We start from the raw sequence: 230686 nt of genomic DNA, 5'->3' as shown, positions 1-230686 counted from the left end.
TCATGGATGGACGGAGCGCGCTGGAGCGGCTGGATGATCTGGCCGTGGACGACGATTCGACCCCGGTGATGCGGGGCCGGATCGGCCGCTACGAGGTGGTGACGCCCCTGGGCACCGGAGGCATGGCGCAGGTGCTGGTGGCGCGTGCCCGAGGGCCCGAGGGCCTGGGCCGGCTGGTGGCCCTCAAGCGCATCCTCCCCCACCTGGCCACGGATCCCATCATCGTGCAGCAGTTCCTGGACGAGGCGCGCATCGGCCTGCGCCTGTCCCACCCCAACCTCGTCACCGTCTTCGACATCGGCGAGGCCCAGGGTGCCTACTACATCGCCATGGAGCTGGTGCGGGGCGTGGACCTGGACCGGCTGTTGAAGGTCATGAAGGCGCCGCTGCCGCCTGCCATGGCGGTGGCGGTGGTGACGCAGGGGCTGCTCGGGCTGCACGCGGCGCACACGCTCCGGGGAGAGGACGGGGCGCCGCTCCTCCTGGTTCACCGGGACATGTCCCCGCACAACCTCATGCTGGGCTTCGACGGGCGGGTGAAGGTGCTGGACTTTGGCGTGGCCAAGGCGCGCGCGCAGCGCACGGTGACACTGCCCGGCATCGTCAAGGGCAAGCCCCTCTACATGTCTCCCGAGCAGGCGCGGGGCGAGCGGCTCGATGCGCGCAGCGATCTGTTCGCCCTGGGCCTCATCCTCTACGAGGCCATCACCGGCAAGCGCGCCTTCGACAAGGGCGATGAGCTGGCCAGCATGTACGCCATCTGCGACGAGGAGTTGCGGCGTCCCGAGCGCATCCCCAAGCCGCTCTGGGATGTGATGGCCGTGGCGCTGGCGAAGAGCCCCACGGAGCGCTTCCGCAATGCCCAGGAGATGTCGGAGCGGCTCGCGGAGGTGGTGCCTCCGGCGAAGGACTCGGAGCTGGCGCGGCTGGTGGCTGCCCACTTTCCGGACCGGCTGCGCGAGTTGAACCGGCTCGATCGCTCCTCGGACGAGAAGTCCAAGGCGGAGAAGACGCGGGTCCGCCCCGCCGTGAAGCCTTCGAGCTGAGCCCTCGCGGCCTTGCCGCTGCGTCCAGGGGCTCAAGAGCGGCGCAGGTTGGGATCGTCCGACGTCAGATCCAGCTTGCGCGGGGCCTCCACGTCTTCGTCCCTGCGGAGGTCCACCTGTTCGCGGCGCACCGCGTCCTCCACGCTGTAGACGGGCACGGCCTCCTCATCCCTGTCCACCCGGGGCCGCTCGACGCCCTCCGCGGAGGCGTGCGCCGTCAGCCCCGATGTGGCGCCCAGGCTCGTGCTCCGCTCGGCCGGTATGCCTACCGCACCCGGGCCTACTCCGGCTCCGCCCCCCGTCCCCGCCAGGACTCCGTGCTCCTCGTCGAACGAGAAGCGATGCAACCCCTCCTTGCCGTGGAGGAGGATGACCTCGCCGTCTCGGATGTCGCTGACCTCCGCATAGCGGCAGACATAGTCCTTCGGGAAGAAGAGGCCCTTCTCGATCAGGAACTCCCCGTCGTGCACGGCGAAGACTCGACCCAGATTCTCGCCGTCGATGCTTCGAACCGTCATGCCCTCTCTGATGTCGCTGCGCTGATACATGACTCTCCCCCAAGGAATGGAGCGGCCGTCCGGTGTACCCGCACCGAACCGGCGGCGCCCGTTGACCGGCATGCCTCACCCCGAAACTGGGGGCTCTTCGGATCCGCGACAGCCCTGCCGGATTCGTCGTTCGGTAGCACGGTGGTGCCCTTGCTCCCCGGCATGGAGCGCTCGGCCCATTGCCTGCTTCTCGAGGTGAGGAGCGGCACCGGGGGACCCGGGCTTTCCGCGGCGGGCGTCCAGCCCAAATGTTGGGTGCGCGAAAGCAGACCCGGCTCAGGGGGAGCTTCATGAGGAGCAGTCAGGAGAGGAACGCTCGCTACCGCTGGAGGAGTGCGCTCCTGGGAGGGCTGACAGGACTCGGTGTGCCCCTGCTGCTCGGAGTGGCTTGGGCCCGGGGAAGCCCTACCAACCCCGCGGCGGTCGGTGCGCTTGCCGGCCTGCTCGGGGCGCTGGTGGGGGGGAGGCTCGCCCGGCGGCCGCGAGCCAGCCCGGAGTCCGAGGCGGTCGGACATGACCCGGCGCCTGGGGAGCGGACATTGCGAGCGGTGGAGCCAGCGCCTCGCCAGGACGAGGGCTCCGAGCTAAGGAGAGGCCCCAGCGGACGGGAGCGGCTCTGGCTCCTGGAGGCTTCAAGCGGCTCTACCTGAGGAGTCGCGCGAGGCGTGGCACCGTGAGCGGCTCCTGATGTACGCCCGGGCCCGGCGGCAAAAAGCGGCGGAGCGCTACGGCTGCGCGCTTGACCCACATAGCGGGCTCTCCTAGAAGACCGGGCTTCCGCTGACGGAGGGCTCCGCATGCGACGTTTTGTCCCGATGCTGCTGACCGCGCTCGCCATGATGATGGCTGGGTGCGAGAAGAAGACGCAGCCTGCGTCTACCGAAACGGACACCAGCAAGCAGGCCGCTCAAGGCTCGGGAGGTACGGCGCCGGCCACTCCCACGCCTGCTCCTGGGACGCCCGTGCCGACTCCGCCCGCCAACTCCAACACGATCCTCCTGGGCGTGGCGACGAGCCTCACCGGCGGACAGGCCACCTTCGGCGTCTCCACGCGCAACGGCATCGACATGGCCGTCAAGGAGGCGAATGCCGCCGACGCGCTGAAGGGCAAGAAGCTGGAGATCCGCGTGTATGACGACCAGGGCAAGCCCGAGGAGGCTGCCCAGGCCGTGACCCGCCTCATCACCCAGGACCACGTGGTCCTCATCCTCGGGGACGTGGCTTCGTCCAACTCGCTGGCCATGGCGGAGAAGGCCCAGGCGGCCGGGGTGCCGATGATCACCCCCTCCTCGACCAACCCGGCGGTGACGGAGAAGGGCGAGTACATCTTCCGCGTCTGCTTCATCGACCCGTTCCAGGGCTTCGTGATGGCGAAGTTCGCCCGCGAGAACCTGAAGGCCAACAAGGTGGCGGTGCTCCAGGACAACAAGAGCGCCTACTCCATCGGGCTCACGGACGTGTTCACCCGCAAGTTCACCGAGATGGGCGGAAAGATTACCAGCACGGAGAGCTACAGCCAGGGCGACACCGACTACCGCGCGCAGCTGACCGCCATCAAGAAGACGCAGCCGGACGCCATCTACGTGCCGGGCTACTACAGCGAGGTGGGCGTGATTGCCCGCCAGGCGCGCGAGCTGGGTCTCAAGGTCCCGCTGCTGGGCGGTGACGGATGGGATTCGGAGAAGCTGTTCGAGCTGGGTGGCTCGGCCATCCAGGGCAGCTACTTCTCCAACCACTACTCGCCGGAGAACCCGGATCCGCGCATCCAGAAGTTCGTGAGCGAGTACAAGGCCGCTTACGGCGGGGTGCCGGACGCGCTGGCGGCGCTCGCCTATGACGCGGCGAACGTGGCCATCGATGCGCTGAAGAAGGCGCCGGACACCTCGGGCAAGGCCCTGCGGGACGCCATCGCCCAGACGAAGGACTTCCCGGGCATCGCCGGCACCGTCACCCTGGACGAGAAGCGCAACGCGGTGAAGCCCGCCGTCGTCCTGAAGGTGGGGGATGGGAAGACGGAGTACGTCACCACGGTCAACCCCTAAATGCTGCAGATCCTCCAGCACCTGATCAACGGTCTGGCCGCCGGCACCATCTACGCGCTCGTCGCGCTGGGCTACACGATGGTGTACGGCGTGCTGAAGCTCATCAACTTCGCCCACGGCGACGTGATGATGGTGGGCGTGTACATGGGCTACGCCACCGCCTTCACGCTCGGCAAGCAGGAGCAGAAGACGTTCCTGGGCGTGCTGTTGGTGTTCCTGGTGGCCATGGGCGGCTGCGCGCTGCTGGGCTTCCTCATCGAGCGCTTCGCCTACCGGCCGCTGCGCGAGAAGCCGCGGCTGACGTCGCTCATCACCGCCATCGGCATCTCGTTCGCGCTCTCGTACGGCTTCCAGCTGGACATCGGGTTCCTGCCGGGCGCGGCGCCGCGCGCCTTCCCGGAGATCATCACCCCCAGCGAGTGGCTCGTCATCGGGGACCGGGACGTGGTGGTGTGGAACTGGCAGGTGATGTCGCTGCTCATCGCGGTGGGGCTGATGGTGGGGCTGCAGTGGCTGGTGTTCAAGACGCGCTTCGGGCGGGCGATGCGGGCGGTGTCGTTCGACCACCGGACGGCGGCGCTGATGGGCATCCCCACGGACACGGTCATCGCGGTGACGTTCATGATTGGCAGCGCGCTGGCAGCGGGAGCGGGGTTGCTGTACGCCATCAAGGACACCTCGGTGAGCCCGCTGATGGGGTTGTACGTGGGGCTCAAGGCCTTCGTGGCGGCGGTGATTGGCGGCATCGGTCACGTGCCGGGAGCGGTGGTGGGCGCGCTGATGCTGGGCCTGGTGGAGGAGTTCGTGGTGGGCTACGCGGCGAGCACGTGGCGTGACGCGGTGGCCTTCGGCATCCTCATCATCGTGCTGCTCTTCAAGCCGGGCGGCCTCTTCGGCCGGGTCGCGGCGGAGAAGGTATAGGCCGCATGGAATCCTCCGCTCCTCCGACTCCGGTTCCTGGCGTTCCCCTCTGGCTCCGAGGCCCGCTGCCGGTGCTGGTGGCGGTGCCGGTGGTGATGCTGTTCGGCTGGGTGATGTCCGAGTCGCCCTTCGCCACCTACCTGCTGTCCATCATGGGCGTGAACATCGTCCTCGCGGTGAGCCTCAACATCGTGAACGGGATGACGGGGCAGTTCTCCATCGGCCACGCGGGCTTCATGGCGGTGGGGGCCTACGTGGCCGGGCTCCTGTCGCTGGTGCTCAAGGACATCGCCATCACGGGCCTGCCGGTGGTGGTGAGTGATCAGATCTTCCTGCTCGTGGCCCTGGGCGCTGGCGGGGTGGTCGCGGCGGTGTGCGGCCTGGCGGTGGGCCTGCCCAGCTTGCGGCTGCGCGGGGATTACCTGGCCATCGTGACGCTGGGCTTCGGAGAGATCATCCGCGTGGTGGTGCAGAACACGGAGGCCTTCGGACGCTCGCTGGGCTTGTCGGGCATCCCCCAGACGGCGGGCCTGCCGATGATCGGCTTCTGTGTGTTCCTGGTGGTGCTGGTGGCGCGGCGCCTGGCGGGTTCGAGCCATGGCCGGAGCCTGTGGGCCATCCGTGAGGACGAGGTGGCCGCCGAGGCCATGGGCGTGGACACCACGGGGTACAAGGTCCGGGCCTTCGTCATCTCGTCCTTCTTCGCGGGCATCGCGGGCGGGCTGTTCGCCCACTTCGTGCCCATCATCAACCCGGGCTCGTTCACCTTCGTGAAGTCGATGGAGGTGGTGGTGATGGTGGTGATGGGAGGCCTGGGGTCGACGACGGGCGCCATCATCGCGGCGATGTTCCTCACGCTGCTGCCGGAGGCGCTGCGCTCGACGTTCAACGCCCTGGGGGCCGAGGGCAGCCTGGCGCAGAAGGTGGATCAGATCCGCATGCCGGTATACGGCCTGATGCTGGTGGTGCTGATGCTGCTGCGTCCGGAGGGGCTGTTCGGGACGAAGGAGATCTGGGAAGTGCTGCCCCGGTGGATTCCCCGGCGGCGAAAGGGGCTGGCATGAGCGCCGCGGCAGAGCTCACGCCGGAGCAGCTGTCGGACGCTCCTCTGCTCAAGGCGGAGGGGGTGAGCATCGAGTTCGGAGGCCTCAAGGCGCTGACGGACTTCAACCTCGCCATCCGCAAGGGAGATCTGCAGGGGCTCATCGGGCCCAACGGAGCGGGGAAGACGACGGCGTTCAACGTGCTCACGGGCGTCTACCAGCCCACGCGCGGCCAGGTGCGGGTGGCGGGGAACGTGGTCAACGGGCTCAAGCCGCACCAGATCAACCAGCAGGGCCTGGCGCGGACGTTCCAGAACATCCGCCTCTTCCGCGCGCTGACGGCGCTGGACAACGTGAAGGTGGCCTGCCGGGCCGAGGCGCTCTCTGACACGTTTGCCCACGGAGTGGCCGGGAATGTGGTCCCTTCTGGGGGACGTGGAGGGCTGGGCGCGAGGGCGCTGGCGCAGGTGATTGCGAACGGGCGGAGCCTGTTTCTGGTGGGGTGGTGGAAGTCGCTGCTGCTGACGCCGGGGTTCCTGGCCGAGGAGCGCCGCATCACCGAGCAGGCCGAGCGCCTGTTGGAGGTGATGGGGCTGTCGCACCGCCGGAACGAGGAGGCTCGCAACCTGCCCTATGGCGAGCAGCGGCGACTGGAGATTGCGCGGGCGTTGGGGACGCGGCCTCGGGTGCTGCTGCTGGACGAGCCGGCGGCGGGCATGAACACGCGGGAGAAGGCGGACCTGATGGTGCTCATCCGGAAGCTGAGGGATGAGTTCTCGCTGGGCATCCTGGTCATCGAGCACGACATGAAGCTGGTGATGGGCATCTGCGAGAAGATCACCGTGCTGGATCACGGGGAGACGATTGCCCGCGGGGCGCCGGAGCAGGTGCGTACGGATCGGAAGGTCATCGAGGCGTACCTGGGGGACAACTACCTGGAGACGCACGGAGGGGCGGCGTGAGCGAGCCAGTGAAGATGCTGGGCACGCGCCAACCGCGTGAGCCGCTGCTCTCGGTGGAGGGGCTGAAGGTCCACTACGGGGCCATTCAGGCGCTGAAGGGCGTGGGGTTGTCGGTGGGGGCGGGCGAGGTGGTGGCGCTGATTGGGGCGAACGGGGCGGGGAAGACGAGCACGCTGCGCGCGGTGAGCGGGATGCTGAGGCCGAGCGGCGGGAGCGTGACGTTCGTGGGGAAGAACATCACGGGGGTGAAGGCGCACCTGCTGGTGTCTCGGGGGATGGCGCATGCGCCGGAGGGGCGAGGGATCTTCCCGAACCTGACGGTGCAGGAGAACTTGGACCTGGGGGCCTACCTGCGGAGGGACACGGCGGGGATCGCGGCGGACCAGGAGAAGAGCTTCGGGCTGTTCCCAGTGTTGAAGGAGCGGCGGAAGCAACTGGCGGGGACGCTGTCGGGCGGGGAGCAGCAGATGCTGGCGATTGCGCGGGCGCTGCTGAGCCGGCCCAAGTTGCTGCTGCTGGACGAGCCCTCGCTGGGACTGGCGCCTCAGGTGACGGAGACGATCTTCCGGACGCTGAGAGAGGTGAACACCACGGGCATGAGCATCCTGCTGGTGGAGCAGAACGCGCACTTGGCGCTGAGCATGGCCCACTATGGCTACGTGCTGGAGACGGGCGAGGTGGTGATGGCGGGCCCGGGCAAGGCGTTGCTGGACAGCCCTGAGGTGCGCAAGGCGTACCTGGGCGAGTAGGCCCGGACGCCCCGAGCGCGGTAATGCGCTCGGGGGCGGAGTGGGGTTCAGCTCACGGCAGGAAGACGAGCACTCCCACCTGACTGGGTCCAGCGGTGAGGCGGGCAGAGCCGGCCTTGCCGGTCTGCTTGGGCGAGGAAGGCCTGTCCGTCAGCCAGAGGATGGCGCCGGTGATGGCTACTGCCGCCCCGGCACCTGCGCTGATGGCTGCGAGCTTGTGCTTGGACTTCGCGCTGTCGCGGAGGTCAACCAAATCCTCCAGGTCGGTGCTTGGCGGGAGAGTGGTGCCAGCATAGGCGTCGTTGAATTTCTTGGCATCCGAGTTGCCGAGGAAGAGGAGAACGCCCGAGGTGATGAGCCCTGCCCCGCCTACGGCCATCGCGGTGATGCCCACAGGAGTCTTCCACTCCAGCCCGGGAGAAGGCTCATGCTTCACGATGATGATGGGGGACGGCGCGGGAGCTGGTGAAGTCTGGGTAGGAGCGGGCTGGGCAACGACCGGCGGAGTCTCGGGCTCGACCGGACTGCCGGGCATCATGGGCATGGGAAGGATCTCGGGCGCGGGTGCCTTCGACACTTCCATCTGGTCGAGGAGCTGCGAGACGGCGAACCGGACCACATCGCGCGGTGGCTGGTTGGCGATGCGAGGCAGCTCAAGGGGGCGCTCCTCGACCTTCTTACCGGTTGCATCCACGACAAGGCCAGTAATGCGAGTGGACTTGGGCGTGAACGGGTTGACGGTGATGTAGAGGGTTCGGGTGGCCTGGGTGGCGGCGGCGAGACGTCCGAGACACGCGTTGCGGTTCTTGGCCTTCGCGCAGGAGCCGTGCTCCTTCTCGAGGAAGGTGCGGACCTCATTGGAGGGTACGAGGTTCATGGTCTCGCGGACGGCAGAAGTGGCGCAGATGGCCTCCAACTCGGAGACATCGGCCTTCTTGCCGCCGGTGATGACGCACGGGTGGAGTGCGGTGCGCTCCCGTTGCGAGGCCTGTGCATGGGCCGAGGTGGCCAGGGAGGCTGCGGCGAGTGCCAGCAGGAGGCCGTAACGGGAGAGGCTGTTCACCATGGGAAGCCCTCTTCAGGGGTAGAGGCAGTGGGCGCGTCGTGCAGCTACCAATCGAGCATGTCACATCATGCAGAAGGTGTGACCGCAACCTTCCTCGATCAGGGGGGGCATGCTATCCACCGGTACAAGGCCGTCAAAAGGTTTGGGAGGTAACTGATGTTGCGCAAACTCCTGTGCGCGGGGGTGCTGCTCACGACGCTGGCTGGGTGCACGGATCCGGAGGGGAGGAAGTGCCGCTCGGACGCGGACTGCGGCGATGGCGGAACCTGTAACGTAGCTTTGGAGCTCTGCTACGCGACGGATACCGAGCCGGAGTTGGACGCAGGGGTGTGCATGCCTGCTTGTGCGGAGTACGAGGCCTGCACGAAAAATGGGTGCCGGGCCCGCTTTACCGGCGTAGCCATCCAAACGCCTAGCTCCAATGCGCTGCTCGATGCGGGGGCAGTGCAGGTCGTGGCCCAGTTGCAGGTCAACGAGACCTACCGGGTCACAACTCGCTTCCCTGAAGCGCTCGACTTCCGTGCGGAGTTGAATGGCGGCGGTTCGGGGGGAGACTTCACGAACTTCAGTCACGACGATGCGGGTACCTATAGTGCGGTGTGGACGCCACCGGTCGTGGAAGCACAGGTCACGTTGCGAGCGTCCCACCCCGTACCTAATGCCGGTGTGTCGAGTTCCGTCGTGGTGAGTGTAGACAGGGTGCCGCCTACTCTGACGGTGACTGTGCCGTCCCCCAATGTGCCTGTGCTTGATGGGGGCACAGTCTACGCGGACCCCAACCCGAACGGATTGACTAACCTGTGGAGAAGAGATCAGCAGATACCGATCGAGATTCGTACGAATGAAGCCAATTTGGATGTCGGCTCTTTGAGGGTAGCTCTGCGGGGAACGGATGGAGTCGCCAGCGCTTCCGTGGCAGTGACCCCGACGACGACGAATTGCACTGCTCTCTTCTGTGGTGTGGCCCTACTGAACCTGTGGGAGCCGAAATTCGATTTGTTCCGTGGCTCCATGACGCTGGAAGTGCAGGGCAATGATCTTGCCGGCAATGTGGGCTCGACTTCTCCAGCAACCCCCCAGGTCAATGTGACGCGATGGAAGTGGGCTTTCAACTTGAGCACTGGAGCCATCAAGGCCAGCCCTGCCATTGGAGAGAAAGGGACCGTCTACATCGGAAGCGCTGATGGCAAGGTCATTGCCCTCAGTCCGGAGGGCTCGAAGACTTGGGAGGCTTCGACGGTGGGAGCAGTCGGAAGCTTGGCAGTTGGAACTTCGGACGGTGGGGTTGAGCCCATCTATGTGGCGACTAACACGACGAACAGCAAGGGCGTGCTCTACGCGCTCTCCAGCGATGATGGGGGAGTGAGGGTGAGGTGCCCAGGCTCCGGTGAACACGCTGGCTCGGTTCTGAGCGCTATGGCCATCACGACTTTTGGAACTGCACCAAGCCGATTCGAGCAGGGTGCAGCAGTTGTAAACAATGGCAAGAATTCAGAGCTCTGGGTTGTTCGGCCTGAAGGAGCAAGTTCAACAGCTCAGTGTGTTCTTTCCAGTGCCACCTTCAACATTCCCGAGGCAACTCAAGACGGTTCGCTGGTTGCGGATGGGGGCACTTTTGTCTACCCGACGAGTGATGCGACCATCGTTAGTTACAGCTTTGGTGGTAGTGCGCTGAATTGGGAGACTCAACCGGCCAGTCAGCTAATTGTGGGGTTGGCTCTAGCGGGTGGGAATCTCCTAGGTGGAGGGGTTGGTTCTACCCCTACCCAAGGAGCACTCTACTCTGTGCCTATGGCCGGCAGCATGAATGTGACATTATTGCCGAGTACGAGTGGTGGTCGGGTGTGGAGTCCCATCATTGGCCCTGGAGGAATACTCGTCTTCCATGGTCAGGAGACTGGCGGTAATCAAGGCAATCTCAAGAAGTATGACTTGCAAAGCCAGATGCCGAGTAATTCGATGTTTTCCAATGTGGGAGTGTTGAAGTACGCCCCTGCTTTGGGGGCTGATGGGCTGTTGTATGCAGCGCCGAGCTCTTCGGGCTCTGTATCTGCATTGTCTACGGGCGACCTGAGTCAGCAGTGGACGGAGGCACTGAATGCACCAGCTACTGCCTCAGTGGGATTGGATTGCGCGAGAAGTACTTCCGGGGCAGTGATCCAAGGCAAGCCCTCAGGAACGCTCTATGTGCCTTCTGGTGGTGTGCTGAACGCCATCATCGTGGACAGTCCAGGCCTGAGTCGTGACACGGCCGCCTGGCCCAAGTACCAGCACGACGCACGCAACACGGGCAATCCGGCCACGCCTATTACCAACTGCCAGTAGGGCCAACGAGATCGGCTCCGCGACAAGTAACTAGCGGAGCCTTCATTCCTCGGTAGTCAGGGGCCGCGGACTCGTCTAGGGTCGGCTGTCTCGTTCCACCCGTTCTTTCTCAGAGGGAGCGTACATGTCCCTGAAGTCTCGTTTTTTCACCGCGTTCTCGATCCTCTCCTTGAGCGCCGCGTGCGCCACCACCCAGCAGGGCCAGCCCACCCAGGCCGGCGGCACTTCCACCGTCGAGGAGCTCCCCAACGAGGAGCACCAGGGCGGTGAGCAGCCTGCCCCTGAGGCCGCTCCTGCTCCCGCTCCCGCCGCTGCCGCCCTCCCGCAGCTCAACACCTTCGGCGGCCCCGAGGACGGTTTCACCGCCAAGATGCCCGGCAATCCTCCTCCGGTGGTTCGCAACAAGCTCGCTTCCAAGAACGGTGAGATCGTCACCGCCGCATGGAACGGCAACGTCGAGGGCGTCATCTACTCCCTCAGCATCGCTGACTACCCCACCAAGACCGTCGCCGGGCGCGCGCCGGAGGCCTTCCTCAACGAGGGTCGTGATGGCATCGCCGCTCAGCTCAAGGGCAAGATCGTCAGCGAAGAGAACATCACCATCAACGACACCTACCCCGGCAAGGCGTTCACCATCGCCTCCGATAGCGGTGAGGTGAAGGCGCGTACCTATCTCGTTGGGCCGCGCACCTACACCCTGCTCACCCTCTACAACCCGAGCATCGGCGCTCCCGCCGCGGACGAGTTCCTCCGCTCCCTCACCCTCATCAACCCCCCGCCCCGTATCGAGCGCAAGGGCGCCGCCCCGGCGGGAACCCCCGCTCCGGCTGGCTCGCCTGCGCCCGCTCCGGCTGGTTCTCCTGCGCCTGCCCCTGCCACTCCCGGCACGAAGTAGTCCCTCTCCGGTGCACGCTCCGGCCTCCGCGAGCGTGCACCTGTTGACGGTCCCTCCGCACCAGACTCACCCCGGGGGACACTGTCGCCGTCGACCCCTGGTTTCCTCCCTCGCCCCCCGGACTTAGGTTTCCTTCGGGATTGGGACGGGGGAGGGGACGAAGATGATCGGGGCTTCAACGGCCCTGCTCGCGACGGTGCTCGCGAGCGGGACTCCGCTGATGCCGGTCGGGGGTGGCAATGCGCTCACCCTGCCGGCTCAGCGTCACATCGTACAAATCAGCATGGGAGGGAGCCGGGCACCTGTCTGGTTGCTCGCCCTCCAGCAGACAGGCTCAGAGGGGCGAGGCCTCTCGCTGTATCGCTCGGATGATGGCGCGCGCAGCTTCCGTTTCCTCGCACCCATCCAGCCGGATGCCAGCCACCACGACCGGGCAGAGCTGCTTGCCGTCGGCAAGGACGTAGCGCTCGTCTACTCCTACGAGTCCTCCGAGCTGGGGCCGTCGCACAAGCACGACGTCTGGTTCCAGTGGTGGCGCTACCAGTCCAGCAGTGACACCTGGAGCCCCGAGCCGGCCGTCCGCGTCTTCGACGCCACGGATGATCGCATCGCCTACTCCCGCGCGCTCCTGGCCAGGGACTCGCAAGGGCGGCTGTGGATCCAGGCCTTCCGGCTCGAGAAGGACGGGCGCTCCACTGCGGTGGTGGCCGTCTCCACGAACGGAGGCTCCAGCTTCCAGCGCCAGCCAGACCTCGACAGCGTCCGGCACCGCGGAGGCGGCCGGCTGCTGGCCATCGGCAACAAGCTGATCTTCGTCTACGGCATGCACGATGGCTATGAGCCCGCGCGCATGCGCATCCGCCAGGACAGCGATCCGCTCGGCACCTGGGGCTCCGTCCGCCAAGCCTTCCCCGACGGCATCTACCACGGCGCCGCGCTCAGCGCCGTCGAGGACGGCCAGGGCGGCATCCACTTTGTCTACAAGGACGAGTACGAGCGGCTCTACTACCGCCACTTCGATGGGAGTTCCTTCGGAGCTCGCACGCTGATCGAGGACACCAAGGACTGGGCCATGCAGGCGGCCACCACCCGCATCGGCAACACGCTCTATCTCTTCTACAACCGCATGCGCGAGCCCAACAAACGCTACGAGCTTCGCGCCCGCGTGTTGAAGAACGGCACCTTCAGCGCGCCCGTGGTGCTGGACTCGAACTCGACCTTCAAGGGCTACCTCAACGCCGTGGACGTGCTCCCGGCGGGCACCTCAGAGGTCCCCTGCTTCTACGGTGACGCGCGGGACGCCAGCTCCCGAGGCAATCTGGCGCGGGTGGCGCTGCCCACCGGCGAGGACGATGGGGACTCTGGCGACGACGGCCCCGAGGACTCTCCGCCTCCCGGCGCCAGCATCTTCTCGGATGACTTCTCCCGCACCACCTCGCGCGGCCTGGGAGACGGCTGGACGGTGGAGGGGCTCTGGTACTCGGATGGCTCGCGCGCGGTGAGCGATCGCGACTCCCAGGAACTCGCGCTCGCGTCGCGCTCGAGCTGCGGTGACTGCCAGGCCGAGGTGCGGCTCCAGCACTTCGCCGAGGCCGAGGCAGGCGTCTTCCTTCGCTCCCAGGGCAGTGCCCGCTACACGCTCGTGTCCAAGTCAAATGGCCGGATTCAGATCCGGCGCGAGGTCGGTAGCCAGGTCACCGTGCTGGGGGAGGCGAGCAATGGCCTTTCGTCCGCCCGCGGGCCCATGACGTTGACGCTGTCCGCCAAGGGCTCGGGGCCGGTGGAGCTCACCGCCTCCGTGGATGGCCAGGTGCGCCTCACGGTGGTGGACTCGAGCAGCTCCGCGCTCCGGCAACCCGGGCTCGCGGGTCTCGAGACACCCATTGCCGGGGTGTGGTTCGATGACTTCCAGGTTCGGAAGCTGGCGCCGTAGCGCTCCCCGAGTGTTTTGAGCTTCTACCTCCGAGGGAGCAGGCAGCCTGGGCATGAGGCGGAGCCCCAGCGTGCTAGCATGTGGCCTCTACCCTGTAGCCGAGGTATCCGAAGTGAAGAAGCTCAGCCTCGTGGCGCTCCTCGTCACGCTCTCTGCCTGCAAGAGTGACAAGATCGAGGGGGAGGCGATTGGCGCCACAGTGGTGCTCGACCCCGGGGTGCACGCCTCCTGCGTGCGCTTCGAGGTCCGGGATCCGTCGACCCATGTCGCCCTTGAGACACGGTGGCTGCCTCGGAACAAGAATGAACTGAAGATCGCCGTCTTCCCGGGCACTCTGCCCTCGCAAGTGGAGCTCGCTGCACGCCCATACCAGGACGGCGACTGCGCGAACGGGGCTGCGGCCCAGACTCCCAATGGGGCCTTCGTGACGGTGACGGCCTCCTTCGTGACGGACACCGTCGTCCAGGCCAGCCCCCTGGCGCTGCGGCCCGGGCGGGATACCGACAATGATCAGTATGTGAGCTCGGACGACGGGGGGGCGGACTGCAAGGACTCCAGTGGATCAGTGAACCCGGGGGCCCAGGAGCAGTGCACGGATCAGGAGGATGTCGACTGCGATGGCAAGCGTGGGTGTGAGGCGTCCACGTGCGGCGCCAATGCCTGCTTTCGTCCTCCGGCCAACCTCGTGCTGACCGTGCCGACCACGCCGGTGCCAGCCGGTACTTGCTCGAGCGGCTCGGTTCAGTTGAAGGACGATCAGGGCGGCAACTCGCGAGTCACCACGGCCACTCCCGTGGCTCTGGCGGCGACTCCGTCCAATGGCATCAGCTTCTACTCGAATGCGGCGTGCACTGCGCCCGCGGTGAGCACGACCATCCCCGCTCAGGAGGGCGCCGCGACCTTCTACTTCCAGGGGCAGGTCGTGGGGAGCGTGACGGTCTCCGCGTCGCTCAGCGGGCTGCCTACCGCGTCCCAGAGTGTGCAGATCGCTGCGGGTCCGGGAAACCGCCTGGTGTTCCTGAGCCAACCGCAGACGGTGACGGCAGGGGATTGCTCGCAGAAGGTGCAGGTTCAGAGTCAGGACGCGCAGGGCAATGCTGCGCCTGTGACGAGCAACACGTTGATCTCGCTGTCAGCCGCTCCCAGCGCGGAGTTCGAGTTCTTCACAACCTCGAATTGCAGCGGCGCATCCGTGGCGAGCATCTCCCTGGCCGGGGGCTCTCACACCGCCGAGTTCTACTTCCGGGGCAAGAAGGCCGGGAGCGTGTCGGTCTCCGTGGCGGCGCCAGGCTTTAATGGCAGCTCGCAGTCCGAGACGATCCAGGCGGGACCTCCTGCTGTCATCGCGCTCTCGGGGCCTACGACGGTGACTGCCGGGACCTGCTCCTCGACGGCCGTCACAGCCACCTTGCAGGACAACCAGGGCAATGCGGTGGTGGCGACGTCGAACCTCACCGTCACCTTGAGTGCGACGGGGAAGCCGCTGACTTTCTCCACCAGCAACACGTGCGCTCCGACCACGACGAGCGTCACCCTCACCTCGGGCAGCAGCACGGTGAGCTTCTACTTCCAGGGCACCCAGGCAGGCGCCTCCATCATCCAGGCTGCGCCTATGGGGCTGACGGCTGGCACGTTGAATGTGACCATCAACACCGGACCTCCGGCCGCGCTCGTGTTCACCACCCCCGCGCAGCCGGTGCAGGCGGGGAATTGCTCCACGGTGAGGACGGTGCAGTTGCGAGATGTCGCGAACAACCCGATCGTGGTGGGATCAGCCACGGCTGTGGCTCTGTCGGTGACTCCCTCCGACGGGGTCCAGTTCTTCACCAGCTCGAACTGCACGGGCACCCCGGTGACCGTGGTGAACATTCCCTCGGGTTCGAGTGATGCGAGCTTCTACTTCAAGGGGACTCGTGCGCAGTCGGTGGTGCTGTCCGCGACGAGTGTTGGGTTCACCCAGACTCAAAACGAGACCCTCAATCCAGGCCCGCCGACGGTGTTGGTGCTCTCTCCGTCGCCGCTGAGCATGAATGCCGGAGAGTGCAAGACGGTGAATCTGCAGACGCAGGACACCCTTGGAAACGCATCGACAGTTACGGGCAACCAGTCCATCGCGCTCACCGCGAACCCTGCCACGGGCTTCACGTTCCACTCGAGTTCAGGCTGCTCCAGCCCGACGGCCAGTGTCACCGTCAACTCGGGCCAGGCCAACGCAACGTTCTATGTGACCACGACGAAGACAGGGACTGTGGCGGTGACCGCCAGCAAGAGTTCGTTCACCGACGGGACGGTGACGGTGCAGGTGAGCCCGGCGACGGCCAACAAGATCGTCTTCACGACGCCAGCGCAGCGGATCCAGAAGGACCTGTGCTCGGCCTCCACCGCCCTGGAAGTGCAGGACACCTATAACAACCCCGTTTCAGGCGCTCGGGTGATCAACCTGACGCGGACCGGGAACACCCTCACCTTCTATCTGGACCCGGCCTGCACGGGGGCCGCGGTGAACTCGCTCACGCTGGGGGCCAGTCAGAGCAGCGCGAACTTCTACTTCAAGGACTCCGCTGCCGAGAGCGTGACGATTACCGCGTCCGACGGCAGCCTGGCCGAGGCGACGCAGACAGAGACCATCGATCCGGTGAAGCCGACCGTACTTGCCTTCACGACGAGCGCCCCGACGCTGCAGGCGGACCAGTGCTCTGGCGTGGTCACGGTGGAGGCGCAGTCTTCTCAGGGGAGCGCGCTGCCCGCCGTCGAGAACATTCCGCTCTCGTTGACCGCTTCGTCGTCGGCTGGGTTCACGTTCTACTCGAACACCAACTGTTCGGGCTCGGAGCCGAGCGTCATCAGCATGGGTCAGACGAGCGTCAGTTTCTCCTACAAGGGGACGAAAGCGGGGACGATCTCCGTTACTGCCTCTTCAGAGGGGCTGAGTTCGGCCACGCAGAACGCCACCATCAATCCCCTGGCGGCAAGCAAGGTGGCGTTCAGCACTTCGCCGTATACGACCACGGCGGACGTCTGCTCGCAGGCTGTGACCATCAACTCCGTGGATGCGCATGACAACGTCGTGCCTGTGTCCGGGAACAAGGAAGTCAATCTCACCCACAACGCAGGCCCCACGGATCCCAACTTCAAGTTCTACTCGGACGCTGGCTGCACCTTGGAGATCTCGACGGCCACCTTCCAGGACTCGCAGAACTCAGCGAGCTTCTACTACAAGGGGCGGAAGGCCCAGGCCGTGACGCTCAAGGCGGGAGGTGGCCCGAGCGTGTTCATTGAGGGCTCCCAGATCCACAACATCATCGCGGCTGGTGCCTCCACCCTGGCGTTCTCGTCCAGCACGCCGCCCTCCGCGGGCCTGCTCGCGGGGACCTGTACGCTGCGGACGGTCGAGCGTCGGGATGCGTATGGCAATCCGGCGACGGATACGACGGCCCTCACCGTCAACCTCAGCGGCTCGACAGAGACGGAGTTCTTCACGAACTCCAACTGCACGGGCCCCGTGACCAGCGTCTCCATCGCGATGGGGGACAGCTCGGCGGACTTCTACTTCAAGGGCTACCACGGGGGAGACAACGCCACCGCGCCGCTGACGCTGACGGCGTCTTCCTCCCTTCCGCCCCCTGCTACCCAGACGGAGAACATCATTCCCACGGTCCGATCGGGGATCTGCACGATCGCTGGGGGAACGAACAGCATCCCTTGTCCCATCACGCCCGCGCTGGCCAATGTGAACAAGGCGTTCCTGGTCTTCCAGGCCACCTCGACGGCTATCGGTAGTGGAGATGCCAACGTGCGCTGCCGTGTGGACACCTCCGCCCAGGTTCTGTGCGAGCGGAACGGAACAAGTACTATTTCTGTGAGCATCCGGTGGAGTGTGGCGGAGTTCCCCACGGGAGTGACGACGCAGAGCAGTGTGACGCAAACCTGCTCGGGTGGTACGACCAACGTCACATTGTCCAGCGTCGTGAGGGCTGAGAGCTTCCTGCTGCTCAGCAGCGAGCGGGGTGGGGGAGACCAGAGCAGCGATACGCCTCGGCTGGCGGAGTTGACGACGACGACCCAGGCGCAGATCCGAAAGTCAGGCAACTGCACGGCGGACACCAACAACCTCCAGGCGATCGCCTATGCGGGAGCTGCGGTCCAGCGTGGGTTGTCCACCATGTCGAATGGGACAGTCACGACCACTGCTGCTCTCTCTTCCGCAGTAGATCTGAGCCGGTCGCTCCTCCTCTACTCGTATAGACTCAGTGCCGGGGGTACGCGGAGTTGCGATCGAGGCGTGCGGGGCGAGCTGACCAACACGACGACCGTGAGCTTCTCACGGGGTGAGGGCGATTCAGCCAACTGCTCAGCCTCCAAGGTGGATGAGATCTCCTGGGAAGTGGTGACGTTCCCTTCTGGGACCGTTGTTCAACAGTACAAGCAGCCGCTCACGGGAAATTCGGCACCCATCAACCTTACGACATCGGTTGACCCCAGCCGGACCCTCGTGATCGCGGGTGGCCAGTGGGCTTCGGGCCAGGTTCACGGGGAGGGCAAGGTCCAGACCGATACCATCAGCGACGTGCGTGCCCAGGCCTACCTGTTCGACAACTCCACGGTTAATCTCAACAGGCAGACCGCCACCTCCACGGCCACCTTCACCGTCTTCGTCGTCCAGCTCAAGCCATGATGTGAGCTGAAGCTTCTGGCGCGCCGCTGGAGCCGTCTCCCCCCACAGCACAGAGGAGGGCTCATGTGGAACCCCGCGCAGTACGAGCACTTTCGTGACGAACGGAAGCGCCCCTTTTTCGAACTGCTCGCCCGGGTGGATGCCGCTGCTCCCGCTCAGGTGGTCGATCTGGGCTGCGGCACCGGGGACCTCACGCTCGTCCTCTCCGAGCGTTGGCCCATGGCCCGTGTCACCGGCGTGGACTCTTCCGAGGCCATGGTGCTCGAGGCCCGCCGCCGCACGGCTCCGGAACAGGTGCGCTTCGAATTGGCGGACCTGGCACTCTGGACGCCCGCTGCTCCGGTGGACGTGCTCGTCTCCAATGCGGCGCTCCACTGGCTACCGGAGCACCCCGCACTCCTGTCCCGGTTGGTGTCCCTCCTGGCTCCGGGAGGCGTGCTCGCTTTCCAGGTGCCGGCCAACTTCGATGCGCCCTCGCACCGCCGCATCGACGAGGTTCGCGCGCTCCCACGCTTCGCGGCGACCCTCGCTCACGTGAGGCGGGGACATGCCGATCCGCTCGATTCCTATGAAGCCTGCCTGGCTGGCATGGGACTCACGGTGGATGCCTGGGACACCACGTACCTCCATGTGCTGCCCGGAGAGGATGCCGTGCTGCAGTGGCTCCTGGGCACCACGCTGCGGCCAGTGCTCGCGGCGCTCGGCCCCCAGGAGAGCCAGGCCTTCCTGGACACGCTCCGGCCCCTGCTGCGCGCTGACTACCCCGCATCCGAGCGAGGCACTCCCTTCCGCTTCACCCGGCGCTTCGTCGTGGCCTCGCGCCGCTCGTGAAAGAGCGGCATGGCTCGGAGAGGTTCCGGGCTGAGCGAGCAGGGAATGGAACCGGGCTCACTTGACCGTGGCCAGCCTCACGCGCACGAGGAGATCATGCAGCCCGGCCCGGCTGCTCGGCTCGTTGGGCAGCAGGCTCACATCCCTTGCGCGCTCCAACTCCTCACGCAGGCGGAGGAACTCCCGCTCGTGGAAGGAGAAGTCCGTCTCCTTCAGCGTGCCCTTCTCCGAGCCCTCCAGCTTTCGCTGCACCAACTCAGGGATGTAGGGCAGGCGCTGGTGCTCGTTGAGGATGAGGAGGTTCGGCTCCACGCGCCCCGTGCGCATCAGGTGCAGGCCCGTGAGCAGCACCCGGTACACGTAGAGCAGTGGCTTCACCCGCCGCGGCCGATCCTTCTCGAACAGCCGCCACTGCGTCTCCGCGAAGCCCAGGTAGTGGTGTGCGTGGTGGCGGGTGATGCAGCCGTTGGCCAGCGCCTTCAGCTCCTGGTGCTCGGGCGACGTACGCAGCACCAGCGGTGAGTAGAGCTGCTCCAGCACGTAGCCGTTGCGCCGCAGCAACAGGTTGAAGAACTTGGTCACGTCATGGGTGACCAGATCCATCTCCAGGCCCTCGTGCAGGGTGGACTGCTCCACCGTGTCCGGCCCCGTGTCCAGCCCCACCACCTCTCGCGCGGGCAGCACATGGACGCCTCTCAAATCCCAGTCCGAGTCCGGTGAGGGGAAGCCGTAGATGTGCGAGCCACTCACCGTCATGAAGACGAGCGGGTACGGGTGGCGCTGCACGAAGGGATCCAGGCGGCTGTCGAGCGTCGTCATGGGCTCAGCTCCTTCCGCGCGAGGCGGGACTCGGGACGGGATGGAATCTCAGAGGGCGCCCGCCAGGGGTAGCTCCAGCCGTGGCAGGTAATGCCCTCCCTTGCTCTCGAAGAGGACGAAGTGCTTCACGTGGGCCTCTCCCCAGTGCTGACCTTCGAGCGCGCGCTGGCACTCGGCGAAGGCCGCGTCCCCGCGCTGCTCCTTGGAGCGCGCCAGCGTCAGGTGCGCGGTGTACATGCGCTTCTCGCGAGGGAAGCCCAGCGGCTCCAGCACGGCCGCCATCTCAGCCTGGAGCGCCTCCAACGCACCAGTGTTCCCGCGGACGCCCGCCCACAGCACGTGCGGATGACGCGGTGAGCCGAAGGTTCCACCACCCTCGATGGAGAGGGTGAAGGGCGCGTGGTGCTGGGCCACTGGCGTCAGCGCGTCGCCAATCGCGGGGAGTTGTGCATCGGCCACCTCGCCGAGGAAGACCAGCGTGAGGTGGACGCCCTCGGACTTGACCCAGCGAGCCTTGGGGGCCAGGGCCCGCAGGCGCTCGATGCCGGCCGCGGTCTGGGCCTCCACGGCACTTCCGAGGGTGACGGCAGTGAACAGGCGCATGGCTCAGGACTCCGAAGGGGCGCGTCGGCGGGGCCAGAGCGCGTAGGCCCAGCAGGGGAGGAAGGCGAGGAGCTCGACGGCGACGACGTACAGCCCTCGAGACGAGAACATGCCCGTGCCGATGGGGGCCACGGGCAGAGGCCTCACCGGCGCGAAGAGGCGGGCCTGGGAGAAGGGCCACAGGAGCGCCGCACCGAGCCCACCATCGGTGAGCGAGTCCAACAGGCCATGGCTGCCCACGGCGACCAGGGAGAGCAGGCCCAGGCGCCAGGGCTTGAGGCGGAACACGGGGGCCAGCGCCATGGATAGCCCCGCCACCAGCGCCGCGATGACGAGCGAGTGCGAAGCGCCCCGATGTCCCCAGGGGGCAGAGTAGGGGATGCCGAGCATGAAGGAGATGACATCCGCATCCGGCAGGAGCGCCAGGACAGAGAAGAACAGCATGCTGAGGGCCAACCGGCCTCTCGAGGCGGGACCCGCTTCGTATCTGCCCACGGAGATGCCGACCGCGACGTGACCGATGCTTGCCATGGCTGGCTCTCACGATAGTCCATCGCGGCGGTCCTGGCGGTTCGGTGCCTTCCTGGCGGTGGAGGGGCTCCTGGGCTAGCCTGACGGTTGGCGTGTTCAAGGCACCCTCCGAGACTGGTCTCGACGATCTCCTGCGTCAGCACCTGGACGATCGGCGCGCGAAGGTGAGCGAGTGGATCAATCGCTTTCGCGTGGGCGGAGCCGTGGGCTGGGTGCTGTGTGCCACGCTGTTCGACTGGCAGACGCCTCGGTGGATGCTGGGTCTGTACCTGGTCCTGGCGGTGGCCATGTGGCTGGGGTCCCGGCGCATTCCGGCTCTCGGCCGCAGGCCCGCACTCGGAGTGGTGGGCATCGACATGCCCGCCATCTGCTTCATCCAGTACTCGGCGCTGCAGTACACGATCAACCCCGTGGCGGTAGCGCTGATGCCCATTGGCATCTACGTCACGCTGCTGATGGCGGTGGCGATGCTCGGGCTGTCGGTGAGGGGCGTGGCGGTGACCACCGCGGTTGCCCTCATCTGCGAGGTGGTGCTCTGCGAGCGTGCCAACATCCCACGCGACGCCTATCCCCATGCGTTGGGGCTGGTCCTGCTGATGGCGGCGGTGGCTGCCACGTTCGTGAGTCGGCAGATGCTCGGGTTGGTGCGAGACGTCACGCGAGAACAGGCTCGAAGGGCGCGTCTGGGTCGTTACTTTTCACCGCAGGTGGCGAGCCGGATCGCGGAGTTGGGACCTGGAGCGGACACGGGTCAGCACCGCGAGGTGACGCTGTTGTTCTCGGACATCCGAGGGTTTACGACGATGGCGGACCGGATGGAGAGCCCACAGGTGGTGGCGCTGCTCAACGAGTACCTGGCGCGGATGGTGGAGGTGGTGTTCCGCAACGGGGGCACGCTGGACAAGTTCATCGGAGACGGGATTTTGGCGTACTTCGGAGCGCCGCTGGACCTGGCGGGGCACCCGCAGGCGGCGGTGGAGTGCGGGCTGCAGATGCTGGAGGCACTGGAGGTACTGAACGCGGAGCGGCGGGCGAGGGGAGAAGAGCCGCTGAGCATCGGCATCGGCATCCACACTGGCCGCGTCGTGGTGGGTGACGTGGGACCGAACCAGCGCCGTGAGTACACGGTGATAGGAGACTCGGTGAACCTGGCCAGCCGGATCGAAGGGCTGACGAAGAAGGTGGGAGTGCCGATGCTGGTCTCGGAGGTGACGCGGGCACGGTGTGGCGGGGAGTTCGAGTTCACCGCGGCCACGCCACTGCCGGTGCAGGGCAAGCCGGAGCCCGTGGCGACCTTCACCCCGAAGCGCTCCGAAGCCCAGCGAGGCACCCGCTGAGCGGCGTATCTCCGCCGGGGCTTGCCTGAGAGACACCGTGGCGCTCGTTCCCTCCGAGACAGGTTCCGACGAGCTCCTCCAACGGAGGTTGGAGGAGCGGCGCGCGCAGGTGAGCGAGTGGCTCAACCGTTTCCGCGTGGGAGGAACGGGAACGTGGCTGTTGTTCGCCATGTTGTTCGACTGGCGGACGCCCTGGTGGATGCTCGGCATGTACCTGGGGCTGGCGGTGGTGCTCTGGCTTGGAGCACGGCGCTCGCCCGCGTTGGGGAGGAGGCCCGCGCTCGGGGTGGTGGGCATCGACATGCCCGCCATCTGCATCATCCAGGTCCTGGCGGCGCCCGGCTCCGACAACCCCCTGGCGTCGGCGCTGATGCCCATCGGCATCTACGCCACGTTGCTGGTGGCGGTGGCGATGCTCGGGCTGTCATGGCGTGGGGTCGCGGCGGCCACGGTGCTCGCCATCCTGTGCGAGGAGCTGATCTTCCGGGCGGTCGGGCTCCCGTGGGACCTCTATCTGTATGCGCTGGTGTTGGTGCTGTTGCTGGCGGCGGTGGCGGCGACGTTCGTGAGTCGGCAGATGCTCGGGCTGGTACTGGACGTGACGCGTGAGCAGGCCCGCCGCGAGCGCCTGGGTCGTTACTTCTCACCGCAGGTGGCGAGCCGGATCGCGGAGCTGGGTCCCGGAGCGGACACGGGTCAGCATCGCGAGGTGACGCTGTTGTTCTCGGACATCCGGGGATTCACGACGATGGCGGACCGGATGGAGAGCCCGCAGGTGGTGGCGCTGCTCAACGAGTACCTGGCGCGGATGGTGGAGGTGGTGTTCCGCAACGGGGGCACGCTGGACAAGTTCATCGGAGACGGGATTTTGGCGTACTTCGGAGCGCCGCTGGACCTGGCGGGGCACCCGCAGGCGGCGGTGGAGTGCGGGCTGCAGATGCTGGAGGCACTGGAGGCGCTGAACGCGGAACGGCGGGCGAGGGGAGAGGAGCCGCTGAACATCGGCATCGGCATCCACACGGGCCGCGTCGTGGTGGGCACCATCGGTCCCGAGCAGCGCCGCGAGTACACGGTGATAGGGGACTCGGTGAACCTGGCCAGCCGGATCGAGGGGCTGACGAAGAAGGTAGGAGTGCCGATGCTGGTCTCGGAGGTGACGCGGGCGCGGTGTGGTGCGGAGTTCGAGTTCACCGCGGCCACACCGCTGCCGGTGCAGGGCAAGCCGGAGCCCGTGGCGACGTTCTCGCCCCAACGAGCCCCGGCGGTGCCGTCCTCCTCAGTACGCCTTGGAGAACACGATGCGGCCGGGTGACGGGTCGCCGCACACCACGCACTTGCCCGGCTCCTGCTTCAGGTCGAACGGCCTGCACCGCGTGGTGGCTGCCATGTCGTTCTTCGCCTTCGCCTCGCACGAGGGCTTCTCGCACCAGTGCGCCAGCATGAAGCCGTCCTCGGCGCGCTTCTGCATCTCCTCGTAGGAGTTCACCTCGAAGGTGTTTGCGTCCCGGAAGCTCTTCGCCTTGTTGAAGAGGTCCGACTGCATGGCGTCCAGCAGGGCCTTCGCCTTCTCCACGGCCTGGCCCAGCGGGATGAACTCCTTCTGCTTCAGGTCCCGGCGCACCATCACGCACGAGTCCTTGGCCAGATCCTTCGGGCCCAGCTCCACGCGCAGGCACGTGCCCACCAACTCGTGCTCGAAGTACTTGAAGCCTGGGCCCTTGGACTCATCGTCATCCACCACCACGCCCAGCCCGGCCTTGCGCAGGTCCGCCGCCAGCGCGGCCGTCTTCTCCTTCACCTGCGTCTTCTCCGCATCGGTGGCCTTGCCGAAGATGGGGATGATGACCACGTGCGTGGCCGCCAGCCGCGGCGGCACCACCAGCCCCGAGTCATCCGAGTGCGTCATGATGAGGCCGCCGATGAGGCGCGTGGATACACCCCAGGACGTCTGCCACACGTGGTGCTGCTTGCCGTCGCGGCCCTGGAACTGGGTGTCGAAGGCCTTGGCGAAGTTCTGCCCCAGGTTGTGGCTGGTGCCCGCCTGCAGCGCCTTCTTGTCCTGCATCATCGCTTCGATGGAGTAGGTGCGCAGCGCGCCGGCGAACTTCTCCGTCTCGCTCTTGCGGCCCTTGAGCACCGGCATCGCCATGTAGTCCTCGGCGAACGTCCGGTACACCTCCAGCATCTGCAGCGTCTCCTTCTCCGCGTCCTCCTCCGTCTCGTGACAGGTGTGGCCCTCCTGCCAGAGGAACTCAGTGGTGCGCAGGAACAGCCGCGTGCGCATCTCCCAGCGCATCACGTTCGCCCACTGGTTGATGAGCATGGGCAGGTCGCGGTAGCTCTGGATCCACTTGGCGAAGCTGCGGTTGATGATCGTCTCGCTCGTGGGCCGGATGATCAACGGCTCCTCGAGCTTGGCGCCGCCCGCGTGCGTCACCACGGCGAGCTGGGGGTTGAAGCCCTCGACGTGCTCGGCCTCCTTCTTCAGGTAGCTCTCGGGGATGAGCAGCGGGAAGTAGGCGTTCCTGTGGCCCAGGTCCTTGAACATCTTGTCCAGGACGCGCTGCATGTTCTCCCACAGCGCATAGCCGTTGGGGCGGATGACCATGCAGCCCTTCACGTCCGAGTAGTCGGCGAGCTTCGCCTTCAGGACGAGATCGACGTACCACTCGGAAAAGCCCTTCTCGCGGGGCAGGAGCTTCTCGGCCATGTGTGGGCAACCCTCGTGCGGAATGAAAGAGGAGGGTTGCCTACGCTGGGAACTTGCGGAAATCAACGGGCACGAGGCCTTGGCTCAACGGGAATGTCCGGAGCGGGGGCTGTGCCGGGGCCCTGGCCCCTCCCCCGGTGGGGGAGAGGGGCCGTGGAGCCTCTTCGGGTGATTCAGACGCCTTCGGGCGGCTCGTGGCGGGGCGCGTCCGGAGGAACCAGACCCGGGGTGATCTCATAGAGCGTGCCACCTCGGATGGTGAAGTGACGCTCGCCCAGGCGCTTGATGCAGCGCTCCTCATCCTTCGCCTGGTAGACCTCCACGTACAGCGCACCCGGCGCCGGCGGGACGAAGATGCGGCGCACGGCGCAGTTGCCGAACAACTGCATCACCTCGTCCCGCGTCTGGCCGACCTTGAACTCCGGAGGAGCACCGTTGTCCTCGGCCGGAGCCTCGGCCTGGGCCTCCTCGGGTTTGGCCTCCTCGGCCTCCGGCGTGGGAGCCGGCTCCGGGGCTGCCTCGGCCTTGGCGGGCTGAGGTGGGGCTGCCGGGGCCGGGGCCTCCTCCTTCTTGGAGCAGGCCCCCCAGAGCAGCGCTCCGGCGAGCGCCGCGACCCTCCAGTTCATCCTCAGTTGCAATTGACGCCTCCGTGGCGGCAATCGTGGCCGCGGCGGTCCAGGATGAGCTGGTAGACGGACTTGCCGAGGTCACGGTTCTCTTCGGTCTCGGTTCTCCTCGGGTCGCTGCCAGGAGTCTGCTGGATGACGCCGCGCCCGCCCGTGACGGAGATCTGCAGCATGGGCTCGCTGGGGGGCGTTCCGGTCTCCGAGGTCATGTAACGTGCCCACTGGTCGTTGCCCTTGTTGTAGAAGCCCAGGGCGCAGTCGGCCATGCCCGTGGTGTAGTTGGCCTGATACAGGCGCGCGGCGTTGGTGCCCGTCGTCGCGCACACCGCTCCGGAAGCGCCGCTGGGCTCGAATGAGCCCCACAGCACGCAGCCGCTGCTCAGCACGCCCGTGGAGCCCGTGCGCTCGTTGGCCAGGGCGTACTCGATGTACCACCCCTTGCCCGAGGGCGAGGCCGACACCTGGCTGGCGGTGACGACATTGCCAGTGGAGTCGAACTGGCTGACGTTCGTCAGGTCGGAGTCGGTGTACAGGTGGCTGTCGTAGTTGGCGGCCTCCGTCTCACTGTTGAACTTACGCGCGGGGTCCGTGCCGCCATACGTGTAGATGCCGTAGTAGCGCTGCGGATAGGCCGACGTGGTCTGTGGATAGCTGAGTGCCACCCAGGAGTTGTTCGTCTCAGCGCAGTTCCACGAGGTAGAGGTGCCATCGCACTTGTACTGGATGGAACCGTCGTTGGCGTTACCGCACCCGTTGGCCGCGGTGTTGTCCCACGCGAGCGTGACGCGCACGCCACCGCAGGCGTTGCCGACCGGCGAGTACTCCGTCGATTCTCCCGTCACATGGTGGTAGTTCTGGAAGTTGGTGCTGGACTTGTAGAACATGGTGCCGCCGCGCTCGACGGTGAGCGTGTTGTTGACGCCACAGCCCTGAGCGGCGCACGAGCCCGGGGTGGACAGTCGGCACACGCTGCCCTTGTCCATCAGTGTCTCCTTGTCGCCGGTGCCCATGAAGGTGCGGATGTAGCCGGTCTCCGGCTGCCGGGTGACGAGGGCCATATAGGTGAACGGAGCGCGGATGGCCTCCGCATCACCGCTCTTGCCGCTCAGGTTGGCCACGCGGAAGGCGCGCGCGGCGAACCAGTTGTCCATCTGCTTCGTGCTGGAGTTCCACGTGCCCGGATCCCAGAAGCGCACCGTCCACAGCTGGCCGCCGTAGTCGCCCACCTGGGCCGTATCCCAGAGGAAGTCGCCATCACCCGACGGGTTGTCCGCCAGGCCGACGTCCATGGGCACCACGCCCGCGGCAATGGGATAGCGCAGGTGATCCGAGCGACCCTTGCCGTCCTTGTAGAAGTAGCTCCACAGCGTGTGGCCGGTGCGGATGTCCACGACGGCCATGCCGCGGCCTCGCGTCAACGTCTGATCGAAGCCGCCGTTGAGGAACACGACATAGCGCTCGCGGGCCGCCTTGCCGTTGATCAGGTAGGGAGAAGCGGGGCTGGCACCCTCGCCATACAGCGAGCGCAGGCTGTCATCCGCCCCGGGGCTGAGCGCCACGGGACCGATGGGGGGCGGGCGGGGCGCGAAGTTGGTGAAGCTCTCGCCGACCTGCACCGCCAGCGCGTCGCACGGCTGGGGCCACGTCCAGAGGAAGTCTCCCTTCTGGCTTGGCGCCAGGCTGGCGGTGTCTCCCGGGTTGCGGCCGAGCACGCGCGTCAAATCCAACGCGAAGCGGTGCACGCCACCGCGACCGCTGCCCACCACGGCGACCGTGCGGTACTCCTGCCACTGCTTCTTGCCATCCTTGTCCTGGCCCTCCAGGCCATCCGCCCACACGTTGCGGACCATGGCGGTGCCGTCCACGAAGTAGGTGTGCCTGCCGATGTTGGGGCGCAGCTTGGGCAGCAGGTCCGGCGGGATGAAGGCCCACAGCTCCTGGCCCGTACCCGCGTCGTACTTGCGCTCGTGGGTGAGCTTGTCGAACTCCTCGGTGCTCTGGCCGTTGTGGAAGGCGTGCAGCATGCCGTCATTGGCGCCCACCAGGATGACCTTGTCGCGGTTGCCCGCCTCGTACACGTACTTGTCATACGCGTTCACGCCCGTGTTGTCGGGGGTCGTGTAGTCGTTCTGCAGCAGGGTCGCGCCAGAGAACAGCGTCTGGATGCACTGATTGGAGAAGTTGCAGAAGGCGCGCGGAATCGGCGGCTCCACCTGGATGGGCGAGGAGTGGAAGATGTCGCCGAGCAAGAACGGCCTGTCGTAGTCGCGCAGGGCCGGGTCGTTGTTGAGCGCGTCGGCGCCGCGGTACCAGCGGATGACGAGCTTGGCGCAGTCGTCGGGACTCAGGCTGGGCACGCCCAGCTTGACCGCCAGATCGGCGCACGCGGCGGTGTTCTGGCTGATGCCCAGGAAGTCACGCAGCTTGCTCGCATTGGCTTCGGAGAACTCCACGGGCGTGTCGCGGAAGTCGATCAGGCCATCGCCCTTCGAGTTGTTGTAGTCGGCGTCGTTGTCGACGATGGTGTAGATGCGCCGGGTCTTCCAACGCGTCGAGTTGGCCGCGGAGGGCTTCAGCACCTTACCGGCCTCCCAGAAGGGCTGGGCGGGCAGCGTGGGCGAGAGCAGCTTCACGTAGTCGCCGTCGTCATTCTCGACGACGGGATCATCGGCCGCATCGAGCAGCACCGTGTCATCGCAGTCGCCGTCGTGGTTGAGGTCGCCGCCCGCGGTGGGCTGCGCCGGATCACAGCCGACCAACGACTCGGTGCTCAGGTTGAAGCGGTAGAGGAAGCCCTGCCAGGGCTCCGTCTTGGCGCGCGACGGCTTGAAGCGCGGAATGATGGTGGTGCTGGTGTCCCCGCTCTGCAGCGAGGTGGCCGCGGCGCTGGAGAAGGAGGTGGCGCGCGTCTGCACGTTGTTGATGATGTCCAGCAGTGCCTGCTTGAGGCTGGCCGCGTCCTCGGCCGTGTAGTACAGGCCGCCGCCCACGTCGGCGGTGTTCTTCAGCAGGTTGCTGTTGATGCCGAAGCCCACCGTATATGTGATGATGTTCTGCTGGCCGGTCGTGTTGAAGTCATTGACCTGCGCGGGCATGTTCTCCTGGAGGTCCTTCTTGTAGAGCATCTGCGCCACGTCATCGAGGTAGTAGTTGGGGTTGTCGTCCAGGACGTTGGTGACGTTGGCGCCCTTGTCACGGGTGGAGAGAGCAGTGCCCGACTGGCACGGCATGGCGTCCGGGCAGTACACAGGGCCGCCATTCACCGTGCGCAGCCTGTCAGCCATCTGGGCGCTCATGCTGTCGCCGCTGGGCTCACCGTCCGTGATGATGATGACCGAGGACGTCTGGCAGCCCCAGCACACGCTGCGGCCCGGCGAGTTGAGCAGAGTGTTCTTGAACTCCGGCGGGTAGTTGTAGTTCGTGCCGAAGTTGAACTTGACCCGGTAGATGTCGTCGCTCGAGGTGAAGTAGTAGCCCGTGTTGAGCAGCGCCTTGGCCAGCGGCGTACCGGTGGAGAACGTCAGGGTGTTGACCGAGTTGATGTAGCTGGCGCGGTTGTTGTCGAACGCGCTGGCGTCGCTGAGGATCTCCGAGCACGAGGGGTTCTGCGGCTGCAGCATCTCGCTGAGGAAGGGGTTGCTGTTGGGGGCGAAGATGCTGATACCCGCGCGCACCCGCTTCAGGTCCTTGATGACGGACTTGAGCACCGCCTTGGCGGTGACGTACTTGGGCGGGTTGAAGTTGAGGAAGCGGCCCCAGAAGATGAAGTCCAGGTTGGTCAGCGGCGCGGTGTCGCGCGCGGTGGCCTCGGGCAGCTTGTAGAAGCCCTTGGTGCTCAGGCACGAGAGGCACTTGTTGTAGTCGGCGGTGCGGCTGGTGTTCCAGTTGGGCACCTGTGACTTGCAGGCCTCTTCCTTCGAGTTCCACTGGGGCGTGGGATCACTGCTGTCGTTCCAGTACATGTACCCGTAGAACTTGGCGTCCTGGAACAAGTTGGGGAAGCCCAGGTCCGCGCCCAGCCCGGTGCCCGGATCCGGCACGGGGTACTGGAAGGTCGGATCCCAGCCGCGGCTGGCCTCGAACGTATCCAGGCGCACGTTGGTGCAGCCATTGGTGGTGAGGTTGAAGAACTCGACGTGCCCGCTGTTGATGACCTGCGGCAACTCACGCATGGAGCCCGACGCGTCCACCAGGAAGTGGATGTTGGGCGGGGCGCCCTCGGTGCTGAAGAAGCGCTCGTCGCCGGTGGCGTCCTTGCCGCGAATCACATCGTTCACCAGAGACGTGGTGAGCTGGCAGCACGCAGGGCTGTTGGAGGTGGAATTGCCCAGTTGGGCGTAGGCGACGCCAGCGGTGCCCAGGACGGCCAGTCCCAGGCAAAACCGGCGGAGGTGGGGGGTCCAGGAGTGCATCAGGTTTCTCCTTCGGAATTCGGATTCTAGAGGCCGACTCGGATCATGAATTCGATCTCACGCTCGGGGCTGGTGAGATCCGTGGCGTCCTCGCGGCAGACGGCGGTGACGGTGTAGAACTCGGGCACGCTGGGATCCCCGGTGACCATCCCGATGTCCTGGGCGCGGGCCATCTTGTTGTCCAGGGCGGCGGCCAGCTGGGCGCTGACCTGGGCCGGCGCACCGATGTGCCCTGTCTTCAGCAGCCCGCCCTTGGGGGGCTCGTTGGGGTCGACCTTGATCCTCAGGTCCTGACCGAACTGGATGCCCTTCACCTGACCCGGCTCGGCGGCCTTCAGCTTGGACAGGAAGAGGTTGCGAGCCGCCTGGACACAGGCGGACATCTCGTCCTCGCGGGTCTGCACCTCGGAGGCCGCGAGTTCCGTACCCGTGAAGGAGATGGCGCCCGCCACCAACAGGGTGATGAGCACGACGACGATCATGGCCATCACCAGGGCCATGCCGCGCGGATTGGGAACGAGACGACGCATGGGGGTTAGCCTCCACCCTGATTGACAGGGGCGAACTGGCGACTCATCTGCAGGTTCTTGGGGGAAATCGACTGACGCAGGATGGCACGGTAGAAATGACCGCCCGAGGGGGTGAAGTCCGGAGTCGGGACCTCCAGGTTCTCCCAGTGGCGCCAGGGCACGGCACCATTGGCCAGCGGTGTTCCGTCCGGGTAGTCGCTGCCATCGCGGCGCTTCATCAGGTTGTCACCCACGATCTGCGGGTCCGGCACGGAGCTGCGCGAGCTCAGCGTGATGCGAACCTGGCGGATGTTGGCCGGATGGTCATCCTGGCGCTTGGTGAGCATGTCCTGGTCGGTGAAGGGCCTGGTGGGGTAGCCGGCATTGAAGAACCAGCCCCGAGGGAGCTCGGTGGGGCCCGGCTTGATGTTCTCCCAGTTCTCTCCGTAGTGGTTCGGACCCATGGGGGTGTCCACTCCGAGGATTATCGGAGGGTTGGTATCGACGGTGTCGAGCATGTAGGCCACCTGGAGTTGCTCGATGCCCTCGGCCACGGGGACCGCGTCGTTGCGGTCGATGACGCCGTCACCCAGGGCGCTGGTGGCGCTGGGGTTGTCCAGTCCCTGGTGCATCATCAGGTAGGGCGTGCGCTCGGGGGTGGCGGGGTTGCCATCGTCGTCGAAGAGGTCCACGTAGAAGGCCGCGCGGTTGATGAGCACCACCTGGGGGCGGATTGGGCTGTTGAAGCAAGCATGGGTGAAGCCGGGAGTGGTCTGCTCATGAAAGAGTCGGCCCGGAGCCCCCAGCGGGGAGTTGGGCGCTGCGTTCGCAGGGGTGGGATCCAACGGAATGTCGACCTGCGGGTTCGCCACGTATGCTCCCACGGTGACGAAGACGTGCGGGGGGTTGCTCTCCACGCTTTGGTCGCTGCCGCCGGAGCCCGGAGAGCAGATGACCATCAGGATCTGCCCCCTGCGGATCGGCTCCGTGGGCGTGGGGGGCGAGTCCACGGTGAGGGTGGTGGCGTTCAGCGCGGTGACATTGCGCCGGAAGAGCGGATCGCGCCAGTGCACCACGAAGGCGTCCGGGTAGCCTTCATCCTGTGCATCGGCGCCAGCATTGAAGGAGTCATAGGGGATGATGGCCCTGTCGGGATCGACTCCATAGCCTGCCATGCGCAGGGTGCTCTCCATGAAGGCCAGGGCCTGGCGCGCATTGGCCTGGACGCCGCGGCGGCTGGCGTGAGCCTGGTACTGCTGCGCCTGGGAGATGAAGGTGAGGCTGATGCCCAGCAGCACCACCGCGCCCACGGCGGCGCCCACCAGCAGTTCCAGCAGCGTGAATCCGCGAGAGTGAATCGGCTTGCGCATGGGATCAGGGCTCCGCGGTGGTTTTGGAGTTGGCCGTGAAGATGCGAGGGTCGGCCTTGATGGACCAGGTGTTCACCTGCTTCATGCCGCCTCCCGGCGTCGGGAAGCGCACCATGACAAGGATGCGGAGCTCCTCGGGGGCCACGGCGTTGGGGAACACCTGCGTGCGCCAGGCCACCCTGTAGAAGTTGTTCTCGCCCTCGTAGGAGAAGATGGCGCCGGAGGCTCCCAGGATGGGACGCGTGCCCGGCATGGTCTGGGCCTCTTCGAGGGTCACCAGCCCGTCGGCAATGTCCATGTTGGTGAAGTTCGGATTGTCCTGCTGCATGGTCGTCCGCACGGTGAACACGGGGTCCGTGAAGGGCAGGCGCTCGAAGGAATCGGCCACGTCGCGGGCGATGCGGGTGGCGGTGGTCTGGGTCTGGGCCAGGTTGTTCTGCCTGCTGGCCAGCACGTTCATCTGCATGACGCCCAGGATGCCGACGGAGAAGACGACCAGGGCGGCCATGGCTTCGATGAGGCTGGTGCCGCGAGGGGAGAGGCGAGAGGAGGACAGGTGCATGGCGGGCTCCTAGAAGACGACCGTGGCACCAGCGGGTGCGGAAATGGAGAGCAGCTTCGGCGCGAAGCCCGTCTCATCCTCGGTATTGGGAGCGAAGGCAATGACGGCGCCGGAGGGGGCAATGCCTGTCATCACCCTCATGGTGCCATCCGCGTTGAAGCGCAGCACCCCATAGGGAGTACCCGCGCCCGCGACGCAGAAGTTGCAACCCGCCAGGAGGTCGTGCGTGGGTTTATCCAGGGGGTTCGCGGTGGCAGTGGAGGTGAGGGCGATGGCGCTGAAGGGGGCCGGCAGCGGCTTCCTGATGCGGCCGGAGTCCAGATCGAGGAAGGCCAGGCCGCCGGCGTCCATGCCAGAGCCAGCGCTCAGCACCAGCTGGTCTCGAATGGGGGCGTTGAGGTTCTGGACGGTGCCGTCCTCCAGCTGACGCGTGAAGGCCAGCGCCGCGTCGGGTCCGTTGCTCAGGTCCACGTTGGCCCAATCCCAACCGACAGGCCACGGCCAGTCCGGGCGATCCAGCACCTGGATGCGGAGATCGTTGCCCGTCTGGTAGATGAAGACATAGTGCGGTGAGCCGCGGCTGACGGCACTCAGCTGGGCACCGTTGATCATCGCCGTCACATCGAACACGGCGTTGTTCATTCGGGCCTTGCCCATGCCGTAGACCATGAAGGACACGGAGAGGGCGGCCAGGATGATGAGGATGACCACGGCGGTCATCACTTCGAGAAGCGTGAAGCCTCGGCGGAGTCGGGAGCGGGCGGGCAAGGGGGACCTCCTGAGGACCTCTGCCTTCTGCAAGGACCGGCCCTGCTCCGCCCCCCATGTAAGCCCTGGGAAGCACACGATCATCCAGCCTCTCGGCCCACGTTTCGCAAGGCCGTGCGCTTCGCAAACTTTGCACTCCGCAAACTTTGCGAGGCTTCACTCTCGCAGGTATGACATGTGAGACACCCTGCGAGGAGGCCTCATGCTGCGCCCGCTGACGGAAGAGATTCACGTCCTGGACGTGCCGTTCCGCACAGGAGGGCTCGAACTGGGAGGGCGGATGACGGTGATCCGCCTGCCCGGGGGTGGATTGTGGATCCACTCACCGGTGCGGCTGGACGCGGCGGCGCGCGCGGCGGTGGATGCGCTCGGGCCGGTGCGCTTCCTGGTGGCCCCCAATCTGATGCATCACCTGTCGATGAAGGACTGGGCGGCGGCATACCCGGAGGCTCGTGTGGTGGCGCTGGCGGGGCTGCGCCAGAAGCAGCCGGAGCTGCGCATCGACGTGGAGCTGACCGACACGCCGGAGGCGGGCTATGCGGAGGTTCTCTCGCAGCAGCGGATGAAGGGAATCCCTCGCGTGGAGGAGTTCGTCTTCCTGCACCGGCCCACCCGCACGCTGCTGCTGACGGACCTGGCCTTCCACATCCGCGAGTCTCCCTTTTGGCTCACGCGCACGTACCTGCGGTTGTGCGGCACGTACGGGAAGCTCGCGCCCACGGTGTTGCTCAAGTTGCTCGTGAAGGATCGCGCGGCGCTGCGCGGATCCGTGGAGACGGTGCTCGGGTGGGACTTCGACCGCGTGGTGGTGTGCCACGGCGAGGTGCTCGAGCACGGCGGGCGGGAGGCGCTCCGCAACGGGTTCGCGTGGCTCTGGAAATAGGCCGCCCGACAAGAAGGGGTGAAACATTAGCAAGGGCATCGTGCATTGGGTGGGCGCGCTGCGTTAAGAAGTGAACTCCCCCGTTTGCAGGTTTTCCTGCGGTTTCCTCCTGGAGGTCGAATGCTGTCGCAGCGCTTCTCCCTTGTTGTCGCCGGTGTCCTGGCGGCAGGACTCTTTTCTCACGAGGCTCACGCCAACGCCTCGGGCAAGACCGGTTTCTCTGGCAAGCAGGGCTCGACCTGCGTGCAGGCATGCCATGCTACCGGCGCGAGCACCCTGGTTCCGACCGTGACGATCAACGGTCCCGCGACGCTCACCGCGGGCAGCACGGGCAACTACACGCTCATCGTTACAGGCGGCCCCGCCGTGAAGGCTGGCATGAACGTGGCCGTGAGTGACAGCGGAGGAACGCTCAACGTGGCCGGATCCGATCTCAAGGTCGAGAGCGGTGAGCTGACTCACACGGCAGCCAAGGCGTTTGCCAACGGCGAGGTCCGCTTCGACTTCTCGCTGGTGGCGCCCTCCACGAGCAAGACCGTGACGCTCTACGCCTCCGGCAACTCGGTCAACGGCAACTTCGCCTCGACCGGAGACAACTCGGCGTCCACCACCTTCAATGTCCAGGTGACCGCTGCGTCGACCCCGGACGCGGGCGCTCCGGATGCGGGCACTCCGGATGCGGGCACGGACAACCCGGGCGGTGGCGAGGGTGACGACGATGGGGGCTGCTCCGCCGCGGGTGGCGCGCCCATGGTGGCGTTGCTGGCCCTCGTGGCCGCGCGCATGCGCCGCCGCAACTCGTAACGTGTAGCTGGGGCCGTCCGCCTGCTGTGCGGACGGGCCCGAGGCGGGGGGACGACAGGGCTTGGGGCTTCGGCCTAGCATCCCGGCCCTTCAAGCCATGCATCTCCTCCGCCTGCTACCCGCCCTCTCGCTGACCGCCGTCCTCGCGTGTGCTTCTTCTTCCAGCACTCGCGCCCCCACCGCCCTGGCGGAGCTGGAGACGAGCGCGCGCCGTTCGCCCGAGGAGCTGCGGGTGATGACCTTCAACATCGAGTCCGGCATTCGCGGCCTGGACAAGGTGGCTGAGGTCATCCGCGGCGCTCGGCCCGACGTCGTCGCGCTCCAGGAGGTGGATCTCGGGAGCCGCCGCGCGGGAGGGCTGGACCAGACGGCCGTTCTCGCCGAGCAGGCCGGGCTGCCGTACCACGCGCACTTCCGCACCACGGATCTCTATGGCGGCGCGTACGGCATCGCGCTGCTCTCGCGCTTCCCACTGGAGTCGCTGGCGCAGTACCCGCTGCCGGTGCCTCGCGGCGCCGAGCCCCGGACGCTCGTCCACGCAGTGGTGCAGGTGGCTGGGCGCGAGATCAGCGTCTACCTCACCCATCTCATCCGCAGGCCCTTCAATGGAGACGTCCGCGTGCGCCAGAGCGCGCTCATCGCGGGGATGATGGCCAGAGACCCACGGCCCAAGCTCCTCATGGGAGACTTCAACGACGATCCGGACTCTCGCCCGGTGCGCCTGTTGCGGAGGGGGCTCACGGATGTCGTCGCGGCCAGCGGCCATGGCTCGGACGGCACCTACCCGCTGCCGTTCCCGTTCTCGCCGGCGCTGCGCATCGACTACGTGCTGGCCTGTGACTCCTTCGAGCCGGTGCGGAGCGCGGTGCTGCGCGTGGGGGCCTCGGACCACTACCCCGTCATCGCGGACGTCCGGTTGAAGGACACGCAGGAGCCTCTCAGAGCAGCGCTCCCCGCAGAATGATGCTGGCCGCGGTGAAGTAGATGACCAGCCCGGACACATCCACGAGCGTGGCCACGAAGGGGGCGGAGGCGCTCGCGGGGTCGAAGCCCACGCGCCGCAGGGCGAAGGGCAGCATGGAGCCGGACAGCGTGCCGAACATCACCACCCCCACCAGCGACGCACCCACCGTCAGCGCCACCTTCACGGCGTGCTCGCCGTAGCTGTGGAAGAGGGCCTGCCAGATCAGGATGCGCGCGATGCCCACGCAGCCGAGGATGGCTCCCAGCGCGAGGCCCGCCGCCAGCTCCCGCCGAGCCACGCGCCACCAGTCCCTCAGCCGCACCTCGCTCAGCGCCAGCGAGCGGATGATGAGCGTGGTGGCCTGGCTGCCCGAGTTGCCTCCCGAGCTGATGATGAGCGGGATGAAGAGGCTCAGCACCACCGCGCGGGCGATCTCCTGCTCGAAGTAGCCCATGGCCGTGGCGGTGAGCATCTCTCCCAGGAAGAGCACCATCAGCCAGCCGGCCCGCTTGCGCAGCATGGCCAGGAAGCCCACCTCGAAGTAGGGCGCGTCCAGGGCCTCCATACCGCCCACCTTCTGGATGTCCTCGGTGGCCTCGTCCTGCACCACCTGGACGATGTCATCCACCGTGACGATGCCCTTCATCCGCCGCTCACTGTCCACCACGGGGATGGCCATCAGGCCCTGCTCGGAGAAGATGTGGCTCACCTCCTCCTGGTCCGTGTCCTCGCTCACGGTGACGACATCCCGGCGCATCACCTCGTCCACCCGCTTGCTCGGTGATGCCTGGAAGAGCTGGCGCAGCGAGACCACTCCCAGCAGGTGCTGGTGCGAGTCCAGGGCATAGGCGTAGTAGACCGTCTCCACCTTCTCACGCGTCTGCTTGCGCAGGTAGCTGATGGCCTCGTCGATGCTCATCTCCGGCCGCACCCGCGCGAAGCGCGGATTCATCAGCCCGCCCGCGTCGTCCTCCGCGTAGGCCAGCAGGGCCTGCACCTCGCGCCGCGTGGATTCGTCCAGCTCGGACAGCAGGGACTCGCGGGCCTCGGGGGGCGAGGCCTGGATGACGTCCACTCCGTCGTCCGGAGCCAGCAGCCGCATCCACGTGCGGCGCTCGCCCGGGGCCATGGCGAGGATCAGCTCCGACTGTTCCTGTGCCGAGAGCGAGAGGAAGAAGTCGTCCGCCGTGGCGTGCGGCACGAGTTTGAAGCTCTCCACGCGCTCGTCCCGAGACAGCGCGGGCCAGGCATCGCGCAGCTCGTGAGGGAAGATCGGCTCGGGGTCCAGGACCGTCGTCATAGGGAGTGACCCAACACTGGGATGAGAGGAGCGCGCTGGAGCTCCTGATCCGAGCCTTGTACCCCCGCGCCTGCCTCTCGTCACCCCGCGAGCACGGACCGGCATCGGTGTTCAATGACTGGAGGTCAAACTGACGACTGGGCGTGACGTGATCTCCATGAAACACCCGGGCAGGTGCGCTGGCTCCCGGGCCCGAGCGTGGAGGCTCGCCGTTGACGAGCCGTTGACCTACCCTGAGGGGAATGGGGCTCTCCGCGCTCAAGATCCGGTCCGTCACGCTCCGGCGGCTCTTCGTCGCCGTGGTGGGCGTCTTGACGTGCGGTGTGTTCGGGCTGGCGTGGCGCGTGGACCGATTCGGGCAGAACGAGCGGGCCATGCCGGCCGATGCCGTGGTGGTGCTCGGAGCCCGTGTCCTCAAGGGAGGGGTGCCCTCGGGAGCGCTGTATGCCCGGGTGGAGAAGGCGGCGGAGCTCTACCGCCGTGGCATTGCGCCCCGACTCGTCTTCTCGGGGGGCGTCGGCGACAACCCTCCCTCCGAAGCCCAGGTGATGCGCTCGGTGGCGGTGCAGCTTGGTGTGCCGGCCGAGGCCTGCCTCCTGGAGGAGCAGAGCCACTCCACCGAACAGAACTCCCGCTATAGCGCCGAGCTGCTGCGCTCCCTGGGTGCCCGGCGCGTGGTGGTGGTGTCCGATCCCTACCACCTGTTGCGCGCGCGACAGTACTTCCGGCTCCAGGGCTTCGAGGTGGCCACCAGTCCCGCGCTCCTCACCGACCGCAACCTCGATGCCTGGGAGCGCTTCTATTGGACCGTGCGCGAATCCCTGGCGCTGCTGCTCCACCCCCGGGTGCTGCTCGCCCGTTCGCCCGCAACCCTGGCGAGCGCAGCGGGCGAGGCGCTGGATCCGACTACTCGGGGATCCTGAGCGTGCGCAGGGCCCGGATGTCCTGGAACTGAACGCGCAGGAGCACCACGCTCCCAGGGCGAGCATCCCGGAGGAGTTGCACCAGGTCCGAAGCCCCCCGTACGGGCTTGCCTCCGGCCTCCACCACCACCATTCCCGCCGCGAGCCCGGCGCGCTCGGCGACGGAGCCCGGAACCACGCGGGTGATGAGCGCTCCCTGCGGCGCGCCGCGCGCCTCGAGCTGGGGCGGGACGTCGTTGAGGGCCAGCCCCAGCCGCTGGTGGGGTTCGATCTGGGAGTGGCGGTTCGTCCTCTCGGAGAGCCCCTCCAGGTCGGGCCTCGTCCCGAGCTTCACCTTGCTCTCCAGCCGCTGGCCATCGCGGTAGAGGGTGAGGGTCACCTGCGTGCCGGGAGGCAGCAGCGCCACCGTCCGTGTGAGCGCGCCTCCCGAAGTGATGGGCTTCCCATCCAGGGCCACGATGGCGTCATCCGGCTTCAGTCCCGCCTCCGCGGAGGGAGTGCCCTCCTGGACGCTCACCACAAGGGCTCCTTGGTGCATGGGCAGCCTCAGCGCCTCGCCGAGATCGGCCGTCAGGTCCTGAACGCCCAACCCCAGCCAGCCGCGAGTGACGGAGCCCTCCTTCTCCAACTGTGGCACCAGCGCCTTCACCAGGTTGCTGGGCACCGCGAACCCGATGCCGCTGCCTCCTCCCACGATGGCCGTGTTGATGCCGATCACCTCTCCCTGCATGTTGAAGAGCGGCCCGCCGGAGTTGCCGGGGTTGATGGCCGCGTCCGTCTGCAGGAAGTCGTCATACGGGCCGGCCTGGATGTCGCGCGCCTTGGCCGAGAGGATGCCCAGGCTGACGCTGGAGGACAGCCCGAACGGGTTGCCGATGGCCAGCACCCAGTTCCCCACGCGCATCGCGTCCGAGTCTCCCAGCCGCACCACCGGCAGGTCCTTCACATCCTTGCCGCGCAGCTTGATCACGGCCACGTCCGTGAGCGGATCCGTGCCCAGCACCTCCGCTTCGAACTGGCGCCCATCCTGGAGCTTCACGTCGATGCCGACGGCACCTTCCACCACGTGGTTGTTGGTGAGCACCACCCCCGAGGAATCGATGATGAAGCCGGAGCCGAGCCCCTGGCGCAGTGGCTCCTGGCCTCGCGGAGTCGGCGGGCCGAAGGGAAACGGCAGGAGGCCTCCGAAGGGATCCTCCTGGGCCGGAATGCCTCCCCGAGGCTCGGGACCTCGGGAGCGGACCTCCACGTTGACGACCGCGGACCGGACCGAGTCCGCCAAGGGCGCCAGCGAGGCGAGTGCCTGGGCCTGAGAGGGAGGCAGGGCCTGCGAGGGTGTCTGGTTTCCCTGCTGAGATGAGGTTGCCGGGGCCGCTGGCTCTTCAGCCGGATTCGAGCCGGATGGCGGCCTGTCACAGCCTGCGAGCGCCAGCACCGCTGCCAGTACGACTCCTAACACTGCGGACGTATGCGCCTTCATGTCTCTTCCCCAACGGACAGATGCAGTCCTCCTTTCGATAAAGCAGGAGCCACCCGCTGCAAGGTGGCCGGCGGTAGGAGGGCGGGGGTGAGAGCAGGCGCCAGTCCGGGCTCAGGCCGACTTCTCTTGTGGGCCCGATAGGGCCTCTCCCGGGGGAGACTCCAGCCGACGGATGAGCTTCTCGAGGATGCGGAAGAGCGCCTTGCGGTCGGTGGTGTCCAGCATGCCCAGCATGTGGACCACCGCCTGGAACATCAACCGCTCGAGCTTCTGGTAGGTCTTCTGCCCCTGTTCCGTCAGGCGACAGCGCACGACGCGGCGGTCCAGGGTGATGCGCTCGCGCTGGACCTGGTCCTCGCGCTCGAGCCGGTCCACGACGCCAGTCACCGTCTTCTCCGTTACCCCGAGCCTTCGCGCCAACTCTCCCATGGTGAGCATGCCGTCCTGCCCCAGCCACAGCAGCGCGTGGACCTGGGGCGGGGTGAACTGCATCTCCTCACAGGTGCTGGCAATGGGGTCACGGAGCGAGCGGCGCCTCCCTACCGAATACAGGAGTTGCTGGAGCCGCGTCGCATCGTTGGTGAGATCTTCCTCTTTGGGGATATTCCGCGACACGGAATTTTCTTTACCGAGCGACCCGAGGCGGGTCAATGGAATCTCCCCTGTCGCCCCAGAGTGCTTGACGAAGCGCCTTACTCCAGAAGAGGAACCTCCCCATGCGAACCATCCTGCTTGCCCTGCTGCTCACCGTCTCACTGCCCGCCCTCGCCGCCGAGAAGGTCCTGGTGTTCGCCGCGGCGAGCACCACCGATGCGCTTCAGGAGATAGGTCGTACCTACATGAAGGAGAAAGGTGTGACAGTGGAGTTCTCCTTCGGCGCCTCGAGCGATCTGGCGCGGCAGGTCATCGCGGGTGCTCCCGCGGACGTATTCCTCTCAGCCGACACGGCGAAGCTGGAGCAGGTGGAGAAGGCGAAGCTCGTCCAGGAGGGCAGCCGGGTGGATCTGCTCTCCAACCGGCTGGTGGTGGTGGTGCCGACGGACTCGAAGCGGAAGGTGGGTTCCGCGGCGGATCTGCGTGAGGTGAAGCAGCTGGCGCTCGCGGATCCGGCGGCGGTGCCCGCGGGCCTCTACGCGAAGGCCTGGATGGAGAAGGCGGGCGTCTGGAAGGACGTGGAGCCTCGGGTGGTGCCCGCGCTGGATGTGCGCGCGGCGCTCGCCGCGGTGGAGACGGGCCGGGTGGACGCGGGGGTGGTGTACGCCACAGATGCGGCACAGTCGAAGCGCGTGCGTGTGGCGCTCACCATTCCAGAGGCGGACGGACCTCGCATCGTGTACCCGGCGGCGGCCCTGACGCAGGGCAAGGCCTCCGCCGCGGGGCTCGCCTTCGTGAAGTATCTGCAGGGTGAGGCGGCTCGGCGCGTCTTCGAGAAGTACGGCTTCATCGTCCTTCCCCAGAAGCCGACGCCGTGAGCGAGGGCGAGTTGCCGCTCGTCGCCTTCTCGCTTGGAGTGGCCGCGCTGGCCACGGCCATCATCCTTCCCTTCGGCGTGGCCGTGGCGTACGGGCTGGCCCGTTGGGAGGGAGCGGGCAAGGGCCTGATCGAGACGCTGCTCTCGCTGCCCCTCGTGTTGCCGCCCACGGCGGTGGGGTTGGTGCTGCTGGAGTTGCTCGCGCGCGGCAGCCCGGTGGGCCAGGCGCTGGATTCGCTCGGTGTGGAGGTGGTGTTCACCCCCAAGGCCGTGGTGCTGGCGAGCGCCGTCATGGCCTTCCCGCTGCTGGTGCGCTCGGCACGCTCGGGCTTCGAAGAGGTGGATCCGCGGCTGGTGGCGGTGGCGCGGACGCTGGGGGATTCTCGCGCCCGGGCCTTCTTCCGGGTGACGCTGCCGTTGGCCTGGCGCGGGGTGCTCACGGGGACCGTGCTCGCCTTCTCGCGGGCCCTGGGCGAGTTCGGCGCCACGGTGATGATCGCGGGCAACATCCCCGGAAGGACCCAGACCCTGGCGCTGGCCATCTTCCACCGCACGCAGCTCGGGCAGGATTCCGAGGCGCTCCGGCTGGCGGGCATCGCCACGTTGATCGCCTTCGCCGGCATCTACACCACGGAGCTGCTGGCCCGACGCCGCGAGGCTCGAGCGCGCGCATGATCGAAGTCTCCTTGAGATTGCCGCTGGCGCGCTTCCCGCTGGAGGTGGAGGCGCGCTTCAGCTCGGCCTCGGTGGCGGTGATGGGCCGTTCGGGTTCGGGGAAGACGTCCCTGCTGGAGTCGCTCGCGGGGCTGCGCCGTGGGGCGCGGGGACGGGTGGCGGTGAGGGAGCGCGTGCTGCTGGACTCATCCTCGGGGGTGGACGTGCCTCCCGAGGCGCGGCGCATGGGCTATGTGCCCCAGGACTCGTTGCTCTTCCCGCACCTCACGGCGAGGGAGAACGTTCGTTTCGGTGTTCGCAAGGGCCAGCCCTCGCGCGTGGACGAGGCCGTGGCCCTGCTCGAGCTGGAGCCGTTGCTGCACCGCTACCCGGCCACGCTCTCCGGTGGTGAGCGGCAGCGCGTCGCGCTTGCGAGGGCTGTGGCCACGGATCCGGCGCTGCTGCTGTTGGACGAGCCGCTGGCCGCGCTGGATGTGGCGCTCAAGGAGCGTGTGTTGCCCTATCTGCTCCGCATTCGGGACGAGGCCCGCGTGCCGATGCTCTACGTGACGCACCAACTGGGCGAGGCGCGGGTGCTGGCGCAGGAGGCCCTGTTGCTGGAGCACGGACACGTGCGCGCCGTCGGGCCCGCGGACTCGGTGCTGGCGGGAGCCACTCGTGGGGTGCTGGGGATGGAGGCGGAGGAGAACATCCTGGAGGGCACCCTGGAGCGGCCAGCGGAGGGAGGGCTGAGGTTGCGTGTGACGGATGGGCTCGGGCTTTGGGTGCCGGATGGGCCAGAGCTGACCGCTGGAGCGCGTGCCGCCTATGCGGTGCTCGCCGAGGACATCCTTCTGTCCACGGGCCCGCTCACGGGCATCTCCGCGCGCAACGTGTGGGAAGGAGCGGTGCGGCGGATGGAGGAGGCTGGCGTGGGAGATCGGGTCCTCACCGTGGAGGTGGCTGGGGCTTCCATCGCGGTGAGGGTGACGGATGCAGCAGTGCGCGAGCTAGGAGTGACGAGCGGTGCTCGTGTGTTCCTCGCGGTGAAAACCTCCGCGTGCCGCCGGCTCCAGTGAGCCTTACTGCGCGCCCCAGAGCCAATGGATGTGGCTCTGCCGTGACACGCGCTGCAGAGCCTCGACGGAGATGGCCGTGTCACGCAGGTTCACCTGTCGCAGGTGGCTCATGCGCTCGAGCACGGGCAGCCCGGCCTCCGTGACGTGCGTCCGGGCCAGCACGAGCACCGTCACGGATTCTGGGAGCAACGTGAGTCCGGCGTCGCCGATGGAAGTGTTTGCCAGGTTGAGGACGGACAGACTGAGCAGTCGGGCGACATCCTCCATCCCCGCATCCGTCACGCGTGTCCCATCGAGGAGCAGTATCTCGAGCGCGGGGAGGAAGGAGAGTGCCTCCAGGTGGGCATCAGTCGTCGGAGTGCCCGACAGGTACAGCGCGGTGAGCCCCGTCTTCTCCACCATGAGGGTCAGGTGCCTCGGAGCCGGGAGTTCCACGCCGCGAAGCGAGAGCCGGTGGACGCCCTGGGTGCGCAGAAGATCCGCGAGGGCTCGTGCTTCCTCGTCCGTCCGGACGGGCGCGGAGGGTTCCACGAACCAGGCGCCCTCGGGTAACGAGACCGTGCCAGGCGGGAGGGGCAAAGTGCCCCATGGCTCGGTTGCGCCGCCGGGAAGCTCGCGGAACACGCGGACCTCGACGTGCGGAAGCACCGGTCCGGGCAGGGGTGGCGGCGGCGGCAACGGGTTTTGAAGTGGAGCGGAAGCGCACGCTGTCAGCAGCAGCGCGGTGAGCATCCGCCGTGAGGAGCGCTGAGGCATGTCGATCCCACGAGCGAGGAGCGAGTCCACGTGGCACTCTACGTGTGATCGCTGTCCGGTGTCGGAGGTTCGTATGTCATTCTCAGGACAGAGGGTGGCGGCATGCGTCCAGGGGACCCCAAAGCCCGTCGCGCCAGTCGATTCCATTGCCGTCCTTGGTTAAGGGGCACTCTTCCGTAGGAGACTCATGCACAGCGCATCCACTTCGGGTCCCTCTCCTCTTCTTCGCGCCGTGGGTCGCGCGCTGCCTCCGCACTACGCGACACAGGAGCAGCTCATCAGCGCCTTCCGCGAGCTGTGGGCCCGGAAGCACTTCAACCTGGAGCGGCTGGAGGATCTGCACCGCGCGGTGAACGTCTCGGGCCGCTTCCTGGCGCTGCCCATCGATGCGTACCACCCGCTCGTCTCCTTTCAGCAGCGCAATGACGCGTGGATCCGCTCCGCGGTGGACATTGGCGAGCAGGTGGTGCGTCAAGCGCTCGAGAAGGCAGGGCTCACCCCGCGGGATGTGGACCACATCTTCTTCGTGACGGTGACGGGGCTGGCGGTGCCGAGCATCGACGCGCGGCTGGCCAATCGGCTGGGTTTCCGCGAGGACATCAAGCGCACGCCCCTGTTCGGTCTGGGGTGCGTGGCGGGCGCGGCGGGTGTGGCTCGGGCGGTGGACTATCTGCGGGCGTACCCGCGTCACACGGCGCTCGTGCTCTCCGTGGAGCTGTGCTCGCTGACGCTGCAGCGCGAGGACCTGTCCATTCCGAACATCATCGCCTCGGGCCTGTTCGGCGATGGCGCCGCGTGCGCGGTGCTGCAGGGCGCGGAGGCGAGCGGGCCGGGGCCTCGGTTGATGGGCTCGAAGGCCGTGTTCTACCCGGACACCGAGCGCATCATGGGCTGGGACGTCGTGGACACGGGCTTCAAGGTGGTGCTGTCCGCCAAGGTGCCTCAGTTGGTGCGCGACAATGTCCGCGCCAACGTGGATGGGTTCCTCGGGGAGCATGGGCTGAAGCGCGCGGACATCCGGCACTGGGTGGCGCATACCGGCGGCCCCAAGGTGTTGCAGGCCTTCGAGGAGAGCCTGGAGCTGCCGGGCCAGGCGCTGGCTCGCTCGTGGGCGTCGCTGAAGGAGGTGGGCAACCTCTCCTCGGCCTCGGTGCTCTTCGTGCTGGGCGAGACGCTGGAGTCCCAGGAGCCTCGGCCGGGAGATTGGGGCGTGATGATGGCGATGGGGCCGGGCTTCTGCGCGGAGTTGGTATTGCTGCGTTGGTGAGCAGGATTGTTTCTGGGGGTGCGCCGTGGCTGAGCTGGAACACGAGGTGGTTGCGGAGATCCGCCGCATCCTCGGTGAAGAGCTGGAGTGGAAGGGCTCCGTGGAGCCCACGCATGATCTGCTGAAGGATCTGCAGCTCGACAGCCTGGGGCTGACGGTGCTGGCCGTGGGGCTGGAGAACCGCTTCCGGGTGAAGCTGTCCGAGGAAGACTCGGTGGGCATTGCCACGGTGGCGGATCTGGCGAGGCTGGTCTCCACCCGCGTGGTGGCTTCTCCGGAGGTGCGGTGATGCGAGGGCCTGCACTACCACCGGTGAGGTACGCCACCGTGACGGAGATGCTCACGGCCACGGCTCGCTCGGAGATGGGGCTCACCTTCGTGGATGCGTCCGAGCGCGAGACGGTGGTGAGCTGGGCGGAGGTCCATCGTCGCGCCCGGCAGACGGCCGCGGGGCTGCAGCGCCTGGGTGTGGCGGAGGGGGATCGCGTGGCCATCCTCCTTCCCACGTCTCTTGGATTCATGGATGCGTTCTTCGGGACGCTGCTGGCAGGCGCGGTGCCGGTACCGCTCTATCCGCCGGTGCGGCTGGGCCGGCTGGAGGAGTACCACCGCTCCACGGCGAGGATGCTGGAGGTGACGGGCGCGGCGGTGGTGCTCACGGATCTCAAGGTGAAGTTGTTGCTGGGCGCCGCGGTGGAGGCGGCTCGGCCGAGATTGGGTTGCCGGACGGTGGACGAGGTGTCTCGCGGAGACGATGCGCTGACTGTGAGCGTCCGGCCCGAGGCGCTGGGACTCATCCAGTTCTCCTCGGGCTCGACGGTGGATCCGAAGCCGGTGGCGCTCACCCACGCGGCGTTGATGGCACAGGTGGCCGCGTTGGAGGCTGCGAGTCCATTGCCTCCGGGGACTCCGCCAGTGGGGGTGTCCTGGCTGCCGCTGTACCATGACATGGGGCTCATCGGATGCCTGCTCGCGGCGCTGTACTACCCGGGCAATCTGGTGCTGATTCCTCCGGAGGTGTTCCTCGCGCGGCCGGCGCTGTGGCTGCGGGCGCTCTCCCGGCATAAGGGCTTCATCTCTCCCGCGCCGAACTTCGCTTATGGCCTGTGCCTCAAGCGGGTGAAGGACTCGGAGCTGGAGGGAGTGGATCTCTCGTGGTGGAAGCACGCGCTCAACGGTGCCGAGCCCGTGTCGCTGGAGACGCTGCGCCGATTCGTGGACCGCTTCGAGCGATATGGCTTCTCTTCGAGTGCATTGCGCCCAGTGTACGGGCTGTCCGAGGCATCGCTGGCGGTGACGTTCCCTCCGGCGGGAAGGGGGCCGCGCCCGCTGGCGGTGGACGCGGGAGTACTGGCGCAGGAGGGACGGGTAGAGGAGGGCTCACGGGCCTTGGTGTCCGTGGGGGCGCCGGTGGCGGGAGTCGAAGTGCAGGTGCGGGACGAGCAAGGACTCGAATTGCCCGAGAGGAGGGTGGGACGCGTGTTCGCTCGCGGCCCTTCCGTGATGGTGGGGTACTACGGCGACGCCGAGGCCACCTCCCGAGCACTGAGCCCGGAGGGCTGGCTGGATACGGGAGATCTGGGCTTTGTCGCGGGAGGAGAGCTGTACCTCACTGGACGTGCGAAGGACTTGGTCATCATCCGAGGCGCCAACCATGCGCCGCAGGCCTTTGAAGAGTGCCTGCAGGCGGTGGAGGGTGTGCGCGTGGGCTGTGCAGTGGCGCTGGGCTTCACGCCGGAGGGGACCGAGGACGAGGCATTGCTCATCCTCGCGGAGCGAGTAGGCCCGGTGGTGGAGGATGCAACCGTGGAGGAGCGGGTGCGCGCGGCGGTGGTCGCGAACACGGGCGTGCGTCCTCACACGGTGAGGATGCTGGATCCGGGGACGCTGCCACGAACTTCGAGCGGCAAGCTGCGGCGCAGCGAGGCGCTGCGGCTCTATCTGGCGGGAGAGCTGAGGCCTCCGAAGAAGGTGGGCGCGGTGGGGCTCGCGGTGGAGATGGCCCGCAGCGCCCTGGCCTTCGTCCGATCGGAACAGGAAGGCTGACGCGGTTTTCTCAGGGCGCCCGCGTTGGAGGCCAGAGCTCGCCAAGTTTCAGCTCGATGGCATCGAGGGGAGCGGCGCGGATGGCATCGTCCTCGCCGTACACTCCGAGTTCCACCCAGCGGCCTTCGTTCAGCTCGCTGATGGTGAGTGTCCGCGCCTCCAGATCAATGAACCAGAGGTAGCGGATGCCGATGCGAGCATAGAAGGGCCGCTTGATGCGTTGATCGTAGGCGCGCGTCGTGGGCGACAGGATCTCGCAAGCCCAGTCCGGCACGACAGTCCACCGGTCCTGGGGAAGGTCTGCCACCCGCTCGCGGCGCCAGCCCGCGAGGTCGGGAATGAACTCGGGAGAGCCTGCGACCTGGATGCCCGGTTCCACCACGATCCACCAGCCACCGGGACCTCCGCGTCCTCGCTGAAAGGGGCCCCTCAGCTCTTCAATCAGCGCTCCTTCCAGGTCGGAGTGATCAGGACGCGGACGGGCATGCGTGTAGAGCGTGCCCTCGATGATCTCTCCCATGACCGTCTCGGGCAGAGCCTCCAGGTCGGCCAGAGTGGCGGGGCCCTGCAGCTTGCGCGCGCCGTAACCCATAGGAGGAGTCTGGAGACAATACTGGCCGCTGGCAAGCGAGCCCCTGAGGCGCTACCTGCTTCCTGAGCAGACCCTCCCGGCCCGCTTGGGACCAACTTGTATGCTTGTTGGACAGGTTTGTCCCGGCTCCGCCCGAACCGGGCTGGGCTCGCATCCTTCGCTCCGGCCGTTACAGCTTCAGCCTCTTGAAGATGCCCTCGGGGATGGAGCGGATGATGAACATGATGAGGGCCCACTTGGCTGGAACGTAGACCTCGTTCTTGCGCCCGTCCGCCGCGCGGAGGATGCCGCGGGCCACTTGCTCGGGTGAGGCGAAGAGCTTGTTCTTTGGCACGTGGGCCGTCATCGGCGTGTCCACGAACCCGGGCTTCACCGTCACCACCGCCACCCCCGAGTGAGCCAGCCGGTTGCGCAGCCCCTGGAGGAACACGGTCAGCGCACCCTTCGAGGCTCCGTACACGTAGTTGCTCTGCCGACCCCGGTCTCCCGCCACCGATGAGATGACCACCAGCGTGCCTGCCTTCTGCACCTCGAACCGGTTGGCCAGTGCTGTCAGCAGCGAGGCCGCGCTCAGGAAGTTGGTGCGCAGCACCTTCTCCGTCTCCGCCCAGGAGCGCTCACACGTCTTCTGGTCGCCGAGTACGCCATGGGCAATCAACGCTCCGTCCAGCCCTCCGAGGGTCTGTGTCGCGCGCTCCACCAGCGCTTCGTGCGCGGAGAAGTCGTCCAGATCCAGCGCTTGCTGCTCTACCTTGGAGGCTCCACGCGTGGCTGCATCCTTCGCCACCGCATCGAGGTTCGCGGCGTTGCGGCCTACCAGGTACAGCGCTGCCCCACGCGCGGCGAGCAGCCGGATTGTGGCCTGGGCAATGGCGCTCGTGGCGCCGAGGACGAGGACCTTCTTCATATATAAGGAGAGAAGCTCGGGTTCAGAGGGGAACGGCTGCGGGGACGGCGACACCCTCACCCGTTCCCGCTCCCAGGGCAAGAGGCGAGGTGCGCACCGCGGGTATCTCCGTCACCCGGCGCCAGAACGACGACGAGAAGGCAGGATCCACATAGGGCTTGAAGCGCTCCAACCGCGGGAAGTACGCCGCGAAGCTCTCCGCGCTCATCCGCGCGTCCTTCGCCGGGTACACCGCTCCTCCCGCCTCGCGCGTGATGCGGTCCAACTCGGCCAGCAGGCGCAGCGTGCGCTCGCCCCGGTTCGCGAAGTCCAGCGCCAGCGTCACCCCCGGACGAGGGAACGACATCCACCCCGGTGAGGGCACGCTCCCGAACGTCTTCAGCACGTTCAGGAAGCTCGGCACCTCGCGGGCGCTGCGCTCCAGGATCTCCCTCAGCGCGTCGCGCGCGGTGCTCTGCGGCACCACGCACTGGAACTGGAAGAACCCACGCCGTCCATAGATGCGGTTCCACTGGTGCACCGCATCCAGCGGGTAGAAGAACGGATCGTAGTGCTGCAGCCGTGCTCCCTGCTTCAGCAGGTTCACCCGGTAGTAGAGCCAGTTGAACGCCGCCACCGTCAGCCGGTTGAGCGTGAAGCCCGGCAGATCGAACGGCACCGCCAGCCCCGAGGCGCTGTTCAGGTGGCTCTTCTTCAGCGGCAGTCCCTCGAGCTGCGGCGGAGCGAAATTGCCTCGGTAGTACAGCCCGCGCCCCAGCCGCCGTCCCCGCGCCAGCCCATCCAGCCACGCCACGGTGAACTCGTAGTCCGGCTCGGACTCGCGAGACACCTCGAAGAACGCGTCCAGGTTCTCTAGCGGCACCGTCTCCGTGAGCACGAACGGGTTGTGGATGGGCCGCAGCTGCACCTCCGCCCAGAGGATCAGCCCCGTGAGCCCCAGCCCTCCAATGGTGGCCTCGTACCAGTCCCGGTTCTCCTCCGGCGAGCACACCCGCCGGCTGCCATCCGAGCGCAGCAACTCGAACCTCCGCACGTATCGCCCGAACGTGCCGGCCCGGTGGTGGTTCTTCCCATGCACGTCGTTGGCGATGGCCCCACCCACCGTGACGAACTTGGTGCCCGGCGTGACGGGGAGGAACCACCCACGCGGGACGCCCAGCCGCAAAAGCGTCTCCAGGCTCACGCCCGCCTCGCAGCGCACCACCCCCGTGGCCGCGTCGAAGCCCAGCAGCCGATCCAGCGTGGACGTCGTCAGCAGCGTGCCGCCCTCGTTGAGGCACGAATCCCCGTAGCTCCGCCCCAGGCCATGGGGCAGCAGCGAGCCGCTCGAAGCGGGCAGGGCGTCCGTCTGCCAGACGACGGCGTGCACCGCCTGCCGAGAGGCTCGCGGGAATCGTCCCCAGGACTGATGCTCGCTCGTCATACGGACCCGCTCATGTGGCGGCCAGCAGCACCAGGGCCGCCACCACGCCTACCCCGTAGCTCACCTTGTCCCGGAGCGCAAAGACCAGCGGATCCTCGTTCACCAGCCCCCGGTGGGCCAGCAGCCACACCCGGCTCACCCAGTACAGCATCACCGGACACAGCATCCACAGCCGCTCGGGGTGCCCGTAGAGCACCGTCACCTCCTTGCTGGTGATGTAGAACGCCAGCACCAGCACGGAGATGTAGCCCGCCGCCACGCCCAGGCTCGCCAACTGCTCGTAGTCGCTGGCCAGGTAGCCCCGGCCCGGCGTCGCGGTCTCGCTGGAGAGCCGCAGCCGCCGCACCTCGGACAGCCGCTTCACCAGCGCTAGCGACAGGAACAGGAACATCGAGAAGGTGAACAGCCAGCTCGAGGTCGGCACCCCCGTCGCCAGCGAGCCGCCGAAGATGCGCACCGTATAGAGGCCCGCCAGCACCAGCACGTCCATCACCATCACCTGCTTGAGGTGGAGCGAGTAGGCGAGCGTCACCGTGTAGTAGGTGGCCAGCAGCGCGGAGAAGGGCAGCGGCAGCAACAACAGCGACACGGAGAATCCCGCCACCAACAGCACCGGGGCCAGCACTGCCCCCATCTTCACCGGCAGGTCTCCCGAGGCGAACGGGCGCTTGCGCTTCGTCGGGTGCTGCCGGTCCGAGTCCAGGTCCAACAGGTCGTTGAGCACGTACACGCTGGAGGCGCACAGGCTGAAGGCCACGAAGCCCAGCCCGGCCTGCGCCAGCAACTTGAAATCCAGCCCTCGATGCGCCGCCAACGGCGGGACGAAGACGAGGATGTTCTTGGCCCACTGATGCACGCGCAGCGCCTTCACCCACTTGCGCACCCCCGTGCGAGGCGCTTCGAAGACGCGCACCTCGCCCCGGCCCAGCGCACGCACCTTCCGCTCCAGGCCCGGCGAGCCGTGCACCACCAGCGCGCGGCGGGCCTCGCGCCATAGCGCCAGGTCCACCTCTCCGTCCCCCGCGTAGTCGAACTCGGCGTGCGCCTGCTTCAGCCGCGCCAGCTTGCGCGCGCCCGAGAGGTTCACCACCCCATCACTCGCGTACACCTCATCGAAGAGGCCCAGGTGGGCCGCCACCGTCTCGGCGATGCTCTGGTCCGCTGCCGTGGCCAGCACCAGCCGCCGGCCTTGCGCCTTCTCCTCGCGGAGATAGGTCAGCAGCGGCTCGCTGTACGGCAGTCGCGAGGCATCCAGCTTCACCCGGCGCCCCACCTCGGCCTTGAAGGCCGCCTTGCCCTTGAGCATCCACAGCGCCGCCAGCACCAGCAGCAGCGGGTTGCGCTTGAGCAGCACCAGCAGGCTCTCGTGCAGCGTGTCCGTGCGCACCAGCGTCCCGTCGAGGTCGACGACGAGCGGCACGTCCGAGGCCGAGGCCGGAATGGGTGAGGCGGAGGACACCATGAAGGAGCCAGAGGCTAGCGCAGCGAGGGCCGTGCGCACCTTTCCTTCGACGGGGGCGCGAGGCCCGCCGCCAGGGGAGCAGACATCCTCACTCCGGCTGGGCGAGGATCAGTGTCTGCAGCGGCAGGCGCCGGATGGGCTGGGTGCTGACGATGCGATAGCCCGCGTCGTCCAGGAAGCCCTCCACCTCGGCCGGGGTGTACGCCGCCGCCTTCGAGGTGAGGTAATAATGGAGGCCGATGAGCGCCGAGGCGCTGGGCTCTGTCTCCACCTCCTCGCGCAGGTACTCCAGGACAGCGAGCGTCCCCTTGGGCGCCAGCGCGGTGCGCACCCGGCGCAGCAGCGCCACGTTCTGCGCGGGCGACAGGTGGTGCACCACTTGGAACAGCAGCACCGCGTCGTACGGCCCGCCCAGCTCCGCCGTGAGGATGTTGCCCTCTCGGTGCGTCACCAGGTGCGACAGCCCCGCCGAGGCGATGATCTCCCGCCCCACGCGCACGCTGCCCTCCAGGTCCAGCACCGTCGCCTTCAACCCCCGGTGGCGCTGGCACAGCTCCGCCGCGTACCACCCGTGCGCCCCGCCCAGGTCCAACAGGTGCTTCGCCCCGCGCGGCAGCGAAATGGCCGAGGCCACCTCCGGCGCCGCCAGCCGCGCCAGCTGGTGCATGGCGTGGATGTAGTCCCTCCAGCGTGGATCTCCCGCGGCGAACTCGTGGATGTCCACCGACTTGCCGGTGCGCACCATCTCCTCGAGCTGACTCCACCACTCCCACTGGGCGTAGTTGAACTCGATGAAGCCGCCGATGTACTGCGGCGAGCGCGGATCCAGCCAGCGCCGCGCCCGCTCCTCCAGCCAGTAGCGCCCGCGCTTGCGCCTCACCACCTCGCAGGACACCAGGCCCTCCAGCAGCACCCGCGTGCCCTCGGGCGAGAGCTTCAAGCGCTCGGCCAGGGCCTCCGCCGTGGAGGGCCCCTCCGCGAGCGCCGCATACACCCCCAACCTCACCCCGGCCATCATCGTCCGGGAGCTCATCATCCCGAAGAAGACTTCCACCACCGGCATGGGAGCGAGGTTGAACCAGCCCGCCACGCGCTCCAGCAGGTTGTCCGCCTTGAAGCCAAGTCGCACTAACTCCTCCTCCTCCACACCGCCACCAGGCCCAGCCCCGTGAGCACCATCGCGGCCTCGGGGCCCAGCAGGCAGCCCACCCGCTCCGCCTCGCGGATGCCGGTGTACTTGCACTTGCCCTGGTCACAGGAGAAGCGAGCCGCGCAGTCGCTGCTGCTGCGGCAGTTCAAGGGCACCCGGCCCACCCCATCCTCTCCCTCGGGGTTGTCGCGATCGGCGCCGCCCTCGCCCGCCGAGGCATCCGGCGCCGAGGACACCCCTCCATCCTCCATCCTCCCACCGTCCTGGGCCCAGGCCAGGGCGGGTGCTCCCAGCCCCAGGCAGAGCAGCACGGCGACCAGGCAGCGACGGAGGGGGGGCGGAGCCAACATGGGGGGTGGAACCTATCCGCCCGGCGCTCGGGATGCACCCTCCGGGAGCACAGTTTCCTGATCCTGACCCCAGGTTTTGCTAGGTTACGCCCCCTGATGGCCCCGCGAATCCTCGTCGTCGACGACAACCAGGAGCTTCTGTCCCTGCTCACGCAGCTCTTCGAGGATGCCGGCTATGAGGTAACTGCTGCCAGCCGAGGCAGGCAGGCCGTCGATACGGCCAAGAACCAGCCCCCGGCCGCGGCGGTGATCGACATCCTCCTGCCGGACATGATGGGCTACCACCTGGCCGACTCGCTCCGGAAGGAGCAGCCCCAGCTCCCGCTCATCTTCATCACCGGTGTATTCAAGGGTGGGAAGCACGCCATTGAAGCGCGGCAGAAGTACGCGGCGGCGGGCTACTTCGAGAAGCCCTTCGAGGCCCAGAAGCTGCTGGAGGCCGTGGCCAAGTTGGTGCCGCCCGAGAAGAAGGCCCCCCCGGCCGCCAAGTCCCAGGACGCCTTCGAGGTGGAGCTGGACATCGATGTGGAGGAGGAGGGGCCGCAGGACGCCATGGAGCTCACCGGCCGCATCAAGGTGACCGGAGGCGGGAACCTGTCGGCGGAGATCCGCGGCGCCAACCTGACGGCCAGTCCGATGCAGAAGGGGCCGGTGACGGTGGTCCGGCCGCCGCAGCCGGGGCGGCCTCCGGATCCGGTGCCGGCGGGCTCGGGAGGGCCGGGCCAGCGCCGCGGCGAGCTGCGGGACAACCTGCCGTCGCTGATTACGGCGTTCTTCCTCTCGCGCGAGACGGGCGAGCTGGGCGTGCAGCGCGGCAAGGTGAAGAAAGTCGTCTACTTCGAGCACGGCACGCCGGTGTTCGCGCTGTCCAACCTGCTGTCGGACCGGTTCGGGCAGTTCCTGGTGCGGGTGGGCAAGATTCGGCCCGAGCAGTTGCAGGACGCGACGACGGTGGCCACGCAGACGCAGCGGCGCACGGGAGACGTGCTGGTGGAGCGCGGGCTGCTCAAGGACACCGAGCGGCTGTACTACGTGGGCCAGCAGGTGAAGGCCATCATCTACTCGCTCTTCTCGTGGGAAGACGGCACGTACGTGATGAGCTTCAAGGAGAAGGCCACGGCCGAGTCCATCAAGCTGGACTTGCACCCGGCCAACCTGATCGTCCGCGGGGTGAAGAAGCTCTACAAGCCGGAGCGTTTGCGTCGGCTGTTGCGGCCTGAGGATCGGCTGATTCCTGCGGTGGCGCCCTCGTACAACCTCAACGAGGTGGAGCTGGAGCGGTGGGAGGCGGAGCTGCTGCCGCGCATCGACGGCAACCGGACGGTGGCGGAGCTGCTGGCGTACGCGAACCGGCCCGAGCAGGTGGTGTACGGCTTCCTGGTGGCGATGATCTCGCTGGGCATCCTGGACCGGCGCGCGTAGAGGGCCGGGGCTCGCGAGCGTTCAGCCCTCCAGCAGGGCGCTGACCGTGGACGGCTCCTCCTTCTGCCAGAGCGCCAGGTTCAGCCATTCCTTCCCGAGCCGCGTGGTGTGCGAATCGTCGGGCCTGACGGTGAGCCAGGACGTGAGCTCGGCCCAGTCCGTGTCGGTGAGGGGCTTCCCGCTTCCTCGGGCTCGGCGATACAGCGCGAGGAGCGTGTCCGAGGGTGTGGCCACCAACTCGGCGAGGAGCTGCTCCAGCCATTCGGCCTTGGTGACCTTGGAGAGGTGCGCCAGCAGCTTCAGACGGAGCGACAGGTCATGAGACCCATCGCGGAGCAGGAACAGTTCCGTGTCCTTGAGCCTGGCCTTCTCGGGGGCAAAGCGCTTCAGCCACTGCTGGGTCACCTCGCGGACGTACCTACGGGGGACGAGGGCACCCAGCATCAACTTTGCAGCGCTCGAGGCGGAGAGTTCGGGGCGGTCGGCCAGTGCCAGCGACGTGTGGTCGGGGAGTTCCGAGCCACATCGGGACACGAAGTCGAGCAGCAGGGACGCCCGACGCTCTGGCTCGCAGCCGAGGCGCTCGAGCTCACCGAAGAGGGATGGCGCTTGCGTCGGCTCTCCAATCGTGTGGGACTGGAGACGCGCAATCAGGATCTCGATGAGCTCCGAGTGGGAGAGCCCCACTTGTTTCTCGAGGAACTCAACCTCTTTGGAGAGGGACAACGAGCCGAAGGGGCTGAGCGCTTCTTGGATGAGGAGTTCCCGGAGGTCCTTGTCCACTTGCCGGAGCTTCAGGAGTGCGTGCGCGAGCCGGTAGCGTTGATACGTGTAGAGCGCTGTGCATTCACGGAGGGCGGACTCCAGGACCGAGCCAATGCGCTCGTCCCTGCACCCCAGTTCGACTAGCCGGAGCCCCACGCGCGCCCGCTCGTGGAGGAGATACGAGCGGCTCACGTCGTCGCTCTCGAGCGAGGCGATGTCGATGTCCAGCGCGTGACGGAGGACTTCGATGCGCCGCTCCAGAGAGACTTCTCCCGCGGAACCCAGCTTGTCGAAGACAAGGAGGGCCGTGAAGCCATGGGGGAGGGGCAGCTCGTCGAGTGCCTCGCGGAGCCAGCCGCGGAACTCTTCGGACAGTTCCGCGTGTGGCTCTTCCTGCTTCTCTCCGAGTTCCATCTCAGGCTGATCGAACCAGTCTTTGAAGACTTCCACGGGAGAGAGCCACTGCTCGGGGTGAGCGAAAGCTCTCTCGACCAGGAGCGAAACGGCATCCCGGGTGATGGGCACATTCCTGTCGAGCAGGTGCATGAGGGCGGCGCGTCGCTCCGGCTCCTGTCTTCGTATCAGTGACCAGAGTTCAGGACGCCTGTTCAGCCAGGACATGAGACTCAGTTCGATGCGATCGAATGGCGGGAGTTCGGAGTGGTAGCGGGCGAGGACCTGTTCCGCCATCTTCGTCGAGAAGAAGCCGTGCTCTTCCACGAGGGCGATGAGCCGCTCGAGCTGATCGCTGGGGGCTGATCCCAGGCGGCGCTCGAGCGCCACACGGACCGCCTCGAGAGAGTCGTCCCTCGTAGAGAGGAACTTCACGGCACAGATGAACCGCTCCAGATCCTCGCCCTCGAGCCATGCGCCCAACCGCTCCAGCCCGAGGTCCGGCCACTGGTTGTAGACGGCGTACATCGCGATGAAGTCAATCCGCAGCCAATTCCAATCGAGGAGCAGCTTCACCATGAGGGGTGGCTCTTCCTGGAAATGGAAGGCGTGGCGGCTGGGATACCGGCAGACTTCGTTCAAGGTGGCAGCGGTGTCGTGCTCCCGCTGGTAGTCCTGAGCGGTGGAGTCGAGGCAAGCGAGCAGGGTTGCCTGAGCCTCTTGCTCGAGAAATCCGCATGCCAGCGAGAGGCGTGCCGCGTCCAGCCGGTCCGAAGGATCCGGAGAAGCGAGCACCCGCTCGATCGCGGGCTGGATCCACGTGTGGGCCTTCTCGGGACAGAGGAGGAGGAGTTTCGCGGCGGCCAGGAGCAGAAGTTTGGGGTTCTTTCCCGAGAGCGTCTCCCGCCACATGGAGATGGAAACCTCTGGGACATCTGAGTCGATGCGCAGGGCGAACCAGCTGAGTTCGTGCGGGTCGAGTTCGTGGAGAGCGATGGACCGGCTGGCCTTCAAGGCAAAGGGCCGCGTCTGGGAGCGGGCCAGTCCCATTGCGACGAGGCGCCGCAACCCATGTTGGGAGTACTCCGCCGCGCGCTTGAAGCGCTTCTGGAGCGCCCTCTGCAGCGGGACGTTCTCGTCGAACATCATGGAGTACAGCACGCCCTCGGCGAACTCAGCGGCCATCCCGGGTTGTTGCAGGGTGTCGAGCATGAACTCCATGCAGGCGGGATCCTTCTCCGCCACCTTGGTAACGGTGCGCTCCAGGACCTTCAGGTGGAGCTCTTCCTCCTTGGAGAGCGGGGAGGGCCGCTCCAGCGGAAGCGCCCGAAGGAATGTTGGGATGACCTCGGGTGCGAAGGAGAGTGCAGTCGCGAGTGCCCGCACGGACCGTTCATCTCCGGACCGTGCCGCGTCCTCCGCGGCCAGTACGGCGGCATGGGCATCGAGCTGGTTCCGCCCATGCAATTGGCTCAGCGTCTTCCGGCGGACCTCCAGATCCGCTGTATCGAGCAGCTCGCGGAGGATGGGCACCACCTTCGCCCGGCCTTGCGTCGCGCGGCTCAAGAACTCAACCGCATCGAACCGGGCCGCGTCCGGCACGCTGCGATCCGATGCACAGGCGTACCACCCGTCGAGTGGCTCCTGAGACAGCAGCCCCCGCGAGCCTCCAACGCCTTCATATACGCGCATGCGCACGACCGGGTCGGGAGAGCGCGCGCAGGACTGGAGGGTCGCGAGCGCGGTATCGCACAACTCACGGAAGTAGAGAGCCAGGTGCGCCCAGTGTGCCCGCGCCAGCTCCTCTTTGGAGCGCATGCCGCGTTGAAGCGCCTCATGGAACCTGGCGTCACGAGGCGCGATCCGGAGCATGAGGCTCCCGGCACAGATTCCCCGCTCCAGGTGCGGTCCCTCGCCGGGCGCAAGGCATCGCTGGAGCGTCTGGATGAAGGCGGGCCGCTCCTGAGCGATGGAGACCAGCAGGGACTCCAACTCCTCGCGGGGCCTGTCCCGGGCGGCAAGGGTCCGTTCCAGGATGCCCCTGGGCATGTCCTTGAAGAGGGCCGCCACGTCACCGACGATCTCGCGAGCAAAGCGCCCCAGGGTCGAGTCCTCGCTGATCCAGTCGAGGAGCGCTGTCTGGACAGCAACCTCGTCGGCGCAGGAGCGCACCACGGCCTTGGCCTCGTCCTCGCGGCGTAGGCTCGGCTTGCCTTCCAGCGTCCGCTTGAGGACGCGGGCCACATCCTCGTCCCACTGGCCTCCCACCGCGAGCAGACAGGCTGCGGACAGTTGCTCATCGATCCGGTGCCACACGTGGGCCTGCTCCCGAGAGTCTTCCTCCGAGGGAGGCGGCAGGCGCACGCATTCTCTCAGCTGTTCGAGGACCGGCGCGGGGGCCTGCTGCACCAGATGGCCCACCTCGGCGTGAGGAAACTTCTTCGAAGCGGCAAACCGGCCCAGCGTCTCGATGACGCCCTCCCGGTTCCAGTGGCCCGCGGCGGCGAGGCCGTAGGCGGCATGGAGCTTCAGCTCCTCGTTTCGGGATTGCTCCAGCCAACGCTCACATGCATTGCCCGCAGGGGGAACGTTCTCGGCTTCCGGAGCCACGAGGCGGGCCAGCCCGAGCTGTACAACCTCCAGCCCTTGATCTTCGACGCGCGCCAGGCGCTCCACGAGCGATGCCGGGAGCTGCGGCCGCGGGGTGTGCCGGGTCAGCTGGCCGAACTCCTCCCAGAGCGGAGAGGGCGGGGTGCTCTCGAGTAGCTCGGCCCAGGTGTTCCACACGCGGTGGACGATCTCGGGGCTGAAGCGGACACCATCCGCCAGGCAGGAGGAGACGGCGCGCAGTCCCGGGTGGCGCAGCCTGCCTGCTCCTACCGTGTCGCGGGCGAGCAATCCCTCAGCGAGTGCATCCATCTCCTTCTTGGGAGCGGTGAGCACGTATTTGAGTCGCGCGGCGGCAAACTGCAGCACCTTCGTCGTCAGTTTCTCGGCGCTCAGGAGCCGCTCCGCCGCTCCATGCCAGTGGAGCGTGAGAGCGCGTGCGGCGAGGTACTCGCCGAAGGTCGAGTGCCAGAACGAGATCGTCTCTTCCTGCCGGGTGACGAGGCCTCTCTCGATCGCGAAGCGGAGCGCGGTCTCTGGCTCCACGGAGGTCGCGGGCTTCCCCTCCGCGAGCGCGTCCCCGAGCAGGCCCAGCAGATACCCCTCCATGACGCCACCGCGCTGCTCCTGCTGAATGAGCGTGGACGAGACGGAGGTCCAGACTTTCAGGAGCTGCTCATCCGCCTCCTGGGCCTCACCTGGGCGCCACTCCACGAGGAGCGTCCGCATGAAGTTCTCGTACAAGAAGACCCGGTGTTTCGGGAGCCCCTCTGGATAGGCGCTCGTGAGTGTGCACAGCGTGAGCATGAGCGGATTGCTGGTCACCTCCTGCCACTCGTCTCGTTCCTGGATGGCGCGCAGCAAGGCCGAGGTACGTCGCCGCGCGCGCTCCACATCCTGCTCATCCCCTCGGCGGCGCGTCTCGACGAGGTGGTGCAGGCGCGACACGAGGGTGTGCTGCTGCCGCTCGTGCAGTGGCGCGAGCCGCGTGTAGCCCAAGCCTGGAATGCGAGGGGCGTAGCCAGTGGGGCGTGAGGTCGCCAGGATGCGCACCTCCGGGTATTCCCTGGCCAGCTCCGTCACCGCGTCGACGACGCGTCCGCGCTGTCTGTCGGGCACCTCGTCGAGCCCATCCAGGATGAGGAAGATCCGCCCTTTCATGAGCAGCGCGCCGAGACCGGCGACGAGCGCCGGGGAAGCATGCTGCTTGAGGAGTTCCTGTCGGATGCACTCCTCGAGGGCCCGCTCCTTCTGCGCGAGAGAGCTGCCCATCGTGCCGAGCGTGAGACGCACCGGCAGCAGTCCGCGCAGGGACATGATCGCCTGGCCCTCGTTTGGGTCATAGCGGTCATCCACCAGCAGCACACGGGCCCGATGTCCTGCGTCCCCCTCGGCACACGCCAGCAGCGCCAGGCGTGTGAGCACGCTCTTGCCAGCTCCTGGGTCCCCGATGATGACGAACCGCCGGGAACCGTGGAGCGATCGGGCGAAGGAGATCGGTCTGTTGTTGCGTCCTCCGTGGTGATCCCACCGCTGACGCTCGAGCCAGTCGAGCTCCCGCTCGAGCTTGCGGCGCCTGTCGGGTTCGAGCTCCTGTGAACTCAACTGGTGGCGGAGAAGGGCCTCCCGGCTGCCCTCTGCTTCGCTCGCGTCGTGCAGCGAGGGGGCTACCGCGAAGTCGAGCAGGTCGAGCTCCGTTTGATGCTCTCCCGGAGCGATGCCCACCAGGCCTCTCAGGTTGAGGCAGCGGATGCTCGGGTCCTCTTCGCGAGCCCGCTTGTACTGCGCCAGTGCCTCCTCCCGTGCACGGGGATCGGGAGCTTCCTGGGACGGAACCTCGGAGCGCGACGGCAGGTGCTCGCGCAAGAAGGCCAGGAGACACTCCGCAGCGGCCCGCGCGGCGGCAGGCTGGAAGGCTTTGCTCTTCGCGGGGTCGCCGAAGTCCGAAACCCCCTTCATGACGAGCATGTGCTCGATGCGGTGGAAGTGCACGAGCTCGCCAATGGTAGCGGCTTCCATATCCAGGCCGAGCAGTTGATCGTGCCTCTCGGAGAGCAGCTCGAAGACCTTTGGGACTCGGATCACCTTGTTGCCGGTGGCGATAGACCCCACGTGCACGTTGTACGTGGGGTGCTTGAAGCGCTCGGCGAGCAGCTTCCACTGAGGGCGGATGGGGTAGGAGAGCCCTCTGCCCCGGAAGTGGGTGACCGTTCGCTTCGAAGGGGCGCGCTTTTGTTCGAGCTTGCCGGACTCGTAGTCCCAAACCACGTCGGCGACGATCACATCGCCCAGCTGGACCTTGCCCTTGTACCCGGCGCACACGCCACACATGGCCAAGCACCGGGGAGAATAAGCACTCACGAGCGAACCGGCCGCGATGGCCGTTGCTTGAGGGCCCTTATTCGCCGCCTGGGTCACTGCGATGCGCAGACGCCCACCCTGGGCTGTCTGGAAATCGCAGAAGGCGACCTCCAATTGGGTCGGCCCCGTTTCCCGCTTCCAGGACGCCCCTGAACACGCTCCCGTGTGGACATCGAGGACGGCGTCGTACTCGACCTTGAGAGCGGTGATGATGAGGACGTCGACGCGCGGGGGCACCTCGGTGCCGTCATGCCGGTGCGAATCCCTGGTCTCCTGAGGCATGACGCGGACCAGTGTAGCAGAGCACTTGTCGCCTCCACAGGATGGCGCCGGTCTGGGCTCTCATGAGGGCTCGAGACCGGCGCATCAACTCCGGTGTGGCTACTTCCGGGCCGGCATGTGGACTGCGAACATGGCGCCCTGCGGATCCATGCACTGGGCGATCCTGTCGCCGCCCGGCACCTCCATGGGCCCGTTCAGCAACTTCCCGCCGCGCTTCTGGATGCGCGCCACGGTGGCGTCGATGTCATCGACGGTCACGTAGTACAGCCAGTACGGCGGCGTGTTCTGCTGCTTGGCGACGTTCGACATGCCGCCCATCGAGTTCTGGGAGTCGAGCCCGTACATCCAGTACTCGCCCATGTCCTCGCCCATGTCCATGGAGCGGGTGTTCTTCCAGCCAAAGAGCTCCGAGTAGAACTTCCACGCGGCCTTGTAGTCGGTGGTGTAGAGCTCGTGCCAACTGAAGAAGCCCGCTTTTTGCGGCGCGTCGGGTCCCGATTCCGTGGGCTTGAACACGGCGAAGGAGGCGCCCTGCGGATCCGCGAGGGTCGCGAAGCGGCCCACGGTCGGAATGTCCGTGGGAGGGTGGTGGACCTTGCCCCCGAGCTGCTCGGCCTTCTTCACCGTGGCGTCGACGTCGTCGGTCTCGATGTACGCCAGCCAGTGCGGGCGAGCGCCCATTTTTTTCGCCTCGTCGGGCAGCGCCATCATGCCGCCCACGGTCTGCTCGCCGACGGCCCACATCTCATAGCCGGCCTGCTCCCATCTCTGCGTCTTCCACCCGATGATCTCCGTGTAGAACGCCTTGGCTGCGGCGGCGTCGGTCGTCATCAGGTCGTACCAAACGAAGCGGCCCTTCTTGAGCGGCATGGTGCACCCCCGTCCTTCGAGAGGCGCGGGACCCTAGCAGATCGCCCACAACGTTGGGAACGTTCTGGATGACCTTCCAGGTAGTCCCCCAGGGCAATGAACTGTCAGGAACCGAGCGGGACACCTCGGACCCGGCAGGCCAGCGACGAGGCCGCGAGGAAGCCTTGGCTGAAGCCCTTGCGGAAGTGCTTGTAGAGCCAGCTCACGCCCGGCACGGCCGCGATCATGTCTCCGAAGCTCCACATCTCCTCGTGGGCATGGATGAGCGGCCGGATGTCCTGGCCCGGAGTGGGTGGGCTCTCCAGGGTGAAGTCGTAGACGAGGATCGTCCGGAGCGGATAGGTGTACAGCCAGCGCAGTTGCTTGAGGTTCATCACCCCATCGACGATGGCGCGGCTCTTCTGCAGGCCCGGCTCCAACTGGACGTTGAGCTGGGTGATGTCGAAGTCGAACGCGAACATGGCGTGGAAGCCGAACACCCCCAGCCGGTAGTCCTTGCGGCTCCCGCCTCGTTGCCAGGGATCGGTGAAGACGATGTCCTCGGCGATGAAGGGGAGCACCTCCTCATCCAGGACGTGGGCCGGGACGCGAGTGTCGTAGAGCAGCTCGGTCACTCGCCGGAAACGCGTCTCCAGCCTCTCGATGATGGCTCGATTCGTGTCACTCATACCGCGCTCAAGGGTAGGCATTGCCCCCGTTCCAGGGAAGCTGGCCTGGCCCTACAGCCGCGAGCCGATCCAGAAGACGCCGAGGGCTCCGGAGGACAGCGCCACGGCGCGGTGCACCCACGTGGCCAGCCTGGAGCCCAGGCGGGACATGCCCTCGGCGAAGAGCAGGCCGACGGCGCCCATGCCCAGGAGGATGCCCAGCGCGAAGCCAGGCAGGTAGCTCCAGGCGGCCAGGCTCATGCTGCCGCCCATGAGCAGCGGGGGCAGCGCCAGCAGCAGCGAGCGCACGCCGCTGACGGCCATGAGGGCTCCGGCGGCGGTGCTCACCGAGGCGTGGGCGTGCGAGTGGGGATCCTCGGTGTGGCCCGGCAGGTGCGGGTGGCCGTGGCGCAGGCTGTTGGGGAAGAGCAGCGCGGTGATGGCCAACGCCACGAGCACGCCTCCACCAAAGACTTCAGCCCAGCGCTCGAAGGCCTCGGACAGGCCCACGCCGAGCAGCAGGCAGACCGCGGCAAACGCTCCCAGCACGGCGGCATGCCCACAGGCGAAGCGCAGCGCCGTCAGCAACGCGGCTCGGCGCCGGCCCTCGCCCAGGGTGTTGAGCGTGGCCATGGCGGCACAGTGGTCGGGGCCCACCGCATGGAGCAGGCCCTGGCCGAGACCGACGAGGAGTGCGAAGAAGACGGGAGACACGGGTCATGCACCCTAGCCGCATGGAGTGCGCGTGGCCAGCATGGGAGAGACCATGGTTTCCAATTCTTGGCAGCGACGGTGGGCCGCCCTGGGGTGCCTGCTGGGGTTGCTGGTGTTTCCGGGCTGTGACAAGGGGCCGGAGCAGCTTGCCAAGGCCGAGGCCCGGTACTCGGACCTCATCCAGCGGGGGGTTCCGCCCACGGACCCGGCCTGGGATGAGGTGATTGCCGCCTTCGAGGCCATTCCGAGGGACTCGAAGGCTTGGGCCGAGGCGGACCGGCGGCTGGCCGCTGTCCGGGGACTGCGCAGCCCTCTGCCGCCCCGGCCGCTGGCGACCCCGGGGGAGATAGGGGAGGGCCGGGAGGAGGTGGTGACTCAGCGCGCCGAGTGCGAGAAGCTCGCGAGAGAGCTGGGGCGGGCGACGGAGGCGCGGCGCGAGCAGGTGCGGAAATCGCTCGATGCCTGCCGGGAGAAGCTGGTCCGTCTGGAGGCGACGTCGCACCCCGCCGGTGAGGGGGGCGATGAGCACGGCCCGGGCGACGCGGGGCCCTGAGGGGCGCAGCTTGGGGAGGCAGTGGCGGAGGCAACCTGTAAAGTAGTGCTTGCGTGGGTGGAGTCCTGGAGTTAGCAGAGGCGCATGCCCAACCCTCAAACAGGCAGTCAGGCGCCCGACTTCCAGCTTCAGGACCACTCCGGGCGGACGGTGTCGCTCTCGCAGTTCGCGGGGAAGAACGTCGTCCTCTACTTCTATCCGAAGGACGACACCCCGGGGTGTACGGTGGAGGCGTGCAACTTCCGCGACGAGCACTCGGCGCTGGAGAAGGCGGGAGCGGTGGTGTTGGGGGTGTCTCCGGACGATGCGAAGAGCCACCAGAAGTTCGCCACGAAGTTCAGCCTGCCGTTCCCGCTGCTGACGGACACGGAGCACAAGGTGGCGGAGGCGTACGGTGCGTGGGGCGAGAAGTCGAACTACGGCCGCAAGTACATGGGCATCATCCGTTCCACGTTCCTCATTGATCCGCAGGGGAAGTTGAAGCACGTGTGGCCCAAGGTGAAGGTGGCTGGCCACGTGGAGGATGTGCTCTCTGTGCTGAAGGGCGGCTCGGCCCCCGAGTCCGAGGCGGCGCCTGCCCCGGCGAAGAAGGTGGCGGCGAAGAAGGCTGCGGCCAAGAGCGCGCCTGAGAAGAAGCCTGTGGCGAAGAAGGCCCCCGCGAAGAAGGCCACGACCCGGCGGAGCTGAGCCCTTCGTATTCACCTCTGCTTGTGTGTCGAGCAGAGGGCTGCACCTCCATGACAGTTTGAGATGGCTTGGACGCTGGGCTGTGATCTGGCGTGTGGGGAGGGGTGTGGCTTGCGAGTGAGCTTCTGCGGTGTCATATTTTGGTCATGCAACCAAGTTTGGCGGACACCGCAGCGGTGGTGCGTGAGGTAGCAAGCGTCCGGACAGACCTGCCGTGCTTCCTGCTACGCGGCGTCTTCTCCCGAGAGGAGTGCGCGCGGATCATCCAGGAAGCGGAAGGCACGGGTTTCCGCGCCACGGGTGGCGACTACCCGCCCTCCTACCGCGACAACGATCGGCTGGTTCGTGATGACGCGACTCTGGCCGAAGCTGTCTTCGCTCGGATCCGTGCGTTCCTGCCCGAGCGCATCGTGGATTCCTCGGGAGCAGCCTGGCGCCTGCATGGCCTCAATCCGCGCTTCCGCTACTGCCGCTATCGCGGAGGCCAGCGCTTCTGCATCCACCGTGATGGTGCCCATGCGACCGGTCCTGAGGTGCGCTCACACCTGACGTGCATGCTCTACCTCAACGACCGCTCGGAGTTCTCCGGCGGAGCCACCCGTTACTATGCCGAGCGCTCCGAAGGTTCAGAGCTGCTGGGAGTGGTGAGGCCCGAAGCTGGCACCCTGATCGTCTTCGACCACGAACTCTGGCACGACGGAGAAGCCGTCTCTTCGGGCACCAAGTACGTCATGCGCACCGATGTCCTCTATGCGCGCGAGACCCTCGCGCACGAGGACTCCGCGAAAGTGCTCACAGGCCACCAAGGCTATGTTTGGAGTGTGCTGGCCCGCCGCGATGGGAGCCTGGCCACGGCCTCTCGCGATGGAACCATCCGGTTATGGCGCTGCTCGGGGGGCACGTGGCGGTCCGTGGCCGTGCTCACGGGCCACACGGCTTCCGTTGTCGCTCTGGCGGAAGATGCTCGGGGCCGACTGTGGAGTGCCTCTCGGGATCGCACGGTGCGCCTCTGGGAAGGTGGAGGCTCTCGCATCATCGGATGCCACGAGGGAGCCGTCCTTTGCCTTGCGCCGCTCCCCGATGGAGGCATGGCGAGTGGTGGCGCCGATCGAGTCATCCGCTTGTGGTCTCCCGAAGGTGGTCCCCAGGGCGCTCTGCATGGGCACACCGGTTGGGTCTGGGCTGTCATCCCGCTCGGTTCAGCTCTGCTCGCATCCGCCTCCGAGGACGGAACCGTCCGCTTGTGGCACACCGCGAGTCACCGTGAAGCCGCAGCCCCCACCCAGGTCGGTGCGCCGGTTCGCGCGCTCACTGCCGCGTCCTCCGAGACGCTCATCTCCGGTCAAGCCACAGGCGAGCTCACGGAGTGGCTCCTCACCTCAATGCCCCAGCTCACCCTCCACGCTCGGGTCACCCATCGCGTGCATACAGGATCCGTCTGCGCCATCACTCCGCTGCGCGATGGCCGGGTGGCCAGCGGAGGCGAGGACGACGGCATCCACATCACCCGCCTCCCGGACTTCACCTGCTCTGCCTCCTACCAACACGAGGGCTTCGTTCGCAGCCTGGCGGCGCTGCCCGAAGGCCGGCTTGCGAGTGCCTCCTACGACACAACCGTTCGCTTGTGGAACGTCGAGCCAGACGCGCACTGAGCCGTTCGCGCGCCGGCTTCACAGTCCAGGCGCCGGAGCAGGCGCGGAGGAGAACCGCAGCTCCGAGCCCTCCAACTCCACCTGGTCCACGTAGCACCAGCCCCAGTCCTCCCCTGGCTCCATGGAGCGCATGAGAGGATGTCCAGTCTGCTGGAAGTGCTCGGTCGCGTGCCTCTGAGGCGAGGAGTCGCAACACCCCACGTGGCCACATAGGAGGCACATCCGCAGGTGGACCCAGCGCCCTCCACTGCGCAGGCACTCCTCGCAGCCTTGCCGCGTACGCGGTGTCACTTCCGTCAGGGCGTCCAGATGGGTGCACTCGGGGATGTTGCGCATGGCCATCGCTCCTGGGCGCGCACGGTCTCTCACTGCGTGCACCCTGATCTCAAGAGTTAGTCACGAGACACTCCGCGTGGCTGCCTGTCTGCACGGCCGCTCGAAGAAGCGAACGGATCGCCGCGAGCCCGGCTCCCTGCCTGCTCCCCCCTGTGACGATCCCAGGAAGTCACCACCATGAGAGTGCGACAGCGCGTGAGAGAGCTGCTTGCCGGGGGCTGACCATGCTGCAGGACTCTATCGACACCACGCTGTTCTCCTCCTCTCCGCCCGAAGTGCTCGAAGAGGTGAAGCGCGAAGGACGCATCCGTGCCCTTCCACCCGGGGAGATCCTCTTCGCCGAGGGCCAGCAGGATGCCGACATCTTCGTCGTGCTCGCGGGCGAGGTCCGTCTCTTCCGGCGCTCGGACAAGGACGAGGAACTGCTCGCCGTCCACCGGCGCGGAGAGTTCGTCGGGGAAATCTCCCTCCTCTCAGGAGGACCCGCCACTGCCACCGCTCGCACGGTGGGGACGGCGCGGGTGTTACAGCTCAGGGTGGACACCCTCAGGCGCATGGTGGCCGACAACACGCCCTTGGCGAAGTTCGTCCTGCAGACCCTGGTGGCGCGGCGCCAGGACGTGGAGGCGCAGATCCGTCAGCAGGAGAAGCTGGCCGCGCTGGGGCGCATGGCGGCGAGCCTCGCGCATGAGCTGAACAACCCCGCCGCGGCGGCACGTCGGGCGGCCGAGCAGCTCCGGGAAGAGTGTCTGTCCGCCCAACAACGCGCGCTTGCCCAGGATCGCCGCCTCACGGAGTCCCAGCGCAAGGCGCTCATGGAGTTGCTCCAAGCCGTCCGCGTGGCGCCTCTCCAGACCATGGATGCGATGGCCCGGAGCGACCTGGAGGACGATCTGCTCGAGTGGCTGGGCGATCACGGCATGCGGCAGGCCTACTCACGCGCGTCCATCTTCGTGAGCTCGGGCTTGGACCTGCCGCACCTGGAGGAACTCGGAGCCACGCTGGAGGGACCGGCGCTCCAGGCCGGGCTGGGGTGGCTCGAGAACACGCTCTCGCTGGCGCAGCTCGCGGACGTCGTGGAGGCCAGCACCGAGCGCATCACCTCGCTCATCTCCTCCGTCCGGCAGTACACGTATATGGATCCGGATGCGCTTCAGGAGGTGGATGTGCACAGCGGGCTCGAGGCGACGCTGGCCATGTTCACCCACCGCTTGCGCGGCGCCGTGACGGTGACGCGGGACTACGACACCTCGCTGCCCAAGCTGTGGGCCCACGGTGGCGAGCTCACCCAGGTATGGACCAACCTCATCGAGAACGCCCTGGACTCCATGAAGGACCGAGGCTCCCTCCAGGTGAGCACCTGTCGGCGCGGAGACGAAGTGCACGTGGAGATCTCCGATGATGGCCCTGGCATCCCCCCGGAGGTACAGGCGCGCATCTGGGAGCCCTTCTTCACCACCAAGCCTCAGGGGCAGGGCACGGGGCTGGGACTGGACATCGCGCTGCGCATCATCGAGCGCAGGCATGGGGGGCGCCTTCGCCTGCTCGTGTCGAAGCCGGGGGAGACCCGCTTCCGGGTGGAGCTACCACTCAAGCCGGAGCTCCCCCACTGAAGGCTGCCTGCCCGCTGCGGGAGCAGCCTGACTCACGGTGCGTTCCCCTCTCGGTGGGTGGTGGGGACGGTGAAGGGTGCTCATCCCTTGAGGCAGAGAGGGGCTCGTGTGCCCCTCGGGGAGTGGGCATGAGGCAGAGCGGCTTTCGAGTGTGGAAGGTGTTCGGAGGTCTGGCGGCGGTGGCCCTGTTGAGCTCGGCGTGTGGCTACCTTCCGATGACCGGAGGGAAGCGGCCGGATGATCCGCCTCAGCGATTCTGGGGGAACGCGGAGCACCACAAACCTCCGGACTTCTACAGCAAGTTCCAGTACTCGCCGGACCGGGGCTACAACGGCACCATCCGCGACCTCGGCTCGAGCATCGATCCGCGCACGCCCGAGAAGGCGGGTGCCTTCGGCAAGTCCCGCATGCTGGATGTGACGGGCCGGCCCGCGCCGGAATCTCCCTCGCTGTCGGGGTACGGCGGCAGCGGGTCCGCGGGTTACGAGCACAGCCCGGAACAGTGACGCTGGCAGCGCTACGCCACCACCTCGGTGGGATCCTTGCCGGCGAAGCTGCTGGCCAGCCCGGTGGCGAGCGCCAGGTGCTCGGCATTGCCCAGCGTGGCGACCCGATCCTCGGGCGGATGGGCGAACCGGGCCTCGAGCCGTGAGAGCCGGCGGTGGGCCTCGGTGATGCGCTCGCGAGGCAGGCGGCCGGACTCCACCGCCTTCACCAGGGCCTCGATGGCCCGCCGCTGCACGTCCGCGCGGTGGCACACCAGGAACAGGTCCACGCCGGCCAAGGTGCCCTGCACCGCGGCCTCCTCCACCGAGTAGTGGTCGGCGATGGCCTTCATCTCCAGGTCATCGCTCACGAGCACGCCGTCGAAGCCCAGCTCCTGGCGCAGCAGGCCGTGGAGCACCTTGTGGCTCATGGTGGCGGGCACGCCGGGCTCGATGGCATCGAACAGCACATGCGCCGTCATCAGCGAGGCGAGCCCAGCCTTCCCGAAGGCGCGGAAGGGCACCAGCTCCACGCGGCGCAGGCGCTCCAAATCATGCGCCAGCCGGGGCAGCGTGAGGTGGCTGTCCGTGGTGGTGTCTCCGTGGCCGGGGAAGTGCTTGCCGCAGGAGGCTACGCCCTCGGCCTCCAGCCCGCGCCCGAGCGCCGCACCGAGCCGCGCCACCCTCTCCGCGTCCCGGCCGAAGCTGCGGTCGCCGATGACGGGGTTGGCGGGGTTGGTATCCACATCGAGCACGGGCGCGAAGTCCCAATCGAAGCCCACGGCGCGCAGCTCGTACGCGAGAAGCCGCCCGACGCGCTCGGCGAGGCCCTCATCTCCGCGCTGCCCCAACTCGCGCATCGAGGGCAGGGTGGTGAACGGCGCACCGCGCAGCCGGGCCACGCGCCCACCCTCCTGGTCCACCGAGAGGATGAAGGGCCGGCCCGCGCGCGTCTTGATGTCCCGGCACAGGGCTGCGGTCTCCTGCGCGGAGCCGACGTTCCTCTTGAAGAGGATGGCGCCGAAGATGCCGTCATCCATCAGCGCGGCAAAGTCGGAGTCGATGCGAGGGCCGGGGAAGCCCACCATGAAGAGGCGGGCGCAGTCGCGGTAGAGGGCGGAGGCGTTCGTCACGGCCCTACCTTACCTGCGTCCCCACGGCCCTCCCAGGAAGGAAGCGGGCTGCCCGGGCCGAGTGCTTGCCGGGCAACCGTTGCGAGCGTTCAGCTTCCAGCGCCCATCGTGGCGATCTCGATGAGCAGCGGCCCCGGCGCGTGGCAGTAGAACCTCAAGCCGCCGCGCATGTCGGCCAGCGGGGAGACCCTCTCCACGCCGCCCTGCGTGAAGCGCTCGTGGGCCTCACGCACGGCCTGCTCCGATTCCAGGTGGAAGCCGATGTGGAAGTCTTGGGGGTAGTCCGTGGGGCTGTCCTTGCGGAACTTGCTGATGACCAGCAGGAAGCCGCTCTCGTCCCGGAGGATGGACATGGCGTCCTTCCCCTTGGTGGCTTCGACGCGGAAGCCGAGGAATTTCTCGAAGAAGTCACGGGTGCTGCTCACGTCCGAGACGAGGAGATCCAGGTGATTCAGTCGCATGGGGTCCTTCCAGAGGTGTGAGAAGTGAAGCGGTCCAGGGGACCGGCCGTGTCTCGGAAGGGCTGCGTCTGAGGCGAGGAACAAGGCACCTGCATGAACAACCCACCCGAGAGCCCTGCGTGAAGGCGCAGGGATGCCGTGTCGTGGGTTCTCGCGCAGCGCGCGGAGCAGAGCTTCCCGCTGGGAAGGGACCGGGCTCACCGAAACCAGTCCTGCCTTTTCCGACCCCTCTAATCTAGCTCTGGAATCCCCGGAAGTCCAGAGGATTGTCTGTCCAGTGGGCGACGAAAGCCGGACCCCGGGTGAAGAAGCCCCCTCCTGGAAGGCGGGCGAGGATCTGCCTCCCGGCCGACCGGCCTTTCCACCGTGGGAGGTAGGAAGCATGGAACCTTGGGAGCCTCCCCCAGGAACCGGGTCCACGTGGTACACAACGGGTTCCTATGCACGCAGCGCTCGAAGTCCTCCTCGCGGATGGCGTGATTGATGAGGTTGTCGCCCGCCTCAAGAGTGGCAAAGAGGCGGACGTCTACATCGTCACGCATGGTGGCCAGTACGTGGCGGCGAAGATCTACAAGGAGCGCACCCAGCGCAACTTCAAGAACAACGCCGGCTACAAAGAGGGCCGGCTGGTGCGCAACAGCCGCACGCGCCGCGCGATGGAGAAGGGCAGCCGCTTCGGCCAGGAGGCCGAGGAAGAGGCGTGGAAGACAGCTGAGTCCGAGGTGCTCGGCAAGCTGCACACCGCGGGGGTGCGAGTGCCCGCGCCCGTGATGTTCTACGAGGGCGTGCTCCTGATGGAGCTGGTGGTGGACGCCGAGGGCCAGCCCGCGCCGCGCCTGGTGGACGCGCTGCTCACGCCGGAGCTCGCCAACGAGCTCTACCGGGATCTCCGGCAGCAGGCGGTGAAGGTGCTCTGCTGCGATCTCATCCACGGAGACCTGAGCGCCTACAACATCCTGCTGGGCGCCAACGGGCCCACGATCATCGACTTCCCGCAGACGGTGGCCGCGGCGGCCAACAACCGCGCGGAGTTCTTCTTCCGGCGGGACCTGGACAATCTGCGCCTGTTCTTCGCCGGGTATGACCCCAGCCTCCAGGGGCGCGGGGGCGATGCGGCGGAGATCTGGAAGGCCTACGTGCGCCGCGAGCTGACGCCGGACTTCGAGCCCAGCGGCCGCTTCGTGCCTGATGCGCGAGGGCCTCGGGCGGGAGGGCGTCCCGGAGGCAGGTCTCACGGAGAGGGCGGCCGATCCTCCCCTCCCCGCGAGCGGCAGTACGCTCCGGTGCAGGAAGCTCCCGCGGCCGCGGCTCCCGAGGTGGAGGACGAGTTCGCGCTGCTGCGCCAGGGCGGAGGCGAGCGGCCCAAGGTCGCCCAGCTCGCGCGGAACGGGCGGGGCGGGGATCGCTCGCACCGGGGAGGCCCAGGCGGTGGACCTCGCGGCGGTGGTCACTCCGGACGCCCGAGTGGAGGCGGCAGATCAGGCCCTCCGCAGGGGAAGCGTCCTCCTCACGCGGGAGGAGGGCACGGTTCCCATCGCGGAGGACCTCCTCGGAGTGGCGCTCCCATCCAGCAAGGTGGACAGCCGGCCCGCGAGGGACAGGCGCCGCGCGATGCGAATGCTCCGCAGGGCGGGCCGCCTCCGCAGAACGGGGGCCATCCCCGGCATGGCGGACGCCCTCCGCACGGCAGGAACCCCCGGCACGGTGGAAACGCTCCGCAGGCGGGCCACGCCCAGTCAGCGGCCGGTGGGCAGTCGCCGAGAGGTGGAGATCGCCCCGCACGTGCGCACGACTCCCGCCCACCCCGAGGCCCACGTTCCGAGGGCGCTCCTCGCAACAGCGAGGGGCAGGGGTCTCATGGAGGCCGCCCGCAGCGCCAGGGTGGCTCGCCGAGGCGAGGGGCCGGTCCCGTGGTCACCTATGTGTCGCGGAACGCGGGAGCCTCCAGTGGTGGCTCCCCCGAGGAGTCCTGAGCCGCGAGGGTCCCGCCGTCAGGCCGAGGGATTCGAGGGCGCCTCCTCGCGTGGCTTCCGAGGAAGCACCACCGTGAACGTGGCCCCCTGTCCTGGCGTGCTGTCGACCTGGATGCGCCCTCCCATCGCCTCCACGATGGTGCGGGTGATGTAGAGGCCGAGTCCCAGGCCTCCATAGTGCCGCTCGGACACGGCGCGTTCGAAGCGCTCGAAGATGCGGGAGAGGTTCTCGGGCGCGATGCCGATGCCCTCATCCTTCACGCGCAGGATGGAGTGGCCCATGTCCGTTTCGAGCTGGATGCGGATGGGCTTCCCCGCGCCGTACTTGATGGCGTTGTCCACGAGGTTGGTGATGACCTGCTCCAGGCGGAGCCGGTCCCAGGTGCCGAGGACGGACTCCGGGGCCTCCAGCACGAGCGTCGAGCCAACCCGGGCCGCCTCGGGTTCGTGGCGTCCCGTGACTTCGCGCGTGAGCACTCCCAGGTCCATCTCCTCGAACTCCAGGCGGAGCCTCCCGCCGGCAATCCGGGCCACGTCCAGCAGATCACTCACGAGCTCGGAGAGCTTCTTCACCTGCCGTGAGCCGACGGTGATGTAGTCCTCCACGGCCTTGCGGAAGGGAGACTCGGGCTGCCGCCGGGCCTCTCGGCCGAGCATCTGCAGTTTCAGGCTCAGCGGAGTGAGGGGCGTCTTCAGCTCGTGGCTCGCGATGGAGAGGAACTCGTCGCGCAGGCGGATGGCCTCCTGGGCGCTCCGGTACAGGAGCGCGTTCTCCACGGAGAGGGCGGCGCGCCGCGCGAGCTCCTCCAACAACTCCAACTCCACCTCCGTGTAGCGCCGGCCAGAGCGGGAGGTGACGAAGCTGAGCACCCCCAGCGAGCGCCCGCGCACCACCAGGGGCGCCGCGATGAACGAGAGCGGACGGGCGCTGGCCAGCACCTGAGCGAACTCCTCGGTCTGCGAGCTCTCCCGGAGGAACTCGGGAGTGAGGATCGGGATGAGGAACGAGTGGCCTTGTTGGAACGCCAGGAGGATCGGGGACTGGGAGCTGAGCCCGCCGGTCGTCGTCCGCAGTTGCTGCACCTGGAGGGCCCGCTCGGAATCCTCGGGCGAGGCGCACACGGTGGCCACTCGCTGCAGGGTTCCATCCGGCTGGGCCAGATCGATCACACACCAGTCCGCGAGCATGGGCACGGCGAGCCGCGCCACGTTGCTCAAGGTGGACTCGTAGTCCAGGGACGAGGCCAGCACGGCGCTCGCCTCGGAGAGGAAGCGCGCGTTCGCCTCCGCGCGCCGCAGCTCCTCTTCGACGCGGCGATGCTCGGTCCTGGCGCGCACGAGGTCCGTGACGTCGAAGCCGAAGGTGGCGACGCCGTCGATCTGACCCCTCGCGTTCCGCGTGGGCTGGTAGACGAAGCTGATGAAGAACTCGCGCTCGGTCCCGTCCTGCAGGGAGATCTTCACGGGCATCTCCTGGGCGTGGAAGGGCTCGCCCGTCGCGTAGACGCGATCGAGCAGCGCGACGAACCCCTGGTCCGCCGCCTCGGGGATGGCCTCGCGCAGCGGCTTGCCCAGCACCTGCCGGTGGCCCAGCGCCTCGTCGTTCAGGGGGTTGGACAGGGTGTAGATGTGGTCCGGTCCGTGGAACAGGGCGACGTGGGCGGGCGCATGGATGAACAGCTCCCTCAGGCGGGCTCGCTCGGCCTCTGCATCGAGCCGGGCCTGGCGCTCGCGCAACAGCAACTCGGTCCGCTCGGCGTTCGTTTGCCTCAGCTTCACGTTCAGCCGGGTGATGGCGGTGGCAATCGCCGCGAAGAGGATCAGCGAGGCTCCGACGTCCTCCTGAAACTTGAAGGAGTGGAAGGGCGGGAGGAAGTAGTAGTCGACAGCCAGCAGCGACAGTCCGACGGAGAGCAGCCCCGGGCCACCGCCTCCCCACCAGCCGGACAGCATCACCGCTCCGAAGAACAGGATGAACGGTGTGGGGTGGATGAGCTTGCCGAGGAGTTGCTGGAGGAGCAGTGCCGCCAGGGTGCTCAGGACGGCCATGCCATAGCGAGCCAGCGGCGATTCAGAGAAGCGGCGGAGACGCGCGAGCCGGGGCGCGGACGCCGGCGAGGGAGCTGGAGCTGAAAGTTCGCGCGTCGGCACCAGAGGGAACTCCACGCGGGGGCATAACACCTCGGCTCTCCCTGGAGGACCGGCATTTTGCCCGTGCTACGGATTCTCAACGTCTGCCGGGCGGGGCTTCTGGGAGTCCGCGAGTCCGCGTCCTACTTCCGCAGCAGCGTGCCTTCGAAGAAGAAGGCGGCGCACGCGGCGACGATGAGCCACGTCCACAAGGGAACCTTGGGACGCTCGGCGTCGCTGCTGGAGGCCTTCACTGTCTCCTCGCCGAAGTAGGCGGTGAGCGTGTCGGAGGGGAGGCGGGTGAGATCGCTCTCGGCCGGGTCCAGCGTCACCGGGAAGTCGAGTGCCTGGAGCGGCTTGCCGTCAGCGGCCAGCACGGCATGCAGGCCCGGCTCGAGCAGGGGACCCACCACCACCGTTCCATCCTGCTGCGCCTTCACCGGTAGCTCCGTCCCATCCGGAGCGCGCACCCCAGAGAGGGTCTGTCCCACTTCGGGCCGCAGCGTCACGGATTCGCCCACCCGGACCCGCTGCTCCTCGCGCTCCTCCAGCGAGCCGGTGAGGTACGCGGCGAAGCGCTGCATCAGCGGCAGGAAGCTGGTGCGGATGGCGAAGTCGCTCCAGTCCCGGTCCACGGTGCTGGTGAAGAGCGCCACGCGCCCCTTGCCTCGCCGGGCGACGGCGACTGCCGGTGCGCCATCCTCATAGGTGGCCAGCACCTGGCTGCTTCCGGAGGCGCCGGGGCTGTCCGCCTCCAGCAGCATGTACCGGTAGAAGCGGGCGCCCACCAGGCCCTCTTCGGCGCGGCCGGTGAAGGGAGAGAAGAGCGGGTGCTCCACCTGCACCTGTGCCAGCTTCGCCGCCTTCGAGTCCGCGTCGGGGTCCTCTCGCTCCACGCTGGTGCGTACGTCACGCAGCGCCCGAGGCAGCAGCGGGCCGAGTGCCTTGTTGTACGCCATCGGATCCACCCGGTCGCCCATGCTCACGAAGAGGCCTCCGCCCGCGTTGACGAAGGCGGCCAGCCGCTCCGCGTCCTCCTTGCTCGGGGCGGGGACGTTGAGCAGCAGCACCAGGTCATAAGCGGAGAAGTCCTCACGCAGGCCCGCATCCGTGTCGCGCATGGAGGCCTCCACGGGCGAGCCAGGGGCGGACAGGGCGGCTTCGACGAAGAAGGCCTCGTCCCGGTAGCGCGTGGCATGGGGCGAGCCGTTGACGAGCAGGGCCTTGAGCGCGCGCGGCACCGGCAGCACGAAGGGGCGCGCGTCGTCGTCCGGCAGCGCATCTGGCGCGAGCGTCACCGCGCCCTCCACGGTGCCACCCTGGGGGAAGCGCACCGTGAGCGTCTTCTGCGCGGTGCCGTTGGCGGGCACGTCCACGAAGCCCTTGGCCAGGGTGGACTCGCCCACGCGCACCGCGGCCTCGAGGTCCTTCACCGCCTCGGGGTTGTAGTTCTTCACCGTGAAGGTGAACTGGAAGGCGCGAGGCCCGGCCTGGAGCGCAGGCTCCACCTTGAGATCCACCAGCGCGTGGTTGGGTAGCGCCTCACGGCCCGAAGCCGCGTCTCGCAGCACCACCTCCGGCCGCACCAGCTTGCCGGTGGGGTCCTTCACAGTGGGAGCGGGGGCTTCCAATCGGAAGGCTGCGGCCGTCATGTCCGAGATGAGCACCAGCCGCTTGCCCGGGGTGGGGTTCTCCTCGAGCGCTCGGGCCGCCATGTCCATGCAGCGCGAGAGGTCCGCGACGCCATAGGTGGGGCGGGCCTCGTCGATGATGGCCCGCAGCCGCGTGCGATCGAACCCGAGCGGCGGAGGCGCGGCGGGCGTGGCCGTGCACACCAGCACGGTGGAGGGCTCGTCGGCCTGCAAATCCTTGAGCGCGTCGCGAGCCTCATCCCGTCCGCGCTCGAAGAGCGAGGTGCCATCCGTCCACCGCATGGAGAGCGAGGCATCCAACACGACAGCCGTGGCCGCCGGACCCTTGGCCACCGCGGCGGCCTGCGCGTCCTGCCGCAGCTCGGGCCGGGCGAGCGCGATGGGGATGGCCAGGAGGATGAGGGTGCGCAGCGCGTACAGCAGCAGCCGCTTGAGCTTGAGCCGGCTGGCCGTGCGCTTCTGGCTGCGCAGCACGAAGGCCATGGGCGGGAACGGGTGGGGCCGAGGCCGCCGCCGGTCGAACAGGTGCACCAGCAGGGGGATGAGCGCCCCAAGCGTGCCCCAGAGCATCAACGGGTTGCCGAACGTCACCGCCGCCTCCCGCGCCGTGCCAGGAAGCGCAGCAGCACCTCATCCAGCCGTTCGTCGGTTCGCACCAGCTCGTAGTCCACGTCCGCCTCGGCGCAGGCCGCCTTCACACTCGCGAGGAAGGCACCGAACTCCTCCAGGTAGCTCTCTTTGATCTCGCGCGGGTTCACCTCGATGCGGGCGTCCCCCTCCATGTCGAGGAAGAGGGTCGGATCATCGAAGGGGAAGGTCAGCTCCGCGGGATCCACCACATGGAAGAGGACCACATCGTTCTTGCGCTGGCGCAGGGCGAGGATGCGCTTGAGGGCGTCCTGGCGATCATCCAGCAGGTCCGAGAGGACGACCACGGTGGAGCGGCGCGGGAGCACCTCGGCCAGGTGGTCCGCCACGCCGGCCAGATCCGTGGAGCCTTGGGGCTGGGTGTGCTCCAGCGCATCCAGCAGCACATTGAGGTGTCCGGCGGAGGCTCGCGGCGGCACATCCTGGAAGGCATCGCCCGCCATGACGGCCAGGCCCGCGGCGTCCTGCTGGCGCACCAGCAGGTAGCACAGCGCACCGGCGAGGATGGTGGACACCTCGAGCTTGGAGAGCGCCCCGCTGCGGTAGCCCATGGAGGCGGACGCATCCACCACCATCACCGAGCGCAGGTTCGTCTCATGCTCGAAGCGCTTGATGTAGTACTTGTCGAACTTGCCGTAGGCCTTCCAGTCCAGGTGGCGCAGCTCGTCGCCGGGCGCGTACTCCTTGTGTTCGGCGAACTCCACGCTCTGGCCCTGGTGGGGGCTCTTGTGGAGACCGGACAGCACGCCCTCCATGACCGCGCGGGCGCGCAGCTTCACTCCTTGCAGGCGGGACAGCGTCTGGGCGTCGAGCAGCGCCATGAGCGTGGGCGGCTATCCCTTCACCGTGGCGACGAGCTGATCCACCAGCTTCACGGAGGTGATGCCTTCGCTCTCGGCGGTGAAGTTGGGCAGGACGCGGTGGCGCAGCACGGGGCGAGCCAGCGCCTTCACATCCTCCACGGTGGCCACGAAGCGCCCGGAGAGGATGGCGCGGGCCTTGGCCGCGAGCACCAAGTACTGGCTGGCACGCGGACCGGCTCCCCAGGACACGTTCTTCGCCACGAAGTCGGGCACACCCGGCTCCTTGGGACGCGTGTGGCGCACCAGCTCCACGGCGTAGCGAACGACATGATCCGGCACGGGGACGCGGCGCACCAGCTCCTGCAGCGCGAGGATGCGCTGGGGCGAGAGGATCTTCTCCAACTTCGGCTGGGCTCCGCCGGTGGTGCTCTTGACGATCTGCACCTCTTCCTCGGCGGTGGGGTAGCCCACGTCCACGAGGAACATGAAGCGGTCCAGCTGGGCCTCGGGCAGTGGGTAGGTACCCTCCTGCTCGATGGGGTTCTGCGTGGCGAACACCAGGAAGGGCAGGTCCAGCGGATAGGTACGGCCGCCCGCGGTGATGCGGTACTCCTGCATGGCCTGGAGCAGCGCCGCCTGCGTCTTGGGCGGGGTGCGGTTCACCTCGTCCGCGAGGATGATGTTGGCGAACAGCGGGCCCTGCACGAAGCGGAACGCGCGGTGCCCGGTGGCCTTGTCCTCCTCGAGGATGTCCGTGCCGGTGATGTCCGAGGGCATCAGGTCCGGCGTGAACTGGATGCGGTTGAAGGAGAGGTTGAGGACGTCCGCCAGCGTGGAGATGAGCAGCGTCTTGGCCAGACCGGGCACGCCCACGAAGAGACAGTGGCCTCGGCTGAAGAGCGAGATGAGCAGGTGCTCGACGACGTCCCGCTGACCGACGACGCGCTTCTCGATCTGCTCGACGATCTGCGCCCGGGCCAGGGCGAGCTCCTCGACGGCGCGCAGGTCCTCGGTGGGGAGGGACTCTGGCGCGGTGTTGGGGGTGGGGGCGGCACTTTCCATAAGTCGGTTCTCTTAACCGGGGTAGGGCTCGGGAACCATCGGTTTCCGCAGCCTCCGTCCACGGCGGACGTGGACGGGGAACCCCCCAGGAAGGCTCGTATTCCGACCGTTCAGCCGGGCGGGGGCCCCGGGTATTCCGAGCCTGGGTGTCTACCCTCCGAGGGGAGGGGGCAGGGCATGCCGAGCCTGGAGTGTGCCACGGGACAGACTGCTTACGTTCAAGGGTCCCATCTTCCAGGGTGGCTTGCGGAGGGTCGGAGGGACGGGGGCTGGAGCGTGCATGAGGCGTGAGACAGGTGGAAGAGGCCGCTGGGCGGCGTGGCTCTCGATGGCGACTCTGGTGCTGGGGGCGGCGGCCTGCGGGGGTGAGGCACCCACGCCCACCCCCGAGGAGCCAGGTGGTCCATCAGGACCCATGGTGCCGGCTCCCAAGCCGGAGACGCCCGAGTCCCTTCCTCCCGAGCAGGTACCCGAGGACCCCACGCCCCCCGAGCAGCCTCCCGAGCAGACGACGCCTCCCGCGCCCGAGCCCTGGTCCTACCAGTTGGGCGGGCCGCAGGATGACACGGGGTGGGACGTGGCGGTGGATGGAGCGGGCCACGTGTTGTGGGTGTGGGCGTCCACGCTGCGCGAGGACGAGGATCGCGATCCGGTGGAAGGACAGCAGCGCGTGCTGACGCTCTCGCGGTACACGGCGGAGGGCGAGCCTGAGTGGACCCGCGAGTTCCCACGAGCTCGGATCTCGGAGCCGCGCGTCGGGGCTTCAGGGGACGGCGCGGTGTACCTGATGGGCAACGCGTTCCTGTACCCGGTGGATCTGGGCCTGGGAGCCGCGGAGGACGGCTTCCTGGTGCGTTTCTCCTCGGCGGGCGAGCCCGAGTGGCAGCGGCGCGTGGGCCAGAAGGTGCACGGCCTCACGGTGGGGGCTGCAGGCGAGGTGCTCGTCTCCGGCGAGGAGTGGACGGAGGATGCGCACGTGCCACTGCTCACGGTCTACGAGGCGGACGGCCGTGTGCGCTGGACGAGGACTCTCGATGGCGCTGCGGAGGGCAGCGAGTTCCGAGCGGTGGCGCTGACGCCGCAGGGGCGCATGGTTCTCACGGGGACGATCGAGGGCGTGCTGGAGCTGGATGATCAGCGGTTCGGGACGGAGGGCACGCGGAGCCTCGCCGTCATCGCGTTCGAGCCGGATGGGACGCTGGCGTGGGGACACGTGCTGAGCGGCGTGGACGGCCGCGTCACCGACATCACCGCGAGGGCGGATGGCTCGGTGGCGGCGGCGGGTGAGAGCCAGGGCGCGATGAGCTGGGATGGCACCACGTTGCCGGATGGCGGGCCGTTCCTGCTCACCATGGATGCCCAAGGGAGCGGATGGCTGCGGCGGCCGGGCTGCGATGCCCTGGGGCTCGTGCCCTCGCTGTCGGTGGGAGGCTCGGGCCAGGTGATGGTGGCCTGCGGAAGCAGGCTCACTTCCTTTGCTTCGGATGGGACTCTTCAGGGGGAGCGGGTGCTCAACCCCGAGTCCTGCGAAGGCGGTGCGTGCACGCTCACGAGCACGGCGATGACCGCGGGAGCGGGAGGCAGCTGGCTGGTGACGGGGTACCAGCGTGACGGCGTGACGACTCACGACTGGAACCAGGAGGCCTTCCTGCGCCTCCTGGTTCCTTGAACAACGCTCGGCCTTCAGGGACTCAGACCGCGGGAGAGGCCCCGATGGGCTCGGGGATGCCGCGGATGCGGTGACCGAACCGGGTGCGGATGGCCGCGCCGAAGGCGACCAGCGTGGCCAGCGTCATGGCCAGCGGGCCGATGGCGGGGATGGAGCCCACGGCCAGCAGGATGAGCAGACCCAGCGCCAGCACCGCCGCCTGTGTCTTGCGTCCGCGCAGCACTGGCACCCTCAGGCCAATCTCGCTGGCCAGCACCGACAGGCCCAGCGCCGCGACGATGGGCACCGCCAGCCACAGCGCCACCACCACGGGGATGCCGATGAGGGTGATGGCCAGCACCACGGTGATGGGGATCAGCGCGATGAAGCCCACCAGCCCCGTGAGCCCGCTCTTGACGGGCTGGCGGGTGATCTCCGTGGACAGCTCCTTCATGCGGGCCGGGAAGAAGAGCTGCCCGAGGAAGCCCAGGCCGAACAGCGCGGCGAACCGGAGGATGAACCCCACGAGCCCTCCGCCCACCGAGGAATCTTCATGCTCCTCGTGCCCCGCGTCGTGCGTCACCATGGGCTCCTCCGCGCGCTCCTGCTTCTGGAACTCCTGCTTCAGGCTGTTCGCGACCTCGCCGGCCACCATGGCGCCGATGTGCCCACCGCCGAAGGACTCGGTGCTGCCCTCCACCGACGCGCCCTCTTCGCGGATGACCGTGCCACCGATGGCCGAGACGTCTCCCTCCACGGAGGCGCCCTCGTGCAGGATGACGTTGCCGCCGAACGCGTTCGCGTCTCCCTCCACGGTGCCGTAGATGTCCAGGTTTCCGCCGAAGGCGACCGCATCCTCCTCCACGTGGCCCTTCACCGTGAGGTTGCCGCCGTAGACGACGGCGTTGTCCACCGAGTCGCCCTCGCGCACCTCCAGCGACTGCCCACGGGCCACCACATCCTGATCCTCGCGGTTCCGGTGGTGGGTCTTGCGCATCTCCGCGCGGACCCGGTGCTGGATCTCTCTCGCGTCCCCGTCATCGTCCGAACTCAGCGGCATCGAGGGCATGGACGGCATCGAGGGCATGGACGGCATCGAGGGCATGGACGGCATCGAGGGCATGGACGGAACTGCACTCGCGGCCTGCTCCGCCACGGTCTGGGGCCGGAGCGTGAAGATGGAACCATCCTGGTCCAGACGCAGCGAGTAGGTGCGAGCCACGGTGCGCAGGGCCTGCTCGGCGGAGATGCCCTTCAGGTGCACCTCCACCACGGTGTCCATCTCTCCGGTGGCCAGGAGGTTGAGGCCTCCCTCCTCGGCGATGCGCTTGACCGCGTCCCGGAGCGAGCCTCGGAAGTTCACGTCGACCGTCTTCACCGAAGGTGCGGCGGAGGGTGACTCAGCGGAAGGGGACGGGTTCTGCTGGGCGAGCACCACGGGCGCACCGAGCAGCAGGGCAGGCAGCAGGAGGCGGGAGGCAATCTTCATAGGGCACCTGGACGAGTTCCCCAGCCCTCGGCTCCCGGAGACCCGGGCAGGCGGCCGAACTGGAGGAGCGAGAGCGTTCGCTTCCTGTCCTACGGGGCGCATTTCTCCCTATTGCGCTTGGCATTCTCGGAAAGACGTGTCACACGGCAGGTACCGCACGCTCAACGGGTGCGGCATCCGGCGCAATTTCAAGAAGCCGGACGAGAAAGAAGAGAAGAAAGTAAATGGCAACCGGTACCGTGAAGTGGTTCAACGACGCGAAGGGCTTTGGGTTCATCATGCAGGACGGCGGGGGTGAGGACCTCTTCTGCCACCACACTGCGATCCAGACCCAGGGCTTCCGTACGCTGCAGGAAGGTCAGAAGGTCGAGTTCGACGTCGCCCGTGGCCCCAAGGGCCTGCAGGCGCAGAACGTTCGTCCGGTCTAGTTCCCGCGTCTAGACCTCACAACAGGCTCGGTCCCCTTGGGGAGACCGGGCCTGTTTTCTTTTGGGAGCACGGCGGCCTTCTGCTGCCGCCACGCTCGACGCCCTGCGTCAAGTGCCGATGAGCAGGGTCGTGTAGGTGACGCTGGCGTTGTCGATGCGGTAGGTGGTCGCCAGGCCCGCGTTCTCCCGGACCCGGAAGCGCAGCCGCACCGTCTTGCCTTGGTACGCCGTCAGGTTCACGGTGCGCCGCTGGTAGCCCTTGAAGGTCTCACCGCCGCTGATGTCCGTGTTGGCGGGGATGGTTTCGAGCACCTCCCACGCGCCGGACGGGAGCACCTGCACTTCTATCTGAAGGGTGTCGGTGCCGCCGGAGTTGTCCTCGGTGGTGTCGATGTCGAGCCGGTAGCTGAGGCGGGCGCTCAGGAGATCCGTCGGCAGGCCGATGATCTGGCTGAGGGAGCTGTCGTGCACGACCCCCTGTCCTCCGAGCCGGCCGTAGCGCGTGCCGAGGAAGGCCCGGGAGACGCCCTCGCTGTCGGTCCCCACGGAGACGGAGCCGCTGAGCACCCAGGACGCGGTGCCCGCCTCGAAGTCACCGTTGGCCAGCACCTGCTTCGCGCCCTTCAGCGTCAGCGGAACGGAGGCGGACTGCCCGACAACCGTTCCGGCGTTGTCATACACGCGGGCCACGACGGACGTGTTCCCGGTGGGCCAGTCCTTGATGGACGCGAGGGCAGTGAACGCCGGGCCGCTGAGGCTGGCGGCCTTCACCACGCCACCCACCACGTACTCGACGCGATGGATCCGCTCGGGTGCATAGCCGCTGAGCCCTTCGAACTCGAAGCGCAGGGTCTGCTCGTCCTCGTGCAGCACGAGGCTCGGGGGATTGACGATGACCGGCGCGGAGTAGGTGAGGCTGACGTTGTCGACGCTGTAGTCCTCGCCGCCCGTCGCCGCGTTGGACACGAAGCGCAACTGCACGGTGTGGCCTCGGAACGCGGCCAGGTTGAACTGTCCGCGCCGGTAGTGGCGGCCTGCGGTGAAGTACTTCACGTCGTCCCGCGCATAGGAGGCCAGGTTCGTGACCGTGCCGGTGTTCAGATCCTTCACCGAGACCGACAGCAGGCCTGCATCCGTCGCATCGGGCTCGACGCGCACCCGGTAGCTCAGCGGTGCGGACGTCGCATCGGCGGGGATGGTGACGCTCTGCGTCAGGCTGTCACTGGCGCTGAAGACCGCGTTCCACGATCCCATGAAGGGCACCGGTCGTTTACCAGCCTGCTTGCCGATGACGCCGGAGGTGGCGGTCCAACCAGTGGCGCCGGACTCGAACCGTCCGTTGGTCAGCAACTGGTTTGCACCGACGAGGATGAGCGGCAGCGACGTGTTCGCCGTCTTGAGCTTGCGGTCCACCGCGGTCACGGACACCGGGCGCGAGCCCAGGCTCAGCGTGCTGATGTCGAGGTAGGCCTCGTGCGGAGAGAAGGTGGAGCTCTGCTGGAACGCGCCGATCTTGAAGTCCGTGCGGATGACGCCCGTGTCATCAGAGACCGAGGAGACGACGAACACCGTGCCCTCGCCCTCGTCCACGGCCTCCAGGTGGGCGTCGAGGATCTCCGGCGCCGAGATATCGGTTGCCAACTGCCCCACGCCGACAGCACCGAAGGCATCCTTCACGGCGTTGTGGACGCGGGAGCCCTCTCCATAGATCTGCTTCGCGGCCGCCAGGTAGGCCGCGCGCAGCTGGGTGAAGTCCGGATCCTCTGGCAGGTAGGCGGTGGTCGCCAGGAACCACAGCTCGCCGGCGCGATCCGCGCTGATGCCCGCCATGCCATTCGGCAGGTAGCTGCTGTACAGCGTGGAGGCCGTATCGCTGACCGCGCCGTGTGCCAGGAAGACGAAGGCGTGGCCGTAGAGCGTGCCAATCACGTGCACGGGTTCCTGGGCGATGGTCGATTTGAAGTACCGGATCCCGTACCGGGTTTCGCCCTGGCTGTTCTTCTCGCGATAGTGCTCGGGGTCGACCATGCGTGAGCGCCAGTTCCAGCTCGCTCGGGTGTCCGGGATGAGGAAGCCCAGGCCCTGGTGGCCATACGTATAGAACTCGACCAGCGAGCCCATGACGTCGCCATGGCCTTCGTTGAGGCCTCCGGCGATGGAGCCGTCCGACGAGCCCAGTTCGTATAGCCACAGGCCATGGCCCAGCTCATGTCCCACGACGTCGAGCTGCGTATGGGGCGGGGTGTTCTTCCCGTCGGGACCGGAGCCGTCCAGGCCGTCGCCGAAGAAGGGTTGCTTCCAGTAGTTGCTCCAGTGGGCATCGCTGTAGTTGTGCCCGTAGTGGACCCGGGCGTTGACCGGGGAGTTCTTGCCGTCCAGGCCCTTGCGGCCGAACACATTGCGCAGCAGATCCCACGAGCGCTCGACGCCGTAGGCCACATCCACGGCCGCCGTCTCTCCGCGCGCGCTGGTGGTGCTGGTGCCGTCCTCGAACTCGAGGCCATCACCCCACTCGTTGTCCGGTCCCCAGTACAGGAAGGAGTCCTCTGCCTTGCCGCTGGTCCCGTTCCTCAGGTCCCGGATCGAGTTGTTTCCTCGATAGGGATCGTACAGCTCGTGGCGGACGGCGCTGGTGTTGTAGCGGGTGCTGAGGTCGACATCCCCGTGGTGCTGCGAGTGGCCCAAGCTCGTAACGGGTTGTCCCGCGCCGCTCTGGTCCCTGCGCTGGGCCAGGATGCGGCCCGTCGTCGCGTCGATGATGACCCGGAGCGGCTCTTGCGCGAGAGCAGGACTCTCTGACTCGGCACTGCTGCCGCCCTCTGGCGTCGTGTCATCCAGGGAGTACGTGTCGGCGGCGCGCGATGGAGAAGGGGCGGGGATCTCTCCCGTGGGAGGGGGCTCTGGCGGAGCCTCCGGCTCGTCGGGCGCTTCCACCGCGACCTGCGCGACGTAGACGAGGCGATACCCGGTGACGTCCCGGAACATCTGATCGCTGTTGGTGATGCCTCCGGCGGCGTCGGGCTCGAAGCGCAGCACCTCGATGGGCTGGATGGCCAGCTCCACCTGGGTCGTGAGCGCCGCGCCCGGGACAGCCCCGAAGGCCTGCTCGGCGATGGTGCGGGCCTGGGCCTCTGGGACGGTGGGGGTGGTGGCCATCGAGAGGCCTGGCGCGAGGTAGGGCGTGTTCGTTGCGCTTGCTGCATCGCGGTGGGCGATGAGGCCCACGCCCATCACGCGCAGGCCTTGGTGGTATTGGCGGAAGCGGAAGTGGGCTGTCCCATAGGGATCGATCTGGGCCTCCGTGAGCTTCAGCTCGTCATTGGGTCCGAGGCCCAGGCGGGTACGTCCGCTGTTGAGCTCCTCCGTCACCTGCTTGGCCTGGAGTTCCAGTGTCTGCTCAAGCCGGTCCCGCTCGGCGGGAGTGAGCTTGGGGCGCAGTGGGGCGTCCGTATCGATGGGGTCAGGCGTGGTGGCGGTGGGTGTGGAGGTGGCGGCGCGGCCGGTGTGGCTCATGCCCAGCATGCACGAGAGCGTCAGCAACACGCCTCCCGTCCGAAGCGCCCTGTGGGGGCGCCGGTGGGGTTTCCTGGTGGTCAAGTGGGTCTCCTCCCGCTTCGCGGCGGGGTCTGGTGGAACGAGGCTCTCGAGAGCCTTCACCTGTCCAGACGCACCTGCCGCGAAGAGTTCCCGAGGATTTTTCGTGGGTGCCCGCGGAGGAGGATGCGCTTCGATGCCCCGGAGCTCGAGGACTCCGGGGCGAGGCGTGGGCGTCTGCTACCGCCGCGTGGGAGGCGGAGGCGCGCGGCCCACCTGGTGCAGACCCTCCGCGGTGTCGAGCGCGAGATCGCCGAAGGTGTTCCACCGCTCGATCTGCTGGTCACCTTGGGGGACGCCTCCGCCGGGCGGCGGGTCCGCCACATCTCCGTTGCACGTGGGAAAGTACCGGCCCGTGATGGGCAGGGGATCGGTGTTGGAGGAGCCCACGGTGGGAGCCTCCTCCTCAGAGAGCACGATGATGGGGGCGGTGTACACCGTGACAGGCACACCGATGCCATAGGCAGCGCCCAGGAAGCGCGGCGTGAGCGCTCCGTCCAGCCCGCGCAGCAGGAACACCACGGTATGGGTGTAGGCATCCACGCCCGCCGCCCAGAATCGCCCGTTGTCCTGGCAATAGCTCACCACCAGGTGGGTGTAGCCGCTCAAGGGCAAGGACGAAGTGGGGGTGTAGTCCCGGATTGGAGGGAGCGGCGCGGACAGCGCGCTGCGCGTGGTTCCCAATTCCTCGGTGTCTGGTCCGGCGACACAGCTAATGGCTCCCCAGATGGCCAGGCTCATGAACAGCAGCAGCTTTCTCATGGTTGATCTCCCCTTCTCATTCGAAGGCCAGCACGGCGCGCACCCACTCGGAGCCGCCGCGCTTCAGCCACTCCACACGCTCATCGCGCAGCGCCAACGCCACGGGCTGGCCTGACTGGATGCGGGCGCGCACGGCCTCGAAGAAGCGCGCGGCCTGCGCGTCCGGGACATCCACAGTGGCTGCCAGCACCGCGCGGGCTCCGGCTTCCAGGAAGGCCACCGGCAGGCTGAAGGGCTCGTGGGGCGCGGGCCCCGTGTACGCCGCGCGGCATGCGGCGAGGATGACCAGGGGCGCGCCCTCCAGGTGCCGGGCTCGGACTTCGCCCGCGGTCAGCGCGTAGCGCCCATCTGACTCTGGTGCCAGCACCAGCAGCGAGGCGTCCGAGACGTCCGGGTTGATCAGCCCATGCGCGTGGATCTCCACCTCGGTCGCACGAGTCATCGCTTCGATGACGTGGCTCGGTGTCGCCGCGGCGCCGGAGAGGAGGATCCCTCCCGGTGGCGGCGCTCCCCAGACGCCGAGCGGCGCGAGCGACAAGGCGGGAGGGGGTTCCACGTCGGCCACCACGAGGCGGCGCGGGGGCAGCGCGGTGGGTGCCGTGGGCGAGGGGTGGGGCAGGAAGTAGCTCCAGGCGATCTCCGGGGGCAGCAGCCCGGCCCGCCCATGCAGCGGTGGCCGAGCCACCACCACCACGCGCTCACAGGCCCGCAGGGGACGGAGCATCTCTTCGGGGATCAGCCCCTCGACGCTCTCCAACGGTTGGGTCCGACTGGCGTCATAGTGCCCGCGGAGCTGTCCATCCTGCCCGCGTGCGAGGAGCAGCGTGCGTTCGTCATCCACCGTGGCGCTCAGGACGCAGCGCTCCGGCAGGGGACCACCGAACTCTTCGGAGACGAGTTCGAGGGCCCGGTCGAACTCCTGGGCCTTCCCCGCCGCGAGCATCAAAGAGGTGTAGCTGTAGGCTCGTGCCTTGCGGGCCGCGACATTCCAGTGAGGGAGCTGCCTGGCCTCCGAGATGGCCCGGTGGAGCAGGGTCTCTCCCGCGGCACGGTCCTGCTCGATGAGGAAGCGCCCCTCGATGTGAGTGAGGAGTGCGAGCTGTCCGGCCTCCATGCGTCCGGAACGGCGAAGCGCTGACAGGCCCTGCGTCAGCCGCTCGGCGTCTTGGGGAGCAGGATGCATGCGGGCCAGTTCTGCCAGCACCAGCGCTCCATTGGAGGTCAACGCTCCGGGGCACTGGAGCGCCGTGTTCATGTCCTGGCGTGCTGCCTCGATCTCCAGCGCGTTGAGGTGCGCCGAGGCGCTGTTCGCGAAGACGAAGTTCCGCAGCTCACAGTCCTTGGGTTCGCGGGCCAGGACTTCCTGCAGGTATGCATGGGCCAGCGAGTGCTGCCGACGGAAGCGGGAGCTCTGTGCCAGCTCGAGCAGTGCCTGGATTTCGAGCGACCAGGCCTTGTCCTTGCGGGCCCACTGCCAGGAGGCCTGGGCATGCTGAGCCGCCTCCGCCGGCCGGTGGAGCTGGAGGTACAGCGTGGCCAGCTCCCGCTCGACTTGCGCGCAGCGGTAGGCCACCGGGCTCTTCTCGCAGAGTTTTACCGCGGAGAGCAGTCGCTGTTCCGCCTGGAGCAGCTCTCCGCGTTCCACCAGGGCCTTGGCGTGCTCGTGCTCCGAGAGAAGGAGGAACCACGGATCGCGCGTGGTTGTTGCCAGGCGTTCGTACTCTTCGAGGTGGGCGGCCACCGCCTTGGCATGCAGCAGTGCACCCAGGAGCAGGTCCTCCTCTCGTGCGGCCCTCAGCCGATCGAGGAACGCCGGGACTCCACCCGGCACGGGCTCCCGGCGAGCCAGGTGCGCGTAGTTCTCCGCCAGGGGAGCGCGGCGGTTCAGGTCTCTTGCCTCGGTCTGGCGCACGGCATCCCGCAGCACCGTGCCGCCATCGAGTGCATCCAGCGCCTCGGCCACGGAGAACAGCGCTCGGACCTGCTCCACCGTGCGCGCTGTGCGGAGCGCGTCATAGAGGTAGAGCCGGAACACGCCGGGATGGCGCTGGACCTCGTCCGTGGAGGGCACGGCGGTGTGCGCCATCATCGCGGCTCCGGCCGAGAGAGCACCTTGCCAACCCTCACGCTCCCGTTTGCTCCGGTCTCGCAGCTCCCCCGCACGGCGCCGGGCCTCGTCTGCCCAGCCTGGCTCGTTGAGGACGGCGACGGCCTCGAACTGCTCCGCCGCCGCCAGCTCCAGGCCCAGCTGTGCCAGCGCCAGCGCTCGGTTCCACATCGCCTGCGCGTGCTGAGGTGTCCTCGTCAGCACTCCGTCCAGCCGCCGCAGGGCCTCGGGCACGTCGCCGCGCAGCAGGTCCACCCCGGCCCGGTCTGTCTCTACGTCCGGAGAGTCTCCGGCACGCGCGAGGTACGCGGCAGCCGACTCCGCATCCTTGCGCAGGAGGTACACCGCGGCGATGCCCCGCATGTCTCCCGCCTCCTCCAGTTTGGCCATCTCCTGGAGCGGAGCCGGAGCCTGGGGGGCCGAGTGTTCCGAGCGCATCGTCTCGTAGGGCCGCCAGATGTCCGCACCGGGGTAGCTCGAGCGCAGCTCGATCGATCGCGTGGGAGCCCCCATCATCCACAGCAGCTCCGCTCGCGGGCCGTCCGGGCGGGGCAGCACGAGCAGGAGCGCTGCGGAGACCATCGCCGTGGCCAGCACCGCCAGCCCACCATTCCGGGCGTACCGGTTCCATCGGGGCCGGAAGGCCCGGGAGCGCTTGTCCGCGGGGGCCGAAGGACTCACGGGCTCGGGCGAGGAGTGGTCCTGCGCCAGCGCCTTGAGCTGGAGCAGCCGATCCAGTTCCTCCTGGCACGCGGCGCAGGTGGCCAGGTGGAGCCGAACCTTCTGGGCCTCCTCGGGCGAGAGCTGTCCGTCCACGAGCGCGTGGACCCGCTGGCATGCTTCAGTCACGAGCCACCTCCGCTTCGCCTCCCATCAATGGGGCGAGCAACTCCCGCAGGCGTTGCCGGGCGCGGACCAGCCGCGTTCCAACCGTGGGGCGGGCAATCTGGAGCTGGCGGGAGATCTCCTCATAGGAGCGGCCCTCCAACTCGTGCATCTCGTAAACGCGACGGAAGTCCTCTTTCAGCCCGCCGAGCGCCGAGCTGAATTGAGCGGAGGTGATGGTGGCCCACGCGGGCTCGGGACCCGGCTCTGGCGCGGGGCAGGACTCCGCCACTTCGGGCTCCAGCGGGCCCTCGCGCTCGGCTCGAGCCCTCAGACGGCGGCAGCGGTCAAGGAAGAGGTTGCGGAGGATGGTGAACAGCCATGCGCGGAGGCGCTCCTCGGAGGGAGGCAGCTCCGCGCTGCGCAGCGCTCGCTCGAAGGTATCCTGGACGAGATCCCTCGCATCCGTCGGGTCCCCGCACAGGTTGCGGGCCACCTCGAGCAGCCCCGGTTCATACGTGGGGAGCAGCTGCTCCAGGCGGAGCTGTACCCCGTCGCCGCGCGCCTGCACGGGAGCGCTCGTTCGGGCGTCACGCTCTTGCTGTCTCTGCCGCTGAGTCAAGCATCGCCATCCATCGTTGGCCTTCACCCGTCCAGACGCACCCGCCGGAAATAGTTCCCGAGGATTTTGGACGGATTTTCCGCCACCTCCTTCACCCGTCGGTGGGGAGCTGCAGCGGCTCGATGCGGGAGAAGGCGTCGAGGATTGCGCGGGTGATGATGTTGCGGCCGGTGAGCAGTCCGCTGACATGGCCTCCGCTCAGGTAGCGCAGCTCCGCGCCGCGCCAGTGTTGCAGCACCCGCAGGGTGGAGGCGGAAGGAACGAAACCATCCTCACGTGCGGCAAGGAGGATGGCGCGGCGGGGATTCGGGAGCGTAGGAACCTGGGGGATGGAGAGCCGCTCGAGCAGCTCGGCCAGCCGCTGGCGCGCCGCCTCCGCGCCGCCACACGTTCGTCCCAAGGTCTCCCAGTCGGGAAGGGCGGACAGCACCCCCTGCGTGAACACGGGAGCCGCTGAGTGCGCAGCGGCCATGGGGATGACGGCCGCCGGCAGCGGGAAGAAGCACGCGGCATACGCGGCCATGCTGCCTCCCATGCTGTAGCCAGCGATGCCCACCTTGGGATGGCCTCGCGCCAGCAGCCAGCCCATCAGCGCCACCGCCTCCACCGCGGTGGCCCGGAACATCAGCAGCAGATCCGCCACCGTGCGCAGCGCCTCGCCCTGCTGTTCCGGAGGGCGGCGCGACCCGTAGTAGGGATTCTCCAGCAGCAGCGCTCCCAGCCCCTGGGAGACGACGCGCCGGGCCAGGAACCGCCGCTGGCCGTAGCCATGGTCCCCCGAGGAAGCCAGGAAGACGCAGACCGGAGGCAGTGCCGTCTCCTCCTTCAAAGGAAGCAGCAACTGGAAGCGAGCCTCGGCACAGGACGTAGGGAGAGGTCCCACCGCTGCGGGGCTGGCGAAGCGCCCCTCCTGAACCCGCATCCCCCACTGCCGCCGGGAGGCGCTCAGCGTCACCTCATGCAGCTCCGGCAGGGCGAAACCCTGGGGCCCCTCGGACAGCCGCTCCAGCAGGGCCTGTGAACCCCACCCTTCCGAAAAGAAGCGAGGCCGACGAGTGACCAGCCTCGCGGCGAGCGAGTCCATCCAATGCATGGGGGAGTCCCTGGGGCGCTTTCACCTCAGGAGGGTGAGCCGCCGCTCCAGTCCCTGGGGTAATACCTACCCTGGGACTCTGTTTGCTACAAAGTAAGATTCAGCGCTTGAGTCGCGCACGAGGATCACTTCACCCGAAACAGCGTACATCCCGAAGATTGTTGAGGAAAACGGCGCTCCCCCTTTTCGGGATCCAAATCGGCACCATCTGTTCAAGACTGAGAGAAACTCTATCTGGGTCACGCCCACCCCATCGTTTGTGAGACTTCCAGCGATAGTGGCCTGATATTCAGGGGTCCGTCTGCCCCTTGGGAAAGAGTCACAAAAGACCCCCTGTGTCTTTTGAGACCCTGCATTCCAAGGAGGGCCAATGAGGGATGGGCGCCTGCATTCGAGCCTGCCATCGCCCCTGGAATATCCGCTCAGGCTGGAATTCCATTTTTCCGCGTTCATTCCGAGTTCCAAGAGGGCAAGAAAAGGGGTGGGCTGGCTCGCGAGCTGTGAGAGGCTGAGTCGCCCGGGCGGCTCCCAGTGCGTGACGCGCTGCTGCAATGCGCGTTCTCGCAGGGGGGCACGGTGATTGCTAGCTCAATCCTCACCGCGCCGGCCCGCGCGTTCAGCCGCACGCCGTTCGACATCATCGACTTCTCGGAGGGCACCATGCGCCGTATCGCCATTATCGGATCAGGTCAGGCAGGACTCCTTACGGCGCACGCGCTGCTCAAGGCCGGCTATCAGGTGACGCTGTACTCGGACCGGACCCCAGAGCAGTGGCTGCACGAGAGCAAGCCCACCGGCTCCGCCACCCGCTTCGATCTCTCGCTGCAGTTCGAGTACGAGCTGGGGCTGAAGTCCTGGGAGAACGACGCACCCTGGGGCGATGGCACGCACATGACGCTCTGCCCGGTGCCGGGCAACCGGATGCTGACGCTGGCGGGCCGTCTGCGCCGCCCCTTCCTCGCCATTGATCTCCGGATGCAGAGCCACGCGTGGATGCACGAGCTCACCGAGCGCGGTGGCAACGTCGTCATCGAGTCGGTGACGGTGGATCGCCTGGAGCAGATCGCCGCCGAGAATGATCTCACCGTGGTGGCGACGGGCAAGTCGGACCTCACCCAGCTCTTCGAGCGGGATCCGGTTCGCAGCGTCTACGACAAGCCCCAGCGTCACCTGGCCATGGTGTGCGTGAAGGGCCCGGTGATGGGCTTCGACGGCATCCCCATGCTGCCCATCAAGCACAACGTCATCGGTCCGGTGGGTGAGGGCTTCTGGATCCCCTACTTCCACAAGGATGTGGGGCAGAGCTGGAACCTGGTGTTCGAGGCCCGCCCGGGTGGCCCGATGGACCGCTTCGGCGGCCTGAAGGACGGCGAGTCGGTGCTCGAGGTCGCCAAGCAGGTCGTCAAGGAGTTCGTCCCCTGGGACTACAAGTGGCTCAAGGACGCGGAGCTCTCCGACAAGCACGGCTGGCAGGTGGGAAGGGTGACGCCGACGGTGCGCAAGCCCGTGGGCCGTCTGCCCTCGGGCCGGCTGGTGACGCCGGTGGGTGACACGGCCATGGCGTTGGATCCCATCGCTGGCCAGGGCGCCAACAACGGCAACAAGATGGTGCGCAACCTCGTCGAGTGCATCATCGCCCACGGCGACCGCGCCTTCGACGCGGAGTGGATGACGACCACCTTCGAGAAGTTCTACGCGCGCCACGGGCACATGACGTACACGTTCAACAACATGCTGCTCGAGGCGCCCACGGCGGCCACGAAGGACTTCCTCTTCGCCCAGTACGGCAGCGACGCGCGCTTCGACAACAACAGCGGCGCGCAGCTGCTGGCCAACGCCTTCGTGGAGAACGCGAACGATCCGGCGCTGCTCACGCCGTACCTGCAGGACCGGCGCAAGATGCACCAGTTCATCGAGAAGACGACGGGCCGCCCGTGGCTGCGCGCGGTGGCCAGCGGCGCGATGAGCGTGGCGCTCGAGGAGTTTCGCCAGTGGCGCGGTCTGGAGCCGCGTCACCCGCTCGTTCACGAGTACAAAGTCGCCGCCTAACCGGCCGGGTGGAGCACCACCGGCAGCACGGTAGGACCGCGGACGATCAGCGAGGCGTTCCACTCGATGGGCGCCTCGCCGGGTGAGAGCCGGCTGCAGCGGCTCAGTAGCGCCTCCAGCCCCAGGCGCCCCTCAAGCTTGGCCAGGTGTGGCCCCAGGCAGAAGTGGGCGCCGTGCCCGAACGGCAGGTTCTGCGGGCCGGGGCGATCCAGCACGAACGTGCCGGCATCCGGGAAGATGGACTCATCCCGGCAGGCCGAGCCCACCAGCGCCAGCACCAGCTGTCCGGGCGGCAGGTGGACGCCACCCAGCTCCACCTCGGCCATGGTCACCCGCAGGGCTCCATGCACGGGCGGCTCGTAGCGCAGCACCTCGTCCACGAAGCGGGGCAGCAGCGAGAAGTCCGCGCGCACGCGCTCCAGCACATCCGGCCGCTCCATGAGCAGGCGCACCGAGTGCCCCAGCAGGTACACCGTCGTCTCCAGCCCGGCCACGAGCAGCAGGTAGAGGAAGCCCAGCAGCTCGCGCTCGGTGAGGGCCTCGTCGTCCACCCGGGCGCGGAGCAGATCGCTCACCAGGTCCTCGCGCGGCTCGCGACGGCGGTCCTCCAGCACCTCCTTGAGGTACCGCTCCATCTCGTTGACGGTGTTGCGCATCTCGGACTGCAGCGCCACATCATCCGGCGCGACGGCGCCCATGCTGACGATGTGATCGGACCACCGCTTGAAGTGCGAGTGCAGCGACACGTCCAGGCCCATCAGCTCGGCGAGCACCACCGCGGGCAGTTGCAGGGCGAAGGACTCGACGAAGTCCACGGGCTGGCCCAGGGGCAGCTCGGCCGCGAGCCGCTGGGCGTGGGCGCGGATGCGCGGCTCCAGCTTGGCGATGGAGCCAGGGCCGAACGCCTTGCTCACCAGCGTGCGCAGCCGCCCGTGGTTGGGCGGATCCATGACGAACATGGAGTCTGCGAAGGGGTTGTTGCGGCCCAGCCAGGGCGGCTGGACGGACTTGCCGATGGCCGTGGCGGAGAAGAGCTGAGGATTCTTCAGCACCTTCATCACGTCCTCATGCCGGGTGACGATCCACCGGTTGCCGGGATCTACCTGGCAGACCGGCTCGCGCTTCCGCAGCTCGGCATAGAGGGTGTACGGATCGGCTCGAACCTCGGGAGCCATCAAGTTGATGCGGTTGCTCATGTCTCCACCCGGGGGCCAGGAGGAGCCCTCGTCCTCCTGGGTAGCGGATGGAGGCTCCTCGGGGATGCGCGAGCCTCGCGGCGCGCCTTACTTCCAGCTGACGATGTAGTTGCAGCCCTTGTCACCGCGCTTGCGGCAGGTGGCGCGGTCATGCACCAGCGTCGCCGTCGGCAGGATGTGCTGCGCCAGACCAATGGTGATGCCCTCGTCGAAGGCACAGGGGTAGGGCGTGTCGACGCGGACGATGATCTGCTTCTTGTTGGGCACCTGCTCGGCGGCGAAGTGACCGATGCCCTCCAGCATCTCCATCGTCTGGAAGTTGCCCATCTGCGCCCCGCCCTTGGCGTGGTTCAGGTGGTAGCCCATGTCCATCGTGACGAAGGCGGTGTTGATGTCCTTGTAGAACTCCGGCGGCACGACGGCCTTCTTTGGAATCTGGATGCCCACTTGCCGCAGGGTGTAGTCACCGAACTCGGCGCCCACGCGTTCGAACGCCGTGAGGAATTTGGCCAGCGGGTACCACGTGTTGGGTTCCAGTTGGGCGACGCCTACGCCCTCCTTGTCCACGGTCCCAAGGCCGGACTCCAGGAGGATCTTGCTGGCAAGCAGCGTGAAGTGCCCGAAACCGTCGAGAATCGACTGAACGCACGCTCCGATGATCTGGATATCCTTGAGCTCTTCGTAATTCGCCATGATGGGACCCCCTGGGATGTCTCAAGCCGGGACTGCTACAGGTCGTGCACTCCAGCATGCGTCCTGGAGGAATTCAAGCGGCGCTCGGGTCACTTGCTCCCCATCCTGATCCAGCGGCCGCTGCGCTTTCACATGCTCGGCTGCATTGGACGGCGCAGGGAATTTTGGCATCGTCGCAAGATGTCACCGGCGCCAGACAGGTGCCTCGTGGCCAGAGGAGAGCATGAGCACGATCAAGGATGATCCCGGGTTCGAGTTGGAGACGCTGGCCGAGCCTTATCGCATCAAGGCCGTGGAGAAGATCCGTCTGCTCAGCCGCGCGGAGCGGGAGAAGGTGCTCAAGGACGCCTTCTATTCCACCGTCTACATCAACTCGGAGGATGTCTACATCGATCTGGTGACCGACAGCGGCACCGGCGCGATGAGTGACAACCAATGGGCCGCGCTGATGAAGGGCGACGAGGCGTATATGCGCGCCCGCAGCTTCTTCGAGTTCGAGAAGGTGGTGCAGGAGGTGCTGGGCTTCCAGTACGTCGTGCCGACGCACCAGGGGCGCGCGGCCGAGCACATCCTCATGGGTCTGCTGGTGAAGCAGGACGAGCTCGTCCTGAGCAACACCCACTTCGACACCACGCGCGAGCACGTGAGGCACCGGGGCGCCAAGCCCATCGACCTGGTGGGCGACGTGCTCTGGGACATCGACAAGGAGCATCCCTTCAAGGGGAACTTCGATCTGGCCCGGCTGGAGACCGCACTCGAGCGCTACCACGAGCGCGTCCCCTTCGTGCTGATCACCGTGCTCAACAACTTCGCGTACTCCTCGCCCGTCTCGATGGAGAACATCCGCGAGGTGAAGCGGCTGGCGAAGAAGTGGAACAAGCCCGTCTACTTCGACGCGTGCCGCTTCGCGGAGAACGCCTACTTCATCAAGACGCGCGAGCCGGGCTACAGCGACAAGTCCATCGGCGACATCGTCAAGGAGATGTTCGAGGGCGCGGAAGGTTGCTGGATGAGCGCGAAGAAGGACGCCATCACCAACATCGGTGGCTTCCTCGCGCTCAAGGATGAAGCGTTGACCCGGCGCTGCCAGGAGCGGCTGGCGCTCTTCGAGGGCTTCCCGACCTACGGTGGCCTCGCGGGGCGCGACCTGGAGGCCATCGCCGTGGGCCTGCGCGAGGTGCTCGACGAGAGCTACCTGCGGCACCGGACGGATCAGGTGGCCTTCCTCGCCAAGCTCTTCAAGGACGAGGGCATCAAGGTCAGCCTGCCCGCGGGAGGCTCGGGCGTCTTCGTCGACGTGGCGTCGCTCTACGGGCACATCCCTCCCGACGCGTTCCCCACCATCGCGATGCTCTGCGACCTCTACCTGGAGGGCGGCATCCGGGCCGGCGCGTTCCCCTTCCACTTCAACATCGTGGACGCGAAGACCGGAGAGCTCGGCACGAAGGTCTTCCAGTTCGCCCGCTTCGCCATTCCGCGCCGCGTCTACACGAAGAGCCACTTCGAATACATCGCCAAGGTGATGGGACAGGTGAAGCGCAACGCGGCCCCGAAGAACAAGGGCTACAAGTGCACCTACGCCCCGCCGGTGCTGGCGCACTTCTTCTCGAAGTTCGAACCGCTCGGGTAGCCGGGGCGCTGCCTCGGCTCAGGCGTTCAGCCGGCGCATTTCCGGGTTCTCCTCCGCGGAGACTCGGAGCGCCGGCTGAGGCGCCACGGTCTGCTGGGCCGGAACGCCGTAGGCCTCGGTGGCCAGGTAGAACGTGGTCCGCACCTTGCCATCCTGCCGCCGCATGGAGGCCCACTGGATGAGGCCCGTGCCCACGTCCAGCGGCCGGTGCGCGAGCGCCGCCACTGCTCGCCCCAACACCGCGTGGCTGTGGGGCTCCATCAGGAAGCGGATGCGCTCCATGGACTCTTCGTCGCTGCGCGCAAAGCAGCGCACGGGCACGTGCAGCGTCACGCTGCTGGGCCGCTCATCCTCATCCGAGGTGAACGCCAGGCACGTGAGCGCCGTGCGCGCCGTCCCGAAGGCCCCCGTCGGGCCCTTCAGCGCCTGGCAGAACACCCAGGCCTCGCCGGGGACGTACTCCTTGGACAGGGCCATGACGGACTCGAGCTCCTCCGCCGTCGTGTCCTGGTGCGAGACGTAAATCTTCACTCGCGCCGCCCGGTGCGCCGACAGGTCGAGCGAGAAGTAGAGGATGCGGTCGTTCTCGCCGCACACCTGCTCCGACAGGCAGCGCCAGGCCCCCGTGAAGCCCAGCCGCTCCAGGGCCTCGCGGACCACTGCCTTCGAGTGCTGCGGGCCCCGCGCCGCCGGGTTCAGGTAGATCTTCACGTCCGGCCTGCCATTGCTCTTCAAGAAGAAGGCGTGCCAGAGCGCGAAGCGGGCATTGGGATCGACGGGCTCGAACAGGTCCTTCACCTGCTCGAAGCGCTCCAGCCGCACCCCGAACTCCTGGTGGAGCCGCTCGTTCAACGCCAGCCCGTCCTCCCACGTGGTGCGCAGCGTGGTGGAGCCCTCGGCGTTCTGCGGCTCCATGAGGAAGCGGACCTCGGGCCGGTCGCTCTCGATGGCCAGCGAGAGCTCGAAGGGCGTGTGGTCATCGGTGATGTCCGACTTCCACGGTGGGGTGGTGCCGATGCGGCGCTCACCCCAGGGGCTGCTCATGAAGGTGAAGAAGCGCTTCACCGTCTCGGTGTTCTCGGCGTCGTAGCCGATCGCGTCGCACAGCGCCTGGATGCGCGCGGTGCCGAACTCCTGGAACGTCAGGCGCGAGGGGGGCTCCCAGGTGAACCGGGCCCGCTTCACCTCGAGCTGGTGCTGCATGTGCGCCAGCAGCAGGTCGCTCAGCTCACCCAGCAACTGGAAGGCTTCGTCGAGCGCCGCCAGGGCCTCCTGCTCCTGCTCGGGCCGTAGGTCCAGCTCGACGGTGGTCTCGGCCCACAGCCCCTGCTCCACCTTGGAAGAGAGGAAGGGGATGCTGACCAGCTTCTTCCGGCTGCGCGCCTCGAAGGCTCGGACGATGGGAGCCAGCGCCTCCAGCGTCACCCGGCCCATCGCCTCGAGGGCCATCATGAGGACCTGGTTCTTCGCGGGGCTCGCGCCCGTCGCCAGGTCGATCAAGTCGTACAGGGCCCGGCGCGTCTGGCTGCCATCCGCTCCCCACAGCAGCCGCAGCATGCCGGCGAAGTCGTTTGCGGTGCCCAGCCCCAGCACCTGCAAATCCTGCACGTACAGCGCCCAGTGGGGGCCCTCATGGGGATTGGTGCCGTCGGCCGGGGGTTCCACCTCGCCCCCCCGGAGTGCCCGGTCCAGGTCCCGGAAACCCAGCACGAAGGGCGCAACGCAGGGCAGGAAGCTCAGCCGATCTTGCGGAGAGAAGCGCGTCTCCTGAAGGAAGCGGACGAAAGGGGACCCACCAAAGTCCCGCTGCTTCTCCCTCAAATACTCCAGGACCCGCTGCATCTCTTTACTCCTCACTGGACGCGCCTTGACCCAGTGCTCCACTCCCAGGGCGCACCGCTTCGGTTTGGATAACCCCCCGAAATCTGTCGACGGGAGAGGGGTCGGATTGACCCCCCAATTGATGCCGATGGGTGTGTTTTTAGCGCATTTTTTTTGTTCAGGTCAAATAGATTGGGTAAAAAAATCTCTACCCTATGAGTTTCTTTGGCAAGTGGGACGCTTCGCAAGCCGTTCAGTTTCAGCTTCAGCCAAACTGAGGAGGAAGGTGAACAGATGGGGTTGAAATGACCCATCTGGAAGAAATGACCCACCTCTCGTTGGATGAGTCTTTCATTGAACTGGAGCCTACCCAGGTGGTTCTTTCGTGATCGAATCCGGGGCCGTGCGTCGGGGCTGTTCGACGCGTCGGAGTCTGAGCATGTCCATGCGGCGACGGGTCGCTCATTGGACCCAGGTCGCGTGTGGACACGACTGGTCAACGGGAGCAACGCCCCAGAGGGCTGCTCACCGGACTTGGAAGAGGGGCGGTGTCAGTTCAGCCAGCGCGGGGTGCCGTTCGCCAGGTGCTGCTCATCCGAGAGCCAGGCGATGGCGGCCTCGTCGCCCATGGCCGCGTCGAAGTACGCCGCCACCATGTAGCCCGAGGGCGTCGACTGGCAGCGCAGGATATGCAGGCGCGTGCGAGGGATGAGCAGTTCCGGGATGCTGGCCTCCAGCGTCTGGCCCGCCTCCAGCGGCGTGGCCGACAGCAGGAGGCAGCCGCTCGCCGAGGCATTGATGATGTCGGCGTCCAATACCTCGTCGCCCCGGTGCAGCTTGATGGCCAGTCGCAATGGGTACCGCCGGTGCCGGCGCCGCTCGTTATCGAAGGACACGGTAGGGTCTCCTCAAGAGCTGCCAGATCACCCGCAGAGGCAGTCATCAAAAATACATGCTTGAATCATACCGTGAGGCTGGCGTTTTCGCTGCGCCGTACATTGTGGTCTTGTGTGCTGCAACAGAAATGATGGTAGGTGTTGCAGACCAGTTTGTGTGTCATGTGTGTGTTTGAGGTTCAGATCATGAGATGGAGTTCCCTGTTCCTGCTGTCCTTGGGGCTCTCGGCACCTGTGAGTGCCGCACCTCCCGCAGCTCCCCCTACAAAGTCTTCTTCCTCCCCGTCCTCTTCCTCGACCATGAAAGCTCCTTCCGGAATCGAAGCCGAGACCCGTACGTGGCACGCCGAGCGCGTTGCCCGGCTCACCTCGGAGGATGGGTGGCTGTCGCTCGTGGGGCTGCATTGGCTCGAGGAGGGCGCCAACCGCTTCGGCTCGGCCTCGGACAATCCGTTGGTGTTCCCCGCCTCCGTGCCGGCCCATGCGGGCACCTTCACCCGCAAGGGCAACACGGTGAGCCTGTCCCTGCAGCCCGGTGTTTCGCCCACGCTGGATGGGAAGCCCTTCGCCGGAGGCACGCTGCGCAGCGACGTCGAGGGCAAGCCGGACACGTTGGCGCTGGGCACGCTGCGCTTCTTCGTCATCCGCCGCGGCGAGCGGCTGGGCGTGCGGGTGAAGGACTCGGAGGCGGCGACGCGCAAGGCGTTCCACGGCATCCCCACCTACGCGCCGAGCGCCGCGTGGCGTGTCGAGGGCCGCTTCGAGCCCGCCACCGTCGAGCACAAGCTCTCGGTGCCCAACGTGCTGGGAGAGGTGGAGGAGATGGTCTCTCCGGGCACGGTCGTCTTCACCTTGAACGGCCAGGAGCACCGGCTCGCGCCCGTGGTGGAGCCTGGTGAGAACCAGCTCTTCTTCATCTTCGGGGACCTGACCAATCGCGACGAGACGTATGGCGCGGGCCGCTTCCTGTACGCGGACATGCCCAAGGACGGGAAGGTCGTGATGGACTTCAACCGGGCCTACAACCCGCCCTGCGCCTTCACCTCGTTCGCCACCTGCCCGCTGCCGCCGCCGCAGAACCGGCTCAAGCTGCGCGTCGAGGCCGGCGAGAAGCGATACGGCGACCACTGAGCCCGAGCGCGCTCACGCGGCCGCGAGCTTCAGGTCCTTGTTGAGCCCCTTGTCCCGGCTCACGCGCCAGATCTTCTGATCCAGGTAGTAGTGGTGGAGCGCGAAGCCCCAGATGAAGCTCGCGACCAGATCTCTCAGCGACAGGCTGGGGCCCAGCATCACCTTCGCGTCGAAGCTGCTGCAGCCCGGGTGGACGCCGAAGCCACAGCCAAGCGCGCGGTAGAAGAGGGTGAAGGCGATGCCACACGCCGCATAGATGATGAAGCGCTGGCTGATCCGCGGCGCGAGCCCGAACGCGCCGCGGTCCACGCCCGGGCCGTGGTAGCGGTTGCGGTGATAGAACCAGACGATGCCGTGGTACTGGACGTTGTGGAACGCCGTCACCACCACGGCGACCATCAGGAAGTCCACCTGGTTCACCACCTGGGGCAGGAAGAGCAGCGCGCTCAGCCCCAGCGCCGCCGCCAGCAGCATCACCTTGGGCGTGTTCACCCCCAGGCCCGCGCGCCACCGCTGCACCTGCCGCGCGGCGAAGAGCAGCACCACGGCCAGCGTGACGAACCACGCGGCCTGGGCCACGAACTGCTCCGCGCCCGGCTCGGCCCCCAGCCCCAGCATGCGCCTCGCCCCGCGGTGCGTGAGCGCGAAGGCCACGAACGGCGCCAGCAGCCCCACGTACAGCGTGAGGCTGTCCACGCGACGGTCCACCGGATGCGTGTCCCCGTTCTTGCGCTGGTAGAGCGACATCACCCCGTAGTGCTGGCGCACCACGTGCCAGTAGGCCCAGAGGTTCGCGAAGGTGAAGAACAGATCCACCGGCAGCCTGCGGCCCAGCAGCACGGACAGGCCGAAGCACAGCGGCCCGGCGGCGAACCAACCCAGGCTCCCCACCAGCAGCCGCGCCCTCACCGAGCGCTCCCGACGGTCCAGGTAGGTCCTTGAAAGCGTCGCGAAGATGTGGGGCCCGTCGAGCGCCAGCACCCAGACCCACCAGAGCAGCAGGCTGTTCACCCCCGCGGCCGCGTGCAGAGCCAGCAGCGCGAGGCTCGCGCCCAGCCCTCCCACCGTGGAGAGCAGGTCGTGCCGGCGATCGACCAGCCAGCCGGCGCGCACTGGCGCCGGGGCCATGAGGGAGACGGCGTTCATTCCAGGGCTCCTGCCTCGTGAGAAAGGCGATCCGTCAAGGATGCCATGGGGCGGGTAGGGCCGCTGGGTACGGCATGAGCCTACACGTCCCGCCCGAGGGTCAACCGGGCAACCGGGATGGTCATTAAGAGCTTGAGCCGGAGGCACCGGAGCCGCGACAGTTCTGATCATGGAACAGGGGCGGCGCGCGACGGACCGGAAGGCCGTCGGACTTCTGGTGAAGCTCAAGCACTCGGACGTGGGGAGCTTCGCCGAGGAGTTCGCCACCAATCTCAGCCCTGGGGGCATGTTCATCCGGTCGCGCACGCCGCAGCCGGTGGGCACGCCCGTGAAGTTCGAGGTGCAGATCGCCGGCGGCGTCCGGGTGCTGCGCGGCACGGCCATCGTGCGCTGGGTGCGTGGCGTCAACGATCCCGAGGGCCCACCGGGCATGGGGCTCCAGTTCCAGGAGCTGGACCCCGTCACCCAGGCTCTCATCGACCGGATGCTCCAGCTCAACAAGGCGGCGGCCTCCGCTTCGTCTGCCTCCGCGGATGCCGAGGCGCTGGAGCGGGAGATGCTGGCCAAGGGGATGCTGGACCGGGTCGGCAAGAGGATCACCGCCTCGAGACTGCCGGCCATTGCCCCCTCCGTGGCCCCCATGGCTCCCGCGGCCGCGCGGAAGGGCTCGGGCGCGAAGGCGCCGCAGATGCCGCCCATCGCTCCCATCCTCGTCGATGAGCGCGAGGAGGAGAGCGCGGATCTGGGCGCGCTCATGGATCTCGCGGACCTGGGCGGCACGGTGGAGGAGGAGCAGGCGCCCCTGGCCGTTCCGCCGCCTCCGAACAGCGACGTGGACATCGACGTCGATGAGCTCATCGCGGTATCGCCGACCCCATCTCCGGGGCGGTCCGATGTGAAGTTCGAAGTCCTCGACGAGCCCATGCCCGACGTCGACTTCGAGATGGAGTCGCTCGGCGGGGATCTACCCGTGGCCGTCGGGATGCCTCTGGAGGAGGGCGATGGGGCGTACGCGGCTCCTGTCATCCAGGGAGTGCCCGCCTTCGCGCCTCCGCCTCCCGTGGCTCCTGCTCGCCCCGTGGCGCCTCCGCCGCCTCCGCCTCCAGCGCCCGTGGCGCAGGCCCGGCCTCCACCGCCCCCGGCGCCTCCGCCCCCCGCGGCGCAGATGCCTCAGGCCCGGCCTCCTGCTCCCGCGATGCCTCCCGTCGCCGCGCCCATTCCCGCGGTGGCGCCCTCCGCTCCGCCACCTCCTCCGGCGGCCCAGCCTCAGGGGTTCGACTTCGACGTGGGCCTCGGGTTGCAAGGGCCCAAACTCCGGTCCGCCTCGGATGTCACGGAGGACGTCTTCCAGCCCGGCAAGGGCGTGGAGTTCGAGCTCGATCTGGGCGACGGCGAGGACCTGGACGTGGACAGGCCGGGGCATCCCAGCCGGCGAGGGCCTCGGCGAGCGCCCCCCGCCCCGAAGAAGCCCGCGCAGCCGGCGGCGGCTCCCCCCGCGCCACAGGTGTCACGCCCGAGTCCACCTGCTCCGGCGGCTCCGGCGAGCCCACCTGCCGCCCGTGCCGAGGCGCCTCGGGCCCCCGAGCCCAAGCCTTCTCCGGATTCCACTCAGGTGCTGCCGTCTCCGCCGGTCCGGCCCGTGCCTCCCGAGCCTCCGCGCAGCGCGCTCATGCCGCCGACCGTGTTCCTCCCGCCGCCCACGCCGGTGGCGGGCACGGGGCCGATCATCGGCATCGATCTGGGGACCACCAACTCGTGCGTGGCCATCATGACGGGAGGCCGGCCCTCGGTGCTGCGGTCGAAGGAGGGCTACAACACCATCCCCTCGGTCATCTCGCTCAACGCGCAGAGCAAGCTGTTGGTGAGCCACCGCGCCAAGAGCCAGCTCGTCATGCGCCCCACGCAGACCATCTACGGCGCCAAGCGGCTGGTGGGCCGCCCCTACGAGAGCGCCGTGGTGAAGCAGGTGCGCGAGCGTTTCCACTACGAGATCGTCCCCGACATGATGGGCCGCGCGGCGGTGCGTCTGGGCGACCACGTGCTCTCCCTGGAGGAGGTGCAGGGCCTCATCCTCAAGGAGTGCAAGGAGATGGCCGAGCAGCACATGGGCCATAAGGTGGAGCGCGCGGTGGTGACGGTGCCCGCGTACTACTCCGAGCCCCAGCGCGAGGCGGTGCGCAAGGCCGGCGCGCTGGCGGGCCTGAAGGTGGAGCGCATCCTCAATGAGCCCACCTCCGCGGCGCTGGCCTATGGCCTCAACCGCGAGCTGAACAAGCGCGTGCTGGTGTACGACCTGGGCGGCGGTACCTTCGACGCGACGGTGCTGCGCATCGAGAAGAACGTCTTCGAGGTGCTGGCCACCGGTGGTGATGTGTTCATGGGCGGCATCGACTTCGACAACGCCATCGTCGACTTCCTGCTCGAGCGCTTCCAGCAACTGGAGAACGTCCCCTTCCAGGGCGATGGCGTGGCGCTGTCTCGCATGAGCGACGCGGCCGAGCGCGCGAAGATCGCCCTCTCGGAGCGCAACCACTACGAGATCCACATCCCCATGCTGGTCCAGGACGAGATGGGCCGGCCGAGGGATCTGCGCTTCACGATGACGCGCAACGATCTGGAGCGCATCGTCGAGGGCATCGTCACGCGCACGCTGGACGTGGTGCGGGACGTGCTGCTGGACGCGCGGCTGAAGCCCAGCGACATCGACGACATCATCCTGGTGGGCGGCCAGGCGCGCATGCCGCTGGTGCGCGAGAAGATCAAGGCGCTGTTCGGTAAGTCGGCGCACTCCAGCGTGAACGCGGACGAGGCGGTGGCGCTGGGCGCGGCGCTGTACTCGACGGCGCTGGAGAAGGTGAGCAGCGTGGTGCTCATCGACGTGCTGCCGATGACCATCGGTCTGGCCATGCCGGGCGGTGCGTTCCAGCGCGTCATCGAGCGCAACACGCCGCTGCCTGCTCAGCGCTCGTTCGCCATCTCCACGGCCCGGGACGACGAGGAGGTGCTGGAGCTCTCCATCTTCCAGGGTGAGGACAACCACATCTCCGCCAACGAGTACCTGGGCACGGTGCGGCTCGAGGGCCTGCCGAAGGGGCCGAAGGGCTCGGTGCGGGTGGCGGTGACCATCAAGCTGGACGCGGAGTGCGTGGTGCACGTGGAGGCGCGCGAGTACCAGACGCGCAAGTCCGTGCACGCGACGCTGGCCACGCGCTACACGCCGGATCAGCTGGCCAAGCAGCTCAAGGTCGATCAGAACGCGGCGCGCGCGGCGGAGGAGCGGCGCGGCGCGGACCTGCGCGATCGCGCGGGCCGCTTCTGGAGCTTCCTGAAGAAGGTGGTGGGTCGCTAGTGAGGATCGCCCGGCGTCTCCGTGGCTCGGTGCTGGCGCTGGCCCTGAGTGGGTGGGCCTGTGGTTCCGGTTCGGGAGGCGGCCCGTCCACGCAGCCTCCGGGGAACAATCCGGGCAATCCGACACCGCCGAAGGAGATCGCTCCGGCGGCGGGCAGCGAGTGGTACCGCAAGGCCGTCTTCTACGAGGTCTTCGTCCGGAGCTTCCAGGACTCGAATGGAGACGGGAAGGGGGACCTGAAGGGCCTCATCTCCCGACTGGACTACCTCAATGATGGGGATCCGAACACGACCCAGGATCTGGGCGTGGACGCGCTGTGGCTGATGCCCGTCTTCGTGTCGCCCAGCTACCACGGCTATGACGTGGTGGACTACGAGCGCATCGAGCCGGACTACGGCACCGAGGCGGACTTCGAGCAGTTGTGCGCCGAGGCCCACCGCCGGGGGATGCGCGTCATCCTCGACTTCGTCATCAACCACTCGAGCGTGGAGCATCCGTGGTTCGTGGAGTCCGCCTCCTCGCCCACCTCCGCGAAGCGGGGTTGGTACTCGTGGAGAGGGAACGATCCGGGCTGGAAGCAGCCGTGGAGCCAGTTCTCCAATGAGCCCACGTGGCACGCGCGCAACGGCTCGTACTACTACGGTGTCTTCTGGAGCGGGATGCCGGACCTGAACCTGCAGAACGCCGAGGTGCGTGCCGAGGTGAAGCGCCTGGCTTCGCTCTGGCTCTCGCGCGGCGCGGATGGTTTCCGGCTGGATGCGGCGCGCTACCTCATCGAGACGGGCGCCGGAGGCGGACAGGCGGATACCCCGGAGACGCACGCCTTCTGGAAGGAGTTCTCCGCGTACGTGCGGCAGGAGAAGCCGGACGCGGTGCTCGCGGGCGAGGACTGGAGCACCACGTCCGTCATCTCCGCCTACTACGGCTCGACGCAGAATGTGCCAGGCGGGGACGAGCTGCCGCTGAACTTCAACTTCCCGCTCTCGGAGCAGATCCTCGCGGGCCTCAACGGAGGCAACGCCGTGCCCATCGCCGCGAAGCTGGCGGAGATGGCGTCCGCGTACCCCGCGGGCATCAGTGACGCGCCCTTCCTCACCAACCACGACATGGTGCGGGTGGCCACGCAGCTGGGCGGGAACGCGGGCAAGCTGGCCAACGCGGCGGCCCTGCTGCTGACGCTGCCGGGCGCTCCCTTCCTTTATTACGGCGAGGAGCTGGGCATGGCCAACGGCACCGCGAGCGGTGACGAGGCCAAGCGCACGCCCATGCCGTGGGATGACTCGTCGAGAGGTGGATTCACCACGGGGACGCCGTGGTACGGCTTCGCGCCGGGGTACGCTTTGGGACACAACGTGGCCGAGCAGACGGATGCCTCGAGCTCACTGCTCTCCCGGTACCGAGCGTTGATCCGGGCCCGACACGCCTCGGAGGCGCTGAGCCTCGGAGGACTCAAGCTCTTCACCTCGACCCAGGGTGTCTCAGGGACGCTGGCGTTCGTGCGCACGCTGGGAGACGAGCGGGTGCTCGTGGTGCACAACCTCACGGACTACAACCTCACGGCGGGTCCCTTTTCCGTGGAAGGCACGACTCCCGAAGTGCTCTACGCCGACAGCAACGTCGGAACGCTGCTGTCGACCGCAAACGGGTGGCAGGTGAGCCTGCCCTCGCGAGCCACGGGCATCTGGCGCCTGAAGCCGTAGGCGAGGAGTTCACTCTCCCGTGGGAGGCGTGGGTGCTGCCGCATCAGGAGTGCCGCCATCCAGCGCCGACTCTGGAGCAGCAGGAGTCGCAGGGCCTGCTGGAACCACCGCGGGCCAGGGCGGCGCATTGGGTCCCAGCACCTGCTCCTGGGTGATGCCCGGCGGAACGATCAGGTCCACCACGGGAGACTGGTTCGGATCTCCCAGCCTGCCTCCGCCAAACCGCTCCTTCGAGTCTCCCGGTCCGATAGGCAGCACCATCAGCCCCTGCGGCCCCGTCTTCCCGAGGAACGCGGGCATGTCCACCTTGTTCTCGAGGGACGCCCCCGTCACCGCGAGCGCATAGCCCCACTCCGGCCGGGGCGCGCCCCCGAAGAAGTCGTTCGGCACGAAGAACTCCACCGTGGCTCCCGTGACGCGGACCCGAGTGGGGAAGAACACCCGCGCCGTCAGCTCGCGCGCCACTTCCCCCTCCACCTCGCGCGCCGCCGCTTCTCCCAGCGGGCCCTGCTGCTTCTGCCGCTCCTCGCGAGCGACCTGCAGCCACAGCGCCCGCAGCCGGTCCCGCGCCTCATACGGCCGAGGCGTGAGCAGGACCACCTTCTCCCAGCCACTCCCGGGCGCCAGCTGCAGGTTCCGGCCGGGCATCGTCTCCGTGCGGCCGGAGCCCTCCACCCGATCCGTGTCCACATACAGGTCCAGGTTGAAGGTGTAGAAGCCGAACCGCGCCCGCTGCGCCTGCGACTCACCGGAGAGGTCCACCGTCTGCCCGGCCTGGGGCCTGACGATGGGGCGGGCGAAGGTGGCTTCGAAGCGGGTGCCCTCATCCTCCGCGTACGCATCGAGCAGCAGCAGATCCATCGAGCCCGGTGCCATGTCCTCGCGCAGCGGGTAGCGCAGCTCCCCGTCGCCATGATCGTCTCCGCGCGGGTCCGCCAGGGTGAAGAGGGACGAGACGCCCCGCGTGCCCCGCGAGAGACACGCGCTGACCAGCACGGCGGTCCCCAGCGCGAGCAACAGGGTGGAGCGGCGGAGCAACGGCATGGAGAGGACTCCTCGAGGCAAAAGAAAGGCCCGGCAGCGTCGCCGCGTGCCGGGCCCTTCTCAAGCAAGAAGCGAGCGGCTGCCTAGAACTGGGCCTTCATGAAGACCTTGGCCCGGTAGTGCTCGAACTCGCGCTCCTCCAGGCTGTTCCAGCCGTTGAAGCGGTTGAAGAAGCCGCGCGAGCCCACCGCCACGTTGTGCTCCTTGGCCGTCTGCTCGTCCGCCACCGTGGGCACGAAGCCCGTGCCGAAGTCCGGCTTGAAGGTGCCGAACGCGTACTGCGCCTCCGCGCCGAACTCCACGCCCGCCAGGATGTACTTCGCCTTGAGCAGGATCGAGTTCTTGTTGTGGAAGCCCGAGGCCATCTCGTGGAGGTTGTACGCCTGGAAGGCCGTGTTGCCGTCGAACAGGTTCGCCAGGTACTTGGTGTAGCTCAGCGACGCGTACAGGTCGTCTGACACCTGGTAGCCCGCGCCCGCCGTGAAGGCGTAGTAGCGCAGCAGCCGGTCGTCATCGCTCAGGCTGTCGAAGGGCTTCCACTGGTAGCCCGTCTGCCCGTTCACGCTGATGACGTTCGGGTTGCCGAACGTGTCCGCCGTGGACAGCCCCGGCGAGTACTCGTTCTTGAGGTCCTGGCACGGCTGCCCATTCCCCGCGCACGCGCCCTGCTGATACGGCAGGAAGCGCTGGTCGTTGATGCGCTTGTCCTGCTCGCGGATGAACTTGGCCTTGCCGAACACGTCGATGCCGCGGGCCACGTCCAGCACATACTTGCCCTTGATCACCGCGATGTGCGTCTGCTTGTCCTGGAACGGCTGGAAGGCGGTGCGGAAGTTGTGGCCCACGCCCGTGTCCAGCTCCGCCGTGGGGTACTCCGTCTTCGTGTACGAGGTGTCGGGGTCGTTATACGCCTGCCAGTTCGTGTTGTAGGTGATGAACGAGTACTCACCCGAAAGGTCCAGGTTCCCGTTGCCGTAGACGGGGTTCACGGTGATGCCCTTCCAGCCAATGGCCGTCTCCGCCATGGGCTCGTCGAAGTCCGTGAAGTCGTTGTCCACGTTGATGGTGGCCACCTGCTGGGCCTCGCTCGTCCAGCCGCCGTAGCCAATGCGCGTGGCGTTGTTGCTGAACACGCCGTACGAGGCGTTGGAGGGGCCCGGGAAGGCGAAGCTGCCGTCATGGCCCTCGGTGAGCAGCACGTCCGACTCGCGCCGCGCCGCCATGATGGCCACGTAGTCCGAGCCGATGCTGAAGCCCTGCACGTTCACCGACAGGCCGATGTCCAGCGGATCCGTCAGCGTCACGTCCACCTTGAAGCTGTTGTCCTCGTGGCGCCCGGCCAGCACCGGCGAGTAGCCGTTGAGCCCGAAGTTCGCCGGCGTCAGCACCGGGTCCGCGTTCGAGTACGAGTGGTACAGCGAGCCGCGGATGTCCACCTTGTCGCTCACGCGCAAGCCGGCCTTCACGCCGCCCACGCCGTTGCGGAAGCGCGGCACCAGGTCTCGCCCGTCGTCCAGGTTGTTGTCCACGTCCGCGGGGGCCACCTCGGCGTCGTTCACGTAGCTGAAGATGCCGCCCACATCGAGCGCGTCGCTCAGCGTCCACTTCGTCTGGAAGCCGTACGCCGCGTCCGCCGCGTGGAACAGGCCCGTGCTGAAGGACGGGCCGGCCCACAGCCGGGGCAGGCTGATGCGCGTGGCATCCCAGGTGATGCGCCGGTCGAAGCCCGAGCCCTGGATGAGGATGCCGTTGGCGTTGTCTCGGTCGATGTAGCGGATGCGGCCGATGACGTACGGATCGAACTGGCCGAAGTCATTGGCGCCGATGGTGGCCGAGTCAATGAGGTAGCCCGGCGTGAGCACCACGGCGATGCCGCGCAGCTTGATGTACTGGTTGGAGCGCGGATCGAACTCGCCGCAGTCTCCGTTGACGCAGGGCTTGGACGGGTCTCCACCGAAGCCGCCGAAGTTCGTCCAGAAGTTCTGGCTGAAGCGGCTGTGGATGCGGCCCTTCACCTCGACCTGGCTGGAGAGCCGGGCGTTGAGCAGCAGCTCCAGCTCCGTGCCCTGGCCGTTGTCGCCGTAGCCCTCGCCGGGCACGGTGGTGAAGTTGTACATGGCGCCCTGGTCGCGCAGGTTGCCCCAGAGCCACTTCGTATAGGTGGTGCCGCCAATCTGCAGCTTCGGCGCGTCCTGGGCGATGGCGGGCGCCACAGGCAACAAGGTAGCCGTCGCGGCAAGCGCGATCGCGCTCCGCGTCAGGAACTTCTTCGACATGTTGTGAACCCCTCCTCACATGGCCGGCGGGCGCCGCGGAGCGACTGCCCCCGCGGCGGTCCGGCCGTGTCCTTATGAATCTCTGCTACGGCATTACTTGGCCTGGTGCACCATCGTCAGCGTGGCCTTGCTCTTGGAAGCGCCATCCGCGGCGCACTCGTACTTCAGCATGTCGTGCTGGGCCTTCGTCTCGGAGGCGTCGCCCTTGCCGTTGCCGGCCAGGATGTCGATCACCTGAGGATCGCAGTCGCCGTCGTTGCCGCCACCAAAGCGGTGCTGGCCCTCGTACTCGTTCACCTTGCGGGTCATCAGGTCATTGCCCGAGGGGAAGCCCTCGTTGGATTGCACCACCACCTGGAAGCCCCACTGGCTGGGATCGCCCTTCAGGCTGGAGCCGTCCACGCTGCCGCTGATCTTCTTGCCAGCGCCCTTGGTGCGCTCGGGGATGAGGATGTCGTCCTTGAGGGCGGCGGCCTTGGTCTCGATCTCCTTGCGAACGCGGGCGGGCTCCTGCGGCGAGAGGATGATCAGCTTCTCCCATGCGGAAGCGGGGGCGAACTGGATGTTGAGGCCCGGGGGCGCGTCGGTGTGGCCGCTGCCCTCCTTGCCGTCCGTGTCGATGAAGATGAACACCATCTGCGTGGAGAACCCCTTCTTCATGTTCCAGGGATCCTCCAGGTTGGTGGCCAGCGTCGCGGTGAAGTCGATGTTCTTGCCCTTCTGATCCGCGGTGAACTCGGTCAGGTCGAACGAGCCCTTCTTGTACACGGCGTCGGTCGGGTACTTGTACGTGCCCGGGCCGTTGTCATCTCCGGTCGGGTCCTTGAAGGTGACCTTGCCATCGGCGAGGGCGGGGAGGCTCAGCAGCGAGGCGGCGAGGGTGAGGCTTGCGAGGCGGGTCTTCATGACGGCTCTCCTTGGCGAAACGACATCAACCTTTCACGCTTCCAGCCGTGAGGCCGGAGACGAGGTACTTCTGGAGGAACAGGAACAGGAACACCACCGGCACGGAGACGATGATGGAGCCAGCAGCGAAGTAACCCCACTGCTGCGAGAAGCCCCCGACGAAGAAGCGCAGGCCGACCGGCGCCGTGTACATGACTTCCTGGTCCATGAAGGTAGCCGCCAGGATGAATTCATTCCAGGCGGTCATGAAAGAAAACAGCGCTGTCACGGCGACGGCGGGCTTGGCCAGGGGAAGAATGATGCTCCAGAAAATCTTGCCTACCGAGGCACCCTCGATCAGCGCGGCCTCCTCCAGATCCTTCGGGATGGTGTCGAAGTAGCCCTTGAGCATCCACACGCTGAAGGGGATGGAGGTGGTGGCGTAGACGATGATGAGGCCCAGGCGCGAGCTGCCCAGGCCCAGCCACTGCACCAGGATGATGAAGAGGGGGATGAGCATCAGCGTGCCCGGGAACATCTGGGACACGAGGAAGGCCATCATCCCCGCGCGCTGGCCGGGGAACTTGAAGCGGCTGAAAGCGTATGCAGCGGTGCAGGCCAGGAAGACGCCCACCACGGTGGTGCCCACGGCGATGAGGGTGCTGTTGAGCATCCACCGGGCGAACGGTTGATCCGTCATCACCGAGGTGAAGTTGGACAGGGACCAGGTCTCCGGCCAGGGGGTGACGGCGCGCAGCCGGTCCACCCAGGTGGGGTCCGCCGGCAGCGTGGCGATGGCCAGGTTCTGCCTTCCGGAGAAGGCGATCGTGACCACCCAGAGGACGGGGTAGATGGTGAAGAGGGTGACGAGCACCAGCAGCACGTGGAGCGGCAGGTGCGGGAAACCATCGCGGCGCGTGGCCATCAGGTCGCCTCCGTGGCGCGCGAGACTCGGTTCTGCACCACGCTGTAGAGCAGCAGGATGCCGAAGATGACGGTGGAGTACGCGGCCGCGTAGCCGTAGCGGTACTTCTGGAACGCGAACTTGTACGCCTGGGTGACGAGGATTTCGGTGGAGCCGCCCGGCTCACCTTCCGTGACGAGGAAGATGATGTTGAACATGTTGAAGGTCCACACCACTGACAGGATGATGGCGGGCACCAGCGCGGGCTTGAGCGAGGGCAGGGTGATGGCGGTGAACTGCTGCCAGCGGCTGGCCCCATCCACGCGCGCGGCCTCGTAGAGCTCCATGGGGATGGACTGCAGCGCTCCCAGCGAGACGACCATCATGAAGGGGAAGCTGAGCCAGCCGTTGGTGGCCAGCGCCGTGAGGAACGAGGTGAAGGGGGACTCGAACCAGGACAGTCCCTGTCCGCCGAACATGCGGATGACGTGGTTCACCACGCCGAACTGCTGGTGGAACATGCCCTTCCAGATGAGCGCGGTGATGTAGTTGGGCATGGCCCACGGCAGGATGAGGAGCACCCGGTACAGGGGCCGCATCGCCAGGTTGGGCGTGTTGAGGATGAGCGCCAGCACCAGGCCCACGGACACGCCGATGATCACGTTGGTGACGGTCCACACCACCGTAAAGAAGAGCGTCCAGTAGAAGTTCTGGTAGTTGATGACCCACGCGCCGCTCTCGGCCCGGTGGACGACGTCGAAGTCGAGGAGGATCTCCACGTAGTTGCGAACGCCGATCCAGATGTCCGGGAGGGCCTGGTTGGTGTTGTAGAGGTTGGCGTCCGTGAAGGAGAGGGTGATGCCGTAGAAGAAGGGGAAGAAGACGAGCACCACCATGCCGACGATGGCCGGGGTGATGTACGCGTACGCCTCGCGGTGCTCCACCACCGTGGCGGACACGCGGTGCAGGCCGCCCAGGCCGATGAAGAGCAGCAGCGCCAGTCCCAGCGCTCCCAGGCCGTAGAAGGCCCGCGCTGCTTGCGCTTGCAGTGTGTCCGCGCGCACGGTCACGGCCGCCTCGTTCACCGCGCCCTCGGGGGTGAGCAGCCCGAGCGGTTGGCGGAAGAAGTCCGAGTCCCACGTGTCCGGCTTGAGTTGCGGCTCGGCGGCCAGGTTCTGCGCGGTGATCAGCGTCCGCGCCTTCTCCGCCACCCCGTGCAGGTGTTCCCCCACCTTCGCCTGGGAGCCGCGCACCCCGTCCTCCAGCGAGCGCATGGAGTACGAGGCGTAGCCGCCCAGGCCGACGACGAAGGCCACCGCCGCCACGGCCACCAGTTGCCACTGGCGGCGCAGCGGCGCGAAGGAAGCGCCGAGCACCAGCACGAGCGGCAGGAAGAAGGCCAGCAATACGGGCCCCAGCCCGGGGCGTTCCACTCCTTGCGCCTGCGCCTGCGGAGCCGACAGTTGCTGGGGAGGCGTGGCCAGCTCCACCATGCCCACGACCGAGCCGTTCACCTCCACCGGCGCGGAGTACAGCAGCCCGCCGTGGAGCTGATCCGCTGTCGCGGGAGGGGTCTCCGCCCGCTCGATCTCCGGCTTGCGGGCATTGCCCTCCTCGCGGTTGGTCTCCACCGCGGCGCGCAGCCGCTGCCCCCGGTCATAGAGGGGCTTCTCGTCGCGAGACAGCCGGCGCGGCGCGGCCTTGTCCCCCTGATCCTCCGGGAACGTCGAGGCCTCCAGCTGGATGCCAGAGAAGGCGATGACGCGCACCTGACGGCCAGGGAGGAGTTGATCCTTCACGGCGGCGACGACGGCGCGCACTCCGTCACCACTGCCGCCCGCGCGCTGGGCGAGTTCGGACAGCGCGTTGAGCGAGATGACATCCTGCCGCTGCTCACGTCCGCTGTCGGCGTCCTCGCGGGCCCGGATCAGCAGGGCGTAGGCGATCGCCAGCCCCAGGCCGAGCGCCAGGGCCAGCCCCACCAGCACGCGCGGCCGTCGCAGGCTGGGAGGAGTCTTCTGAGGAGGATTCAAGGAGGAGCCTGCTGCGAGGGGAGAAGCCGACGTGCCAGGACCGGCGGAGGCGGCGCTCGTGGAAGCGCCGCCCGAGGGCTGGGGAGAAGCCGTGCTCACTTCTTGCGGAGCCCCGCGACGTCCTTGGCCACCTGCTGCTGCGCCTTGTCCAGCGCCTCCTTCGGCTTGGAGGCCTTCTTGAGGATGGCGTTCATCGCGCTCGTGGCGGGCGACCACACCATGGTCATCTCCGGCACGTTGGGCATGGGCACCGCCACCTCGACCTGCTCACGGAAGGCCTTGAGCTGCGGATCCTTGGAGACCTCGGCGTCGTTGTAGACCTCGGAGTTGGCGGGGCTCTGGCGGCCCTCGAGCGCCAGCACCTTGGCGGCGGCCGTGGTGGTGAGGAACTTCGCCACGTCGAACGCGAGCTCCTTGTTCTTCGAGGGCGCCGTCACGTAGATGCCCTCCACCGTCATCCACGGGCGCATGGGCTTGCCACCGGCCTCGTCCAGCGTGGGCAGCGGGGCGATGCCGTAGTCGATGCCCTTGGCGATCTCGCCCAGGAACCACGGGCCAGAGAACACGATGCCCGCCTTGCCGTCATTGAATAGCGAGGTGATGAGCGCGGAGGAGGGCTCGGCCGGGAGGATGCCGTCCTTGTCGATCCACTTGAGCAGCTGATCGATGGACTTCAGGTTCTCCGGCGAGTTGAGGGTGGGGTTGAACTTCGCGTCGAACACGCCGCCGCCGAAGCCGTTCATCAGCGCCGCGTGGAAGTAGAAGTCCGCGTACGAGTACGCCAGCCCGAAGCGCCCGGACTTCTTGTCGGTGAGCTTCTTGGCCACCGTGACCAGCTCGCCCGAAGTCTTGGGCGGGGTGGGCACCAGCTTCTTGTTGTAGACGAGCGCGATGCTCTTGTAGTTCAGCGGCAGGCCGTAGGTGGTGCCCCGGTACGTCATCGCCTGCACGGTGGAGGGGATGAAGCGCTTCTTGAGGGCGTCATCCAGGTAGAAGTCGATGGGCTCGATGGTGTTGCCGGCCTCGATCCAGCCGCCGAGCCGGTCCTGCGCGAAAATGAAGAGGTCCGGCCCCTTGCCGCGCGGCACGGTGGCGGTGATCTTGTCAGCGAAGGCGTCATAGGGGACGGCCAGCGTGGTGACCTTGACCTTGCCGGCGTTGGCCTTGTTGTAGTCGGCCACCACCTTCTCGAGCGCGGTCTTCTCCTCGGCGCGGTACGAGTGCCAGAGGACGATCTCGGTCTCGGCGGCGGAGGCGGTCAGGGGCAGCAGGCCGAAGGCACACAGGCACACGGCCGCGATGAGCAGTCGCAGGTTCTTCATGGGGAGGCTCCAGGCAATCAGGCGGAGAGGCGTTTCTCGGTTTCGGCGTCGAAGAGGTGGAGCGAGTCGAGCTCCACGAGCACGGGGATGGTGGCGCCGGTGTCAGGGGTGGCCTGCGGGGGCATGCGGAAGACGAGGCCGAACTCGCCCAGGCGCGAGTGGACGATGAGCTCGTTGCCCAGCGGCTCGACGATCTCCACCTTGGGCTCCAACTTCGCGGACTCGCCGCGCGCGGTCTGATCCGGCTGCACCATGTGGTCCGGGCGGATGCCCACCTTCACCTTCTTGCCGCCCTTGCCCGCAGTCGCGGCGCGCAGGCTCTGGGGCACGGGCAGCGTGAAGCCCTGGCCCACCAGGGTGGTGCCGTTGGCGTCCAGCGTGGCCTCCAGGAAGTTCATGGGCGGGCTGCCGATGAACTGCGCCACGAAGATGTTGGCGGGCTTCTCGTAGACTTCGAGGGGCGTGCCCAGTTGCTGCAGCTTGCCCTCCTTGAGCACCGCAATTCGGTGGCCCATCGTCATCGCTTCGATCTGATCGTGCGTGACGTAGACGCTGGTGACCTGGAGACGCTGCTGCAGCTTCTTGATCTCGGCGCGCATGGCCACGCGCAACTTGGCGTCCAGGTTGGAGAGCGGCTCGTCGAAGAGGAAGACGGCCGGCTTGCGGACGATGGCGCGTCCCAGGGCCACGCGCTGGCGCTGACCGCCGGACAACTGCTTGGGCTTTCTGTCCAGCAGGTGGGTGATGCCGAGAACGTCCGCCGCCTCGTTCACCAGCTTGTCCATCTCCGGCTTGGTCGTCTTGCGGATCTTCAGGCCGAACTCCAGGTTCTCCCGCACCGACATGTGCGGGTAGAGCGCGTAGTTCTGGAAGACCATGGCCACGTCCCGTTCCTTGGGAGGCAGCTCGTTCACCACGCGGCCGCCGATGGAGACGGTGCCGCCGGTGATCTCCTCCAGGCCGGCGATCATCCGGAGCGCGGTGGACTTGCCGCAGCCGGAGGGTCCCACCAGGACCAGGAACTCATGATCCCGGATGTCGAGGTTCAGCCCCTCGATGATCGAGACCGCGCCGTACCGCTTCGCCACGTCCTTGAACGTTACTTCGGCCATTCGGCCCTCGTCCCCGACAGACAGGGTGATTGGGGTTGGTCGTTCTTTGGGCTTCTCAGCCCGTTCTTCCCAGGATGCGCGCCGCGAGCGGCTCGACGGTGAGCTCCAGGGTGGGGCCTTCCAGCCGGCCCCCGTTCAACAGATCCTCCGCCGCCTTTCCCGCGAAGGGAGCGGGCCACGGAAGAGACAGCTTCGCGGGTTGCTGCCCGCGGTTGATGGCCACCAGCACCGCGTCGCCAGACTCTGTGTCATGGCGCAAGAACACGTACAAGTCCCCCTCGGTGGACAGCCCCTGGTGCGTGCCGCGGGAGAGCGCCGGGTGTGCCCGGCGGATGGAGATGAGCTTCTGGTAGTGCTTGCGCAGCTCCTCGTCGCGAGGCTTTCCGGCGCCGGGCTTCACATTGCGCGAGCCCCAGGGCATGTCGCTGCGGTTGGCGGGCCAGTCTCCGCCGGGGCGGGCCACTTCCTCGCCGTAATAGAGGGTGGGGATGCCCGACGTGGTGAGCTGGAGCACCGCCGCCAGGCGGAAGCGCTTCACGTCTCCCTCGAGCTGGTGCAGCGCGCCCGGCACGTCATGCGAGGACAGGAAGTGCGCCAGCAGGTAGCCCGGGCGCACCTTGCCGCGAGACAGCAGGTACTTGTCGAAGGCGATGACGCGGCCACGGCCCTGCACGAAGGCCAGCGTGCTGCCCTGGAAGCCGAAGTCGAAGCCGGCGTCCATCTCGTCTCCGGAGAACCACGGATCGAGCGACTCGGCATCCCCGCCCCACACCTCACCCAGCAGGAAGAAGTCCTTGCCGATCTCCTCGCGGGTGCGGCGGCGGTGTTCCTTCCAGAATGGGTGATCCACGTGCTTCACGGTGTCCAGCCGGAAGCCGTCCACGCCGGAGCGCTTCGCCCAGTCGAGCTGCGCGTCCAGCAGGTACTTCGCCACCTCGGGCTGCTCCGTCTTGAAGTCCGGCAAGCCGGAGACGCACTGCGTGACGTCATCCTGGCCGCAGGTGCCCCGGTCCTCGGAGCGCAGCCAGCCCTTCGTCTGCGGGTTCGTCAGGTAGTGCGAGTTGTAGCCCGCGTGGTTGTAGACCACGTCCAGCAGCACGCGGATGCCACGGCGGTGGGCCTCGTCCACCAGGGCGCGCAGGTCCTCCTCGGAGCCGAAGCGCGGATCCAGCTTGTGGAAGTCGTCTGCCCAGTAGCCGTGGTAGCCCCAATCCGGGAAGCCCGCGCCGGTGACGAAGCTGTCGATGTTCTTCACCACCGGGGTGATCCACAGCGCCGTCACCCCGAGCGAGCTCAGCTCATCCAATTGCTGGCGCAGCCCCTTGAGGTCTCCTCCGTGGAAGGCGCCCTGGGCGGAGGGATCCACCGCGGCGTTGTTCGTCGCGTCCCCATCCGCGAAGCGATCCACGACGACGAAGTAGAGGAGCTCGTCGGCCCAGCGCCGAGGCGCTACCTGGGGGGCAGGAGGCGGTGAGGCGGGTGGAACCGAGGCGGCGGGAGGACTCGCTGGGGCGGGTGCGGGCTCCGAGGAGGCAGGCGTGTGTGCACAACTGGCCTGAAGGGCGAACAACAGTGCCCACGCGGCATGACGCACGCGCACAATCGCCAGTTTGCGGGGCTGGGGGGCCTGCATGGGCGCGCGACTGTTTCACAGAACCTGTTGGAGGTGAACAGGCCATTCTCACAGGCTGCGAGGACCTCCCTGGTCGTGTTTCCGTCACGATCGCCATGATGCGCCGCGTCGACACAAGCTGAGCGGAATGAATGCGCTTGCAGTCTGACGCGGCGCGTAGTGGCAGGAAGAGGGACTTCCTTCGTGCGTCCCGCGCTTCCTACCTCACAGGTCGCGGCGATAGGGCGTGGGTTCCTCGGGCCACGAGTTCGGTTCACACTGGGCCGGCTCGTTCTCGATGATGACCTCGCGAGCGATGCGCTCCTTGTCGTTGTAGTCGAATGAGGCGCGCACCTGGGCTCCCGGAGCCAGGTACTCGCGGGCGATGATGTCGCCATCCTTGCGGTAGAGCGTCTGCTCATCGACGCGCATGGCGCGCTCGAACCCCTTATCGTCCTTGATGATCAGGGTATCCCTGTAGTCGGCCACCACGGTGCCGGGGATGAGCGGCCCGTTGTCTCCGCGGGCGATATCCGGGTTCTGGGCGATGCGCGTGGGCGAGGCGACGTCCGACGAGTAGCCCGCCACGCTCGTGTTTGTCGCGCAACCCAGCAGGCAGGCTGCCCCAGCCGCCGCCATCCCGATGATCAGTCGCTTCATGCTTGCTCACCCCCGTTCGGCGGAATGCTCCGCCCATCCACGGGGACGGTGGCGATGCAACGCGAGCCCTCGCAACCCTGGCTCGGACCGGAGGAGGGCGGAGCAAAGAGGGTGGGGCCGCTTTGTCATCTGGTGAGCATACGAGCGCTTTCAAACAACGGTTTCGGGTCTTCCGAGTTTCGCGCGAGGCTGCTCGAGGAGAAGGGGGCGCGCGGAGGGGAGGCCTGGACGCCTGCTCTGCTCCCCCTGCTAGTGTGCGCTGGCGGTGATGCCGCGTCGGATCCGGCCTCGAGCCATGTCGTCGCGAGTCACCTCCGCTGTCGCTGTCGCTAGAGACCTTTCAACCCCCGGAGGTGTGTCCTGAGAGTTCCAGTTCGTTTCCCATTACGGGTGCGTCCGCTCGCGCTCGGCGCGGTGCTGGCGGCCTTCTGCGGTCCGCTGGCCGCCATGGCGCAGCCCACCAGCGTGACGCTCGTGGGCGACCTCCAGAGCGAGCTCGGCTGTGCGAGCGACAACGAGGCCACGTGTACCGCCACTCAGCTCACGGTCGATTCGGGCGATGGCGTGTGGCAGAAGGCCTTCACCCTGCCGGCGGGCACCTATCACTATCATGTGCTCGTCGACGGTGCGGAGCGGCATCCCGCGGCGGATGTCACGCTGACCCAGAGCGCGGCGGGGCAGGTGAAGTTCTACTACGACCCGACGAGCCACTACGTCAGCGACAGCGTGGCGCGCATCGCGGTGGCTCCCGGCAGCTTCCAGTCGGAGCTCGGCTGCCCCGGCGATTGGCAACCGGACTGCCTCAAGTCCTGGCTCCAGGATCCGGATGGTGACGGCAACTTCACCTTCACGACCACGCAGATTCCGCCGGGCGCCTACGAGGGCAAGGTGGCCATCAACGAGAGCTGGGACGAGAACTACGGCAGGGATGGAGCTCCCGGCGGAAACAACATCACCTTCACGGTGTCCACTGCGGGCGAGGAGGTGGTGTTCTCCTGGAACTCCACCAACAAGAAGATGACCATCAAGCCAGCGAACGCGGCCACGGGGGACATCCTCCTGGCCAGGGCGTATTGGGTGGCTCGGGACACGCTGGCCTGGGCGCCCCAGGCTGCGAGCATCCCGGCGGACGCCACCTTCCGGCTGCACTACGAGCCGGACGGAGCCATGCGGCTCACCGACACGGGCATCCAGGGCGGTACCTCCATCGCGCTCCAGCAGGATCCGGCGGGGCTGAGCAACGAGCTGAAGCAGCGCTTCCCCTACCTGGCCAGCGCGCTGGCCCTGAAGATCCCCGAGGCCGAGCTGAGCAAGGTGCCGCAGATCCTCCAGGGGCAGATCGCCGTGTCGCTCACCAGCTCCGCGGGCAAGGTGCTGGACGCCACGTCCACGCAGCTGGCGGGCGTGCTGGACGCGCTCTACACGTATTCGGGAGAGCTGGGCGTGACGTTCGCCGACGGCGTGCCCACGCTTCGAGTCTGGGCCCCCACTGCGCGCAAGGTCTCGCTGCTCATCTTCGATGACGCGAACGCGGCCGATCCGTCCCAGACCGTGGCGATGGAGCTGGGCGAGAAGGGCGTGTGGTCCGCCAAGGGCACCGCCGCGTGGAAGAACAAGTTCTACCTCTATGAGGTGGATGTCTACGTGCGCAAGGAGCAGGCGGTGAAGACCAACCGCGTCACCGATCCGTACTCGGTGAGCCTCTCCACGAACAGCAAGCGCAGCCAGATCGTGGACCTGAACAGCGACGAGGCGCTCCAGCCGGAAGATTGGAGTGATCTCGAGAAGCCGAAGCTGCAAGCGCCCGAGGACATCGTCCTCTACGAGCTGCACGTGCGGGACTTCAGCATCAGCGACACCTCGGTCCCCGAGAACGAGCGAGGCACCTTCAAGGCCTTCACGGAGGACTCCAACGGCACGAAGCACCTCGCGCGGCTGGCCAAGGCGGGCGTGACGCACGTCCACCTGCTGCCGGTGTTCGACATCGCCACCATCGAGGAGAACCGCGCCCTTCAGCAGCATCCTACGGGGGACCTGTCGGCGCTGCCCGCGGACTCGGATCAGCAGCAGGCGGCGATCGCTGCGGTGAAGGATGCGGATGGCTTCAACTGGGGTTACGACCCGTACCACTACACCGTGCCCGAGGGCAGCTACGCCACGGATCCGAACGGCACGCCGCGCATCGTCGAGTTCCGCGAGATGGTTCAGGCCATCAACGAGCGTGGCCTGCGCGTGGTGATGGACGTGGTCTACAACCACACCAACTCCTCGGGGCAGGATCCGCAGGCGGTGCTGGACCGGATCGTTCCGGGCTACTACCACCGGCTCAACCCCGACGGGAACGTGGAGACCTCCACGTGCTGCCAGAACACGGCGACCGAGAACGCCATGATGGAGAAGCTGATGGTGGACTCGATCGTCACCTGGGCGAAGGCCTACAAGGTGGATGGCTTCCGGTTCGACCTGATGGGCCACCACATGAAGGCCAACATGCTCAAGGTGCGCGCGGCGCTGAACGCGCTCACGCTGGAGAAGGATGGGGTGGATGGGAAGGCCATCTATGTCTACGGCGAGGGCTGGAACTTCGGCGAGGTGGCCAACAACGCACGCGGGGTGAACGCCACGCAGCTCAACATGGGAGGCACGGGCATCGGGACCTTCAGTGACCGGCTCCGCGACGCGGTGCGCGGCGGCGGCCCGTTCAGCGGCTTGCAGGAGCAGGGCTTCTCCAACGGGTTGTTCTCCGATCCGAACGAGACGAACCAGGGCACATCGGAGCAGCAGCGGACGCTGTTGCTGCAGCACGAGGACCGGATCCGCGTGGGGCTGGCCGGCAACCTGCGCAACTACTCCTTCACCAGTGCGGATGGGACGGAGGTGAAGGGCTCGGACGTGAAGTACGGGAGTGACCCGGCGGGCTATACCGAGGATCCGCAAGAGGTCATCACGTACGTCTCGGCGCACGACAACGAGACGCTGTTCGACGCCATCCAGGTCAAGGCGCCGCGCGCGGCGAACATGGACACGCGGGTGCGCATGCACAACATGGCGCTGAGCCTGGTGGCGCTGGGCCAGGGCATCCCGTTCTTCCACGCGGGCGACGAGCTGCTGCGCTCCAAGTCCGGAGACCGGAACAGCTTCAACTCGGGTGACTGGTTCAACCGGTTGGACTGGACATACCAGAGCAACAACTGGGGCGTGGGGCTGCCTCCGGCGGCGGACAACCAGAACAACTGGGCCGTGCTGAAGCCGCTGCTGGCGGACGCGGCGCTCAAGCCGACGCCGGCCCACATCCAGCGGGCGCTCGAGCACTTCGAGGAGATGATCCGCATCCGCAAGAGCACCAGCCTCTTCCGGTTGCAGACGGCGGCGGAGATCCAGGAGAAGGTGCACTTCCTGAACACGGGGAAGGAGCAGATCCCCGGTCTCATCGTGATGCACATCGAGGGAGCTCGGGTCAGCGCCCAGGGCGCCTACCGGGATGCGGTGGTGCTCTTCAACGGGACGGATGAGGAGCAGCACTTCGTGGCGGGCACCTTCAAGGATGTGACGCTGGAGTTGCACCCGGTGCTCAAGGAATCTACGGATCCGGTGGTCCGCACGGCCTCGTTCGCGGCGGGCACGGGGACGTTCACGGTTCCGGCGCGCACCACGGCGGTGTTCATGGGCACGGCGCCGGTGACGGGCCCGGGGCCGAAGACTGGCACGGATTCGGGTGATGGCTGCGGAGTGACGGGAGCGGGGAGCGCGGCGTTCAGCGCTGTGGCCCTGCTGCTGGCGCTCGGCATGCTGCGGCGTCCGCGCCGCCGCGTGTAGCCGCCTCCGGTGATGGCGCCCTGCCTTCCGCTGAGGGGCAGGGCGCCTTCCGGCTCACGGGCTTTTCTCGACGGGCTTGCACGGCAGGGTGGTGATCATCTCCGCGTACGCTCCCTCCTGGGACTCCATCTGCATCGAGCCGCCGTGCTCCTTGACGATGATGTCGTAACAGAGCGAGAGACCCAGGCCGATGCCATCTCCTGGGGGCTTGGTGGTGAAGAACGGGTCGAAGATGCGCTTGAGCTTCTCGGGAGAGATGCCCAGTCCATTGTCGCGAACCCGGATCTCCACGGCATCGCCACGCAGGCGGGAGGAGATCCACAGCTCGGGAGGGCGTGAGCCCCGGAGCTGCTTCTGGGCCTCGCGCACGGAGTAGCAGGCGTTGTTGATGATGTTGAGGTAGGCCCGGCTGATGCTCTGCTTGACCAGGCTGACCTCTCCCACGGCGGGGTCCAGGTCCGTGTGGATGGCCAGATTGAACGCCTGATCCTTGGTGCGAAAGCCCTGGTAGGCGAACTGGACACACTCGGTTAGCAGGGGATTGAGCGGGGTGGGCCGACGCTCGCCGGGGGCCCTGCGCGAGTGGAGCAGCATGGTCTGGATGATGTCGTTGGCGCGCGCCCCATGCTCACGGATGCGGACCATGTTCTCACGGAGGCTCCCCACCACCTCGCCTACCGGCGGCGGTATCTGGCCCACCGAGGCGGCCATCGCTTCATCCAGGTCGGAGAGGAACTCGATGGCCAGCTCGGAGAAGTTGAGCACGAAGTTGAGGGGGTTCTTGAGTTCGTGCGCGACTCCCGCGGTGAGCATGCCCAGGGAGGCCATCTTCTCCGCGTGGATGAGCTGTTCCTGGGCGTTGCTGAGCTCCGCCAGGGCCGAGCTGAGCTGCTGGTTCTGATCCTCGATCTTCTGGGTGCGAGCCCGGACGCGCTCCTCGAGCTCCTCGTTGCTCTTCATCAGCTCACGCTGGACCTTCGCGAGCGCATCGGTCTGGCTCTCGAGGGCTGCGTTCTTCTCGCGGAGTTCCTTCTGCAGCAGAACGTGTGAGGTGATGTCCTCTGCCGTTCCCAGGATGCCGACGACCTGGCCATGCTCGTCATGGAGTGGGACCTTGTTGGTGTTGATCCAGATCTGCTTTCCATTGGCGGTGGTCTGGCTCTCGGTGATCTGCAGCCATGCCTCGTCGTCGCCCATGACCTGGGCGTCGCACTTGCGGTACCAGTCCGCCTCTTCCTGCGTCCAGGGGAGTTCCTGATCCACCTTGCCGACGATCTGCTCGGGGCGCTCCAGCCCCGCGATCGTCGCGAAGTTCTGATTGCACCCCACGTAGGTGCTGTGGCGGTCCTTCCAGAAGACCACCTGCGGGATGTTGTCCATCATCAGCTGGAGCATCTTCCGGGACTGGCGCAGCTCGCTCTCCACCCGCTGGCTGGCGGCAGCACGTTCCTTGAGGCTGGCGATCTCCTGCTTCAGCTCTTCGACTTGGGCCTGGAGCGCTTGTTCAAGGGCGGAGGTCATGACGGGAAAACTCCTCTCAGCAGCATTCCCTGCTCATATCAGGATGGGCGCAAGACGTTGTGAACGGGTTCACAGCGGCTCGGTTTTCGAGCTGGGATAGTCCATCCGCTCGATAGACTTGGGTGGCGAGTCCTCGCGCGGCTCACGGAGCCGAGCGCAGGCGATCGGCAATCCCGGGGAAGCGAGCGAACAGCTCGCTCTCGGCGAGTTCCTCCGAGTCGGCCGGGTTGAATCCCGGCACCACGACAGCGCTCGTCAGCGTCCATCCCATGGGCGCTCCGGGAATGCTCATGGCCCCCTGCCAGTGATGGGCGGGGACCCACGCTTGCGGTGCTTCGCCTTGGGCGACATCCAAGCCGAGGCGCACCTCGGAGTAGACGCCCTCTGGGCTCACGGACTTCACGATGAGGGGATCGCCCCCATGGTAGAACCAGAGTTCGTCGCTTGCGAGGCGGTGCCAGAATGGGGGCTGACCCGCTCGGTAGAGTGAGTAGACCGCCGAGGCCATGGCCCGCCCGCCGCGCACCTCCACTGTGGCCTGACTCCTGTAGCTCTCCGCGAACGTAAGGCCATTCGGCTGTCGGACCAGGGAGAGCTTCTGGATCAATGTCTGGACGTCGGGAATCGAGGGCATGACAATCTCCTGAACCCTTCAATGCTCTCATCGGAGCGTGCGCATGGCCAAGGTATACGCCAGCAGTGTCATCGAAGCCTCGGTGGAGGATGTCTGGAAGCATGTCCGGGATTTCAATGGTCTGCCCAAGTGGCACCCGGCGATTGCCGAGTCTTCCATCGAGCAGCAGCAAGCGAGTGATCAGGTTGGCTGTATCCGGAACTTCCGGCTGAAGGATGGCGGAGTGATTCGCGAGCGGCTGCTGGCCTTGTCCGACGTCGACCGCGTGTGCACCTACGCCATCGTGGAGTCCCCGCTGGGCGTGGACGGCTACGTCGCCACACTCAGGCTCACCCGCGTCACGGATGGGAACCACACCTTCGCCGAGTGGAGCGCGGAGTTCCTTTGCCCGCCCGAGCGCGAGCGCGCTCTCATCGACATCGTCGGGCAAGGTGTCTTCCAGCAGGGGTTCAGTGCGCTGAAGGCACACTTCCGCCAGGGAAGGGCTCCTCACACGAGTTGAAGTCCGCAGCGGTTGAGCCGGAAGGTCCACCGGCTCCCCTTGCGTGGTGTGACCACGCGGACGCGTAGGCGCACCACGCAACTTTTGTTGCCTGGATCCGCAACGAAGCCTTCCCGCACGCAGCCTTGCTGCACATTTCCTGGCATGCGCTGGATTTCCGGCGCTCACCCCAGCGAATGCCTGGTGGCAGTTCAGACGCTCAGTTCTGGCACGGCGAGTGCTCTGGGTGCCGGCGCGTGCGGTGGAGGCAAGCGGGCGGCAGTTCCATGGCTGAGACCCAGGAGCCACCGGGCCCCACTGCACGATCGGGTGCATGCACCCCGACACATCCAAGCAGTCCATGGTGACAGTGGGAGAGAGACAATGTTGGAGAACAATCAGGCCAGCGGTGAGCGAGCACACATCCAGGAGTCCCTCATCACGCGCCCGTTCGTGAAGTCCACGGCCCGGAGCGTCCTGGCCGCTGTGATGGCGTCTGGCTTCATGATCGGTTGCGGAGGGGTGTCCGAGTCTTCCTCGGAGGAAGTCGGCCAGGTGGAGCAGAGGGTCGCGGCCCCCATTCCGGGGCAGGTGAGCTTCACGGGGCTGACCCCGGGTGCGACGGTCGAGAAGGTGGCTGCCGGAAACGGGAATGGCTTCGCCTGGACCAGCGACGGCAATCGCTGGGGTTGGGGCTTCAACGCGTTTGGCCAGGCGGGGACGACCGTGCCTGCTTCGCCGCTCACTCCGCAGACCGTGGTGTCGGGCTTCTCGAACGTGACTCAATTCAAAGGAGGGAGGGCGTTCTTCGCAGCGGCCCTGTCGAGCACCGGCCAGGTCCTCACCATCGGGCTCAACAGCTACGGCCAGCTCGGCAATGGCACCACGAGTGCCAGCACGACTCCGGTGGTGGCGCTCAGTGGCGCGACGGCTGTCGCCGCGGGAACGGGCCACACGGTGGCATTGAAGAGTGATGGCACCCTGTGGGCCTGGGGAGACAACTTCGGGGGCGAGCTGGGCGACGGAACCTCCACGTCCCGGCTCTGGCCCGTGCAGGTGACGGGGCTTTCGGGCGTGACGATCACGGCAATCGCCGCGGGTGATGAGAGCTCCTTCGCCTTGGATTCCGCGGGCGATGTCTGGCACTGGGGCCGCCTGGGTGGCACAGGGGTCACCGTTCCCACGAAGCTCACGGGCATCTCGTCGGTGAAGGCCATCTCCGCCAATCAGTTTGTCGCCGTCTTCTTGAAGACGGACGGGACCGTGTCGTCGCTGGGGACGTTCAGCGGCACCCTGTCCTCGGTGACGGGCCTTCCGACCGTCAAGGCCGTCGCCGCGGGGGATGGCCACTTCCTGGCTGCGGGCCAGGACGGGACGCTCTGGAGCTGGGGATCCAATTCCTACGGACAGCTGGGAGACGGCACGACCACCGATCGGGCTTCTCCTGTGCAAGTGGTCGCGAGCACCACTCCGGGCAGCTACCTCACGGGAGTTGCGTCCATTGCGGCGGGGAGTGCGTCCTCCTATGCCATTCTCGACGACGGCACGCTCTGGAGCTGGGGCAGCGACGGCAATGGCAACATTGGCCGTTAGGAATATGGCCCGACGAGTCTGGATCGTGGCGCAGAGCTGACGCCTCTTGAGGGTCCGCTCGGCCTCTCAGCCCTGACAGGGAACAAGCCTGTCAGGGCTGTTGATGTAGGATGGGCCGTCAGCCAGCGTGCTCAGGGGCTCGGAGTACACCAGTGGTGCAGGCAAAATCGCTTGAACGGATCTGGGGCCTCTGGCCGGGGGTTGCTGCTGCCGTCGTGGTCGCGTTGGCAGTGAACATCGGATGGGAACGGTACTCGGTTCGTGAGGGAAGGTCCGAGCTGGCGCGGGCTGAACTGGAGGATGAGGCGGCGCCAGACGCGGGAACGCGAGGGCTTGGGGACAGCACGACGACGTCACGGGTGGCATCGGATGAGCTGCCCATCCACTTGGAGGCCCAGGTCATCGCGGCGGCTCTTCCGGAGCAGCCGCTTCCTGGGCAACGGCGCGCTCCATGCCGAGGTCGAGAGCAATTGGAGATCGATGGAGGGTGTGTTGGCACCTGATGACCAACACCGTGCCGCCCTGTGGCGAGGATGCCTACGAGTGGAAGCGCGCGTGTTACTACCCCATTCTCGAGCGAGCCAAGCCGGGCACCTCGAAGAAGCCCCGGTAGCGCGGTGGCTCGATCGGGTTGAGCGCTACCAGGGGCAGTCGACGACGTCCACCGTGCGGATCGCGACGTTGGACTGGCGGCCCCCGGGGTCCCTCGCCACGTAGCTCAGTGTGTACGAGCCCTCCACCCAACCGTTCACCGAGCCCGTCACCTGGATGGAGTAGTTGACGTTGCCGTAGCAGAGATCCTGGGCGTAGGCGCCCGGGTCCACCCAGGCGCTGCCACACGTGTGCGTCATATGCGCGAAGCCATAAAGACCGAGCCGGGGAGGCGTGGTGTCCTCGACGGTGACCGTGCGCAATGCGCTCGTCGTCCCCTGCCCATTCCAGGCGAGGTACTGCACGGAGTAGCTCCCCTCGACGAAGCCGTTGGGGCCGGGGCCATACTCATCCTTGCCCGAGTTGTACGAGTGTACCGTCACCACGCCACACTGGTCCGCGGCCAGGGCTCCCGGGTCGTTCCAGGCCGAGCGGCCGCACTCTACCTTCTGCTCGGCGTTGCCCTGGAGCAGGAGCACCGGCGCGGTGAGCTGCTCGGAGCAGGAGCCCTCTGGCAGTTCGGTGATGAGGCGAGTGGCTCGGGAGACGTGGCCAGCGCCGTCCGCCAGGCTATAGGTGACGGAGGAGATTCCGGGGGCATGGTCGACGCGGCCCGTGCTCTGGATGCGGGAGCGCAGATCCCCTCCATCGCAGAGGTCCGAACCGTCGGCTCCCTGCTCCACGTGGCCGGAACGAAAGGGAATGACCACTTGCGCCGGGCCCTTCAAGGTCAAGGTGGGAGGCAGGGTGTCGAGCACCTTCCATTTCGTCGAGCACCGAGCGCTGTTGCTCGATGTGTCCACCGCGCTGACGGTGGTCACGTAGGTCCCCTGTCCGCCGATATAGGCCGGGTACACGGATGTCAGCATGACTTCACAGTTGTCCTTCACCCAGTAGTCGCCCGACGGGTAGAGATAACCGCTGAAGCACTCGACGTAGGGCTCCTCGGGTTGGCACGTCACCACGGGAGGCGTCACATCGGGCGAGCAGCTGTCCTGCAGGGACGAGGCGAGCGTGCTCCTGTCTCCGGTGTCCTCTGGAGGCAACTCGCCACCACAAGCCGTGGCCAGCAGGAGGCTCAGGCTTGTGAGCGCACGGGTGAAAGGTTTCGCCCTACAATTCGAGTGAGTACTCAGACGCATGGTGCCGGTCTCCCGAGGGTGTCCGCGGTGGATGCACACGAGGCGCTCGGGAAAGGGGCCCGAGTCCCGGGAAGGGGGAGGCGCCTGCGCGGCAGGCTCCGCTGCGCCTCGTGTGGCGAACGGCAATCTGCCAGGGCGAGGCAGTGCGCTCATTGACCGGAGCCGCCAAAAGATTGGCTGGCTCTGCCACCGGGTGATGGATTCCAGGGCTTCAAGGCGCGGGGTGCGCCGCCAGCCATTGGGCGACTTCGGTCCGCTGGGGATGCCCGACTCGCTGCCAGTACTCCTGAGCCTGTGAAGCCAGTTCGCGGGCGCGCGCATGCCCGGCGCGTGTGTTCCAGAGTGTCTGAGCCAGCTCGAACTGCACCTCGGCCTGAGTGGAGCCCTGGGCCGCCTTCAGTGCCTGCTCCAACAGTGGCAGGGCCTCGGAGGCCTGTCCTTGGAGCCGCCTCAGATGGCCAAGACCGAGCAGGGGCTCGGCGATGCTGGGGTGCTCCGGTCCGAGAACCTTCTTCATCAACGCCAGTGCCTGCTGCTGCCGTTGCTCCGCCTCCGTGTAGCGCCCCAGGTCCGCCAGCACCTGGCCCTCCAGGCTGAGGGACTCGGCTTGGAAGGGGTGCTCGGGGCCCAGCACCTTCTCGACGAGGGCTCGGGTGCGTCCCAGATAGGTCAGCGCCTCCTGGAGATGCCCCAACCGCCAGTGCACCAACCCCAGGTTGGCGAGTGAGTTGATCAGATAGGGATGCCCTGGCCCCAGTTCCTCTTCCCAGAGTGCCTGCGCACTCTCGAGGTGCTTCCGCGCCGCGTCGTACTCACCCCTCATGAGGAGTGCGGCGCCCAGATTGCTGCGGAATCCCGCCACGTAGGGATGCCTCGGTCCTCGTACCTGTTCCCAGAGCTTCAGCGCTTCCTCGAAGAGGCGCTGAGCCTCGTCGTAGCGATCAAGGCCATTCATCAGCGTTCCGAGGGCATTGAGCGCCTCGGCGCGGGCCAGGGGATCCTCTGTGCGCGCTGCGGCTGCTGCTGTGATGAGTTCCAGGCCCTGCGCCTCCTCGTATCGGCCCTGCCGGGTGCCTACCAGCAGCGTGAGCAGACCCCACGCGCGCGATTGCAGTGCATCGTCCCGGCCCTCGGCAGCCAGGGGGATGGCCTCGCGCACGCGGGTCTCGGCCTGCTTGAACTCTCCGGCACCTTCCAGGTTCTGGGCCAACTGGTACAGCGCCCGTGCGCGCAAGGCTGGGAAGGCCACCGAGGCCACGCGCGGGAGTAGTTGAACGCCGAATGCCATGCCCTCCGAGTACTTGCCCGCCTCGTACAGCGCCTCCAGTCGATCCACCTCTTGCTGGAGCGCTTCGACCTGGGCTCGTAGCCCGGGCTCCTCGGGCGGAGGCACAGCCGCGGTCAGCGATTGGGCATCCGTGCAGTACTCCAGCGGCGGCAGCCCCTGGGCCGCCTCCACCGCGCGAGGCAGCAGCTCCGGATCCGCGCCTCTGCCCAGCAGATCGGTGAGCGCGCGAAGCTGACTGCGCCGGCGCTCCAGGCAGTACTCCTGCAGCACAGCGAGGCCTCGCGGCAACTCCGTCGGTTCGAGCGCTGCCTTGCACGCCTCGCTTCGCATGCGCGTCCAGCTTTGGGCGTAGCGCTCCAACGCTGCGGCCACGCGCTCGGCGGTGGCGGACGCGTAAGGCAGTTGGGTGCTCTCCAGAGCCTGTCGCACCTGTTGCTGGACACGTGTGTCCCAGATGCCTTCGAGCCTGCGCTCCATATGAGAACAGTCCGGAGCCTCTCCTTGCTGACGCAGCCAGCCCCAGGTGGCCAGTGCCACCATTGCCGTGCCCATGGCCACCATCGCGGCCCTGCGGAGCCGGGCATTGCGCCGGAGGGCAGGGTCATCTGCCAGCGCCTTCAGCAGCACGGGCATGGAGGCCGGTCGCCGCGCGGGATCGATGGACAACCCCTGGAGGACGGACCTCATCAGCCAGGTCGGCAGGTGGGCAGGTGGTGGAGTGACGGGTGTTCTGTCTGGAGGACCCGAGAAGGCTGGCTGGCCGCAGAGGGCCTCGTAGAGCGCGACACAGAAGGAGAACAGATCGCTGCGCGTGTCCGCGGGGGTACCGGTGAACAGCTCTGGAGCCAGATAGCGGGGAGTGCCCACCACGTAGCCTGGCAGGGTGAGCTCGGTGTCCCATGCGCCGGGTGGCAGGGGAGAGGGCACGGGGAGCGGAGGCGTCTCAGGGCGAGACACGGGCCTCGCCACTCCGAAGTCCACCACCCGCACGCGCCCGTCCCGGCCTACCAGCACGTTGTCCGGCTTGAAGTCGCGGTGGATGAGGCCGGCAGCGTGCGCCGCGGCCAGCCCGCTCCCGGCGGCTTGGAAGAGCTCCAGCACCTCGCGCCAGGAGCGAGGCTTCTCCTTGCCCCATTGGCGCAGCGTCTGTCCCTCCACGTACTCCATGGCGATGAAGAGCGAGCCGTCCTCCAACTGGCCCGAGTCGTAGACTGCCACCACATGCGGGTGGTTGAGGCGGGCCATGGCCTGCGCCTCTCGCACCAGGCGCAGCTCCGGATTTGCATCATCCGGATTCGCCTCCATGCGCAGCAGCTTGAGGGCCACGCGTCTGTCCAGCCTCGCGTCATAGGCGGCCAGCACCACGCTCATGCCGCCTTCGCCGAGTGGCTCCAGCACCGTGTAGCGCCCAGCCAGGGTGCGCCCTGGAGGCGGCACCTCGCGGCCAGAAGGCGGCTGCCATTCCGGGAGCACCATTTTCTCCCCCGGGGTCGAGGGAGGCCTGCGCAGAGGGACGGTGGGCTGGGTCGGAACTGGCGGTGGTGGACGTTCGGCAGGCGTGGGGAACTCTTCCGGCCCGGGCGAGTGAGAGCGGGTTCCTGGGGCCTCCTGCCTTTCCTCGTCGCGCGTCCGCGTCATCCAGGGAAGTGCTCCGGGCGATTCAGTTCAGGTCGCGCAGTCTTCCCTGTTTATCCGCGAAAAGCGACTATAGCTTGTTGATCGGGAAACAGATGCGTGTAGGTGGAGCCCGAGCCTGCACAGGCAGGACCTGCCTCAAACGCGTGACGCATTGGGTAGTGTGCAAGAGGGCGGAACGAACTGCCCTGCGCCCACGCTGAGGTAGCCAATGATGAAGACGCAGGGGTTTGTTGTTGCCGCCGCGTTGCTGCTGCCACTGAGCCTGGGGTGGGGAAATGCACGGGTGACATTGGACGAGCTGCTTATCCGTTGGGAGGCCCAGGTCATCGCAACGGAGCTACCGGAGCATCCGCTTCCAGGGCAGCGGCGCGCTCCTTGTCGAAGAGTGGGGAACATCGAGATCAACGGAGGATGCTGGCGTCGTCTAGTCGATGTTCCTCCAGCTTGCGGCGAGGATGGATACGAGTGGAAGCGCGCGTGTTACTACCCCATTCTCGAGAGAGCCAAGCCGCGTACCGCGTAGATGCCACGGTAATGAACCGAGCTGGTATGACCGCCATACCAGTTGGTTCGTGCACAAGGCTCACGGCGTGAAGCGGTAGATCTCGTAGGGCCCGCGCTCCGCGGGCTGCAGGTGGATCTGCGAGGTGGTGACGTACACCTTGCCGTCCGGCCCCACCGCGAAGGTATCGGGCCACCGGAGGCGGTCGTCCTGGAGGACCTGCTTGTACTTCCCCTCCGGCACATATCGGGCAAGCGAGCTGTCCTCCAGGCCCCCGAGCCACAGCTGCCCCTGGCGATCGAACTCGATGCCATCCGTCGCCACGATGGTGGCCACCTGCTCGATGCGGCCAGCCAGCGCGGCGTCGTCCAGACGGGCGTCTCGCAGGGCCTCGGTGGGGATGCGCCAGAGCGTGTGGCCCGTCAGCACCGTCCAATAGAGCGTCTTCCGGTCCGGGCTCAGCGCGATGCCATCGCTCTGGACGGCTCGCGGGAAGGACCGGCCCATCACGACCATCTGATTGGCCTCCGCATGGGTGGAGGGATGCTGGCTCAGGACCTTGCGTGCGCTCCCGCTCTTCAGGTCGAGGAGCACCAGTCCCCCTGCCTGCGAGTCGGTGAGGTACGCCACCCCACCCTCCGTGTCGATGCGAACGTCATTGAGGTAGCTGTTCCCGGAGGAGACCTCGGGCGGGAAACCGTAGGTGCGCACCAGCCGTCCTGAGAGATCAAACTGCTGGAGCCGTGGCTGGATGACTGTGCCCTTGAACTGCGGGTTGCCGGTGTCCACGACCCAGAGCCGGTCCTGATCATCGACGACCACGCTCTGCACCGCGACGAAACGGTTCTCCGCCGTCCCGCCCGGAGTCCACGAGTTCCACGCCGCATCCGGCCAGGGAATGACCGTGTCGCCTTTCAGCTCCGCCACCGAGACGGGCACGTCCTCGGACCAGCGGGGAAAATTGATGAAGATGCGGCCCTCCTTCGAAACGGTGATCCCCGTCCACTGTCTCGGTGACTGGGCGACGAGCTCGAGCGTGGGTCTCCGTGATTCCACCGACGCGCTCGTCTCCGGGGGGCCCGCGGAGGGCTCGGGGAGCGTGGCGTTTCGAGCGCAGGCCGCCATCGTCAGGGCGACGACAGTCAGAGGGAACAGACGCATGAAGTGCCTCCTGAAGTTCATGGGGGCGCACCATGCGGCGTTCGAGCCGAGCCTGCCACTGGTTTCATCGGTCCGACCGTTCGGGCGTGAACGTCCAATGCCTCGGAAGGGTACCTCCCCAGCGGTACAGAGGTTCGCCTATCGCTCAGGTACCTCTTTGCCCTGCGACAGGGACTCCACCTTGTCGCGGCAGGAGGCTCCACATGAGTTCCATTGATTCGCTTCTCAACTCCGTTGCGGCCAATAAGAATTTTACGGCGGATGAGCAGAAAATGCTCGCCCAGGTTCCTGCGGAGCAGCGAGATCTGATGACGAATCAGCTGAGGCTGGACAAGGAGCAGCAGGCCGTCAGCACCATCAGCAACATCCTCAAGAAGCTGAATGAGATGAGCATGGCCATCATCAACAACATGCGCTGAGTGGGCGCTCAGGCCAGCCCGCTTGGGAAGGCCAGCCTGGCCTCGGAGCAGATGTGGGGGAGCGTCCTGCAAAAAAGCGACACCCCCGGCAAACCGTCCGCGGACGGATCGCCGAGGGTGTGGGGTGAAGCTCGGGCTGCTTACTGGTGGTTCTGGGTGAAGATGTCCGAGACGATCGTCTGGTGGTTCGAGCTGGCCTTGGACTTGAAGATGCTGAGGTACTCGGACATCGAGTTGTGCTTGCCGTTGTTCAGGTACATCTTGGGCACGATGCCGGTGTGCACGTAGTAGATGGTGTCCTTGCCGTCCGTCACCGAGTCGTAGAAGTCCCAGAAGTTGCCCGCCACCCACAGCTCGTTCAGGTTCTTCGTGGTGCAGGCGCCGGCCAGGTCGGGACGCTCGACGTTCCACGGGGTGTTTCCGTTCTGGGTGCGGTCAAGGTTGGACCACACGAGCATGAAGTCGGCGAAGCCCTCGGACAGCGCCAGTCCCGTGGTGTAGCAGTCCGTGATCTTGTGGGTCCCGCTGCTGTCGTCGGGCGTCTTGCCGTCCCAGAACTTGTACTGCAACTGGTGCGCGAGCTCGTGTTTGATCACGTTGCCGCTGGCGTGCGCCGGGATGATCCAGATGTGGCCGTCCGTGCTGGCGCAGCTCCAGAGCTTGCCGTCCTTCCGGCCGCAGTCCTCCGTCGTGTTCGGGTAGTGCAGGGAGATGCTCTTGGACGGCACTGGATCAATGCCCTCGCCCTTCGTCTTGAGCGACTCCCAGAACTCCATGCCGTCGCGGTGGACCTCGCCCAGCCCCACCAGGTCGCTGTTGCTCAGGTAGGCCGCCTGCGTGTACTCGTTGAGCGTCTTGTTGGTGGCCGTGGAGTGTTGGGCGCCCGAGCTGAAGCTGTAGTAGCTCCCCGCCGAGTTCTTCAGGGTGAAGTAGATGTTGCGCGGCTCGTAGGCGAAGTGGACGGGGTAGCCGCTCGGAAGCGCGGGCAGGTTCACGCTCCAGGAGCCGTTCGCCTTCACGTTCGTCTTGGCGATGCTCACCGAGATGAAGCCCAGGTCGATATAGGCATAGACGCGCCAGCCCCAGGCCGGGTGCAGCAGGCCGTCCATGCCCGTGTAGTTGAACGAGCCCTGGCCCTTCATCCCAGAGACGAGTCCCGTGGGCTTCACGCCGTTCTGTCGAACGCCCTTCCCCCCGGTCTCGAGGGCCCGCTGGATGCGCTCATCGACCGCGCTCTGGGTGTACTTCACATCCTCCGGATCCACGTGCCGCGGCAGCGTGGAGTCGCGGGGCGGAGGCAGGGGCAGGGTGGGGGATTGCACCTCGTCTCCCTCGGAGCCCGGCGTGCTCTCGTAGACGGCGCCGTCGGTGATGATCGAGAGATCGTCGATCTCCCAGCGCTCGAGCGCGTAGTCCCGGCTCAGGGGAATGTCGGTCCGCGGCGGCGCGGCGCGGAAGACGAACACCTCGTTGTCGTCCTCGTCGAGCTGCTGGTCGACGGGGCGCACGAAGAGGTTCTCGTACTTGTCGACCAGGTAGGTGCCGTCGCGCACCTCGAGATCGATCGTGCCCTCGACGCGGCTGACGAGTGAACCGTCCGCGCCCAGCAGGTTGACCGGGATCGCCACGTGGTAGAGCCCATCTCCCGTGACGGACAGCCTCAGGGTGATGCGCGCCCGGTCCCCACCCTTCACGAGCACCGGCTCGGAGCTGACCTCGACGGAGTAGCCCAGCGGGCTGGAGAAGCTGCGCGCCGAAGCCCAGAGCTCCACGCGGTTGGGGTTCTGCACCTCGATCCAGCCGCTCATCTCGCGGATGGAGCCCCTGGGGAGGGTCAGCGTCGGTTCGATGTCCGCGACGATGGGCGTGGTGGCGAAGGATGAGCCCGCGCTCAGGCTCGCGGCCAGGAGGGAGCTTTTCAGGAAGGAAGAGCGCTTCATGGGTGAGACCTCTGGGTCCTGGGTAGGAAGAGCGATGTGCCCCTGCTTTCCGAGGGGCTCGTCCTCACAACGACCCGGGTCGACGATCTTCCCGGCGAATTATCGGGTGATTTTCCGGACGCAGGGGCCAGAGGGGTAACGGGAGTGATCAGGCGGAAACCCGCGCGTGGACACTGGCGTTACCAGGGGACAGGGTGGGGAGCTCCGTAAGTCCTTCGAAAGACAGGAAGCGGCCGGGTGGCGTGTCGAATGCAAAGGCCCCGCGCGGACATGCACTGGCCGGGGACCGAGAGTGCCCATGAGCCGGAGGAATCGATCATGAGGCAGGACATGAAGCGCAGGCTCTTGTGGGCGGTCTTGGGAGGAGTGGTGTGGCTGGCCTGTGGGGTGCCCACGCAGGAGCAGGGACCTGGCGCCGAGCCGCTGGGCACCCAGCAGCAGGGGCTGTGCACGGGGCTGGACGTGAGCGCGCTGGAGCTGGAGGGAATCAGCTCGTACGAAGGAGAGCTCGCGGGAGCAGGGACCTATGCGGTGTCGGGTCTGGCCGCCGGGGTGCGCGTGGAGTACCGGGTGGATGGCACGCTGACGACCGCCGATGAGATCCCCACCACCTCGGGCGAATGGTTCTACAGCCAGCTCGGAGTGAGCTGCGGGGCGCACGCGGTCGAGGTGACGGCCTATCCGATGGTGATCGACAGCAATGGCAAGCGCACCACGTGCTTCACCATCTCCCGGTCGTTGTTCCAGAACGTCCTGCAGTCCTGCCCCGGTGTCTCGGCGGGCAACCAGCACACGATGGAGCTGAAGGCCGACGGCACCGTGTGGACCTGGGGCGACAACTCCTATGGGGCGTTGGGGCTCGGGCACCGAGGCTCTCGCGCCACCCCCCAGCAGGTGAAGGGGCTGAGCAACGTCGTCGCCGTGTCCGCGGGAGCCAACCACTCGGTGGCGCTCGCGGCGGATGGCACCGTGTGGACCTGGGGCAACAATGGCAACGGCCAGCTGGGAGATGGGACGACCGTGCTGCGAGCGCTGCCCGCGAAGGTGCCGGGCCTGAGCGATGTCGTCGCCGTGTCCGCGGGCTCCTTCCACACGGTGGTGCTGAAGAAGGACGGCACCGTGTGGGCCTGGGGCAACAACTCCTATGGCCAGCTCGGCGATGGGACGATCACCCAGCGCAACGCGCCGGTGCAGGTGGCGAGCTCGAGCGGAATCGGCTCCATCTCCGCAGGCCTGTTCCACACGGTAGCCTGGAAGAAGGACAACACCGTGTGGGGCTGGGGCTCCAACGAATACGGCCAGCTGGGCGACGGGACGACGACGTACCGGCCCGTGCCTGTGCGAGTCTCCAGCCTGTCCAATGCCGCCGCGGTGATGGCCGGCAGCTACCACACCCTGGCGTTGAAGAAGGACGGCACTGTCTCTGCCTGGGGTAACAACTACAACGGCCAGCTCGGCGATGGGACGACCACGAATCGCTCGCTCCCAGTGGAGGTGAGCGGGCTCAGCGGCGTCACCCGCCTGGCCGCTGGCCTCTATTTCTCCGCCGTCATCGAGCAGGATGGCACTGTCTGGGGCTGGGGCGAGAACTCCTATGGTCAGCTCGGCAATGGGATGGTCGATCGCAGCGTCACTCCCGTTCGGGCGAGCGGCCTCATGGATGTGATGGGGCTCGATGCGGGGCTCAACCATGCAGTGGCGAGGATGGCGGATGGAACCGTGTTCACCTGGGGTAGCAACGGCTCCGGCCAGCTGGGAGACGGCAGCGTCACCCAGCGCAATCTGCCCGTGACGCCGGTGCTCCCTCCGCTCAAGGCCGTGGGCGCGGGGGCGGGATTCACGGTGGTGCTGAAGCAGGATGGCCAGGTCTATGCCTGGGGCAGCAATTCCCTCGGAGAACTCGGGGATGGGTCGACTGTCGCGCGACTCGTGCCCGCCGGGCCGGTGCTGGGCCTCGAAGGTGTCACCGACATCAGCGTGGGCGCCTACCACATCCTGGCGTTGAAGGCGGACGGGACGGTGTGGGCCTGGGGCTCCAACTCCTACGGCCAGCTCGGAGACGGGACGACCAACCTGCGCAGCACTCCCGTGCAGGTGTCGGGTCTCAGTGGCGTCGTCGCCGTTGCCGCGGGGTGGTACCAGTCGCTGGCGTTGAAGGCGGACGGGACGGTGTGGGCCTGGGGCTCCAACTCCAGTGGCCAGCTCGGGGATGGGACGACCACCAACCGGGTGACGCCCGTGAAGGTGTTGAACCTCACCGGAGCCATTACCGTGAGCGCGGGTGCCTACCACTCGCTGGCGTTGAAGCCGGATGGGACGGTGTGGGCCTGGGGCTACAACGCCTTCGGCCAGCTCGGGGACGGGACGACCACCAACCGGGCGACGCCCGTGAAGGTGTCTTCTCTCACCGATGCCTTCGACATCTCTGCGGGGACCTTCCACTCCGTAGCCCTGCGCCAGTACGGCTATGCCTCCGCCTGGGGCCTCAACAGCAGCGGCCAGTTGGGGGACCAGACGACCACCCAGCGCACCACGCCCGTGATGGTGCACTATCTCGACGGGATGAGTGTGGTCTCCGCCAAGTACGCCTCGACACTCGCGGTGAAGCTCGACGGCACCGCATGGTCCTGGGGCTACAACTATTATGGCCAGCTGGGGGATGGAACGACCACCCAACAGTCGATGCGGCTCCTGGTGCCCGGTCTCAATGGAATCACCACCATCGCCTCGGGGCTCTATCACTCGGCGGCATTGCAGCGGGATGGCACCGTGTGGACCTGGGGCCAGAACAGTGAGGGGGCGTTCGGGGATGGGACGACCGCCAACCGGCTGTCGCCCGGAGCTTTGATGTACTTCGTTCAGTGATCGCTCTCGGGCGGTTCGTCGAACGCTGGCCATCTCGCGCCCGATGCTCCACTATGGAGCGATGACCCGACCGGGCGCGCAGCGGACGGCTCGCCTTGCGCTCCTCCTGTCCCTCCTCTTCGCCAGCCTCGCGGCCCGAGGAGGGGACCGCATCTTCCACCGTCCCCTCGTCGAGGACGCCTACTACTACTTCCAGATTGCTCGCCATGCGGTGGCGGGGCACGGCATCACCGCGGATGGCGAGCACCTGACCAATGGCTTCCAGCCCCTCTTCTTCGGGGTGTGCTTCGGAGCCTTCAAGGTGGCCCCTGATGACACCTGGGCCATCCGCCTGATCATCCTGTTCCTGGCGCTGGTGCAGGCCGGCTCCGCCTTGCTGTTCGGGCGCTTCGCGGCGAAGGCTTTCGGTGAGCGTGAGGGCGCCACGGAGTGGGTGGCCGCGCTGACCTATGCCGGGAGCATGTTCCTCTTCTGGCAGCACCAGAATGGCCTGGAGACGGGATTGGTGCTGTTGCTGCTGCTGGCCGTGGGCCTCGCCTTCGCGCGGACGGATCCCGCGCAGCCCCGTTCCGCGCTGGCGCTGGGGGTGCTGTGTGGGCTGCTCGTGCTCGCGCGCATCGACACCGGCATCCTCGTGGTGCTGCTCGCGGGCAGCCTGCTCCTGGCCCGAGGCGCTGGCTCGCTGCTGAACCGCGTGCTCACCAGCGGAGCGGTGGGCGTCCTGTCGACGCTCGTCTCGCTGCCGTGGTGGCTCTACAACGTCGTCTACTTCGGCTCGTTTGTCCCCACGAGTGGAAGGGCACAGCAGGCGTTTGCGCTCGAACCCACTCGGGTGCAGGCGGCGGTCCACGCGGTGGCGATGGCCGCCTCGCCGTTCATCTACCCCTTTGGAGCGCCGAGCTGGGCCATGGCGGCCGCTGTCCTCGTGGTGCCGGTGCTCGCGGTGCTCGTGCTGGCGTCGGGGGCGGGGAGGGCCTGGCGTGGCGGGCTGCCGCACGGAGAGCCGGCGCGGTGGGCCCGGCGGTACATCCAACTGCTGCTCGTCTTCGGGCTGTTGCTGGCCGTCTGGTACTGCGCCAGTTCCTGGGCTGCCCACTTCTACCGGCGCTATGTCGCTGCCCTGTCCATTCCGGGCGCGCTGTTGCTCTCGGCAGCCGTGCTCGTGCTGCGGGAGCGCATCCGGTGGGGAGCGAAGGGCCTGCCGTTCCTGCTCATCGCGCCCGGCCTGGGGCTGTTGCTGCTGATGTGGTTCGCACCGGAGCGGATCGTCCGCTCGGGCTTCTTCAACCAGCTCGATCTGGTGCGTGCGTGGGTCCCGGAGGGGGAGCGAGTCGCCGCGTTCCAGTCCGGGACACTCGGATTCTTCCAGCCGGCTGTCGTGAACCTGGATGGGAAGGTCAACGCGCAGGCGCTGGCTCACCGGGGACGGATGGCCACGTACCTGGAGGCCCAGCACGTCCAGTGGCTCTGCGATGTGCCATCGATGTTCATCTTCGGGTTCGGAGCCACACCTGAAGCGCTCGGGTGGAAGCGGGTGGCGAGCGCTGGCGACTTCACGCTGTATCGCCGCTTCTAGGAAGACCCTCCGGGCCGGGTTCGGACCAACTGGTATGCTGGCCATACCAGCTCGGCCCATTGTCGCCGCCAACGGGACTGAGGAGATGGCGCCTCAACCGCGCACGATCACATTGCGGAGCGGAACGAGCGGCATCGTCGCGAGCGGCTCGGTCCGCGATGGTGCGGACAGCTCGGAGAAGTGGCGATAGCCCAGGGCCTGTAGCTCGTCACGGAGCTCGGTCAGGGAGTAGCCCGCGGCACTGGCCGCAGCGGCGTTCAGTTCGAGCAGCAGGGGCGGAAGCGCTGAGAGCGTCCGGTGGCCTCCTCGCAGTGCTCCGAGCTCGCCTCCCTCGCAGTCCATCTTCACCAGGCAGTTCTCCCGGGGGAGCGGCTCCGGGAGGAGCTCGTCCAGCCGGGCCACGCGCACCTCCAGGCGCTCGTGCTGGCCTCGCCCGGAAAAGGACGCATACAGCCCGCCCGAGCCGGAGCCTGTCGCTGGGATGAAGAAGGTGGCCGACCCGGCCTGCTCGCCAAGCGCCAGCTCGTGAACGGTCCCGTGCTTCATCCCGTTGGACGCGAGGGACTGGCGCACCAGGCGCGCGAGGATGGGCTGCGGCTCGAATGCCACCACGCGCCCCGTGGGACCCACGCGCCGGCCCGCCAGGAGCGTGTAGCTGCCGTGGTTGGCGCCGATGTCGAGCAGGGTTCCGCCAGGCCCCAGGGTCTGCTCGATGAGCCGGGCCTCGGCGCTCTTGCCCTGCAACTCCCCGAGTACCCACAGCCACCGGTTGTCGAGCAGATCCACGTGCGCGGTGAGCCCGTCCACCTGGAAGGCCTGCTCTCGCGGGAGGCCGCGCCACCGGATGAGATCCTGGAGCCGCCTCAGCAGGAAGGAGCCGCCTCGGACCAGGCCCGTCTTGGAATCCAGCATCCGCCGCAGGTAGCGCCCATATGCGCGCAGGTAGAGCGGGAGCGTCGGGAGCAGTTGCGCATCTTCGTACCAGGCGTGAGCTTGCACGGACTCAGCATTCCTTCTGTACGGGGACATCGCCAGCCAGGAAGGATCGCGGCGTGACACCGAGAAGATCCCGGAACTCGGCTGTCAGGTGTGCCTGATCGTAGAACCCGGACTCGACGGCGAGCTGCGCCCAGCCCGCGCTGCCGGCCCTGGCGACCACCCTTCGGATGCGCGCGATGCGGGCGTACCGCTTGGGAGAGATTCCCACCTCTTCACGAAACACCTGCCGCAGGAGCCGCTCGCTCACGCCGAGCCGCTGCGCGAGCGAATGAATGTGCTCGGGTTCGGCATCACCGGCTTCGAGCGCGCTCGCCGCGCGTCGCACGAGCTCGCTGTGCCAGCTCGAGCCGCGCCGGGCCTCGAACTGCTCGAGAAGGGCTTCTTCGAGGGTGCGGATGGTCCGCTCCACTTCGCCCTCCGCTTGCGCCAGCCTGCCTCGCAACCCCTGGGCACGAGGCCCCCACAAGTCATTGATGGAGACGATGCGGTCGGCCAGTTCGTGGAGCGCGACGCCGAAGAATGCCCGCGCGCCTCCCGGGCGGAACGCGAACCGCACATAGAGGGGAACGGCTCGGGCCAGTTTGTAGGAGGCACGCGTGTTGGGCCCGGTCGCAACCACTTCGAGGCCTTCGGTGTGCGCCGTGCACAGCACGAGCGAAGACGTCCCACTCGGCAAGCGAGTCATCGCACGCGCCGGTGAGGGCGACAGGGTCAGGACACGAACCTCCGACACCCACGGCTGGAGGGGGGCGGCTGGCGTGAGGGCTCGCTCATGGAGCACGGTCATTGCGTCCATCATAAGCGCCCACTTTGGAGGCTGCACACCATGCCGGAATCTCCAAGAAGCCACGAGCGCTCCTCTCTAGATTGGCTCGAAACAGGAGAACGACATGATTCTGGTGACGGGTGCCACGGGCACCATCGGCCGCGCGCTCATTCCCGAGCTGCGCGCCAAGAGCGCCCACGTGCGGGTGATGACGCGAGACCCGGAGAAGGCGAAGTCGCTGTGGGGACCGGAGGCCGACATCGTGCGCGGCGACTTCACTGAGCCCTCCTCGCTGCCCCCCGCGCTGGACGGCGTCAGCGAGTTGTTCCTGCTCACTGCGCCCAGCCCGGCCATCTCGGACCACGACGTGGCGATGGTGAAGGCAGCCAAGGCGGCCCGGGTGAGGAAGATCGTAAAGCTGTCGGTGTTCGGCGCGGACGCCGCGGAGCCGCTGACGACCACGGGCTGGCACCTGCCCGGCGAACGAGCCGTGAAGGAATCCGGTCTGGCGTGGACCCTCCTCCGGCCCGCGGCGTTCGCATCGAATGCGCTCGGCTGGGTACCGCTCATCCGATCGGGTGTCGCCATCGAGCTGTCGACGGGGAATGGCAAGCATGCGCTCGTCGATCCACGGGATGTGGCTGCCGTCGCGGCGCGCTCGCTCCTCTCCCATGATCACGACAGCCAGGCCTATACCCTCACGGGTCCCGAGCCGCTGAGTGCCCGCGAGCAGGTGGAGGTCCTCGGCAAGGTTCTGGCGCGCCCCATCTCGTTCGAGGAGGTGACGGTGGATGTCGCGGTGGAACGAATGAGGTCCTCGGGAGTCCCGGATGCCTACGCCGCAGCCGTGAAAGAGGGGCTCCTCTTCGTACGAGAAGGCAGGGCCGCGATGCGGAGTGATGCCGTCGAGCGGGTGCTCGGCCGCGCGCCGCGATCGTTCGAGCAGTGGGTGCGCGACCACATCTCTCTGTTTCGCTGAGCCGCCTCGGCAGGGCTTGTGCCCTTCGCCGAGCAGGCACGCCCCACGTGGAACCTGGAGACCGGACAGCGCCATGGCTGTGCCGGCCGGTCTCCAGGGGCTCCTGCTACTCCGGGCGCTGCTGGGCCAGGAGCCACTCGTAGAGGTTCGGGTTCTGGTGGGTGTGTCCGGGGTCGTAGGTCCTGCCCCAGGCCCCGTGGCCGACGCCGGGATAGGCCGTCACCTTCGGAGTGAGCTCTGGAGGCGGGTTGCACGCGTTGTACCTCGCCACGAAGTCCGTGGCCGTGCCCATCCAGGAATCGGCGGTACCGTAGAACTGCCAGACCTTCACGCTGGCCTGGACGAGGTTGCACGTGTTCCGCGGCACGTTGCCGAGATCCGGCGTCCACATGTCGGTGCCGTAGCCCGCGCCATCCGTGGGGGCAATGGCTGCCAGCCGCTGCGCATGCGCCAGAGACATCTCCGGGTACCCCGTCGTCCCGAAGGCTCCCATCGACAGGCCCGTGACGTAGATGCGCCGGGGGTCGATCCGGTAGTTCGCCTGCGCGTAGTCGATCAGCCGATCCACGTAGTACGCGTGCCAGTCCGAGGCCGACGCGCCCAACTGCGGCATGAGCACCACGAAGGAGTCGTTTACCCCGTTGACCGGATACTCGAGCTGCTCGCCCGCGTTGATCAGCGCCGGCATGCCTTGCTCGAGGACCCAGGGCAGCTCTGTGGTGCCGTTTCCTCGCTGGCCGAGGCCATGCAGGAAGATGATGAGCGGCCACTGGCGGGAAGGATCATTGTCATAGCCGCGCGGCAGCGACTCGTAGAACCCGAGGAACGTGTTGTAGAGCTTGGGCACCCGCGTGGAGCGCACGGTGAGCGTTCGAGCCGCGGGGTTGTTCCCGCCCGGCACGGGCAGGACGGTGACGGTGACGTCGGCGCTGGCCGTGGCGCCCAGGTTGTCGGTCACCGTGAGCCGGAAGACATAAGTTCCCTGGACCAGGCCCGACACCGTGGTGGAGGCCGCTGTGGGAGTGCTGAAGCTCGCGGTGCCTCCGGACACCTTTGTCCAGCTGTAGCTGGCGATGGTGCCATCCGCATCCGAGGCCGAGCCCGTGAGCGTCACGGACGAAGTCGGCAGGGTGATCGTCTGCGCGGGGCCGGTCTGGACCACGGGGCTGATGTTGGTGTTGCGCCGCTGCGTCAGCAGCCACTTGTAGAGGTTGGAGGCGTCCGGGTTGTTCGGGTCGACGACCCAGCCGAGGATCCAGTGGTCGCCCGTGGTGTAGCGGGTGTACTTCGGAGCCGGATTGGGCGCCGGGACGCAGGAGTTGAGGGCATTGACCGCGTCATCGGTCGAGCTCACCCCCACCGTGTGGTCGTCCACCGCATGGGACGCCCACACGGGGACCTTCTTGTTGGCCAGGCGGCAGATCTGCGACACGCCTCCAGAGGAGACGATCCGCCCTCCCGAGACAGGAGCGATGGCCGCGATCTGGTTGGCGTTCGCATCCGAGCGCTGGGGGAAGGACCAGGTGTGGAACGCGCCGAGCGAGTAGCCCACCAGGTACACCCGATCCGGATCGATACGGAGGTTCGTCTTCGCGGTGTCGATGGCCGCCTGGGTGAAGAAGTCCTGCCAGTCGCCGTAGCTGCCGTGCAGCTGCGGCATCAGGATGACGAAGGACTCGGTGACGCCGTTCTGGACGAACTCGAGTGGCGCCCCGTCCCGAATGGGGAGGCTCGCGCCGAGGATCGCCGGGAGTGTGTCCGCCGTGTCGCCGCGCTCGCCGATGCCGTGGTGGAAGACGATGAGCGGCCACTTGCGAGTGGGGTCGGTGTTGTAACCGCGCGGCAGGGACTCGTAATAGTAGATGAGCTTCCCGTTGGAGGTGACGGTCTTCGAGGTGAGGGTCCGGCTCGTGGGGGTGCCGCTCCCCGTGCTCGGCACCACTGACACCTGGACATCATCCGAAGCGGTCGCGCCCAGGTCGTCCGTCACCGTGAGGCGGAAGACGTAGGTTCCCTGCACCAGGTCTCCAGCGATGAGCGGGCTCCACGGGTTCTGGTACAGCCGCGCGGTGCTGGGGCCAGACACCTGGGTCCACAGCCAGGTGACGGCCTTGCCCTCGGGATCGCCGACAGTCTGCTGCAGCGCCACCGTGTTGGACGGCAGCGGGATTGTCTTGTCGCTACCCGCGTTCGCGGTGGGCGGCTGGTTCACCACCACGGAGCCGTTCTCGATCAGCTCGATGATGCCCAGATAGGAGTAGGCCGCTCCGGGCTTCATCGTCATGGTGATGTCGAGCAGCCCGCTCGTGGGCGAGAGGCTGGCGAGCTGCGCGGAGGTGTCGACGTTGTTGCGCGCCTGCAACTCCACCGTCTGCCCGCTCACGGTGAACACCGCGGTCCGGTCGGTGGTCAGGTCCGTCGTGACGCGCGACGCATAGAAGCGCAGGGTATAGGTCGCGGTCGCGGAGAGTCCGGAGAACTGGAGCTTCGCCGTGTCATCGAGCGAGCCCTGGTGGTTGCCGATGAAGAAGGAGTCCTGCGTCGCCGTGGCGGGGTAGAGCGTGCTCGCCGTGGTGCCGTCCCCGTTGTAGGCGCCGATCCACCCCTGCCAGAACGAGTCCGTCACCTGCAGTGCCAGGCTCGAGGAGGCTCCCGTGGAGTCCTTCAATCCCGTGAGGGTCGCGCCGGTGGTGCCATCGGTGAGGTTGTTCCAGCCCGGGGTCTGGAAGGACGACGACCCGAAATCGATCAAGAACCGCCTCTCGGCTGCACTCGCCTCCGAGGCGAGGGCTCCTTGCAGCAGCGCGAGGCTGGTCACCAACACGGGAAGCCGGGACAGATGACGTTTCGTATGGGCCATCAGTGTAGAACCCTCCTACATGTCAGGAATGACCCAATATAAATCTGTCTTAGCACGAATTCCTAGAATTCGCTCCTAGTGTGGATTTGTTCACTTTGTGGCTGATCAGTCTCGGTCGGGGGCGCCGAGCGGGAAGAACGGCCGATAGGGCCGGGCGTCATTGACGGCTCGGGCGAAGGAGGGGCGCGCGAGCAGCCGCTGCCGGTACGCGCGGACGCGGGAGAAGGTCTCGCTGATGGGATGGGCCCAGTCGGCATAGAACAGCGCGGGCGCTGCGGCGCAGTCGGCGAGGCTGAAGGCATCCCCCACGGCCCACTCGTGTCCAGCGAGGGTTCCGTCGAGCCAACGATAGGCGCGCTCCAGCATGGCCTTGGCTTCGGCGACGCCTTGCGTGTCGCGGTTCTCCGCCGTGCGCATGCCGTCAGCCACGAGCTTCTGCATCGGCGTCGAGATGTAGTTGTCGAAGAACCGGTCCATCATCCGCACCGGGAGCGCCGCTCGGGGATCCTCGGGGACCATCCGCACAGGACCGGGATGGTGAAGCCCGAGGTGCTCGATGATGACGCTCGTCTCCAGCACCGGCCGGTCTCCATCCACGAGCACGGGCATGCGCTTGAGCGGCCATAGCGCCTCCCACTCGGCGAGCACCTCGGGATGGTCGCCATCGAGCATGCGCGCGGTGAAGGGGGTGCCGTTCTCGTAGAGGGCGATCAGCACCTTCTGACAGTAGGACGAGAAGGGATGGGAATAGAGGGTCAGGGCCATGGTCGTCGTGCTCCTTGGGACTGCTTGCGGTTTGCAAGCAGTTGCGTTGTAGGCACACTGCTCCTACTTTGCAAGCAGTCGATGAAGAGAGGCGTACCATGCAGGAGGCACACCGTTCAGGTTGTCCAATCAACCTGACGCTCGAGATGTTGGGAGATCGATGGAGCCTGATTGTCATCCGCGACATCATGTTCGGCAACCGCCGCCACTATCGCGAGCTGCTCGGCCAGTCGGAGGAGAGGATTGCCTCCAACATCCTGGCGGATCGCCTGAAGCGGCTGGTGGAGATCGGGCTGCTCAGCCGGCGAGACGATCCGAGCCATAAACAGAAAGCCATCTACAGCCTGACCGAGCCTTCCATCCAGCTGGTGCCATTGCTGGCGCAGATGGGGGCATGGGGCCGCCGTCACGCGCCAGTGTCCGAGGAGCTGTCGATCCGCGCGCAGCTCTTGGAAGAGGGTGGCCCACCGCTCTGGGATGCCTTCATGGCCGAGCTGCGCAGTCTCCACCTGGGAGCGCCCGCTCCCAAGGAGTCGGTGCTCGCTGGGCTCCAGGCTGCCTATAAGCAGGTGGTGGCGCGCAAGCGGAGGGCGAAGCGGTGAGGGCGAAGCGCGTGGCCCTGCATTGACAGCCTCCTCGCCCGCTCGAACGATAGGCTCGCCAGGAACCTGGACGACCCTGCGGCCATCTATACGTTGCACTCCCATGCACGCTAGGGTGTGCCTTGAGCTGTGGACGAGGGCACATGATGACGAAGAAGGGTCCTGAGGACGCTTCGACGGTCGACTGGAAGCAGGAGCGTCATGACAAGCAGCCGGCTCGCCTCATTGCAGCGCTGAGCATCGTTTCGCATCCGGTCCCCCACCGCGTGGGCCAACGGCTGTTGTTGCTGGCACTGGCGGAAGGCCGCTCTGTGGCCCTCTCGCGCAACGAGCCGGACTTCCTGCACCCCCAGGGAGGTCTGGCTCAGCCGCTGGCGGATCCCTTCGTGAGCAGCCGCAGCCCTGTCGTGTTCTCACCCGGTCCCGAGGGCAGCCTCAGGCTGGAAGCAGGAGAGGGAAGCAAGGTCTCCATCGCGGGAGAGCCGCTGCGTGGCACGCGGATGCTGAGCGCCCAGGAGGTGGCCACGGGCGTACCTCTGGAACTGGCCGAGCGGGTGGTGCTGCTGCTGCATCTGGCCTCTCCCGTGACGCGCACCCGGGTGGAGGCATTGGGCATGGTGGGCAACAGCCTGGGCCTGCAGCGCGTGCGGGACGACATCGAACAGGTCGCGGATCTGGATGTGCCCGTGCTCATCCGAGGAGAGACCGGCTCGGGCAAGGAGCTGATCGCCAAGGCGCTCCACCAACGCAGCCCGAGGCGTGACCGGCCCTTCATCAGCGTCAACCTGGGCGCGCTCCCCAAGGAGATCGCGGCGGCTGAACTCTTTGGGGCCGTCAAGGGGGCCTACTCCGGAGCGGTGAAGGACAGGGAGGGCCTCTTTCGTGCGGCCCAAGGCGGGACGCTGTTCCTGGATGAAGTGGGTGAGGCTTCTTCCGAAGTGCAGGTGATGCTGCTGCGGGTGCTGGAGGAGCGCGAGATGTTCCCGGTGGGTTCCTCCACGGCGGTGCCCACGGACGTGCGGCTGTTGACCGCCACGGATGCTCACCTGGAGAAGCAGATCCAGGAAGGCCGCTTCAAGGCGCCCCTGCTGCATCGGCTGGCGGGGTATGAGATTCGGGTGCCACCGCTTCGGGAACGGCGCGAGGATATCGGCTCGCTCTTCCTCCACTTCGCGCGAGAGGAACTGGAGGCCATTGGAGAGGCGCAGCGCCTGAACGTCCCGGAAGGCACGAGCGAGCTGTGGCTGCCGGCCTCGCTGGCCTCATGGCTGGTGCGTTATCCGTGGCCCGGAAACATCCGCCAGCTGCGCAACCTGACACGCCGGATCATCATCAACAACCGTGGGCAGCCCGGTGGACTGGAGCTCGACCCCCGTCTGGAGCAGGAACTGGCTCCCCCTCCGGCTCTGCCTTTGACGCCCCCTCCCCCAGTGAATCCGCCCACGCCCGAGCCGAAGAGCACGGATCGGCCCAAGGTCTCGGACTTCTCCGAGCAGGAGTTGACAGCCACCTTGGAAGCTTGCGGTTGGGAGATCAAATCGGCCGCGGAGCGGCTTCGTGTGGCCCGTTCCTCACTCCAGGAGTGGTACCAGCGGCACATCCGCCCCAGCTCAGGCTCGGAGGAGTTCAGCCGCGTCTACGAGGAATGCCAAGGCGATGTGGACAGCATGGTCCATCGCCTTCGGATGTCTCGTTGGGCCATCGTTCGCAGGCTTCGAGAATTGGGACTCCAACGGCCCTGAGCTTCCAAGTGATGGCGTCCTATGACGCCCCCGTCATGCCAGCGGCACGGCTTGTCATGTCGGAAAGCGATTTCGACGCCCGACTTGTTGGGTTTCGTTCGTCCTACCCCCCGGAAAATCGTCCCGTGGGGTGGCACGCCGGTTGAAGAGACAACCTGCAAGGTCGTCGAGAAGCGTAAAACGGGAGTTCACTTCGAAATCCCTTATCCACGACGGCTGAGTCGCAAAACCTCAAACCTCGAGAGTACCCATGACTGCCGAGAACAATGCCGTTGTTGGAAACACCCTGTCTGCCTCCGAGATCGACCCTCAGACCCAGAAGCCCACGAATCCCAACGGGATTGCTTACGCTCGGAAATCGGAACCCCTCTCTCAGCCCCAGAAGAAGCTCCCCTTCCGGCTGCTCGAGCTGTGGGGTCTGATCCGGCAGCTCATCTGCAAGGGCTCTGCGACTCTTTCAACCCGGCAGGCCGTGAATCCTGAAGCGATGACGCGTTCAGGCGCTTCTTGAGACGGGTCAATCCCTGGCAGAAGCATGGCGCGAGACCATCGTCCCGCGCCATGCTGCTCGCCCCTGGCTTCTAAGGGGCGTGCAGAGAGAACTCTGTTTCATGCAGGCACTGTCGGAGCTCGAGCGCGCCCAGCATTTGAGGAGAGACCTTCAACGTCGCTTGCAGCGTCTCGAGCCCGAGCTTCTGCGCTTCCTTGGCGCTCTCACCCTCCCCACGCTGCCAGGTGCTCCATTCGCAGCAGAACCGGGCAAAGGCCATCAGGTACTCGGTCTTCCGAGTATCGTAGGTGCGGCCCGCGAGTTCGAGTGCCCTCTGGAAGTCACTGGCCGCCTGCGCGAAGTCCTGATCGAGATCCCGGCTCTTGCCATGGCGGGAGAGCCAACGGGCCTGGAGTCCCCGAAGCTGTCCACGGTAGCGCCAGATCTGCGGGTCGTCTTGTGAGCCCGCCATGGCCGAACGCAGTGCGTCTTCGGCCAGCCGCAGGCTTTGACTGGGATCACGCCCCCGGCTCGACTCAAAGTCCGCGCTCAAGACATGAACTGCTCCCAGGTTGGCCTGGAGCACCGGGTCGGTAGGGTCCAACTGGCTCACGAGGGTCAGCGCGGCCAGCGCCCTCTTGAGGCTGGTCTCGGGGGAAGTTCCCCGTTCCTGCTCGTACAGCGCACGCAGCATCCACGTATCACTGACGTTGTTCAGCGCGGTGGTGAACTGACGGTTCAGCGCATAGGCCTTTTCATAGCTGGCTTGCGCCTGCGTCAGGAATTGGGAGGGATCGCCTGCATGCCTCCACTCTTCGCGTGCCAGTTCATTGAGGACGGCGCCCAGGTCATCATGGAGATAGGACTCCTGTGCGTTGATGCGAATCGCATCCTCATATACCGCGCGCGCGTTGTTCCACTCCGCACGGGCATCATCACCTCTGGCCAGGATCCGTGCTGCTTTCCTCGCATGAACCTGGCCTGCATAGTGATGGACCACGTGGTCCTGAGCGCCGAGCGCCATGGCTCTCTCAATCGCTTCCTGCGCCCTTTGCAGATCTTCCTCTGGAGCCTTGGCGTCCTGGCGTCTCTCGCGCTCCAGGTAGTTCTTCGCCAGGTTGGTCCAGGCTGGGCGCAGCTTGTCATCGAGCACGGTCGCTTGATGGAAGGCTTCGATGGCCTGATCGAGATGAGAAGCCGTGCTCCCGGGGGTGTTCGTGTCTTCCGCCCAGGATGCGAAGAGCAGGCCGCGCTGCAGCATGTAATGGGCGTCGCGGTCCTTTGGCTGCACTTGATTGAGTAGCTCGAGCGCCTGGGCAAGCGGAGCATTCGGAGACTCATTCTTCTGGGCCAGGATCCGCCCCTGGAGGATGAGTATCTGTGCCAGTTCCAGGTGGGCGTGCGACGATTGGGCGTCGGCCTTCGTGGCCGCGGTGAGCGCACTGTCAACGAGCGCGCTCGCTTCAGCGTAGGCCCTGGAGTTGAGCTTGTGTTCCGCCATGCGCTGGCCCAACTGGGCTTCCAGGAGCAGGGCTTCGACGGAATCTGGAGCGATCCGCAGCGCGCGCGCGACGGCATCCATTCCGCGCTGGAAGCACTCTTCGGTGTGGCCCTTGTGGTGAATCTCCATGATCAGCTGCGTGAGCTCCAGCTCCGCCTGGGCCAGGGGGATGGCCAGCTCGCTCCGGCCAATCTCCGCGGCGGCGGCGTAGGCTTCGCGGCCGTCGGCGAAATCCTGCCGGGCCTTCTCGAAGTCACCTGTCTCCACGTGCCGGGCGGCCCGCGCCTGGAGGATGTCTCCCCGGAGCTGCAGCGCCTCATAACGCCAGGGCTCAGAGGCCTTCATCGAGTCCAGTTGCTTCAGGGCCTCATCGAAGTCTTCATCATAGAAGGCGATCAGCGCGCCTCCCCAGACGGGGGAGAAGTCATCCGCCTTCTCGCTCAGCTTGAGGTAGGCCGTGGCCCCTTGACGGTAACGGCTCTCGATTCTCTGGTGGGGGGGCGAAGCAGGTTGTCCGGTTTGTCCCCGCTGAACGGCCAGCCGCGCTGCCTCGAGCCGTTCCTGGCGGTACAGCCGGCTCATCACCTGGGCCAGCGCGAAGGCCACACGCGGCTCCTGGAAGCCCGCGGCCCATGCAGCCTCCAGCTTCTCCAAGGCCTTCCGGTCCTCATCAAGAGCCAGGTAGGCGCGTCCCTGCCCGTAGCGGACTGCTCCCTCCGCCAGGGGGCCCGCCTCCTGGCTGTCCTTCTCCAACGCACTCACCTCCCGCAGGAGGGTGTCGCGCAGCGTGCGCGTGTCATGGATGGGAGAGAGCGCGGTGAGGCGGGCCAGGGATTCGATGCGCTCGACCTTCTCCGTGATGTCGCGCGTGAACACCTGGAGTCGGGCGGCCTGGCTGCGCGTGTACACCGCCCACCCGAGAGCGCCGGCGACCGCCAGCAGCGCCGCCGCGGCCACGGCCACCATGCGCCGGTGCTTCCGGGCCTTCTTGTACAACTGATAGCCCAGACCGGCGGAGCGCGCCTTGACGGGCTCGCCCGCGAGGAAACGGTCCAGATCCTCGATCAGGGCGAGCATCGAGTCGTAGCGAGCCGACCGCTCCTTCTCCAGGCATTTGAGGACGATGGCCTCGAGATCCTGAGGGATCCGCGGATCGATGCTGCGCGGAGGACGAGGCTCCGTGGTCGCGATCTTGTTGAGGACCTCCAAGGCATTCTCCCCGGGGACAGAGAGCTTGCCCGTCAGCAGGTGGTAGAACGTCGCGCCCAGGCTGTAGACGTCGGCGCGCCAGTCCAAGCGAGTCACCTCGCCGCGCGCCTGCTCGGGGGCCATGAAGTGGGGAGTGCCGAGCACCGCTCCCGTCTCGGTGAGCCCCTTCGACCGCCAATCGCGTGCCAGGCCAAAGTCCAGCACATAGGGACGGAGACGGCCCTCCGGGGTCTGCTCGACCAGGATGTTGGAGGGCTTGATGTCGCGGTGGATGAGCCCCACGCCGTGAGCGGCATGGATGCCCAGGGCCGCATCGCGCACGACCATGGCCTTCTGCGTCACGGTGAGTGTGTCGGTGAAGGAACTCAGCGGGTGCCCGTTCACGTGCTGCATGGCGATGTACGGCAGGCCCTGGACTTCACCCACCTCGTGCACATGGCAGACGCTCTCGTGATCGACCCGAGCCTGGGCGCGGGCCTCGGAGATCAGCCGACTGACGAGCTCCGGACCCTGGCCCCGGACGAACTTCAGAGCCACGTTGCGGCGCAGGCGCGGATCATAGGAGAGGAACACCTGCCCCATTCCTCCCTCGCCCAGCAGTCTCACGAACTGATAGCGCTCCCAGCCGGGCACGGGAAAGGCGCCTGCCGCTGGTGTGCCGTGGCCGTGAGCCGTGCCTGCTGGCGGCAGGGTGTCCGCCTCGGACGGATTCGCCCTCTGCACGACCGATGTCTCCAGCAGGTCTTGCTGGAGACCGTTGAGAGTCTCCTCGGAGATGAGTCCCCGCTCGTGAAGCAGTTGCAGGGGGCTGCGTGCCCTGGCGTGGGACTCTTTACGCAAGGCCTCCACCTCCGCCGGGGAGATGAAGCCCTTTTTCAGTGCAACCTCGAGTTGTTCCTCGCGAGCGTCCTGCATGTTCCCCCCCCCGGGGCTCATCTGTTCAGCTATCGCTGATGGTTCGGCGACAGGAGATGGCAGCGACTGCCTGGCCATCATCGAGTCATGGGGACATAGAGAGCAACCCATGTGCCACCAACGAGTGCTCGGTATGGCATTCGAGAGCGCGCCTGAGTGGCAAGCTGGCCAAGTCCTTCAGAGAGTCTCGCTGAAGGATTATGTCTTGCTCGGACCGAGCAGCTCCTGGCTGGCATTCCTTCGGCGTCGGCCGACATGACAGCCGTCATGTCGGTGGTCACACCTGGTACGCGCCAGGTTCGCGTCGAGCGGTACTAATGTCTGTTCTCGCGGTCGAGCCAGACGAGCAGCCCTTGGGTGTTGAGTTCGAGATCCGTGCCGAGCAACTCTTCGAGTTGCGCATCGGGCAGCGTGCAACCGTGGCGGCGCAGGAGTTCGAACCAAAGCTTGCGCATGTCGGCGAGGATGGCGTCATGGCGGTTCGCGGCGCCGCGATGACTGCGCGCGATCGTCACGAACTGGTGGATCTGCTGCTTCAGCGACTCCGCGAGCCGGGGGACGTCGGTGACGCGGCTGTAGTGCATGAGGTACAGCGCTTGCGGCTTGTGAGCGAGCAGGCGATCCAGTGAGGCGATGAGTTGCTCCGGATCGAACTGCGTCGGAGTCGTCGTGGGAACGATGAACGCGCCGTTCTCCGTGTCGAGCTCGCGATAGGACAGCCCGAACGTATCGCCCGTGAAGATGTTCCGGTGCGCCACATCGACGATGGCATGGTGATGGAGCGCGTGCCCCGGCGTGTGAACGAACTCGAGTTCGCGGCCTGCGAGGCTCAGGCGCTGGCCGTCGCGCGTCTCGACAATGCGAGAGGCGGGAATTGGCACCAGCTCACCATAGAGCGTGCGGTAGATGTCTTCACCGTACACCGCGATGGAGCCGGCGATGAGCTTCGTCGGATCGACCATGTGCGGTGCACCGCGCGGATGGATGACGGCGCGCGCGTTTGGCAATGCCTGCATGAGCTGCCCCGCACCTCCGGCATGATCGAGATGCACGTGGGTCAGGATTACATAGTCGACCGCACCGCGCGCGATGCCGAGCTCGTCGAGGGCCGCGAGCAGGTATGGCACCGAGTGCGCCGTCCCCGTGTCGACGAAGGCAGCGCGCCCTTCGTGCGCGATGAGGTGAGCCGCCGCGAGGCCATGGCGCATGTACTCCGTGTCGATGGCCGTGATGCCGTCGGGATGGCGTTGCAGGCGAGGTCGTTCCACCGGATGTGTCCTGATCGCCGTGGCTGGCGTCCGCGGAGAAGCTGAACTCGAGGCGCTGCGCACCATAGCAGAACGGCACAACCCTTTTGCGGCGGAGGTGTGGGGGAGCGGTTAGGGTGTCGCGCATGAGTGGAGCTCCCCCGGTCCGTCCTCCTTGGACCCTACCCCCCGTTCCCGCGGTGATCCTCGCCGTCTTGAGCGTGCAGGGCGGCGCTGCCTTCGCGAAGGAGCTGTTCCCGGTGCTCGGCTCGGCGGGCACCGCGGGAATGCGCATCGGGTTGTCCGCCATCCTGCTGCTCGCGGTGTTCCGTCCACCGCTCACGCGGCTCACTCGTGCGCAGTGGGGTGCGGTCATCCCGTATGGGGTGGTGCTCGGCACGATGAACCTGACCTTCTACATGGCGCTCCAGCGCATCCCACTGGGACTGGGAGTCACGCTGGAGTTCGTGGGGCCCCTGGGGCTCGCGGTGTTCGGGTCGCGGCGCGCCATGGACTTCCTGTGGGCGGTGCTCGCGGCGGCGGGCATCGCGCTCATCGCCCCGTGGCGCGGAGGAGTCGGTTCGCTCGATGTGGTCGGGGTGCTGCTGGCGATCTTCGCGGGGTGCTGCTGGGCCGCCTACATCGTGCTCGGCGGGCGCGTGTCCCGGGTGTTCCCCGGAGGGCAGAGCGTCGCGACGGGCATGCTGTGCGCCTCCCTGACGGTGTTGCCCTTCTCGTTCGCGGAGGGCCTTGCGTCACGGCTCACGCCTGCGCTGTTCGCGGCGGGGCTCGCCGTGGCGCTCCTGTCCAGCGCCATTCCCTTTACCCTGGAGATGATGGCACTGCGAGTGCTCCCCAGCCGCACCTTCGGCATCCTGATGAGCCTGGAGCCCGCAGCCGCGGCTCTCTCGGGCCTGGTGTTCCTGCGTGAGCAGCTCAGCGTGATGCAGTGGCTCGCGCTGGTCTGCGTGAGCGCCGCGTCCGCGGGAGCCGCACTCACGGCGCGTCGGGTGTCTCCGCCCGTGGAGGCCTGAATCGACGGGCCTTGCTCTCACGGGCACTGGAGGGCTCCCAGCGAGGAATTCTGGGACGCGGTATCGTGCGGGACTCCTCGGCCTCGAGGCCTCCCGCGCATGGATGCATCTCCCCGCTTCGTCAAAAGAGTGTTGGAGTTTCGATGCCTCGCCGATCGGTGCGAGGACACCTGCTGCGTCGGCCTTCGGGTGCCGGTGAGCGAGGAGCGGCTGTGGCAGATCCGCGGCGTGGTCGCGGGCACCTCCGATGCCGAACGTGTGGAGTCGCTCCTGCTCTCGAATCCTCAGGGGTCTCCCGCGGAGCGCGCGTACATCCAGATGCGCTCGGACGGGAGCTGTCCCTTCCTTGATCCCCAGCGGCTCTGCTCGCTCCATCGCGCGCATGGAGAGCGGGCCCTGCCGGACCCCTGTGTCACCTTCCCGCGCATCATCTGGAAGTGGGGCGAGCAGGTGGAGGTCGCAGGCTCCCTCGCGTGTCCGGAGATGGCGCGGCTGCTGTTGCTGGAGGAAGGGGCACTGGAGCAGGTGTCCGGCTCCCTCGACCAGGTGCCACGCTTGGAGGCGGCGAGGATGCTGCCCGGTGAGCCGGGAGATGCGTACGTCGCTCATGCCCAGCTCATCCGTGCCGCCGCGCTGCGCCTCCTGAGCCGGCGCGAGTTCCCCATCGCCTCACGGCTCATGTTCCTGGGACAGATGGCATTCCGGTTGGATTCCATCTTCCGGGGGCCCGAACCCTTCGCGGGCACCCTGGACGAGGCCGAGCAGGTGCTGCGCGCGGTGCTCCCGGCCTTCGAGGATCCGGCCGCGCTGGAGGCGATGCACCGGGACTTCTCCGCGCTGGAGATTCCGGGCGGCCCGTGTGCCGGGTTGCTGGCCTCGATGCTCAAGGCCCGGAAGGCGGTGGCGCGGGGCGAGCGCTTCGGCCCGTTCGTCCACGCCGTGCTGACGTCGCTCTGGGGCTCGGACTCCAACACCGAGGACACGGCCAGTGCATGGCGGACATACGTCACGCGGTGGCAACACCTGGAGGCGGCTCACGGCGCACGGGTCGAGCAGTACTTCCGTCACTATGGCATCGCGCAGTGGCTCCGCACGCCCTTCACGGAGGCGCCGAGCCTGCTCGCCTACGTGTTCCGGCTGGTGCTGCGTGTCGCGTTGCTGCGCCTGACCCTGGTGGGGCACCCGGAGGTAGCGGCGCTGTGCACGGCGGAGCAGGACCTCACGCCCGAGGCCTCGGAGGCGGCGCTGGATCGTGCCGCCGTCGAGTGCTTCTACCTCGTGTCCCGGCACGTGGAGCAGGCGCCCGACATCCTCGCGCTCGTGAAGAACATGGCGGGCGCGGGTGGCGAGGAGACGCTGGGGAAGGCGATCGTGTTCGCCCGCTTCTGCTGAGCTACTTCCCGCCGTCCTTCGCCGCCGCCGGAGCCGGAGCCTCCTCGGGCTTCGCCTGCACGTCCGTGCCGGACAGCTCCCGCTCGTCCCGCATGAACTTGTAGGCCGCGTTCTCGATGGACTCGGGCGACAGACCCGTGAGCACCGCTCCGGCCTGCTTCGTCCGAGCCTTCAGCGCCGTCTCACCCAGCTCGTCGTGGATCTTCGTGAGCGCGACATGGATCTCCGGATCGAACGGGTTGGTGGACAGCGCCTCCAGGTACGCCGTCTTCGCCTTCGCCCAGTCCTTGCGGAACAGCATGATGCGGCCCAGGTGCACGTTCGTCCCCGGCATGCCCGGGTGCACCCGCAGCGAGCCACGCAGCACCTGCTCTGCCTCGTCCAGCCGCCGCAGCTCCAGCAGCGTCAACGCGTACTTGTTCGACACCGACTCGTACTTGTCGCCGACGATCTGGTACGCCTTCGCGTACTCCGCTGCCGCGGCCTTCGCCCGGTTGCGCTCGCGCAGAATCTCGCCCAGGTGCGCCAGCTTCCGCGCGGGCAGCTCGTCCACCTCCACGAAGTCTCCGAAGGAGATCTCCCGTCCCTTCTTCGGATCCTCCTTGTCCTGGCCCTTGGCCTCCTCCTTCAGCACCACCTCTTCGCGCGGCAGTAGCTCCTTGGGGAACTGCTGCTTCTTGATGTGGGCCAGCCACGCCTTCTCGAAGAGCGGGAAGGGCATGCCCACGGCCGCCTCCACCGCCTTGCGATCCGTCTGCCCGTTGCGCAGCTCCTGGATGATGGTGCGGAAGCCCGCCGTGCCCTTCGTCTCGTGCACGTAGTGGATGGCGTAGAAGACCTCCGCGAACGCCAGCGCCGCGTCCTCCGCGTTGGGCAGCATGGCGATGGACGGGCTCATCTTCTCGAAAGGAACCAGGTTGTTCGCCTTCACCCGCTTGCCCAGCAGCGCCAGGGCGGACGGGTTCAGCCCCAGCCCTCCCTCGCCGCGCCACCGGGACTCCTCGAACTTCGCCAGCCCCTCGTGTAGCCAGATGGGCACCTCGTTGTGGCTGCTCTGGCTCACCACCAGGTGGATGTACTCGTGCGCCAGCGTGTCCTGCCAGTCGTAGCCGCGCGCCACCGCCTTCGGACTCGTCACCATCAGCTTGCTGAACTTGCAGATGGCGATCGTCCCCGTCGTGGTGATCTGCTCGTAGGTGAGCGTGCTGACCTTCGACAGCTCCCGCGCGTTGTTCACCACCTCCACGCGCACCTTGCCGCCCGGAGGCGTCCACCCCAGGTCCTCCTGCATGGCCCGGTAGATGCCCTCCAGCGTCTCCAGCGCGTAGGGCACGAGGATCTCCTCCTTGCCCTTCGGGTAGTAGAAGACGAAGTGCTCGCTCTCGGCCTTCTGGTGGTTCTTCGTGAGGTTCAGCGTGTCCTTCGCCAGCCGCAAGTAGCTGCCCGGCTTGTCCTCCAGGCCCGCCTGCTGGAGTAGATCGATCGCCTCCGCGTAGCGGCCCTCCTCGAACGCGATGCGCCCTCGGAAGTACTTCACCGCCTCCACGTCCGGGACGACCTTCTCCAGCTCCGCCAGCTCGCGGTTCGCGCCGACGATGTCCCAGCCGTCGATGGCCTGCTCCACCTTGCTCAGGCGCGCCTTCACCTCGCTGCGGAGCGCATCCTCCTCCTCATCCGCTCGCGCCGGCGAGGCGGTGAGCCCCAGGGCCAGCAGCCCCAGTACCGCCAGCACTCCCAGCCCCTGCTTGTGCCGGTGGAGCGCTGACACCCGCTCCTGGCTCTCCGGATGACGCCTCACTTCACCAGCTCCTCGTAGTAGCGCTTCACCTGCTCCCGGTAACGCTCGGGCGCCCCCTGCTTCATCGCGTCCAGCAGATCCTTGCGGAACTCCTTGGGCGCCTGGAACGCGTCCTCGTCCGGCAGCTCCACCTTGTCGCGCGGGTCCATGCCGTTGCCCTCGCGCCGCCCCATGCCCATGGGCAGCGGCAGTCCGCCCTTGCCCTGGCCCTGCTGGCTCTCCTTCATCTGCTGCTGGAAGCGCTTGAGCCCCTCCAGCGCCGCCTGCTGCTGGCCGTAGCCCCGGCCCGGATCCTGGCCTCCCATGCGCTGGGCCGCCTCGCCCATGCGCTGGCCGATCTCCTCCATCTGATCGCCGGCCTCCTGGCCGAACACGGGCGCCAACTGCTGCATCTCCTCCATCTGCTGGCGCAGCCCCTGGGCGCGCTGCTCCAACTGCTGTTGCTGCTCGGAGAGCTGCTTGAGCTGCTGGCGCTCCTGCTGGCTCAGCTGCGAGCCCGGCTCCGGGAAGAGCGACTGGAGCTTCTGGCTGACCTCCTGCATCGTCTGCGAGTTCTTGCGCAGCTCCTGGGCCAGCTGCGCCGACTGCTGGCGCACCTCGTCGGGGTTGCCGAACATCTCGTCCAGCTTGCGCTGGTGCTCGCCCATGGAGTCGAGCTGCTGGGCCATCTCCTCCGAGCGCTGGGCCGCATCCGCCGCCAGATCGTACGCGTCCGCCTTGAGCGCGTTCTTCAGGTTCTCCAGCTCGGCCTGGGCCTCGGACAGCGGGGCGGCCGCGCGGCTGTTGAGCTGGTCCGGCTTCACCGCCTGGTAGCTCTTCTGCACCTGCTCCACCTGCTTGAGCAGCTCGTCCTTCATCGCCTTGCCCTTCTCGTTGAGGCGATCGCGGTTCTGGTTGCGAGCCTTGTCGCGCAGGGCCTTGGTGGCCTCGGCTACCTGCTGCTGCTCCTGCATCGTCTTCTGCAGGTCATCCATGAAGCTGCCGAACTTCTGCGCCAGCTCGGGATACTGCTCGCCGCCCATGCTGCCCTGTTCCTTGTTGAGCGACTCCATCATCTTGTCCATCTGCATGGAGAGCTCCTGGAGCTTGGCGAGCGCCTCGTCCGCCTTGCCCTCGCGCATGAGCTTCTCCACCTGATCCAGGCCGCTCTGCATGTCCTGGTCCTTCATCAGCTCGGCGACGGCCTCCGCGTTGAAGTGCTCGTCGCGGATGCCCTTGCGCAGCTCGGCCATGCGCTGCATCAGCTCGTTGATGCGCTGGCGCATCTGGGAGATCTCTTGGAGGATCTGCTGGCGCGCGGCGTCGTTGGGGCTGTTCTTGTACTGCTCGATGAGGCTGGCCAGGTCCCTGCGCTCGTCGGCCAGTTGCTTGGCCAGGTCCTGGAGCGCCTCCAGCTTCTGCCGGTCCAACAGGGACTCCAGGTAGAGGATGTCCTTCTCCGTCTCGGAGATTTCATCCTTCACCGCGGCCGTGAGCCGGGTGCCGGTGCCCCAGTCCTCACCGCGCAGGCGCTGGGTGCGCAGGTACAAGCGCCGGAAGTCCGAGGTGGCCGAGATCTTCCGCGACAGCCCATCCGCGATGTTGAGCAGCGCGCCGATCAGCTCCTTGGGCATGTTCCGCTCGCGCGCCAGGTCCTGCGCCAGCGCGCGCATGTCCGAGATGAGCTGCTGGCCGCTGGTGTCCACCTTCTGGCCGGCGGTGATGCGCTCGGCGTCCTTCTTGTCCTCGTGGTCCGCGCCATCCAGCCGGTCCGCGAGGTGGTCCACCAGCCGGCCCCAGAGCGCCTCGGCCTTCTGCAGGGCGGCGCGGCGGTGCTCGGCGGCGCTGTAGATGCGCAGGACCTGGGTGCGGCTGACGCCCCGCTTGGGGCCCTCCACCGCGTCGTTGTCCTTGGCCTCGATGTAATAGGTGATGCGATCACCGGGCTTCAGGGGGAAGCGGCTCAGGTCCCACGTGTACGTGCCCTTGCTGCGGCGGCCGTCCTCGCGAGGCAGCGGTACGCTCGTCTCCTGCTGCGAGCCCGGCGTGCGGAACATGAGGGCCACCCCGCTCAGGCCGTAGTCGTCACTGGCCTCGTACTTGAGCGTCACCTGCTGGCCCGGATCCACCTCGAGTTCCGTGGCGGGCGTGAGCAGCGTGACCTGGGGCGCCGCGTCCACCTCGACGTTGAGGGAGATGTCCGGGCCGACGACGGAGCGGACCTTGTGGCTGTCGAAGACGAAGTGGTAGCGGCCTGTCTTCTTCGCCACGAAGGAGCCCGTCAGCTCGCGCTTGCCCTCGACCTTGAGGGGAAGTGTCTCGTCGTTGACGACGATTTCGGCGCGCTCCACCTCGCGGTCCGAGCGCGTCTTGAGCACCACCTCGGTGCCGGCCGGCGCGCTCACCTCGCCGTTGGTGCCCGCCACCGTGCGCGGCGCGAGCCCCGTGTAGGCCGGGTAGCGGTAGGTCAGCTCGATGTCTCCGGTGATGGGCTCGGCCTGCGCGGAGGCGGCCGCTTCGTGGCCCGCCTCCCAGGCCTTCGCCACGCCCGCGCGCCAGCTGCCGCCGGCCAGCACCAGGGCGACCACCGCGGCGAGCGATACGGCGCCCAACACCTGGGCCGCGCGCTTGAGGCGCCGCTTGTCCACGACGGAGGCCGGATCCACCATCCGGGCCCGCCAGTCCATCTGGCTGAGGAAGGCGGCCACCAGCATCTGCGAGTGCTGCTCGGTGCCGTTCTGCTGCGAGAGCTCCACGGCGGCGAGCACGTCCAGGGACAGCTCCGGCCTCCGCTCGCCGATCAGCCGCGCGGTGCGGAAGTCATCTCCGACGAGCCGCCGGGACAGGATGATGCCCAGGGCGCATGCCACGGCGATGCCCGCGAGCGGCGCGAGGATCAACAGCCACCGGCCGAGGTCCGGCGCCACGAGTCCGAGGAAGCCGCCCGCGAGGGTGAGCACCAGGAAGGCGCCGACGCCGAGCAGGGCGCCCTCCATCCAGAGCTGTCGGCGCTGGCGGGTGCGGACGGTGGCGAGCAGGGTGTCCACCTGGCGCGAGCGCAGTCGCTCCTGGACCACGGGCTGGGCGCGTGGGGGCAGGGGAGGTGGGAGTTCAGGGCCTGGGGTCTGCGGGGTTTCGACGGTCACAGTCTCGTCCGCTCAGTAGCGAGGCAACCCGCAGGTGGGCCGCCTATTTCCCAATTCTGTAGCAAGCTCCGCCCGCGTGCGCGGCCCTTCGCGAGGAGAGGGCCTCGGCGGAGGGGCGCTCTGTCAGGCGGAGGAAGGAGGCAGGGGCCGGAGGTTCAGCGGGCGGCGGGACGGTGGTCCGCGCCCTCGTTCGTCTGCTCTGCGGCGGAGGGGATTCCACCCAGCTCCTCGGCGAGGGCGGTCAGGACGTCCTGGGTGTGAAGGATGCGCGCGCGGGTCATCCTCGACAGCACCCGCTGCACGGCGGATTCCACGGTTCCGGTGGAGGGAACATCGAGCACGCGTCCGGCCTCGGTGAGGGCGAAGAGGGCCTTGCGGCCATCGAGCGGATCCGACTTGCGCTCCAGCAGGCCACGCTTCTCGAGGCGCTTGAGGACGCCGGTGAGGGTGCTGGGGTGGACGTGGAGGATCTGGGCGAGCGCGCCCGCGGTGATGCCTGGGAAGCGGCCGACCAGGCGGAGCACCAGGCGCTGAGGCCCGGTGATGCCGAGGGTGGACTCCATGCGCTTGGAGGTGGACTGGAGGCCATGGTCCACGGCCCACAGCAGGCGCATGAACTCGAGGACTTCCCCTAACTGGGGGCCACGGGATTTCTCTGGTTGCTCTGCGACCGGTGTCTCTACGTTCTCTTCCTGTTCTACAGTCTCTTTCAACTCCGCCTCCAAGTTCCCCATCCGTTACTCTTAGCTCTGTTCACCCTTTCCATAGAACGAAGATCGATTGCACCACCAAGAAGGGCAAGTCGGAGAGCAGTCTGACAGGCTACCTCAGGGGTTGCCTGTCCGTGGGGAGACATCCTAGCGGGCCTTGGAGTTGGGATGGGTTTTGATGCGGTGCGTTACGGCGGTGAGCACGGGTCTGTTGTGCAGGGTTCGTACAACCCTCAGTGGTTCCGAGGGTTTGTCGCACTGCGTCGGAGCGGGCGCTATTTGGAGTAGAGGTAGAGGGGCGCCAGATATTCGTAGACGGCGTTGGTGGCTGAGCCTCCGCTGCTGGGCCAGCCTCCGATCAGCAGAACACCTCCGCGCAGCTGGGCGATGCCTGCCGCATAGCCCGTGTAGGGCGTGACTGCGCCGCTCGACCAAGTATTCGACGCAGGGTCATAGATGTAGTGGGAATTGACGTACGCGCTACCCGGGGAACCCATGCCTGAGTCAGCTTTCCCTGCGTGGACGTGACGCCGCCCTCGATGGAGGACACCTGGCTCGTGAGTGCCGACACGGAACTCGCGGACGCGAAGTCCGGTGCTCCCGTCACATCGCTCCATGAGTGCGTGTGAGCAGAGGGTGAGAACTGCGGAGGTACGCGGGACCCTGAAAAAGGGATGTACCCCTTCCGGGGCATGCTCCGCGCCAGACATCACTTCTCGCTGGGGCGACCCACGGATGGGAACAAGAAGGCCGCTCCGGTCACGACAGCACCGGAGCGACCCTGGGCTCGCTGCCTCAGTGCTTCGACTTCTTCTTCTTCGGTGCGTCCGAGCCGCCTCCCTTCTCCACCTTCAGCGTCGTGGGACCCTTGAGCGTCAGGTACGGCTCGAGCTTCTTGAACTTCTTCTTCCCGAAGCCCTTGACCCGCACCAACTCCTCGATGCGCTGAAAGGGACGCTTCTGCCGGTGCTCGAGGACCCGATCCGCCGCCTTCGCACCCACGCCCGGGAGACGATCCAGCTCATCCCGTGTCGCCTCGTTGAGGTTCACCACGCCCGTGTACTGCGTGCGGCCCTTGGCAGCCTCCGCCACCCCAGGCCCCAACAACATCAGCCCGAGCACCATCGCCCACGCCACCAGCACCGCACGTCCACTCACGAGTGCCCTCCCACGAGCCCCGACTCCAGCTCCGGATCGGACGCGTACCGCCCACCCGTCGCCTGCGCCCCGTCCCGCTTGTCCGCCGCCTCGCGCACGTGCAGCTTGCCGTCCAGCGGCAACACATCCAGCAGCACGTTCAGCGAGCCATCCTTGTTCACGAAGGCACTCCCCGCCCTCACCCAGATGCTCCCGCCCTTGCCCTCCCGAATGGAGAACACCGCCAACCGCTTTCCTGCCGTCAGCATCTTCCTTCCTCACTCCTTCACTCCCCCGCGCCACCACGGCTCGGGTGCCTCACTGGCTTCGACCGCCTGAGGTCGCCCCGCCTGGAGCAGCCGCCGTGCCAACGCGGTCTCCCCTCTGAACGCAGGCGGACACACCCTTCCCAGCGCGCCCCGAGCGTCCACGGACGTGGACTGCGTGGACGGTCGGGTGCTCGGAGAGATGTTCGGAAGGACCGCCCGCGCTTGAAGCGGCAGCCCGTGGCGGCGGTTCTGGACCAACTGGTATGACAAGTGGACCAGTTGGTCCAAACCGCGCCCGACAGGGGGCTCCTGCCTGGGCGCGAGTGGGGAAGGGCGAGGACCTATCGCTTCGCGGCGGTCTTCTTCGCAGCCGGTTTCTTCGCAGCGGTCTTCTTCGCAGCCGCCTTCTTCGCGGGAGACTTCTTGGCCGCAGCCCGCTTTCTCGGAGCCGGAGCCTCGTCCTCCTGGCTCGCCTTGTTGGCGATGTCCTGCACGCTCTTCTCGTTCCGCTTGCGGAAGCGCTCGAAGCCTTTCTTGGAGAAGAGGGTGCTGCCCTCGGCCTGGGCGCGCCGGAACACCTCTTTCAGGCCCTCGCGACTGAGGCGTGGGTTCTTGAAGTACTCCATCGCCACGCGGCCCATGGCCCAGTTGGCCGCGAAGGCCGGCGCCACCGTGAGGAGCGCTCCGAACACCGGCACCAGCGCCTTGATGCCCTGTCTCGCCAGCAGTCCGAGCCCCGCCGTGGTGCCCAACTCGAGGATGAGATCCCTCGCGGTGGCCTTGGTCACCTTCCGTCCGTAGATGTGCCCCACTGTGATGACCATGCCGGTCTGGATGGGCAACATGAGCACCACATCCGACAACGGCAGCGGAGAGATGGCCACCAGCGCCGCCGCGTACGAGCACAGGTTGATGACGTCCCTGGCTGCCTTGTCCCGGTCCTTCTCGGACACCTTGCTGAAGTCCCGTGTCCGAATGTCATCCAGTGTGTCGAGCCACGACATGAGTGTCCTCTCTTGCTCAGGTGCACCGAGCATACCCGGAGCCCGCCCCAAGAGCCTTCTGTCGGAGGCGAGACAGCGCGGGCGCGGGAGGCAAGCCTCCTCCGGCAAAATCACGCCCCGAGTGGAAGGTTGGGATCAGTGCAAGCCCCCCCGAGTCCAGGGGGGCTGGTCGCCACTGGAGGCCATGTACAGCTTCGGGCCTCGACTCAGGCCGGAGGGGTGGCGTCGTGGCGCTCAGGTTCTCGGTTCTGGCTTCGCAGCTCGTCTATGACCGTGAGGCAGTGCTCAAGGCCGTTTCCTGGCCGGTGCTCATCTGGGAGACCCCGCCGCCGCGACCCGCATCCCGCCTGGGCTTCATCGACTCCACCCTGTCCAACACCTGGGCCCGCCGGCCTACCTCCGTGGATCCACTCGTGCTCGAGCTGCGTTCGCGGACACCGGGCAAGGTGGAGGTCTCACTGGGGCGCGCGCCGGACTGTGATCTCGTCGTCGAGGACCCGACCGTCTCGCGGCTCCACGCCTGCTTCCGCCAGGAGCCCCACACGGGCATGTGGCAGGTGGTGGACTCCGAGAGCCACAACGGCACGTATCAGGCCGGCGTGCTCATCGTCCCCGGCCGGCCCGCGCCGCTGTTCGATCGCGCCTCACTGCGCTTCGGTGACGTGGAGATGGCGTTTCTCCAGGCTTCTGCTTTCGAGCAGTACGTGCACGCTCGCGCCCTGGCGCCCGTGCGCTTGACGAGCGCGGGCCTGAACCCCTAGAAGGGGCGCGCCTTTGGGTGCCCACTTCGGGCACGCAAGAGGGAAGCCGGTGGAAATCCGGCGCGGTCCCGCCACTGTATGTGGGCAGCCCTGAAAGTCGGGGCCGGAGTCCTCCGCAGTTCCCACTTGGGAGCAGCATCCCGGGGAAGGGAGAGGGCTCCTTCCGGAGAGGCGCAGTGTGCGCCCTCGCGCCGGAGCCCATGAGCCAGGAGACCTGCCCAGAGGTCCGGGCGTCCTCGTGACGCATCGGTGGCCTTCTCTCTTCGATGGAGAGAGCGGAAGGCGGAGCATGGGGCCGTCTCTTCTCGTCAGGGCCTTTGTGTGCCTGGCGGTCATCGCGAGTTCAATCGCACGGGCCCAGAGCGCGCCCGCGGCGGACGCCCCCGCTCCTTCCGAGCCCAAGCCCCAGGCGAGCCCCATCCCCACGGTGGAAGTTCATGCGCCTCGCGTGGTCGAGACCCTGGACTCGGCCCGCCAGAGGGATCCCTCCGGCGCGCTCACCGTCATCGAGACCGCTGACTTTGGCGGTGCGGCGAAGGATGCCGCCGAGGTGCTCTCCACCGCGCCAGGCGTGCAGGTGCAGGACTCGGGAGGCTTCGGGCAGAGCAAGAGCCTGGTGATTCGCGGAGCGTCTCCCACGGGCGTGCTCCTGCTGCTGGATGGCATCCCGCTCAACGGCGCGGGAGGTATTGCCGATGTCTCTCGCGTGCCGCTGCCCCTCGTGGAGCGCTTCGAGGTGCTGCGCGGTGGGGCCGGTGCGCGCTACGGCTCGGGAGGGCTGGGCGGCGTGGTGAACGTCATCACCCATCGCCCCGGCGAGCAGCCCCGTGTGGCGGCAGAGGCCACCTACGGCAGTTGGGACACGAAGCGGGGATGGCTGTCCGCGACGGGGCCGCTGCCGGGAGTGGATGCGCTGCTCGTCCTCCATGGCGGTGAGTCCGAGGGAGATTTCCCCTTCCTCTTCGACCCGAGCCCCGCGTTCCCAGGAGATGATCTCGTCGAACGCCGACGGACGAACAACGACGCGCGCGAGGCAGGCGGGCTGTTGCGGTTGAGGCATGCGTGGGGCAACGGCTTCGCGCTGGACCTGCTTGGCGAGTTGTCCGCCGAGGACCGAGGGCTGGCGGGCACCGCGACAAATCCGATTCCAGATGCGCGGCAGAGCACGGGGCGCCTGGCGACGAGCCTGCGGCTCTCGGGCAAGCTCGGTGGCGCTCGGGGCTCCGCGAGGGCCTGGTTTCGAGGCGATCGCATCAGCTTGTCCGGCGGGCCTGCTTCGAATCAAGGCAGCCAGGTGCAGCGGGTGGGTGGAGTGGAGCTGGAGGCGCGCAAGCCGTTGGGCGGCTGGCACATCGTGTCCGCGACGCTGACCCTGTCCGCCGAGGATGTCACTGGCGTGGAGGCAACCACCCAGGAGGACTCCCGGCCGAACTGGTTGCACTCCAGCGCCATGGTGATGGACGAGCTGTGGCTGGCCGAAGGCCGACTGGTTATCGCGCCATCGCTTCGGGTGGAGCGCGCGGGGCCGTACACGCTCTTCTCTCCGAAGCTGGGCGCCACGCTGAAGCTGCCTGCGAACCTCGAAGTGCGAGCCAACGCCGGCCAGGCCCACCGCGCTCCCTCCTTCCTGGAGCTGTACGTGCGCCAGGGCGTGCTGCTGCCCAACCCCACGCTGCGTCCGGAGCGCGCGCTGTTCGCGGACCTGGCGCTGGTGCACCGCACCGAGCACTCGCTGGCCTCGCTCGGAGGCTTCTACAGCCTCTATGAGGACCTCATCCTCTATGAGCTGTACCCGCCCTTCGCCGCGAAGCCCTACAACTTCGCCGCCGCGAGCGTGGCCGGGCTCGAGGCCGAGGGCGAGTGGCGCCCGTACCCGTGGGTGGCGGGCACGCTGGGTTACACACTGCTCGTCTCTCGCAATCGTCGCGATGACCCGCGCTACTACGGCAAGGAGCTGCCGTACCGGCCTCGGCACAAGCTGAGCGCGCGCGTGTCCGGTGGCCCCCGCTGGCTCACGGGCCGGGTGGAGGTGGCGGCCCAGTCCGCCCAGTTCACCAACCGCACCGAGGAGGCCGTGCTGCCGGGACGCACGCTCGTCCACGCCGGGCTCTCCAGCGCTTGGGGCCACTCCCCCGAGCTGACCCTCTCCCTGGAGCTGAAGAACGTCTTCGATGTGCACGCCGAGGATCTCGACGGCTACCCACTTCCGGGCCGCTCCGCCTACCTGACGCTGGCGGTGGCGTTCGGCGGTCCTTCCCCCTCGAACCCCCAACAGAGGATGGACTCTCGATGAGCAGCAGACAGATGAGGTGGGCGCAGACGGCTCCCAAGTGGTTGACGCTGATGGTGGCGGCCTTCGGGCTGCTGCTCACAGGTTGCCCGGATGAGGGTGTGGAGTGTGGCGAGGGCCTCACGGACTGCAACGGGAGCTGTGTGGACCTGAGCAGCACGGCCACGGCCTGTGGCGCGTGCAATGTCGCCTGCGGACAAGGACAGGTCTGTGTCGAGAGTGCCTGTCAGTGCCAGGCAGGGACCCAGGCGTGCGCCGGGGCGTGCGTCGCCACCGCGTCCGATCCGCGCAACTGCGGTGGCTGCGGCATCGTCTGCGGTTCGGGCCAGGTCTGCGAGAGCGGCCAGTGCAAGCTGACCTGCTCTCAGGGCCTCACGGTCTGCGGGAACTCGTGCGTGGACCTGGCGAAGGACTCGGGACACTGCGGCTCCTGCGATACCGCGTGCACCGATGCCAAGAGCTGCCACGCGGGACTGTGCACCTATGACGTCGTCGCCGCCTGCTTCAACACCGGCCAGGTGGTGGGCATCCAGGCCGGCACGAGCATCAAGGGCCCCAACCGGCAGCTCGGCGAGCGTCCGCAGACTGTGGCGGGCATGCAGGACGTGTTGCTGGTGCTCGATGCCGCGAAGAAGCTGCGCCAGGCCCGGTTGACGGACTACTCCGTCCTGCCTGGAGCCCCCGATACCGGTAATGCTCCCAACCAGGTGCTCGTGGAGGACCCCTACGTCTATGTCATCAACTCCACCAGCAATACGCTCCTGGTGCTCCAGCGCAAGACGCAGCCGGGCCCGCTCACCGACGGTACCCGCTTCCCGCAGGGCCTGGGGCTCGAGCCCGTGGCCAGCGTGGACTTCGGCGCCAACACCAACCCGTTCGCCATGGCGAAGCTCGGCACGGACCTCTGGGTCACGCTCTACGGCAACCTCGGGGGTGATGTGTCCGCCGGAGGCAAGGTGGCGCGCGTCGATGTGAAGAACCCGCTCCAGCCCCAGCTGAGCACGCCGTACATCCAGCTCCCCACCGGTGGCGCGCTCCAGCCGTTCGAAGACAGCAACCCCGTCCCCTCGCCCGCGGGCATCGTTGCCCACCACGGCCGCCTCTACGTGACCCTCAACAACCTGGATCCGAACACCTTCGGTGCTGGCGGCCCCGGACTGGTGGCCCGGATCGATCCGCAGTCCCTCGAGGTGACGTACCTGTCGCTCGGCGACAACTGCCTCAACCCGGGTTGGTTGGCGCCCGTGGGCGACAAGCTGTTGGTGAGCTGCGGGGGCGACGCTACCTATGATGCGAACTACAACCTCGTGGCAGTGAAGAAGACCGCCGTCGTACTGCTCGACGCGCAGGACGCCGTGGCCGCCACCCAGGTCCTCGAGTGCCCGGCAGCCAATAGCTCCTGCGCCCTGCCGTCCGCCGGCCGCTTTGCCGTGGTGGGCAGCCTGGCCTACGTGGGGGACAACAATGCGGGTCGCATCTTCGTCTACGACGTCACCAGCTCCGGCATCACCGAGGTCCGTGGCCTCGGCGCGTCCGCGCAGCCGCCCATCCCCGCCTGCCAGAACTCGTCGGGCTTCTCCCTCGTGGGGGATGTCGTCGCCATCCCGTAGCCGCTTCCTCTGAGTCTCCCGCCAGCCGCGGTCCGAAATGCCGCGGCTGGCACCCAGAGGCGGGAACTACCGTCCGCAGGCGGCCGTCGCGAACCTGCCGCCGTGCGTCAGCGCTTCGATCTTCACCATGCGCCGGCGCGTCTCATGCTCCGTCAGGAAGATGCGCAGCGCATCCCGGATGAAGGGCAGCGACTGGGTGAGCTTGTCCACGTCGAGGATCTCCGGATCCACATTGGCCCGCTGGCACGCCCGGGCAATCGTCGTCGCGGCCACTACCGGCGCCAGCCCGCAGATGGCCACCACCTGATCGAACAGCGAGCGCTCTTCAGCCACAGCCTTCGACGACGCGGGAGCCAGGGTGACGGCTGGGAATTCGGGCTCCGTGGTCCGCCGCCGCAGCAGGTTGCGCACCTGCGCGCGCAGCAGGCCCAGGTCGCTCGCCTTGGGGCAGAAGGCGTCCACTCCGGCCGCGAGCGCCTCGGCCATCGTCTGGCTCTCGAAGCGCGCGGTGAACATCAGCAGCGGCACGGCCGCCATCCTCGGATCCAGCCGGATGATGCGCGAGGCCGCGATGCCATCCATCCCCGGCAGCACCAGGTCCATCAGGATGCAGTCCACCGATTCGCGCTTCAGCAGCGAGAGCGCCTCCTCGGCGGAACCCGCCGCCAGCAAGTCGTACCCGTCCTTGCGCAGCTCCTCCATCACCGCGTGGAGGAAGGTGGCGCTGTCATCCACCAGCAGCACCCGGCGGCGTGTCACGGCCACGAGCTTCGGCTCGGTTTCCACGGGCTTCATACCGCTCCTTCCTCGCTCCAGAGCCTCGCGGTGGGGTGGGTGGATGTCTGACTCGTCTGCACGGAGCTCACCTCTGTATGTCTTGAGGTGAGGCATGCCCGTTGGATCGCGGAACTTTCCTGCGCTACTGCCCCAAGCTGCGGATGGAGGCTCTCATTCATCTTCCGCCTCAACCTTCAGGTTGTCGCCGGCCCGCGCGCTGCTGCACCGGAAGAGGGTTCGACACACCGCGTTCGCGTGCCGGTCCGGTAAAGCCAGTGTTCATGGCGGGCAACGCACTTCCCGGCCACGCCATTTCCGAGGAGCGCACTTGGAGCGTCGGAAAGACGACAGGCGGGCGGTGGAGGAGGCTTCCTCCCGAGTGCTGAGAATGTGGGGAGCGGCTCCCGCTAGCGGTTGGCAAGCAGCGGCCTGGTGGTCGATCGTTGTCCCCCATGACTCCGAAGCTGCCCGGGTTGCTCGTCCGCTACATCCAGGAGAAGCGGTGCGTGGTGTTCGTCGGCGCGGGCCTGTCGGCGGGAGCAGGGTTGCCCACATGGGGTGCGCTGTTGGAGATGGGCATCGACGAGGTGGTCCGTTCGCTGCCGGAGGGGGAGGAGCACCAGGACGAGCTTCGCGAGCTGGTGAAGCGGGGCAAGTTGCTGGAGGTGGCGGAGTTCTGCCGGGACAAGCTGGGCCCGGCCTACCACCAGTTCCTCACGGAGAAGGTTCGCGGCGATCAGGCCACGCTCCCCGCGACGCACGACGTGCTGATGCAATTGCCCTTCAGTGCGTGGGTGACGACGAACTACGACAAGCTGCTGGAGCGGGCCTACTCGAAGGTGCTGGGCGGCTACCCGAGGACGTTGACGCACAAGGACACGGAGCCTCTGGGCCGGCTGCTCTTCGAGGGAGGAAGGTTCATCCTCAAGGCGCACGGAGACATCGACCGGCCCGACACGGTGGTGCTCACCTCGCACGACTACAGCGAGATCATCCACGCCAACCCCGCCTTCAACGAGGCCTTCAGCGGACTGCTGCTCTCCAAGGCGCTGTTCTTCGTGGGCTACTCGCTGTCGGACCCGGACTTCCGGCTGCTGATGGACCGGCAGCTCACTCACTTCAAGGGCTTCGTCCCCGAGCGCTTCGCCTTGATGATGGATGTGGGGCGGGTGGAGCGGGACGTGCTCTGGCGCACGGCGCGCATCCGCGTCATCTCCTATGAGAAGGGAAAGCACGGGCAGGTGCTGCAGTTCCTCGAGGACTTGAAGGCGGCGGTGTTGCCGCAGCCCGTGGCGCAAGCGGTCGGCGGGAGGTCGCCCGAGGGGCGCGAAGCGGCTCAGGTCGTGGCGCCCCCTCAGGTGGTTTCGCACAACCAGGCGCCCCCGCAGCAGTCCGGGCTCTCACGGCTGATGGCCAACGTGTGGCCTGGCTCGCCGTCGCCGCCAGCATCGGCTCCGGCTCCCGCTGCGGGCCCGGCCAGGGGAGCGACGGCTGCTGCAGGAGGCGTTCTGCCCAACATTCTTGTGGTGGATCCCCCTGAGCCTCCCAAAACGTTTCCGCTTGGCCTAGCGCCGGAGAGCCTGGGATCTCCGCTGTTGTCCTTCGGGCTGGAGAGCTACAGCGGGGAGGCCTCGGATGAGGAAGCCTTGCTGCAGCCCGCTCCTATCGGGCCGGATGTGCTCGCCCTCGAAAGGTTCGTGCGTGGGCAGGTGAAGTTCCGGCTCACCCGCCAGGGCCAGGAGGTGGCGGACGGGATTGCCCAGGCCGCGTTGAACCGGGAGATAGGGCTGTTCCTACAAAAGGCGGCCGGCGAGGGGATGGGTGGCGAGCTGCCCGCCTCGCGCTACGAGGAACTCACGCGGATCTTCGAGAAGCATGGAGTCTGGAAGGTCCTCGACGTGCTGGGCACAGGGGCGGGTACGTCGCAAGCGCCGCTCGTGTTGCGAGTTCCCCCCCGCCTGTCGTGGTTCCCCTGGGAGCTCCTTCCGGTCCAGGGCCAGCCGATGTGCCTCCAGCGCAAGCTGGTCCGTGTACCCGTCGGCGTCCCCGAGAAGGCCCGAGGGGCTCCGCGAGTTCGTCCCACGCCGCGAGTCCTGCTCATCGGAGGTCGAGGCGGGGGGAATACGGAGCGGGAACTCGAGCGCATCACGCGCCAGTACCCGCTCGCGCGGGGTTTCTCCTGCACGGTCCTTCATGGAGCCGACGCCACCTTCGCCCGTGTCATGGCGGAGTTGGATGCAGGGCTCCCCGATCTTCTCCACTACTCGGGACAGGTGGGCCGGGTGGACGGAGAACTCTTCCTGAAGCTCTCGGGTGATGTGGACCTCTCGGAAGGCACCTTGCGCTCCATTCTCAGCCGGGGGCGGTTGCCCTTCCTGGTGCTGAATGCGCCCTCCTCGGCGTTCGCCCCTCCCGTCTTCGGTTGGTACGCCACCGAGGCGCGTGCCCTGCGGATGCCGGCGCCTGCTTCCGACGCCTCCGTCTTCGAAGGGCGCGAGGGCTTCATGGACCTGGCCACCGACCTGGGCGTGGGCGCGTTCATCGGAGCCTTCGACGGGCCGAACGCCGAAGCCGGCACGGCCTTCATGGCCGCCCTCCATCACGATCTCGCCACAGGACTGCCCGTGGCCGACGCCGTCCTCCGCGCGCGGCAGGAGGTCCGCAAGGCCTTCCCGTCGGCGCCCACGGCCCTCCAGTACGTCCTCAGCGGTGATGGCGAGCTCCAGCTCTGGGACTCGCGCCGCGAGAATATCCACGATTGACGCGTTGCGATAGAGCCGCTCTCCTTCAGCTCCTTCCGCGCGTGAAATCGTCAGCACCCGAATGGAGAACCGCGCTGATAACCAAGGTGGTCGTGTAATCTCGAGGAACTGATGTGGCAGATCATCATCAACGGGCCGGGCTACTTCGACACGCCATACGATCTCCCCGAAGGTGTGACGAGCCTCGGTCGAGCGGATGAGAACGACATCGTGCTCGGGGGAGATCTCGTCTCCCGCAAGCACGCCCGTCTCTACGTTGATGGGGATGCTCTGCGCATCGAGGACCTGGGGAGCCGCAACGGCAGCCGCATCAACGGCCAGCCCCTGCAGGGCACCCGGGGCCTCAACCCGGGAGACACCGTCGCCCTGGGGGAGAACACCCTCTCCGTCCGCCAGCCTCACACGGTGGAGAGCGCCGCCACGGAGATGGTGGACCTGGGCGCGGGCGGGGTGCGCCGCTTCGGGACGGGCGAGGACGTGGCGCCCTCCGTCATCCTCGCCAAGAACGTGAAGGACCTGGACGTGCTGCGCGCGCTCGACAACTTCGCGCCCGTCCCCTTCGATAATGCTACGGGGACCGCCACCCCGATTGCCCCGGGTGCCGCCAGCCCCCGCGTCTCCTACGAGACGCTGGTCCTGCTCTTCCGCACCGCGGAGGCGCTGGCGACCGCCGACGCACTGCCCGCCTTCCTCGAATCCGCCATGGACCGGGTGCTCGAGCGCACCGAGGCCACCACCGCCGTGGTGCTGCTGCGCCACTCCAGTGGCGTCCTGGTGCCTGCCTCGGTGCGTCACCGGGGCAAGCTGGCCAAGGGCGAGGTGCCCGTTTCGGACGCCATCGTCGAGGAGGCCCTGCGCCAGGGCCGTGCGCTGGCCGTGGGCGACGTGCGGGATGACCGGCGCTTCGCGGGCCGCGAGAGCGTCATCCTCTATGGTGTGGACCGGGTGCTGTGCATCCCCATCGGCCACGAGGCGCCCTTCGCGGGCGTGCTCTACGTCAATACCCCGGCCGAGGCGGAAACCACCCTGGAGGTGATGCTCGAGGCCTGCACCGCCGTGGCCCACCTGGTGGCCAGCGGGGTGCAGCGCTTCGCGAACCAGCCCCAGAGGGATGGGGGTGGCACCAACGCGGGCCTGCGCCGGGCGCTGGAGCGCTTCCACCCCCCGGAGGTGGCCGAGCGCCGCGCCACGGAGGCCCAGCGCACCGGCGGCCGGCTGCCCGCCCTGGAGGAGCGGCCTCTCACCGTGCTCTATGCGGAGATGGTGGGCTTCGGAGCGCTGAGCGCCCGGATCGGCTCGGTGCGGGCCACCGCCGTGCTCAACGACTTCCACGCGAAGATGGGCGGGCTCATCTTCAGCTTCGAGGGCGCGGTGGAGGCCTTCGTGGGCGAGTCCGTCCGGGCCCTGTTCGGCTACCCCTCGGGGCGGCCAGATGATCCCGTCCGGGCGGTCCGGACGGGGCTGGCGTTGCGGGCGGACTGGCAGCGGACCATGGCGCGCCGGCCCGCGGACGAGCGCTGCGAGCTGCGCATCGCCATCCACACCACCAAGGGCCTGGTGGGGATGATCGGGCCGGAGTCCCGGCTGGACCTCAGCGCGGTGGGCGAGGGGGTGCCGGTGGCCGGGTGGCTGGCGTCCACCGCCTCGCCGGGGCAGGTGCTGATTACGGGCAAGACGCTGGCCTCCATCGGGGCCCGTTTCGACGTACTCCCTCTGGGGGAGCGACTCGTGAGGCCCCCCAAGGACAAGGTGGCGGCCTTCGAAGTGCTGGAGGAGGATGTCCCCCAGCTCACCAGTCCGGGGGTCAGGTAGGCGGGGAAAAGGCGGTTCAGTGGCCCTGCGTCCGGTTGACCGGTTGAGAGCCAACCCCGAAACAGGCTTGAATGCGCAGTCCGTGGCCCTCCGCACCGCATGAACACGTCTGCTCCCTCAGCCCGGCTGCGCCCCTTCCGGCCGCAGCCGTTCGGCCGGTACACGCTCCTGTCCCATCTGGCGACAGGCGGCATGGGGGAGATCTACCTCGCCCGGCTGGAGGGCGCGCAGGGCTTCGAGAAGCTGTGCGTCATCAAGAAGATCCTTCCCCAGCTGGCCGAGGACAAGGAGTTCGTCGACCGCTTCGTGGGTGAGGCGCGCACGCTGGTGAAGCTGCACCACGGCTCCATCGCCCAGGTGCTGGACATGGGGCTGCACGAGGGCGATGCGTACATGGCCCTCGAGTACGTGGACGGCAAGGACCTGCGCAAGGTGGCCGGGCGGGTGCGGGACAAGGGCGTGCCGCTGCCGCTCACCTTCGTGCTCTTCGTGATGGGGCGCGTGCTGGACGCGCTGGCGTACGCGCATCGCAAGCGGGACGACGACGAGAAGGAGATCAACCTCGTCCACCGGGACATCTCCCCGCAGAACATCCTCATCTCCTACGAGGGGGAGGTGAAGGTGATCGACTTCGGGTTGGCCAAGAGCCGGCTGTCGGCGGCGAAGACCAACCCGAGCATCATCCTGGGCAAGTTCCTCTACATGTCGCCCGAGCAGGCGAAGCACCAGCAGGTGGATCGCCGCAGCGACCTGTACGCGGTGGGGCTGTGCCTCTACGAGCTCATCACCGGAAAGAACCCCTTCGACAGCGTGCACCCCGGAGAGCTGATGTCCGCGGTGGCCAACCCGCGCATCACCCCGCTGCTCGAGGTGGAGTCGTTCACCCCGCCGCCCGTGGCGCAGCTGGTGATGAAGGCGCTGGCGGTGGATCCCGCCCAGCGCTTCCAGACGGCCGAGGAGTTCCGCGGCAGGCTGGTCAGCGTGCTGATGGAGATCGACCCGAGCGCGGGGCCCGAGAGCGTCAGCCGCTTCATGCGCGACGTGTTCTCCGTCGAGTTCCAGAGCGAGCGCAAGCTGCTGGCGCAGCTCAAGGATGCGCAGCGGATGGGGGAGCTGCCCCTGCCTCCCCGCTCGGAGCTGGACACGGATCCGGGCGCGCGCTTCCCGCCGCCGAGCCTACCAGCGAAGACGATCAAGTTGGATCCGCCCTCGCAGCCGCTCTCCTTCCAGCCCACGCCGCGCAGCCGGCCCGGCGGCGCGGCGCAAGAGGAGGAGACGCGGCCCGGGGTGCCGCTGGTCGATACGCGCCCCGCGGTGTCCTTCGAGGCGCTGGATGCGGCCGCGCGCGCCCGGGTGCGCCCGTCGCTGGCGTCCACCTCGCCCAACACCGAGACCGTCACGGTGGAGGTTCGCACCGATCCTCACGATCGGGTTCCCCCGCTGCCCACGGCAGCCCCCGCGAGTCCTCGCGCGCCCGGGCCGACGGTGGAGGTGCCCATTCCGTATGTGCCTTCGGCGGCCATTCCGCCCGGGGCTGCACCGCCCGCGCCGACCGCTGGCACGGCGAGGACCCTGGAGGCGCCTCGGGCTCCCGTGCCGCCGCCTCCGCCGCCGCTCAGTGGGGCCGCGCTGAAGTCCTCGGATGCCCCGCGCGGGGCCATACCTCCACCGCCGCCTCCAGCGAGCGCGCCGGCTCCGAAGCTCGGCGATGCGCAGCGGGCGGGACCGCCGCCACCGCTTCCAGCCAGCGCCTCGGCTGTCCGGAACATGGAGACCCAGCGCGTGTCCGTGGGGCCTCCACCTCCTCCCGCGGCTGCGCATGCGCCCGAGTCGGAAGACGCTGAGATCGATTCCTTGTTCCTGGAGCCCACGGGGCCCATGGGGCAGCCTTCGTCTTCCGAGTCGTACGTCACTCCTCCCAACCCCATTCCCGCGGTGCGTGAGGCCTCTCCGCCTCCGGTTCCCGACGAGGAGCTGCCGCAGGAGGCTGCCGAGGAGCCCGAGCCCTCTGGGAGCTCGCGGGAGCGGTCCCGTGGCGCTTCGCCGCCCGCGCTGGAGCTGGCGCTCGAGAGTCTCGACGCCGTTCCGGAGCCGAGCCGCCGAGGCCTGGACGACACGCACCCCAGCTACCAGATGGCTTCCTCGAAGCCCGCGGAGGACACACAGCCGCGTGTCGTGCTGGACGAGGCGGCCTTCCGGGGGCAGCAGGAGCCCGAGGAGCAGGTCGTCGTCGGCGGCATGCTGGAGGACTCGGCCGCCAACCGTACGAAGCCTCCGCGGCGCCAGCGCGGCTCGGCGGGTGGTCTGCCTGCGGTGTCCCGAGGCGCCTCGAACGCAGCGCGAGGCCCGTCCCGTCCGCTCCCGGCCGAGGACAGCGAGTCCCCGAGCGAGGACTCGGATCCGGTCGGCATCGAGATCGAGGATGGAGGGGAAGCGGCACGGGATCCGCGGGATGACACCCGGAAGACGCCAATTCCGACCCGGCCCGGGGAACGGCGTACGCACCGCGAGGACGCCCGGCGCGCCGCGGCTGCGGCTGCGGCTCCCGAGAAGAAGCGCTCGTGGCTGTGGCTCATGGTGAGCTTCATGCTGCTGGTGGTGGCGGGCGCGGCGGTCGTGGTGTTGCTGCCTCAGTTGGAGCTCATGCTGAATCTGGGGGCGGAGCCGAAATCCAGGCCGCCTCCGGCCGTGCCCATCCGCCCGCAGCCTGCTCCGAGCGGTACGCCAGGGGCGGTGGCTCCGGCAGGGACTGCGGCTCCAGGGGTACCGCCTCCCGAGCCTGTGGTGCCTCCTGCCGCGGCCGAAGCTGTGGCTCCCGTCACCAAGGAGACAGCCGAGGAGGCGGCGGTGGATGACGACATGCTCGTTCCCCTGCCCAACGCGTCTCCCCCCGCGCCCGCCAAGAAGGCCTCGTCCTCGAAGGCATCCAAGAAGGGACCGCGCAGCAAGGAGAGCGCCGAGCTCCAGAAGGAGTGGGCCCAGGTGCGCACCCTCTACGCGAGGATGACTGAGGAGCAGGGGTGCGAGAACCGCAAGTTGGCGCTCGTCTGCAGGGTGTATGAGGACGTGAAGACGGATGTCACCGACCTCGGGGATGGATTCGACCCCAAAGTCCTTGACCAGGTGAGGAAGCTGCGGAAACAGATCCAGCAGCAGATTGCCCGGCAGTAGCTGCTCGGGGGGGCATGCTCCCTCGCTGGCCCTGGCAGGCGGGCACGTGGCGCACTCCTGGAATGCGGCAGGCTCGCTCTGGCGGTGTAGCCTAGCCCTCGGATGCCTCGGTACGCCCTCACGCTCTTCACCAGCGCCTTTCTGCTCTTCGGGGTCCAGCCACTGGTGGGGAAGTTCGCGCTGCCGTGGTTCGGCGGGACGCCCGCGGTGTGGACGGCCTGCATGCTCTTCTTCCAGGCGGCACTGCTGGCCGGCTACGCCTATTCGCATGGGGTGGCCACGCGCCTGAAGCCGCGCTCGCAGGTGAAGTTGCACCTGGGGTTGTTGGGGCTGACGGTGGGGGTGCTCGCCGTGCGCGCGCTGTGGGTGGGCTCGCCCGTGGCGCCCGGGCCCGAGTGGCGTCCGAGTGGGGTGGAGGGACTCACGGGCCGGCTGCTGGCGATGCTGGCGGTGACGATCGGCCTGCCGTTCTTCGTGCTGTCCACCACGGCGCCGCTGCTGCAGAGCTGGTTCGCCCGTGCGCGGCCGGGGGTTTCGCCCTATCGGCTCTACGCGCTGTCGAACGTGGGCTCGTTGCTGGCGCTGCTGGGTTATCCCTTCCTGGTCGAGCCCTATGTGCCGCGCAGCGTGCAGGGTTGGGGCTGGGCGGCGGGGTTCGTCCTCTTCGTCGCGGGCTGCGTGACGTGCGCGGTGGATCTCTGGAAGCGGGCGGCAGTGCCGGGGCCCAAGACGGAAGTGGCCGTGGCTCCGGAGGCTCCGATGGAGGAGGGGACTCGGCCGGGACTGGGGCGGACGCTGGCATGGCTGGTGCTGAGCGCGTGCGCGTCGGTGCTGCTGCTGGCGACGACGAACCAGCTCTCGCAGGACGTGGTGGCCGGGCCGTTCCTGTGGGTGCTGCCGTTGGCGATCTACCTGCTCACCTTCATCCTCGCCTTCGAGAGGGAGGCGCTGTACCCGCGCGGGGTGTGCATCCTGCTGCTCATCGTCTCGGTGGCAGGGGTGACCTGCTCCATCTTCGAGGGGCCGCACTTCCCCCTGGCGTTGCAGTTGCTGGCATATGGCGGGGCGCTGTTGGCGGGCTGCATGGTGTGCCACGGCGAGTTGTACCGCCTGCGGCCGGCGCCTCGGCACTTGAGCGCCTTCTACCTCTGGGTGTCGGTGGGCGGGGTGCTGGGAGGGCTCATCGTCAGCGTCGTGGCGCCGCGCGTGTTCGATACGTATGCGGAGTATCCGCTGGCGCTGGCGGCGTGCTGCGGGGTGGCGATGGTGGTGCTCCTGCCTCGGCCCGCGGGCGAGCAGGGGGTGGCCCGGTTGGGGCGGAACCTGCGCGTCTTCGTGTTGGCGGGCGTCGCGTGCGGGCTGGCGGTGGCGGTGGCGGACAGCGGCAAGGGGTTGCGGCTGACGGCGCGCAACTTCTTCGGGGTGGTGCAGGTGCTGGAGAATGGAGTGGGCAATGCATACCGGCACCAGTTCTCACTCAAGCACGGCGCCATCACCCATGGCGTCCAGTTCGCCTCTCCGGATCGACGGCGGCAGGCCACGGCGTATTACACCTGGGACAGTGGTCTGGGGTTGGCCATCGCCGAGTTCCGGCGTGTCCATGAGGCTGTGGGGCTGCCCCCGGGACTTCGCATCGGAGTGATGGGGTTGGGGGTGGGCACCAGCGCGGCGCTCATGCAGGCCGGCGACACGGTGCGCTTCTACGAGATCAACCCGAAGGTCATCTCCCTGGCGCAAGGGGAGGGGAGCTACTTCAGCTTCCTGAAGGACTCGGGGGCGAAGGTGGAGGTGGTGGAGGGGGATGCGCGCATCTCGCTGGAGCGAGAGCTGGAGCACGGCGAGGAACAGGCCTTCGATGTGCTGGCGCTGGACGTGTTCAGCTCGGACTCGATTCCAATGCACCTGCTCACGGAGGAGTCGGTGGCGGTGTATCGCAAGCACCTGGCTCCGCACGGTGTGCTGGCACTGCACATCAGCAACGTGCACCTGGACCTGGTGCCCATCGCCCTGGCGCACGCGCGGACGTTCGGGATGTACGCCACGCTCGTGGTCAACGAGACGAAGGGGGATGCGCTGCGCAGCCAGTGGATGATCCTCAGCCCGGATGCGGAGTTCTCGTGGGGCCGCACCTTCGTGGAGACGAGTTCGCGCGTGCACCGGCTGGAGTTGGTGGAGCCTCCAAAGCTCACCTGGACGGATGACCGCAGCAGCGTTCTGCCGGTGCTACGCCGTTCGCGGCCGCTGGTGGAGACACGGCTCCTGTCCCATCCGCCGTCCACCCGGCCCGTGGTCCAGCCTGCTTCGCCCTGACAGTCAGCAGGTGACCGCAGGTCTACGGCTTGACGTTTCCTTCCGTGCGCCAACCCGTTGCCCTTCCAGGGCAGTGCGGCTGTGCGAAGCTGGCAAGCGATGTCCGTCCCCTTGAAGCTGCGAACGTTGTGGAGAGTCGGAGTGCGTCGGCTGCTGGCAGCTGTCCAGCGGCTCCGGTTGCCGGGGCCCTCGGTCCTTCCCGTGGCCGGTGCCGTCGTGGGCGTCTACAGCGGGCTGGCCGCGGGACTCTTCGCCAACCTCATCCTCCTCGTCCATGGGTTGAGCCTCGGCTTTCCGCTCCTTGTGGATGCATTCCGTTCTGGCACCGAGGCCCGGTTGCAGCTCACCGAGGCCCTCATGTCCGCGCGTTGGCACTTCGAGTTCATCATCGTCGGCATTCCCCTGGGGCTGGGAGCCCTCGGGCTGGCGCGCCTCATCGAGCCTGGTGAAGGGCGAGAGGTCGTCCGGCGCCGCCTCGAGGTGCTCGCTCTGCTCGTGCTGGGCGCCTTGTCCCTCTACTACCCGCTCGTAGGGCTCGCCGCGGTGAACACCCTGCTGCAACACGCACGCGGTGTGGGCAAGGACATCGAGCAACTGTCCCCCTTCTTCGTCGTGCTCGCCCCGGCGCTCGGTGGCGCGCTCGTGGGACGGCTGCTCCGTGACAGGCCCGAGACTCACGGCCACGGCGTGCCCGAGGTCGTCAAGGCCGTGGAGAGCCAGGCCCGGCTTCCCGCGCGCAATGGCCTGCTCAAACTGGCCGCCTCCGCCGTCACCATCGGCACGGGAGGTTCGGCCGGGCGCGAGGGCCCCATCGTCTACGGTGGTGCGGCCTTCGGCTCCGAGGTAGGCCGCACCCTGGGCTTCACCCAGCGGGAGCTGGCCATCCTCATGGCCAGTGGCGCGGGCGCGGGCATCGCCGCCTCCTTCAATGCCCCCGTGGCCGGCGCCATCTTCGCCATGGAGATCCTCCTGGCCGAGTTCCAGCTCCGCGTTTTCTCGCCCATCATCCTCGCCAGCGTCACCGCCACCATGGTCAGCCGCGGCATCATGGGCAGCGCCGCCATGCTGGAGCGCGTGGCCTATATGATGGTGAGCGGCTGGGAGATCGTCTTCTACGTCCTGCTCGGATTGCTCTGTGGAGCCCTGGCCTACGCGTTCATCCAGGCGCTGCACGGCGTGGAGGAGTTCTTCCGAGGCCACCGCCCGGGACGCCTGTCCGCGTGGCTCGGCCGGCAACCCCTGCACCTCCGTGCCGCCATCGGAGGACTGCTGGTAGGACTGCTCGCGCTGGCACACCCCGTCGTGTGGGGCACCGGGCACGAGTACGCCAATGACGCGCTGGTGCGAGGGCTGCCGCTGGCCCTGCTCGCCTCCGGGTGCGTGCTCAAGCTGGTGGGCACCGCGCTGACGCTGGGCTCGGGAGGCTCGGGAGGCACGTTCTTCCCGGTGACAGTCATCGGTGCCATGGCGGGCGGAGCTTTCGGCGAGCTGCTTCACACCTTCATGCCCGAGATCACCGCGCCCAGCGGCGCCTACGCCATGGTGGGCATGGGCGGAGCCGTGGCGGCCATGACGCGCGGGCCGCTCACGGGGATGATGATGATGTACGAGCTGAGCGGGAACTACGCCATCATCCTGCCGCTGATGGTGACCTGCACGCTGGCCTCGGCGCTCTGCCACGTGCTGGTGGAGCGACGCGCGGCGAGAGCCGGAGCTCGGAAGCTCGCACTGCGACGCACGCCCGTGCGCACCCTGGTCACCTGGGCCGAGCCCGTCGCTCCAGAGCTCCCCGCCACGGAGCTGCGCGAGCGCCTGCTCACCTCCACCGCGGCGGCGCTGCCGGTGCGAGGCTCGGACGGGAAGCTGAGAGGCGTGGTGGTGGCGGGAGCGCTGGGCGATCGCTGGCAGCAGGCGGGAGAGGCCGCCACGGTGGAGGCGCTGCTGGATGCCGGGCCCGTGCTCACCCCCGAGATCCCCGTGGGAGAAGCCCTGGCGACCATGGACGCGCAGTCCCTGAACGTGCTCGCGGTGGACGGCGGCGAGCGCGTGGGCGTGGTGACGCGCAAGGGCCTGGAGCACTTCCTCCAGACAGGCCCGCGGGAGGATCTCCAGCACGAGCCCGCGTTCGGAGTCACCGAGCTCCGGCACTGAGCAGCGGCTCAGGTGCCGCGAGTCACCGGCGCATAAGCCCCGGCCGGGCTCATGTCGAGCACCACCAGCAGCAGCAGCACGCCACAGGGCATGGCCATGGCGGCCGGGCCGAACCGGAAGAAGAGCAGGGGTCCTCCCGTGCACCCGAGCAGGAACGACGTGGCAAGCCCGAGGTGCAGCCGGGTGCGAGCGAACTGCTCGGCCGTGGGCAGCCTGCGGATCATCCACAACAGCCCGCCCAGCCCGTGGCCTCGGGCGCCGTCCCGCACCCACGTCATCATCTTCACCAACTGGATGCCGATGTCCGTGACGACGCCCGTCATGTGCGTGGTGCGCACCACCGCGCCGGACACGCGGGTGACGAGCGCGTTCTGGATGCCCATGGCGTACGCCATGCCCCAGAGCACCGTGGGCTCGTTCGCCGTCGGGTGATGGAAGGACCACATCCCCACGGCCGCCAACGTCAGCGCCTCCACCAGGAGCGCCATGGCGTGCCGCCCGCGGTTGCGCTGGCGCGCCACATCCATCAACACCGTGGCCGTCATCGCCCCGAGCAGGAAGGACAGCACGAGCGTGCCGGCCGAGGCGGCCAGTTCCCACTTCCCATTGGCCAGGTACTCGCCCACGTTGGCCAGGTTGCCCGTCATGTGCGAGGTGTGCGTGCCCACCTCGAAGAAGCCGATCGCGTTGACGGAGCCCGCCACACTGGCCAGCAACAGGACCAACAAGGAGTATGCGCGGCGGCTCGCCGGCGAGATTTCGCTGCTGGAAAAGGGCATGGAACCGAGGCTTGCGGCGGGTGCAATGCTAACAGTTGCGCGCCCAACATCGCCTCCCGGTGAGCAGACAGGCGGGGGATGGCTCTGGCGCCTTCTCGGAGGAACCGATATCTCCTCCCTGTTGTTGCAGGTCAAAGCGTGCGGTACCGGACTCGGAGACGAGCGAGGAGCGTGCGCCTGGAGCCCGAGGCCGGTTCGGGGCGTCCAGCAAGGGTAGAGGGGCATGCGCAGGTATCTCGGCAGGGTGTGGGTGTTCGTGGTGGTGGCCGCTGCCGTGGGCCTGGCGGTGTACGGCCGGGCGGAGCAGCAAGCGCTCCGGCAGATCGTTCCCCGAGAGCCGGCCGAGGCCTCTCGAGAGCCGTCGCGCGTGGAGTCGCTGGGGCTGCCCTCAGGCCCGCCGGGCGAGGTGCGGACGCTCCCTGTCGCCGAGACGGCCAGCGAGTCGGACGGGCTGCTGGAGCTTCGAATCACGTCCGCTGGACTGCCCGTGCCCCGCGCGCAGGTGCGCCTCTATCGACGGGATGGGCGCATGCCAGAGACGAGGAAGGTGGACTGGCGTGTCGCGGGCGCGGGCGCCACGGGGGATGACGGGCGCTTGTTGATGCCCGCGTTGGCCGGCTCGTACCTGGTGGTGGTGCGGGCCGAGGGACTGGCTCCCGCATGGCTCAACCTGATGCATCCGCTGGGTGTGCCGCGCACGCCGGTGAGCCTGCGGCTGGAGGAGGCGACGCTCTTCACCGGACGGACGGTGCTGCAGGGCTCGGGGAGGCCACTGCCTGGGGCCGAGCTGACGCTCACTCCGGACGTGAGTCCCTGGGAGGGCGAGGAACTCGCGGACGCACCCGCGGAGGAGCGGGTGACGGTGACCACCGACTCGGAGGGCCGCTTCCGGTTGGAAGGGCTGGCCCCCGGCGTCTACACGCTGGAGGGGCGCTCGTCGGGCTCCTCGTACCCGCTTGAGTGGACCGTCCGGCTGCCTCAGTCCGAGCCCCAGGTGCTGGCGTTGCCCAGGCCCACGGGCGAGAAGCGCACGAGGACTCCTCAGCGGCAACCCTCGAAGGAGCTGCGCTGTGGCATGTGAAGGGCAGAGGCCCGAGGCCTATCCCGGCGGCCAGCCCATGGGGCGGCCCGCGACCAGGTGCAGGTGGATGTGGAACACCGTCTGGCCAGCGTCCTCGTTGCAGTTCATCACCAGGCGATAGCCCTTCTCGGAGTGGCCGCGCTCCTTGGCCACCTTCGCGGCGGCCGTGTAGAGGTGCCCCACCGTCTCCCGGTCCTCCATCGTCACGTCGTTCACCGTGGCGATGTGCTTGAGCGGGACGAAGAGCACGTGCGTGGGCGCCTGCGGGTTGATGTCCTCGAAGGCCAGGCACACGTCGTCGCGGTAGACGATCTTCGAGGGGATCAGACCGTCTCGAATCTTGCAGAAGAGGCAGTTGGACATGGGGAGGGCTTAGCAACCCCCGGTGCGTCTGTGAACGGCGTCGCGCACGGAACGTCCGCTCAAGGCAATCGCCAGTTGTAGCCCGGGTCCGGCGTGCAGGTGTCGCGGGGCAGGCGCACCAGGAGGAAGCCCTGATCCTGGGCCACCTCCTGGCCACCTCCGGTGCCCACCTGCGGCCCGGTGATGACGTAGTTGAACAGGCCCGAGCCCCGGTCCGGACCCTGGAACCAGTACAGGGGCACATTGCGGTGGAAGTAGCTGTAGCCCCCGGTCCAGGCAATGTGCGCGGGGGCCTCGATCTTCAGCCCGCATGCGTCCTTCTGCTGGCCCGCCACCTCGAGCAGCCGGTTGATGGGGCCCGAGTCGTCATAGGCGCTGACCTGGGGCCGCGTCTGCTCGTACTGGCCGATGTCCCCGAAGGTGAGGTTGCTGGCGAGCACGGCCGAGCCCAGCCCCATCGCCGCGACGATGAGGGCCAGGCCGGCGCGGATGCGGAACGTCTTCCACTCGCCCAGCACCACGTCCAGCCCCACGCCCGCGAGCGCGGCGACGAGCGGGAACAGCGGGATGAGGAACCGCAGCTCCTTGTGAGGCTGGTAGGCGTGGAGCACGTAGAAGACGATCGCGAGCAGCGCCAGACCTCGGGCGCGCCACAGCGCGAGCAGGCTCAGCCCCACGGCCACCAGGGTGACCCCCTTCATCGCTCGGAGGAGGACGAGGGCGTAGTACTCGAAGGGAGCGGTGCCCCACTGGTTGCCGCCCTGCTGGACGAAGTTGAATTCCAGGTACACACGAGCCGAGTGGAACCAGCTTCCCCACGTGAGCCGGTCCAGCAGCCCGAAGAGGAAGGCCCACACGGTGAGCAAGCCGAGCGCGAGCCCCGCATCGCGCCACTGCCGCCGCGCCGCCAGGAGAGCCACCAGCCCCACGCAGAAGATTCCATTCTGCAGGCGCAGCATCACCGCCAGCCCCAGCAGTGAGGCGCTCACCACGAGTACCCGCCGGGACGCGCCCGGAGCCAGCGCGAGCGCCAGCCCCCACACCACGGGCACGGCGGAGGCGTTCTCGCTCATGGCCCGAGGAGAGAAGTAGATGGCCACGGAGCTCAGGGCGACCAGGGAGGCGCCTGCGGCGGCGGCGAGCGGAACGGCGCCATGGCTCCGGGCCAGCCGGTAGCTGCCCCACGCGGCGCCGGTGCCCAGCAGGGCGAAGACGCACTTGATGAACCCCAGGTAGCCGGCCGGGGTGTCCAGCCCGAGCCCTCGGGCCAGCCCCATGAGCCCGGCGACCAGCCCAGGGAGCGCCCAGTTGCGCGCTCCGGCAATGAACTCCCAGGCGACCAGCCCGTAGCCGAAGACGAGCCGGTGCGCCGGCTCCAGGCTCTGGTACACCTCGTCCGGCCAGTAAATCCCGTCATCCGTCAAGGCCAGCTTGACCCTCAGGGTCGCCCCGAGGAGGAGGGCCAGGGCCAGCAGGCCCCGGGCGAGGGTCGGCTCGAGCGAGGGGGCTTCAGGAGGAGGAGGGGTGGGCGACACGTCGAGCGGGCACCTCAAATGGTCCGCCGGGTGATATCCAGTTCCTGACGATGAGCACAACCCGCACCATTCGTGTCTCGGCTCTCCTCGAAGCCCAGCAGGACTATGACCTCAAGCTCACCCTGGTCGCGGGAGAGCGGGGGCTGAACCGCATCCTCAACTCGCCACGCATCCAGAAGCCTGGGCTGGCCCTGGCCGGCTTCACCGAGCACCTGCACCCGCACCGGGTCCAGGTGTTCGGCAACACGGAGATCTCCTACCTGCGCACGTTGCCCGAGGAGCGGCAGCGCGACGTCCTCATGCGCCTGTTCAACGAGGCGCTGGCCTGCGTGGTGGTCACCAAGGACCTGGAGCCGCCCAAGGTGCTCATCGAGGAGTGCGAGGCGTCCGGGTTGGCGCTGATGAAGACGCCGCTGCTCTCCAGCACGTTCATCCAGCAGGTGCAGTCCTTCCTGGAGGAGGCGCTCACGGAGACGAGCAGCCTGCACGGCGTGCTCATGGATGTATTCGGCGTGGGCATCCTGCTGCTGGGCAAGAGCGGCATCGGCAAGAGCGAGATCGCCCTGGACCTGGTGATGCGCGGGCACCGGCTGGTGGCCGATGACATCGTCGATGTGGCGCGCCGCAAGGGTGCCGTCTACGGCGCGGGCAACCCGGTCATCAAGCACCACATGGAGATCCGGGGCCTGGGCATCATCAACATCAAGGACCTGTTCGGCGTGTCGGCGGTGCGCGAGCAGAAGAAGATCGAGCACGTCATCGAGCTGCAGGAGTGGGACCCGAACCAGGAGTATGACCGGTTGGGGGTGGAGGACCGGTTCCTGGACATCATCGGGGTGGACGTGCCGCTGTCGGTGGTGCCCGTGCGTCCAGGCCGCAACATGGCCACCATCATCGAGGTGGCCGCCCGCAACTACCTGCTCAAATTGCAGGGCCACCACTCGGCGCGGGAGTTCGCCGAGAAGCTCAACAAGGCTATCGCGGACGGTGCGATGCGTCGTACTCTGGGAGAAGAGGTCGAGTGAGCGCCCCCGCCAAGCACATCGTCATCATCACCGGCATGTCCGGTTCGGGTAAGTCCACGGCCATCCGAGCGCTGGAGGATGCGGGCTTTTTCTGCATCGACAATCTGCCGGTGTTGCTGCTGCCCAAGCTCACGGAGCTGGCCGGCAGCGGGCAGATCGAGCGGATGGCGCTCGTGGTGGACGTGCGCGAGGGCGTCTTCCTCAAGGAAGCGCCGCGCGTGCTGGACGAGGTGCGCCGCGCGGGCCACCAGGTGGAGGTGCTCTTCCTGGATGCGAGCGATGACAGCCTCATCCGCCGCTTCAGCGAGACGCGCCGCCGCCACCCGTTGGCTCCCACCGGGGCCGTGGCCGACGGCATCGCCGCCGAGCGTGGAAAGCTGAAGGATCTGCGCGAGCTGGCCGACCAGGTCATCGACTCGTCCGCGCTGAACGTCCACGACTTGAAGCGCATGGTGCAGGGGCGCTTCAGCCCGGAGCCGGCGACGGGGCCCTCGCTGTCGGTGATGTCGTTCGGCTACCGGCACGGAGTGCCGCCGCAGGCGGACCTGGTGCTGGACGTGCGCTTCCTGCCCAACCCCTACTTCGTGCCCGATCTGAAGGGGCTCACGGGGAAGAACCCCAAGGTGGCCGCGTACGTGCTGGACCGCGAGGAGACGCAGCAGTTCCTCGAGAAGGTGGTGGACCTGTGCCGCTTCCTGTTCCCGCGCTACCAGAAGGAGGGCAAGGCGTACCTCACGGTGGCGCTGGGGTGCACGGGCGGCAAGCACCGCTCGGTGGCCATCGCCGCTGAGCTGACGCGGCGGCTGCAGGAGGAGATTCCCCGCATCCAGCTCTGGGACCGCGACATCGAGAAGGAGTAGCGCGGCGCTCGGGGTTCAGCGCCGTCCTACGTCCCACCAGCCGAAGTACATGGTCCGCTGCTCGGTGAGGTGCACCCAGCCGGGCGCGTGCGTGTAGCTGTGGGGCTGCAGGCCCGCCGTCGTGAGCGCCGAGGCCGTCTCCTCGAAGGAGGGGAACGTCACCCAGACCGAGGGCCCCGCCGTCTGCACCTGCCTCCGGGGCATCTCGTGCCCGTCCAGGCCCTGCCGGCGCTCCAGCACGGTGAACAGCATCCGTCCCGATGGCTCGAGCGCGGCGGAGAGGTGGTTCAGCACCAGGCGCAGGTCATCGCAGAAGTCCAGGCAGCCGATGGCCAGCACCACGTCGAAGCGCCCCAGCTCCTGGGGAACGGGCTGGTGGTAGCTGTGCACGTGCCACGTCCCCGAGGGCCGGCCCTTGCGAGCCAACTCCAGCATCTCCGGGGACAGGTCCAGCCCCACCACCTCCACGGAGCCCTCCAGCGTTCGCGTGAGCAGCCCGGTGCCGCACCCTACGTCGAGCACCCGGCAGCCAGGCGTCACCACCTGCTCGAGGAATCGCTCCACCCGGTCCTCGTAGCGGTGCAGGGAGGGGAAGAGGACCTCATAGGCGGGGGCAATTTCCCCGTACACCTGTCGGACGCTCTCTTCGTTCCTGGGGGGAGCCATGGGGGGCGCACCTTAGTCCCGCGGGGTTTTCCAGGAGAGTGGCCATCGTGCGGACCCCGAGGTCTGCCTTCTAGAGCGGCACTACGCTCTGCGTTGGACTGAGCTGCCCGAGCACCTCTATCCCCGGGAAGAGACGTGGACTCCCGGCCAGGGAGGAGGCATGCCTACAGGGGTAGCAGCCCTACCTGTTGCATCCCCTCCCCTGTCCGAAGGACGCTGGGGCCTAGGAGGAATGATGAGGGCCAGTATCGGCCGACGAATGTACGTATCCTTCGGGCTGCTCGTGATGGCATTCGCTGTGCTCGGGGGGGCGCACATCGTTTCGTCGTACCGGCTTGCCCGTGGTGTGGAGACTTCGCTGGAGCGCTCCTTTACGGTGGCCACGGCGCTCTTCGAGCTGAGGACGATCCATCAGCAGACCACCGTCTTGTTGTCCTCGAACGGCAAGGGCGCATCGGCCGAGTCACCGGAGGCGCTCGACGCGCTGGAGAAGAACTTCGGGACGGAGATCGGCTCGCTGCGTTCGATGGGCTATCCGGCGGATCGACTCGCTGATGTGCAGGGGCGCTTCAAGGAGGCCTTGCGCCTGGGTCGCCATCTCCTGGCGACTCCGGGGACCGAGGCTTCCGAGGAGGAGTCCACGCGCTTCCACGAGCAGACGCGGGTGCTGGAGCAGTTGCTGGAGTCCATGGCGCAGGAGGAGGCGGACCTGGTGCGCACGTCCTTCCGGGAGCTGCGGCTGAACTTCCGGCGGGGCGCGTGGATCTTCGCGGGCGGTGTGCTGGGCTGCATCACCGTGGCGCTGCTGCTGGCGTTCGGGCTCCGGCGCTCGTTGGTCCACCCGCTTCGAGGCCTGACGCGGGCGGCGCACGAGATCAGCCAGAACGGAGACCTGACGCTCACCGTGCCGGTGCGCTCCGGAGACGAGGTGGGTCAGCTGGCCGATGCGTTCCGCGAGATGGTGGAGCGCCTGCGGACCATCCACCACGAACTGCGCGCCTCGGGCGGCACGCTGGCCAACTCCTCGGCGAAGATGCGCCGCTCGGCGGAGCAGCAGCAGGAGACGGTCAGCAGCCAGGCCGCGGCGCTGCACCAGACGCGCCTCACGGTGGAGCAGTTGCGGGAGACCTCCTCGATAGCGGCCCAGACGGCTGGCTCCGTGCTGGAGGTGGCCGAGCGGGCCGACACGCTGGGCCGGGCGGGTGAGGCCTCCATTGCCCTGGGGGTCTCGGGCCTGGCGGACATGGGCACCCAGGTGCGGGAGATCGCCCAGCGCATCCGCGACCTCGGGGCGAGTACTCAGCAGATCGGTGCCATCACCAAGACGGTGAAGGAGCTGGCGGACCGCTCGAACATGCTGGCGCTCAACGCGGCCATCGAAGCGGTGCGCAGCGGCGAGCACGGCAAGGGGTTCGGCGTGGTGGCGCGGGAGATTCGCTCGCTCGCTGACCAATCCATTGAGGCCACCCTGAGGGTGCGGGAGATCCTCGACGCGGTGGCGCGCGCGGTGACGGAGACGGTGAGCATCACCCAGCGCAACGCCGAGCGCATGCAGAGTGGGCTGGAGCAGGTGCAAACCACGGGTGAGCACTTGCGGGAGCTGTCCACGCTCATCCGCGACAACACCACGGCGGTGCGGCAGATCGTCGCGGCGGTGAGCCAGCAGGACCTGGGCATCACGCAGATCCTCCTGGCGGTGACGGAGCTCGCCACGATGATGCAGGACACGGAAAAGGAACTCGACACCACGAAGAATTCGGCGGTGATGCTGGACGAGGTCTCCCGGAAGCTGACCGAGGTGGTGACCCGCTATCGGGCGTGAGCTCGTGCTTGACGGGGGGAAAACCCATGGACCACCATGAGCGCCCTCGGGCCGGCCAATGCTCATACAGTGGTAAGAGCACCCTCTCTGACCATGCTCATCCATCGATGTCGTCTCGGGCTCCGCGTCGGGCGGGCCCCGGTTTGTCTGCTCCTGCTGGCCAGTGTGCTGCTGGCGGGAAGTGCGGGCGCCTATGAAGGTGCTGGACTCCAGCGGGAGCAGCAGGACGCGGGAGTTCCACCTCCCGCTCCGCAGCTGACGAAGGCGCCGGAGCTGCTCAAGTTCGTCGAGGCCACCTATCCCCCGGAGGCACTCGCGCGGGGCGAGTCGGCGGAGGTGGCCTTCTTCATCGACATCGATGAGACGGGCAAGGTGAGCCAGGCGGAGGTGACGCGCTCGGCGGGTCCCGAGTTCGACGCGGCGGCGCGCGAGGCCGTGCTGCAGCTCGAGTTCTCGCCGGCCGAGGTGGATGGGAAGCCAGCGCCGGTGCGCATCGAGTACGTCTACCACTTCGTTCCGAAGCCGCCGCCACCGCCCGAACCGGAGGCCGTGGTCGAGAAGCCCGTGAACTTCAAGGGCCGGGTCGTCGAGCGAGGGACGCGGGAGCCGGTGGCGAACGCCACGGTGTACCTGCCCGAGCAGGCGCTCAACGCGGAGACGGCGGCGGACGGCAGCTTCGAGATCCGCGGGGTGACACCCGGGCGGATCAAGGTGGAGATCTCCGAGCCGAAGCACAAGAAGTTCTACACGATCGAGGAGGTGCGCGAGGGCGAGGTGACCGAGCTCACCGCCTACATCTGGAAGAAGATCGAGAACGGCTTCGAGACGGTGGTGGTGGGGGCTCGGGAGAAGAAGGAAGTCGCCCGGCGCACGCTCCAGAAGGAGGAGGTGCAGAGCGTTCCGGGCACCTTCGGTGATCCGCTGCGCGTGCTGCAGAACATGCCCGGCATGGCTCGTGCGCCCTACATCTCGGGCGCGCTGCTGGTGCGAGGCGCCCAGCCGCAGGACACCCAGGTGATGATCGATGGGGTGCCCATCCCGCTGCTGTACCACTTCGCGGGAGGTCCCTCGGTCGTCAACCCGTCGTTCATCGATCGGATCGACTTCTTCCCGGGAGCGTACGGCGCGAAGTACGGGCGAGCCATCGCGGGCATCGTGGACGTGGGGACGCGCCCGCCCGAGCCGAAGCGGCTGCACGGCCAGGTGGACATCGACCTGTTGGATTCGGGCTTCTACCTGGAGTCGCCGATCAGCCAGACGAAGAACTACGGGACGTTCGCGATCTCGGCGCGGCGCAGCTACATCGACCTGTTGCTGCCGCCCATCCTCGATGCCGTCCGCGAGCCTGGGCAAGCTTCGACGGTGGCCTCGCCGTACTACTGGGACTACCAGGCGCGCTATGACTTGAAGCTGGGGAAGGACCAGCTCGGGTTCGTGGCGTTCGGTTCGAGCGACCTGCTGTCCCTGTCGCAGAGTGGCTCGGAGGAGACGCAGCCCTTCTCGCTGGACACGCACCAGGCCTTCCACCGCTTCCGCCTCACGTGGAGCCGGTTGACGGATTCCGGCTGGCGGCTGTCCGCGGCGCCGACGGCGGGCCTCACCCTCTTCAACTTCAAGATTGGAGACCAGTTCAAGGGTGGCATTACGTCGCCCGACGTGAACGTACGAGCGGCGGCCGAGAAGGAGCTCATGAAGGGGCTCACCTTCGAGACGGGCCTGGACCTCAACGCGTCCTTCTACAAGGTCGGCTTCGAGTTCCCATCCGTGGCGAGGCCGGAGGACTCCGGGCCGCCACCGCCCACAGTGATCAACCAACATGTGGACGTCGTCACCTACGCGGCCTACGCCGAGGCGGTCTGGTCGCCCATCGAGCACCTGAAGCTCGTCCCGGGGCTGCGCTTCGAGGGCTACCAGCTCCCCGGAGGCTTCCGCCCATCGCTCGAGCCTCGGCTCGCGGCGCGGTACGAGGTGAACGAGGCGCTCACCGCGAAGGCCGCGGTAGGCCTCTTCCGGCAGGCCCCACAGCCCGGCGAGATCGCGCCCACGTTCGGCAACCCGGACCTTGGGTTGCTGCGGAGCCGGCAGAGCGCCGCGGGCATCGAGTTGAAGCTCACCCCAGCGGTGCTGCTGGACTTCCAGGGCTTCTACAACTGGCGCGATCGGCTCGTCGTCGAGTCCGAGGACTACGTGGAGCGCAACGGCGAGCGGGAGCCCGAGATCTACAACAACGACGGGCACGGCCGCGCGTACGGCATCGAGGTGATGCTCAAGCACGAGCTCACCGAGCGCTTCTATGGATGGGTGGCCTACACGCTCTCTCGGTCGGTGCAGTTCGACGACGACACGCGGGCATACGTCCCGGTCGAGTACGACCAGGCGCACATCCTCACGGTGGTGGGCTCCTACAAGCTGCAGAACAGCTGGGAGGTGGGGGCACGGTTCCGCCTCACCACGGGACGGCCGGAGACACCGGTTCAGGGCGGCACCTTCAACGCGGACACCGGCAGGTTCTTCCCGCTGGAGGGAGCGCCAGGGTCCACCCGAGGGACCGTCTTCCACCAGTTGGACTTGCGCGCCGAGCGGCTCATCACCTTCGAGCGCTGGCGGCTGTCCTTCTACGTGGACGTCCAGAACGTCTACAACTCCGCGAACGCGGAGGGGACGCTCTGGGATTACCGGTATCGCGAGAACGCTCCGCTGCGGGGCCTTCCCTTCCTTCCCACCTTCGGCGTCAAGGGGGAGTTCTGATGTCTGCCCGTCTGAAGATGTCCCTCGTGTCGCTCCTGGCGCTGACGGCCTGCTCCTATGATTTCGAGAACTCGAGCGAGGTCCTCGACCGCCGCATCCTCGCCGTCCAGGTGGAGCCGCCGGAGCTGGTAGGTGGGGCGGCGCTGCCCGACTCGGTGCAGGCGCGCGCGCTGGTCGTGGATCCCGCGGATCCGAACGCCATCACCGAGGTGAGTTGGTCGTCCTGTCTCTTCCCGCCGCGCTCCAACGCGGGCACGGGCGAAGGGGAGAACAAGCGCTGCTCCGAGAGTGAGGCCGTTCTCCTGCAAACGAGCGGCAGTGCCCCGATCACGTCGGTGGAGCAGAGCATCCCGGTTCCGGAGGACGTGGTGGGAGTGCTCGCCGCGGGAGTCGATGTGCCTGCCCCGCTGCTCCAGGTGCAGGTGGAGGTCGGCTCGGACAAGGGCAACCTGGTGGCCGTCAAGGAAGTCGCGGTGAAGCCGGTGCTGCCCGAGGGACAGGAGCCCAACCGGAACCCGGTGGTGAAGGGGCTCACGCTGGAGGGCACCGACTGGCTCCCGGACACTCCGAGGACGGTCAAGTACGGGGACTGCGCGGAGGAGGACAAGAAGGAAGTCGAGGCCGAGGACGGCGAGACCCTGGTGAAGGTCTGCCAGCACGACATGGAGCCCGTCTTCGACGACTCCGAGGCCCAGTACTACGAGGACCGTGGCTTCAGTGGGAAGCCGGAGCTCCAGCGCGAGCGGCTGAGCTTCTCGTGGTTCACGGACTCGGGCTCCTGGCGCCGGGGCACCACGCAGCAGTACGACCCGAGAGACCCGTCTCCCGACAACGTCGGGCCGAAGACTTCCTGGAGGGAACCTCCCACGAAGACGGGCCGGGCGACCGTCTGGGTCGTCGTCCGGGACGGGCGCGGCGGCGTCACCTGGCTGCGGCGCGAGCTGATCATCGAATAGCCGGCCCGGCGCATGATGGTGTTGCGTCCGTGTTGAGTCGACACTAAGCTTGGTGTCGAAGATACACGGAAAGGAGCGGGCCATGCCCATCCGGTACATCAAGGCGGCGCCGACGACGTACGTCATCCAGTTCCAGGACGGGAAGGTGAAGCGGGAGGGGCCGGGGTTGTCCTTCCTGTATTGGGCGCCGACAACAACGCTGGTGGGGGTTCCGCTGGCCAGCGCGGACGTGCCCTTCGTCTTCAATGAGGTGACGCAGGACTTCCAGGCGGTGACGCTGCAGGGGCAGCTCACCTACCGGGTGGCGGACCCGAAGCGGCTGGCCTCGCTGCTGGACTACTCCATCTCGCCTGCGGGGAAGTACCTCTCCAACGATCCGGAGAAGCTGGAGGAGCGCCTGGTGCAGGTGGCACAGGTGCGCGCCCGCACGGTGGTGCAGGGCATGGGGCTGCGTGAGGTGCTCGGGCGCTCGGAGGTGGTGGAGGGGCAGGTGCTCGGGGCGCTGGCGGACTCGGAGGCCATCCGCCTGCTGGGCGTGGAGGTGATGGGGTTCGCGCTGCTGTCGGTGCGGCCCACGCCGGAGATGGCTCGAGCCCTGGAGGCCGAGGCTCGTGAGGGGCTGCAGCGCCGGGCGGACGAGGCCATCTACGCTCGCCGCAACGCCGCCGTGGAGCAGGAGCGCCGCATCAAGGAGAGCGAGCTGAACACGGAGCTGGCCGTGGAGGAGAAGCGGCGGCAGATCCGCGAGGCGCAGATGTCGGCGGACATCGCCGTGGAGGAGCAGCGCGCGGCGCTCATGGAGCGCTGGACTCAGAACGAGCGCCAGGCGGCGGATGCGCGTGCCTACGCCTTGGAGAAGGTGTTGGCGCCGGTGCGTGATGTGGATTGGAAGACGCTCATGGCGGCCAACGGTGGAGGGAGCGATCCGAAGCTGAATATCGCGCTGGCCTTCCGGGAGATGGCGGAGAACGCGCAGAAGATCGGCGAGCTGAACATGTCGCCGGAGCTGCTCAGCGGGCTGCTGGGCCCCTCGCAGCGAGAGGCGCCCGCCGAGCCGCCGCGCACGCGGGCCCAGAAGTGAGGACGCCATGTACGAGAAGATCGTCCTCGTCACGCGGAAGACGCGGCTGGCGGAACTGGTCGAGCGGCTGAACACCCGAGCCCAGGCGCGCTTCTACCTGGAGCACGCCGGGCAGGACTTCGAGGACTACGCCCGGGAGGACGACACCTACCGGCGGGCGCTGGACGGGCTCCATGGCGCCCTGTCGTTCGGGTTGCCGGTGCAGCAGGTGGATCGCTCGCTGGTCCCTACCTTCCTCTTCTCCGGCAAGGAGCTCGTGGTGGCAGTGGGGCAGGACGGGTTGGTGGCCAACGTGGCCAAGTACGTGGACCGCCAGCCGCTGGTGGGCATCAACCCGGATCCCAGCCGCTTCGACGGCGTGCTGCTGCCCTTCGGCGTGGACGAGGCGCGCGGGGCGGTGCGGCGGACGCTGGAGGGCCACGCCCGGATGCGCGAGGTGACACTGGCCCAGGCCCGGTTGGAGGACGGACAGCGCCTTCTCGCCTTCAATGACCTCTTCCTGGGGGCACGCACCCACGTCTCCGCCCGTTACACCCTGCGCTACGACAGGGTGGCCGAACCCCAGTCCTCCAGCGGCATCATCGTCTCCACCGGCGCGGGCTCCAGCGGCTGGCTCTCCTCGGTCTTCACCCTGGCCCAGGGGCTCACCTCCACCACCGGCGGCGTGCCAGGGAAGACCTGGCGGATGGGCTGGGAGGACCCCCGGCTGGCCTTCGTGGTGCGTGAGCCCTTCGTTAGCCGCCACTCCTCGGCCAGCCTGATCAGCGGCTTTGTCACTCCCGACTGTGAGCTGATGGTCGAGTCCCGCATGCCCTCGGGAGGCGTCATCTTCAGCGATGGGGTGGAGGAGGACTTCCTGGCCTTCAACGCGGGCGCTACCGTCCACGTCTCTCCGGCCGCGCAACGGGCCCGACTCGTGGTGTCCTGAGGTACACCGTCCGGCTGCCTGCCCGCCGGCCAGACGCCGCGTGCGGGCCGGAAAATTGCCCACGCGCAGCATCTTTAGTCATGTCCCGGCATCTATCGAATGTGGGAAGCTGAAGTCATGCTCCCCCGTCCGGTGGGCGACGGCGCCTTTCTCACCGGCCGAGGAATCATGGGCGCGCAGCCGGGGTCGGTCTTACCTTTCGAGACAAGAGGGTAGGGCGAAGCTAGTAGCGGGACGCGGAACCTTTCACCGGGGTTGCACGTCGTAGAAATCAGGCGTAGACCGCAAGCCCGGGGGGTGGTGAGGAGTGAATATGGTCGGCCTCGTCGTCGCATCTCACGGGCGTCTGGCAGAAGAACTGGTTGCCACCGCCGAGCAGATTGTGGGCAAGTTGCCCTCTGTGGCCACGTGTAACATCGAGCCAGGCACGTCCGTCGAGGACCTGCGGGCGAAGATGAAGCAGGCGGTGGCCAAGGTCGATGACGGGGAAGGTGTCATCGTCATGGCCGACCTCTTCGGAGGTACCCCTTGCAAGGAGTCCCTGATGATGTGTCAGCGGGGAAACCTCGAGGTGCTTGCTGGCGTCAACCTCCCGATGATTCTCAAGGCCAACTCGCTGCGCGGCGAGCAGCTGCCGCTGCCGGAGATGGCCTCCCTGCTGGCCTCCTATGGTCAGCGCAACATCACATGTGCCTCTGCTCTGCTTCGCGAGGCGCAACAATCGCCGCGAACTTGACGCCAGAGCGCCGCTAGGCGATTCGAGACAACCGTGATCACCCTGGTCCGGGTCGACAACCGCCTCATCCATGGACAGGTCGTCGAGGCCTGGCTGCCGCACCTGAAGGTGCAGCGCGTTGTCGTGGCCGATGACGAAGCCGCCTCCAGTCCGCTCATCCGCGCCGCCATGGCGTTGGCGGTGCAGAGCGCCATTGAAGTGCAGATCCTCCCGTTGGCGCAGGTGGACTTCGCCGCGCTGACGAAGGACGGGGTCCGCACGCTGGTGCTGCTGAGGGATGTGGTGGCCGTGCCGTTCGCCTTCGCGCACGGGCTGGCCATGGATCATTTGAACCTGGGCAACGTGCACTTCGGAACCGGGCGCCGGCAGGTGTCTCCGTCCGTCTTCCTGGCGGAGGCGGAGGTGCAGGCGCTCCAGGGGCTGGCGGAGAAGGGCGTGCGCGTGGAGGCACGGGCGGTGCCCTCCGAGAAGTCCGTGGAACTGGGAGAGCTGACCGAGCGCTGGGCAAAGGGCGGGTGAACCCGTGAGCGTGGTCTGGACCCAGGTGCTGCTCGCGGGGCTCTGGGGCGGCGTGGTCGCGGTGGAGCGCAAGGCGTTCCTCCAGGCCATGCTCTCGCGGCCGCTGGTGTCCTCCACCGTCATGGGCGCGCTGCTCGGGGACGTGAGCGCTGGCGTCTACGTGGGCATGCTGCTGGAGCTGTTCTACCTGGGCACCGCCAACCTGGGCGCCTCGCTGCCGGAGAATGACACCGTGTCCGCCACGGGTACGGCGGCGGCGGCGGCCACCATGGCGGCGGCCACGGGCTCGGGCTCCACTCAGGCGCTCTGGGCCATCTCCGTGCTGCTCTTCATCGCGCTGGGAAGGGCCGGGCGGCTCGTGGATCGGCTGCTCGAGGGGTACATGGCGCGGTTGGCCCGCGTGGCGCTGGCCTCGGCCGAGGCGGGCAACCTCTCGCGAGCGGTGCGGCAGAACCTGTGGGGCATGTGGCCGCACTTCGGCGTCTATGGGGTGCTCACGTCGGCGTGCGCGCTGCTGGGCTTCTTCATCGGGCCGCTGGTGGAGCGGCTGCCGTTGGATCTGCTGCGCGGGCTGGCGTGGGCGTTTCCGGCCATGGCCTCGGTGGCGGCGGCGTTGGCGGCGCAGGGCAGCCACGCCAAGCGCGCGCCCCTGTACGCGGGGCTGGGGGCCACGGTGGTCACCCTGGTGGTCATCTTCTTCATCCTGCAGGAGCGCCGGTGAGCACCGCTCCTGCCCCCACCCTGAGCCGGGCCGTGCTGCTGCGCGTGTTCCTGCGCTCGCTGGCGCTGCAGGCCTCGTGGAACCCGAAGGGGATGCAGAACCTGGGGCTGGTCTACAGCCTCTTCCCGGCGCTGGAGCAGCTCTACCCCGACAAGAAGGAGCAGGAGGCGGCGGTGCAGCGCCACCTCGTCTTCTTCAACAGCCACCCGTACGTGGCGGCGGCCATCGTCGGTGGGGTGCTCAACCACGAGCAGCGCATCGCCCGGGGCGAGGAGACGCCCGATAAAGTCGTGGCCTTCAAGACGGCGCTCATGGGCCCGCTGGCGGCGCTGGGGGATGGGTTCTTCTGGCTTTCGCTCAAGCCGGCGGTGGGCGCGGTGTGCGCCGCTCTGGTGCCGGTGCTGCACGCCTGGGCCGCGTTGCTGTTCCTGTTCCTCTACAACCTGGTCCACCTCTACCTGCGTGCCCGCTTTTATATGTTGGGCCTGGCGCTTGGTGACAGGCTGGTGGAGGCGGTGGCTCGGGCCAACCTGCCCTCGAGAGGGGCTCGGTTGCGCTCGGTGGCGGCGGCGAGCGCCGGGGGCCTGGCTGCCTGGCTCGCGGTGGATCTGGGGAGGACGGCTGGGGGAGACCATGCGCCCTGGCTGGTGGCTGGCTGTCTGGCGTTGGGGGTGGTGTCCTACGTGCTCGTTCAACAGCGGGTACCCAATTACGTCGTGCTGTACCTTGCCGCGGGGTTGGCGTGCGCGGCGGGAGCCTTTCTCTAGATGAAGAGGGGGAGTGGAGCCGCACATGGCTAACGTCGCTGAAGGCACGTACGAGATCATCAACGCACTGGGCCTGCATGCCCGGGCGGCCGCGCAGCTGGTCAAGGTGGCCAACCGCTACAAGTGCGAAACGACCATCGAGCACCAGGGGCAGAAGGCCAATGCCAAGTCCATCATGGGCGTGCTCATGCTGGCGGCGGGGCAGGGCTCGAAGGTGAAGCTCATTTGCAAGGGGGAAGACGCGGAGACCTGCCTGGCGGAGATCGTCAAGCTGATCAACGACCGTTTTGGAGAGGGCCAGTAGACTGAGAGGTATGTTCCCACCCAGGTGAGCGAGAGACCGTGAGCACGCCAGGCACCCCTACCCTGAACCTGAAAGGCATCGGCGCTTCGCCCGGCGTCGGGGTCGGGCACGCCTTCATTCTGGACCGCAAGAGGGTGCGCACGCCCAAGCTGCGGCTGGCTGAGGCGGAGGTGGAGCCCGAGCGCATGCGGATGCGCACCGCGTTGGACCTGTCGGACCGGCAGCTGGCCGAGCTCAAGGAGCAGATCACCCGGACGGAGGGGCATGACCACGCGCTCATCCTGGAGGCCCACCGGTTGATGCTCCACGATCCGATGCTCGTGGACGAGGTGGACAAGCTCATCGTCGAGGACCGCATCAACGCCGAGTGGGCGGTGCGGCGGGTGGCGCGCAAGCTCAAGCACCTGTTCGACAACATCCCGGATGAGTACTTCCGCGAGCGCCGCTCGGACGTGGACTATGTGGCGGACCGGGTGGTCCGCAACCTGATGGGCCAGGTGGTGGACGAGGAGGTGGAGATCCCCGCCGAGGCCGTCGTCGTGGCGCACGACTTGTCACCGGCGGACGCGGCGATGATGGCGCGCAGCGGGCGGGTGGCGGGCTTCATCACCGACCTGGGCGGGCAGACGAGCCACACGGCCATCGTCGCCCGGGCCCGCGAGACGCCGGCGGTGGTGGGAGCGGGCAAGGCCAGCGAGCAGATTTCCCCGGGAGACCTGGTGGCGCTGGATGGCTCGAGCGGCGTCATCCTGGTGAACCCCACGCCGGATCAGCTGGCGCTGTTCCGAGAGGCGCAGCGGGTGCAGCAGGCCAGCGAGCAGCTGGCGCTGCGCACGAAGGATCTGCCGGCGACGAGCGTGGACGGCTTCCGCATCCGGCTCTACGGGAACATGGAGTTCCTGGAGGAGATCCCCTCGCTGCTAGCGCATGGGGCGGAGGGCATCGGCCTGTACCGCACGGAGTTCATGTTCCTGGACCGGAAGACGGTGCCCTCGGAGGAGGAGCACTACCGGGCCTACAAGCAGGTGCTGGAGGCGATGGGCGGGCGGCCGGTGACGATCCGCACATTGGATCTGGGCGGGGACAAGGTGCCCAGCAAGGTGAAGCACGAGAAGGAACCCAACCCCGCGATGGGCCTGCGAGCGATCCGCTACTGCCTGGCCAACCGGGAGCTGTTCCGGGCTCAGTTGCGAGCCCTGCTGCGAGCCAGTGCGCACGGCAACTTGAGGCTGATGTTCCCGCTCATCTGTGGGATGAGCGAGCTGCGGGAGGCTCGGGCGGAGTTGGAGCACTGCCGCACGGAGCTGAGCCGCGCGGGTGTACCGTTGGGCAAGCGGTTCCCCGTGGGCATCATGGTGGAGACGCCCAGCGCTGCGTTGATCGCGGACCGGCTCGCGCAGGAGGCGGACTTCTTCTCGGTGGGGACGAACGATCTCATCCAGTACACGCTGGCGATCGACCGCCAGAACCGGGAGGTGGCTTACCTCTACAAGCCGCTGCACCTGTCGGTGCTGCGGTCCATCCAGAACATCGTTGGCGCGGCGAAGGCGGCGGGTATCTCAGTGTCCATGTGCGGCGAGATGGGGGGAGATCCCATCTACGCGCTGGTACTGCTGGCGCTGGGCTTTGACGAGCTGTCGATGACGTCGGGACAGATTCCGGTGGTGAAGAACATCCTGCGCAACTCCAGCCGCGCGGAGGCGCAGACGCTGCTCAACGCCGCCATGGAGCTGACCACGGCGGAGGAGATCGAGCGCTACATTCGCACCGAGATGGAGCGGCGCTTCATCTCCGCGGAGCCCTGAGTGGCGAGGCCACCTCTACCGAGAGGTGGCCTACTTCTGGATGGAGAGGATGAGCCACCTGCGGGTGTCGATGGCATAGACCGTGGGGATGTCCGCGATGGGTGGCCCCTCCAGGTTGCGGCAAGCATCCTCTCTGACGGAGAAGCTGACGAGCATGACGCCTTCGGAGATGGGGGCCGCCATGACGTCATAGGACTCTCGTTGCGTGGCACATACCTCCGTTGGACTGGCGTCACGGGGTGGCTTCATCCACCGTGGAAGGAAGTCTTCCATGGCGAGAGTGATGGCGGCTGCGGCGGCACCTGATACGGACTGCCGGTCTTGCTCCGGGAATGTCGCGGGGAATCGATACTGCGAGGCTTCCTCTGGCGGAGCATGCGGCGGTCGCGGATGGAAGAGGGAGCAACCGGAAAGAGTGAGGCAGAGCGACAGAAGCGCGAGACGTCGCATGTCTTCTCCAGGCAGGACATTCAGCGTTGCCCCTGTACACTCAGGCGCACCGCCTGTCCTTCACCATGTGCTGGCGCCTCACGGGAGTTCTTCGGGAAGCGCGAGCTTGCGAGCCAGCTCCTCCGTCAGTGCGCGCCAGGAGGAGAGTTCCGGCTGCCCCGACTTCCGGTTGCCTGACAGCAACGCGAGGGGCTCTCCCTCCGCGTCGAACAACTCCACGGAGGTGACGACGCCATCCACCGTGGGCTTGCGGACCACCCACGCGGAGGCAATGGGGTCCGTACGCACGTGCAGCTTGAAGCCCGGATCCTGCACGCTCAGCCAGGCTCCCATCGAGCGAACCGTCTGCACATGTCCCAAGTGGCTCTGGATGGAGCCGCGGTTCCCCACGGAGATCCGCAGGGAGATGCCCCGGTCCCGAGCCCTTTCGAGCGTCCAGAGCAGCGCGCTGGGATCCACCGCCCGTGCCAGATCCGAGCCGACGAGCCGCAGCGCCTGCACCCGGGTGACCTCGAAGCGCCGGAGCATCCAGTGAAAGGCCTGGGTGTCCCTGAGCGCCAGCCAGGCCCTGCGCAGCCCCTGCACGTCCACGGCGATGTCCGGGAGCGGCGTGGCAGCCAGTCCTCGCGGAGACAGCCCGAGCCGTGGAGACTGTTCGCCGCTGGCGAACTCCGCCACCAGCCTCTCGAACGCAGCGATGTTGCTGCCTTCCTCGAGGACGATCCGATGGATGGCAGCTCCGGCCTCGTCGAAGAACTGGAGACTCCGCCGGCCGTACTTCGATTCACCCTCCTGGAATGCGAAGGCGTGGCGCCAGTGCGAGAGGAACAGGCGCAGCTCGAACTCCTCTCCCAGGAATCGGGCCTCGCTGCCCTGGGCTTCCAGGTGCCGGTAGACGCCTCGCTTCTCGTGGACGGCGAACGCATTGCGCGTGAGCGCCACCACAGGCCCCAGCGACTTCAGCAGGGGCAGGAGCTCATCGAAGCGGTTCTCGAGCCGGACGCAGCTCTCCCCCACATGGAGGGCGAGCAGCTCGGCCTCGCTGACGCCAGACGCTTCCGAGGTGTCACCGGCCCGTGTCCCCACCGCGACCGGGCCCGGAGCGGGCCGAGGTGGGCGAAGCGGCGTGGGCTCCGAGCTGCTGTTCGGGAAGGGAAGGATGGACATGGGACACCTGGAAGCCGACGTCTGTCAGAAGGAGGTGCGGGCAGGCCCGGTGTAGGCGTACTCGAGAGTGAAGTGGCCGTCCGCGTAGGAGACGATCCGCACCTTGGCGAAGGCTCCCTCCACCGTCTTCACCAGGAAGATGGAGGCCTTCGGCGTCACCACGTGCGTGTTGATGTCGTAGTCGTACCAGTCGTTGAGGACCGGGTTGCCCGAGGCCTCCGAGCCCGAGGGACCCGGCACCGGCATCATCTGGTCCTCGACGTACGTGCCCTCGTCAGCCGTGGTCACCTCCGCGAGCGAGGTGGCCTGGGTGAGCAGCGCGCCCGCGTGGGCCGTGCCGCTCGTCCCGCTGTTGGTCTGGATCCACGTGCGCCGGAAGGCGATGTCCCAATCCGAGGACGCCGTCTCCGCGGTGATCGCGGCGGCCGTGCCTCGACCGAACTTCACGCCCACGAGTTGCGTATCCAGGGAGGCGTCCACGGCGAGCTGCACCACGGCGACCTGGCGGGGAACGGACGTGAACCGGACCGTGTACTTGCCCGAGCTGTACGAGGTGATCTGCAGCCGCGCGTAGTCGCCGCTGGCGGTCCGCACGAGGAACACGCGCGCCTTCGGCGACACGACGTGCGTGTTGACGTCGTAGTCGTACCAGTCACCCAGCACGGCGTTGAGCGAGGCCGTCCCGCTGTTGGGAGGTCCCTGGATGGGCTGCTCCGTATCCGCCACGTAGCCCACGGTGGGCGCATGTTGGACGGCCGTGAAGTCGGTCTGCTCCGCGATGCGCGCTCCACCGAGCCCCGGCCCGCTGGAGCCACCGTTGGTGCGGAACTGCGTGCGCCGCACGGCCACATCCCAGTCCTTGGAGCTCTCGGGGGTGGCCACCTGCACCACGCCGTGGTCCACCTGGAGGTACACCCACGCGTTGGAGTCCGAGGCATCCACCTGCAGCTCGCCCGCGGACGGCGGCTGCACCGGTCCCCACCGCAGCTTGATCATCGCGGGAGTCCCAGCCGAGTCGTAGTAGTCGAGGAGCTGCACCTTGAAGTAGGCGCCCGCGTCCGTCCGGACGACATAGATCAGCTCGCGCGCGGTGAGCTTGTGGTTGGAGGGGTTGTAGATGTACCAGCCGTCACCCTCCTCGAAAGCGGTGCTGTCCGCCGCCGAGTCGGTGGTGTAGCCGGCTGCGGGCGCCTGGGTCACCTTGTCGAAGGACACGCCCGAGAGGATCGCCACCTCGACGGAGCCCGTGCCGTGCGCACCGCCGCGCAGGCGGATGTGGAAGCGCTGGAAGGCCAGGTCCCACTTCTGGTCCTCCGCGCCGTTCGCCTCACTGCGCTGATCCAGGTCCAGTCCAATCCAGGCTTCCTGGCGGGTCGCATTCACCGTGGTGGTGAAGGAGCCATCCCCGTTGTCCACGTGGGTCAGGTTCGGATCCGTGGATGGGTTGTTCGGGGTGTCCGGGTTGTCGGTGGCAGGAGGCTCCCCGGGATCCGGCTTGAGATCCGGGCCACAACCCGCCATCCATCCCGCGAGGATCAACGACGGGACGACTCGAAGGAAACGGGGAAGAGGGAAGGACAAGACACGCATGCAAGGCTCCATGGAGGAGGAAAGGGGTTAGAGCTGGACGGAGATGCCCAGTTGGAAGGTGCGCGGAGGAATGGGCAGGTCATCCGGGTTGCCTGCTTCCAGCAGGTTGGAGCCCGCCACGAAGAGGCGGAATCCGGTGAAGAGCTCCTCCGTCACCCGCGCATCCAGCGTGACGTAGGGGTCTGCCTTGTAGGGATCGGCGACGCCATCGCCGTCCACGTCCGGGTAGAAGGGGCGGGAACCCACCAGGGCCCCGCGAGCCCAGGCCTCGAGCCGCCAGGGCCGGAAGCGCCACTTCACCTGCGCAGTGAAGCGATGCCGAGCCTGGCCCTCCAACGGTTCGCCCGTGGTGCGGTCCTTGCCATCCGTGAGCGTGTAGCTCGCGTCCAGCAGGAGGCCGCCCGGGATCCGCTGGCGCAGGCCGATCTCGCCGCCGCGAATGCTTGCCCGCTCCAGGTTCGTATAGACGAAGTGCTGGCCTTCCGTGTCCTCGCTCAGGGAGACGGAGATCATGTCCCGCAGCGAGTGATGGAAGGCGCTGACCCACAGCAGCGAAGGGTCGAAGGGCCGGACCTCCATGGACACGTTGAAGCTGCGCGACCGCTCGGGCTTCAGGTCCGGATTGCCGTTCACGGTGTAGCCGACACTGGGGTTCTCGAAGTCGAGCAGCAGCTCCTGGAAGCTGGGAGCCCTCAGGCCCCAGCCATAGCTGGCTCGGAGCGTGAGCCTCGACAGCGGATCCATTTTGAGCGCGAGCCGCGGCGTCACGGCCGGTCCGAACTGCGAATCCACATCCAGGCGCGCCCCTGGAACGACCACCAGATGCGGATGCGAGAGCACCGACCAACTGTCCTGCGTGTAGAGGGACGCACGGCCTCGCTGACCGCTCTTGCCCTCCAGCCGGTCCGAATGGAGATGCTCCCCGAGTACCTCAACGCCCGCCAGGAACGCATGCTGCTCACCGAAGCGCGTTTCGAGCTGCCCGTTCACCTGGGCGATCTGATCGCGCGTGTCCTCCACCGAGTCGAGCGCGGACGCCTGACGCTGGTCGAGCACATAGCGTCGCTTGAACCCCGTGTAGTACCCCTCCGTGCGCAGCGTCGTCGTGTCCCCGAGCCGCCACGAGGGCGCCACCCGCAGCCGGAGCTCGTCGTCGCGGCTGGCTCGGTCGAAGGTGGCTCCCGTGGACCCCAGGTCCACGCCGCGCTGCACGCGCCGTACGTAGGACACGGTGCCCGTCAGTTCCCGGTTGTCTTCACCGCGGAGATCCCCACGCGCGGAGACCTGGAAGCCCGAGAGGCTGCTGCCGGTGGTCCCGATGTCCGAAGAGTCCAGATCATAGGAATCGCGGCGCTGGACGCCTCCACTCACACGCAGCCCCCAGCCTTCGCCCTGGGCCTCGCCCGTGGCATCCACGTCGAGCTGCTGGAGGCTCCCATAGGTGAGGCGGAGATCGGCTCCGAGCGGCTTGTGGGCGCGACGGGTGATGAGGTTCACCACGCCGGCCACGGCGTCGCTCCCGTAGAGGACCGAGGAGGCGCCCTTGACGATCTCCACCTGCTCGATGTCCTCGAGCGAGAGCCGGGACAGATCGATCGCGCCATTCACGCGCCCGGTGACGCGCTCTCCGTCCACCAGCACCAGCGCATACTCGGGACCGAGCCCCTGGAACTCGAGGGTGGCGCCCGAGAAGCTCTGCTGCACCTCCAGGCCCGGATGGGCGGCGAGCAGCTCCGCGACGTTCTGGGCCCCGCTCGCCACGATGTCCGCTCGGGTGATGACCTCGGTTGCGACCGGGACGTCCTCCAGCCGCTCGGGAGTACGGGAACTCGTCACCACCGTCTGCAGGGGCTGATCGACTCCGCCGTCGGCGGCCGAGGGCTCCTCGCTCCATGCCACTCCGGGCGCGGCGCAGGCCGCGATCAGAAACCACCAACGCCAGGACATCCTGTGTTCTCCAGTATGTGTCCAGAAGTCCCCTCGGGGAGGACCTGTGGGGCTCGGGGCTCGAAGGCCGCTGGCCTCAGGAATGAGTCAACCGCGAGGACGCTGCTCCGGCACTCCGTGCTCCAGGGGCACCGCTTGATCAAGGGGCATGGCCTGCTCCAGCGGCACCAGTTGGGTCCGATGGCACCGCCGGCACTTCAGCTCCACTCCCCCGGGCACCAGCCGCGCGAGCAGGCTGCCGCACATGCAGCGCACGTCGTCTCCGTTGGACTCAGGACCGCAGCAGATGTCCCGCATGACCGACCCCCGGGTTTGAGTGGGCAAATATGGTATTGATACTGATTATCAAAGTCAATGAATGTGCGTGCCGCAGCCGATCGGGTCCGGATCAGCGCGGAAGGGGGGCTTCTCTCAGGGAGCGCCGCAGGCCAGCCACTGGCCCAGGGTCGCGCGCTCCTGCTGCGTGGGCTGGGGGCGGTTGGCGGGGGGCATCTCGGTGTTGGTGGCGCCGGGGCCCGCGGCGGCGTGCGTGTCGATGCGCTCGATCTGGGTGCGCACTTCGTCCAGGGTGTCGAAGTTGACGGCCAAGGGGGCGCCCTGGCGCGCGACGCCCGTGGCGGATGCGCTGTGGCAGCTCAGGCAGTAGTCCTGCAGGAACGCGGTGCCGAAGTTCTGGGCCGTGGGGGCGTTGGAAGTCGGGCACGTGGCACCCGTGGCGGTGCCTCCGTGTTCGTGCTCGTGCTCCTCTTCCTGTTCGTCACTGCCACCGCAGCCACCGTCGTCCGAGTGCCCGAGGCACAGCACGGCAACGAGGGCGAACGAACCCAGACGCGAGAGGACACGGAAGGTCATGATGGAGGGACTCTGCGGCATCCCTCCAGACCCCCCGTGCGGCGAAATGTCGCAGGGTTCGAGCGGCGACGCGCCGCGCCATCGAGTGTGCGCTAGCGAGCGAACCCCGGAGGCAGGAGCTCGCAGGGGAGTTCTCCCTTGGGAGGAGTCGCGAGCGCCGTGGGTTGGTCGAGACACGCGGTGGGTTTGTCGTCGCCGGGAGGAGGATTCTCCTCGGGGGGCGGATCATCCTTGCAGGAGGCCGCCACGAGCGGGACGAGGAGCACCAGCCACCGCGCCCTCATGAGTGCGCGTCGCATCAGTACTTCACCCAGATCTCGTCGTTGGCCTGCAGGGCGGTGAGCGGGGTGACGCCCGAGGTCGTCCCGGCGAGCTCCGTGGTGCTCGGGTTGGAGCTGTAGGCCGAGGTGCCCTTCCAGACGATCTGCGCATCCGAGAAGTAGGCGCTCAGGTCGGGGATGGCGGCGGGCACGGTGAACTTGTTCCATCCGGGCTTGCGGGCTGGGACGATGACGAGCGCGGGAGCGGGCTCCGGCGCGGGCGCCGCCGGCGTGCCGACCCACTCGGCCGTGGAGATCGTCCCATCGCTCTTCTTGCACGTCTGATGGGTGGGGAAATACAGGGTGGTGAAGGGTTGGTTGGGGACCTTCAGCCGTACCTTGAGGTTGTAGAAGCTGATATCGCTGTCGAGCAGATCCGGGTCGGCCTTCTGCCAGACAATGGCAGTCACGTTGCCCGCCGCGTCCTTCTCGATCGAGATCTTGCCAAAGTCGCTCGTCTCGGGCCGTACGGAAGTGACACCCGCGGGGATCTCCACCTTGACGCTGTATGTGTCAGCCCCCTCGCACCCGTGGCCCACGCCAAAGGTGATCTCCTGCGTCGTATTGGCAAAGCCCACGCCCGAAGCCACGGAGATGTGAGCACTGGCCATCGCTGGTGCCAGGAAGAGTCCCGTTCCTGCCAGCAGCGCCCCGACTGTCTTTTTCATGGCGATTCCTCTCTTGGAGTCCGCGCGCATCTTGCGAGGGAATGCAGGGAGTCCAATGAGGCAAATTGTCGCATTGGGGAGAGCCAGCGCTGCTCATAGGGTGGCCTCATGCATGACAGAGCATGGAGAGGCATCGCCTCGTGGGCGGTGCTTGGCGGATGTCTCATGGTGATGGCTTGTGGTTCCTCGACGCCTGCACCACCGGGAGGCGACCCGGACGGAGGAGCCCAGACCCCGGACGGTGGGGCGGACGCGGGGCCAACACCCCCCACGTGCTCCGTGCCGGCTCCCACCGCCTGTCCCGAGTCTGCGCCGCACTACCCGGATGTGGCACCGGTCTTCGAGAGCCGGTGCGTCATCTGTCACTCCGGAACGTGGGAAGGCCCCTGGCCGCTGAACGACTACGGCCACGTCGCGGACTGGCAGGACTCCATCCGGGCCAACCTGCTCGACTGCTCGATGCCGCCGCCCGACGCGGGAGTGCCCATCACGCTCGAGGAGCGGCTCGCGATCCTCACCTGGATCCGCTGCGGGCTCCCGAAGTGAACGGATCCGAGAAGCGCGGGTCCGTGAGGAAGTCCGGGTCCGTGAGGGACTCCAGGAAGGCGAGCACGTCCTCCCTCTCCTGAGGCGTGAGGGTGAAGCCCCGGACGAATTCGCTCTGGTAGGGGCTGGTGCCGGCCCCTTGTGCCGCCGCCCGGCCTCCCGCCGCGTAGTGGTCCAGCACCTCGGAGAGTGTGGCGATGGAACCGTCGTGCATGTACGGCGCCGTCACGGCGATGTTGCGCAGCGTGGGCGCACGGTAGCGCCCCATGTCATCGGGCTTGGCGGTGAACTCGAGCAACCCCGTGTCCGTGGCGGGGTAGGCGCCGTGCCCGTCCAGATTGTAGAGGTTCGTGTTGTGGAAGGTGATCTCGGGGAAGACGGTGTCCTTCGTCTTCACCGAGTCGCTGAAGGCGAAGCCCTGGTGGCAGTGGAAGCACTCCAGGCGCTCCGAGAAGAACAGCGTCATCCCCCGCTTGGCCGACAGCGAGAGCGCATCGAGCTCGTCGCGGTACGTGTAGCGATCGTACGGAGAGTTGCCCGAGAACAGGGTGCGCTCGAAGGCGGAGATGGCTCGCACCACCGAGGCCATGGAGATGGGCTGCTTCTCCTTGGGAAAGGCGTCGGCGAAGAGCTGAGGGTAGCGGGCATCCTCGGAGATCCGCTGGAGGAGCAGATCCTCCTGCCCCGCGAGCCCGAGCTCCACGGGGTGCTCGCCGAACAGGGGCACCATGGCCTGGGCCTCCAGGTCCGGCAGCACGGGATTGGCCCAGGTAAGGCTCGCGGCGTAGGCCACATTGGCCAGGGACATGGAGTTGCGGCGGTGGGACTCGCCCGTGGAGCCGACCGCCGTCTGCCGCCCGTCCGTGAAGGCCCGCTCCTGGACGTGGCAGCTCGCGCACGCCTGGGTGCCGTTGGCGGACAGCCGCGTGTCGTAGAACAGGAAGCGCCCCAGCTCCGCCTTGGCGGTGCTCATGGGGTTGTCGTCGGTCGCCACGGGCTCGGGGAAGCCCTGGGGCACCTGCCAGACATAGGGGGCCTCTGCCTCATCCCCGCAGGCCACGTTCATCAACACCAGCCAGCCCACGCACCAGAACCACGCGCCGCGCATCGTGCCTACTCCTTGCGGAAGAAGACCTGGCCAGCCGGGTTGGCCTGGGTGCTGCCGAAGCCCAGCCCCATCCGCTGGAAGAGGGGCGCGCAGTCCTGGTCATTGAGTTCGGCCATGCAGCCCGGCGCCGTCGACTCCTGGTTCGTGTCCAGGTTCGAGCCCGCGAACAGCGTGGCCACGTCCAGCACCACGGCCTGCGAGGCGGAGGGATCGAAGGTCGCGATCTCCACCTCGAAGCGGTTGGGATGCTCGCAGGAGGTGACCTGGTTGGGGCCCGAGGTCTGGCACTCGGTGCTGCCCAGGTGGAGGTTGTGTCCAGTGGGCAGCCCGTTGGTCTTCCCGTCCAGGCGGATGAACTTGTAGCCGCCCGCCCAGCCCCAGAAGAGGGTGCTCACGTTGAGTGGAGCGCGGGCGGTGGAGGCGTCCTGGTGGTTCTTCTCGAACGGTACGCCCACGGTGAAGCGCAGACCGGTGTAGTGGCCGCTGGGGACCGTGCCGACGATCTTGTTGTTCGTCGCCGTCGTCCCGTTGCTGCACTGGCCCGTCTTGTCCTCGAAGTCGAGCAGCGCCAGCCCGTCCTGTTGCCAGGCGCCGTCCTGGGTGAGCGTTACCGGCACCTCGGTCCCGTTGGAGAGCAGCCGCACGTTGTGGATGTAGAGGCGGAAGTCCTTGGGCTCGTAGGTCGTCCCGGTCGTCCCCAGGCCCGTATAGGTCTGCCCGCATGCGAAGGGCTGGCTGCCCACCATGGGCTTGAAGGTGAGGGTGACGGCCTGCGGCGTGTCGGTCGGGTCGTTGGGCTCATCGTCTCCACAGGCAGCGGTGGCGACGGCGGCGAGGGCGGCGAGCAGGGTGCGAGCGAGAGGACGGTTCATGGGGACGGACTCCATGTCGATACCAGTAGAGAGGCCGCGATTACCAGCCCGGGCCCCTCACGCCCACGTGGCACGTTGCCGCAGGGCCACTCACTGCACAGCGGTAATCGCTGTGGAGTCGGCGACGTTGCGCAGCACCTGCTCCACGGCGTCGGGGGACAGCGGAGAGGCTCCGTCCAGCCACTGGTCGTAGGACAGGGTGATGCGCTGCTCGGCCTCCAGCTGGTCTTCCGACAGAGCGAGCGCGTCGAGCGACAGCTCCCTATTGGCGATGCGAGCACTCTCCAACCGGAATGGGTGCGAGCCCTCTCCGTTGGCGGGGATGACCGTTCCCTCCAGCAGGAACGTCCGGCCCACCATCGCTCCATCGGCGGGCAGGCCCTGTGCGTCCGCATCCGCGGGGCCGAAGACGAGGTGGATCCGGCAGTAGCGGCCCGGAGGAGGACGCAGGGTGCCCAGCTCCAGCACGGCTCCGTCCGGGGACTCCAGGCTGCTCACGTGCGGGGTGCCCAGCCGCCGAGGACTGGAGGCGCTGTGTGCGTAGGCCGTGCCCACGGGCGAGAGTTCGTGGAGCCACCGCCACGCGCTGGACTCGGGGCAGGGGAAGATCTCCACGCTGTCCAGGCTCACATCCGCGCGGGTCAGGATGACGCGATCGCCTCGATCCGTCGTGAAGCCCCGCGTGTTGCCATCCACCTGGACCGAGCCCTGCGGTCGAAGGGTCAGCTGGAGGTGGAGGCGGATGCCTTCTTCGCGCGAGCCACATCCGGCCAGCAGCACCAGGAGCGAGGAGAACAGGAAGCCTGGCTTCATAGATCGTACGCCACGGCGGCCTGGAGGATGGGCGACTGCCGGGTGTTCTTCAGGAGGTTGAGCACGGGCACGCGCACGCCCAGCTGCACGACGGTGTCGGTGGTCGGGCTGAAGAGCACGTCCGGAGACAGGAATCCGATGAAACCACTCCCGGAGGGATCGCTCACGCCCAGGGTGTTGCTGTGGCCCTCGAGTCTCGTGTCCGCCGCCAGGTGCAAGGCCCACCGGGGGCTCGGCTGGTACTGGGCGGCCAGCGTTCCGCGCAGCGAGGCTCCGGCGCGGAAGCCCAGGCGCCCACGCGTCGGCAGATAGCCCGTCGTGCTCGCGATGAAGGACCACTCCCCGCGAAACGCCGTGTAGGAGAGCCCGAGGAAGGGATCCACCGAGCCGGTGCCGAGCTGGGCATCGATGGACAGCGGCGAGCCCTCCGCGTCCTTCAAGGTGAGCGAGGTGGGCAGCCGGGTCCCCACGAGCACGCCGAGCAGGTGGTCCGGTGAGAAGTCCCGGTCCCGGAAGACGTACACCTTGGCACTGAGTTCCAGGTCTCCAGGCCCCCAGGACTGCTCACGCGTGAGGCTGACGTCCTTCACCCCCCGGGCCTGCAGGGGCAGCGCGGCGGAGAGCATGAGCCAGGAGAAAGGCGCGTAGGCCGTGGACACATCCATTCGCAGCTCGCGCAGGGACACGGCATCCACCGAGGGCTCTCCCTCAGTTTGCCCCCAGGCACGCAGGGTGGTCGCGAAGCGCAGGCGCCCGCCAAAGGGCTGCTCCGTGCCCATGGAAGTGAGCGTGGGGTCTCCACAGGCGCACGTGGCACAGGCCAGGGCGAGCTGGGGACACAGGGCAAACGCTGCCGCAATGAGCGCGGCACAGGACTTCCACATGGCGGGGCGCACTGTACAGACGGCACCTCACCGGGCCCCTGTGGTGAGTTGTCGCGGTCCGCCAGCGGCAGCCCGTCCAAGGGGGACAGGCCGGCCCGGAGCGCGGCCGGGGAGAGGGTGACCGCAGCCGCGCTCGCGGGCTGGCTCAGGCCGAGCGCAGCTGGAACTGCCGGAGCACTGCCTCGGCGAAGGTGCGCGCTCCGGTGTGGGCGCACACCTCGGAGAGCGTGCCCTGGTCCACCACCTGGCCCTGGTTCATCAGCAGGACCCGGTCGCACAGGTACTCGGCGTCGCTCAGCGAGCGCGTGGCCAGCAGCACGGCCTTGCCCGCATCGCGCGCGGCGCGGATGGCCATCAGCACGAAGTGGCCGCTCATCATGTCCAGCGCGTGCGTGGGCTCGTCCAGGATGAGCGCCGGCGGATCATGCAGCAGCGAGCGCGCCAGGTTGAAGCGCTGCCGCAGCTCGGCGGACAGCGTCGCCACGGGCTGGTCCGCGTGCTTCTCCAGCTCGAAGGCCGTGATGAGCGCCTCCACGCGCGACTCCAGCTCCGCGGACGGAATGCCCTGCAGGTGCCCCCGCTGCCAGAGCAGCTCTCGCGCGGTGGGCTGCGACGGCAGCGTGGCGTCCCCGGCCACGTAGCCGACCCGGTTCTTGATGCGGAACGGATCCACCGAGGTGCTCACGCCCGCGACGATGCCTTCACCCGACGAAGGCACGACGATGCCCGCGAGCATGCGCAAGAGCGTCGTCTTCCCAGCGCCTTGAGGCCCGAGGATTCCCACCACCTCTCCCGGCGAGACGCTGAACGTCACGTCCCGGATGGAGGTGCTCCCCTGGCAGTTCTTCGACAGATGCAGTGCTTCGATCATGATGACCTACCCCCTCGCAGCAGAGCTTCCACGGGCAGGGCGGCCCCGTGCCGGCCCCCCGCTGCTCGGGGGACGGAGAGACTCTGAGATATTCCGTGCGCCAGGGGCCGTCTGGCGCGGATGGGTGCTACTCGACGCCTTCCGGCTCCCACTGCCGCGTGCTGCTGCGGAGCCGGTCGAGCTGCTCCCAATGCTGCTCGATGGCACGGCGCCCCTGCTCGCTGATGGCGAGCTGCGTGTTGGGCGTCTTGCCCTTGAACTGCTTGGTCACCACCAGCAGCCCGGCCTCCTCCAGCTTGGACAGATGGCTGGAGAGGTTGCCTTTGGAGAGGCCGGTGAGCCGCTGCAGATAAAGGAAGTCCGCGCTCTCGCAGGAGGCCAGGGCGGTGAGGATGGACAGCCGCGCGGGCTCATGGACGAGCCGGTCCAGCGTGGCGAGCTCTTCGAATGGCGCCTTCATCCCATCACTCCTGGCGTCGCGCCCGGCTCCGATTCCGGGATGGGACGCATGATCTGGACCAGCATGCGGTGGTCCAGCAAACCCAGCACGACCAGGGCCAGGCCCCACGTGCTGAACAGCGTCACCTCGGGGCAGTGCGCGTCCGAGGTGAAAGGAAGCGTCTGGAGCAGCGCACCCACGGGCGGGTAGCCCAGCGCGTGGGCGGTGGCGAACATCATCACGGCCACTCCGGTCACGAAGTAGTGGTGCGCCTGATAGCTGCTGCGGATCCAGCACCACGTGAAGCTCAGCCCCAGCAGGCCCAGGAAGAAGGCGGTGGGGGCTGGAGCGCTCGGGCCACTGCGCTCGAGGATGCCCATCACCATGCCCATGATGGAAACGGTGAGCATGGCGCGCAGCACCCGGCGGCGAGTCGTCCAGGGCTGGCGGACCATGCCGTAGGTCTGCCGGTAGTAGATGCCGAGCAGCGCGTAGAGGCCCAGCACGGGAAGCCCTGCCAGCACCAGCACGGGAAGACGGTCCGGGCGCAGCAGCGTCACCGCTCCGGGGGAACCGCGCCAGGCCGCCCACGCCGCCAGCACCAACATCCCCAATCCGATCGGCAACAGCCTCAGCCCCTGCAGGTACGGGAAGAACCTCGTCACGAATTGGATTCGTCGCAGCTCGGACATACAGGGGCCCCTCCGCGCTCGAGATGCTCTTCCCCCGACAACGTCATCAGACTAACGGGATTGGATTTCAGCGTCAACGACCGGTTTGCGGCGCAAACCAGCCTAGTGCGCAAGAGCAGCGAAACCGGATCCACTCCTTGGAAGGAGGCGGTGCTCAGGGCTTGGGTGGTGGGGGCTCGTCGGAGTCGTGGGGGCTCTCGGATTCGATGCCACGGTGCTTGCGGAAGCGCTCGAGCAGCTTCTCCACGGGGCGCAGTCCGACGAGCACCAGGAGTGCCAGGGCGACGGTGACAGAGGCGCCGAGGAAGAACCCGATGCCCGCCGCCAGGCCCACGGAAGCGGTGAGCCACAGGTTGGCGGCGGTGGTGAGGCCTTGCACGGAGGTGCCGTGGCGGAGGATGGCGCCGCCGCCCAGGAAGCCAATGCCGACGACGATCTGGCTGGCGATGCGGGTGATGTCCGCGCGCACTCCCGAGGGCTCGGAGCTAGAGAGGTTCTCCCCGGTGGCGACGCTCACCAGGGTGAAGAGGCAAGCCCCGAGGCTGACGATGAGGTGGGTGCGCAGCCCGGCGGACTGCCCGCGCAGTTCCCGCTCCAGCCCGAGCAGTCCGCCCAGGAGCAGGGCGAATGCCAGGCGCACGATGATGGTGCGCTCATCCATGGGTGGCTATTCCCCCATCTCGATCTTCTCGTCCTCCTCCTCGCTGGTGAGCTGCGGGTCGGGCAGGGTGTCCAGCGTGGCCTTGAGCAGCTTGTAGGAGGGGACCACGAAGGGCTCCACTTCGGGCCCGAGCTTCTTCACGTAGCGCTCGATGCGCGCGCTGAACTTGTCGTCGTGCGAGCCCCAGCTGCCCGCGGCCTCGGCTCTCCAGGTGTCCTCGCCGTCCGCGCAGCGCATGAGCCGTGCGTTCACGGCGACGTCGGCGCCATCCTGTGTCGCCTTCAGCTGGGGGGCCAGGAGCAGCACGCCCTCGACGCCCTCGGTGCACAGCGCCTTGAGCGAGTCGTTGGTGGAGGGCTCGGCCTGGGCGACGTTGTCCTTCACGATGTAGTTGCGGTTCTGGTAGACGTACTCGCGGGCGATGAGGCTCCACAGGTCGCCCAGGGCCTGCTTGCCGTCCGGCAGCGGCTGCGTCACCACCACCAACCTCTTCAAGCGGTGCCGGTCCACCTGCTCGTAGTCGGGGCGGGTGAAGCTGTTCTTCACCGTGGCGCAGGCGGTGAGGCCGGCCAGGACCATCGCGAGCGCGAGTCGCTTCGTCATCATCGTCTCCCTCTCCCGGGCCCCTCGCGTGGAGGGGCCTCCATTCAAAACCGATGCTGCGGGCTCCAGGACCTGGAGCCGCCTAGGCCGCGCGCGTCTCGGAGCCCGGGGCCCCAGGGGCCGCGGAGTCCGAGGGAGGCTGCTGCCCGCTCTTGCGCACGCGCCGGTCGTGCATGAGCTGCATCACCGCGGCGAGCACGGTGAAGGACACCACCAGCGTGGTGATGAGGCCGATGCACGCCACCAGGCCCATGGAGCGCAGGCCGTTGTGGCTGGCGGCCAGCAGCGAGGCGAAGCCGGACACGGCGGTGAGCGTGGAGGAGGCCACCGCGGCGCCCACGCTGCGCAGCGCCACCACGGGCGAGGTGCCCTCGAGGAAGCGGTGGAGCAGGTAGAGGCCGTGACTGACTCCGAAGCCCAGGAGGATGGGCAAGATGATGATGTTCATGAAGTTCAGTCGCAGCTCGAAGATGGACATGAACCCCAGCATCATCGCCAGGCCCACGGTGAGCGGAATCACGGACGCGAGCGCCAGCGGCACGCTGCGGAAGTCCGCGAAGTGCATGACGAGGATCCACAGCGCCACGAGGATGACGGTGAGCTGGCCATCCTTGAGGACGATGCGCGCCAGCCGGGCGTAGAGCTGGGCGGCGCCGGCCGAGCGGTACTCGTGGCCGGAGGCCGTCTTGATGACGCCGGTCTGGTCGGCGAACTGGAGCATGAGCTTGCCGTCCCAGAGGTCCACGCTCGGGTAGATGAAGGTGAGGTAGCCGTGGTTCTCCACCTTGGTGGTGGGCAGGTGGCGGAACTGCGTGGCGTAGATGTCCGGCACGCCGTTCACATCGAAGGGCCGCGCCTCGAGCATCTTCTTGAAGATGGCGGCCTTGTCCTGCATCTCGGGCGGCAGGGCGGCGACGTCGATGTCCTTCAGCTCCTCCTGCCACTCCTGGAGGATCTTCGCGTTGGCCTGGGCCGTCTCCGGCGGCGGGACGAAGGTGTAGACGCTCACCACCTGGTCGATGGCGGGGTACTTCTCCTTGTGCAGGGTGAGCTCTTCATAGACCTCCTTCGCCTCCTCGAGCGTCTTCGTGTAGACGGCGATGGGATCGCTGGAGATCTGGAAGCGCTGGCTGATCTCGTCCTGGAGGTGGACGGAGGGCTGGTTGGCCGGCATCAGCGCGCGGGTGTTGTAGTTGAAGCGCACGCCGTGCTGAACGCGCTCGTGGAGGGGCAGCTCCTTGCTGGCGGACACCTCCTGGTTGCTCCAGGGGATGGCGCACGCGCACACGATGGCGACGATGACGGTGCTGATGCCCAGCAGCAGGCCGGGGCGGGGGAAGCGGATCTCCTTGCCCGAGGCGTTGTTGGTGGCCGGCGGCTTCATCACGCCGATGAGCTTCTGGGGCAGGGCGGGATTGGCGCGCCCGATGAGCGCCAGCAGCGCGGGGCTCCATGAGAACAGGGTGAGGCCGAGGATGAGCGTGCCGCAGCCGGCCAGGAAGCCGAACTGGCTGAAGCCGCGGAACTCGCTGACCATGAGCACGAAGAACGAGCCGCTCGTCACCACCGCGGACACCATGGCGGGCCTGCCCGCGTTGATGATGGCGTCCCGGATGGCGATGTCGTACGGCTTGCCGGAGCCCAGCTCCAGCCTCGTGCGGAAGACGAAGTGGATGCCGAAGTCGATGCCGAACCCCATCAGGATTCCGCCGAGGATGCTGGTGATCATGTTGAGCTCACCCACGGTGGCGTAGGTGAAGCCCATGGTGATGATGGTGCCGATCACCATGCCGCTCACGACGATGACGGTGGGGGCCCACTTGCGGAAGAAGGCGATGGTGATGCCGAGGATGGCCAGGAAGGCGATGATGGCCACCGGCTTGAGCGACTCCTCGATGGCGTACGAGTCATCCACCGCCGTCTTGTACGAGCCCGTGTAGCCGTAGGCGACCGTCTTCGCGTCGCCCATCAACTCGTAGTCCTCGACCATCTGTACGCCCTGGGGGTTCGTCTTCGAGTACTCGGCCAGATCGTGGGAGAGCTTCTCGACGTACGCCTTCGTCTTGCCGATCTCGTTGGTGTCCCACATCGGCTTGATGAGGATCATCATCATCTTGCGATCGGGCGAGATGTAGTAGTCGTCGACGATGCTCTTCTTGCCGACGCTGGAGTACTTCTGGACGAGGTCCTGCAGGTCGAGCTTCACGGGTTCGGTCTTCTTCAGCTCGATGAAGAAGGGGTTGTTGCGGCGCAGCTGGTCCTTCAAGTAGGCCATGATGCGCGACTTGCCCTCGGCCAGGTCCTCCGTCTTGATGAAGAGGGCCATGTTCTGCTGCATGAACTCGACGGGCAGCTTGTAGGTGATGAAGCGGACGTTCTCCTTGTCCGCCTGGAGCCGCACGGCGATGTCATCCGAGACGCGCTTGAGGGTGGCCTCGTCCGAGGAGCGCAGCGCGAGCATGAAGTAGCCGCTGCCACCGACCATGTCGATGATGCGTTTGACCTCCTTCACCTCGGGGAGCTCTTGAGAGATGAGGTCGAGCTGGTTCGAGTTGATGGTCAGCTTCGAAGTGCCGTAGGCGGAGACGCCGAGCAGCGCGAGGATGACGAGGAGGATCAGCCCCGGCCTACGGACCATGAGTTCGGCGTAGGCGAGAGCAAAGCGGTTCGGCGGGTGTGACGAGGCGCTCATGTGCGCGCGACCCTACCGGCAAATGGGCCTGCCCGGAAGCAGCGGATGGGTGCCAGCCCGCTGTGCCACCGGCCACCCCCCATTCCCAGGCGATGGGGAATAGGTACGAGCCCTTATCTCAGAGGCTGGGAGGACCGGGGGCAGGCGCTCCGGCGGAAGCCTCGGGATCCTCGGTAGGGGTGGGGGAGAGCGGCTCGGGAGGAGGCAGCAGGAAGGAGCGGGGCTGGCGCAGGAAGCGCACGGCGAGGGCGAGGCCCAGCCTCAGGCCGTGGCTCAGCGAGACATCCCGGGCGCGGAGGGCGACGAACAGGGCCAGCGCGAAGGAGACGCCGAAGTTGAGCGCGCCGCTGGCCAGTACTCCCAGCAGGGCGGCGAGGAAGTCCGGGTGCGTCACCGCCTCGGGGCCCAGCGCGCACCCCGCGAAGGCCAGCGAGCCAAACGAGAGCGTCACATGGCGCACGTCCAGGGGCACGCCAAAGAAGCCGCCGACGCCCGGAGCGATGGCCAGCAGGACGCCCAGCATCACGCTCCCACCGAAGCCAGCGGAGTGACGGAGCACGGCGTCCGCCAGCCGCTGCGCGCGAGCCTCTCCGACGAGTCGTCGCAGGCCCGGGTGGTGTGCGAGGGCCTCTGGGATGCGGCGATAGGTGAGGAAGTTCTCCAGCCAGCCGGCCGCCAGGCTGGAGGCCCAAAGCAGCACGCCGGTGAAGGTGGCCCACAGCAGGGTGGCGCTGCGCCAGGGATGGAGGGATTCCACGACGCCGCGAGCCTTCTCGGGCGTGAGGAGCGCGTGCCCGGTGATGAGCTGCCAGGCGAGCGCCAGTCCCACTGCGGTGGGCAGCACACAGCTCAGGTTGCCTACGGTCGCCGCGAGCTGGGAGCGGGTGATGCGAGGGATGAGTTCCCCCAGTCGCTCCAAGCGTTCGCGAGGGCCTTCATCAATGGCCCGGGCCAGCGTGGCCGCCATCATGGACGGCTGCTTGGTGGCCAGCGTGAAGCCCAGCAACTGCATCAGCACGAAGCTGCTGGCGTAGTTGAGCGCGGCGAAGAGGCCGGCGAAGAACGGGGCCAGCGCGAGCTTCGCGAGAAGGAACTCGAGCGCGGCGGTGAACGCCGTGAGGAATCCGCCGCCCGCGGCCGAGTGCAGCATGGCGTGGAACTCAGCCCGGGTGGAGGTGATGGAGTGCTCTCCCGAGTTGCCGGTGCGCTCGATGATCTTCCGGGCCAGGAGCCGGAAGTTGCTGCGCGTCAGCTCTCGCACGGAGCGGTCCGAGTAAGCCTGGCGCAGCAGGTTCGCTACGAGGCTCAGCCCCTCGCGGCAGCGCTCCTCGCCGCGGCCGGCGCCCAGCACCCGCGCGATGGCCTCCATGCGGTCCAGCCCCCGCCGGATGCGTTCCAGGCGGTACACCAGATCCACGCTCACGCCGAACTGCTCCACGTGGCCGGTGACGATGGCAACCACCTGTCGGCACTCGGTCAGCGAGGCGCTCAGCTCCTTCAAGGTGTCCGGCGCCGCATCTCGGGCGAGCACGCTGTCGCAGGTGCGGCGAAGTCTCAGGAAGGGCGAGGCGCGGAAGGCCACCTCCGGGCTGCGGTCGCGCACATCCTCGGCCAGGCCCATCGCCGCCACCTGGGCGGACACCAGGGTGAGCGCGTCCACCAGGTGGGCCCGCATCAATCCGGCGGGTGCTGGCAGCGGGTGCTGCGGCTCGCTCGCCAGGGCGAGCAGCCGCGCCAGGGGCGCCACGGGGAGAGACTCCAGCCAGGCCAGCTCGGCGGGACCGGGGAACAGGCGCAGCAGCAGCTCCGAGAGGCGCTCGGGGTCCGGCGGGGCCGGGAGCAGGTGCCGCAACACGCGGTCCGTCAGCTCGGAGAAGAAGCCTTGTCGGCCTGGCAGCCCCACTTGGGAGAAGAGCTTCAACCCCCGGGCCTCGGAAGCGACGTGTCCCACCAATCGGGCCACTGCCTGCCGCGTGGCGCTCTCTCCCTCGAGCACCCGGAGCAGCAGGAGCAGCCGGCTGGTGGCGGGGGGAACTTCAGGCTCATCGGCCTCGACGAGCCTATGCGCGGGACGCGGCTCTCTCAGCCATGCCACGAGCCGCTCCACCCAAGCGAAGCGGTTCTCCAGCCCATCCGAGGGCAGGGCGTACAGCAGCCGGCACAGATCCCTCACTGCCGCATGGCCCGGGGAGCGCGGGGCATAGCGCACGCAGAAGGCATCCACCTCACGAGAGGAGGGCTCGCTGCGAGCGCGGGGCGGCATGGTGATGTGGGAGTTGGGCATCCGGCCGGCCTCGCACGGGGGAAGTCGGAGCCTACACGGCTCGACGGCCTCCTCCCATCCGTCAAGAGGAGGCTCGGTCGGATGCCCTACGGGGGAGCTACTTGAGGGTGACCTTCTCCAGCTCCTTGTTCTTCTCGCGCATGGCCTTCATGAGCGCGTCCCAGCCTCCCTCCTTGAGGAGCGGGCGGACCTGATCATCGCGGATGCCGGTGAGCATCGAGTCGCCGAGCACCGCCACATCCACCACCTTCCACCCGGTCTTGTCCTTGGCCAGCGAGTACTTGAGCTTGAGCTCCTGCTTCTTCATCGGGTGGTCGATGACGACGGTGGAGCCCACCTTGGCCTCCTCGCCGTTCACCTCCGGCTCGTCGTAGGCGATGTCGATCAGGTTCTTGAAGTTGTCGCGGACCTTGGGGAAGGCAATCTTCGCGAACAGGGTGTGGAACAGGTCGATGAACTCCTTGCGTTGCTCCGTGGAGGCCTTGTCCCAGGCATCGCCCAGGAGGAAGCGGGCCTGCTGCTCACCTCCGAAGTTCTTGAGGGCAGCCAGGTCCTTGCCATAGCGCACGGACTGGACGACGGTCTTCACGGGCTTGGCCACTGCGTCGTTCGGCGCGGCGGCGAGCGCCGGCACGGAGAGTACGAGGGCGGCCAGGAGGGAAACGGAGCGGAGACGGGCGTTCATACGGATCCTTGTTCCTGTCAAAAGGAAGCGGGGCTTCCTGTAGCTCAGGGGAACGCCCTACGCTGGGGAAAATTCACGCACGGGCCCCGGCCCTTGCCTGCCCGTCTGTTGTTGGGGTCGAATTCCCCACCCGTTCAGGGCGTTTGACTGAAGAAGTACCCCACGTCTAGTGTGCGCCGCGTCGTACAGTGGATCCTGCCTGCCCGTTACTTTCTGAGAAGACATGCCTACCGACTTCCTGTTCACGTCTGAATCCGTCACTGAAGGGCACCCGGACAAGATCGCCGATCAAATCTCCGACGGCGTGCTGGATGCCATCCTCTCCAAGGACCCGCAGGGCCGCGTCGCGGTGGAGACGCTCGTCAAGACGGGCCTGGCCATCGTCGCGGGCGAGGTGACGACCAACTGTTACGTGGACATCCCGAAGATCGTCCGGGCGACCATCTGCCGCATCGGCTACACCGACAGCTCGATGGGCTATGACGGGAACACCTGCGGAGTCATGGCGGCCATCGAAGGCCAGAGCCAGGACATCGCCCGCGGCGTGGACAACAAGAAGGAGCAGGGCGCCGGCGACCAGGGCATGATGTTCGGCTACGCCTGCGACGAGACGACGGAGCTGATGCCGGCCCCCATCCACTACGCGCATGCGCTCACCCGTCGGCTGGCCGATGTGCGCCGCAAGCAGCACGAGTGGATCCGTCCGGACGGCAAGAGCCAGGTGACCGTGGAGTACAAGGACGGCCGCCCGGTGCGCATCGATACGGTGGTGGTGTCCACGCAGCACGCGGATGACATCTCCAACAAGAAGATCCACGAGGCCATCCGCGAGGACGTCATCGCCAAGGCCCTGCCGGCCAAGCTGCTGGACAAGAAGACCAAGTACTTCATCAACCCCACCGGGCGGTTCGTCGTGGGTGGCCCCATGGGCGACTCGGGCGTGACGGGCCGGAAGATCATCGTCGACACCTACGGCGGTATGGGCCGTCACGGCGGCGGCGCCTTCTCGGGCAAGGATCCGTCGAAGGTGGACCGCTCGGCGGCGTACATGGGCCGCTACATCGCCAAGAACGTGGTGGCCGCCGGCCTGGCGCGCCGCTGCGAGGTGCAGGTCTCCTACGCCATTGGCGTGGCGGACCCGGTCAGCGTGATGGTGGAGACGTTCGGCACGGCAACGGTTTCCGAGGAGAAGATCGCCCAGGCGGTGCGCCAGACGTTCGGTCTGCGTCCGCGCGAGATCATCGAGCACCTGGACCTGCTGCGGCCCATCTACCAGAAGACCGCCGCGTACGGGCACTTCGGCCGCTCCGAGAAGGAGTTCACCTGGGAGCGCACGGACAAGAAGGACCTGCTGCGTGAGGCCCTGGGCGGCTCGTCGCGGCTGAAGGCCGTGGGCAGCCCGTAACGACGCTGCGGTTCCAGCTTCCGCTGAAACGAAGACGCGCGTGGCCCGAAGATGGGTCACGCGCGTTTCTCGTTAGAGCACTCCGAGATCCTTCAGGGCCGCGATGCCCGAGACCAGGGCGGCCGGTGGCTCTTGCTGGCGCGTGGGCGTGGCCACGCTGCTGACGAAGACATAGGCCCCCCGAGGCGTCTGCACGTGCCCGACGAGCCACGTGACGTCTCCTTCGCTCTCCAGGCGGGCGAAGCCTGTCTTCGCACTCAGCACGGCGCCGTCCTTCCAGGGGCCGTACAGCGCGATGCCGGAGCGCGTGTTGGCCACCGTGTCCGGCCCTTGAGCCAGTGTGCGCTTCACGATCTCCCGGGAGCGCTCGCTCACTGGCAGCTCGTTCCGGTAGAGCCGGGCCATGAAGTCGAGCTGCTCTTCGGGGGTGATTCGCAGCGTGCCGTTCAGCCAGAACTGGGTGAGTTCACCCGAGGTGTCCTGGTTTCCGTAACGCAGGCGCCCGAGCCAGTCGGTCATCCGCTCACGGCCAATCTGCTTCGCGGTGCCCTGGAAGAACCACAGCGCCGAGCGGCGCATCGCCGTGTCGAGCGTTTGATCCTGGTTCCAGGCCTGGATGTCGTAGCGCGTTCCATCCCATCGGCGGACTTCCTCGGGGCCCGACAGCACGCCCGTCTCCAGCGCGATGAGCGCGTGCGGAACCTTGAAGGTCGAGGCCGGGGGCAGCCGCTTCGAGCACAGCTCCGGATGGATGCGCGTCACCTTGCCGCTCTTCAGCTCCATCAGCAGGAAGCAGCCAGGGTGCTCCACGGACTTGGATGGAGAGGCGGGGGCCGGCTCGGCGTGCGCGATGGCGCAGACGGTGGAGAGGCTCGCGACGAGGAGGAACATCCCAGCGCGCAGGGCTGCCAGGGACGAGGAGAAGGACATGCGTGGGCTCCGGACATGGCGAGCGGGACCATCCCGCGCGCCGGCCGGAGCCCACAGCAAGGCTCGCGCCAGAGGCATCTCCCTGCGGTGGCCCTTCCAGGCGTGGTTCAGAGGCCGCACATCAGCGGCTGCAGACCCACACCGGTGGACACACGGCACGAGCCAAAAAGAGAAGGGAAAGTTAGCTGCCCGAGTGGAGAAGCCACCGATTGTTGGCAGACCTATCCAGGCCTTGGGCGGAGTTGAACCGCGTCGCTTTGCAGGCGATTACCAGGGTGCGTGTAGGGCCTCACCGGCCGGGCAGCTGTGGATAGGGACGAAATACCCCGAAGAATCCTGACAGCGCTTCGGCTACTCCGGGAAGGTGGTCAGCGTGAGGGCCTCCGGCGGGCCTGCGAGGTCCTTCGGGAGGCGCAGCGTGCCGGAGACGTAGCGCCAGCCCGTCCCGTCGTGGCGGAAGTCCGAGCGCTCCACGAAGGAGCGATCCTTGCCGCGCTCGAACACCTTCGCGAAGAAGAGCACCTGCGCCACGCCCTGCGCGTCCGGCGCCCGGCGGTCCATCACCACGAGTCCCGGGAACTGGTGACTCTGGGCGAAGGCTCGCAGCTCCTTCACCACCTCGGCCTCCGGGCGTGAGCGATCCGGGTGAGTCGGGTGTAGGGTTTTCCAGAGGTAGGCCGCCTCTCGAAGGGCGAACGCGCTGTAACGCGAGCGCATCAGCGCCTCCGCGTCCGGTGGCTCGGCCTCGCCTCGGTGATAGGGCGAGCAGCACTGGCGGTAGCGGAGTCCAGAAGAGCAGGGACAGGGTGGGGCAGGGGGCATGGCCGTGGCTCCGGAGCCTACCGCCTGGCGGGCGTGCCCACCGCTGGACGATTCACGAATGGACAACACCCCGGGCAGTCATGGGTCTTGCGGGCAAGGGGTGGAAGGCATACATCCGGGCTCGCCCTATGAGTCTCATCGAAGCCATCGTCCTCGGGCTGGTCCAGGGACTCACCGAGTTCCTCCCCATCAGCTCCACGGCACACCTGCGCATCGTCCCCGAGCTGCTCGGCTGGAGCGATCCCGGAGCGGCGTACTCCGCCGTCATCCAACTGGGTACCGTGGCCGCCGTGCTCATCTACTTCCGCAAGGATCTGGTGAAGCTCACCGTCGCCTTCTTCCAAGGGCTCGTGAAGCGGCAGCCGTTCGCCACCGTCGAGTCGCGGCTCGCGTGGTTCGTGCTCGTGGGCACGCTGCCCATCGGCGTGCTGGGCCTGGCCTTCAAGAAGCACATCGAGAGTTCGCTGCGCTCGCTCTACATCATCTCCGCCAGCCTCATCGTCCTGGCCATCATCCTCCTCATCGTCGAGCGCACGGCGGCTCACAAGCGGACCCTGGAGGACATGCGCTGGCGAGATGGGTTGATCATTGGAGGCTGGCAGTCGCTGGCGCTCATCCCGGGCTCGTCGCGCTCGGGCACCACGCTCACGGGGGCGCTGTCGCTCGGGCTGAAGCGCGAGGATGCGGCCCGGTACTCGTTCCTGCTCTCCATCCCCGCTACCTCGCTGGCGGGCATCTTTGAGCTCAAGCACCTGCTGGAGGCGGACTCTCGGCCCTCCACGGCGGCCCTGGTGACGGGAACCCTCGTGGCCTTTGGCTCGGGCCTGGCCGCCATCGCGTGGCTGCTGCGATATCTGCGCACGCGCTCGACGATGGTCTTCGTCGTGTACCGCGTGGCGCTCGGACTGGCGCTGATCGGGCTGCTCCAGGCGGGCGTGCTCAAGCCTCTCTCCGGAGTGGAGAACCTGGCTGTCCCCGAGAAGCCGCTGAAGCCACCCGTGGAGAAACAGGTGACGGACTGACGTGGACTCCTTCTTCGACACGCTGGAGGCTCGGCTGCTCTCGCTTCAGCCTCGGCCGCTGAACCTGCCGGGGCTGGTGCTGCGGGAGTCCGCGGTGCTCGTCCCGCTCTTCGAGCGAGAGGGCATCCCGTACATCCTCTTCACGCGTCGCCCTGCCCATCTACGCACCCACGCCAACCAGTTCTCGTTCCCCGGCGGCGGCAGGGATCCCGAGGATCCGACTCCGCTGCACACCGCGCTTCGGGAGACCGAAGAGGAACTGGGCATCGAGCGTTCGCGAGTCCGGGTGCTCGGGATGTTGGATGAGGTGCCCACCACAACATCGTTCCGCATCCAGCCCTTCGTGGGCGTCATCCCGGGAGACGGGCAATATCAGCCCAGCGCCGAGGAGGTGGCGTTCATCCTCGAGGTGCCACTGGCCAGCCTGCTGGACCCGGCCATCCGCCGCACGGAGAAGCGCACGGCGCGAGGCACGGAGTACGACGTGTACTTCTATACCCACGAGACCCACGAAATCTGGGGCGCTACGGCGCGCATCCTCTACAACTTGCTGGAGCACATCACCCAGCTCCCCGTGAGCATCCCCGCGCGTCCTCCCAGCCGAGGGATGGGCTGAACGGGCGACTCAGAACTGCAGATAGACGTAGGGCCGGGCCTCCACGGAGGTCAGGTGGCGGATCCCCAGGCCGAGCGCCACCAGCGCCACTGCGCGCACCGGTGCAGGCAGCCGCACGAAGATCGTCCCCACCGTGTCGTAGAGCTTCATCGGCAGCGCGTGGCTCACCACCGCCACCGCGAGCATGGTCCACACCAGCGCGCTCACGTTGGCCAGCCCGGGGATGAAGAGCAGCATGCGCGAGTAGAACTCGGCCGCGTGCGCCATGTTCGGCGCCCGGAAGACGATGCGCGTGAGCACCACCACCGTGAAGGTGAACAGCATGCCCACGGCCGTGCGCACCACTCCCACCGACTCGGCCTCGGGCCGGCCGCCGCGAATCCACCACCACGTGCGCGTCAGGCACAGCCCCACGCCGTGCACGCCACCCCAGACGGCGAAGCGCCAGTCCGCCCCGTGCCACAGGCCTCCCAGCACCATCACCGTCATCAGGTTGAACAGCACCCGCGGCTTCGAGCGCCGGTTGCCGCCCAGCGGGATGTACAGGTAGTCCCTCAGCCAGCTGGACAGGCTCATGTGCCAGCGGTTCCAGAACTCGAACAGGTTCTTCGCCAGGTACGGCCGCGCGAAGTTCTCCGGGAACTCGAAGCCGAACAGCGTCGCCGCGCCGATGGCGATGTCCGAGTACCCCGAGAAGTCGAAGTACAGCTCGAACGTGTAGGCCACCGCCGCCACCAGGCACTCGGCCGAGGTGTATGCGGCCGGATCCGAGAAGACCGGGTCCACCAACCCGCTCCCCAGCACGTCCGCGATCACCATCTTCTTCACCAGGCCCACCGCGATCCGGTACAGCGCGCGGCCTCCCGCCTCCGCCGTCAGCGTGGGCACCTCGTTGAAGCGCTCCAGCAGCGCCGAGGCGCGCACGATGGGGCCGGACACGACTCGCGGGAAGAAGAGCAGGTAGAGCAGGTGCTCGAGGTAGCTGTGCTCCGCGCTCGCCTTGCCCCGGTACACGTCCACCACGTAGCTGATGGCCTGGAAGCAGAGGAACGACAGGCCGATGGGCAACAGCAGGCCGAAGGGCTCCTCGCGCACCGTCACGCCCAGCGGCGCCAGCAGCGTGCGCGCCGTCTCGCGGAACAACTCCGCGTACTTGAAGGTCGCCAGCATGCCCAGGTTGGAGACTATCGACGCGATCACCAGCGCCTTGCGAGCTCCCGGAGACTTCGCTCGCGCCAGCCCCTTCACGATGAGGTGGTCGAACGCCGCGCCCCAGAAGAAGACCAGCACCGGCAGCGGCGTCCACACCATGTAGAAGAACAGGCTCGCGACGAGCAGCACGCCCAGCCGCGCTACCCGGTAGCGGTGCACCGCCCAGTACAGTGTGAAGGTGAGGGCCAGGAACGCGAGGTAGGAAAGGCTCGTGGACTGCATGTCAGCCACCCTCCGCTTTTCGTGCGGCAGGTGCCGGTGTGGGAGGAGGGATGGTGCCTCGGGTCTCGGCCCGGGTTGGCTCCTGGCGCGAGGCGCGTGCCTGCGCTGGAGGCGCCGTCACGGTTTCAGGGGCGGGCACCAGCGTGGGGGCCTGGCCTTGTGTCGGCGTCGGCGGAGGAGCCGTGGGATGCGTTTCGGGAACTGCCTGCTGCGGTGCGGGCCCCTGGGTGGGGACCTGGCCCGGGGTTGGCGCCTGGACCTGTTCCGCAGGCGCTGCCTTGTATGTGTCGTAGGCACCCAGCAGCTCCTTCACGAAGGAGGCGGCGAGCTGCTCGTAGCCAGGCTGCGTCAGGTGCGTGCCGTCCTCGTGGCCCAGCACCGGAGTCGAGCGCTGCCAGCGCAGCATGGAGCGCTCGCCGCCCATGGCCGCTCGGGCGGACCAGTAAGCACAGCCTGCATCGCGTGCCACCTTGGGCAGCGTGGAGAGCACCCGTGCCAGCGCCACAGCCTCGGTCCAGTGGCCGCTCGCATCCTGCACCAGCCGGTCCGTCGGGCCGATGAGCAGGCACTCCGCGCCCGTCGAGGCGCGCATCCGGGAGATCAGGGCGACGTAGTCCTTGTGGAGTGCCTCGGAATCGAGGTCCGGCAGGCCCGACTCGTTGGTTCCGTACCAGAGCACCAGCAATTGCGGCTTGCGCGCGGAGAGCTGTGTGTCGAGCGCCACCGGATCCTCGTGGCTCAGGGTGAAGGCAGTGCTCCCGGGCAGGCCCGCGGCGTCATAGGTGATGCCGGGCTGCTCGAAGTCCAGCGAGGCTCCCAGCACGGTGATGGGTCCCTCTCCCGCGTTGGTGACCTCGAGCGTGTGCTCAGGGCCCGTGACAGGGATCGTGCGGATACGGACTGTGGGAGCTGTGACCGGAGCCGGAGCAGGATCCTCGGGCGAGACGGGCTGACCGTCCACCTTCACATCCATCCGTCCCGCCCCCGGCGAGTCCAGCCAGTACAGGGCCAGCTGCGCCTGAGGCGACTTCGCGGGCGGGCAGCCGTCACAGAACTGGATGCGCAGAGAAGCTCCGGGTGCACCCACCGCGCGGATGCCGCTGAGGCCCCACGCTTCGCCCGGTTGTGCCTCCGGTTGCTGCGCGTCCAACACCTGCCACTCGCCGGTCAGCTCTCGCGTCACGTGAGCCGCCGCCAGCCTCGGAGAGGACTTCCCGGCCGCGATGAAACCGCGTCCTCCATCTCCAAACTTCTGGGTCAGTGAGCCCCGGACCGCATCCGTGAAGTAATGGGCCGCGGTGTGGGACGCACCGAGCTGGACGATGTCCAAACGCTCCGTGCCCTTCTTCTCCTCGAGGGCTCGCAGCCTCGCGAAGGTGCCCTTGAGCGCCGTGGCGCCATCGATGAGCCCCGGCGGATCTTCGACCGCGAGCAGCGGCTGGTGAGCCTTCGCATACGCACGCTGGAGCGCAATGTCGAAGAGGTGGCCCAGCAGGTCCGAACCCCTGGAGCGCGGATGCACCAGGTCCTCGTTGAGCAGCCCCGCGGACAGCCACTGGATGGACGCGCCCTCTCCGCCCATGGCCGAGAGCGCATCCCAATAGGCACAGCCGCCCTCCTTCGCCACCTCGCGGAAGATGTCTCCCACGTCCTTGGAGCCCCGGCGCGGCACCAGCTCTCCGCCCATTGTGCGCACCGCCGCGTCGATCGGCGCCATGAGGAGGCACGCGGAGTCCGGCACCGCCTCACGCACCCACTTCACCAGCTCCGTCGCATGGGCGCGGATCTCCTCCGGCTTGATGCGGTTGCGAGAGATGTAGAAGGCCTCGTTGCCGCCCACCATCAGCACCACCAGCGACGGCTTCCGGTGCCGGAGCTGCGAGCGGAAGGCGCCGTGGTGCGCTCGGAGGAAGACCTCGGCGGTGGCGCCTGGCAGCCCGATGGTGTCGTAGACGATGCCCGGCAGTCCGTTCTCCAGCGAGATGCCGTGCAGCTCCACCTTCCCCATCGTCTGCAGCGAGAGCGTCTTCGTGTCCTCGGGCAGCGAGAAGCGCGAGAAGGCCACTCCCGGCAGCTCGAATCGGGTGAGCAGGCGTTGCAGCGGCTTGCCATCCGCGTTGAAGCTCACCGTTCCGCCCGTGGGCTGCGTTTGGAAGAACAGCTCCGCCACCCGCGCGCCCTCCGCTGGGAACCGCACGCTCTGCGAGCCCGTTCCCGCGGACGCGAAGGCCACGCCCGTGTAGCCCAGCTTGTCCTTCGGATAGTTGCGATCGATGAGGCGGGTGATCTGCCAGCCCTCGCTCGCCGTGCCCGTTCGCACCGAGCGTCCCGAGCCCGTCGGCCGGTCCACGAACAGGAAGCCCTTGCCGCCCGAGCCGTGCCGCTCCTGGAGCCGCGCCCGGATCATGTCCGTGATGTGGTCCGAGGCGATCAGCGAGTCGCCCAGATGCACCACCCGCACCGGCTGCCGCCGGCGGTCCTCACGCAGCTCGTTCAATGCCGCGAAGAAGGGAGCCAACCCACTCTCCTCGCACCCCGCCGCTCCCATCCGCCGACAGCCAGTCTCGATGTCCACGTGCTGCGCGCCCATCTTCTCGCGCAGGGCCTCCAGCGACAGCGCCCGGGCCCGCGTGAGCGTGCCCAGACCCTCCAGGTCGGATGGGGGAGCCGTGGCGGTAGGGCTCTCGTCCTCGACCGGTGGGGTCGTCTCGTCCTCGGGAGGCGGCCCTTCCTCTCCGGGAGCGTGAGACGACGTGCCCGCCAGCGCGTCGTCGGTCGCACGCGCCGGGGCGCCTTTTCCCGTCAGGGACTTGGGCAAGACGATCTCGGCCAGCTTCGGCGCGAGCGGTCCTTCCCTGCCGAGGCTCGGAATGGGACGGAACGCCTCCGGCAGCGGCGCCAGGGACAGTCCCAGCGCGAGCGCAGCCGTGAGGACGATCGTCCACCCGGTCGATTTGGCCTTGAGGTCCAACGTCCGGCCATGAGACTGGCTTTTTGGGGCGGGGTCAAAACTCTGATCACCGGTGTCCCGTCTGGTGGGCGGCCGGGCGTCCGAGCGGTCGAAGTCGGCACCCTTCCGGCCAGGAGGCGCTATGGTGCGCCGCCGTTCGCGCCGGCCCCCCGGCGCCCTCAGGAGTCCTCACACCCCATGGCGCTCTACCCCGTCATCATGGCCGGTGGGTCCGGCACCCGCTTCTGGCCCCTGTCCCGACAGGCCCGACCCAAGCAGTTCCTCCCGCTGGCCTCCAAAAACCCGCTCATCGCCGACACCGCCGCCCGGCTGAAGGGCCTGGCCTCGATGAAGAACACCTTCATCGTCTGTGGCCCCCTCCACGCCAAGAACGCCGCGAAGCTGGTCAAGGGCATCCCCAAACAGAACCTCCTGGTAGAGCCGGTGGCGCGCAACACCGCGCCGGCCATCGCGCTCGCCACGGTGCAGGTGGCCGCGAGGGACCCGAAGGGCATCGTCATCGTCCTGCCGTCCGACCACCATGTGGCCAACCCGGAGGCCTTCCGGGGCACGCTCGTCGAGGCGGCCGTCCTGGCCGAGGCCGGACACATCGTCACCCTGGGCATCAAGCCCAGCCGGCCCGAGACGGGCTACGGCTACATCCACGTAGGAGAGCCCCTGGAGGGTGGCGGGCGGAAGGTGAAGGCCTTCAAGGAGAAGCCGAACCAGGAGACGGCGCAGGGCTACGTGGACTCCGGTGAGTTCCTGTGGAACGGCGGCATCTTCGTGTTCCGCGCGGACGTCATGTTGGAGGCCTTCGCCCAGCACATGCCCGAGATGAAGAAGGGCCTGGAGGCCCTGCGCGCCGCGGTGGGCAAGCGCACCTTTCCGGCGGTGCTCAAGCGGGTGTTCCCCAAGCTGCCGTCCATCTCCATCGACTATGGCGTCATGGAGAAGGCGTCGAACATCGCCGTGCTGCCCGGCGACTTCGGCTGGTCGGATGTGGGCTCGTTTGCCGCCATCCCCGAGGTTCGCCCCGCGGACGAGCGCGGCAACGTGGTCTCCGGCGCCGAGTCCATCGTCGTGGACTGCCAGGGTTGCGTGGTGCTGGGAGACAAGCGCCCGCTGGCCGTGGTGGGCATGACGGACGTCGTCGTGGTGGACGCGGGGGACGCGTTGCTC

At 67.5% G+C, this 230686-nt stretch carries 177 protein-coding genes and 1 riboswitch (2 of these 178 only partly in view); of the genes, 75 read left to right on the top strand and 102 right to left on the bottom strand.

Features of this window, described 5'->3' with window-relative positions; genetic code table 11:
- Positions 1-1046, top strand: partial view of a serine/threonine-protein kinase gene (locus KY501_RS06270; protein ID WP_224361614.1) — the 3' portion only. 454 nt of this gene lie to the left of the window's left edge; 1046 of the gene's 1500 nt are visible here — the last part of the coding sequence; its start codon lies beyond the left edge, outside the window; the stop codon is at positions 1044-1046.
- Between the two features lie 32 nt (positions 1047-1078).
- Here the strand turns inward: KY501_RS06270 and KY501_RS06265 are convergent, their stop codons facing one another.
- On the bottom strand, positions 1079-1564 hold the full coding sequence (locus tag KY501_RS06265) for a hypothetical protein (protein WP_224361612.1): 486 nt from the start codon (positions 1562-1564) through the stop codon (positions 1079-1081).
- An 827-nt stretch (positions 1565-2391) separates the two neighbouring features.
- On the opposite strand from KY501_RS06265, the gene KY501_RS06260 reads away from it, so the two are divergent.
- From KY501_RS06260 to KY501_RS06240, 5 genes are read left to right on the top strand one after another with little or no spacing between them, the layout of a single operon-like run.
- Positions 2392-3636, top strand: coding sequence for an ABC transporter substrate-binding protein (locus tag KY501_RS06260; protein WP_224361611.1), 1245 nt, complete (start codon positions 2392-2394; stop codon positions 3634-3636).
- Positions 3637-4557: a branched-chain amino acid ABC transporter permease gene (locus tag KY501_RS06255; RefSeq protein WP_224361609.1), complete on the top strand. Its 921-nt coding sequence runs from the start codon at positions 3637-3639 to the stop codon at positions 4555-4557.
- Positions 4558-4562: 5 nt separating this feature from the next.
- The gene (locus tag KY501_RS06250; protein WP_224361606.1) at positions 4563-5621 is read left to right on the top strand and encodes a branched-chain amino acid ABC transporter permease; all 1059 of its coding nucleotides are present in this window, start codon (positions 4563-4565) and stop codon (positions 5619-5621) included.
- Positions 5618-6562 (top strand): ABC transporter ATP-binding protein, encoded by a 945-nt coding sequence (locus KY501_RS06245; RefSeq protein ID WP_224361604.1) that lies wholly within the window; start codon positions 5618-5620, stop codon positions 6560-6562. The genes KY501_RS06250 and KY501_RS06245 overlap by 4 nt, the downstream gene beginning before the upstream one ends.
- On the top strand, positions 6559-7311 hold the full coding sequence (locus tag KY501_RS06240; protein ID WP_224361603.1) for an ABC transporter ATP-binding protein: 753 nt from the start codon (positions 6559-6561) through the stop codon (positions 7309-7311). The genes KY501_RS06245 and KY501_RS06240 overlap by 4 nt, the downstream gene beginning before the upstream one ends.
- Before the next feature lie 52 nt (positions 7312-7363).
- Here KY501_RS06240 and KY501_RS06235 read toward each other — a convergent pair whose 3' ends face one another.
- Positions 7364-8377, bottom strand: coding sequence for a hypothetical protein (locus tag KY501_RS06235; RefSeq protein ID WP_224361601.1), 1014 nt, complete (start codon positions 8375-8377; stop codon positions 7364-7366).
- Between the two features lie 156 nt (positions 8378-8533).
- Here KY501_RS06235 and KY501_RS06230 point away from each other — a divergent pair, with 156 nt between their 5' ends.
- The 5 genes from KY501_RS06230 to KY501_RS06210 all read left to right on the top strand — a co-directional run bounded on the left by KY501_RS06230 (position 8534) and on the right by KY501_RS06210 (position 19036).
- Positions 8534-10702, top strand: a complete 2169-nt coding sequence (locus tag KY501_RS06230) for a PQQ-binding-like beta-propeller repeat protein (RefSeq protein WP_224361600.1) — start codon at positions 8534-8536, stop codon at positions 10700-10702.
- Positions 10703-10826: 124 nt separating this feature from the next.
- Positions 10827-11597, top strand: a complete 771-nt coding sequence (locus KY501_RS06225) for a hypothetical protein (protein WP_224361599.1) — start codon at positions 10827-10829, stop codon at positions 11595-11597.
- 163 nt (positions 11598-11760) lie between these two features.
- Positions 11761-13530, top strand: a complete 1770-nt coding sequence (locus KY501_RS06220) for a hypothetical protein (RefSeq protein ID WP_224361598.1) — start codon at positions 11761-11763, stop codon at positions 13528-13530.
- A gap of 112 nt (positions 13531-13642) precedes the next feature.
- On the top strand, positions 13643-18205 hold the full coding sequence (locus KY501_RS06215) for a beta strand repeat-containing protein (protein ID WP_224361597.1): 4563 nt from the start codon (positions 13643-13645) through the stop codon (positions 18203-18205).
- Between the two features lie 63 nt (positions 18206-18268).
- Positions 18269-19036, top strand: a complete 768-nt coding sequence (locus tag KY501_RS06210) for a methyltransferase domain-containing protein (protein WP_224361596.1) — start codon at positions 18269-18271, stop codon at positions 19034-19036.
- A gap of 57 nt (positions 19037-19093) precedes the next feature.
- On the opposite strand, the gene KY501_RS06205 is transcribed toward KY501_RS06210, so the two are convergent.
- Genes KY501_RS06205 through KY501_RS06195 form a run of 3 tightly spaced genes read right to left on the bottom strand, consistent with a single transcriptional unit; the run spans position 19094 to position 20989 of the window.
- Positions 19094-19855: a nucleotidyltransferase domain-containing protein gene (locus KY501_RS06205; protein ID WP_224361595.1), complete on the bottom strand. Its 762-nt coding sequence runs from the start codon at positions 19853-19855 to the stop codon at positions 19094-19096.
- Between the two features lie 48 nt (positions 19856-19903).
- Positions 19904-20458 (bottom strand): RNA 2',3'-cyclic phosphodiesterase, encoded by a 555-nt coding sequence (gene thpR / locus KY501_RS06200; RefSeq protein WP_224361594.1) that lies wholly within the window; start codon positions 20456-20458, stop codon positions 19904-19906.
- A 3-nt stretch (positions 20459-20461) separates the two neighbouring features.
- Positions 20462-20989: a metal-dependent hydrolase gene (locus tag KY501_RS06195; RefSeq protein WP_224361593.1), complete on the bottom strand. Its 528-nt coding sequence runs from the start codon at positions 20987-20989 to the stop codon at positions 20462-20464.
- A gap of 92 nt (positions 20990-21081) precedes the next feature.
- On the opposite strand from KY501_RS06195, the gene KY501_RS06190 reads away from it, so the two are divergent.
- Together KY501_RS06190 and KY501_RS06185 are read left to right on the top strand one after the other, a co-directional pair.
- Entirely contained in the window at positions 21082-22326 is a 1245-nt protein-coding gene (locus KY501_RS06190) for an adenylate/guanylate cyclase domain-containing protein (RefSeq protein WP_224361592.1), read from the top strand.
- A 37-nt stretch (positions 22327-22363) separates the two neighbouring features.
- On the top strand, positions 22364-23638 hold the full coding sequence (locus tag KY501_RS06185) for an adenylate/guanylate cyclase domain-containing protein (RefSeq protein WP_224361591.1): 1275 nt from the start codon (positions 22364-22366) through the stop codon (positions 23636-23638).
- Here the strand turns inward: KY501_RS06185 and proS are convergent.
- The 7 genes from proS to KY501_RS06150 form a co-directional block, all read right to left on the bottom strand.
- A complete protein-coding gene (gene proS / locus KY501_RS06180) occupies positions 23603-25036 on the bottom strand; it encodes a proline--tRNA ligase (RefSeq protein ID WP_224361590.1) in 1434 nt (477 codons plus the stop codon). The genes KY501_RS06185 and proS overlap by 36 nt on opposite strands.
- A 173-nt stretch (positions 25037-25209) precedes the next feature.
- Positions 25210-25662 (bottom strand): hypothetical protein, encoded by a 453-nt coding sequence (locus tag KY501_RS06175; protein WP_224361589.1) that lies wholly within the window; start codon positions 25660-25662, stop codon positions 25210-25212.
- 2 nt (positions 25663-25664) lie between these two features.
- Complete coding sequence (locus KY501_RS06170; RefSeq protein ID WP_224361588.1) at positions 25665-30074, bottom strand: pilus assembly protein; 4410 nt, start codon at positions 30072-30074, stop codon at positions 25665-25667.
- A gap of 26 nt (positions 30075-30100) precedes the next feature.
- A complete protein-coding gene (locus tag KY501_RS06165) occupies positions 30101-30604 on the bottom strand; it encodes a hypothetical protein (RefSeq protein WP_224361587.1) in 504 nt (167 codons plus the stop codon).
- 5 nt (positions 30605-30609) lie between these two features.
- Positions 30610-31953, bottom strand: coding sequence for a PilW family protein (locus KY501_RS06160; protein ID WP_224361586.1), 1344 nt, complete (start codon positions 31951-31953; stop codon positions 30610-30612).
- Positions 31954-31957: 4 nt separating this feature from the next.
- Positions 31958-32515 (bottom strand): type IV pilus modification PilV family protein, encoded by a 558-nt coding sequence (locus KY501_RS06155; RefSeq protein ID WP_224361585.1) that lies wholly within the window; start codon positions 32513-32515, stop codon positions 31958-31960.
- Between the two features lie 9 nt (positions 32516-32524).
- Complete coding sequence (locus KY501_RS06150) at positions 32525-33283, bottom strand: pilus assembly FimT family protein (RefSeq protein ID WP_224361584.1); 759 nt, start codon at positions 33281-33283, stop codon at positions 32525-32527.
- Positions 33284-33485: 202 nt separating this feature from the next.
- Here KY501_RS06150 and KY501_RS06145 point away from each other — a divergent pair, with 202 nt between their 5' ends.
- The 3 genes from KY501_RS06145 (at position 33486) to KY501_RS06135 (ending at position 35934) form a co-directional block, all read left to right on the top strand.
- Positions 33486-34166 carry a DUF4336 domain-containing protein gene (locus KY501_RS06145; protein ID WP_224361583.1) on the top strand — a complete coding sequence of 227 codons (681 nt, stop codon included), beginning with the start codon at positions 33486-33488 and terminating at the stop codon, positions 34164-34166.
- A 120-nt stretch (positions 34167-34286) separates the two neighbouring features.
- Positions 34287-34970 carry an MXAN_6652 family MXYO-CTERM-anchored protein gene (locus tag KY501_RS06140; RefSeq protein ID WP_224361582.1) on the top strand — a complete coding sequence of 228 codons (684 nt, stop codon included), beginning with the start codon at positions 34287-34289 and terminating at the stop codon, positions 34968-34970.
- A gap of 97 nt (positions 34971-35067) precedes the next feature.
- Positions 35068-35934 carry an endonuclease/exonuclease/phosphatase family protein gene (locus KY501_RS06135; protein WP_224361581.1) on the top strand — a complete coding sequence of 289 codons (867 nt, stop codon included), beginning with the start codon at positions 35068-35070 and terminating at the stop codon, positions 35932-35934.
- Here KY501_RS06135 and mgtE read toward each other — a convergent pair.
- On the bottom strand, positions 35909-37234 hold the full coding sequence (mgtE, locus tag KY501_RS06130; RefSeq protein WP_224361580.1) for a magnesium transporter: 1326 nt from the start codon (positions 37232-37234) through the stop codon (positions 35909-35911). The genes KY501_RS06135 and mgtE overlap by 26 nt on opposite strands.
- A gap of 242 nt (positions 37235-37476) precedes the next feature.
- Between mgtE and KY501_RS06125 the strand changes: the two genes are divergently transcribed.
- Positions 37477-38157, top strand: a complete 681-nt coding sequence (locus KY501_RS06125; RefSeq protein ID WP_224361579.1) for a YdcF family protein — start codon at positions 37477-37479, stop codon at positions 38155-38157.
- Here KY501_RS06125 and KY501_RS06120 read toward each other — a convergent pair.
- Together KY501_RS06120 and KY501_RS06115 are read right to left on the bottom strand one after the other, a co-directional pair.
- On the bottom strand, positions 38141-39637 hold the full coding sequence (locus KY501_RS06120) for a trypsin-like peptidase domain-containing protein (protein ID WP_224361578.1): 1497 nt from the start codon (positions 39635-39637) through the stop codon (positions 38141-38143). The genes KY501_RS06125 and KY501_RS06120 overlap by 17 nt on opposite strands.
- A gap of 111 nt (positions 39638-39748) precedes the next feature.
- Positions 39749-40252 carry a MarR family winged helix-turn-helix transcriptional regulator gene (locus tag KY501_RS06115; protein WP_224361577.1) on the bottom strand — a complete coding sequence of 168 codons (504 nt, stop codon included), beginning with the start codon at positions 40250-40252 and terminating at the stop codon, positions 39749-39751.
- Between the two features lie 101 nt (positions 40253-40353).
- Here KY501_RS06115 and modA point away from each other — a divergent pair, with 101 nt between their 5' ends.
- The 3 genes from modA to modC are packed head-to-tail and all read left to right on the top strand — an operon-like array spanning position 40354 to position 42841.
- A complete protein-coding gene (gene modA / locus KY501_RS06110) occupies positions 40354-41109 on the top strand; it encodes a molybdate ABC transporter substrate-binding protein (protein ID WP_224361576.1) in 756 nt (251 codons plus the stop codon).
- Positions 41106-41783: a molybdate ABC transporter permease subunit gene (gene modB, locus KY501_RS06105; protein WP_224361575.1), complete on the top strand. Its 678-nt coding sequence runs from the start codon at positions 41106-41108 to the stop codon at positions 41781-41783. Before modA ends, modB begins: the two co-directional genes overlap by 4 nt.
- Positions 41780-42841, top strand: a complete 1062-nt coding sequence (gene modC / locus KY501_RS06100; RefSeq protein ID WP_224361574.1) for a molybdenum ABC transporter ATP-binding protein — start codon at positions 41780-41782, stop codon at positions 42839-42841. Before modB ends, modC begins: the two co-directional genes overlap by 4 nt.
- A 3-nt stretch (positions 42842-42844) precedes the next feature.
- Here the strand turns inward: modC and KY501_RS06095 are convergent, their stop codons facing one another.
- Entirely contained in the window at positions 42845-43627 is a 783-nt protein-coding gene (locus KY501_RS06095; RefSeq protein WP_224361573.1) for a leucine-rich repeat domain-containing protein, read from the bottom strand.
- Between the two features lie 157 nt (positions 43628-43784).
- On the opposite strand from KY501_RS06095, the gene KY501_RS06090 reads away from it, so the two are divergent.
- The 3 genes from KY501_RS06090 to KY501_RS06080 are packed head-to-tail and all read left to right on the top strand — an operon-like array spanning position 43785 to position 46910.
- On the top strand, positions 43785-44864 hold the full coding sequence (locus KY501_RS06090) for a type III polyketide synthase (RefSeq protein ID WP_224361572.1): 1080 nt from the start codon (positions 43785-43787) through the stop codon (positions 44862-44864).
- A 25-nt stretch (positions 44865-44889) separates the two neighbouring features.
- Positions 44890-45153 carry an acyl carrier protein gene (locus KY501_RS06085; protein ID WP_224361571.1) on the top strand — a complete coding sequence of 88 codons (264 nt, stop codon included), beginning with the start codon at positions 44890-44892 and terminating at the stop codon, positions 45151-45153.
- The gene (locus KY501_RS06080; RefSeq protein ID WP_224361570.1) at positions 45153-46910 is read left to right on the top strand and encodes a fatty acyl-AMP ligase; all 1758 of its coding nucleotides are present in this window, start codon (positions 45153-45155) and stop codon (positions 46908-46910) included. Before KY501_RS06085 ends, KY501_RS06080 begins: the two co-directional genes overlap by 1 nt.
- Before the next feature lie 10 nt (positions 46911-46920).
- Here KY501_RS06080 and KY501_RS06075 read toward each other — a convergent pair whose 3' ends face one another.
- The 6 genes from KY501_RS06075 to KY501_RS06050 form a co-directional block, all read right to left on the bottom strand.
- Complete coding sequence (locus KY501_RS06075; RefSeq protein WP_224361569.1) at positions 46921-47502, bottom strand: Uma2 family endonuclease; 582 nt, start codon at positions 47500-47502, stop codon at positions 46921-46923.
- Positions 47503-47671: 169 nt separating this feature from the next.
- Positions 47672-48409, bottom strand: coding sequence for an SDR family oxidoreductase (locus tag KY501_RS06070; protein WP_224361568.1), 738 nt, complete (start codon positions 48407-48409; stop codon positions 47672-47674).
- Positions 48410-48431: 22 nt separating this feature from the next.
- The gene (locus tag KY501_RS06065) at positions 48432-49832 is read right to left on the bottom strand and encodes an FAD-binding oxidoreductase (RefSeq protein WP_224361567.1); all 1401 of its coding nucleotides are present in this window, start codon (positions 49830-49832) and stop codon (positions 48432-48434) included.
- Between the two features lie 10 nt (positions 49833-49842).
- The gene (locus tag KY501_RS06060; protein ID WP_224361716.1) at positions 49843-51294 is read right to left on the bottom strand and encodes a UbiA family prenyltransferase; all 1452 of its coding nucleotides are present in this window, start codon (positions 51292-51294) and stop codon (positions 49843-49845) included.
- 88 nt (positions 51295-51382) lie between these two features.
- A complete protein-coding gene (locus tag KY501_RS06055; protein WP_224361566.1) occupies positions 51383-52423 on the bottom strand; it encodes a class I SAM-dependent methyltransferase in 1041 nt (346 codons plus the stop codon).
- Complete coding sequence (locus tag KY501_RS06050) at positions 52423-52794, bottom strand: MXAN_6627.5 family MYXO-CTERM protein (RefSeq protein WP_224361565.1); 372 nt, start codon at positions 52792-52794, stop codon at positions 52423-52425. The genes KY501_RS06055 and KY501_RS06050 overlap by 1 nt, the downstream gene beginning before the upstream one ends.
- 96 nt (positions 52795-52890) lie before the next feature.
- Here KY501_RS06050 and KY501_RS06045 point away from each other — a divergent pair, with 96 nt between their 5' ends.
- Complete coding sequence (locus KY501_RS06045) at positions 52891-54216, top strand: response regulator (protein ID WP_224361564.1); 1326 nt, start codon at positions 52891-52893, stop codon at positions 54214-54216.
- A 21-nt stretch (positions 54217-54237) separates the two neighbouring features.
- Here the strand turns inward: KY501_RS06045 and KY501_RS06040 are convergent, their stop codons facing one another.
- The 4 genes from KY501_RS06040 to KY501_RS06025 all read right to left on the bottom strand — a co-directional run bounded on the left by KY501_RS06040 (position 54238) and on the right by KY501_RS06025 (position 62855).
- A complete protein-coding gene (locus tag KY501_RS06040; protein ID WP_224361563.1) occupies positions 54238-60624 on the bottom strand; it encodes a phosphorylase family protein in 6387 nt (2128 codons plus the stop codon).
- Positions 60625-60723: 99 nt separating this feature from the next.
- Positions 60724-61494: a VOC family protein gene (locus tag KY501_RS06035; protein ID WP_224361562.1), complete on the bottom strand. Its 771-nt coding sequence runs from the start codon at positions 61492-61494 to the stop codon at positions 60724-60726.
- Between the two features lie 104 nt (positions 61495-61598).
- Entirely contained in the window at positions 61599-62162 is a 564-nt protein-coding gene (locus KY501_RS06030) for a hypothetical protein (protein WP_224361561.1), read from the bottom strand.
- A gap of 51 nt (positions 62163-62213) precedes the next feature.
- Positions 62214-62855, bottom strand: a complete 642-nt coding sequence (locus tag KY501_RS06025; RefSeq protein WP_224361560.1) for a hypothetical protein — start codon at positions 62853-62855, stop codon at positions 62214-62216.
- Positions 62856-62907: 52 nt separating this feature from the next.
- On the opposite strand from KY501_RS06025, the gene KY501_RS06020 reads away from it, so the two are divergent.
- The 3 genes from KY501_RS06020 to KY501_RS06010 all read left to right on the top strand — a co-directional run bounded on the left by KY501_RS06020 (position 62908) and on the right by KY501_RS06010 (position 65747).
- Entirely contained in the window at positions 62908-63408 is a 501-nt protein-coding gene (locus KY501_RS06020) for a hypothetical protein (RefSeq protein WP_224361559.1), read from the top strand.
- Between the two features lie 84 nt (positions 63409-63492).
- Positions 63493-64095, top strand: a complete 603-nt coding sequence (gene bcp, locus KY501_RS06015) for a thioredoxin-dependent thiol peroxidase (RefSeq protein WP_224361558.1) — start codon at positions 63493-63495, stop codon at positions 64093-64095.
- A 146-nt stretch (positions 64096-64241) separates the two neighbouring features.
- On the top strand, positions 64242-65747 hold the full coding sequence (locus KY501_RS06010) for a 2OG-Fe(II) oxygenase (RefSeq protein WP_224361557.1): 1506 nt from the start codon (positions 64242-64244) through the stop codon (positions 65745-65747).
- Between the two features lie 18 nt (positions 65748-65765).
- On the opposite strand, the gene KY501_RS06005 is transcribed toward KY501_RS06010, so the two are convergent.
- The gene (locus KY501_RS06005) at positions 65766-66083 is read right to left on the bottom strand and encodes a ubiquitin carboxyl-terminal hydrolase 14 (protein WP_224361556.1); all 318 of its coding nucleotides are present in this window, start codon (positions 66081-66083) and stop codon (positions 65766-65768) included.
- A gap of 224 nt (positions 66084-66307) precedes the next feature.
- Here KY501_RS06005 and KY501_RS06000 point away from each other — a divergent pair, with 224 nt between their 5' ends.
- Together KY501_RS06000 and KY501_RS05995 are read left to right on the top strand one after the other, a co-directional pair.
- Positions 66308-67696 carry a sensor histidine kinase gene (locus KY501_RS06000; protein ID WP_224361555.1) on the top strand — a complete coding sequence of 463 codons (1389 nt, stop codon included), beginning with the start codon at positions 66308-66310 and terminating at the stop codon, positions 67694-67696.
- Positions 67697-67824: 128 nt separating this feature from the next.
- Complete coding sequence (locus KY501_RS05995; RefSeq protein ID WP_224361554.1) at positions 67825-68202, top strand: hypothetical protein; 378 nt, start codon at positions 67825-67827, stop codon at positions 68200-68202.
- Positions 68203-68213: 11 nt separating this feature from the next.
- Here the strand turns inward: KY501_RS05995 and nagZ are convergent, their stop codons facing one another.
- Positions 68214-69314 (bottom strand): beta-N-acetylhexosaminidase, encoded by a 1101-nt coding sequence (nagZ, locus tag KY501_RS05990; RefSeq protein ID WP_224361553.1) that lies wholly within the window; start codon positions 69312-69314, stop codon positions 68214-68216.
- A gap of 89 nt (positions 69315-69403) precedes the next feature.
- Positions 69404-69775, bottom strand: coding sequence for a VOC family protein (locus KY501_RS05985; RefSeq protein ID WP_224361552.1), 372 nt, complete (start codon positions 69773-69775; stop codon positions 69404-69406).
- Positions 69776-70215: 440 nt separating this feature from the next.
- On the opposite strand from KY501_RS05985, the gene KY501_RS05980 reads away from it, so the two are divergent.
- Complete coding sequence (locus KY501_RS05980; RefSeq protein ID WP_224361551.1) at positions 70216-71748, top strand: RIO1 family regulatory kinase/ATPase domain-containing protein; 1533 nt, start codon at positions 70216-70218, stop codon at positions 71746-71748.
- Between the two features lie 18 nt (positions 71749-71766).
- On the opposite strand, the gene KY501_RS05975 is transcribed toward KY501_RS05980, so the two are convergent.
- From KY501_RS05975 to KY501_RS05960, 4 genes are all read right to left on the bottom strand, one after another.
- On the bottom strand, positions 71767-73899 hold the full coding sequence (locus tag KY501_RS05975) for an ATP-binding protein (protein ID WP_224361550.1): 2133 nt from the start codon (positions 73897-73899) through the stop codon (positions 71767-71769).
- A gap of 122 nt (positions 73900-74021) precedes the next feature.
- Complete coding sequence (locus KY501_RS05970; protein WP_224361549.1) at positions 74022-76121, bottom strand: BatA domain-containing protein; 2100 nt, start codon at positions 76119-76121, stop codon at positions 74022-74024.
- A complete protein-coding gene (locus tag KY501_RS05965) occupies positions 76118-76999 on the bottom strand; it encodes a DUF58 domain-containing protein (RefSeq protein ID WP_224361548.1) in 882 nt (293 codons plus the stop codon). Before KY501_RS05965 ends, KY501_RS05970 begins: the two co-directional genes overlap by 4 nt.
- A 12-nt stretch (positions 77000-77011) precedes the next feature.
- The gene (locus KY501_RS05960) at positions 77012-78043 is read right to left on the bottom strand and encodes an AAA family ATPase (protein WP_224361547.1); all 1032 of its coding nucleotides are present in this window, start codon (positions 78041-78043) and stop codon (positions 77012-77014) included.
- Between the two features lie 280 nt (positions 78044-78323).
- Here KY501_RS05960 and KY501_RS05955 point away from each other — a divergent pair, with 280 nt between their 5' ends.
- A complete protein-coding gene (locus KY501_RS05955) occupies positions 78324-79712 on the top strand; it encodes a hypothetical protein (RefSeq protein WP_224361718.1) in 1389 nt (462 codons plus the stop codon).
- Positions 79713-79734: 22 nt separating this feature from the next.
- On the opposite strand, the gene KY501_RS05950 is transcribed toward KY501_RS05955, so the two are convergent.
- Positions 79735-81180 (bottom strand): DUF8173 domain-containing protein, encoded by a 1446-nt coding sequence (locus KY501_RS05950; protein WP_224361546.1) that lies wholly within the window; start codon positions 81178-81180, stop codon positions 79735-79737.
- Between the two features lie 224 nt (positions 81181-81404).
- On the opposite strand from KY501_RS05950, the gene KY501_RS05945 reads away from it, so the two are divergent.
- Positions 81405-81608, top strand: a complete 204-nt coding sequence (locus KY501_RS05945; RefSeq protein ID WP_011553379.1) for a cold-shock protein — start codon at positions 81405-81407, stop codon at positions 81606-81608.
- Positions 81609-81716: 108 nt separating this feature from the next.
- Here the strand turns inward: KY501_RS05945 and KY501_RS05940 are convergent, their stop codons facing one another.
- The 5 genes from KY501_RS05940 to KY501_RS05920 all read right to left on the bottom strand — a co-directional run bounded on the left by KY501_RS05940 (position 81717) and on the right by KY501_RS05920 (position 90611).
- The gene (locus KY501_RS05940; protein WP_224361545.1) at positions 81717-85205 is read right to left on the bottom strand and encodes a M4 family metallopeptidase; all 3489 of its coding nucleotides are present in this window, start codon (positions 85203-85205) and stop codon (positions 81717-81719) included.
- Between the two features lie 177 nt (positions 85206-85382).
- Positions 85383-85964 (bottom strand): hypothetical protein, encoded by a 582-nt coding sequence (locus tag KY501_RS05935; RefSeq protein WP_224361544.1) that lies wholly within the window; start codon positions 85962-85964, stop codon positions 85383-85385.
- Between the two features lie 16 nt (positions 85965-85980).
- Entirely contained in the window at positions 85981-88920 is a 2940-nt protein-coding gene (locus KY501_RS53875; RefSeq protein WP_224361543.1) for a CHAT domain-containing protein, read from the bottom strand.
- The gene (locus KY501_RS05925; RefSeq protein WP_224361542.1) at positions 88913-89467 is read right to left on the bottom strand and encodes an RNA polymerase sigma factor; all 555 of its coding nucleotides are present in this window, start codon (positions 89465-89467) and stop codon (positions 88913-88915) included. Before KY501_RS05925 ends, KY501_RS53875 begins: the two co-directional genes overlap by 8 nt.
- Positions 89468-89609: 142 nt before the next feature.
- Positions 89610-90611 (bottom strand): alpha/beta hydrolase family protein, encoded by a 1002-nt coding sequence (locus KY501_RS05920; protein WP_224361541.1) that lies wholly within the window; start codon positions 90609-90611, stop codon positions 89610-89612.
- 576 nt (positions 90612-91187) lie between these two features.
- Here KY501_RS05920 and KY501_RS05915 point away from each other — a divergent pair.
- Complete coding sequence (locus tag KY501_RS05915) at positions 91188-92660, top strand: styrene monooxygenase/indole monooxygenase family protein (RefSeq protein WP_224361540.1); 1473 nt, start codon at positions 91188-91190, stop codon at positions 92658-92660.
- On the opposite strand, the gene KY501_RS05910 is transcribed toward KY501_RS05915, so the two are convergent.
- Positions 92657-93856 carry a cytochrome P450 gene (locus KY501_RS05910; protein WP_224361539.1) on the bottom strand — a complete coding sequence of 400 codons (1200 nt, stop codon included), beginning with the start codon at positions 93854-93856 and terminating at the stop codon, positions 92657-92659. The genes KY501_RS05915 and KY501_RS05910 overlap by 4 nt on opposite strands.
- Positions 93857-93943: 87 nt before the next feature.
- Positions 93944-94549 (bottom strand): hypothetical protein, encoded by a 606-nt coding sequence (locus tag KY501_RS05905; RefSeq protein ID WP_224361538.1) that lies wholly within the window; start codon positions 94547-94549, stop codon positions 93944-93946.
- Positions 94550-94772: 223 nt separating this feature from the next.
- Between KY501_RS05905 and KY501_RS05900 the strand changes: the two genes are divergently transcribed.
- The gene (locus tag KY501_RS05900; RefSeq protein WP_224361537.1) at positions 94773-96179 is read left to right on the top strand and encodes a tryptophanase; all 1407 of its coding nucleotides are present in this window, start codon (positions 94773-94775) and stop codon (positions 96177-96179) included.
- A gap of 18 nt (positions 96180-96197) precedes the next feature.
- Here the strand turns inward: KY501_RS05900 and KY501_RS05895 are convergent, their stop codons facing one another.
- From KY501_RS05895 to KY501_RS53010, 3 genes are all read right to left on the bottom strand, one after another.
- Positions 96198-98021: a tryptophan dimethylallyltransferase family protein gene (locus KY501_RS05895; RefSeq protein ID WP_224361536.1), complete on the bottom strand. Its 1824-nt coding sequence runs from the start codon at positions 98019-98021 to the stop codon at positions 96198-96200.
- Positions 98022-98551: 530 nt separating this feature from the next.
- Positions 98552-98896: a PilZ domain-containing protein gene (locus KY501_RS05890; protein ID WP_224361535.1), complete on the bottom strand. Its 345-nt coding sequence runs from the start codon at positions 98894-98896 to the stop codon at positions 98552-98554.
- Positions 98897-99075: 179 nt separating this feature from the next.
- Positions 99076-99198: a hypothetical protein gene (locus tag KY501_RS53010; RefSeq protein WP_255635887.1), complete on the bottom strand. Its 123-nt coding sequence runs from the start codon at positions 99196-99198 to the stop codon at positions 99076-99078.
- Between KY501_RS53010 and KY501_RS05885 the strand changes: the two genes are divergently transcribed.
- Complete coding sequence (locus tag KY501_RS05885) at positions 99197-100027, top strand: DUF1684 domain-containing protein (RefSeq protein ID WP_224361534.1); 831 nt, start codon at positions 99197-99199, stop codon at positions 100025-100027. The genes KY501_RS53010 and KY501_RS05885 overlap by 2 nt on opposite strands.
- A 12-nt stretch (positions 100028-100039) precedes the next feature.
- On the opposite strand, the gene KY501_RS05880 is transcribed toward KY501_RS05885, so the two are convergent.
- A complete protein-coding gene (locus KY501_RS05880; RefSeq protein ID WP_224361533.1) occupies positions 100040-101173 on the bottom strand; it encodes a hypothetical protein in 1134 nt (377 codons plus the stop codon).
- 169 nt (positions 101174-101342) lie between these two features.
- Between KY501_RS05880 and KY501_RS05875 the strand changes: the two genes are divergently transcribed.
- Positions 101343-104522, top strand: a complete 3180-nt coding sequence (locus tag KY501_RS05875) for a TIGR02266 family protein (RefSeq protein ID WP_224361532.1) — start codon at positions 101343-101345, stop codon at positions 104520-104522.
- On the top strand, positions 104522-106222 hold the full coding sequence (locus KY501_RS05870; RefSeq protein ID WP_224361531.1) for an alpha-amylase family glycosyl hydrolase: 1701 nt from the start codon (positions 104522-104524) through the stop codon (positions 106220-106222). Before KY501_RS05875 ends, KY501_RS05870 begins: the two co-directional genes overlap by 1 nt.
- 9 nt (positions 106223-106231) lie before the next feature.
- Here the strand turns inward: KY501_RS05870 and KY501_RS05865 are convergent, their stop codons facing one another.
- The 9 genes from KY501_RS05865 to KY501_RS05825 form a co-directional block, all read right to left on the bottom strand.
- On the bottom strand, positions 106232-107266 hold the full coding sequence (locus KY501_RS05865) for a glucodextranase DOMON-like domain-containing protein (protein ID WP_224361530.1): 1035 nt from the start codon (positions 107264-107266) through the stop codon (positions 106232-106234).
- Between the two features lie 83 nt (positions 107267-107349).
- Positions 107350-109542: a hypothetical protein gene (locus KY501_RS05860; protein ID WP_224361529.1), complete on the bottom strand. Its 2193-nt coding sequence runs from the start codon at positions 109540-109542 to the stop codon at positions 107350-107352.
- Between the two features lie 93 nt (positions 109543-109635).
- Positions 109636-110448 (bottom strand): glucodextranase DOMON-like domain-containing protein, encoded by an 813-nt coding sequence (locus KY501_RS05855; RefSeq protein ID WP_224361528.1) that lies wholly within the window; start codon positions 110446-110448, stop codon positions 109636-109638.
- Between the two features lie 25 nt (positions 110449-110473).
- Complete coding sequence (locus KY501_RS05850) at positions 110474-111352, bottom strand: sugar ABC transporter permease (RefSeq protein WP_224361527.1); 879 nt, start codon at positions 111350-111352, stop codon at positions 110474-110476.
- A complete protein-coding gene (locus tag KY501_RS05845) occupies positions 111352-113364 on the bottom strand; it encodes a carbohydrate ABC transporter permease (protein ID WP_224361526.1) in 2013 nt (670 codons plus the stop codon). The genes KY501_RS05850 and KY501_RS05845 overlap by 1 nt, the downstream gene beginning before the upstream one ends.
- A 95-nt stretch (positions 113365-113459) precedes the next feature.
- Complete coding sequence (locus tag KY501_RS05840) at positions 113460-114686, bottom strand: extracellular solute-binding protein (protein WP_224361525.1); 1227 nt, start codon at positions 114684-114686, stop codon at positions 113460-113462.
- A gap of 17 nt (positions 114687-114703) precedes the next feature.
- Positions 114704-115798, bottom strand: coding sequence for an ABC transporter ATP-binding protein (locus KY501_RS05835; RefSeq protein WP_224361524.1), 1095 nt, complete (start codon positions 115796-115798; stop codon positions 114704-114706).
- Between the two features lie 55 nt (positions 115799-115853).
- A complete protein-coding gene (locus tag KY501_RS05830; RefSeq protein WP_224361523.1) occupies positions 115854-117392 on the bottom strand; it encodes an alpha-amylase family glycosyl hydrolase in 1539 nt (512 codons plus the stop codon).
- Between the two features lie 243 nt (positions 117393-117635).
- Entirely contained in the window at positions 117636-118070 is a 435-nt protein-coding gene (locus KY501_RS05825) for a hypothetical protein (RefSeq protein ID WP_224361522.1), read from the bottom strand.
- Between the two features lie 390 nt (positions 118071-118460).
- Here KY501_RS05825 and pulA point away from each other — a divergent pair, with 390 nt between their 5' ends.
- A complete protein-coding gene (gene pulA / locus KY501_RS05820) occupies positions 118461-121886 on the top strand; it encodes a pullulanase-type alpha-1,6-glucosidase (protein ID WP_224361521.1) in 3426 nt (1141 codons plus the stop codon).
- 54 nt (positions 121887-121940) lie between these two features.
- On the opposite strand, the gene KY501_RS05815 is transcribed toward pulA, so the two are convergent.
- Both KY501_RS05815 and KY501_RS05810 read right to left on the bottom strand, forming a co-directional pair.
- Positions 121941-123407: a PAS domain-containing sensor histidine kinase gene (locus tag KY501_RS05815; RefSeq protein WP_224361520.1), complete on the bottom strand. Its 1467-nt coding sequence runs from the start codon at positions 123405-123407 to the stop codon at positions 121941-121943.
- A gap of 142 nt (positions 123408-123549) precedes the next feature.
- A complete protein-coding gene (locus tag KY501_RS05810; RefSeq protein ID WP_224361519.1) occupies positions 123550-124041 on the bottom strand; it encodes a cupin domain-containing protein in 492 nt (163 codons plus the stop codon).
- Positions 124042-124084: 43 nt separating this feature from the next.
- Here KY501_RS05810 and KY501_RS05805 point away from each other — a divergent pair, with 43 nt between their 5' ends.
- Both KY501_RS05805 and KY501_RS05800 read left to right on the top strand, forming a co-directional pair.
- A complete protein-coding gene (locus tag KY501_RS05805) occupies positions 124085-124543 on the top strand; it encodes an SRPBCC family protein (RefSeq protein ID WP_224361518.1) in 459 nt (152 codons plus the stop codon).
- 363 nt (positions 124544-124906) lie between these two features.
- Positions 124907-126115: an RCC1 domain-containing protein gene (locus KY501_RS05800; protein WP_224361517.1), complete on the top strand. Its 1209-nt coding sequence runs from the start codon at positions 124907-124909 to the stop codon at positions 126113-126115.
- 638 nt (positions 126116-126753) lie between these two features.
- Here the strand turns inward: KY501_RS05800 and KY501_RS05795 are convergent.
- The 3 genes from KY501_RS05795 to KY501_RS05785 all read right to left on the bottom strand — a co-directional run bounded on the left by KY501_RS05795 (position 126754) and on the right by KY501_RS05785 (position 132497).
- Positions 126754-127908 (bottom strand): immunoglobulin-like domain-containing protein, encoded by a 1155-nt coding sequence (locus KY501_RS05795; protein ID WP_224361516.1) that lies wholly within the window; start codon positions 127906-127908, stop codon positions 126754-126756.
- Between the two features lie 211 nt (positions 127909-128119).
- Positions 128120-130672 (bottom strand): serine/threonine-protein kinase, encoded by a 2553-nt coding sequence (locus KY501_RS05790; protein WP_224361515.1) that lies wholly within the window; start codon positions 130670-130672, stop codon positions 128120-128122.
- Between the two features lie 745 nt (positions 130673-131417).
- Positions 131418-132497, bottom strand: a complete 1080-nt coding sequence (locus tag KY501_RS05785; RefSeq protein ID WP_224361514.1) for an SMP-30/gluconolactonase/LRE family protein — start codon at positions 132495-132497, stop codon at positions 131418-131420.
- A gap of 203 nt (positions 132498-132700) precedes the next feature.
- Between KY501_RS05785 and KY501_RS05780 the strand changes: the two genes are divergently transcribed.
- Complete coding sequence (locus KY501_RS05780; protein ID WP_224361513.1) at positions 132701-132916, top strand: hypothetical protein; 216 nt, start codon at positions 132701-132703, stop codon at positions 132914-132916.
- A gap of 140 nt (positions 132917-133056) precedes the next feature.
- On the opposite strand, the gene KY501_RS05775 is transcribed toward KY501_RS05780, so the two are convergent.
- The gene (locus tag KY501_RS05775; protein WP_224361512.1) at positions 133057-134856 is read right to left on the bottom strand and encodes a hypothetical protein; all 1800 of its coding nucleotides are present in this window, start codon (positions 134854-134856) and stop codon (positions 133057-133059) included.
- 330 nt (positions 134857-135186) lie between these two features.
- Between KY501_RS05775 and KY501_RS05770 the strand changes: the two genes are divergently transcribed.
- Together KY501_RS05770 and KY501_RS05765 are read left to right on the top strand one after the other, a co-directional pair.
- Complete coding sequence (locus KY501_RS05770; RefSeq protein WP_224361511.1) at positions 135187-137721, top strand: RCC1 domain-containing protein; 2535 nt, start codon at positions 135187-135189, stop codon at positions 137719-137721.
- A gap of 61 nt (positions 137722-137782) precedes the next feature.
- Positions 137783-139297, top strand: coding sequence for a hypothetical protein (locus KY501_RS05765; RefSeq protein ID WP_224361510.1), 1515 nt, complete (start codon positions 137783-137785; stop codon positions 139295-139297).
- 93 nt (positions 139298-139390) lie between these two features.
- Here the strand turns inward: KY501_RS05765 and KY501_RS05760 are convergent, their stop codons facing one another.
- Positions 139391-140296 carry an FkbM family methyltransferase gene (locus KY501_RS05760; protein WP_224361509.1) on the bottom strand — a complete coding sequence of 302 codons (906 nt, stop codon included), beginning with the start codon at positions 140294-140296 and terminating at the stop codon, positions 139391-139393.
- Between the two features lie 4 nt (positions 140297-140300).
- Positions 140301-141083, bottom strand: coding sequence for a helix-turn-helix domain-containing protein (locus tag KY501_RS05755; protein WP_309242948.1), 783 nt, complete (start codon positions 141081-141083; stop codon positions 140301-140303).
- Positions 141084-141186: 103 nt separating this feature from the next.
- Here KY501_RS05755 and KY501_RS05750 point away from each other — a divergent pair, with 103 nt between their 5' ends.
- Positions 141187-142041: an SDR family oxidoreductase gene (locus KY501_RS05750; RefSeq protein ID WP_224361507.1), complete on the top strand. Its 855-nt coding sequence runs from the start codon at positions 141187-141189 to the stop codon at positions 142039-142041.
- Positions 142042-142147: 106 nt separating this feature from the next.
- On the opposite strand, the gene KY501_RS05745 is transcribed toward KY501_RS05750, so the two are convergent.
- Both KY501_RS05745 and KY501_RS05740 read right to left on the bottom strand, forming a co-directional pair.
- Positions 142148-144901, bottom strand: a complete 2754-nt coding sequence (locus tag KY501_RS05745) for a carboxylesterase family protein (protein WP_224361506.1) — start codon at positions 144899-144901, stop codon at positions 142148-142150.
- Between the two features lie 105 nt (positions 144902-145006).
- On the bottom strand, positions 145007-145666 hold the full coding sequence (locus tag KY501_RS05740) for a glutathione S-transferase family protein (RefSeq protein WP_224361505.1): 660 nt from the start codon (positions 145664-145666) through the stop codon (positions 145007-145009).
- Between the two features lie 98 nt (positions 145667-145764).
- Between KY501_RS05740 and KY501_RS05735 the strand changes: the two genes are divergently transcribed.
- Positions 145765-146268 carry a winged helix-turn-helix transcriptional regulator gene (locus tag KY501_RS05735; protein ID WP_224361504.1) on the top strand — a complete coding sequence of 168 codons (504 nt, stop codon included), beginning with the start codon at positions 145765-145767 and terminating at the stop codon, positions 146266-146268.
- Positions 146269-146411: 143 nt separating this feature from the next.
- Positions 146412-148010 carry a sigma 54-interacting transcriptional regulator gene (locus tag KY501_RS05730; protein ID WP_224361503.1) on the top strand — a complete coding sequence of 533 codons (1599 nt, stop codon included), beginning with the start codon at positions 146412-146414 and terminating at the stop codon, positions 148008-148010.
- A gap of 581 nt (positions 148011-148591) precedes the next feature.
- Here the strand turns inward: KY501_RS05730 and KY501_RS05725 are convergent.
- Positions 148592-152125: a serine/threonine-protein kinase gene (locus KY501_RS05725; RefSeq protein ID WP_224361502.1), complete on the bottom strand. Its 3534-nt coding sequence runs from the start codon at positions 152123-152125 to the stop codon at positions 148592-148594.
- 314 nt (positions 152126-152439) lie between these two features.
- On the bottom strand, positions 152440-153393 hold the full coding sequence (locus KY501_RS05720; RefSeq protein WP_224361501.1) for an MBL fold metallo-hydrolase: 954 nt from the start codon (positions 153391-153393) through the stop codon (positions 152440-152442).
- Positions 153394-153518: 125 nt separating this feature from the next.
- On the opposite strand from KY501_RS05720, the gene KY501_RS05715 reads away from it, so the two are divergent.
- Together KY501_RS05715 and fliB are read left to right on the top strand one after the other, a co-directional pair.
- On the top strand, positions 153519-154406 hold the full coding sequence (locus KY501_RS05715; protein WP_224361500.1) for an EamA family transporter: 888 nt from the start codon (positions 153519-153521) through the stop codon (positions 154404-154406).
- Between the two features lie 99 nt (positions 154407-154505).
- Positions 154506-155798: a flagellin lysine-N-methylase gene (fliB, locus tag KY501_RS05710; RefSeq protein WP_224361499.1), complete on the top strand. Its 1293-nt coding sequence runs from the start codon at positions 154506-154508 to the stop codon at positions 155796-155798.
- A gap of 1 nt (position 155799) precedes the next feature.
- Here the strand turns inward: fliB and KY501_RS05705 are convergent, their stop codons facing one another.
- From KY501_RS05705 to KY501_RS05675, 7 genes are all read right to left on the bottom strand, one after another.
- Positions 155800-157566, bottom strand: coding sequence for a peptidase MA family metallohydrolase (locus KY501_RS05705; RefSeq protein WP_373691560.1), 1767 nt, complete (start codon positions 157564-157566; stop codon positions 155800-155802).
- 26 nt (positions 157567-157592) lie between these two features.
- Entirely contained in the window at positions 157593-160721 is a 3129-nt protein-coding gene (locus tag KY501_RS05700; RefSeq protein ID WP_224361498.1) for a DUF4175 family protein, read from the bottom strand.
- A gap of 155 nt (positions 160722-160876) precedes the next feature.
- Positions 160877-161455, bottom strand: coding sequence for a MarR family winged helix-turn-helix transcriptional regulator (locus KY501_RS05695; protein ID WP_224361497.1), 579 nt, complete (start codon positions 161453-161455; stop codon positions 160877-160879).
- A gap of 251 nt (positions 161456-161706) precedes the next feature.
- A complete protein-coding gene (locus KY501_RS05690; protein WP_224361496.1) occupies positions 161707-161928 on the bottom strand; it encodes a Kelch repeat-containing protein in 222 nt (73 codons plus the stop codon).
- Positions 161929-162226: 298 nt separating this feature from the next.
- Entirely contained in the window at positions 162227-162589 is a 363-nt protein-coding gene (locus KY501_RS05685) for a ComEA family DNA-binding protein (protein WP_224361495.1), read from the bottom strand.
- Positions 162586-162837, bottom strand: a complete 252-nt coding sequence (locus tag KY501_RS05680) for a hypothetical protein (RefSeq protein ID WP_224361494.1) — start codon at positions 162835-162837, stop codon at positions 162586-162588. Before KY501_RS05680 ends, KY501_RS05685 begins: the two co-directional genes overlap by 4 nt.
- 341 nt (positions 162838-163178) lie before the next feature.
- Positions 163179-163841: a YcjF family protein gene (locus KY501_RS05675; protein ID WP_224361493.1), complete on the bottom strand. Its 663-nt coding sequence runs from the start codon at positions 163839-163841 to the stop codon at positions 163179-163181.
- A 227-nt stretch (positions 163842-164068) separates the two neighbouring features.
- Here KY501_RS05675 and KY501_RS05670 point away from each other — a divergent pair, with 227 nt between their 5' ends.
- From KY501_RS05670 to KY501_RS05660, 3 genes are all read left to right on the top strand, one after another.
- Positions 164069-164602, top strand: a complete 534-nt coding sequence (locus tag KY501_RS05670; RefSeq protein ID WP_224361492.1) for an FHA domain-containing protein — start codon at positions 164069-164071, stop codon at positions 164600-164602.
- Positions 164600-164839: riboswitch (cobalamin riboswitch) on the top strand. Its footprint overlaps the gene before it by 3 nt.
- A 52-nt stretch (positions 164840-164891) precedes the next feature.
- On the top strand, positions 164892-166895 hold the full coding sequence (locus tag KY501_RS05665; RefSeq protein WP_224361491.1) for a TonB-dependent receptor plug domain-containing protein: 2004 nt from the start codon (positions 164892-164894) through the stop codon (positions 166893-166895).
- Positions 166892-168502 carry an MXAN_6577-like cysteine-rich protein gene (locus tag KY501_RS05660; RefSeq protein WP_224361490.1) on the top strand — a complete coding sequence of 537 codons (1611 nt, stop codon included), beginning with the start codon at positions 166892-166894 and terminating at the stop codon, positions 168500-168502. The genes KY501_RS05665 and KY501_RS05660 overlap by 4 nt, the downstream gene beginning before the upstream one ends.
- A gap of 66 nt (positions 168503-168568) precedes the next feature.
- Here the strand turns inward: KY501_RS05660 and KY501_RS05655 are convergent, their stop codons facing one another.
- A complete protein-coding gene (locus KY501_RS05655; RefSeq protein WP_224361489.1) occupies positions 168569-169297 on the bottom strand; it encodes a response regulator in 729 nt (242 codons plus the stop codon).
- A gap of 434 nt (positions 169298-169731) precedes the next feature.
- Here KY501_RS05655 and KY501_RS05650 point away from each other — a divergent pair, with 434 nt between their 5' ends.
- The 5 genes from KY501_RS05650 (at position 169732) to KY501_RS05630 (ending at position 181485) form a co-directional block, all read left to right on the top strand.
- A complete protein-coding gene (locus KY501_RS05650; protein ID WP_224361488.1) occupies positions 169732-172041 on the top strand; it encodes an SIR2 family NAD-dependent protein deacylase in 2310 nt (769 codons plus the stop codon).
- A gap of 111 nt (positions 172042-172152) precedes the next feature.
- On the top strand, positions 172153-173853 hold the full coding sequence (locus tag KY501_RS05645; protein WP_224361487.1) for an adenylate/guanylate cyclase domain-containing protein: 1701 nt from the start codon (positions 172153-172155) through the stop codon (positions 173851-173853).
- A gap of 99 nt (positions 173854-173952) precedes the next feature.
- Positions 173953-177024 (top strand): serine/threonine-protein kinase, encoded by a 3072-nt coding sequence (locus tag KY501_RS05640; protein WP_224361486.1) that lies wholly within the window; start codon positions 173953-173955, stop codon positions 177022-177024.
- A 102-nt stretch (positions 177025-177126) separates the two neighbouring features.
- Positions 177127-179334 carry a fused MFS/spermidine synthase gene (locus KY501_RS05635; protein WP_224361485.1) on the top strand — a complete coding sequence of 736 codons (2208 nt, stop codon included), beginning with the start codon at positions 177127-177129 and terminating at the stop codon, positions 179332-179334.
- Between the two features lie 99 nt (positions 179335-179433).
- Positions 179434-181485 carry a chloride channel protein gene (locus tag KY501_RS05630; RefSeq protein WP_444881605.1) on the top strand — a complete coding sequence of 684 codons (2052 nt, stop codon included), beginning with the start codon at positions 179434-179436 and terminating at the stop codon, positions 181483-181485.
- A gap of 8 nt (positions 181486-181493) precedes the next feature.
- Here the strand turns inward: KY501_RS05630 and KY501_RS05625 are convergent, their stop codons facing one another.
- Positions 181494-182213, bottom strand: a complete 720-nt coding sequence (locus KY501_RS05625; RefSeq protein ID WP_224361483.1) for a YoaK family protein — start codon at positions 182211-182213, stop codon at positions 181494-181496.
- A gap of 274 nt (positions 182214-182487) precedes the next feature.
- Between KY501_RS05625 and KY501_RS05620 the strand changes: the two genes are divergently transcribed.
- Complete coding sequence (locus KY501_RS05620) at positions 182488-183345, top strand: carboxypeptidase regulatory-like domain-containing protein (RefSeq protein WP_224361482.1); 858 nt, start codon at positions 182488-182490, stop codon at positions 183343-183345.
- A gap of 18 nt (positions 183346-183363) precedes the next feature.
- Here KY501_RS05620 and KY501_RS05615 read toward each other — a convergent pair whose 3' ends face one another.
- Positions 183364-183708 (bottom strand): histidine triad nucleotide-binding protein, encoded by a 345-nt coding sequence (locus KY501_RS05615; RefSeq protein WP_224361481.1) that lies wholly within the window; start codon positions 183706-183708, stop codon positions 183364-183366.
- Between the two features lie 59 nt (positions 183709-183767).
- Positions 183768-185243 (bottom strand): glycosyltransferase family protein, encoded by a 1476-nt coding sequence (locus tag KY501_RS05610; protein ID WP_224361480.1) that lies wholly within the window; start codon positions 185241-185243, stop codon positions 183768-183770.
- A 50-nt stretch (positions 185244-185293) separates the two neighbouring features.
- Here KY501_RS05610 and hprK point away from each other — a divergent pair, with 50 nt between their 5' ends.
- Both hprK and rapZ read left to right on the top strand, forming a co-directional pair.
- A complete protein-coding gene (gene hprK / locus KY501_RS05605) occupies positions 185294-186268 on the top strand; it encodes an HPr(Ser) kinase/phosphatase (RefSeq protein WP_224361479.1) in 975 nt (324 codons plus the stop codon).
- Positions 186265-187128 carry an RNase adapter RapZ gene (gene rapZ / locus KY501_RS05600; RefSeq protein ID WP_224361478.1) on the top strand — a complete coding sequence of 288 codons (864 nt, stop codon included), beginning with the start codon at positions 186265-186267 and terminating at the stop codon, positions 187126-187128. Before hprK ends, rapZ begins: the two co-directional genes overlap by 4 nt.
- 15 nt (positions 187129-187143) lie before the next feature.
- Here the strand turns inward: rapZ and KY501_RS05595 are convergent, their stop codons facing one another.
- Complete coding sequence (locus tag KY501_RS05595; RefSeq protein ID WP_224361477.1) at positions 187144-187794, bottom strand: class I SAM-dependent methyltransferase; 651 nt, start codon at positions 187792-187794, stop codon at positions 187144-187146.
- 259 nt (positions 187795-188053) lie between these two features.
- Between KY501_RS05595 and KY501_RS05590 the strand changes: the two genes are divergently transcribed.
- The 11 genes from KY501_RS05590 to ptsP all read left to right on the top strand — a co-directional run bounded on the left by KY501_RS05590 (position 188054) and on the right by ptsP (position 200181).
- Positions 188054-189616, top strand: a complete 1563-nt coding sequence (locus KY501_RS05590; RefSeq protein WP_224361476.1) for a methyl-accepting chemotaxis protein — start codon at positions 188054-188056, stop codon at positions 189614-189616.
- 93 nt (positions 189617-189709) lie between these two features.
- Positions 189710-192364, top strand: coding sequence for a TonB-dependent receptor domain-containing protein (locus KY501_RS05585; protein WP_224361475.1), 2655 nt, complete (start codon positions 189710-189712; stop codon positions 192362-192364).
- On the top strand, positions 192364-193320 hold the full coding sequence (locus KY501_RS05580; protein ID WP_224361474.1) for a hypothetical protein: 957 nt from the start codon (positions 192364-192366) through the stop codon (positions 193318-193320). The genes KY501_RS05585 and KY501_RS05580 overlap by 1 nt, the downstream gene beginning before the upstream one ends.
- 82 nt (positions 193321-193402) lie before the next feature.
- On the top strand, positions 193403-194401 hold the full coding sequence (locus tag KY501_RS05575) for an SPFH domain-containing protein (RefSeq protein WP_224361473.1): 999 nt from the start codon (positions 193403-193405) through the stop codon (positions 194399-194401).
- 7 nt (positions 194402-194408) lie between these two features.
- Positions 194409-195329 (top strand): diacylglycerol kinase catalytic domain-containing protein, encoded by a 921-nt coding sequence (locus KY501_RS05570; RefSeq protein ID WP_224361472.1) that lies wholly within the window; start codon positions 194409-194411, stop codon positions 195327-195329.
- A gap of 313 nt (positions 195330-195642) precedes the next feature.
- A complete protein-coding gene (locus tag KY501_RS05565; protein ID WP_224361471.1) occupies positions 195643-196065 on the top strand; it encodes a PTS sugar transporter subunit IIA in 423 nt (140 codons plus the stop codon).
- Positions 196066-196098: 33 nt separating this feature from the next.
- Positions 196099-196584, top strand: coding sequence for a PTS sugar transporter subunit IIB (locus tag KY501_RS05560; protein WP_224361470.1), 486 nt, complete (start codon positions 196099-196101; stop codon positions 196582-196584).
- A 4-nt stretch (positions 196585-196588) separates the two neighbouring features.
- Positions 196589-197305, top strand: coding sequence for a PTS sugar transporter subunit IIC (locus KY501_RS05555; RefSeq protein WP_224361469.1), 717 nt, complete (start codon positions 196589-196591; stop codon positions 197303-197305).
- The gene (locus KY501_RS05550) at positions 197302-198072 is read left to right on the top strand and encodes a PTS system mannose/fructose/sorbose family transporter subunit IID (RefSeq protein ID WP_224361468.1); all 771 of its coding nucleotides are present in this window, start codon (positions 197302-197304) and stop codon (positions 198070-198072) included. The genes KY501_RS05555 and KY501_RS05550 overlap by 4 nt, the downstream gene beginning before the upstream one ends.
- A gap of 25 nt (positions 198073-198097) precedes the next feature.
- Complete coding sequence (locus KY501_RS05545; protein WP_224361467.1) at positions 198098-198376, top strand: HPr family phosphocarrier protein; 279 nt, start codon at positions 198098-198100, stop codon at positions 198374-198376.
- Between the two features lie 38 nt (positions 198377-198414).
- Entirely contained in the window at positions 198415-200181 is a 1767-nt protein-coding gene (ptsP, locus tag KY501_RS05540; RefSeq protein WP_224361466.1) for a phosphoenolpyruvate--protein phosphotransferase, read from the top strand.
- A gap of 30 nt (positions 200182-200211) precedes the next feature.
- Here the strand turns inward: ptsP and KY501_RS05535 are convergent, their stop codons facing one another.
- The 8 genes from KY501_RS05535 to KY501_RS05500 form a co-directional block, all read right to left on the bottom strand.
- On the bottom strand, positions 200212-200364 hold the full coding sequence (locus KY501_RS05535) for a hypothetical protein (RefSeq protein ID WP_224361465.1): 153 nt from the start codon (positions 200362-200364) through the stop codon (positions 200212-200214).
- Between the two features lie 345 nt (positions 200365-200709).
- Entirely contained in the window at positions 200710-201798 is a 1089-nt protein-coding gene (locus KY501_RS05530) for a hemin-degrading factor (protein ID WP_224361464.1), read from the bottom strand.
- Positions 201799-201822: 24 nt separating this feature from the next.
- Positions 201823-203388 carry an HmuY family protein gene (locus KY501_RS05525; protein ID WP_224361463.1) on the bottom strand — a complete coding sequence of 522 codons (1566 nt, stop codon included), beginning with the start codon at positions 203386-203388 and terminating at the stop codon, positions 201823-201825.
- Between the two features lie 27 nt (positions 203389-203415).
- On the bottom strand, positions 203416-205335 hold the full coding sequence (locus KY501_RS05520) for a TonB-dependent receptor plug domain-containing protein (RefSeq protein ID WP_224361462.1): 1920 nt from the start codon (positions 205333-205335) through the stop codon (positions 203416-203418).
- Between the two features lie 87 nt (positions 205336-205422).
- The gene (locus KY501_RS05515; protein WP_224361461.1) at positions 205423-205632 is read right to left on the bottom strand and encodes a hypothetical protein; all 210 of its coding nucleotides are present in this window, start codon (positions 205630-205632) and stop codon (positions 205423-205425) included.
- 114 nt (positions 205633-205746) lie between these two features.
- The gene (locus tag KY501_RS05510; protein WP_224361460.1) at positions 205747-206187 is read right to left on the bottom strand and encodes a c-type cytochrome; all 441 of its coding nucleotides are present in this window, start codon (positions 206185-206187) and stop codon (positions 205747-205749) included.
- Between the two features lie 92 nt (positions 206188-206279).
- Positions 206280-206486, bottom strand: a complete 207-nt coding sequence (locus tag KY501_RS05505) for a hypothetical protein (RefSeq protein ID WP_224361459.1) — start codon at positions 206484-206486, stop codon at positions 206280-206282.
- Positions 206486-207175, bottom strand: coding sequence for a DUF1775 domain-containing protein (locus tag KY501_RS05500; protein ID WP_224361458.1), 690 nt, complete (start codon positions 207173-207175; stop codon positions 206486-206488). The genes KY501_RS05505 and KY501_RS05500 overlap by 1 nt, the downstream gene beginning before the upstream one ends.
- A 108-nt stretch (positions 207176-207283) precedes the next feature.
- Between KY501_RS05500 and KY501_RS05495 the strand changes: the two genes are divergently transcribed.
- Positions 207284-207721: a hypothetical protein gene (locus KY501_RS05495; protein ID WP_224361457.1), complete on the top strand. Its 438-nt coding sequence runs from the start codon at positions 207284-207286 to the stop codon at positions 207719-207721.
- On the opposite strand, the gene KY501_RS05490 is transcribed toward KY501_RS05495, so the two are convergent.
- From KY501_RS05490 to KY501_RS05435, 12 genes are all read right to left on the bottom strand, one after another.
- Positions 207690-208829 (bottom strand): methanobactin export MATE transporter MbnM, encoded by a 1140-nt coding sequence (locus tag KY501_RS05490; RefSeq protein ID WP_309242947.1) that lies wholly within the window; start codon positions 208827-208829, stop codon positions 207690-207692. The two genes, KY501_RS05495 and KY501_RS05490, sit on opposite strands and share 32 nt — an antisense overlap.
- A 5-nt stretch (positions 208830-208834) precedes the next feature.
- Positions 208835-209701: an MbnP family copper-binding protein gene (locus tag KY501_RS05485; RefSeq protein WP_224361456.1), complete on the bottom strand. Its 867-nt coding sequence runs from the start codon at positions 209699-209701 to the stop codon at positions 208835-208837.
- Between the two features lie 90 nt (positions 209702-209791).
- Entirely contained in the window at positions 209792-210514 is a 723-nt protein-coding gene (locus tag KY501_RS05480; RefSeq protein ID WP_224361455.1) for a hypothetical protein, read from the bottom strand.
- Positions 210511-211398 carry a transporter family protein gene (locus tag KY501_RS05475; protein ID WP_224361454.1) on the bottom strand — a complete coding sequence of 296 codons (888 nt, stop codon included), beginning with the start codon at positions 211396-211398 and terminating at the stop codon, positions 210511-210513. The genes KY501_RS05480 and KY501_RS05475 overlap by 4 nt, the downstream gene beginning before the upstream one ends.
- A 145-nt stretch (positions 211399-211543) precedes the next feature.
- The gene (locus KY501_RS05470; protein ID WP_224361453.1) at positions 211544-212269 is read right to left on the bottom strand and encodes an ABC transporter ATP-binding protein; all 726 of its coding nucleotides are present in this window, start codon (positions 212267-212269) and stop codon (positions 211544-211546) included.
- Between the two features lie 127 nt (positions 212270-212396).
- Positions 212397-212729 (bottom strand): transcriptional regulator, encoded by a 333-nt coding sequence (locus tag KY501_RS05465; protein WP_224361452.1) that lies wholly within the window; start codon positions 212727-212729, stop codon positions 212397-212399.
- On the bottom strand, positions 212726-213373 hold the full coding sequence (locus KY501_RS05460; RefSeq protein ID WP_224361451.1) for a hypothetical protein: 648 nt from the start codon (positions 213371-213373) through the stop codon (positions 212726-212728). The genes KY501_RS05465 and KY501_RS05460 overlap by 4 nt, the downstream gene beginning before the upstream one ends.
- 181 nt (positions 213374-213554) lie before the next feature.
- Complete coding sequence (locus KY501_RS05455; RefSeq protein ID WP_224361450.1) at positions 213555-214061, bottom strand: MgtC/SapB family protein; 507 nt, start codon at positions 214059-214061, stop codon at positions 213555-213557.
- A 6-nt stretch (positions 214062-214067) separates the two neighbouring features.
- The gene (locus tag KY501_RS05450; protein WP_224361449.1) at positions 214068-214667 is read right to left on the bottom strand and encodes an MXAN_6521/LA_1396 family lipoprotein; all 600 of its coding nucleotides are present in this window, start codon (positions 214665-214667) and stop codon (positions 214068-214070) included.
- 79 nt (positions 214668-214746) lie between these two features.
- Positions 214747-217356 (bottom strand): efflux RND transporter permease subunit, encoded by a 2610-nt coding sequence (locus tag KY501_RS05445; RefSeq protein ID WP_224361448.1) that lies wholly within the window; start codon positions 217354-217356, stop codon positions 214747-214749.
- 118 nt (positions 217357-217474) lie between these two features.
- Positions 217475-219640, bottom strand: coding sequence for a site-specific recombinase (locus KY501_RS05440; protein WP_224361447.1), 2166 nt, complete (start codon positions 219638-219640; stop codon positions 217475-217477).
- 97 nt (positions 219641-219737) lie between these two features.
- Positions 219738-220325 (bottom strand): Tgt2/MlaC family protein, encoded by a 588-nt coding sequence (locus KY501_RS05435; protein WP_224361446.1) that lies wholly within the window; start codon positions 220323-220325, stop codon positions 219738-219740.
- 223 nt (positions 220326-220548) lie between these two features.
- On the opposite strand from KY501_RS05435, the gene metK reads away from it, so the two are divergent.
- Complete coding sequence (metK, locus tag KY501_RS05430; RefSeq protein WP_224361445.1) at positions 220549-221730, top strand: methionine adenosyltransferase; 1182 nt, start codon at positions 220549-220551, stop codon at positions 221728-221730.
- A 72-nt stretch (positions 221731-221802) separates the two neighbouring features.
- Here the strand turns inward: metK and KY501_RS05425 are convergent, their stop codons facing one another.
- Positions 221803-222660 (bottom strand): penicillin-binding transpeptidase domain-containing protein, encoded by an 858-nt coding sequence (locus KY501_RS05425; RefSeq protein WP_224361444.1) that lies wholly within the window; start codon positions 222658-222660, stop codon positions 221803-221805.
- A gap of 351 nt (positions 222661-223011) precedes the next feature.
- Positions 223012-223482 carry a YchJ family protein gene (locus KY501_RS05420; protein WP_224361443.1) on the bottom strand — a complete coding sequence of 157 codons (471 nt, stop codon included), beginning with the start codon at positions 223480-223482 and terminating at the stop codon, positions 223012-223014.
- A gap of 128 nt (positions 223483-223610) precedes the next feature.
- Here KY501_RS05420 and KY501_RS05415 point away from each other — a divergent pair, with 128 nt between their 5' ends.
- Both KY501_RS05415 and KY501_RS05410 read left to right on the top strand, forming a co-directional pair.
- Entirely contained in the window at positions 223611-224504 is an 894-nt protein-coding gene (locus KY501_RS05415; protein WP_224361442.1) for an undecaprenyl-diphosphate phosphatase, read from the top strand.
- A gap of 1 nt (position 224505) precedes the next feature.
- Positions 224506-225120, top strand: coding sequence for a CoA pyrophosphatase (locus tag KY501_RS05410; RefSeq protein WP_224361441.1), 615 nt, complete (start codon positions 224506-224508; stop codon positions 225118-225120).
- A 9-nt stretch (positions 225121-225129) separates the two neighbouring features.
- Here KY501_RS05410 and KY501_RS05405 read toward each other — a convergent pair whose 3' ends face one another.
- Both KY501_RS05405 and KY501_RS05400 read right to left on the bottom strand, forming a co-directional pair.
- Positions 225130-226554, bottom strand: a complete 1425-nt coding sequence (locus KY501_RS05405) for an MBOAT family O-acyltransferase (RefSeq protein WP_224361440.1) — start codon at positions 226552-226554, stop codon at positions 225130-225132.
- Between the two features lies 1 nt (position 226555).
- Positions 226556-229525: a GDSL-type esterase/lipase family protein gene (locus tag KY501_RS05400; protein ID WP_224361439.1), complete on the bottom strand. Its 2970-nt coding sequence runs from the start codon at positions 229523-229525 to the stop codon at positions 226556-226558.
- 177 nt (positions 229526-229702) lie between these two features.
- Between KY501_RS05400 and KY501_RS05395 the strand changes: the two genes are divergently transcribed.
- Positions 229703-230686: the 5' portion of a mannose-1-phosphate guanylyltransferase gene (locus KY501_RS05395; RefSeq protein WP_224361438.1), read on the top strand. Its footprint extends 81 nt past the window's final position; 984 of the gene's 1065 nt are visible here — the first part of the coding sequence; it begins with the start codon at positions 229703-229705; the stop codon falls past the right edge of the window.

This window comes from Hyalangium versicolor, assembly GCF_020103695.1.
Lineage (GTDB): Bacteria > Myxococcota > Myxococcia > Myxococcales > Myxococcaceae > Hyalangium > Hyalangium versicolor.
Note: the sequence above shows the minus strand (reverse complement) of the source record. Positions and strands in the feature narration are given on the sequence as shown.

Coding starts and splice junctions, on each gene's coding strand:
- KY501_RS06265 (WP_224361612.1), bottom strand. CDS start 1,564: ATGACGGTTCGAAGCATCGACGGCGAGAATCTGGGTCGAGTCTTCGCC.
- KY501_RS06260 (WP_224361611.1), top strand. CDS start 2,392: ATGCGACGTTTTGTCCCGATGCTGCTGACCGCGCTCGCCATGATGATG.
- KY501_RS06255 (WP_224361609.1), top strand. CDS start 3,637: ATGCTGCAGATCCTCCAGCACCTGATCAACGGTCTGGCCGCCGGCACC.
- KY501_RS06250 (WP_224361606.1), top strand. CDS start 4,563: ATGGAATCCTCCGCTCCTCCGACTCCGGTTCCTGGCGTTCCCCTCTGG.
- KY501_RS06245 (WP_224361604.1), top strand. CDS start 5,618: ATGAGCGCCGCGGCAGAGCTCACGCCGGAGCAGCTGTCGGACGCTCCT.
- KY501_RS06235 (WP_224361601.1), bottom strand. CDS start 8,377: ATGGTGAACAGCCTCTCCCGTTACGGCCTCCTGCTGGCACTCGCCGCA.
- KY501_RS06230 (WP_224361600.1), top strand. CDS start 8,534: ATGTTGCGCAAACTCCTGTGCGCGGGGGTGCTGCTCACGACGCTGGCT.
- KY501_RS06225 (WP_224361599.1), top strand. CDS start 10,827: ATGTCCCTGAAGTCTCGTTTTTTCACCGCGTTCTCGATCCTCTCCTTG.
- KY501_RS06220 (WP_224361598.1), top strand. CDS start 11,761: ATGATCGGGGCTTCAACGGCCCTGCTCGCGACGGTGCTCGCGAGCGGG.
- KY501_RS06210 (WP_224361596.1), top strand. CDS start 18,269: ATGTGGAACCCCGCGCAGTACGAGCACTTTCGTGACGAACGGAAGCGC.
- KY501_RS06205 (WP_224361595.1), bottom strand. CDS start 19,855: ATGACGACGCTCGACAGCCGCCTGGATCCCTTCGTGCAGCGCCACCCG.
- thpR (WP_224361594.1), bottom strand. CDS start 20,458: ATGCGCCTGTTCACTGCCGTCACCCTCGGAAGTGCCGTGGAGGCCCAG.
- KY501_RS06195 (WP_224361593.1), bottom strand. CDS start 20,989: ATGGCAAGCATCGGTCACGTCGCGGTCGGCATCTCCGTGGGCAGATAC.
- proS (WP_224361590.1), bottom strand. CDS start 25,036: ATGGCCGAGAAGCTCCTGCCCCGCGAGAAGGGCTTTTCCGAGTGGTAC.
- KY501_RS06175 (WP_224361589.1), bottom strand. CDS start 25,662: ATGAACTGGAGGGTCGCGGCGCTCGCCGGAGCGCTGCTCTGGGGGGCC.
- KY501_RS06170 (WP_224361588.1), bottom strand. CDS start 30,074: ATGCACTCCTGGACCCCCCACCTCCGCCGGTTTTGCCTGGGACTGGCC.
- KY501_RS06165 (WP_224361587.1), bottom strand. CDS start 30,604: ATGCGTCGTCTCGTTCCCAATCCGCGCGGCATGGCCCTGGTGATGGCC.
- KY501_RS06160 (WP_224361586.1), bottom strand. CDS start 31,953: ATGCGCAAGCCGATTCACTCTCGCGGATTCACGCTGCTGGAACTGCTG.
- KY501_RS06155 (WP_224361585.1), bottom strand. CDS start 32,515: ATGCACCTGTCCTCCTCTCGCCTCTCCCCTCGCGGCACCAGCCTCATC.
- KY501_RS06145 (WP_224361583.1), top strand. CDS start 33,486: ATGCTGCGCCCGCTGACGGAAGAGATTCACGTCCTGGACGTGCCGTTC.
- KY501_RS06140 (WP_224361582.1), top strand. CDS start 34,287: ATGCTGTCGCAGCGCTTCTCCCTTGTTGTCGCCGGTGTCCTGGCGGCA.
- KY501_RS06135 (WP_224361581.1), top strand. CDS start 35,068: ATGCATCTCCTCCGCCTGCTACCCGCCCTCTCGCTGACCGCCGTCCTC.
- mgtE (WP_224361580.1), bottom strand. CDS start 37,234: ATGACGACGGTCCTGGACCCCGAGCCGATCTTCCCTCACGAGCTGCGC.
- KY501_RS06125 (WP_224361579.1), top strand. CDS start 37,477: ATGGGGCTCTCCGCGCTCAAGATCCGGTCCGTCACGCTCCGGCGGCTC.
- KY501_RS06120 (WP_224361578.1), bottom strand. CDS start 39,637: ATGAAGGCGCATACGTCCGCAGTGTTAGGAGTCGTACTGGCAGCGGTG.
- modA (WP_224361576.1), top strand. CDS start 40,354: ATGCGAACCATCCTGCTTGCCCTGCTGCTCACCGTCTCACTGCCCGCC.
- modC (WP_224361574.1), top strand. CDS start 41,780: ATGATCGAAGTCTCCTTGAGATTGCCGCTGGCGCGCTTCCCGCTGGAG.
- KY501_RS06090 (WP_224361572.1), top strand. CDS start 43,785: ATGCACAGCGCATCCACTTCGGGTCCCTCTCCTCTTCTTCGCGCCGTG.
- KY501_RS06080 (WP_224361570.1), top strand. CDS start 45,153: ATGCGAGGGCCTGCACTACCACCGGTGAGGTACGCCACCGTGACGGAG.
- KY501_RS06075 (WP_224361569.1), bottom strand. CDS start 47,502: ATGGGTTACGGCGCGCGCAAGCTGCAGGGCCCCGCCACTCTGGCCGAC.
- KY501_RS06070 (WP_224361568.1), bottom strand. CDS start 48,409: ATGAAGAAGGTCCTCGTCCTCGGCGCCACGAGCGCCATTGCCCAGGCC.
- KY501_RS06065 (WP_224361567.1), bottom strand. CDS start 49,832: ATGACGAGCGAGCATCAGTCCTGGGGACGATTCCCGCGAGCCTCTCGG.
- KY501_RS06060 (WP_224361716.1), bottom strand. CDS start 51,294: ATGGTGTCCTCCGCCTCACCCATTCCGGCCTCGGCCTCGGACGTGCCG.
- KY501_RS06050 (WP_224361565.1), bottom strand. CDS start 52,794: ATGTTGGCTCCGCCCCCCCTCCGTCGCTGCCTGGTCGCCGTGCTGCTC.
- KY501_RS06045 (WP_224361564.1), top strand. CDS start 52,891: ATGGCCCCGCGAATCCTCGTCGTCGACGACAACCAGGAGCTTCTGTCC.
- KY501_RS06040 (WP_224361563.1), bottom strand. CDS start 60,624: ATGCCTCAGGAGACCAGGGATTCGCACCGGCATGACGGCACCGAGGTG.
- KY501_RS06035 (WP_224361562.1), bottom strand. CDS start 61,494: ATGCCGCTCAAGAAGGGCCGCTTCGTTTGGTACGACCTGATGACGACC.
- KY501_RS06030 (WP_224361561.1), bottom strand. CDS start 62,162: ATGAGTGACACGAATCGAGCCATCATCGAGAGGCTGGAGACGCGTTTC.
- KY501_RS06020 (WP_224361559.1), top strand. CDS start 62,908: ATGGTTTCCAATTCTTGGCAGCGACGGTGGGCCGCCCTGGGGTGCCTG.
- bcp (WP_224361558.1), top strand. CDS start 63,493: ATGCCCAACCCTCAAACAGGCAGTCAGGCGCCCGACTTCCAGCTTCAG.
- KY501_RS06010 (WP_224361557.1), top strand. CDS start 64,242: ATGCAACCAAGTTTGGCGGACACCGCAGCGGTGGTGCGTGAGGTAGCA.
- KY501_RS06005 (WP_224361556.1), bottom strand. CDS start 66,083: ATGCGCAACATCCCCGAGTGCACCCATCTGGACGCCCTGACGGAAGTG.
- KY501_RS06000 (WP_224361555.1), top strand. CDS start 66,308: ATGCTGCAGGACTCTATCGACACCACGCTGTTCTCCTCCTCTCCGCCC.
- KY501_RS05995 (WP_224361554.1), top strand. CDS start 67,825: ATGAGGCAGAGCGGCTTTCGAGTGTGGAAGGTGTTCGGAGGTCTGGCG.
- KY501_RS05985 (WP_224361552.1), bottom strand. CDS start 69,775: ATGCGACTGAATCACCTGGATCTCCTCGTCTCGGACGTGAGCAGCACC.
- KY501_RS05980 (WP_224361551.1), top strand. CDS start 70,216: ATGCACGCAGCGCTCGAAGTCCTCCTCGCGGATGGCGTGATTGATGAG.
- KY501_RS05965 (WP_224361548.1), bottom strand. CDS start 76,999: ATGGCGCTGCTCGACGCCCAGACGCTGTCCCGCCTGCAAGGAGTGAAG.
- KY501_RS05960 (WP_224361547.1), bottom strand. CDS start 78,043: ATGGAAAGTGCCGCCCCCACCCCCAACACCGCGCCAGAGTCCCTCCCC.
- KY501_RS05955 (WP_224361718.1), top strand. CDS start 78,324: ATGAGGCGTGAGACAGGTGGAAGAGGCCGCTGGGCGGCGTGGCTCTCG.
- KY501_RS05950 (WP_224361546.1), bottom strand. CDS start 81,180: ATGAAGATTGCCTCCCGCCTCCTGCTGCCTGCCCTGCTGCTCGGTGCG.
- KY501_RS05945 (WP_011553379.1), top strand. CDS start 81,405: ATGGCAACCGGTACCGTGAAGTGGTTCAACGACGCGAAGGGCTTTGGG.
- KY501_RS05935 (WP_224361544.1), bottom strand. CDS start 85,964: ATGAGAAAGCTGCTGCTGTTCATGAGCCTGGCCATCTGGGGAGCCATT.
- KY501_RS05920 (WP_224361541.1), bottom strand. CDS start 90,611: ATGCATTGGATGGACTCGCTCGCCGCGAGGCTGGTCACTCGTCGGCCT.
- KY501_RS05910 (WP_224361539.1), bottom strand. CDS start 93,856: ATGAGCAACCGCATCAACTTGATGGCTCCCGAGGTTCGAGCCGATCCG.
- KY501_RS05905 (WP_224361538.1), bottom strand. CDS start 94,549: ATGGCGAATTACGAAGAGCTCAAGGATATCCAGATCATCGGAGCGTGC.
- KY501_RS05900 (WP_224361537.1), top strand. CDS start 94,773: ATGAGCACGATCAAGGATGATCCCGGGTTCGAGTTGGAGACGCTGGCC.
- KY501_RS05895 (WP_224361536.1), bottom strand. CDS start 98,021: ATGCAGCGGGTCCTGGAGTATTTGAGGGAGAAGCAGCGGGACTTTGGT.
- KY501_RS05885 (WP_224361534.1), top strand. CDS start 99,197: ATGAAAGCTCCTTCCGGAATCGAAGCCGAGACCCGTACGTGGCACGCC.
- KY501_RS53010 (WP_255635887.1), bottom strand. CDS start 99,198: ATGGTCGAGGAAGAGGACGGGGAGGAAGAAGACTTTGTAGGGGGAGCT.
- KY501_RS05880 (WP_224361533.1), bottom strand. CDS start 101,173: ATGAACGCCGTCTCCCTCATGGCCCCGGCGCCAGTGCGCGCCGGCTGG.
- KY501_RS05875 (WP_224361532.1), top strand. CDS start 101,343: ATGGAACAGGGGCGGCGCGCGACGGACCGGAAGGCCGTCGGACTTCTG.
- KY501_RS05865 (WP_224361530.1), bottom strand. CDS start 107,266: ATGCCGTTGCTCCGCCGCTCCACCCTGTTGCTCGCGCTGGGGACCGCC.
- KY501_RS05860 (WP_224361529.1), bottom strand. CDS start 109,542: ATGTCGAAGAAGTTCCTGACGCGGAGCGCGATCGCGCTTGCCGCGACG.
- KY501_RS05855 (WP_224361528.1), bottom strand. CDS start 110,448: ATGAAGACCCGCCTCGCAAGCCTCACCCTCGCCGCCTCGCTGCTGAGC.
- KY501_RS05850 (WP_224361527.1), bottom strand. CDS start 111,352: ATGGCCACGCGCCGCGATGGTTTCCCGCACCTGCCGCTCCACGTGCTG.
- KY501_RS05840 (WP_224361525.1), bottom strand. CDS start 114,686: ATGAAGAACCTGCGACTGCTCATCGCGGCCGTGTGCCTGTGTGCCTTC.
- KY501_RS05835 (WP_224361524.1), bottom strand. CDS start 115,798: ATGGCCGAAGTAACGTTCAAGGACGTGGCGAAGCGGTACGGCGCGGTC.
- KY501_RS05825 (WP_224361522.1), bottom strand. CDS start 118,070: ATGAAGCGACTGATCATCGGGATGGCGGCGGCTGGGGCAGCCTGCCTG.
- KY501_RS05815 (WP_224361520.1), bottom strand. CDS start 123,407: ATGACCTCCGCCCTTGAACAAGCGCTCCAGGCCCAAGTCGAAGAGCTG.
- KY501_RS05810 (WP_224361519.1), bottom strand. CDS start 124,041: ATGCCCTCGATTCCCGACGTCCAGACATTGATCCAGAAGCTCTCCCTG.
- KY501_RS05805 (WP_224361518.1), top strand. CDS start 124,085: ATGGCCAAGGTATACGCCAGCAGTGTCATCGAAGCCTCGGTGGAGGAT.
- KY501_RS05800 (WP_224361517.1), top strand. CDS start 124,907: ATGTTGGAGAACAATCAGGCCAGCGGTGAGCGAGCACACATCCAGGAG.
- KY501_RS05795 (WP_224361516.1), bottom strand. CDS start 127,908: ATGCGTCTGAGTACTCACTCGAATTGTAGGGCGAAACCTTTCACCCGT.
- KY501_RS05790 (WP_224361515.1), bottom strand. CDS start 130,672: ATGGTGCTCCCGGAATGGCAGCCGCCTTCTGGCCGCGAGGTGCCGCCT.
- KY501_RS05785 (WP_224361514.1), bottom strand. CDS start 132,497: ATGCGTCTGTTCCCTCTGACTGTCGTCGCCCTGACGATGGCGGCCTGC.
- KY501_RS05780 (WP_224361513.1), top strand. CDS start 132,701: ATGAGTTCCATTGATTCGCTTCTCAACTCCGTTGCGGCCAATAAGAAT.
- KY501_RS05775 (WP_224361512.1), bottom strand. CDS start 134,856: ATGAAGCGCTCTTCCTTCCTGAAAAGCTCCCTCCTGGCCGCGAGCCTG.
- KY501_RS05770 (WP_224361511.1), top strand. CDS start 135,187: ATGAAGCGCAGGCTCTTGTGGGCGGTCTTGGGAGGAGTGGTGTGGCTG.
- KY501_RS05765 (WP_224361510.1), top strand. CDS start 137,783: ATGACCCGACCGGGCGCGCAGCGGACGGCTCGCCTTGCGCTCCTCCTG.
- KY501_RS05755 (WP_309242948.1), bottom strand. CDS start 141,083: ATGACCGTGCTCCATGAGCGAGCCCTCACGCCAGCCGCCCCCCTCCAG.
- KY501_RS05750 (WP_224361507.1), top strand. CDS start 141,187: ATGATTCTGGTGACGGGTGCCACGGGCACCATCGGCCGCGCGCTCATT.
- KY501_RS05745 (WP_224361506.1), bottom strand. CDS start 144,901: ATGGCCCATACGAAACGTCATCTGTCCCGGCTTCCCGTGTTGGTGACC.
- KY501_RS05740 (WP_224361505.1), bottom strand. CDS start 145,666: ATGGCCCTGACCCTCTATTCCCATCCCTTCTCGTCCTACTGTCAGAAG.
- KY501_RS05735 (WP_224361504.1), top strand. CDS start 145,765: ATGCAGGAGGCACACCGTTCAGGTTGTCCAATCAACCTGACGCTCGAG.
- KY501_RS05730 (WP_224361503.1), top strand. CDS start 146,412: ATGATGACGAAGAAGGGTCCTGAGGACGCTTCGACGGTCGACTGGAAG.
- KY501_RS05725 (WP_224361502.1), bottom strand. CDS start 152,125: ATGCAGGACGCTCGCGAGGAACAACTCGAGGTTGCACTGAAAAAGGGC.
- KY501_RS05715 (WP_224361500.1), top strand. CDS start 153,519: ATGAGTGGAGCTCCCCCGGTCCGTCCTCCTTGGACCCTACCCCCCGTT.
- fliB (WP_224361499.1), top strand. CDS start 154,506: ATGGATGCATCTCCCCGCTTCGTCAAAAGAGTGTTGGAGTTTCGATGC.
- KY501_RS05695 (WP_224361497.1), bottom strand. CDS start 161,455: ATGGGGAACTTGGAGGCGGAGTTGAAAGAGACTGTAGAACAGGAAGAG.
- KY501_RS05690 (WP_224361496.1), bottom strand. CDS start 161,928: ATGGGTTCCCCGGGTAGCGCGTACGTCAATTCCCACTACATCTATGAC.
- KY501_RS05680 (WP_224361494.1), bottom strand. CDS start 162,837: ATGCTGACGGCAGGAAAGCGGTTGGCGGTGTTCTCCATTCGGGAGGGC.
- KY501_RS05675 (WP_224361493.1), bottom strand. CDS start 163,841: ATGTCGTGGCTCGACACACTGGATGACATTCGGACACGGGACTTCAGC.
- KY501_RS05665 (WP_224361491.1), top strand. CDS start 164,892: ATGGGGCCGTCTCTTCTCGTCAGGGCCTTTGTGTGCCTGGCGGTCATC.
- KY501_RS05660 (WP_224361490.1), top strand. CDS start 166,892: ATGAGCAGCAGACAGATGAGGTGGGCGCAGACGGCTCCCAAGTGGTTG.
- KY501_RS05655 (WP_224361489.1), bottom strand. CDS start 169,297: ATGAAGCCCGTGGAAACCGAGCCGAAGCTCGTGGCCGTGACACGCCGC.
- KY501_RS05650 (WP_224361488.1), top strand. CDS start 169,732: ATGACTCCGAAGCTGCCCGGGTTGCTCGTCCGCTACATCCAGGAGAAG.
- KY501_RS05645 (WP_224361487.1), top strand. CDS start 172,153: ATGTGGCAGATCATCATCAACGGGCCGGGCTACTTCGACACGCCATAC.
- KY501_RS05640 (WP_224361486.1), top strand. CDS start 173,953: ATGAACACGTCTGCTCCCTCAGCCCGGCTGCGCCCCTTCCGGCCGCAG.
- KY501_RS05635 (WP_224361485.1), top strand. CDS start 177,127: ATGCCTCGGTACGCCCTCACGCTCTTCACCAGCGCCTTTCTGCTCTTC.
- KY501_RS05630 (WP_444881605.1), top strand. CDS start 179,434: ATGTCCGTCCCCTTGAAGCTGCGAACGTTGTGGAGAGTCGGAGTGCGT.
- KY501_RS05620 (WP_224361482.1), top strand. CDS start 182,488: ATGCGCAGGTATCTCGGCAGGGTGTGGGTGTTCGTGGTGGTGGCCGCT.
- KY501_RS05615 (WP_224361481.1), bottom strand. CDS start 183,708: ATGTCCAACTGCCTCTTCTGCAAGATTCGAGACGGTCTGATCCCCTCG.
- hprK (WP_224361479.1), top strand. CDS start 185,294: ATGAGCACAACCCGCACCATTCGTGTCTCGGCTCTCCTCGAAGCCCAG.
- KY501_RS05595 (WP_224361477.1), bottom strand. CDS start 187,794: ATGGCTCCCCCCAGGAACGAAGAGAGCGTCCGACAGGTGTACGGGGAA.
- KY501_RS05590 (WP_224361476.1), top strand. CDS start 188,054: ATGTACGTATCCTTCGGGCTGCTCGTGATGGCATTCGCTGTGCTCGGG.
- KY501_RS05585 (WP_224361475.1), top strand. CDS start 189,710: ATGCTCATCCATCGATGTCGTCTCGGGCTCCGCGTCGGGCGGGCCCCG.
- KY501_RS05580 (WP_224361474.1), top strand. CDS start 192,364: ATGTCTGCCCGTCTGAAGATGTCCCTCGTGTCGCTCCTGGCGCTGACG.
- KY501_RS05575 (WP_224361473.1), top strand. CDS start 193,403: ATGCCCATCCGGTACATCAAGGCGGCGCCGACGACGTACGTCATCCAG.
- KY501_RS05570 (WP_224361472.1), top strand. CDS start 194,409: ATGTACGAGAAGATCGTCCTCGTCACGCGGAAGACGCGGCTGGCGGAA.
- KY501_RS05565 (WP_224361471.1), top strand. CDS start 195,643: ATGGTCGGCCTCGTCGTCGCATCTCACGGGCGTCTGGCAGAAGAACTG.
- KY501_RS05545 (WP_224361467.1), top strand. CDS start 198,098: ATGGCTAACGTCGCTGAAGGCACGTACGAGATCATCAACGCACTGGGC.
- KY501_RS05535 (WP_224361465.1), bottom strand. CDS start 200,364: ATGGCGGCCCCCATCTCCGAAGGCGTCATGCTCGTCAGCTTCTCCGTC.
- KY501_RS05530 (WP_224361464.1), bottom strand. CDS start 201,798: ATGTCCATCCTTCCCTTCCCGAACAGCAGCTCGGAGCCCACGCCGCTT.
- KY501_RS05525 (WP_224361463.1), bottom strand. CDS start 203,388: ATGCGTGTCTTGTCCTTCCCTCTTCCCCGTTTCCTTCGAGTCGTCCCG.
- KY501_RS05520 (WP_224361462.1), bottom strand. CDS start 205,335: ATGTCCTGGCGTTGGTGGTTTCTGATCGCGGCCTGCGCCGCGCCCGGA.
- KY501_RS05515 (WP_224361461.1), bottom strand. CDS start 205,632: ATGCGGGACATCTGCTGCGGTCCTGAGTCCAACGGAGACGACGTGCGC.
- KY501_RS05510 (WP_224361460.1), bottom strand. CDS start 206,187: ATGACCTTCCGTGTCCTCTCGCGTCTGGGTTCGTTCGCCCTCGTTGCC.
- KY501_RS05505 (WP_224361459.1), bottom strand. CDS start 206,486: ATGCGACGCGCACTCATGAGGGCGCGGTGGCTGGTGCTCCTCGTCCCG.
- KY501_RS05500 (WP_224361458.1), bottom strand. CDS start 207,175: ATGAAAAAGACAGTCGGGGCGCTGCTGGCAGGAACGGGACTCTTCCTG.
- KY501_RS05495 (WP_224361457.1), top strand. CDS start 207,284: ATGCATGACAGAGCATGGAGAGGCATCGCCTCGTGGGCGGTGCTTGGC.
- KY501_RS05490 (WP_309242947.1), bottom strand. CDS start 208,829: ATGCGCGGCGCGTGGTTCTGGTGCGTGGGCTGGCTGGTGTTGATGAAC.
- KY501_RS05485 (WP_224361456.1), bottom strand. CDS start 209,701: ATGAACCGTCCTCTCGCTCGCACCCTGCTCGCCGCCCTCGCCGCCGTC.
- KY501_RS05480 (WP_224361455.1), bottom strand. CDS start 210,514: ATGAAGCCAGGCTTCCTGTTCTCCTCGCTCCTGGTGCTGCTGGCCGGA.
- KY501_RS05475 (WP_224361454.1), bottom strand. CDS start 211,398: ATGTGGAAGTCCTGTGCCGCGCTCATTGCGGCAGCGTTTGCCCTGTGT.
- KY501_RS05470 (WP_224361453.1), bottom strand. CDS start 212,269: ATGATCGAAGCACTGCATCTGTCGAAGAACTGCCAGGGGAGCACCTCC.
- KY501_RS05465 (WP_224361452.1), bottom strand. CDS start 212,729: ATGAAGGCGCCATTCGAAGAGCTCGCCACGCTGGACCGGCTCGTCCAT.
- KY501_RS05455 (WP_224361450.1), bottom strand. CDS start 214,061: ATGGATGAGCGCACCATCATCGTGCGCCTGGCATTCGCCCTGCTCCTG.
- KY501_RS05450 (WP_224361449.1), bottom strand. CDS start 214,667: ATGATGACGAAGCGACTCGCGCTCGCGATGGTCCTGGCCGGCCTCACC.
- KY501_RS05445 (WP_224361448.1), bottom strand. CDS start 217,356: ATGAGCGCCTCGTCACACCCGCCGAACCGCTTTGCTCTCGCCTACGCC.
- KY501_RS05440 (WP_224361447.1), bottom strand. CDS start 219,640: ATGCCCAACTCCCACATCACCATGCCGCCCCGCGCTCGCAGCGAGCCC.
- KY501_RS05435 (WP_224361446.1), bottom strand. CDS start 220,325: ATGAACGCCCGTCTCCGCTCCGTTTCCCTCCTGGCCGCCCTCGTACTC.
- metK (WP_224361445.1), top strand. CDS start 220,549: ATGCCTACCGACTTCCTGTTCACGTCTGAATCCGTCACTGAAGGGCAC.
- KY501_RS05425 (WP_224361444.1), bottom strand. CDS start 222,660: ATGTCCTTCTCCTCGTCCCTGGCAGCCCTGCGCGCTGGGATGTTCCTC.
- KY501_RS05420 (WP_224361443.1), bottom strand. CDS start 223,482: ATGCCCCCTGCCCCACCCTGTCCCTGCTCTTCTGGACTCCGCTACCGC.
- KY501_RS05415 (WP_224361442.1), top strand. CDS start 223,611: ATGAGTCTCATCGAAGCCATCGTCCTCGGGCTGGTCCAGGGACTCACC.
- KY501_RS05405 (WP_224361440.1), bottom strand. CDS start 226,554: ATGCAGTCCACGAGCCTTTCCTACCTCGCGTTCCTGGCCCTCACCTTC.